Source organism: Gordonia liuliyuniae (genome assembly GCF_021739025.1).
GTDB lineage: Bacteria > Actinomycetota > Actinomycetes > Mycobacteriales > Mycobacteriaceae > Gordonia > Gordonia liuliyuniae.
Window position 1 is genome coordinate 1 of the sequence record NZ_JAKKOT010000002.1, and the last position, 230,686, is coordinate 230,686.

199 protein-coding genes, 1 tRNA gene, 2 pseudogenes and 1 riboswitch (1 of these 203 cut by a window edge) are annotated in these 230,686 nt (G+C 66.0%); of the genes and pseudogenes, 86 read left to right on the plus strand and 116 right to left on the minus strand.

Going from position 1 to position 230,686, the window contains the following annotated elements:
* Positions 1-90: 90 nt before the first annotated feature.
* From L5G28_RS01120 to L5G28_RS01145, 6 genes are all read right to left on the minus strand, one after another.
* Positions 91-486, minus strand: coding sequence for a hypothetical protein (locus tag L5G28_RS01120; protein ID WP_236996622.1), 396 nt, complete (start codon positions 484-486; stop codon positions 91-93).
* A 208-nt stretch (positions 487-694) separates the two neighbouring features.
* Positions 695-782: transfer RNA gene (locus L5G28_RS01125), tRNA-Ser, on the minus strand.
* Between the two features lie 68 nt (positions 783-850).
* Positions 851-1,141, minus strand: a complete 291-nt coding sequence (locus L5G28_RS01130; protein WP_236996621.1) for a hypothetical protein — start codon at positions 1,139-1,141, stop codon at positions 851-853.
* A gap of 83 nt (positions 1,142-1,224) precedes the next feature.
* Positions 1,225-1,704: a nucleoside deaminase gene (locus L5G28_RS01135; RefSeq protein ID WP_236999969.1), complete on the minus strand. Its 480-nt coding sequence runs from the start codon at positions 1,702-1,704 to the stop codon at positions 1,225-1,227.
* Positions 1,705-1,714: 10 nt separating this feature from the next.
* Positions 1,715-2,236, minus strand: a complete 522-nt coding sequence (locus L5G28_RS01140; RefSeq protein WP_236999970.1) for a tRNA adenosine deaminase-associated protein — start codon at positions 2,234-2,236, stop codon at positions 1,715-1,717.
* A 64-nt stretch (positions 2,237-2,300) separates the two neighbouring features.
* The gene (locus tag L5G28_RS01145; RefSeq protein WP_236999971.1) at positions 2,301-2,531 is read right to left on the minus strand and encodes a hypothetical protein; all 231 of its coding nucleotides are present in this window, start codon (positions 2,529-2,531) and stop codon (positions 2,301-2,303) included.
* 161 nt (positions 2,532-2,692) lie between these two features.
* Between L5G28_RS01145 and L5G28_RS01150 the strand changes: the two genes are divergently transcribed.
* Positions 2,693-3,643 (plus strand): prephenate dehydrogenase, encoded by a 951-nt coding sequence (locus L5G28_RS01150; RefSeq protein WP_236999972.1) that lies wholly within the window; start codon positions 2,693-2,695, stop codon positions 3,641-3,643.
* A 24-nt stretch (positions 3,644-3,667) separates the two neighbouring features.
* Here L5G28_RS01150 and L5G28_RS01155 read toward each other — a convergent pair whose 3' ends face one another.
* The 4 genes from L5G28_RS01155 to L5G28_RS01170 all read right to left on the minus strand — a co-directional run bounded on the left by L5G28_RS01155 (position 3,668) and on the right by L5G28_RS01170 (position 8,561).
* On the minus strand, positions 3,668-4,258 hold the full coding sequence (locus L5G28_RS01155; RefSeq protein WP_236999973.1) for a putative glycolipid-binding domain-containing protein: 591 nt from the start codon (positions 4,256-4,258) through the stop codon (positions 3,668-3,670).
* A gap of 51 nt (positions 4,259-4,309) precedes the next feature.
* Positions 4,310-4,996, minus strand: a complete 687-nt coding sequence (locus tag L5G28_RS01160; RefSeq protein WP_236999974.1) for a hypothetical protein — start codon at positions 4,994-4,996, stop codon at positions 4,310-4,312.
* 127 nt (positions 4,997-5,123) lie between these two features.
* Positions 5,124-7,319: a 3-hydroxyacyl-CoA dehydrogenase NAD-binding domain-containing protein gene (locus tag L5G28_RS01165; RefSeq protein ID WP_236999975.1), complete on the minus strand. Its 2,196-nt coding sequence runs from the start codon at positions 7,317-7,319 to the stop codon at positions 5,124-5,126.
* 33 nt (positions 7,320-7,352) lie between these two features.
* Entirely contained in the window at positions 7,353-8,561 is a 1,209-nt protein-coding gene (locus tag L5G28_RS01170; RefSeq protein ID WP_236999976.1) for an acetyl-CoA C-acetyltransferase, read from the minus strand.
* A 127-nt stretch (positions 8,562-8,688) separates the two neighbouring features.
* Here L5G28_RS01170 and L5G28_RS01175 point away from each other — a divergent pair, with 127 nt between their 5' ends.
* From L5G28_RS01175 to L5G28_RS01185, 3 genes are all read left to right on the plus strand, one after another.
* Positions 8,689-9,858 (plus strand): TetR/AcrR family transcriptional regulator, encoded by a 1,170-nt coding sequence (locus tag L5G28_RS01175; RefSeq protein WP_372477140.1) that lies wholly within the window; start codon positions 8,689-8,691, stop codon positions 9,856-9,858.
* 138 nt (positions 9,859-9,996) lie between these two features.
* A complete protein-coding gene (locus L5G28_RS01180; protein WP_236999978.1) occupies positions 9,997-10,899 on the plus strand; it encodes an adenylate/guanylate cyclase domain-containing protein in 903 nt (300 codons plus the stop codon).
* A 134-nt stretch (positions 10,900-11,033) separates the two neighbouring features.
* The gene (locus tag L5G28_RS01185; protein WP_236999979.1) at positions 11,034-12,968 is read left to right on the plus strand and encodes a TerD family protein; all 1,935 of its coding nucleotides are present in this window, start codon (positions 11,034-11,036) and stop codon (positions 12,966-12,968) included.
* Between the two features lie 20 nt (positions 12,969-12,988).
* Here L5G28_RS01185 and L5G28_RS01190 read toward each other — a convergent pair whose 3' ends face one another.
* Both L5G28_RS01190 and L5G28_RS01195 read right to left on the minus strand, forming a co-directional pair.
* Positions 12,989-13,849, minus strand: coding sequence for a universal stress protein (locus L5G28_RS01190; RefSeq protein ID WP_236999980.1), 861 nt, complete (start codon positions 13,847-13,849; stop codon positions 12,989-12,991).
* A 4-nt stretch (positions 13,850-13,853) separates the two neighbouring features.
* Positions 13,854-15,236: an MFS transporter gene (locus L5G28_RS01195; RefSeq protein ID WP_372477168.1), complete on the minus strand. Its 1,383-nt coding sequence runs from the start codon at positions 15,234-15,236 to the stop codon at positions 13,854-13,856.
* A 279-nt stretch (positions 15,237-15,515) separates the two neighbouring features.
* Here L5G28_RS01195 and L5G28_RS01200 point away from each other — a divergent pair, with 279 nt between their 5' ends.
* A complete protein-coding gene (locus L5G28_RS01200; RefSeq protein WP_236996607.1) occupies positions 15,516-16,094 on the plus strand; it encodes a TetR/AcrR family transcriptional regulator in 579 nt (192 codons plus the stop codon).
* Positions 16,095-16,103: 9 nt separating this feature from the next.
* Here L5G28_RS01200 and L5G28_RS01205 read toward each other — a convergent pair whose 3' ends face one another.
* Positions 16,104-17,387, minus strand: a complete 1,284-nt coding sequence (locus L5G28_RS01205) for an ROK family transcriptional regulator (protein WP_236999982.1) — start codon at positions 17,385-17,387, stop codon at positions 16,104-16,106.
* 320 nt (positions 17,388-17,707) lie between these two features.
* Between L5G28_RS01205 and L5G28_RS01210 the strand changes: the two genes are divergently transcribed.
* Both L5G28_RS01210 and L5G28_RS01215 read left to right on the plus strand, forming a co-directional pair.
* A complete protein-coding gene (locus tag L5G28_RS01210) occupies positions 17,708-18,379 on the plus strand; it encodes a histidine phosphatase family protein (RefSeq protein WP_236999983.1) in 672 nt (223 codons plus the stop codon).
* Between the two features lie 32 nt (positions 18,380-18,411).
* Complete coding sequence (locus tag L5G28_RS01215) at positions 18,412-19,392, plus strand: enoyl-CoA hydratase/isomerase family protein (protein ID WP_236999984.1); 981 nt, start codon at positions 18,412-18,414, stop codon at positions 19,390-19,392.
* A gap of 25 nt (positions 19,393-19,417) precedes the next feature.
* Here L5G28_RS01215 and L5G28_RS01220 read toward each other — a convergent pair whose 3' ends face one another.
* The 5 genes from L5G28_RS01220 to L5G28_RS01240 all read right to left on the minus strand — a co-directional run bounded on the left by L5G28_RS01220 (position 19,418) and on the right by L5G28_RS01240 (position 23,768).
* Complete coding sequence (locus L5G28_RS01220; protein ID WP_236999985.1) at positions 19,418-20,158, minus strand: SDR family NAD(P)-dependent oxidoreductase; 741 nt, start codon at positions 20,156-20,158, stop codon at positions 19,418-19,420.
* Positions 20,155-21,171, minus strand: coding sequence for a phosphotransferase family protein (locus L5G28_RS01225; RefSeq protein ID WP_236999986.1), 1,017 nt, complete (start codon positions 21,169-21,171; stop codon positions 20,155-20,157). Before L5G28_RS01225 ends, L5G28_RS01220 begins: the two co-directional genes overlap by 4 nt.
* 28 nt (positions 21,172-21,199) lie before the next feature.
* Positions 21,200-22,405, minus strand: coding sequence for an acyl-CoA dehydrogenase family protein (locus L5G28_RS01230; protein WP_236999987.1), 1,206 nt, complete (start codon positions 22,403-22,405; stop codon positions 21,200-21,202).
* Between the two features lie 92 nt (positions 22,406-22,497).
* Positions 22,498-23,118 (minus strand): TetR/AcrR family transcriptional regulator, encoded by a 621-nt coding sequence (locus L5G28_RS01235; protein WP_236999988.1) that lies wholly within the window; start codon positions 23,116-23,118, stop codon positions 22,498-22,500.
* A complete protein-coding gene (locus L5G28_RS01240; protein ID WP_236996599.1) occupies positions 23,115-23,768 on the minus strand; it encodes a TetR/AcrR family transcriptional regulator in 654 nt (217 codons plus the stop codon). The genes L5G28_RS01235 and L5G28_RS01240 overlap by 4 nt, the downstream gene beginning before the upstream one ends.
* Before the next feature lie 85 nt (positions 23,769-23,853).
* Between L5G28_RS01240 and L5G28_RS01245 the strand changes: the two genes are divergently transcribed.
* Complete coding sequence (locus L5G28_RS01245) at positions 23,854-24,723, plus strand: oxygenase MpaB family protein (protein ID WP_236999989.1); 870 nt, start codon at positions 23,854-23,856, stop codon at positions 24,721-24,723.
* Between the two features lie 266 nt (positions 24,724-24,989).
* On the opposite strand, the gene L5G28_RS01255 is transcribed toward L5G28_RS01245, so the two are convergent.
* Positions 24,990-25,127 (minus strand): hypothetical protein, encoded by a 138-nt coding sequence (locus L5G28_RS01255; RefSeq protein WP_237000558.1) that lies wholly within the window; start codon positions 25,125-25,127, stop codon positions 24,990-24,992.
* Positions 25,128-25,153: 26 nt separating this feature from the next.
* Positions 25,154-25,753, minus strand: a complete 600-nt coding sequence (locus tag L5G28_RS01260; protein WP_236999990.1) for a helix-turn-helix domain-containing protein — start codon at positions 25,751-25,753, stop codon at positions 25,154-25,156.
* Positions 25,754-25,771: 18 nt separating this feature from the next.
* Here L5G28_RS01260 and L5G28_RS01265 point away from each other — a divergent pair, with 18 nt between their 5' ends.
* Together L5G28_RS01265 and L5G28_RS01270 are read left to right on the plus strand one after the other, a co-directional pair.
* Positions 25,772-26,485 (plus strand): AzlC family ABC transporter permease, encoded by a 714-nt coding sequence (locus L5G28_RS01265; protein ID WP_236999991.1) that lies wholly within the window; start codon positions 25,772-25,774, stop codon positions 26,483-26,485.
* Positions 26,482-26,802, plus strand: coding sequence for an AzlD domain-containing protein (locus L5G28_RS01270; RefSeq protein WP_236999992.1), 321 nt, complete (start codon positions 26,482-26,484; stop codon positions 26,800-26,802). Before L5G28_RS01265 ends, L5G28_RS01270 begins: the two co-directional genes overlap by 4 nt.
* Positions 26,803-26,808: 6 nt before the next feature.
* On the opposite strand, the gene L5G28_RS01275 is transcribed toward L5G28_RS01270, so the two are convergent.
* The 3 genes and pseudogenes from L5G28_RS01275 to ku form a co-directional block, all read right to left on the minus strand.
* The gene (locus L5G28_RS01275) at positions 26,809-28,089 is read right to left on the minus strand and encodes an alpha-hydroxy-acid oxidizing protein (protein ID WP_236999993.1); all 1,281 of its coding nucleotides are present in this window, start codon (positions 28,087-28,089) and stop codon (positions 26,809-26,811) included.
* Positions 28,090-28,178: 89 nt separating this feature from the next.
* The gene (locus L5G28_RS01280) at positions 28,179-28,652 is read right to left on the minus strand and encodes a DUF4334 domain-containing protein (RefSeq protein WP_236999994.1); all 474 of its coding nucleotides are present in this window, start codon (positions 28,650-28,652) and stop codon (positions 28,179-28,181) included.
* A gap of 70 nt (positions 28,653-28,722) precedes the next feature.
* A pseudogene (gene ku, locus L5G28_RS01285) lies at positions 28,723-29,496 on the minus strand (non-homologous end joining protein Ku); the annotation flags it as partial.
* Positions 29,497-29,592: 96 nt separating this feature from the next.
* Between ku and ligD the strand changes: the two are divergent.
* Complete coding sequence (gene ligD / locus L5G28_RS01290; RefSeq protein ID WP_236999996.1) at positions 29,593-31,551, plus strand: non-homologous end-joining DNA ligase; 1,959 nt, start codon at positions 29,593-29,595, stop codon at positions 31,549-31,551.
* A 3-nt stretch (positions 31,552-31,554) separates the two neighbouring features.
* Here the strand turns inward: ligD and L5G28_RS01295 are convergent, their stop codons facing one another.
* Positions 31,555-32,523 (minus strand): phosphotriesterase family protein, encoded by a 969-nt coding sequence (locus L5G28_RS01295; RefSeq protein WP_236999997.1) that lies wholly within the window; start codon positions 32,521-32,523, stop codon positions 31,555-31,557.
* Positions 32,524-32,705: 182 nt separating this feature from the next.
* The gene (locus tag L5G28_RS01300) at positions 32,706-34,541 is read right to left on the minus strand and encodes an NAD(P)-binding domain-containing protein (protein ID WP_236999998.1); all 1,836 of its coding nucleotides are present in this window, start codon (positions 34,539-34,541) and stop codon (positions 32,706-32,708) included.
* Between the two features lie 202 nt (positions 34,542-34,743).
* Here L5G28_RS01300 and L5G28_RS01305 point away from each other — a divergent pair, with 202 nt between their 5' ends.
* Together L5G28_RS01305 and L5G28_RS01310 are read left to right on the plus strand one after the other, a co-directional pair.
* A complete protein-coding gene (locus tag L5G28_RS01305) occupies positions 34,744-35,934 on the plus strand; it encodes a helix-turn-helix domain-containing protein (RefSeq protein WP_236999999.1) in 1,191 nt (396 codons plus the stop codon).
* 103 nt (positions 35,935-36,037) lie between these two features.
* Positions 36,038-36,784 (plus strand): metallophosphoesterase, encoded by a 747-nt coding sequence (locus L5G28_RS01310; protein WP_237000000.1) that lies wholly within the window; start codon positions 36,038-36,040, stop codon positions 36,782-36,784.
* Between the two features lie 15 nt (positions 36,785-36,799).
* Here the strand turns inward: L5G28_RS01310 and L5G28_RS01315 are convergent, their stop codons facing one another.
* The 6 genes from L5G28_RS01315 to L5G28_RS01340 all read right to left on the minus strand — a co-directional run bounded on the left by L5G28_RS01315 (position 36,800) and on the right by L5G28_RS01340 (position 47,229).
* A complete protein-coding gene (locus L5G28_RS01315) occupies positions 36,800-39,616 on the minus strand; it encodes a soluble NSF attachment family protein (RefSeq protein WP_237000001.1) in 2,817 nt (938 codons plus the stop codon).
* Positions 39,613-41,385, minus strand: a complete 1,773-nt coding sequence (locus L5G28_RS01320; RefSeq protein ID WP_237000002.1) for an HSP90 family protein — start codon at positions 41,383-41,385, stop codon at positions 39,613-39,615. Before L5G28_RS01320 ends, L5G28_RS01315 begins: the two co-directional genes overlap by 4 nt.
* 39 nt (positions 41,386-41,424) lie before the next feature.
* Complete coding sequence (locus L5G28_RS01325) at positions 41,425-42,372, minus strand: ERCC4 domain-containing protein (RefSeq protein WP_237000003.1); 948 nt, start codon at positions 42,370-42,372, stop codon at positions 41,425-41,427.
* A gap of 138 nt (positions 42,373-42,510) precedes the next feature.
* Entirely contained in the window at positions 42,511-43,968 is a 1,458-nt protein-coding gene (gene pntB / locus L5G28_RS01330) for a Re/Si-specific NAD(P)(+) transhydrogenase subunit beta (RefSeq protein ID WP_236996584.1), read from the minus strand.
* 3 nt (positions 43,969-43,971) lie between these two features.
* A complete protein-coding gene (locus tag L5G28_RS01335; protein ID WP_237000004.1) occupies positions 43,972-45,504 on the minus strand; it encodes a Re/Si-specific NAD(P)(+) transhydrogenase subunit alpha in 1,533 nt (510 codons plus the stop codon).
* Positions 45,505-45,771: 267 nt separating this feature from the next.
* On the minus strand, positions 45,772-47,229 hold the full coding sequence (locus L5G28_RS01340; RefSeq protein WP_237000005.1) for an FAD-binding protein: 1,458 nt from the start codon (positions 47,227-47,229) through the stop codon (positions 45,772-45,774).
* A 79-nt stretch (positions 47,230-47,308) separates the two neighbouring features.
* A riboswitch (cobalamin riboswitch) is annotated at positions 47,309-47,428 on the plus strand.
* 136 nt (positions 47,429-47,564) lie between these two features.
* Here L5G28_RS01340 and L5G28_RS01345 point away from each other — a divergent pair.
* The 3 genes from L5G28_RS01345 to L5G28_RS01355 are packed head-to-tail and all read left to right on the plus strand — an operon-like array spanning position 47,565 to position 50,451.
* On the plus strand, positions 47,565-48,563 hold the full coding sequence (locus L5G28_RS01345; protein WP_237000526.1) for a FecCD family ABC transporter permease: 999 nt from the start codon (positions 47,565-47,567) through the stop codon (positions 48,561-48,563).
* Positions 48,560-49,378, plus strand: coding sequence for an ABC transporter ATP-binding protein (locus tag L5G28_RS01350; RefSeq protein WP_237000006.1), 819 nt, complete (start codon positions 48,560-48,562; stop codon positions 49,376-49,378). The genes L5G28_RS01345 and L5G28_RS01350 overlap by 4 nt, the downstream gene beginning before the upstream one ends.
* A gap of 11 nt (positions 49,379-49,389) precedes the next feature.
* The gene (locus L5G28_RS01355; RefSeq protein WP_372476849.1) at positions 49,390-50,451 is read left to right on the plus strand and encodes an ABC transporter substrate-binding protein; all 1,062 of its coding nucleotides are present in this window, start codon (positions 49,390-49,392) and stop codon (positions 50,449-50,451) included.
* Between the two features lie 6 nt (positions 50,452-50,457).
* Here the strand turns inward: L5G28_RS01355 and L5G28_RS01360 are convergent, their stop codons facing one another.
* The 9 genes from L5G28_RS01360 to nadB all read right to left on the minus strand — a co-directional run bounded on the left by L5G28_RS01360 (position 50,458) and on the right by nadB (position 59,368).
* Positions 50,458-51,033, minus strand: a complete 576-nt coding sequence (locus L5G28_RS01360) for a hypothetical protein (protein WP_237000007.1) — start codon at positions 51,031-51,033, stop codon at positions 50,458-50,460.
* Between the two features lie 55 nt (positions 51,034-51,088).
* A complete protein-coding gene (locus L5G28_RS01365) occupies positions 51,089-53,359 on the minus strand; it encodes a heavy metal translocating P-type ATPase (RefSeq protein ID WP_237000008.1) in 2,271 nt (756 codons plus the stop codon).
* Positions 53,356-53,535, minus strand: coding sequence for a hypothetical protein (locus L5G28_RS01370; protein ID WP_236996578.1), 180 nt, complete (start codon positions 53,533-53,535; stop codon positions 53,356-53,358). Before L5G28_RS01370 ends, L5G28_RS01365 begins: the two co-directional genes overlap by 4 nt.
* Positions 53,532-53,738, minus strand: coding sequence for a heavy-metal-associated domain-containing protein (locus L5G28_RS01375; protein WP_237000009.1), 207 nt, complete (start codon positions 53,736-53,738; stop codon positions 53,532-53,534). Before L5G28_RS01375 ends, L5G28_RS01370 begins: the two co-directional genes overlap by 4 nt.
* Before the next feature lie 44 nt (positions 53,739-53,782).
* Positions 53,783-54,121 (minus strand): metal-sensitive transcriptional regulator, encoded by a 339-nt coding sequence (locus tag L5G28_RS01380; RefSeq protein ID WP_237000010.1) that lies wholly within the window; start codon positions 54,119-54,121, stop codon positions 53,783-53,785.
* Between the two features lie 69 nt (positions 54,122-54,190).
* Positions 54,191-55,213: a phosphotransferase family protein gene (locus tag L5G28_RS01385; protein ID WP_237000011.1), complete on the minus strand. Its 1,023-nt coding sequence runs from the start codon at positions 55,211-55,213 to the stop codon at positions 54,191-54,193.
* On the minus strand, positions 55,210-56,283 hold the full coding sequence (locus tag L5G28_RS01390) for a TIGR03857 family LLM class F420-dependent oxidoreductase (RefSeq protein ID WP_237000012.1): 1,074 nt from the start codon (positions 56,281-56,283) through the stop codon (positions 55,210-55,212). The genes L5G28_RS01385 and L5G28_RS01390 overlap by 4 nt, the downstream gene beginning before the upstream one ends.
* A gap of 36 nt (positions 56,284-56,319) precedes the next feature.
* Positions 56,320-57,684 carry a hypothetical protein gene (locus L5G28_RS01395; RefSeq protein WP_237000013.1) on the minus strand — a complete coding sequence of 455 codons (1,365 nt, stop codon included), beginning with the start codon at positions 57,682-57,684 and terminating at the stop codon, positions 56,320-56,322.
* 58 nt (positions 57,685-57,742) lie between these two features.
* Positions 57,743-59,368: an L-aspartate oxidase gene (nadB, locus tag L5G28_RS01400; protein WP_237000014.1), complete on the minus strand. Its 1,626-nt coding sequence runs from the start codon at positions 59,366-59,368 to the stop codon at positions 57,743-57,745.
* A gap of 169 nt (positions 59,369-59,537) precedes the next feature.
* On the opposite strand from nadB, the gene L5G28_RS01405 reads away from it, so the two are divergent.
* The 3 genes from L5G28_RS01405 to L5G28_RS01415 all read left to right on the plus strand — a co-directional run bounded on the left by L5G28_RS01405 (position 59,538) and on the right by L5G28_RS01415 (position 63,507).
* Entirely contained in the window at positions 59,538-60,902 is a 1,365-nt protein-coding gene (locus tag L5G28_RS01405) for an ABC1 kinase family protein (RefSeq protein WP_237000527.1), read from the plus strand.
* A gap of 45 nt (positions 60,903-60,947) precedes the next feature.
* The gene (gene pgfA, locus L5G28_RS01410) at positions 60,948-62,474 is read left to right on the plus strand and encodes a cell envelope lipid trafficking protein PgfA (RefSeq protein ID WP_237000015.1); all 1,527 of its coding nucleotides are present in this window, start codon (positions 60,948-60,950) and stop codon (positions 62,472-62,474) included.
* Positions 62,475-62,601: 127 nt separating this feature from the next.
* Positions 62,602-63,507, plus strand: coding sequence for a hypothetical protein (locus L5G28_RS01415; RefSeq protein ID WP_236996570.1), 906 nt, complete (start codon positions 62,602-62,604; stop codon positions 63,505-63,507).
* Positions 63,508-63,583: 76 nt separating this feature from the next.
* On the opposite strand, the gene L5G28_RS01420 is transcribed toward L5G28_RS01415, so the two are convergent.
* Positions 63,584-65,248 (minus strand): FAD-binding dehydrogenase, encoded by a 1,665-nt coding sequence (locus L5G28_RS01420; RefSeq protein ID WP_237000016.1) that lies wholly within the window; start codon positions 65,246-65,248, stop codon positions 63,584-63,586.
* A gap of 335 nt (positions 65,249-65,583) precedes the next feature.
* On the opposite strand from L5G28_RS01420, the gene L5G28_RS01425 reads away from it, so the two are divergent.
* From L5G28_RS01425 to rnhA, 9 genes are all read left to right on the plus strand, one after another.
* Entirely contained in the window at positions 65,584-66,543 is a 960-nt protein-coding gene (locus L5G28_RS01425; protein ID WP_237000018.1) for an alpha/beta hydrolase, read from the plus strand.
* Between the two features lie 122 nt (positions 66,544-66,665).
* The gene (locus L5G28_RS01430; protein WP_237000019.1) at positions 66,666-67,712 is read left to right on the plus strand and encodes a Dyp-type peroxidase; all 1,047 of its coding nucleotides are present in this window, start codon (positions 66,666-66,668) and stop codon (positions 67,710-67,712) included.
* Entirely contained in the window at positions 67,709-68,500 is a 792-nt protein-coding gene (locus L5G28_RS01435; protein ID WP_236996566.1) for a family 1 encapsulin nanocompartment shell protein, read from the plus strand. Before L5G28_RS01430 ends, L5G28_RS01435 begins: the two co-directional genes overlap by 4 nt.
* A gap of 53 nt (positions 68,501-68,553) precedes the next feature.
* Positions 68,554-70,287, plus strand: a complete 1,734-nt coding sequence (locus tag L5G28_RS01440) for an ABC transporter ATP-binding protein (protein WP_237000020.1) — start codon at positions 68,554-68,556, stop codon at positions 70,285-70,287.
* Positions 70,284-72,203: an ABC transporter ATP-binding protein gene (locus tag L5G28_RS01445; RefSeq protein ID WP_236996564.1), complete on the plus strand. Its 1,920-nt coding sequence runs from the start codon at positions 70,284-70,286 to the stop codon at positions 72,201-72,203. Before L5G28_RS01440 ends, L5G28_RS01445 begins: the two co-directional genes overlap by 4 nt.
* 87 nt (positions 72,204-72,290) lie before the next feature.
* A complete protein-coding gene (locus tag L5G28_RS01450; protein WP_237000528.1) occupies positions 72,291-72,689 on the plus strand; it encodes a type II toxin-antitoxin system VapC family toxin in 399 nt (132 codons plus the stop codon).
* 89 nt (positions 72,690-72,778) lie between these two features.
* The gene (locus L5G28_RS01455) at positions 72,779-73,306 is read left to right on the plus strand and encodes a DUF1697 domain-containing protein (protein ID WP_237000021.1); all 528 of its coding nucleotides are present in this window, start codon (positions 72,779-72,781) and stop codon (positions 73,304-73,306) included.
* A complete protein-coding gene (locus L5G28_RS01460) occupies positions 73,303-73,641 on the plus strand; it encodes a YidH family protein (RefSeq protein ID WP_237000022.1) in 339 nt (112 codons plus the stop codon). Before L5G28_RS01455 ends, L5G28_RS01460 begins: the two co-directional genes overlap by 4 nt.
* Before the next feature lie 22 nt (positions 73,642-73,663).
* Positions 73,664-74,113 carry a ribonuclease HI gene (gene rnhA, locus L5G28_RS01465; RefSeq protein WP_236996558.1) on the plus strand — a complete coding sequence of 150 codons (450 nt, stop codon included), beginning with the start codon at positions 73,664-73,666 and terminating at the stop codon, positions 74,111-74,113.
* Positions 74,114-74,164: 51 nt separating this feature from the next.
* On the opposite strand, the gene L5G28_RS01470 is transcribed toward rnhA, so the two are convergent.
* Entirely contained in the window at positions 74,165-76,174 is a 2,010-nt protein-coding gene (locus L5G28_RS01470) for a YhgE/Pip domain-containing protein (protein ID WP_237000023.1), read from the minus strand.
* On the minus strand, positions 76,174-76,872 hold the full coding sequence (locus L5G28_RS01475) for an ATP-binding cassette domain-containing protein (protein WP_237000024.1): 699 nt from the start codon (positions 76,870-76,872) through the stop codon (positions 76,174-76,176). The genes L5G28_RS01470 and L5G28_RS01475 overlap by 1 nt, the downstream gene beginning before the upstream one ends.
* Positions 76,873-77,064: 192 nt before the next feature.
* On the opposite strand from L5G28_RS01475, the gene pcaD reads away from it, so the two are divergent.
* Positions 77,065-77,841, plus strand: coding sequence for a 3-oxoadipate enol-lactonase (gene pcaD / locus L5G28_RS01480; RefSeq protein WP_236996554.1), 777 nt, complete (start codon positions 77,065-77,067; stop codon positions 77,839-77,841).
* A 16-nt stretch (positions 77,842-77,857) separates the two neighbouring features.
* On the opposite strand, the gene L5G28_RS01485 is transcribed toward pcaD, so the two are convergent.
* Positions 77,858-78,391 (minus strand): LppP/LprE family lipoprotein, encoded by a 534-nt coding sequence (locus tag L5G28_RS01485; protein ID WP_237000025.1) that lies wholly within the window; start codon positions 78,389-78,391, stop codon positions 77,858-77,860.
* Positions 78,392-78,650: 259 nt separating this feature from the next.
* Here L5G28_RS01485 and L5G28_RS01490 point away from each other — a divergent pair, with 259 nt between their 5' ends.
* Positions 78,651-80,894: a CocE/NonD family hydrolase gene (locus L5G28_RS01490; RefSeq protein ID WP_236996552.1), complete on the plus strand. Its 2,244-nt coding sequence runs from the start codon at positions 78,651-78,653 to the stop codon at positions 80,892-80,894.
* A 122-nt stretch (positions 80,895-81,016) separates the two neighbouring features.
* Here L5G28_RS01490 and L5G28_RS01495 read toward each other — a convergent pair whose 3' ends face one another.
* The 5 genes from L5G28_RS01495 to L5G28_RS01515 form a co-directional block, all read right to left on the minus strand.
* Entirely contained in the window at positions 81,017-82,117 is a 1,101-nt protein-coding gene (locus tag L5G28_RS01495) for an ABC transporter ATP-binding protein (RefSeq protein ID WP_236996551.1), read from the minus strand.
* A gap of 39 nt (positions 82,118-82,156) precedes the next feature.
* Positions 82,157-83,011, minus strand: a complete 855-nt coding sequence (locus tag L5G28_RS01500; RefSeq protein WP_236996550.1) for a carbohydrate ABC transporter permease — start codon at positions 83,009-83,011, stop codon at positions 82,157-82,159.
* Entirely contained in the window at positions 83,011-83,934 is a 924-nt protein-coding gene (locus L5G28_RS01505) for a carbohydrate ABC transporter permease (RefSeq protein ID WP_236996647.1), read from the minus strand. The genes L5G28_RS01500 and L5G28_RS01505 overlap by 1 nt, the downstream gene beginning before the upstream one ends.
* 32 nt (positions 83,935-83,966) lie before the next feature.
* Complete coding sequence (locus L5G28_RS01510) at positions 83,967-85,265, minus strand: ABC transporter substrate-binding protein (RefSeq protein WP_236996646.1); 1,299 nt, start codon at positions 85,263-85,265, stop codon at positions 83,967-83,969.
* Positions 85,266-85,354: 89 nt separating this feature from the next.
* Positions 85,355-86,401, minus strand: coding sequence for a sugar-binding transcriptional regulator (locus tag L5G28_RS01515; protein WP_237000026.1), 1,047 nt, complete (start codon positions 86,399-86,401; stop codon positions 85,355-85,357).
* 139 nt (positions 86,402-86,540) lie between these two features.
* On the opposite strand from L5G28_RS01515, the gene L5G28_RS01520 reads away from it, so the two are divergent.
* On the plus strand, positions 86,541-88,016 hold the full coding sequence (locus tag L5G28_RS01520) for a mannitol dehydrogenase family protein (protein ID WP_237000027.1): 1,476 nt from the start codon (positions 86,541-86,543) through the stop codon (positions 88,014-88,016).
* A complete protein-coding gene (xylB, locus tag L5G28_RS01525; protein ID WP_237000028.1) occupies positions 88,013-89,395 on the plus strand; it encodes a xylulokinase in 1,383 nt (460 codons plus the stop codon). Before L5G28_RS01520 ends, xylB begins: the two co-directional genes overlap by 4 nt.
* A 37-nt stretch (positions 89,396-89,432) precedes the next feature.
* On the opposite strand, the gene L5G28_RS01530 is transcribed toward xylB, so the two are convergent.
* From L5G28_RS01530 to L5G28_RS01540, 3 genes are read right to left on the minus strand one after another with little or no spacing between them, the layout of a single operon-like run.
* Positions 89,433-90,242, minus strand: a complete 810-nt coding sequence (locus L5G28_RS01530) for an HAD family hydrolase (protein WP_237000529.1) — start codon at positions 90,240-90,242, stop codon at positions 89,433-89,435.
* 26 nt (positions 90,243-90,268) lie between these two features.
* Positions 90,269-91,045, minus strand: coding sequence for a lysophospholipid acyltransferase family protein (locus L5G28_RS01535; protein ID WP_237000029.1), 777 nt, complete (start codon positions 91,043-91,045; stop codon positions 90,269-90,271).
* 18 nt (positions 91,046-91,063) lie between these two features.
* Entirely contained in the window at positions 91,064-91,819 is a 756-nt protein-coding gene (locus tag L5G28_RS01540; protein WP_236996500.1) for a lysophospholipid acyltransferase family protein, read from the minus strand.
* A gap of 125 nt (positions 91,820-91,944) precedes the next feature.
* Here L5G28_RS01540 and L5G28_RS01545 point away from each other — a divergent pair, with 125 nt between their 5' ends.
* Positions 91,945-93,552: an MBL fold metallo-hydrolase gene (locus tag L5G28_RS01545; protein WP_237000030.1), complete on the plus strand. Its 1,608-nt coding sequence runs from the start codon at positions 91,945-91,947 to the stop codon at positions 93,550-93,552.
* A gap of 15 nt (positions 93,553-93,567) precedes the next feature.
* Positions 93,568-94,215 carry a TetR/AcrR family transcriptional regulator gene (locus L5G28_RS01550; protein WP_236996498.1) on the plus strand — a complete coding sequence of 216 codons (648 nt, stop codon included), beginning with the start codon at positions 93,568-93,570 and terminating at the stop codon, positions 94,213-94,215.
* A gap of 303 nt (positions 94,216-94,518) precedes the next feature.
* Here L5G28_RS01550 and L5G28_RS01555 read toward each other — a convergent pair whose 3' ends face one another.
* Positions 94,519-95,286 (minus strand): CPBP family intramembrane glutamic endopeptidase, encoded by a 768-nt coding sequence (locus L5G28_RS01555; protein WP_236996497.1) that lies wholly within the window; start codon positions 95,284-95,286, stop codon positions 94,519-94,521.
* A 56-nt stretch (positions 95,287-95,342) separates the two neighbouring features.
* Positions 95,343-96,104, minus strand: coding sequence for a DUF2470 domain-containing protein (locus L5G28_RS01560; RefSeq protein ID WP_236996496.1), 762 nt, complete (start codon positions 96,102-96,104; stop codon positions 95,343-95,345).
* 168 nt (positions 96,105-96,272) lie between these two features.
* On the opposite strand from L5G28_RS01560, the gene pheA reads away from it, so the two are divergent.
* Together pheA and L5G28_RS01570 are read left to right on the plus strand one after the other, a co-directional pair.
* Positions 96,273-97,196: a prephenate dehydratase gene (gene pheA, locus L5G28_RS01565; RefSeq protein ID WP_236996495.1), complete on the plus strand. Its 924-nt coding sequence runs from the start codon at positions 96,273-96,275 to the stop codon at positions 97,194-97,196.
* Position 97,197: 1 nt separating this feature from the next.
* A complete protein-coding gene (locus tag L5G28_RS01570; RefSeq protein ID WP_237000031.1) occupies positions 97,198-97,845 on the plus strand; it encodes a histidine phosphatase family protein in 648 nt (215 codons plus the stop codon).
* A gap of 4 nt (positions 97,846-97,849) precedes the next feature.
* On the opposite strand, the gene L5G28_RS01575 is transcribed toward L5G28_RS01570, so the two are convergent.
* Together L5G28_RS01575 and L5G28_RS01580 are read right to left on the minus strand one after the other, a co-directional pair.
* Complete coding sequence (locus tag L5G28_RS01575; protein ID WP_237000032.1) at positions 97,850-98,200, minus strand: metallopeptidase family protein; 351 nt, start codon at positions 98,198-98,200, stop codon at positions 97,850-97,852.
* 6 nt (positions 98,201-98,206) lie between these two features.
* Positions 98,207-99,511 carry a septum formation family protein gene (locus L5G28_RS01580; protein WP_236996492.1) on the minus strand — a complete coding sequence of 435 codons (1,305 nt, stop codon included), beginning with the start codon at positions 99,509-99,511 and terminating at the stop codon, positions 98,207-98,209.
* 75 nt (positions 99,512-99,586) lie between these two features.
* Here L5G28_RS01580 and serS point away from each other — a divergent pair, with 75 nt between their 5' ends.
* From serS to L5G28_RS01595, 3 genes are all read left to right on the plus strand, one after another.
* Positions 99,587-100,843: a serine--tRNA ligase gene (gene serS / locus L5G28_RS01585; protein ID WP_236996491.1), complete on the plus strand. Its 1,257-nt coding sequence runs from the start codon at positions 99,587-99,589 to the stop codon at positions 100,841-100,843.
* Positions 100,844-100,929: 86 nt separating this feature from the next.
* A complete protein-coding gene (locus tag L5G28_RS01590) occupies positions 100,930-102,231 on the plus strand; it encodes an LCP family protein (RefSeq protein ID WP_236996490.1) in 1,302 nt (433 codons plus the stop codon).
* 43 nt (positions 102,232-102,274) lie between these two features.
* The gene (locus L5G28_RS01595) at positions 102,275-102,820 is read left to right on the plus strand and encodes a ferritin (protein WP_236996489.1); all 546 of its coding nucleotides are present in this window, start codon (positions 102,275-102,277) and stop codon (positions 102,818-102,820) included.
* Positions 102,821-102,847: 27 nt separating this feature from the next.
* Here L5G28_RS01595 and L5G28_RS01600 read toward each other — a convergent pair whose 3' ends face one another.
* From L5G28_RS01600 to L5G28_RS01615, 4 genes are all read right to left on the minus strand, one after another.
* The gene (locus L5G28_RS01600) at positions 102,848-103,762 is read right to left on the minus strand and encodes a DUF5926 family protein (RefSeq protein WP_237000033.1); all 915 of its coding nucleotides are present in this window, start codon (positions 103,760-103,762) and stop codon (positions 102,848-102,850) included.
* A gap of 24 nt (positions 103,763-103,786) precedes the next feature.
* Positions 103,787-104,572 carry a glycerophosphodiester phosphodiesterase gene (locus tag L5G28_RS01605; protein ID WP_236996487.1) on the minus strand — a complete coding sequence of 262 codons (786 nt, stop codon included), beginning with the start codon at positions 104,570-104,572 and terminating at the stop codon, positions 103,787-103,789.
* On the minus strand, positions 104,569-105,336 hold the full coding sequence (locus tag L5G28_RS01610) for a DUF4328 domain-containing protein (protein ID WP_237000034.1): 768 nt from the start codon (positions 105,334-105,336) through the stop codon (positions 104,569-104,571). Before L5G28_RS01610 ends, L5G28_RS01605 begins: the two co-directional genes overlap by 4 nt.
* Positions 105,337-105,602: 266 nt before the next feature.
* Complete coding sequence (locus L5G28_RS01615) at positions 105,603-105,935, minus strand: rhodanese-like domain-containing protein (protein WP_237000530.1); 333 nt, start codon at positions 105,933-105,935, stop codon at positions 105,603-105,605.
* Positions 105,936-106,399: 464 nt separating this feature from the next.
* Between L5G28_RS01615 and L5G28_RS01620 the strand changes: the two genes are divergently transcribed.
* Complete coding sequence (locus tag L5G28_RS01620) at positions 106,400-107,134, plus strand: VOC family protein (RefSeq protein ID WP_237000035.1); 735 nt, start codon at positions 106,400-106,402, stop codon at positions 107,132-107,134.
* Here the strand turns inward: L5G28_RS01620 and L5G28_RS01625 are convergent.
* Positions 107,100-108,206 (minus strand): winged helix DNA-binding domain-containing protein, encoded by a 1,107-nt coding sequence (locus tag L5G28_RS01625; RefSeq protein ID WP_237000036.1) that lies wholly within the window; start codon positions 108,204-108,206, stop codon positions 107,100-107,102. The two genes, L5G28_RS01620 and L5G28_RS01625, sit on opposite strands and share 35 nt — an antisense overlap.
* Positions 108,206-108,919, minus strand: coding sequence for a peptide-methionine (S)-S-oxide reductase MsrA (gene msrA, locus L5G28_RS01630; protein WP_237000037.1), 714 nt, complete (start codon positions 108,917-108,919; stop codon positions 108,206-108,208). The genes L5G28_RS01625 and msrA overlap by 1 nt, the downstream gene beginning before the upstream one ends.
* A 142-nt stretch (positions 108,920-109,061) precedes the next feature.
* Between msrA and L5G28_RS01635 the strand changes: the two genes are divergently transcribed.
* The gene (locus L5G28_RS01635) at positions 109,062-109,691 is read left to right on the plus strand and encodes a superoxide dismutase (protein ID WP_236996482.1); all 630 of its coding nucleotides are present in this window, start codon (positions 109,062-109,064) and stop codon (positions 109,689-109,691) included.
* Between the two features lie 135 nt (positions 109,692-109,826).
* Here the strand turns inward: L5G28_RS01635 and L5G28_RS01640 are convergent, their stop codons facing one another.
* The 4 genes from L5G28_RS01640 to L5G28_RS01655 form a co-directional block, all read right to left on the minus strand.
* Positions 109,827-110,369 carry a dihydrofolate reductase family protein gene (locus L5G28_RS01640; protein ID WP_237000038.1) on the minus strand — a complete coding sequence of 181 codons (543 nt, stop codon included), beginning with the start codon at positions 110,367-110,369 and terminating at the stop codon, positions 109,827-109,829.
* On the minus strand, positions 110,366-111,292 hold the full coding sequence (locus L5G28_RS01645) for a helix-turn-helix domain-containing protein (protein ID WP_237000039.1): 927 nt from the start codon (positions 111,290-111,292) through the stop codon (positions 110,366-110,368). The genes L5G28_RS01640 and L5G28_RS01645 overlap by 4 nt, the downstream gene beginning before the upstream one ends.
* Positions 111,293-111,411: 119 nt before the next feature.
* On the minus strand, positions 111,412-112,161 hold the full coding sequence (locus L5G28_RS01650) for an energy-coupling factor transporter transmembrane component T family protein (protein ID WP_237000040.1): 750 nt from the start codon (positions 112,159-112,161) through the stop codon (positions 111,412-111,414).
* 1 nt (position 112,162) lies between these two features.
* Positions 112,163-114,187: an ATP-binding cassette domain-containing protein gene (locus tag L5G28_RS01655; RefSeq protein ID WP_237000041.1), complete on the minus strand. Its 2,025-nt coding sequence runs from the start codon at positions 114,185-114,187 to the stop codon at positions 112,163-112,165.
* Positions 114,188-114,345: 158 nt separating this feature from the next.
* On the opposite strand from L5G28_RS01655, the gene L5G28_RS01660 reads away from it, so the two are divergent.
* Both L5G28_RS01660 and L5G28_RS01665 read left to right on the plus strand, forming a co-directional pair.
* A complete protein-coding gene (locus tag L5G28_RS01660) occupies positions 114,346-115,068 on the plus strand; it encodes a TMEM165/GDT1 family protein (protein ID WP_237000042.1) in 723 nt (240 codons plus the stop codon).
* Positions 115,069-115,120: 52 nt separating this feature from the next.
* A complete protein-coding gene (locus L5G28_RS01665) occupies positions 115,121-115,882 on the plus strand; it encodes an SDR family NAD(P)-dependent oxidoreductase (RefSeq protein ID WP_237000043.1) in 762 nt (253 codons plus the stop codon).
* A 40-nt stretch (positions 115,883-115,922) separates the two neighbouring features.
* Here L5G28_RS01665 and L5G28_RS01670 read toward each other — a convergent pair whose 3' ends face one another.
* On the minus strand, positions 115,923-116,366 hold the full coding sequence (locus tag L5G28_RS01670) for an XRE family transcriptional regulator (RefSeq protein ID WP_237000044.1): 444 nt from the start codon (positions 116,364-116,366) through the stop codon (positions 115,923-115,925).
* A 106-nt stretch (positions 116,367-116,472) separates the two neighbouring features.
* A complete protein-coding gene (locus L5G28_RS01675; RefSeq protein ID WP_237000045.1) occupies positions 116,473-118,110 on the minus strand; it encodes a TM0106 family RecB-like putative nuclease in 1,638 nt (545 codons plus the stop codon).
* A gap of 134 nt (positions 118,111-118,244) precedes the next feature.
* Here L5G28_RS01675 and L5G28_RS01680 point away from each other — a divergent pair, with 134 nt between their 5' ends.
* The 3 genes from L5G28_RS01680 to L5G28_RS01690 all read left to right on the plus strand — a co-directional run bounded on the left by L5G28_RS01680 (position 118,245) and on the right by L5G28_RS01690 (position 120,448).
* Positions 118,245-118,961, plus strand: coding sequence for a DUF6474 family protein (locus tag L5G28_RS01680; RefSeq protein WP_237000046.1), 717 nt, complete (start codon positions 118,245-118,247; stop codon positions 118,959-118,961).
* Positions 118,962-119,086: 125 nt separating this feature from the next.
* The gene (locus L5G28_RS01685) at positions 119,087-119,809 is read left to right on the plus strand and encodes a cutinase family protein (protein WP_237000047.1); all 723 of its coding nucleotides are present in this window, start codon (positions 119,087-119,089) and stop codon (positions 119,807-119,809) included.
* 93 nt (positions 119,810-119,902) lie between these two features.
* Positions 119,903-120,448 (plus strand): hypothetical protein, encoded by a 546-nt coding sequence (locus tag L5G28_RS01690; RefSeq protein ID WP_237000048.1) that lies wholly within the window; start codon positions 119,903-119,905, stop codon positions 120,446-120,448.
* A gap of 3 nt (positions 120,449-120,451) precedes the next feature.
* Here the strand turns inward: L5G28_RS01690 and L5G28_RS01695 are convergent, their stop codons facing one another.
* On the minus strand, positions 120,452-121,999 hold the full coding sequence (locus L5G28_RS01695; protein WP_237000049.1) for a succinic semialdehyde dehydrogenase: 1,548 nt from the start codon (positions 121,997-121,999) through the stop codon (positions 120,452-120,454).
* A gap of 34 nt (positions 122,000-122,033) precedes the next feature.
* The gene (gene rraA / locus L5G28_RS01700) at positions 122,034-122,522 is read right to left on the minus strand and encodes a ribonuclease E activity regulator RraA (RefSeq protein WP_237000050.1); all 489 of its coding nucleotides are present in this window, start codon (positions 122,520-122,522) and stop codon (positions 122,034-122,036) included.
* Positions 122,523-122,646: 124 nt separating this feature from the next.
* On the opposite strand from rraA, the gene L5G28_RS01705 reads away from it, so the two are divergent.
* The 4 genes from L5G28_RS01705 to L5G28_RS01720 all read left to right on the plus strand — a co-directional run bounded on the left by L5G28_RS01705 (position 122,647) and on the right by L5G28_RS01720 (position 126,067).
* Complete coding sequence (locus L5G28_RS01705) at positions 122,647-122,859, plus strand: RNA-binding S4 domain-containing protein (RefSeq protein ID WP_236996467.1); 213 nt, start codon at positions 122,647-122,649, stop codon at positions 122,857-122,859.
* A 315-nt stretch (positions 122,860-123,174) separates the two neighbouring features.
* Positions 123,175-124,083, plus strand: coding sequence for an ABC transporter ATP-binding protein (locus L5G28_RS01710; RefSeq protein WP_237000051.1), 909 nt, complete (start codon positions 123,175-123,177; stop codon positions 124,081-124,083).
* Complete coding sequence (locus tag L5G28_RS01715) at positions 124,080-125,267, plus strand: ABC transporter permease (RefSeq protein ID WP_237000052.1); 1,188 nt, start codon at positions 124,080-124,082, stop codon at positions 125,265-125,267. Before L5G28_RS01710 ends, L5G28_RS01715 begins: the two co-directional genes overlap by 4 nt.
* A gap of 38 nt (positions 125,268-125,305) precedes the next feature.
* Complete coding sequence (locus L5G28_RS01720) at positions 125,306-126,067, plus strand: isocitrate lyase/PEP mutase family protein (RefSeq protein WP_236996464.1); 762 nt, start codon at positions 125,306-125,308, stop codon at positions 126,065-126,067.
* A gap of 28 nt (positions 126,068-126,095) precedes the next feature.
* Here the strand turns inward: L5G28_RS01720 and L5G28_RS01725 are convergent, their stop codons facing one another.
* Positions 126,096-127,550: a glutamate synthase subunit beta gene (locus tag L5G28_RS01725; RefSeq protein WP_237000053.1), complete on the minus strand. Its 1,455-nt coding sequence runs from the start codon at positions 127,548-127,550 to the stop codon at positions 126,096-126,098.
* Positions 127,543-132,192: a glutamate synthase large subunit gene (gene gltB / locus L5G28_RS01730; RefSeq protein ID WP_237000054.1), complete on the minus strand. Its 4,650-nt coding sequence runs from the start codon at positions 132,190-132,192 to the stop codon at positions 127,543-127,545. Before gltB ends, L5G28_RS01725 begins: the two co-directional genes overlap by 8 nt.
* Before the next feature lie 236 nt (positions 132,193-132,428).
* On the opposite strand from gltB, the gene L5G28_RS01735 reads away from it, so the two are divergent.
* Entirely contained in the window at positions 132,429-133,439 is a 1,011-nt protein-coding gene (locus tag L5G28_RS01735) for an alpha/beta hydrolase (RefSeq protein WP_237000055.1), read from the plus strand.
* Positions 133,440-133,488: 49 nt separating this feature from the next.
* On the opposite strand, the gene L5G28_RS01740 is transcribed toward L5G28_RS01735, so the two are convergent.
* The gene (locus tag L5G28_RS01740; RefSeq protein ID WP_237000056.1) at positions 133,489-134,403 is read right to left on the minus strand and encodes a LysR family transcriptional regulator; all 915 of its coding nucleotides are present in this window, start codon (positions 134,401-134,403) and stop codon (positions 133,489-133,491) included.
* Positions 134,404-134,581: 178 nt separating this feature from the next.
* On the opposite strand from L5G28_RS01740, the gene L5G28_RS01745 reads away from it, so the two are divergent.
* From L5G28_RS01745 to L5G28_RS01765, 5 genes are all read left to right on the plus strand, one after another.
* The gene (locus tag L5G28_RS01745; protein WP_237000057.1) at positions 134,582-135,655 is read left to right on the plus strand and encodes a 3-hydroxyisobutyryl-CoA hydrolase; all 1,074 of its coding nucleotides are present in this window, start codon (positions 134,582-134,584) and stop codon (positions 135,653-135,655) included.
* A 72-nt stretch (positions 135,656-135,727) separates the two neighbouring features.
* Entirely contained in the window at positions 135,728-136,513 is a 786-nt protein-coding gene (locus L5G28_RS01750) for an enoyl-CoA hydratase (protein ID WP_237000058.1), read from the plus strand.
* A gap of 50 nt (positions 136,514-136,563) precedes the next feature.
* Positions 136,564-138,099, plus strand: coding sequence for a CoA-acylating methylmalonate-semialdehyde dehydrogenase (locus tag L5G28_RS01755; protein ID WP_237000059.1), 1,536 nt, complete (start codon positions 136,564-136,566; stop codon positions 138,097-138,099).
* A gap of 91 nt (positions 138,100-138,190) precedes the next feature.
* The gene (locus L5G28_RS01760) at positions 138,191-139,705 is read left to right on the plus strand and encodes a fatty acyl-CoA synthetase (RefSeq protein ID WP_237000060.1); all 1,515 of its coding nucleotides are present in this window, start codon (positions 138,191-138,193) and stop codon (positions 139,703-139,705) included.
* A gap of 167 nt (positions 139,706-139,872) precedes the next feature.
* Entirely contained in the window at positions 139,873-141,321 is a 1,449-nt protein-coding gene (locus tag L5G28_RS01765) for a catalase (RefSeq protein ID WP_237000061.1), read from the plus strand.
* Between the two features lie 151 nt (positions 141,322-141,472).
* Here the strand turns inward: L5G28_RS01765 and L5G28_RS01770 are convergent, their stop codons facing one another.
* The 4 genes from L5G28_RS01770 to L5G28_RS01785 all read right to left on the minus strand — a co-directional run bounded on the left by L5G28_RS01770 (position 141,473) and on the right by L5G28_RS01785 (position 145,020).
* Entirely contained in the window at positions 141,473-142,726 is a 1,254-nt protein-coding gene (locus tag L5G28_RS01770) for an ATP-binding protein (RefSeq protein ID WP_237000062.1), read from the minus strand.
* Between the two features lie 124 nt (positions 142,727-142,850).
* Complete coding sequence (locus L5G28_RS01775) at positions 142,851-143,096, minus strand: hypothetical protein (RefSeq protein WP_236996454.1); 246 nt, start codon at positions 143,094-143,096, stop codon at positions 142,851-142,853.
* A 29-nt stretch (positions 143,097-143,125) separates the two neighbouring features.
* Positions 143,126-144,385: an MFS transporter gene (locus tag L5G28_RS01780; RefSeq protein ID WP_237000063.1), complete on the minus strand. Its 1,260-nt coding sequence runs from the start codon at positions 144,383-144,385 to the stop codon at positions 143,126-143,128.
* Positions 144,382-145,020: a GntR family transcriptional regulator gene (locus tag L5G28_RS01785; protein ID WP_237000064.1), complete on the minus strand. Its 639-nt coding sequence runs from the start codon at positions 145,018-145,020 to the stop codon at positions 144,382-144,384. Before L5G28_RS01785 ends, L5G28_RS01780 begins: the two co-directional genes overlap by 4 nt.
* Before the next feature lie 106 nt (positions 145,021-145,126).
* On the opposite strand from L5G28_RS01785, the gene L5G28_RS01790 reads away from it, so the two are divergent.
* The 7 genes from L5G28_RS01790 (at position 145,127) to L5G28_RS01820 (ending at position 162,359) form a co-directional block, all read left to right on the plus strand.
* Entirely contained in the window at positions 145,127-145,519 is a 393-nt protein-coding gene (locus tag L5G28_RS01790) for a YccF domain-containing protein (protein WP_236996451.1), read from the plus strand.
* A gap of 167 nt (positions 145,520-145,686) precedes the next feature.
* Positions 145,687-150,834, plus strand: coding sequence for a DEAD/DEAH box helicase family protein (locus tag L5G28_RS01795; RefSeq protein ID WP_237000065.1), 5,148 nt, complete (start codon positions 145,687-145,689; stop codon positions 150,832-150,834).
* 5 nt (positions 150,835-150,839) lie between these two features.
* On the plus strand, positions 150,840-153,659 hold the full coding sequence (locus L5G28_RS01800; RefSeq protein ID WP_237000066.1) for a DUF8741 domain-containing protein: 2,820 nt from the start codon (positions 150,840-150,842) through the stop codon (positions 153,657-153,659).
* The gene (locus tag L5G28_RS01805; protein ID WP_237000067.1) at positions 153,656-157,606 is read left to right on the plus strand and encodes an Eco57I restriction-modification methylase domain-containing protein; all 3,951 of its coding nucleotides are present in this window, start codon (positions 153,656-153,658) and stop codon (positions 157,604-157,606) included. The genes L5G28_RS01800 and L5G28_RS01805 overlap by 4 nt, the downstream gene beginning before the upstream one ends.
* Before the next feature lie 208 nt (positions 157,607-157,814).
* Positions 157,815-158,891 carry a type II toxin-antitoxin system antitoxin DNA ADP-ribosyl glycohydrolase DarG gene (gene darG / locus L5G28_RS01810; protein WP_308191941.1) on the plus strand — a complete coding sequence of 359 codons (1,077 nt, stop codon included), beginning with the start codon at positions 157,815-157,817 and terminating at the stop codon, positions 158,889-158,891.
* Between the two features lie 53 nt (positions 158,892-158,944).
* Complete coding sequence (locus L5G28_RS01815) at positions 158,945-161,209, plus strand: McrB family protein (RefSeq protein ID WP_237000069.1); 2,265 nt, start codon at positions 158,945-158,947, stop codon at positions 161,207-161,209.
* Positions 161,181-162,359, plus strand: coding sequence for an McrC family protein (locus tag L5G28_RS01820; protein ID WP_237000070.1), 1,179 nt, complete (start codon positions 161,181-161,183; stop codon positions 162,357-162,359). Before L5G28_RS01815 ends, L5G28_RS01820 begins: the two co-directional genes overlap by 29 nt.
* A 48-nt stretch (positions 162,360-162,407) precedes the next feature.
* Here L5G28_RS01820 and L5G28_RS01825 read toward each other — a convergent pair whose 3' ends face one another.
* The 6 genes and pseudogenes from L5G28_RS01825 to L5G28_RS01850 all read right to left on the minus strand — a co-directional run.
* A complete protein-coding gene (locus tag L5G28_RS01825; protein WP_237000071.1) occupies positions 162,408-163,034 on the minus strand; it encodes an MBL fold metallo-hydrolase in 627 nt (208 codons plus the stop codon).
* Positions 163,031-164,119 (minus strand): S-(hydroxymethyl)mycothiol dehydrogenase, encoded by a 1,089-nt coding sequence (locus L5G28_RS01830; protein ID WP_237000072.1) that lies wholly within the window; start codon positions 164,117-164,119, stop codon positions 163,031-163,033. The genes L5G28_RS01825 and L5G28_RS01830 overlap by 4 nt, the downstream gene beginning before the upstream one ends.
* Positions 164,120-164,234: 115 nt before the next feature.
* Entirely contained in the window at positions 164,235-164,948 is a 714-nt protein-coding gene (locus L5G28_RS01835) for a Rho termination factor N-terminal domain-containing protein (protein WP_237000073.1), read from the minus strand.
* 65 nt (positions 164,949-165,013) lie between these two features.
* Entirely contained in the window at positions 165,014-166,195 is a 1,182-nt protein-coding gene (locus L5G28_RS01840; RefSeq protein ID WP_237000074.1) for an N-acetylglucosamine-6-phosphate deacetylase, read from the minus strand.
* A complete protein-coding gene (locus L5G28_RS01845) occupies positions 166,192-167,205 on the minus strand; it encodes an SIS domain-containing protein (protein WP_237000531.1) in 1,014 nt (337 codons plus the stop codon). The genes L5G28_RS01840 and L5G28_RS01845 overlap by 4 nt, the downstream gene beginning before the upstream one ends.
* A gap of 319 nt (positions 167,206-167,524) precedes the next feature.
* Positions 167,525-168,054: pseudogene (locus L5G28_RS01850) on the minus strand (transposase); the annotation flags it as partial.
* 459 nt (positions 168,055-168,513) lie between these two features.
* Between L5G28_RS01850 and L5G28_RS01855 the strand changes: the two are divergent.
* The gene (locus tag L5G28_RS01855; RefSeq protein WP_237000075.1) at positions 168,514-169,695 is read left to right on the plus strand and encodes a heparan-alpha-glucosaminide N-acetyltransferase domain-containing protein; all 1,182 of its coding nucleotides are present in this window, start codon (positions 168,514-168,516) and stop codon (positions 169,693-169,695) included.
* On the opposite strand, the gene L5G28_RS01860 is transcribed toward L5G28_RS01855, so the two are convergent.
* A complete protein-coding gene (locus tag L5G28_RS01860; RefSeq protein ID WP_237000076.1) occupies positions 169,692-170,381 on the minus strand; it encodes a response regulator in 690 nt (229 codons plus the stop codon). The genes L5G28_RS01855 and L5G28_RS01860 overlap by 4 nt on opposite strands.
* A gap of 260 nt (positions 170,382-170,641) precedes the next feature.
* On the opposite strand from L5G28_RS01860, the gene L5G28_RS01865 reads away from it, so the two are divergent.
* The 6 genes from L5G28_RS01865 (at position 170,642) to L5G28_RS01890 (ending at position 177,725) form a co-directional block, all read left to right on the plus strand.
* Positions 170,642-171,982 carry a sensor histidine kinase gene (locus tag L5G28_RS01865; RefSeq protein ID WP_237000077.1) on the plus strand — a complete coding sequence of 447 codons (1,341 nt, stop codon included), beginning with the start codon at positions 170,642-170,644 and terminating at the stop codon, positions 171,980-171,982.
* A 53-nt stretch (positions 171,983-172,035) separates the two neighbouring features.
* Positions 172,036-172,518: a hypothetical protein gene (locus L5G28_RS01870; RefSeq protein WP_237000078.1), complete on the plus strand. Its 483-nt coding sequence runs from the start codon at positions 172,036-172,038 to the stop codon at positions 172,516-172,518.
* Positions 172,519-172,960: 442 nt separating this feature from the next.
* Positions 172,961-174,250 carry an IS256 family transposase gene (locus tag L5G28_RS01875; protein ID WP_308191932.1) on the plus strand — a complete coding sequence of 430 codons (1,290 nt, stop codon included), beginning with the start codon at positions 172,961-172,963 and terminating at the stop codon, positions 174,248-174,250.
* Between the two features lie 425 nt (positions 174,251-174,675).
* On the plus strand, positions 174,676-175,518 hold the full coding sequence (locus L5G28_RS01880; protein WP_237000079.1) for an SGNH/GDSL hydrolase family protein: 843 nt from the start codon (positions 174,676-174,678) through the stop codon (positions 175,516-175,518).
* A gap of 263 nt (positions 175,519-175,781) precedes the next feature.
* On the plus strand, positions 175,782-176,723 hold the full coding sequence (locus tag L5G28_RS01885; protein ID WP_372477170.1) for a zinc-binding dehydrogenase: 942 nt from the start codon (positions 175,782-175,784) through the stop codon (positions 176,721-176,723).
* A 6-nt stretch (positions 176,724-176,729) separates the two neighbouring features.
* Complete coding sequence (locus L5G28_RS01890; protein ID WP_237000081.1) at positions 176,730-177,725, plus strand: alpha/beta hydrolase; 996 nt, start codon at positions 176,730-176,732, stop codon at positions 177,723-177,725.
* A 91-nt stretch (positions 177,726-177,816) separates the two neighbouring features.
* Here the strand turns inward: L5G28_RS01890 and L5G28_RS01895 are convergent, their stop codons facing one another.
* From L5G28_RS01895 to L5G28_RS01905, 3 genes are all read right to left on the minus strand, one after another.
* On the minus strand, positions 177,817-178,584 hold the full coding sequence (locus L5G28_RS01895) for an AraC family transcriptional regulator (protein ID WP_237000082.1): 768 nt from the start codon (positions 178,582-178,584) through the stop codon (positions 177,817-177,819).
* Between the two features lie 171 nt (positions 178,585-178,755).
* The gene (locus L5G28_RS01900; RefSeq protein ID WP_237000083.1) at positions 178,756-179,628 is read right to left on the minus strand and encodes an alpha/beta hydrolase; all 873 of its coding nucleotides are present in this window, start codon (positions 179,626-179,628) and stop codon (positions 178,756-178,758) included.
* Positions 179,629-179,709: 81 nt separating this feature from the next.
* Positions 179,710-181,593 carry a YhgE/Pip domain-containing protein gene (locus tag L5G28_RS01905; RefSeq protein ID WP_265743639.1) on the minus strand — a complete coding sequence of 628 codons (1,884 nt, stop codon included), beginning with the start codon at positions 181,591-181,593 and terminating at the stop codon, positions 179,710-179,712.
* A 290-nt stretch (positions 181,594-181,883) separates the two neighbouring features.
* Between L5G28_RS01905 and L5G28_RS01910 the strand changes: the two genes are divergently transcribed.
* A complete protein-coding gene (locus tag L5G28_RS01910; protein ID WP_237000085.1) occupies positions 181,884-183,161 on the plus strand; it encodes a spinster family MFS transporter in 1,278 nt (425 codons plus the stop codon).
* A 215-nt stretch (positions 183,162-183,376) separates the two neighbouring features.
* Positions 183,377-185,020, plus strand: coding sequence for an AMP-binding protein (locus L5G28_RS01915; protein WP_237000086.1), 1,644 nt, complete (start codon positions 183,377-183,379; stop codon positions 185,018-185,020).
* Between the two features lie 58 nt (positions 185,021-185,078).
* Here L5G28_RS01915 and L5G28_RS01920 read toward each other — a convergent pair whose 3' ends face one another.
* From L5G28_RS01920 to L5G28_RS01970, 11 genes are all read right to left on the minus strand, one after another.
* Complete coding sequence (locus L5G28_RS01920; protein ID WP_237000087.1) at positions 185,079-186,872, minus strand: SMP-30/gluconolactonase/LRE family protein; 1,794 nt, start codon at positions 186,870-186,872, stop codon at positions 185,079-185,081.
* Positions 186,857-187,483, minus strand: a complete 627-nt coding sequence (locus tag L5G28_RS01925) for a TetR/AcrR family transcriptional regulator (RefSeq protein WP_308191942.1) — start codon at positions 187,481-187,483, stop codon at positions 186,857-186,859. The genes L5G28_RS01920 and L5G28_RS01925 overlap by 16 nt, the downstream gene beginning before the upstream one ends.
* Before the next feature lie 115 nt (positions 187,484-187,598).
* Positions 187,599-188,852: a GDSL-type esterase/lipase family protein gene (locus tag L5G28_RS01930; protein ID WP_237000089.1), complete on the minus strand. Its 1,254-nt coding sequence runs from the start codon at positions 188,850-188,852 to the stop codon at positions 187,599-187,601.
* 188 nt (positions 188,853-189,040) lie between these two features.
* Positions 189,041-189,838 carry a crotonase/enoyl-CoA hydratase family protein gene (locus L5G28_RS01935; RefSeq protein WP_237000090.1) on the minus strand — a complete coding sequence of 266 codons (798 nt, stop codon included), beginning with the start codon at positions 189,836-189,838 and terminating at the stop codon, positions 189,041-189,043.
* Positions 189,839-189,842: 4 nt separating this feature from the next.
* On the minus strand, positions 189,843-190,793 hold the full coding sequence (locus L5G28_RS01940; protein ID WP_237000091.1) for an alpha/beta fold hydrolase: 951 nt from the start codon (positions 190,791-190,793) through the stop codon (positions 189,843-189,845).
* Positions 190,794-191,567: 774 nt separating this feature from the next.
* Entirely contained in the window at positions 191,568-192,725 is a 1,158-nt protein-coding gene (locus L5G28_RS01945) for a thiolase family protein (protein ID WP_237000092.1), read from the minus strand.
* Entirely contained in the window at positions 192,722-193,129 is a 408-nt protein-coding gene (locus L5G28_RS01950; protein ID WP_237000093.1) for a Zn-ribbon domain-containing OB-fold protein, read from the minus strand. Before L5G28_RS01950 ends, L5G28_RS01945 begins: the two co-directional genes overlap by 4 nt.
* Positions 193,130-193,154: 25 nt before the next feature.
* Positions 193,155-193,943: an SDR family NAD(P)-dependent oxidoreductase gene (locus tag L5G28_RS01955; protein ID WP_237000094.1), complete on the minus strand. Its 789-nt coding sequence runs from the start codon at positions 193,941-193,943 to the stop codon at positions 193,155-193,157.
* Positions 193,940-195,469 (minus strand): class I adenylate-forming enzyme family protein, encoded by a 1,530-nt coding sequence (locus tag L5G28_RS01960; protein WP_237000095.1) that lies wholly within the window; start codon positions 195,467-195,469, stop codon positions 193,940-193,942. Before L5G28_RS01960 ends, L5G28_RS01955 begins: the two co-directional genes overlap by 4 nt.
* A 69-nt stretch (positions 195,470-195,538) precedes the next feature.
* Positions 195,539-196,417 (minus strand): SDR family NAD(P)-dependent oxidoreductase, encoded by an 879-nt coding sequence (locus L5G28_RS01965; protein WP_237000096.1) that lies wholly within the window; start codon positions 196,415-196,417, stop codon positions 195,539-195,541.
* 7 nt (positions 196,418-196,424) lie between these two features.
* Positions 196,425-197,204: a crotonase/enoyl-CoA hydratase family protein gene (locus L5G28_RS01970; protein ID WP_237000097.1), complete on the minus strand. Its 780-nt coding sequence runs from the start codon at positions 197,202-197,204 to the stop codon at positions 196,425-196,427.
* 213 nt (positions 197,205-197,417) lie between these two features.
* Between L5G28_RS01970 and L5G28_RS01975 the strand changes: the two genes are divergently transcribed.
* Positions 197,418-198,869 (plus strand): aldehyde dehydrogenase family protein, encoded by a 1,452-nt coding sequence (locus L5G28_RS01975; RefSeq protein WP_237000098.1) that lies wholly within the window; start codon positions 197,418-197,420, stop codon positions 198,867-198,869.
* A gap of 28 nt (positions 198,870-198,897) precedes the next feature.
* Positions 198,898-199,998, plus strand: a complete 1,101-nt coding sequence (locus L5G28_RS01980) for an NAD(P)-dependent alcohol dehydrogenase (protein WP_237000099.1) — start codon at positions 198,898-198,900, stop codon at positions 199,996-199,998.
* A 341-nt stretch (positions 199,999-200,339) separates the two neighbouring features.
* Here L5G28_RS01980 and L5G28_RS01985 read toward each other — a convergent pair whose 3' ends face one another.
* On the minus strand, positions 200,340-201,002 hold the full coding sequence (locus L5G28_RS01985) for a TetR/AcrR family transcriptional regulator (RefSeq protein WP_237000100.1): 663 nt from the start codon (positions 201,000-201,002) through the stop codon (positions 200,340-200,342).
* A 725-nt stretch (positions 201,003-201,727) separates the two neighbouring features.
* On the minus strand, positions 201,728-201,943 hold the full coding sequence (locus L5G28_RS01990) for a hypothetical protein (RefSeq protein WP_237000101.1): 216 nt from the start codon (positions 201,941-201,943) through the stop codon (positions 201,728-201,730).
* A gap of 86 nt (positions 201,944-202,029) precedes the next feature.
* Between L5G28_RS01990 and L5G28_RS19260 the strand changes: the two genes are divergently transcribed.
* A complete protein-coding gene (locus L5G28_RS19260; RefSeq protein WP_308191933.1) occupies positions 202,030-202,329 on the plus strand; it encodes a transposase in 300 nt (99 codons plus the stop codon).
* Complete coding sequence (locus L5G28_RS01995) at positions 202,271-202,717, plus strand: transposase (RefSeq protein ID WP_265743643.1); 447 nt, start codon at positions 202,271-202,273, stop codon at positions 202,715-202,717. The genes L5G28_RS19260 and L5G28_RS01995 overlap by 59 nt, the downstream gene beginning before the upstream one ends.
* Positions 202,718-202,793: 76 nt before the next feature.
* Here the strand turns inward: L5G28_RS01995 and L5G28_RS02000 are convergent, their stop codons facing one another.
* Together L5G28_RS02000 and L5G28_RS02005 are read right to left on the minus strand one after the other, a co-directional pair.
* On the minus strand, positions 202,794-203,813 hold the full coding sequence (locus L5G28_RS02000) for a type 1 glutamine amidotransferase family protein (RefSeq protein ID WP_237000102.1): 1,020 nt from the start codon (positions 203,811-203,813) through the stop codon (positions 202,794-202,796).
* Between the two features lie 594 nt (positions 203,814-204,407).
* Positions 204,408-205,829, minus strand: coding sequence for an aldehyde dehydrogenase family protein (locus L5G28_RS02005; protein ID WP_372477171.1), 1,422 nt, complete (start codon positions 205,827-205,829; stop codon positions 204,408-204,410).
* 832 nt (positions 205,830-206,661) lie between these two features.
* Between L5G28_RS02005 and L5G28_RS02010 the strand changes: the two genes are divergently transcribed.
* The 3 genes from L5G28_RS02010 to L5G28_RS02020 all read left to right on the plus strand — a co-directional run bounded on the left by L5G28_RS02010 (position 206,662) and on the right by L5G28_RS02020 (position 209,141).
* Entirely contained in the window at positions 206,662-207,219 is a 558-nt protein-coding gene (locus L5G28_RS02010; RefSeq protein WP_237000104.1) for a TetR/AcrR family transcriptional regulator, read from the plus strand.
* 449 nt (positions 207,220-207,668) lie between these two features.
* A complete protein-coding gene (locus L5G28_RS02015) occupies positions 207,669-208,187 on the plus strand; it encodes an IS3 family transposase (RefSeq protein ID WP_237000105.1) in 519 nt (172 codons plus the stop codon).
* 375 nt (positions 208,188-208,562) lie between these two features.
* The gene (locus L5G28_RS02020; protein ID WP_237000106.1) at positions 208,563-209,141 is read left to right on the plus strand and encodes a DUF2812 domain-containing protein; all 579 of its coding nucleotides are present in this window, start codon (positions 208,563-208,565) and stop codon (positions 209,139-209,141) included.
* 7 nt (positions 209,142-209,148) lie between these two features.
* Here L5G28_RS02020 and L5G28_RS02025 read toward each other — a convergent pair whose 3' ends face one another.
* Positions 209,149-209,607: a TY-Chap domain-containing protein gene (locus L5G28_RS02025; protein WP_237000107.1), complete on the minus strand. Its 459-nt coding sequence runs from the start codon at positions 209,605-209,607 to the stop codon at positions 209,149-209,151.
* A 230-nt stretch (positions 209,608-209,837) separates the two neighbouring features.
* Between L5G28_RS02025 and ehuB the strand changes: the two genes are divergently transcribed.
* From ehuB to ehuA, 4 genes are read left to right on the plus strand one after another with little or no spacing between them, the layout of a single operon-like run.
* Positions 209,838-210,704, plus strand: coding sequence for an ectoine/hydroxyectoine ABC transporter substrate-binding protein EhuB (ehuB, locus tag L5G28_RS02030; protein ID WP_237000108.1), 867 nt, complete (start codon positions 209,838-209,840; stop codon positions 210,702-210,704).
* A 34-nt stretch (positions 210,705-210,738) separates the two neighbouring features.
* Positions 210,739-211,467: an ectoine/hydroxyectoine ABC transporter permease subunit EhuC gene (gene ehuC, locus L5G28_RS02035; RefSeq protein WP_237000109.1), complete on the plus strand. Its 729-nt coding sequence runs from the start codon at positions 210,739-210,741 to the stop codon at positions 211,465-211,467.
* A 32-nt stretch (positions 211,468-211,499) separates the two neighbouring features.
* Positions 211,500-212,105 carry an ectoine/hydroxyectoine ABC transporter permease subunit EhuD gene (gene ehuD, locus L5G28_RS02040; RefSeq protein ID WP_237000533.1) on the plus strand — a complete coding sequence of 202 codons (606 nt, stop codon included), beginning with the start codon at positions 211,500-211,502 and terminating at the stop codon, positions 212,103-212,105.
* Positions 212,106-212,139: 34 nt separating this feature from the next.
* Positions 212,140-212,865: an ectoine/hydroxyectoine ABC transporter ATP-binding protein EhuA gene (ehuA, locus tag L5G28_RS02045; RefSeq protein WP_237000534.1), complete on the plus strand. Its 726-nt coding sequence runs from the start codon at positions 212,140-212,142 to the stop codon at positions 212,863-212,865.
* Here ehuA and L5G28_RS02050 read toward each other — a convergent pair whose 3' ends face one another.
* Positions 212,866-216,636, minus strand: coding sequence for an nSTAND1 domain-containing NTPase (locus tag L5G28_RS02050; protein ID WP_237000110.1), 3,771 nt, complete (start codon positions 216,634-216,636; stop codon positions 212,866-212,868).
* A gap of 341 nt (positions 216,637-216,977) precedes the next feature.
* On the opposite strand from L5G28_RS02050, the gene gdhA reads away from it, so the two are divergent.
* Both gdhA and L5G28_RS02060 read left to right on the plus strand, forming a co-directional pair.
* Positions 216,978-218,321, plus strand: coding sequence for an NADP-specific glutamate dehydrogenase (gdhA, locus tag L5G28_RS02055; protein ID WP_236996441.1), 1,344 nt, complete (start codon positions 216,978-216,980; stop codon positions 218,319-218,321).
* A gap of 266 nt (positions 218,322-218,587) precedes the next feature.
* The gene (locus tag L5G28_RS02060) at positions 218,588-218,833 is read left to right on the plus strand and encodes a hypothetical protein (protein ID WP_237000111.1); all 246 of its coding nucleotides are present in this window, start codon (positions 218,588-218,590) and stop codon (positions 218,831-218,833) included.
* 110 nt (positions 218,834-218,943) lie between these two features.
* On the opposite strand, the gene L5G28_RS02065 is transcribed toward L5G28_RS02060, so the two are convergent.
* The 4 genes from L5G28_RS02065 to L5G28_RS02080 all read right to left on the minus strand — a co-directional run bounded on the left by L5G28_RS02065 (position 218,944) and on the right by L5G28_RS02080 (position 222,007).
* Entirely contained in the window at positions 218,944-219,657 is a 714-nt protein-coding gene (locus tag L5G28_RS02065; RefSeq protein WP_237000112.1) for a hypothetical protein, read from the minus strand.
* A complete protein-coding gene (locus tag L5G28_RS02070; RefSeq protein ID WP_237000113.1) occupies positions 219,654-220,403 on the minus strand; it encodes a hypothetical protein in 750 nt (249 codons plus the stop codon). Before L5G28_RS02070 ends, L5G28_RS02065 begins: the two co-directional genes overlap by 4 nt.
* A gap of 72 nt (positions 220,404-220,475) precedes the next feature.
* Entirely contained in the window at positions 220,476-221,153 is a 678-nt protein-coding gene (locus L5G28_RS02075) for a hypothetical protein (protein WP_237000114.1), read from the minus strand.
* Positions 221,154-221,197: 44 nt separating this feature from the next.
* Entirely contained in the window at positions 221,198-222,007 is an 810-nt protein-coding gene (locus L5G28_RS02080) for an acyl-CoA thioesterase (protein WP_236996436.1), read from the minus strand.
* A 48-nt stretch (positions 222,008-222,055) separates the two neighbouring features.
* Between L5G28_RS02080 and L5G28_RS02085 the strand changes: the two genes are divergently transcribed.
* On the plus strand, positions 222,056-222,625 hold the full coding sequence (locus L5G28_RS02085) for a TetR/AcrR family transcriptional regulator (RefSeq protein WP_237000115.1): 570 nt from the start codon (positions 222,056-222,058) through the stop codon (positions 222,623-222,625).
* A 156-nt stretch (positions 222,626-222,781) separates the two neighbouring features.
* Here L5G28_RS02085 and L5G28_RS02090 read toward each other — a convergent pair whose 3' ends face one another.
* The 8 genes from L5G28_RS02090 to L5G28_RS02125 all read right to left on the minus strand — a co-directional run.
* A complete protein-coding gene (locus L5G28_RS02090; RefSeq protein ID WP_237000116.1) occupies positions 222,782-224,317 on the minus strand; it encodes an MFS transporter in 1,536 nt (511 codons plus the stop codon).
* The gene (locus L5G28_RS02095) at positions 224,314-224,895 is read right to left on the minus strand and encodes a TetR/AcrR family transcriptional regulator (RefSeq protein ID WP_237000117.1); all 582 of its coding nucleotides are present in this window, start codon (positions 224,893-224,895) and stop codon (positions 224,314-224,316) included. The genes L5G28_RS02090 and L5G28_RS02095 overlap by 4 nt, the downstream gene beginning before the upstream one ends.
* 61 nt (positions 224,896-224,956) lie before the next feature.
* On the minus strand, positions 224,957-226,381 hold the full coding sequence (locus L5G28_RS02100) for an ABC transporter ATP-binding protein (RefSeq protein ID WP_237000118.1): 1,425 nt from the start codon (positions 226,379-226,381) through the stop codon (positions 224,957-224,959).
* Positions 226,374-227,237, minus strand: coding sequence for an ABC transporter permease (locus L5G28_RS02105; protein ID WP_237000119.1), 864 nt, complete (start codon positions 227,235-227,237; stop codon positions 226,374-226,376). Before L5G28_RS02105 ends, L5G28_RS02100 begins: the two co-directional genes overlap by 8 nt.
* Complete coding sequence (locus L5G28_RS02110) at positions 227,234-228,199, minus strand: ABC transporter permease (RefSeq protein WP_237000120.1); 966 nt, start codon at positions 228,197-228,199, stop codon at positions 227,234-227,236. The genes L5G28_RS02105 and L5G28_RS02110 overlap by 4 nt, the downstream gene beginning before the upstream one ends.
* The gene (locus L5G28_RS02115; protein WP_237000121.1) at positions 228,196-229,779 is read right to left on the minus strand and encodes an ABC transporter substrate-binding protein; all 1,584 of its coding nucleotides are present in this window, start codon (positions 229,777-229,779) and stop codon (positions 228,196-228,198) included. The genes L5G28_RS02110 and L5G28_RS02115 overlap by 4 nt, the downstream gene beginning before the upstream one ends.
* A 30-nt stretch (positions 229,780-229,809) precedes the next feature.
* Positions 229,810-230,343 (minus strand): LLM class flavin-dependent oxidoreductase, encoded by a 534-nt coding sequence (locus L5G28_RS02120; RefSeq protein WP_308191943.1) that lies wholly within the window; start codon positions 230,341-230,343, stop codon positions 229,810-229,812.
* Positions 230,334-230,686, minus strand: the 3' portion of a protein-coding gene (locus L5G28_RS02125; RefSeq protein ID WP_237000122.1) for an LLM class flavin-dependent oxidoreductase. It continues 241 nt past the right edge of the window; only the last 353 of its 594 coding nucleotides appear in the window; its start codon lies beyond the right edge, outside the window; it ends in the stop codon at positions 230,334-230,336. The genes L5G28_RS02120 and L5G28_RS02125 overlap by 10 nt, the downstream gene beginning before the upstream one ends.

The window sequence follows — 230,686 nt, forward strand, 5'->3', positions numbered from 1 at the left end:
ACGAGCCGGCGGGGGCCCCGCTCGCCAAGGTGTTTGGGGGGGGGTGGTCGGCCCCCCCCCCCCAACTCTCGGCGATGATTTTCTAGACCGTCACTTCCAGCGCGTCCAGAGCGTGAACGGGCGCTTGCCCGTCTTGTTGAAGCTGATCCAGACGTTGCCGTTGTGCGACGCTGCTTCACGGACGAGCAGGTTCGCCGTCGCATAGGTCGTGTAACCGCGGCCGGGCACGTACACCCGCTTGAAGCGGGTCTTCGAGTCGACTGACCCGTAGAAGTACGGATGGACCGCCGGGTGGTCGACCACACCGGCGACACCGGACTGTGCGAGTTGCTTGGTCTCACCCTTGGTGAATCCGACGAACACCTTCGTGCCGGTGTCCTGGACGGTGGCTGCGGACGCCTGCCCCGCGGCCCCGAGTCCGGTAGTCGCAACGAGCCCGAGTGCCACCATGACGGCGAGCAGCAAACCGACGAGACGATTCTTCATTTTTCTCCCCCTGAGAGTGTTCATAGCCGACACCCCTGTCGACTGCGGACGATCCTGCCATATAGGACGGTCGCAGCAGCGTAGGTACCGACTGTGTTGCTCGACACACATACGGAGGTCGGCGGCCTGGATCGATCGCCGGGCCCGGAAATACTGCACCGGAAATGGAAAAGGCCCCCGACCTGGATTCCAGATCAGGGGCCTTCTGCGGTGGCGGAGGGATTTGAACCCCCGGTGCAGGGTCACTACACACGACATTTCGAGTGTCGCACCTTCGGCCGCTCGGACACGCCACCGCGAAGAACTATACGGCAGCCGAACCAGAGAGTGAAATCAGCTGGTCAGAGACTGTTTCCGTCGAGTTTCACGGTTTGTCGGTCGGCGACCCACCGCCGGACAGTTTGCCGGCGATCTCACCGAACTTCTCCTTGGCGGTGTGCACCGCGCCCTGCACGTTCTCGTTCTTGGAGACCTCGTCGAACTTCTCGCGCGCCGTCGACACCGCGTCCTTGACCTGGTCGCTGTTGGCTACCTCGTCGAACTTCTCCTTGGCGGTGCCGACCGCGCCCTGAACCTGCTCGCTCTCGACGAACTCGTTGACTTTGCCGATCACCTGGCCCGCGAGTTTGGTGACCTTGTCCATCGGATCCGACATGACTTCCCCTTCGATTGTCGCCTCCGCGCAACCCGCGGCTGCGCACCCTTCAAGTGTGCCCCGCTTCTCGAACTGCCGCAGCATCAGTCGCGGCGGGTAGCGAAGAAGCCGGTCACCAGGCTTGCGCACTCGTCGGCGAGCACGCCGCCGAGGACCTCGGGGCGGTGGACCAACCGCGGATCGCGCAGGACGTCCCACAACGAGCCGACCGCGCCGGTCTTCGGCTCCCATGCCCCGAACACCACGCGAGAGACGCGGGACAACCCGAGCGCGCCCGCGCACATCGTGCACGGTTCGACGGTCACGACGAGCGTGCAGCCTTCCAGCCGCCAGCCGTCGCCGTGCCGCGCCGCGGCGGCCCGCAGTGCCAGGACCTCGGCGTGGGCCGTCGGATCGCCGTCAGCCTCGCGCCGGTTCGCTGCCCGCGCCAGTTCGACACCGTCCGGGCCGTAGACGACGGCTCCGATCGGGACGTCCTCGCCACCCGTCGAGCGGGCGACGTCGAGAGCCACCCGCATCATCGCCTCGGCGTCGCGGTGGACCGCGCCCCGATCGACGTCCATCACCGAGAGGTCAGTGGCCGAGCTTGTCGAGGACGTCAGACAGCTCGTCCGCGAACCCGAGCCGCGCGGCGACCATGCCGACCTGTTCGTCTGCATACAAGTCGGTGTCGCCGACGATCACGCTCATCACCGCGTCCGGCAGTCCGAGGTCGGCGAGGATAGCGAGATCGCCCTCCTCCCACGGATCGATGTCGTCGAGCTCGTCCGGATCAAGATCCGGGACATCGACATTCAATGCGTCGAGCACGTCGGCGGCGATGTCGTAGTCGACCGCTGCGGTCGCATCGGAGATCAACAGCCGCGCACCGGACGGAGAGGGGCGGACGATCACGAAGAACTCGTCATCGACGTCGAGCAGACCGAACACGGCACCCGCCGCGCGAAGTTCGCGGAGCTGCAACTCGGCATCGTCGAGGCTGTCGAGCGCCGACGGCGTCAGCGGTGAGAGTCGCCACCCGCCGTCGTCACGGACTACGGCCACCGCGAATCCGTCGACATCGGGGTAATCGCTCTGCGCGACGGGCTTCGCCATGCCCGCAACGGTAGTCGGTTTCCGCAGGTCTCCCAAGTCTGAATCGATGGGCGGCCCGCGCACTTCAGGTAGCCGCCGACTCCATGACGACGGAACCGAAACCGTACGGCAGGGTCAACGCGGTGTTCGGGCCGCTGCGAGTCAGCAGCACGGCACGACCGAGGGACAGCAGCATGGTGACCGGAGACCACACGACTGTCGGCAACGGATCCGCCGCGCGACGCCGACCGGAGCGCAACCCACCGACACGTCCGACAATCGACCTGATCGCACCGCCGTCTGCAGTCTCGGCCATCGCCTACCCCAATCTCTCGAACCTTCATACGTGGTGACCACTGTGTCATGCATCACTCGCATTCGCGGCGGTTACGGTGAGTCGACGCGCGCGTTCGCGTCTCGCCCCCCGTCGCGCCCCGCCGTATCGCCCTGGTCGGCGCGATGTGCCACCGTAGACGCATGCCTGTCACGTCCTCGCGCCCCGTCTGCATCCTCGGCCTCGGTCTCATCGGAGGCTCCCTGCTTCGCCGTCTCGCGGGCGAGCGGCCGGCGTTCGGATACAACCGGTCGACGGCCACGGTCGACGCCGCCGTCGCAGACGGGTACGACGCATCCAGCGACCTGCCGCAGACGCTGACTCGCGCCGCCGAGACCGACGCGGTGATCGTGCTGGCGACACCGGTCACCGTCCTCGGCCCCATCGTCGACGCGGTCGTCGAACGCGCGCCGGACTGTCTGCTCACCGACGTGGTGAGTGTGAAGGAGGAGGTGGCGCGAATCGTCGCCCACCACCACCCGGACGCCCGCTACGTCGGCGGGCATCCGATGGCGGGCACTGCTCATTCCGGCTGGGCGGCGACCGATCCGAGCCTGTTCGAGAACGCGATGTGGATGGTGACGACGCACGACGACACCGCGGCCGACGACTGGCTGGCCGTCGCCGACATCGCGCGTGCCGCCGGTTCCTACGTCGTGCCCGCCGCGGAGGACGCTCACGATCGGGCAGCGGCCGCGATCTCCCACAATCCGCACGTGACCGCGGCCGTCACCGCTGCGGTAGGTGCAGGCGAGAGCCGTCTGCCGCTCCGCCTGGCGGCAGGCAGCTTTCGCGACGGGACGCGGGTGGCGGGCACCGCGCCCGAGTTGCAGCGCGCGATGCTCGAAGCGAACTCGGTCGCCCTCCTCAACACCCTCAGCGAGACGATCGATCGGCTCGTCGCCGCCCGCGACCGACTCCGCGACCACGGCGACGTCGCCGCCCTCATCGAGGCCGGCCACCGCGCGCGCACAGCATACGAAGAGGTCGCCGCCGGCGAGGTGGAACCGATCGTCGGGGTGAGGATCGGCGACGACGGCTGGGCGCAGGAACTGCGCCGCCAGGCGTATCTGGCCCGCGTCTGGGTCGGTTGAACCGACCCCGCCGGAGACAACCCGTCAGATACGGGTCGCGACTCCCGGGTAGTCGAGGACGAGTCCGTGCTCGTCGATGGACAGGTCGACGGTGCCGCCCGCCGTGGTGATCGTGGCCGTCCCGTCACCGATCGTGTACGACGCGACATCGGGTTCGATCTCGTAGGTCGGGAGCCGCAAGCTCACCAGCGGGACGTCGGTCAACGCACCCTTGCCGAAGAACGTATGACGGAAGATCGGGAGCGCCGACAGGAACGGCGACATCGCGACGTCGACCCCCTCGGCGCCGTCGAAGTCACTCTGGATGGTGCTGTACGGGGTCTGGACCATCCATCGACCGTCCATGTCGCGACTCAAGTCGAGGGGAGCCTCGCCGCCGGTCTTGAGCAGACGGAACGAGAGGCGTCGCGTGATCCCGATGTCGTTGGCGACCAGCTCGTACGACGACGAATAGGCCTGGACCTCGGCAGTCTCCGCGGAGATGATCCGACCGTAGGCGCGCAGCCGTCCGCCCGCCGTGTTGAGCCGCACTTGTTCGAAGCGCCCGCCGTCGACCGATCGCCAGGTGAACATCGTCTTGGCTCCGGTGTCGGCTGCCTCGTCGGAAGAAGTCACACGTCTACGTTAGGGCATCCGCGGCACGCCCATCGGCGCGCGCGCCCGGAATCAGCCGACGGCACGGCATGCGAGGACGCCCGACGCGTCCGCAGGAGCCTCTTCGTGAGCGACGACCTGGCCGTCGACAGTGATGGTGCACGACGCCGGAGCACCCGGAGCGACGACGACCCGGATCTGTAGGAGACCACTGGTCGCACGCACCGTCTGCCGCCATCGCGCGGTCGTCATGTGAACGAGTTGGACGCCGTCGTCGTCGATGTAGACGACGGCGGAGCCCGGTGCGGCGTCGACTGCGAGGTCGGCGTCAAGCGTGTTCGGTGCAGGACGCTGCGTCTCCCCCGGCACTTCGTCGGTCGGATCGATCGACTCCGGCAGGTACGGGTCCGTGGTGTTCTGCGAGACGGGCGCATCGTCGCGCAGCGTCGCGACGTCGGAGTCGCCGCCCGACACCAGCTTGAACGCACCGGCCACGAGGAGCACCAGCACAATGATCGCGGCCGCGCCGAGTACCGCGCGCTGACGCGGGCCACCCGGCTCGGGTGGCGGCGGCGCGTACTGCGGGGTCTCGGCTTCGACGCCCTGCGGCTGGGCCTGAGCGGCAGGATCGGGGTCGGGCTGATAGGTGTATCGCGGTGCCCCGTCCGGCCCGTAGCCCAACGCCGGATACTGCTGACCGACGGCCATCGGCGGCCGGTAACCCGGCTGCTGCGCGTGTCCTGACCGTCCCGAATCCATCCCTGTCAGAGTACGCGGATCGCTCACCGCCGATCGACCTCACCGCCACGGGCCCGGCGACCGAATGCGGAAGGCCCCGGTGAGACGAGCTCACCGGGGCCTTCGCGATGTTCGACCGGAGGTCGGACTACTTGACGAGGTTCTCGTTCGTCAGCTTGTTCACTCCGGCGGCCGCCTTCTCCACGAGCGAGGCGGGCGGCTCGAAGTTGGCGCCGTACTTGCCTGCGAGATCCTTGGCGCGGGCGACGAAGCCTGCGACACCGCCCTCGTAACCGTTGATGTACTGGATGACGCCACCGGTCCACGCCGGGAAGCCGATGCCGAAGATCGAGCCGATGTTGGCGTCCTCGACCGATGTCAGCACGCCTTCGTCGAAGCACTTCACAGTCTCGAGGGCTTCAGCGAAGAGCATCCGCTCCTTCATGTCCTCGAGCGGGATCTCGACCGAGCCCGACTTGAAGTTCTCACGAACGCCCGGCCAGATGAGGCCGCGCTTGCCGTCTTCGTAATCGTAGAAGCCCTTGCCGTCCTTCTTCGACGTGCGACCCAGCTCGACCATCTTGTCGACCACCGCGTACGAACCGTGGTCCGGGTAGTCGGCGCCCTCAGCCTTCGCTGCGGTCTCGGTCTCCTTGCGGATCTTCTGCATCAGGGTCAACGTCAACTCGTCGGACAGCTGCAGCGGCGGTGCCGGGTATCCGGCCTGGCCGCCCGCCTGCTCGATGAAGGCCGGCTCAACGCCCTCGCCCACGGCCGCGAGAGCCTCGTTGATGAACGTGCCGATGACGCGGCTGGTGAAGAAGCCGCGGCTGTCGTTGACCACGATCGGCGTCTTGCGGATCTGCAGGGTGTAGTCGATGACCTTCGCCAGGACGGCGTCAGAAGTCTTCTCGCCCTTGATGATCTCGACCAGCGGCATCTTGTCGACCGGCGAGAAGAAGTGGATTCCGATGAAGTCCTCGGAGCGCTTGACGCCCTCGGCGAGGATCGTGATCGGCAGCGTCGAGGTGTTCGAGCCGAGGATGGCGTCGGGTTCGACGATGTCCTCGATCTCCTGGAACACCTTGTTCTTGACTTCGACCGACTCGAACGCGGCCTCGATGACGAGGTCGACGCCCTTGAAGTCCGCGGCGTCGACCGTCGGAGTGATGCGTGCGAGGAGAGCGTCGCTCTTCTCCTGCGTCGTCTTGCCGCGCTTGAGCGCCTTCGCCTCGAGCGTCTCCGAGTAGCCCTTGCCTCGCTTGGCCGCCTCGAGGTCGATGTCCTTGAGGACGACGTCGATGCCTGCCTTCGCCGAGACGTAGGCGATGGCAGCGCCCATCATGCCCGCGCCGATGACGCCGACCTTCTTGGCCTGGTACTTATCGAAGCCCTCGGGCCGCGAGCCGCCACCGTTGATGTGCTGCAGGTCGAAGAAGAACGCCTTGATCATGTTCTGTGCGACCTGACCGGTCACCAGCGACACGAAGTAGCGGGTCTCGACGACGTCTGCGGTGTCGATGTCGACGTAGGCGCCCTCGATGGCTGCGGCCATGATGGCGCGCGGTGCCGGCATGTTCGCGCCCTTGATCTGCTTGCGCAGCAGAGCGGGGAAGGCAGGCAGGTTGGCGGCCATCGCCGGGTTGGTGGGTGCGCCGCCCGGGATCTTGTAACCCTTGACGTCGAACGGCTGCTGAGCCTCCGGGTTCGCCTTGATCCACGCCTTGGCGGCGGGGACGAGCTCGTCGATCGAACCGACGACCTCGTCGACGAGGCCGATCTCCTTGGCCTTGGCCGGCTTCAGGCGCGGGCCCTGCAACAGGACGCCCATGAGCGCCTGCTGGATGCCGAGGAGACGGACGGTGCGGACCACGCCGCCGCCACCCGGGAGCAGACCGAGGGTGACCTCGGGGAGGCCGAGCACGTTGCCCTTGACGTCGGCTGCGACGCGGTAGTGGCAGTGCAGGGCGATCTCCAGGCCACCGCCGAGCGCCGCGCCGTTGATGGCGGCGACGACCGGCTTGCCGAGAGTCTCCAGGCGGCGCAGGACCGCCTTCATCTCGTTGGTACTCGCGTTGATCGACGTCGCCAGTTCTTCCTTGGTCTGGTCGGCCGGCGGGTTGGTCATGTCCTTGAGGTCACCGCCGGCGAAGAAGGTCTTCTTCGCCGAGGTCAAGACGACACCGGCGATGTCGTCCTTCTCCGCTTCCAGGCGGTCGACGGTCGCAGCCATCGCTTCGCGGTAAGTGGAGTTCATGGTGTTGGCGCCCTGGTTGGGGTCGTCCATGGTGAGGGTGACGACGCCGTCGGCGTCCTTCTCCCACGCGATCATGTTGTCAGTCATGATGAAGTCTTTTTCCTTCTGGTTCCGGGGCGATCAGAGACGCTCGATGACGGTCGCGACGCCCATGCCGCCGCCGATGCACAGGGTGACCAGGCCGTAGCGGCCGCCGACGCGATCGAGCTCGTCGAGGGTGCTGCCCAGGATCATGGCGCCGGTGGCACCGAGCGGGTGGCCGAGCGCGATCGCGCCGCCGTTGATGTTGACCTTCTCGTGAGGAACGTTGAGGTCCTTCATCCACTTCATGACGACCGACGCGAACGCCTCGTTGAGCTCGAAGACGTCGATGTCGTCGACCGTCAGACCTGCGCGCTTGAGCGCGAGCTCGGTGGCCGGGGTCGGGCCGGTGAGCATGATCGACGGCTCCGAGCCGACCTCGCCGTACGAGACGACGCGGGCGCGCGGGGTCAGGCCGTTGCGCTTGCCCGCGGCTTCGCTGCCCACCAGGACCAGGCCCGAGCCGTCGACGATGCCGGAGCTGTTGCCACCGGTGTGGACGTGGTTGACCTTCTCCACGTTCGGGTACTTCTGCATGATGACGTCGTCGAAGCCCGCCATGTCGGCGAGCGCCTGGAAGGCAGGCTTCAGCTTGCCGAGGCTCTCGACGGTAGTGCCGGGGCGACGGTGCTCGTCGTTGTCGAGCAGCGTGACGCCATTGATGTCCTTGACCGGGATGATCGACTTGGCGAAGCGACCTTCGTCCCACGCCTGGGCGGCGCGACGCTGCGACTCTGCGGCGTAGGCGTCGACGTCGTCACGCGAGAAGCCTTCGATCGTCGCGATCGTGTCGGCGCCGATGCCCTGCGGGTTGATGTAGTTGTCGTAGGCAGTGGCCGGGTCGGTGAACAGTGCACCGCCGTCGCTGCCCATCGGGACGCGCGACATCGACTCGACGCCACCGGCGAGAACCAGGTCGTCGTACTCCGACTTGACCTTGGCCGCAGCCAGGTTGACTGCTTCCAGACCCGACGAGCAGAAGCGGTTGATCTGCGTGCCGGGGACGGTCTCGCCCAACCCGGACACGAGGGCCGCGGTGCGCGCGATGACCGCGCCCTGTTCGCCGACGGGCGACACGACGCCGAGGACCAGGTCGTTGATTTCCTTCGGATCGAGGTCGCCGTGGCGGGCGAGGAGTCCATCGATCAGCCCCGAGACGAGGTCGATCGGCTTGACGCTGTGCAGCGAGCCTCCACGCTGCTTGCCACGGGGCGTACGCACAGCCTCGTAGATGAATGCTTCGGACACAGGTGTTCCTTTCACACGAACCGATAGTGGTTACGAGACACAGGCTAACGCTTCATAACTTATTTGGCTATACCGGGTGGTCATCCCGCCTCGACAGTTCATCTCTATGCGCTATGGTCGATTCACAATGACGGCTTCGAAGCAGTCCGGGACCTCACGCCCGGCCAACCGGAAACGGCAGCTGATCGATCACAGCGCTCAGCTGTTCCTTCGGCATGGCTACCCCCAAGTGTCCATGGCCGACATCGCTCGCGCAGCAGGCGTCACCGCCCCGTCGCTGTATCGTCATTTCGCCGACAAGCAGGCGTTGCTCTACGACGCGGTCCTCACCGGCGTCGACGATCTGCAGACCTGCACGACGTCCGCCGTGACCTCGTCCGGCGGTGATTCTCACGCGTTCATCACGTCGATGTGCGGGTCGATGGCGCGACGCCAGAACGCCTCGACCCTTTGGCGGTGGACCGGCACGTACCTGACCCCGGAACAGAACCGTGAGGTGGTGCAGGGCACTCGGGCGGTACTGCGCCAGTGGGCTGACGTGTTGTTCGCCGAGCGGGACTTGGCCGACTGGGAGCAGCGTCAGCTGGTGTGGACCCTGTTGAGTGTCGTCGGCAGTCTGTCCGTCCACCGTGCGCGGCTCCCGTCCGCGCAGGCGGTTCGCGAGCTCACGGTGGCCGCGGAGCGTCTCGTCGCCCTCACCCCGTCGGCGGCGGCTCCGTTGCGTGTCCCACCGAACGTCGAGCTTCCCGGCGACGACCGCCGGACGGAAATACTCGACGCAGCGGCGCAGTTGTTCGCCGACCGCGGCTACGGCCCGGTCACCGTCGACGAGATCGGCGCCGCGGTCGGCATCACCGGCCCCAGTGTGTACAAGCACTTCCCGTCCAAGGCCACCATCCTGATCGAGATCGGCAGGCGCAGCGGCGCACGCTTGGAGGTCGGCGTGGTCACCGCGTACGCGACCGGCACGGACGACGCCGATCGGCTGTCGCTGCTGGTCGACTCGTATGTCGCGACCATTACCTCGATCCCCGATCTGTCGGTGTCGTTCAACAATGCGTCGGCTCTGGCAGGCGACCCCGGCGCCCGTGAACTCGTCGACGTCCAGCGCCGTTACGTGTCTCGGTGGACCGCGCTGATGGCGTCGCTGTACGACATCGGCGAGGCTCAGGCCGCGATCGCCGTCCACGCTGCGTTGTCGATCGTGAACGACGCCGTCCGCGTGCGGCGAGGTGTGGAACGGCCCGACTTCGGTGCCCAGATGGCGTATCTGATGCGGGGAGTCCTGGGGCTGTGAGCACGCTCGGCGGCGGACCGAGCGGAGGGTGCTGACGAGATCAGTACGCTCACCGCCCCGTTCCGGCATATCGCCCCCACGACCCGACGAGCGTACTGATCTCGTGAGCATTCGGCGTCGACTCGATAACGTAGACCCATGACCGCGCCGAGCTCAGACGCCCGCTACTCCCGTGACGAGCTCGTCGAAGCACTCGGCATCGATCCCGAGTACGGCGAGAAGATCTGGACGGCCTTCGGCTTCGCGCGGCAGCATTCGGACGCGAAGCTGTTCTCCGACGCCGACGTGGCGGCCTTTCGACTGTTCGCCCGCGGTGCCGCGCAGGTCGACGAAGCGGCTCAGATCGCGACTGCCCGCACGATCGGCCAGTCGTTGGCCCGGTTAGCCGACTGGCAGGCCGACCAGCTGACCGAGTTCGACCAAGACCCGGACGTGACCTGGTCGATCAACGATATGGCGAAGGCGCTCAATAGAATCCAGCAATTGGTGTGGCGGCTGCACTTGGAGATCGCTCTCGAGGGCAGCCGGTCGTCGCACACCGATCACGCGGACTGGAACACGGTGATCGGTTTCGTCGACGTCGTCGGCTACACGAGCTTGTCCCGACAGATCGACCATCACGAGTTGAATGATCTCATCACCGCGTTCGAAGACCGGATCTCCGCGGTGGTGACCCGATACGACGGCCAGGTGATCAAGACTCTCGGCGACGGCATCCTGTTCGCGAACCCCGACCCCGCGTCGTCCGCGTTGACGGCGCTGGACATCGCGGACCTCAGCGACGAGCCGCCGATCCCGCGACTGCGGATCGGTCTCGCGCACGGCGAGGTCCTCGCGCGCCTCGGCGACGTCTTCGGCGAGCCGGTCAACATCGCGGCCCGCCTCTGCGGGTCGGCGCGTCCGGGCAAGATCCTCATCGACGAGAACCTCGCCGACGCGATCGAGGACGACGACCGCGTCCGTCTGCGATCCATCCCCCCGTTGAGCGTGCGCGGCTACCGCCGCCTGCGCGCACACGCGCTGTCCCGCCCGAAACCATAAGCACAGTCGAGACACCGCACCCTCAGCGACCGTTGTGAGAGCCGACGTCTCGGTTCGACGGTCTCTGTCGTTCCATGGTTTGAATAAGTCTGGATCCGGCTCGCTGAACTGGGTCGCGGCAGTACGTTCTCGAGGTGACACCGACATTGCTGTCCAAGGGAGCCAACCTGACGCTCTCATCGGTATCTGACGTCGGAGAGATCACGGTGACGATCGAGGTCGTCGCCGATGGAGACCTCACCACGGACGCCAGCGTCCTGCTCCTCGGGGCCGACGGCAGGGTCCGATCCAACGACGATCTGATCTTCTACAACCAGGCGAACAGCGCCGACGACAGCGTCCGACTGCTTGAGCGAACAGGCCAGATGGACGGCATCAGTCGAGACGCTGTCCGGATCGAGTTGGCGCGACTCGCCGAAGACGTCGACCGAGTAATCGTCGGAGCGAGCGTAGACGATCCATTCCAAGCACTCGGAGCGGCTTCGAGCGCGACGATGATCGTCGCAGACGTCACGACGACACTCGCGCGATTCTCGATTGAGGGACTGACGACGGAGCGTGCGCTCGTCTTCGGCGAGGTCTACCGGCGGGGTGAGGAGTGGAAGTTGCGGGCAGTCGGCCAGGGGTACGCGGACGGGCTCGGCGCGCTTGTCACCGAGTTCGGGATCGAAGTCGATCCGGCTGTCGACCCGCAGATCTCGACACCCATCGATGTCGAGTCGCCCGAACCCGCTCCCCCGGTCCCCACACCGACGAACGTCCAGATCCGACGCCAGCGAAGGGCACCGTGTCTACCCTCAGACTGGGACGACCGTCCGAGCGCGTACCTGCCGACGGAACCGGCCCCGCCGGCGTTCCACCGGGCCACCTTGTTTCCTGCCGTCCATGCCAAGGCATCGATCAATCACGAGCAGCGCGCCACCTCAATCCTTCTCGCGACAATGGAGATCGTTCGCGAGTTCGGCCGTGCCGTATTGGGTTCAATCGGAGCACCTGGAGGACGGGTCACGTCGTTCGTGGAACCGGCTTTCACCATCAACGGGGCGGAGTCGCGCCCGGACGGTCTGATCCGCGTGACCAGAGGCGCCACGACGTGGACGGCACTCGTGGAAGTGAAGATCGGCGCTCGCCGACTCGCAGCCGACCAGGTCGCCACCTATATGGCTGTGGCGAAGTCCAAGGGCTACGACGCGGTCATCACGATCAGCCCCGACCTGATGCCTGTCGCAGGAGCGTTAGCGGTGACGCCCGACCCGAAACTGCTGAAGTCGATCTCACTGCACCACATCGCGTGGGAGGAAATCATCTCAGCCGCGGCCGTCACGCTCGAACACACCGGGATAGACAACTGCGAACGTGCCCGCCTCCTCCACGAGTTCCTGACGTACGCGGTTCATCCATCGAGTGGGATGCACGTCTTCGACGACATGGGCTCGCACTGGGCCCGGGTCCGAGACGCGGTAAAGACTCGCACTGTCAGCGCGCACGACTCGGCACCCGCTGAGGTATGCCAGAACTTCGATCGCCTCGTTCGCCACATCGCTCTGCAACTATCAGCAATGCTCGGGCAGCGGGTCCAAGCCGTTCCACCTGCGGAGCACCGTGATGCGGTCAGCCGTGCCCGCCAGCTAGCCGATTCCGGACGGCTGTTCGGGACGTTGCGTACCGCGGGGCTCGTCGGCCCGATCGTCGTAGAAGCCGACCTCACACGCGATCGCGCGATCTGCTCGATCACCATTGCCGCGCCACGAAACGGCAGACCACTCACACACGTGAACTGGATGCTCCGCCAACTCTCCGATGCTGACTCCCGGACCCGAGTCGTGTCGCACCACGCGGGCTGCCGTGAACAGACCGCTCTCCTCCTGGGAGACGCGCGCAACGACCCCGGCCGGCTCGTCCCGGGCGGCGGCCGAGGCATCCGCGAGTTCACGGTCTCCGTAGATCGCTCCACAGGGACCAAACGGGCGGGGCCCTCAGGTGGCTTCGCTGCAACCGTGACGCACCTTGTGACCGATTTCTACGGCACCATCGCAAGCGTGTTGAAGGCGGCACCGCCGTCGCCGTGACTTCCAGCACGACACCGGCGTCAGCTCTTGACGACGAGCACCGGGCGTTCTGCGTGATGAATGACGTCTTGGCTCGTCGATCCGAGGAGCATCCCGGCCAGGCCACCGCGGCCTCGGCTGCCGAGGACGATCATGGTCGCGTCCCGGGCGACGCGGCAGATGGTCTGAGCCGCACCGCCAGGTGCGACGACGACGTTTACGGAGGTCAGCGGGTAGCGCGCGGCGACCGGAGCGATCCACGACCGCACCTGCTCGTCGACGCGGTCGGCGTGCTCCGCGACCAGATCGGAGCCGACCGAACCCGCGGCGAGAGTCGACTCGTCGAGGTCGGTCCACGCGTGCACGACGGTGAGCGACGTGTCGAACACGTCCGCCACGATCAACGCACGTTCGAGGACGGGCTCGGTCAGCGCAGAACCGTCGACGGCGGCGACCACGGGTCCGCCGCCCGACGGACCAGCGATCACCGCGACGTCGCTCTTCGCATGGGCCGCGAGGTTGATGCTGACCGAACCGAAGAACAGGCTGCGCACTCCGCTGAGGTGGCGAGTCCCCACCGCGGTCAACGCCGAACCGGCGGAGGCTTCAACGAGGGCGGCGACCGCCGGGCCCGACACGACATCGCCGATGATCTCGGTGACCGACGTCAACGACCGCGCATAGGCGACCGCGTCCTCGACCGTGTTCGCGGCCTCGGCACGCAGCGCGTCGATGACGTCGCCGGGCAGCAGCATATTGACGGCCGAGCTCGTCGGCACCGGATCGAACGCGCCGACCACCCGCAGCGGGCGATCCCGCCGCACCGCCGTCTCGACGGCCCAGGCGAGCGCGGTGCGCGACGCCGCAGAACCGTCGACTCCGACGACGATGGGGCTGACCATGCCGTTACCGTACCTCTGCGGGGTCGACCACCACGTCGTCCACCTCGGCGGGAGCCGAGCGCTTCGGAATGACACCGGTGACACAGAACGCGACCACGGCGGCACCGCCGGCGATCAGCATGATCGTCTTGAACGCGTCCGCGGTCGGGATCTCGGCGTCGCCGAGCTGGATGAACATCTGGGATGTGATGACACCTGCGATCGCACTCGCGAACGACGTTCCGAGCGAACGCATCAACGTGTTGAAGCTGTTCGCCGCGCCGGTCTGCGACGCCGGAACGCCACCCATGATCAACGCGGGCATCGCGCCGTAGGCCAGGCCCGTGCCGATACCGATGATGATGCCGATGACCACCAGCTGCCACTCCGAATGGAGCATGAAGGCGCCGATGAAGTAGCCGACGGCGACGACGACCGCACCGGCCATGAGCGTGATCTTCGGGCCGAAGTTGTTCGTGATGTACGACGAGACGGGCGCCGCGAACAACAGCATGATGCCCATGGGCGCCATGACCAGGCCGGCCATCAGCATGGAGCCACCCAGCCCCGAGCCGGTCTGCTCAGGAAGCTGCACGACCTGCGGGAACACCATCGACATGGCGAACATCGCGAAACCGAAAGCGATGGAGGCGATGTTCGTGAGCAGCACCTGGGGGCGGGCGGAGACTCGAAGGTCCACCAGCGGAGCCGTGGTGCGCAGCTCCCACGTCGCCCACGCGGCGAAGGCGATCACAGCGATGACGAAGCAGAGGATCGTCGAGGAAGCCGTCCAACCCCACGAAGCGCCCTTCGAGATACCCAACAGCAATGCGACCAGGCCGGCCGACAGGGTCACCGCACCGACGAAGTCGAACCCGCCCCCTGCTCGTTCCGGCGACTCCGGGACCACCATCGTGACGGCGACGAAGCTGACCAGACCCATCGCGGCCGACACCCAGAAGAGCATGTGCCACGAACCGTATTCGGCGATCACCGCGGCGAGCGGCAGGCCGAGCGCGCCGCCCACACCGAGGGAAGCGCTCATCATCGCGACCGCGCCCGCGAGCTTCTCCTTCGGCAGGACGTCGCGCATCACGCTGATGCCCAGCGGGATCACGCCCGCGGCGAGGCCCTGCAGGGTGCGGCCGACGATCATCGGCAGCACGGTGCTCGCGAAAGCGCCGATCACCGAACCGACGGTCATCAGCACGATGCTGATCAACAGCATCCGGCGTTTGCCGAACATGTCGCCGAGCCGGCCCATGGTCGGGGTCGCCACAGCGGCCGCCAGCAATGTCGCCGTGATGACCCACGCGGTGTCGTCGACTCCGGCGTTCAAGTACTCGGGCAGATGCGGGATGATCGGGATGACCAACGTCTGCATCAACGACACGACGATTCCCGCCATCGCCAGTACGGCGACGATCGCGCCGGTCCGCGGCGGTGCCGCGCTCTCTGAATTCACTGACATCTCGAAGTCACTCTCCAACTCGTCTCGGCTCTACGGACGCCTCTCGCGTCGAGCAGTTCGTCAGCCACCCGTGCGGCATTACCGGAGGCAGCTCCGGTTAGATACACTAAACGGAGGACCCTCCGCTTGCAACGCATAGTGAACCATTTCACGCGGTAGGGTGGCAGCCACGGCGACGCTGCGGTATGCGTCTACGACGAGGGAGGCGGACAGTTCGTGAGCTTTGAATCAGCTGCGGCTCCGGCGAATTCACGCTCCGACGCGCGGTCGAACCATGCTCGGATACTCGCGGCGGCCACGCGCGTCCTCGGCCGCGACGGGCATTCGTCGACGCTCAGTTCCATCGCCGAGGAGGCGGGGGTCGGCATCGGCACGCTGTACCGACACTTCCCGAACCGCGGGCGGCTCGTCGAAGCGGTTTATCGGAGCCGAGTGCAGGACCTGTGCGACGCCGCCGACGACGCCCTGGCCGACGAACCGTCGGCCCGAGTCGCGCTGCGCACGTGGATGGGCCGGTTCGCGGCGATGCTCGTCGACAACCGCGACGTCCCCGAGGCGCTCAAGCCTGCACTGGCCACGGGCAGTGAGTTCCGGGAAGAGACCGGCGGGCTCCTCATCGCTGCCGTGCAGTCGTTGCTCGACGCCGGGAGAGTCCGACGAGAGTTCCGTGTCGACGTGGCGCCGGTCGACATCCTCCGCACCGTGACCGGGCTCGCCTATGTCTCACAGCACCTCGACGACGTCGAGAAGCCGTTGGACGTCTTTCTGGACGGGCTACGGCCGATCACCCCGTGACGTGGCCCGTCACAGGGTGTGCGAGAGCGCCTCGAGTGGGTCGGCGTAAATCGCGTCGAGCGCGACCGCGCCCGCGGCCTTCTGCTGGACGGTGATCGCTGAGCGCGCCACTCGGACGTCACGCTGGGTGGCGACCGATGTCGCGCGCAGCGCCTTGCTGACCGACGGCAGGGCCTCCGGGTAGTCGGTGAACGCCTGCCCGCCGAGGATCACGTGGTCGGGGTTGAAGATGTCCGAGATCAACGCGACGGTCCGACCGAGGACTTCGGCGCGCTCGACGAGGATGTCGTGGGCGACGGCGTCCCCGGTGCGAGCCGCGGCACGCAGCTCGTCGATCGACGTGACGTCCAGGCCTGCGGCGGCCGCTGCCTCGAGGATCCCGGAGTCACTGACCGTCTCCTCCAGTCGGCCCGTGCTCTCCGGATCGAGGAGCCTGGTCGCGCCCGTCGGGAAGTGGCCGATCGTCGGCGGACCGGCCGCAGGCGTGTGGACGGTGCCGTCGACGCTGAACGCGATGCCCGCCGTCTCACGCGCATAGAAGTACAGGAAGTTCTGGTTCTGCTCGGCCGGGTTGTTGACAACGAGTTCGGCTGCGGCCATCGCTTCGACGTGCGAAGCCACCGACACCGGCAGGCCGACGGACTCGGCGATGATCCGGCCGACGGGGACCCCGGTCCAACCGAGTCGCGGGTGATCGACTTCGCCGCCGTCGACGACGCGGCCACCCATGGCCACACCGGCCCACAGCAGGCGCTTGCCGACCCAGCGGTCCGCGAAGCGGCGTGCACTGGCGCCGATCGACGCGACGACTTCTTCGGGTGTGCCGTCCTGCGGCGTCGGGATCGCGATGGCTCCGACGACACGGTGCATGAGGTCGTGCGTGGTGATCGACGTCGACTTGTAGCCGATGTGGATGCCGACCGTCAGAAATCCGGCGGTGTTGATCTCGAACGGAACGCGCGGTCGGCCGACGGCTCCCGGCGGCGTCAGGTCGGCCCGTTCGCGGATCACGCCCACCTTGAGCAGTGCGCTGACCTGGCGATTGACGGTCGAGATCGAGAGGCCGGTCGCGGCGGCGGCGTCGTCGCGGAACACCGGGCCGGAGACTCGCGCGGTGCGCAGCACGAGAGCGGCGGCCTTGGTGGAGAGCTGGAGTCCCGCGGTCGCGATGTGCGGGGCGGGGGCCTTCGGCGCCGTGCGCGTCGCGCGGCGGACGGGAAGAGCAGCGACACCGCTGGGTGCCGGGATCTCGACGGTAGACGCGGGGAGGGGGCGGGACAGGGTGGAAGTCATTTTCGTGCAGGTCCTTGTGCTGGACGCTCGACGGGCGGCTATCCCGTTCGCAGCGTGAGAGGTGCCCGCACATGCGGCGGGCGAGAAATGGGCTGGTTCAGCGCATTCGATGACAACACAGGACCCGTGCCAGCGGCAGACGGCAACCCAGAGCGGTGGTCATGTAGGTGACCTCCGGGATCGCGTATGGCTGACGAGTCATGTCGCCGAAACTAGCAAGACCCGCACCGCATGGCAAGTGAGGTGCGACGACTAGCCTGGAGAAGTGACCATCGACACCACTCCGCCCTGCCCGTCCGTCACTGCGCGGGAGGCATGAATTGGGCGCCGTCTACCTGGTGAGGCACGGCCAGGCTCCCGCTCACGCCTACGGGGTCGGTACGGCGGCCCCGGGCGCTCCCGGTCTCACCGATCTCGGCTTCGCACAGGCCCGGCGCAGCGGTGACGTGCTCGCGGGCCTGGTGCCCGGGTTCGACGCCGCGATCTCCGGCGACCTTCCGCGGCAGGTCGCGACCGCGCAGGGCGTGCTCGGCGCGTTCGACACCGCCCCCGACCAGATCGTCGACGCCGCGTGGAACGAGTACGCGCTCCCGCCGTCGGTGACGACGGTCGACGCGTCGCTGTACGACGACCGCGCCCGCTACCAGCAAGCTCTCGACGTCGCACTGGCCGGCTGGATCGACGGTGACGCCGTCGACGACGGCGAGAGCTACACCGAGTTCGCGACACGCACGCGTGCGGCCGCTGAGCGCGCGGCGACGCTCGCGGGCAGCGGTGAGAACGTCCTCGTCGTCTCGTCGGCAGGCACCATCACGCAACTCCTCGCGCAGTTGTGGGGTGTGCCCGGCTCGCAGTGGCCGACCCTGCACCGCACGTTCGTGAACGCGTCGATCACCAAGCTCATCGCGGGACGCCGCGGCCTGTCGGTCGTCTCGTTCAACGAGCACGCACACCTCGCAGGCGCGAAGGACGGGCTGATGACCTATCGGTGAGCGGTTGTCGACGACCGGCGATACTCGAGGTCATGGATTCCACGCTGACCGTCGTCGACATCGAGACCGCGGACACCCCGCCTGACCGGTCCGACGAGTTCCGCGGACTGGTCGTCGGGGTGATCGAGTCGGGCCGCGTGCCGACCAGCGCGACGGCGCAGGCATGGATCGAGCACGCGAGCCTCACCGTCACCTCGGGACCGGCGAGCGATCGCCGGATCGTCCACGTCGACTCGGTCGCCGACACGGTCGCCGCGATCGAACAACGCGTGTCCGTCAACCCGGTGTCCGCGATCGTGTGCGACGACGTCCTTCGCGCAACTGTCTCCGATGGCGGAACCCGACCGGGGTTGACCACGGAGTCGCTGGCGTACTCGACCCTGCAGGCGGGGCGGGAGTTCGCGCAGTGGCTGCACGATCAGGGGCCGCGCGTGCTTCACGAGCAGGACGACGCCGTCCGCCTGCACCGGGTCGGCGATGAACTGGAGATCTCCTTCAACCGCCCCGACCGGCACAATGCGTTCAGCAATGCGCTGCGCGCAGGCTTGATCGACGGCCTCCGCCTGGCACTGGCCGACGACACGATCGCCTCGGTCACGTTCACGGGCGAAGGCCGCTCGTTCTGCAGCGGTGGCGATCTGCGGGAGTTCGGGCTGCTGTCCGATCCTGCCGACGCCCATCTGGCCAGGACGAGGTACAGCCCGGCGATCCTCCTCGACGCGCTCGCCGACCGACTGGGACCGGCGCTGCATGCTCGGGTCCACGGCGCGGTCCTCGGCAGCGGGCTCGAGATGGCGGCGTTCTGCCCGACTGTGACGGCCGCGGCCGACGCGATCTTCGGGCTGCCCGAACTGGGGCTCGGGCTGATTCCCGGGGCGGGCGGCACGGTGAGCGTTCCGCGGCGCGTCGGCCGGTGGCGGACCGCCTACCTCGTGCTGTCCGGCGCCCACATCGACATCGACACCGCGTTCGCCTGGGGACTCATCGACGGCGTCGAGCCCTCGGTCGCTTGACCATCGGTCGCTTGACCATCCGTCGTCAGGCGCGGTGCATGTTCTCGCCGGGACGCGTCAGGATCGCCTGCGGGAGCACAGCCCACCGGGACAGTCGCGTCACCGAGTAGGCGATCTCGGCGACGTCGTCGCCGCTGATCATCTCGTCGGCGGGGATCGCGTCCTCGCCCTTGGTCCACTCAGACATGTCGGTGTCGACGTAACCCGGGCAGATCGACGTGGCGGACACCCCGTTGACGGACTCTTCGAGGTTGAAGGTCTCGCACATCGAGATCAGCGCGGCCTTGGTCGAGCCGTACGCGATCAGATTCGGCTCGGGATAGACGCCGGTGATCGACGAGATCGCGATGACCTTGGCACCGATAGTCTTCGTCACAGTGCTCTTCATGCTCGCGAGCAGCGACTGGGTGAGCAGGAACGGGGCGCGCACATTGACCTGGTAGAGCTTGTCGAACCGGCGTGCCGGGAAGGCGGCGAACGCACCCATCGCGCCCATGCCCGCGTTGAGGACGAGGGCGTCGGTGCGGCCGTACTCGTCGAGGTGACGGGCGGCGAGCGCGGCGACAGCCTCCTCATCGGACATGTCGGCGGGGACGGTGAGGACCCGACCGCCATGCGCGCGAAGGGCTTGCGCGCGTTCGTCGAGCGCATCGGCGCCGCGCGCGCTGATCGTCAGATCCCAGCCCTCGCGGGCGAACCGGTCGGCGACGGCGGCCCCGATGCCGCGGGACGCTCCCGTCACAAGAGCCACTCTGCGTTCGGTCACGACACTGCCTCCAGGCCTCGAGCGATGAATGTTGCGGTGGCCTCGCCCGCGAGTTCGGCTCCGTCACCACCGGACGACCCGCCTTCGCGGGCGCGATGGCTGATGCCTGCGGCGATGACACCGAGTTTGAGGTTGGCCAGACCCAGGTAGAAGGCCCAGTCGCCGAGATCGGTCCCGGACGCCTGCGCGTACCGCTGGGCCAGTTCGTCGGCGCTCGGGTAGCGGTCGCTGGTCCACGCGGCGTCGAAGCCGAGGACGGTCGAGAAGACCGGCTCGCGGTACACGCACATCAGGGCGATGTCGGTGATCGGGTCGCCGAGCGCCGACAGTTCCCAGTCGACGACGGCGGCGACCGTACCGGGATCATCGGGCGAGAGGATCGCGTTGTCGATCCGCAGGTCGCCGTGCACGATCGACCGGCCCGCCGTCTTCGGCACCCGATCGGTCAGGATGCCGACAAGTTTGTCGAGGTCGGGCAGTTCGCGGTCCTTCACGATCCCCCACTGCCGTGACCACAGCTTCACCTGCCGGGCGGCGAACCCGTCGGGACGGCCGAAGTCGCCGAGTCCGACGGCCTCGTAGTCGACGGCATGCAGGTCGGCCAGAGTCTGGACGAGGGCGTGGGCTCCCGCCGTCACCTGGTCGTCCGTGAGCGTCGCGAGGTCGTCCACGGACCTGACGACCGGGCCGTCGACGTAGTCGACGATGGTGCACGGCGCGCCGATCACGTCACCGGATCGATCGATGGCGACCGTGGCCGCGACCGGCACCGCGGTGTCGGCCAGCGCTGAGGTGACCGCCCATTCGCGTTCCATGTCGTGCGCGGACGGGGTGAGCCCGCCCATCGGCGGGCGGCGCGCCACCCAGTGGTGGACGTCGTCGCGGACGTCGAAGGTCAAGTTGGAGCGGCCACCGCTGATCAGTTCGATCCGCAGGTCGCCGACCACGTCGATATCGTTGCCGGACAGCAGTGTTCGGAGTCTGTCGGCGGTGAGGCCGGGATGCTCGGTCACGCGGGGGTTCCCTTCGTCGCGCGGAGAGTCAGTTGGCGGTGCGGACTTTGCGGGCCCGTCCGACGGCTCGTTTGGCGATGGCCCAACGGTGCACTTCGGACGGCCCGTCGTAGATGCGGAACGGGCGCAGTTCGTTGGCCAGCCGGACCAGCGGGAGGTCCTCGGAGACGCCGAGGCCACCGCACATCTGCATGCTGCGGTCCACGACCCGGGAGAACGCTTCGGCGCCGAACGTCTTCGCGATCGATGTCGCATCGGACGCGTGGCCGCCCTCGTCGAGCTCCCAGCAGGCGCGCACCAGGAGCGCGCGTGCCGCGGCGAGATCGATCTCGTTGTCGGCGACCTGCTGCTGGATCATGCCGAGATCGCCCAGGCGACCGCCGAAGCCCTGCCGCTGGTCGACGTAGTCGAGCGCCACTCGATGGGCTCGGACGGCCGACCCCATCCACCGCATCACGTGCGTCATGCGCGCCGGGCCGAGGCGGACCTGCGCGTAGCGGTACCCCTCGTCGACCGCGCCGAGGACGTCCTCGTCGGGCACGACGACGTCCGTGAACGTCACCTCGCAATGTCCACCGATCATCGACTTGTCGGTGGTGTGGATGTGGCGGTCCACGCTGATGCCGTCGCGGTCGCCGGGGGCCAGGAACATGGTGGCCCCGCCGCGGTCACCGGCCTCACCGGAGGTACGCGCCATGATGATGTAGAAGCCGGCACCGTCGGCGCCAGTAATGAATCGCTTGCGCCCGTTAATCTTCCATCCACCGTCGACGCGGACCGCCGTCGTGTTGAGAGCGTTCGGGTCGGCGCCGGCCCCGGGCGACGGCTCGGTCATCGCGAACGCGCTACGGACGTCGCCTGCGGCGAGGGGCGCGAGGTAGAGCTGACGCTGCCGGTCGTCGGCGATGTGCGCGAGCATGTGCACGTTGCCTTCGTCGGGGGCTCCGATGTGCAGGGCGACGGGGCCGAACGTCGACGCGCCCGCGGCTTCGAAGACCGGTGCGCGTTCGCACATGTTCAGGCCGAGGCCGCCGAACTCGACGGGGGCGTGCGGGGCGAAGACGCCCGCAGCCTTCGCTTTGGCGTTCAGTTCACGACGTACGTCGTCACCGCCCGCCGCGGTGATGTCACCGTGGAACTCGTTCTCCACGGGCAGTACGTGGTCGGCGATGAACGCCTCGGTCTTGGCGACCAACTCGACGACTTCGGACCGATGCGACAGGTCGATCGACATGACAAGCTCTCCCAACTCCCGACCGAGCGATCGCTCGGACCGGCTAGAGCGTCCCATGTTCCGCGCATCACGTCAAGACACGCGCCGCCCGGTCATCGCGCGATGTACCCGACGATGGCTCGGGCGTATTCGAGGTTGCGTTCGATGAGCTCGTCGGCGCCGAGCTCGCCATCCACGCGGTACCAGGTCGACACCCCGACGCACATGGTCGCGACCGCTCGTGCCGCACCCTTCGGATCCGCCGTCACGAAGACTCCGGCGTCGACGCCGCCGAGCACGATCTCGTCGACCATCCGCTGCTGCCGCACCCGGTGACCGATGTAGCGCGGCCGGTAGTCGCCGTCCAGGCTCCGCATCTCGGTGGATCCGACGAACGCCTGCTCACGTCGGTACATGTGAAATCGGAGCAGCGACTCGACCACCGCGTCGAACTGCGCCAGACGATCGTCGCCCGCTTCCGCGATCGCCTGCTCGGATCGCCGCAGGAGATCGGCCATCGTCAACTCGAGCAGTCCTTGCAGGAGCGACTGCTTGGACGGGTAGTGGTGGTACAGCCCTGGCACGGAAAGCCCTGCGCGTCCAGCGATCTCACGCACCGACGTGCCGTGGTACCCGTGCTCGACGAACGCTTCGAGCGCCGCACGAAGAGGCGAGGGCAGGCCTGCGGCGCCGTAGTCACGCCATGAGCCCGGAACTTCGAGGTCTGCAGTCACCGGTCACCCGCCACATGTGATCGGGACTCGGGCCAGAGCATGTGAGCACACAGTGCGACGAGCCGATCCTTGTCGAGGGAGAGCCTGCCCTCGGTCCACGAGGCGAGCACGCGCCCGAATCCGCCCACCTGGAAGTGCGACGCCGCAGTCAACTCCTCTTCGCTGCGCACTCTCGACACCTGCTGGGCCGACCGCGACGTCAGCGCCGCGAAGGTCTCGACCGCCTCCGCGCGCCGCTCGGTCAGAACCGGGCTCCCGAGCGCATCGGAGAAGATCAGCCGCCCCTTGCGCCGGTCCGCGTCGATGGCGTCGACGATGGCCCGAACTGCGGCGGTCACCTTCTCACGCGGGTCACCCCCCGCGTCGAAGGCCAGCCGGGCACTCTCGGCGATCTCGGTGATCACCCCGTCGTACGTGGCTCCGACGAGGACGTCGACGTTCTCGAAGTTCTCGTAGAAGTAGCGGGGCGTCAGCCCGGCGTGCGTGCAGATCCCGCGGACGGTCACCGGCCCCGCTTCCGGCTCGCTGAGCAGGTCGAGCGTCGCGTCCAAAAGGGCAGCGCGGCGCCGGGCGACTCGTGCGTCGCCGGCTTCTCCTCCGTATGACCGCAGTTCGCCTGCGCCCTGACTCGCCTCACTCACGCTGTCCATAGTGACACTCTCCGGCTTGACACCGAGCATTCCCGCGCGTTGAATCAACAATAGGAAACGTTCGTTATCAGTTTGAGGGAGCCTCATGACCGCCGCACCCACCGAGGAATTCGCGACCGAGACAGTGCCCGCACGCACTCGCGTCGAACTCGACGAACAGCAGATCACCGACATGGGACTCCTCGGCCCGGCACTTCTGTCCGGACCCGCGAACGTCATCATGCAGCTGAGCCACCCCGCGGTCGGTTACGGCGTCTACGAGAGCAAGGTCGACTCCGGCAACTTGTACAAGCATCCGGTCAAACGGACTCGCACCACACTGACCTACCTCGCCGTCGCCGCGACGGGCGGCCCCGAACTTCGACGTAAGTACCGGCAGGCCGTCAACCGGTCGCACGTTCAAGTGCGGTCTGTCGAGTCGAGTCCCGTCAAGTACAACGCGTTCGATCCGAAGCTCCAGCTGTGGGTCGCCGCCTGCCTGTACCGCGGCTGGGAAGACTGCGTCCGGATCTTCGGCGACGAAGCCGACCTCACCGAAGAGGCTTACCGACAGGGCGCTGTCATGGGCACCACCCTGCAGATGCCGCCGGAGATGTGGCCGGCCACCCGGGCCGACTTCGAGGTCTATTGGAACTCGGTGCTCGACGAGATGGTCATCGACGATGTGATCGGCAGCTATCTGAAGTCGATCGTCCGTCTCGAGTTCGCGTCGCCGGTGCTCCGCGTCCTGATGGGTCGATTCTCCGAGATCTTGACGATCGGTTTCCTGCCGCCAGAGTTCCGGGAGAAGATCGGCTTCACCCAGACCACGACCGACAAGCTGATCTTCGACCTCCACAACAAGATCCTGCGTGGCATGGTCCACGTGATGCCCAAGTCGTGGCGGCAGTTCCCGTTCAACCTCCTCCTCGCCGACCTCAAGTGGCGGATGACGACGAACCGGCCGCTGATCTGAGCGGCTCGGCCTCCTCGCCAACGGAGATCACGGCAGGGACCGCGCAGCGCGGTCGCGGACAGAGTCGTCGATCGTCGATGCACTCGCGCCCGCTCGGAACGATGCACCTCGGTGATTGTCCGGAAGTCGGTCTCCGCGCCCGAAAAGCTTGTGACGCAATGAACCCGGGACGTAGTCGTCGGGGTAGGCCCCTCTCGCACGCGAAGCGGGACCCCCGTGGCGACGCGCCTGCCTGGTAGATGACCGGTGAGCGCTGAGTCGATGGCTCAGCGAGAGTCGATCGCCGCCTCGTCGGTGCCCGCGTACACGTCGTACGTACCGAGCACGTCGGCGATGAACAGCCCGTCGAAACGCCCGCGTTCGAGGAGTCGGGCGAGGTCGGCGCACGCGAGCGACCGGGCCACCGTTGTGCGCGAGGTGAGCCGAACGTTCAGGACTCGCTGAGCAGAACCGCGACCGTGCCGTCCTCCACTGCGTCGAAAGTGTGCTCGACGTCGCCCGGGTAGTTCACGTAGTCGCCGGGCTCGAGCCGGACCGGCGACTCGGTCGGGCCGACGTCTGCCCGTCCCGAGCACAGGACCACATGCTCGACGACGCCGCGCGCATGCGGCTGCGACAGTCGCGGCTTACCCCGGTCGGCTCGGATCAAGTAGGCGTCACGGCGAGTGCCGGGACGGGCCGCGGACAGCAGGGTCGCCGTGTACGAATCCGCTTCGCTCGCGCCGAAAGTCGGTCCGTCGCCGAGACGGATCACCTCGACGAGTGGTCGCGGTGCGTCGACGAGTGCCGAGAACTGGATACCGAGCGCCACACTCAGCGACCACAGCGTCTCAATGCTCGGGTTCCCGTCGCCGGATTCGAGTTGGGACAGCGTCGACTTGCCGATACCCGCACGTCGGGCGAGTTCGGCGAGCGAGATCCCCGCCCTGGACCGTTCCCGCTTGAGCGATGCGGCGACCAATTTCTGAGGACTCACCGTCGGATCGTTCACCGAACAGACCGACCGTTCATCTTGACGAACATCATCCATAGCTCCATGATAATGGACATGCGTTCGTTATGGAGATCCTTCGGTGCGGCGGCGACAGCGGTCCCACGCGAGATCGTCGCCATCGGCATCTCGATGTGGGTGATCGGAACCTCATACGGCGCCGCCGCGCACGGCATCGGCCTGGCGTGGTGGCAGATCGTATTGATGGCCTGCGTCGTCCTCGCCGGGTCGTCGGAGTTCGTCATGGTCGCCGTCGTCGCAGGAGGCGGCCTGCCGGTCGTCGGCGCGCTCACCGGGCTCCTGATGAACATCCGCAACGTCTCATACGGACTGTCGGCCGGACGATTCTTCCGGCGTGATCGCACCCTCTTCGCCGCCGCCCACCTGGTGAACGACGAGACCGCCGTCTACTCCGCGCCGCACCGCGACCCCGCGACGGCGCGATCGGCGTTCCTGATCTGCGGTGTCGCCGTCGCCCTGTGCTGGCCGCTCGGGGCGCTCACCGGAGCACTCGTCGGCCAGGTGATCGGTTCACCTGAAGCACTCGGGCTCGACGCGGCGTTCCCTGCGCTCCTCGTCGCACTCGCGCTACCCGCCGTGCGAGACCGCGATACCCGATGGGCTGCGATCTTCGGCGCGACGATCGCGCTGGCCACCGCCGGGTTCGTCGCCGCCGGAATCCCCGTCGTCCTGGCGCTTCTCGGTATCCCGCTCGGCCTTCTCGTGACGAGCCGCAGAGCGGTGCCCGCCCGAGAGAAGGCCACATCGTGACGGGATGGCAGTTCGCCGGGGCCCTCGCAGTACTGGCCGCCGGCACGTACGCGCTCCGCGTGGTCGGCTTGATGCTACGAACCAGGACTACCGTGTCACCTGCCGTCGAAGCTCTGATGGAACGATCGACGATGGTTCTGCTGATCGCGGTAGGACTCACCACCACCCTGTTCGAGGGCAGCGATCTCGCCGGGCCCGCCCGACCGATCGGGGTAGCCGTCGGCGTCCTCGCCGCCTGGTTCAAAGCGCCGCTCGTCGCCATCATCGTCGTGGCTGCGGCATCGACGGCCGTACTGCGGCTGTCAGGCGTACCGTGAGTCCGCCTACACCTTCTTGAGCACCGACCGGTCAAGAGTCCGCACATCGGTCTGGCCGGACAACCCCAACGTGAGGTCGAGTTCGGCGACGATATTGGCGACCGCGTCCCGGGCGCCAGCCGCGCCGGCCAGCGCCAAGCCGTACATGTGCGGGCGACCGATGCAGACGGCGTCCGCGCCGAGGGCGAGCGCTTTGAACACGTCCGCCCCGGTGTAGAACCCGGAGTCGACTAGGACCTTCACGCGCCCCTCGACGACGTCCGCGACGTCGACCAACGCGTCGGCCGACGAGATCGAGCCGTCCACCTGTCGTCCGCCGTGGTTCGACACGATGATGCCGTCGACGCCGACGTCGACCGCCTTCCGCGCATCATCGGGATGCAGCACGCCCTTGAGGACGATCGGCAGCGATGTCATATCTCGCAGCGTGACGATGTCGGCCCAGCTCAACGTCGGCCGGGAGTAGATGTCCAGGAAGGTCTCGACCGCCGCGCGCGGCTCCGGGGCAGTGAGGTTTCGACGAATGTCGCCCGGCACGTTCTTCGCGATGGAGAACAGAGTCTTGATCGCGCCGATGCTGACTTCCGGCTTCTCGCTGACCGCACCCTTGAGCCGTTCGGCGACGATCTCCCAGAAACTCGGATCGGAGGTGTACTGGTCGATGCCCTCGGCGCGCGCGAACGGCAGCGATCCCAGGTTGAGGTCCTGCGGCCGCCAGCCGAGCATCGTGGTGTCGAGGGTGACGGCGATCGCCGCCGCACCCGACTGCTCCGCGCGGCTCACCAGGCTCCTGACGAGCCGGTCATCGGTGGACCAGTAGAGCTGGAACCAGCGCGGCGCACCGCGGCTGACCGAATCCATCTCGGCGGCAACGTCTTCCATCGGGGCGCACCCCTGATTGGAGAAGATGTACGGCAGCCCGAGCTCGGCTGCCGCATGTCCGATATGGATGTCGGCGCGATCGTGAGCCAGCGCGCCTGCGCCTACCGGCGAGAACAGGACGGGCGCGGGCAGCGTCTGCCCGAACAACTCGATCTCGAGGTTGCGGTCGCTGGTGTCGCGCAGCATGCGCGGGACGATGGCCCACCGGTCCAGAGCCGCACGGTTGGCCGCCATCGTCCGGCCCTCCCCCGCGCCGCCCGCGATGTACGCCCATCCGCGTGCGCTCATCTTCGCCTTCGCCCGCTTCTCCAACGTCGCGAAATCGGTCGGCACGGACGGAGTGCGCCCGTGAACGCCCGCCCGATAGATCTCGTTCTGCCGCGCCCGCCCGTAGTTCTCAGCCATGGGGTTCATTGTGTCCTACGCCATGGCACCCGTGTGGAACGTGCGGAACGGCGGGAGCGAACAGTGCCCGATCGGCCGGCGGGTTGCGATCAGCGAGTGAGGAAGAAGTAGAAGTGCTTGTCGCGGACGAGGGACGTGCTGCCGTTCATGACGCCCATCAGGGTGTCGTCGTCGACTCGTTTGAAGTGGTCGATCACCGGCTGGCCGTCGTACACCATCGACGCGGTGAGTTCGCCGCGGAACTCGACCATCCACAGGCTGGCCGGGCCCTTGCCGATCTCGAGGTTCGAGTACAGTTCACCGTCCTCGGCGCGGCAGACCATCGGTGCGACGTCGTATCGTCCGCGCAGCCACTTGCCGTACCAACCGACCGTCTTGAGTTGGCCGTCGAGCGCATGCCCGGACGGGAGTTCGCCACCGCGCCAGTCACCGATGACATCGTCGATCGCAACGGGGGCCAGCGCAGCCCAGATCGCGTCGAGGTCGGCCGGCGCACTGATCTCCTGAGACTCGGCGAGGCGCCGGAACTCGGCGACCGCCTGCTGCTGCGTAAGTTCACTCATGCTCGACGAGTCTACGAGCACACCACACCGAGCACAATCTGATCCTCGGCGTTATCAGTTACCCTGCGGCCCGATCCTTCACCGATGCCTGCAGCGCGGCGAGAAGATCGGCGACCTCGTCGTCGCCCTCGTCTGCCTTCGCCTTTTCCGGTTCGGCGAACGCCTGGTCGCCACCGGCCTTCGCCTCGATCAGTTTCGACAACTCCGCCTGATAGGTGTCCTCGAACTGCGACGGGTCGAAGTCGGAGGCCATGGTCTCGATGAGCGATGCCGCCATATCGAGCTCCTTGTCCCGGATCTCGACGTCCGACGACAGAAAGTCGAAGTCGGCCGCTCTGACCTCGTCGGGCCACAACAGCGTCTGCAGCGTCATCACCCCGTCGATCACCCGAAGCGCCGCCAGTCTCGTCCGATTCCGCAGCGTGAAGTTCGCGATCGCCAACCGCTCGGTGCGTTCGAGCGCTTTAGCAAGCAGCACATACGCTTTCGGGGATTTCGAGGACGGCTCCAGGTAGTAGGGCTTGTCGAAGTAGATGGGATCCACCTGGTCGATCGGCACGAACTCGAGGATCGAGATCTCGGGGCTCCGCGTGACCGGCAACTCCGCGAGATCGGCCTTCGTCAGGATCACCGGCTCGCCGGCATCGGACTCGTACGCGTTGGCGATATCCGCGTACTCGACCTCGGCGTCCGTCCCCTCGCGCACCCGCCGATAACGGATCCTGGTGCCGTCCTTCGCGTCGACCTGATGCGAACTCCGGTCGTGGCTCTCCGTCGCCGAATACACCTTGACCGGCACGTTCACCAGGCCAAAGCTCAGGTCACCCTTCCAGATGGAGCGCATGCTGCGATTGTGCCACGACTGGGCACTCGTCGAGTGGAGTCGGCGCAGCGACCGGGTTCGACGCGGCGGGGCCCCGGACACGGCAGAATCGATTCCATGCCCGGATCCAAGCTGGAGGTCGACGGACGGTTCATCGCGGTGACGAACCTCGACAAGGTGATGTATCCCGGCGACGGCACGCGCAAGTTCGACGTGCTGCAGTACGTTCTGGCGGTAGCGGACGCGATGCTGCCGCATATCGCGTCCCGCCCCGTCACCCGTAAGCGGTGGCCTCACGGCACTGGGTCCGGCCCGTTCTTCGAGAAGGCTCTCCCGTCAGGCACACCAGACTGGCTGGCACGCTTCACGATCGCGCACGCCGACGGCACGACCATCTATCCAGTCGCACGGTCGGCGGCCGACCTGGTGTGGCTCGCACAGATGGCCGCGCTGGAATTGCACGTACCGCAATGGCGCATCGATCTGTCGGGCGTCGGATCGGCGGGCGACGAGTCCCGTCGCACCGACCGACTCGTCATCGACCTCGATCCCGGACCGGACGTCGGTTTGCACCGGTGCGCCGAGGTCGCGCTCGCGATACGTGACATCCTCGCCGACGCAGGCCTCGCCTCCTACCCGGTGACCAGCGGCGGCAAGGGCATCCACGTGTACGCGCGGTTTCCGGCACCGGTGAAGTCGGAGTCGGCGCGCGCCGTTGCGAAGCAGATCGCCGACTCGCTCGCCGCCGCGCACCCGAAAGACGTGACGGCGTCGATGGCGAAAACCGCGCGCGTCTCGAAGGTGTTCTTGGACTGGAGCCAGAACACCGCGGCCAAGACGACACTCGCCCCATACTCGTTGCGCGGCAGCGAACGACCGTTGGTCGCCGCACCGCGGACCTGGGACGAACTCGCCGACCCGACCCTCGCACAGCTCGACTTCCGCGACGTCCTCGACCGCATCGGCGAGTCCGGCGACCTTCTCGCCGATCTCGACCCGGCGATCGACCCGGTCGTCACGGCCCCAGACACCAATGCACCAGACACCGATGCACCAGACAGCAACACCGTGGACCTCGGCGAGTACCGCAAGGCGCGGTCGTCGCGCCTGGCCGCGGAGCCGGGTCCGACACGGGTCACCGGAACCACGGCGGGCATCAGACCGATGCTTGCGGCCGACGAGGCGATCGACGGGCTGACCGACGACGCGTGGGCGTTCGAGGGGAAGTGGGACGGATATCGGATCCTGGCCCGGCACGACGACGGCGACATCCGCTTGTGGTCGCGGTCCGGCGTCGACATGACAGCCGACTTCCCGGAGTTGCGCGAGCTGGGATCCGTGCTGCGCGGGTTCGACGTCGTCCTCGACGGGGAGGTGGTCGCGTACGACGCCGGGGGCCGCACCGATTTCGGGCTCCTCGCCTCCCGGAACCACCGCGACGACGACTACACGCTCGCCTACCTCGTGTTCGACGTCGTCGAGTTGAACGGTACCGACCTCACCGCGACGCAGTGGGGCAAACGGCGGCAGATTTTGGACGAGCTCACCCCCGTCATCGAGGCGGCGGCCATCGCCGAGGTCCCTCCCCTACTGCCGGGGCCGGGCGCGGACGCCGCCGAACACGCCAGGGCGAACGGGTGGGAGGGCATCGTCGCGAAGCGGCGCGCGTCGACCTACCAGCCGGGCCGCCGCGGTCCGGACTGGCGAAAGCATAAGAACTGGAACGACATCGAAGTGGTGATCGGCGGGTACCGTCCCGGTCGCGGCGGACGGTCGGGGACCATCGGATCACTGTTGGTGGGACTGCCGGCCGAGACCGGTCTGCGCTACATCGGGCGGGTCGGCACCGGCTTCACTGACGCTGATCTCGCCGCGCTGTTGGCGGAGTTGAAGCCGCTGACGATCGGCCGCAGCCCGTTCGTCGGCACGCTCGACAAGCCGGTCGCGTCGAGCGCGACGTGGGTGCTGCCCAAGCTCGTCGCCGACGTCCGTTTCATGGACTGGACGTCCACCGGGCATCTGCGCCACCCGAGTTGGCGGGGCATCCGACGAGACAAGTTGCCGGGCGACCTGTAGGCGTCAGCTGAAGTATCGACGCGGGTTGTCGACCAGCATCGTCGTCAACTGTTCCTCGGTGACCCCGCGTTCACGCAACGCGGGTATCACGTCGTCGCTGATGTGATTGAAGTTCCAGTTCGGCACCGCCTGCTCCTTGGCGTCGGCCACGAACCAGTCGATGAAACAGGCCGCGTCGTGCGCGAGGACCATCTTCTCCGCGTAGCCGCGGCGCGCCATCTCGACGACGGTGTCGACGCGTTGCTCGAATGGCAGCAGCAGATCGAGACCGAACCGGTCCATGCCGAGGTACGAGCCTGCGTCGGCCACCCGGCACAGATAGTCGAGGTCTGTCGAGTCGCCCGAGTGCCCGATGACGACCTTCGACAGGTCGACGCCTTCCTCGGCGAGCACCCGTTGTGCGACGAGACCGGACTCGGTGTGCGGGTTGGTGTGCACCGTGATCGGCTTGCCTGTCTCGACATGCGCCTGCCCGACGGCGCGCATCACCCGTTCGACGCCCGGAGTGAGACCCTGGACTTCGATCGCGCATTTGAGGAACGCCGCTTTCACCGCAGTGCCTGCGATGCCGTCGCGGATGTCTTTCACAAACAGTTCCACCATCGGCTCGGCGACGTCGAACAGCAGACCCGGCCCGTTGTAGTGGAACTGGAAGGGGACCTCGTTGTACGTGTAGATGCCGGTCGCCGCGATGATGTTGATGTCGGCCTGCTCGTTGACCGCCTGGATGCGCGGAATGTAGCGGCCGAGGCCGATGACGGTCGGATCGACGATCGTGTCGATCCCCCGCGCTTTGCATTCACGTAGCTTCGTGACGGCGTCGGCCACGCGGGCGTCCTCGTCCCACCTGCTCGGATAGTCCGGGTAGTTCTGCTGCATCTCGGTGCCGATTACGAACACGTGCTCGTGCATCAGGACGTTCCCGAGCGACGCGGTGTCCACCGGTCCGCGGACAGTTTCGACGTTCGACATGGCGACCCCCTCATAATGACTCGCACCACAGCGGCACGAACTCGGAGTCTGTCCCACGTGCCACGGCGCGTCAACCACCGACGCGCTCGCTGCGTCGACGTCCCGGGCAGGCGACGAATCACGCCCCGACGTCGATCGAGCGGAGTCGCTCGCTACCGGGACTCCGCTCGATCAGCCGTGACTCAGCTCAGGTGGTGCACTTCCTGCAACCCGTAGACCGGGGTGTCCAGTCCTTCGAAGCGCGCTTTCAGCTGCAGCGCGAGGTACAGCGAGTAGTGGCGCGACTGGTGGAGGTTTCCGCCGTGGAACCACAGATTCGGCTGTTGGGTTGGCTTCCACATGTTGCGCTGTTCGCCTTCCCACGGGCCCGGATCCTTGGTGGTGTCCGAGCCGAGGCCCCACACTTTGCCGACCCGGTCGGCGACTTCCTGGCCCATCAGGTCGGCGGCCCACCCGTTCATCGACCCGTACCCGGTCGCGTAGACGATGACGTCGGCGGGCAACTCGGTGCCGTCCTCGAGCACCACGCTGTTCTCGGTGATCTCTTTGACGCCGCCCTTGGCGAGCTTGATGGTTCCGTCGGCGACGAGGTCGCACGCGCCGACGTCGATGTAGTAGCCGGAGCCGCGCCGCAGATACTTCATGAACAGGCCGGACTCGTCGTCGCCGAAGTCGAGGTCGAAACCCGCCTTCTCGAGGCGGTCGTAGTAGTCCTTGTCCTGCTCCCGGATCTGGTCGTACAGCGGGATCTGGAACTGGTGCATGATCTTGTACGGCAGCGACGCGAACGTCATGTCCGCCTTCTTCGTCGTCATCCCGCCCTGCACGGCCTCCTCACTGTAGAGGGCGCCGAGACCGATCTTCATCAGCGAAGCCGACTTCACCACGTGCGTCGACGAACGCTGCACCATCGTCGTGTCGATACCGTTCTCCACCAGGGCTTTACAGATGTCGTGCGAGGAGTTGTTGGCGCCGATGACGACGACCTTCTTGCCGACGAAGCCGTCCGGCCCAGGGTGATGGCTCGAATGGTGCTGGTCGCCGGCGAATGTGTCGGCGCCCGGGAACGACGGGACGTTCGGCTTGCCCGACATCCCGGTCGCGAGCACCAGCTGCGTCGGATGCAAGGTCATCTGCTCGCCGTCGCGAACGATCTCGACAGTCCACCGCCCCTGCTCCTCGTCGTACGACGCGGACGTGCACTCGGTCCGGCTCCAGTACGGAACCTCCATGACCTTGGTGTAGAACTCCAGCCAGTCGGCCACCTTGTCCTTCGGCGCGAACACCGGCCAGTTGGCCGGGAACGGCAGATACGGAAGGTGGTCGTACCAAACCGGGTCGTGCAGGCAGAGCGTCTTGTAGCGGCTGCGCCACTGGTCGCCGGGCCGGTCGTACTTGTCGACGACGAGCGACGTGACGCCCAACTGGCGCAGGCGGGCGCCGAGGGCGATGCCGCCCTGACCGCCGCCGATCACCAGGACGTACGGCTGCACGGTGCGCCCGAGCGCCGCAGCCTCGTCCTCCTGCCTTTCGGCCCACGACTTGGCGGTCGGGTCACTCCCGTGGGAGGCGCCCATCGGGCGGGACACGCCGGTCGACTCCTCGTAGCCTTTCAGTTCCTGCAACGTGGTGAGCAGGGTCCACGCTCGGTCTTCGCCGTCGTCGTCCACGCGTAGCCGCAGCTGGCCGTCGCCTCGTCCGGTGGCGGTCTCGAACGCGATGAACGCCTCGGCGACACCGTCGGAGTCGGTCGGCTCCTCACTCGCCACGAACCCGCGCGGTCGGGTCTGCGCGAGACGTTCGGTGAGCATCGCGGCGATCTGTTCGCGACCTTCGACGGTCTTGAGGTTCCAGGTGAACGCCACCAGGTCGCGCCAGTAGCTGTCGTCGACGAACAGTGCGGCCACCGCGTACGGATCCTCGGCCGCCAGCGCCTCGTTGAACTTGCCCAGCCAGGCTTCGACCCGGTCGGCGGGTGTGCGCACCGTGTCGATCGGGGCGTCCGCTATCTGCGTCATCGCATGTCCTCTCCATCGTGTGGGCTATTCCCCCGTGTGGGCTGTGTGCCCTCGTTGAATCTGTGTGATGGACAGCACACTCCACGAGTGATGCGGGCGACAAGGGTTGCAGAGGGTTGCAACACCGTTGACGGGCGATGCCGACCGGGCGCACCCTGAAACGACACCAGGTGAGACAGCCACCACAATCGACCGAGGACTCATGACCACTGCGCATCCGCTTCCCGAGCCGGCCCTCGCGACCGGCGAGGATCCGCGCGAATTCGCCCAGGTGCTCCACGCGATGCATGACGCGGCGATGGCTGGTCAGCGACTCCCTGCCCGCCCCCGATCGGTGATCGGGCAGTCGTGGGCGCGCGTCGCCCACGCGGGGGTCGACCCCGACATCGGCGGTCCGATCGATCCCATCGCGGCAGCCGACCTCACCGAACGGCGCGCCGCATCCGGTCTCGGGTTCCTGCTGGACGATCTCACCCGCGGGCTGGACGCGGTGCTGCGCGACAGCCCGAACATCCTGGTCGTCGCCGACGCGAAAGGCCACGTCCTGTGGCGGGCCGGGACGACGGCCGTCCGCCGCCGCGCCGACGGCCTCGGTTTCGTGGAGGGCGCCTCGTGGGCGGAGAACGCGGTCGGCACCAACGCGATCGGCACCGCGCTGACTGCCGGGCAGGCGGTCCAGGTGTTCTCCGCCGAACACTATGTCCGCAGCCATCACGCGTGGACGTGCACGGGCGCGCCGATCCGCGACCCACGCAGCAGTGGGATGCTCGGCGTCGTCGACGTGAGCGGCCCCGCGTCGTCGATCCACCCGGCGACGATCGCCCTGGTCGACTCGGTCGCCCGGCTGGCGGAGGCGAGACTGCAGAACGTGCACCGGGATCAACTCGACATGCTGCGTTCGGTCGCCGCCCCGATCCTCGCGCGCGCAGGTCGGCCCGCGCTGGCGGTCGACGAGTTCGGCTGGGTGGCTGCGGTCGACCGCGTCGAACCTCGCAGGCGGATCGTGTTGCCGTCCGATTTGGCGCCGAGCCGCGTCCTCGTATCCGGACTCGGACTCTGCGATGTGGAACCATTGCCGGGCGGCTGGCTCGTGCGCCCCGCCGACGCCGCCGAACGCGAAGGCACCACCGTCACGATCGGGGACGTCGTCACGGTGACCTCCGGCGACGGCGTGTGGACGCACAACCCGTCACCGCGGCATCGAGACCTGCTCACCCTGTTGGCGCGGAACCGTGGCGGGTTGTCTGCCGCCGAGCTCGCAGGCGAACTGTTCGGCGATCCGGCGCGGACGGTCACCGTCCGCGCCGAAATGTCCCGGCTGCGCAAGACGTTCGGTGGTTTGCTGGCGACCGCTCCGTACCGGTTCGCGAAGGAAGTCACGGTCAGTCGCTGAGCGCGCCGATGCGCGAGCACGGCTGCCGCTGGCCGGATCGGCGGTGACCGCACCCGTCCGTTAGCCTGGTGCGGTACGCGCGGTCCACGGAGGGGAGAGCGGCATGCTCGTCGTCGCGCAGATCAGCGATCTGCATTTCCGCGGTGACGTCGACCATCGCGAGCGGATCGTCGCCGTCCTCGACTATCTGCGTGATCGGTGCGGCGGGTCCGCGAACATCGACGCGCTCCTGGTGACCGGCGACCTGACCGACGAAGGGACCGTCGACCAGTACCGCGAAGCGGCCGCCACCCTCGCCACCGACATTCCGACTCTGACGCTGCTCGGCAACCACGACGATCGAACTGCCTACCGCGCCGTCGACCAGCCCGACGCAGTCGATACTTCCGCGCCCGTCGACTCGGCGTTGCTGCTCAACGGGCTGCTGCTTTTGGCGCTCGACTCGTCGATCCCCGGCCGCAACGACGGCGCGATCTCCGATCAGACCCTCTCCTGGGCCGAGAAACAGATCTCAGAGGCGGGCGACGTCCCGGTCCTCATCGCGTTCCACCATCCGCCGAATCGGGTCGGGATGCCGTTCATGGACTCGATCGCGCAGCTCGACCCGTCACACCTCGAAGCGTTCGTCCGCCGTCACCCCCAGATCATCGGGCTCGTGTGCGGCCACATCCACTCACCGTCGGTCGGCATGTTCGCGGGCGTCCCCGTCGTGACCGCGCCCGGGGTGTCCTCGACGTTGAACCTCCCGTTCGAAGGCGACGACATCGTCAACGACTCCCAGCCCGCGGGCCTGGCTTTCCACCTCATCGACGGCGACCGTCTGACGACGCACTTCCGCAGCGTGCGCTGAGTCGCGCGGACCGCGTCAGTCCAACTCCGCCAGCAATCCCAGCAACGCCGGATGGTCGGGCGCGTGCCGCAATGCCTCGACGACCAGTTCGCGCGCGCGTGCCTGCTGATCGGTTTCGACAGCGTGCATCGCACTCAGATGCAGAACCGGGACCAGCAGTCCGATCCAATTCGCGGCGCGGGCACGTCCAGCGACGTCGCGCAGCAGTGTCTCGGCGCGTTCGGGTTCACGCTCGCGGATGATGTCGGCGCGGGCGAAGTCCAGACGCGCGCGTTCGAAGTCGACCGGCGCTGAGGTGGCGATCTCCTCGTAGGTGTGCTCCGCGTGAGCGAGATACGCGAGCGCACGGTCGTGATCTCCGGCGAAGAATGCGGTGAGCGCCGCGGTCCGCAACGCCTCACCCACCTCGAACGCGCCGCCCGCCTGCGTGTAGGCGTCGACTGCGGTGTCCAGGTCGACGAGTGCCTCACCGAACCGTTGGAGTTCAGCGAGTTCGACGGCGCGTGCGCCATGTAGTTGTCCCATGAGACCGATGGGCGCCTGCCCGGTGTACGCGTCGATGACCTGAGTGAACGACGCGACCGCGTCGCCTGCCCGCCCCGCGGCCGACTGCGCCCGCGCGAGCATCTGGGTGCCGTGCATCTGCGCGCCGAGGTCACCGCGCTCAGCCATCGCGTCGACCGCGGGCTGCACCAGTTCGACGATCGCGAGCGGATCTTCCTCACGCATCAACATGACGTGCGCGAGGTCGAATCGCGACGAGTCCGCTGCGTGTTCATCGCCTTCCACCGTCCACACGGCGACCGCGCGCTCGGCGTCGTCGCGCGCGATGTCCAGATCGCCCGCGTCGCTCGCCAACGCCATCCGCGCGTTCAGCACCTGACCGAGTTGCGCGAACCTCGCATGCGATTCCGCCTCTGCCATCAACAGCAGCGCCGACTCGAGGTCGGTCTGCGCCTGCACCCCGGCGGCCAATTGCAGCGCGTCAACGAGACCCCCGCGGAACGCCATCGCCTGATCCGGGTCGGACGCGAGGTCGACGGCTCGACGCGCGGCGACGAGAGCGGCGTCCACGTCGGCTGCCGGATCGGCCGTGTCGAGTTCACCGACGAGATCGGCTCGCAGATGATGGAGCACTGCGCGCTGCGCCGCTGCGTCCGCGTCGATCGAACCCACGGCGGCCGCCACCGCATCGGGATCGGAGATCAGCGCGATCTCGCCACGATCGACGCGGTCGAGGATAGCCAGGCCCTCGTTGACCGCGGCGACGGCCCGATCGCCGTCGAACGGCGCGATCGCCATCGCGCGCAGACGCGCGAAGTTCGCCTGGGCTCCGGCGCTCCACGTCGGGTCGCCGTCCGGCCAGTCGAGAAGAGTCTCGGGCGGCGCGTCACCGCCGTGGACCTCCAGCAGCGCAGCGAGCAGCTCCGACTGCGCAGACCACGAGGCGTACGCCTCCCTCGTCTCGTTTGCCACCGCGCGCAGGTCGGCGATCGCCTGTTGCGGATCTTCGCGCCGACGATCCCACGCGAGCATGTGCCGTGCGCGGGCGAGGCTCCGACCGTCGAGCTCGCCGAGGCGACCCCGCAACGCGTCTGCACAGTGCGCGGACCGTCGAGGCGACACCGAGCCGAACGACGTCAGGCCGCTGATCAGTTCCTCGGCCGACCGCTCCGACACCGCCTTCACTCGACCGCCCGCGTTCCGGCTCGACCCGGTCGTCCGCAATGCAAGGATCTCGTCGAATGACGACGACGCCCACGACGACGCGTTCCGCACGTCGAACCGGCCGCCAGCCAAACGGACCCAATCGGCGAGTTCCTCGGCGAGCTGCGCGGCGGAGACCAGCACCGGTGCGCCGTCGCCGTCTCGTCGCGCGACGACGGTGTCGGGGTCGGCTGCGGCCGCCGACGCGAGAGTCGCCGACAGGGCGGCCGCCAACTGCGCTTCGGCGTACAGGTTGGCGCACTCGTCGACAGCGTCGAGGTACTTGAGAGCCATCGGCAACGCCCGCTCGAGCGCATCAACCCGAATCAGTGCGACGAGCGCGTCGGCGACGTGGTGATAGACCCGGACCGGGCCGTACGTCTCGTCCAGGGATGCGGCCGCCCGGATCACATCGTCGCGGCGGCCGTCCCGCCCCCAGCCGTCGATCAACGCGCCGTACGTCTCCGCCGGATAGAACCCGCAGCGTTCGCTCGGGTCTCCGTCGAGGTCGGCGGACGACAACGCTTGCGCCTGCGCGTATCCGCCCGCCGCGCTGTAGACCGAGGCCAACGTCGCGCGCGTCCCCGGCCCGCAGGTGCCCGACGGCGGCGTGAAGTCGGTGCACTGGTCGAGGATACGGATCGCTTCGGCCGGATCACCGCGGTGGACGGCGATCCACCCGTGCACGGCAGCCTCGACCGCCGGCGCGTAGTAGGCGGTGCCCCGGACGCGTCGCGCCCAGTCAGCGACGAGCGCCTCGACCTGGCCGAGCGCGAGCTCGGGAACGCCGACGAGAGCATCGAGGAGATCGACGACGGTCGTCTCGAACTGCTCGACCTGCCAGTCCTGCATGTCGAGTGCTGTCCCCTCTGCCTCCATCGTCTGCAGGAGCCAGGCGACGAGCGTCAACACGTCGGTCGTGCGGCCCGACCACAGTGCGGCGTACGAGGCCTCCAGCCGCGTGAGGAAGCGCAGATCGAGGTCGTCGAGCTCATCGGCCCGAGCGATCAACGCCGGAAACTGCGAGAAGTCCTCGTGCCCGAAGCGAGGGTCGCCGTGCCGCGCCATCCACAAGTCGTCGAGCAGTTCGGAGACGGCCTCATCCATCGGCCCGGCGCCGGTCATTCCGATGTCCCTTCGATGCGGTCACGGGTGGCGAGGTCGGCGAGCAGAGTTATCGCCGAATCGAGTTCGGAGGCGGCCGCAACCCGCACCGATCGGCGGGCGCGGAGCATGGCCTGGCTGTAGATCGCGCGGACGAGAGCACCGGCGACCACGTCGTCGGCCAGCGTCGGCAGCCGCGCGACGAGCGGGTTCGTCACGTTCAACACCAACGATGGTCTCGTGGGAGCGGCTTCGCCGTCGTCGATCGCCGACAGCGCCGCCAGCCACGCGTCGGGCTCGCCCGCCGTCTGCGACAACATCTCCGAGCGGTCCTGAGCGATCTGTGCGGTGTCGTCGGTGAGTAGCAGACCCGACACCGATTCGGGTTCGAACGCGCGGAGCGTCACCTCGCACTGGAACGGCGACACTGCGCGGCGCGCGACGTGCACTGCGCCGTCGAACTCGGCGCGGACCTCCCGCGACGGCATCGTCAGCGCCGACAGCAGGAACTGCTGGCCGATCGGTTCGCAGCGCATCGACGGATCGGCGGCGACGATCGCGCGGATCGCCGCCGTCTCGAACGCATGCCCGGCGTTCACCAAGCCGATTCCGCGGCCGGCGAGGACGTCCGCGAGGACCCGGTAGTCGTCGATGCTGCCCGCGTACCTGATCGTGTCGAAACGGGCGCGGAACGTGGCGAGCGGCATCGGCCCCACATTGGTCTCGAACACGCAGTGCTTGTCTACGAATCCAAGCAGTTCGGGTCGATGCGCGGCGAGCGCTTTCACGCCTTGCTCGTGGACGGCGAGGAACCGTTCCCGCAGTGCGGGGCGGGCGCCGAGACCGGTCAGCCACGCCTGGATCTGGTCGCCCAACGACGCCGCCACCGCATCGAACAGGTCGTCGTGGACGATCCCTTCGCGCGACGCCGTCGGTTTGAGTCCCGTCGCGTCGACGACGACACGCACGAAGTACGCCCACTCCGGGACCAGCCCGGGCACGTCGCCGACGAGTAGGCCTTTGACATACGCGCGGTGCACGGCGCGGGCGACGAGGTCGCCGCCGGTTGGCCGGACGAACGCCACGCCGCGCAGCCCGGCCTCGGGGACCTCGACCTCGAACATCTCCAACGGCGTGAAGCCGAACTCGTCCTGGCAGAAGGCGACACGGGCCGCGTCCCGGCCACCGGACGGATCGCCGAACAGCCCGACGCCTGGATTGACCCGGTCGCCGTTCACCAGGACCGGGGTCGGATGCATCCCCGTGTACTCGGCGGCGAGGGTGCGGACGCGGTCGGGTGCGAGCCACATCTTCGCGTCGCCGCGCGCCTCGATGCGGACGGTGGTGCCCGTCTCGGCGCGTTCGCCCGCCCGCATCTCGACGTGGCCGTCCGACGACCCCGTCCACACGACCGGTTCGGAGCCGTCGGCACGCGAGGAGACCTCGATGCGGTCGCCGACGAGGAATCCACTGAGCATCCCGACGCCGAACTGCCCGATCTGTGATGTGGAACCGAAACCGAACGGATCGCGTTTCGAACTCGCTCCGATGGTGCCGAGAAGGTCGGCGATGGTGCCTGCGCTCATCCCGACACCGTGGTCGGCGAGCACGACGTCGCTTCCGTCGGCGGTGATCTCGATCGGCTCGTCCGGCCGCCCGGCGACGGTCTGCGCATCGATCGCGTTCTGCAGCAGTTCCCGCACGTAGACCCCGGGCCCGGTGTACAGGTTGGTGCCGAGGACCTCGATCAGAGCGCGCAGATCGACGTCGAACATCCGAGCGTCATCCATGGACTCGATGGTACGGGCCGGGCGCGTGCGCCCACGACGTCACCCGTTCCGCTTATCCCACTCGTCGCGGACCCACTTCGGGATCCTCCCCTTCGCCGACACGTCCAGTCCGCTCGCGACCGCCCATTCACGGATCTGCACCGAAGGCGCCTCCGGCCCCGTGGACAGTGTCTCGACGACCACGTCCGTGGCTGCGCGTTGGCGGTACTCGTGCAGCGCGGCGCCGAGCCAGCGGTACGTCCACTCCTGTGCGAGCTTCCGGTTGTCACAGAACACGACCGGTACGCTCGGAAACCTGACCTGCAGCTCGGCCACTGCTTCGGCCACCGCCGCCCCGCTCGCACGCTCCTGCCTGAACACCGAACTGTACGGTGCTTCGACAACGACCGCCGCGCGGAAGACGGCCGCCATCTCGGCGAGCGCGTACGTCAACTTCCCGGACATCAGGCTGCTCGTCAAGTCAGCGGCCGACTTGCGTTCAACCGTCGCGACGAGATCACCGTCGTCGAAGACTGCGTAGTCACCGATCGGGAGTCTGCGTTTCACCGTCGTCGCCTGCTGGTGGCTGAATCCCCACGCGTACTTCTCACCGGAGTCGACGACGATGTCGAGCACTGCGCCGTGCGCGCGGGCAGTCGGCAGCGATACGTTCGGGCGCGCCTGTTTCGAGGTCTGGCGCGACTGCCAGAAGATCATCTCCCGGCCACGAGCCTGCGTGACGACGAACTGCGAACGTCCCTTCCGGGACCGCTCCAGGACGAGATCGATCGCTGCGCCGCGCCTACTCACCGACCGGACCGGCAGCGTCTCCACGATGTCCGGGTCATCCGGCCAGCCTTCGGCGCGATGGCAGTACACCTTGGACGCGCCCGGCCACGTGTCCTTGGCTTTGAGCACGATGCCACGCGGACCGAGCGGGATCCGGAGCAGGTAGGGCAGCGTCGAACCGATTTCGGGGTTCCGCGCGATGAGGAAGTCGTCAGTCATCACCGTCCACCATAGAGAGTCGCAGCCTCAGTTCTGGTGTCGCAGCGGCACGAAACCGGCCAGCCCGCAAAAACACTTATGTCCGAGACTTCCGACCACCATGTGGTCGGAAGTCTCGGACATGAGCGACGTGATGCGTTACAGCGCGGAGATGATCTCCTCGACGCGGTCCTTCGCGTCGCCGAACAGCATCTGCGTGTTGTCGCGGAAGAACAGCGGGTTCTGGACGCCTGCGTAACCGGCGGCCATCGAACGCTTGAACACGATGACGTCCTTGGCGTTCCACACCTCGAGAACCGGCATGCCCGCGATCGGCGAGCTCGGATCCTCGGCGGCCGCCGGGTTGACGGTGTCGTTGGCTCCGATGACCAGCACGACGTCCGTCTCCGGGAAGTCGTCGTTGACCTCGTCCATCTCGAGGACGATGTCGTACGGCACCTTCGCCTCGGCGAGCAGCACGTTCATGTGGCCCGGCAGACGACCCGCGACCGGGTGGATGCCGAACCGGACGTCCACGCCCTTCGCCCGCAGTTTGGCGGTCAGATCGGCCACCGGGTACTGCGCCTGGGCGACGGCCATACCGTAGCCCGGGGTGATGACGACCGACTTGGCGCCCGCGAGGAGCTCGGCGGCCGCATCCGACTGGATCTCGCGGTGTTCGCCGTAGTCGGTGTCGTCCGACGGTCCGGCGACGATGCCGAAGCCGCCCGCGATCACCGAGATGAACGATCGGTTCATCGCCTTGCACATGATGTAACTCAGGTACGCACCCGACGAGCCGACGAGGGCGCCGGTCACGATCAGCAGATCGTTGTTGAGCAGGAAACCCGACGCGGCAGCGGCCCAACCGGAGTACGAGTTCAGCATCGACACGACGACCGGCATGTCGCCGCCGCCGATCGACGCAACCAGGTGCAGACCCAGGAGCAGTGCGACGACGGTGATGACCGCGAGCAGAATGTAGCCGGTCGTGTCGGCATGGTCGTCCCGTGCCACGTACACGCCGGTCAGGACGGCGAACACGACGATCGATCCGACGTTGATGAAGTTCTTGCCGGGCAGCATGAGCGGAGCCGACTTCATCTTCGCCGACAGCTTCAGGTTGGCGATGATCGAACCGGTGAAGGTGACTGCACCGATGAAGATTCCGATCGCGACCTCAGCGGCGTGAATGCCGATGATCGCGCCCTGATCGTCCGGGGCGACGTCGTGCAGGTGAGCGCCCTGGATCGCGCCGTTCCAGCCGATGAGGACGGCGGCGAGACCGACGAACGAGTGCAGCAGCGCGATGAGCTCGGGCATGCCGGTCATCTCGACGATCTTCGCGCGCCACAGACCGATGAGTCCGCCGACGACGACGGCCGCGATGAGCAGGCCGATCGGCAGCCACTTGTTGAACGACACCCCGGCGAAGTCGAGATCGTTCAGATCACTGACGGCCACCGCGATGGTCGCCGCGAGGGCGATGACCATGCCGACCATGCCGTAGGTCAGACCGCTCTTGGCCGACTCGTGTTTCGACAGTCCTGCGAGGGACAGGATGAACAGCAGCGATGCGACGATGTACGCCGCGATGGAGATGGAGTTGATGTCCATGTCTCACGCCCCCTTACTGAACATGCTGAGCATGCGTCGGGTGACGGCGAAGCCGCCGAAGATGTTGATGGAGGCGAGCAGGATCGCGATCGTCGACAACACCAGGATCGTGGTGTTGCCGGTTGCGATCTGCAGGAGCGCGCCGACGACCACGACACCGGAAATGGCGTTGGTGACCGACATCAGCGGCGTGTGCAGTGCGTGCGCCACCTTGCCGATGACGTAGTAGCCGATGACGATCGCCAGCATCAGCACCGTGAAGTGCTGCGGGATCGGATCGGGGGCAAACGCGTTGACCAGGAAGAACAACACCGCCCCGACCAGAACCAGGCCGACCTTCGCACCAGCCGACATCGGCTCCTTGGGCTCCTCGGCGGGAGCGGCCGCGGCGGGCGCGGCCTTCGGAGCCGCGGACACCTGGACCGGCGGCGGCGGCCACATCACATCGCCGTCGCGCGTGACGATGATGCCGCGCTGGACGACGTCATCCATGTCGAGCGTGAGCTCGCCGTTCTTCTCCGGCGTGAGCAGCTTGAGCAGGTTGACGATGTTGGTGCCGTACAGCTGCGACGTCTGTGCGGCCAAGCGACCGGACAGGTCGGTGTAGCCGATGATCGTGACGCCGTTGTCGGTGACGATCTTCTCGTCGGTGACGGTGCCCTCGGCGTTGCCGCCGTTGGCCGCCGCCATGTCGACGATGACCGAACCATGCTTCATTGCGGCGACGGTGTCGGCGGAGACCAGCTTCGGTGCGGGGCGTCCCGGAATCAGCGCGGTGGTGATGACGATGTCGGCCAGGCGGGCCTCCTCGTCGTACATCGACGCGGTGGCCGCCTCCTGTTCGGCGGTCATCTCCTTGGCGTAGCCGTCCTCGGACTTCTCCGCTTCGAAATCGACCTTGACGAACTCGGCGCCCATCGACTCGACCTGCTCGGCGACCTCGGGACGCACGTCGAACGCGCGCACCACGGCGCCCATCGCAGACGCCGCACCGATCGCGGCCAGGCCTGCGACACCGGCGCCGACGACGAACACACGTGCAGGCGGGATCTTGCCCGCCGCCGTCACCTGACCGGTGAACATGCGCCCGAACTCGTGCGCCGCTTCAACGACGGCGCGGTAGCCCGCAACGTTGGCCATCGACGACAGCACGTCCATCGACTGCGCACGCGAGATGCGCGGCACAGCGTCCATGGCCAACGCCGTGACGCCCGCGCTCTGCAACTTCTCCACCAGCTCCGGGTTGCGGCCCGGAGCCATCATCGAGATCAGCACGGCGCCGCGGCGCATGCGCGCGATCTCCTCGTCGGTCGGGGCGTTGACCTTGACGACCACGTCGGACGCCCACACGTCGTCGACCGATCCGATACGCGTACCCGCGTCGGAGAACGCCGAATCAGGCTGTTCTGCGAGCGAGCCCGCGCCGCTTTCGACGACGATCTCGTAGTCGAGCTGCTGCAGTTGCGCCACCGTCTTCGCGGTGGCCGCAACGAGCGTCTCGCCTGCCTTAGTCTCCCGGGGGATGCCGATCAGCATGTCACTGCCTCTCCCACACTCTTTCCTGTTCTCACTTGTCTGATGTCCGCACCGAGTCGAAGTCGATGCGGCACCAGGGTGAGACGGATGGCAGAAAAGAGGCCGCCCTTTTCACGGGGCGGTCTGCATCCATCGGCCAGTGCTACGTCGAACTCGCTCGATGCGCGCGGGCGACACGTGGCCGATCCCGCTTATGAAAAACGTGCGACGAACTTAGCATGAGGGTCAGAGCCCTCATGCCGCTGTAAGGTGCGTCACAAGGCCAGCTCAGATGTGTGCTGCAGCCGATGCGCCGGCACGCCGCCCGAAGTACGACCCTTCACCGAGCTGGGTGCCCGATGCGTAGCCCTTCCCGTCCTGCGCGAGGTTGGCGGCGCAGGCTCCGGCAGCGTACAGGCCCGGGATTACCGAACCGCTCTCGTCCAGGACCGCGCCGTCGACGGTGGTCGCCATGCCGCCGATCGTGAAACCGGCGTACAGCGCCTTGCCGAGGCTCATGTCGAAGGCCGCCCAGGGCCCGCGATCCTGCGGTGCGAGGAATTCCGGGCTCTTGTGGAAATCGGGGTCCTCGCCCTTCGCAGCATAGGTGTTGTACCGGTCGAGAGTCGAAACGAGGGTCTCGCGGTCGAGGCCGAGGCCGTCTGCCATCTCTTCGACCGTCTCCCATCCGTCGATGAACGGGGCGAGCGGGAACTCGGGCCGTTTCATGTGCGCTTCGTCGACGATGAGGTAGGCGGCCCGGTCGGTCTGGTCCATCACGAACCCGGAGGTTCGGGAGTGGTACGAGTCCTCGGCGACGAAGCGCTTGCCCTCCTTGTTGACGACGAGACCGGTCAACAGGATCGACGGCGGGTAGACGGGTGCGGTGATGAACGCCTGATCCATGTGCTTGAGTGCGGCGCCGACGGAGACGCCCATGCGGATGCCGAGCCCGTCGTCGTAGGTGCTGCCGAGCGTGAACGGCTTCTCGGCGAGCTGCGGCACGTGCTGCGCGACCATGTCGGGATTCATCACGAATCCGCCCGCGGCGACGATCACCGACGTCGCGCGGATGAAGCCTTCGTCCGCCCCATCCTTGTACTGGACGCCGACGACGGCACCGGTGTCGTCGACCACCAGCTTGCGGCCGCCGACCTCGTACCGGATGGGCACGCCGAGTTCGCCGAGTCGTTTGACGAGCAGCTCGATCACCATGCCCGCGCCGCCCGTGTCGCCTTCGACCGGCACCTTGTGACCACGCGGGGCCGGCACCGCCTTCTCGTAGAACGGCCAGACCTTCTCGTTGCCGGTGAACATGAGGCCCTGCGTCTGCGGCTGGATGACGGCCTTCTCGGGGTAGTAACTCCGCTCGAATTCGAAGCCCAGGTTCTCCAGCCAGTTGAAGTGGTCGACGCTGTCGTCGCAGTAGGCGCGGATCTTGTCGTGTTCGGGTTCCCGCGAGACCGCGGCCAGGTACTTGGCCATCTCGTCGGCGCTGTCGGCGTGCCCGGTCGCCTGCTGCACCGCGGTGCCTGCGCCGAGATAGAAGTGGCCGCCAGCCATGCACGTCGTGCCGCCCGCCGCGGCCGACCGCTCCAGGACGAGAACGTTCGCGCCATTCGTCGCCGCTTCGACTGCGGCGCAACATCCGCCGATACCCGCGCCGAGCACGAGGATGTCGACGACGTCGCGCCACTCGGCGACGTCGCTCGCGTTGATTACTTCAGGAATGTCCAGACCGCTCATGGAGTTCAGCCTAGACGAGTGTCTAGAACAAGTTCTAGTTTTTGCGGTAGTGCGCGCTCGGCGGCACCGGCGAACCGCGCATCACGGACCGCATTGCTACTGTCATCGACAGAGTGCAGCGGGGAACCCGGTGAGAATCCGGGACTGGCGCGCAACGGTGTGGGCCTCCCGTCGAGGAGACCCGAGTCCGATCACCAGCTGCACTCACGCATGTTCATCCCGTATCTCGCGCACAGATACCCGACATCGAAAGACGCATCGTGTCGTCCTCAACGGCAGAGAAGCCGCCACTCGCAGTCGGCTCATCCCCGCTCGGCCTGTACCCACTCGTCGTGATGCTCGCGGCCCTGACCGCCGTCAGCGTCGTCGTATCCGTCGCCTTCGGCGCCGAGAACATCCCGATCGATGAGGTCTGGCGGTCGGTCTACGCCGGACTGGCCGGGCAGCGGGGCGACGCCGCGTACGACATCATCATCTGGGATCTCCGTCTGCCGCGCTCGGTGATGGCCGCCGTCGTCGGTGCCGGCCTGGCCCTGGCGGGTGCACTGATGCAGACGCTGGTGCGCAACCCCCTCGCCGACCCCTATCTCCTCGGCGTCTCCTCAGGCGCAGCGGTCGGGGCGACCGCGGTCCTCACTGTCGGCGCGTTCTCCGCGTTCGGGGTCTGGGCGTTGTCAGGCGGCGCACTGATCGGCGCGCTGGCGGCGACGGCGATCGTATATTCGGTCGCGCGTGCCCAGGGCGAACTCACCGCACTCCGTCTGGTCCTGTCCGGGGTCGTCCTGTCGTCCGCGTTCATGGCGCTGTCGTCGATGATGGTCTTCACCGTGGGCGACCCGCACGCCGCCGAAGGAGTCATGTTCTGGATGCTCGGCAGCGTGTCCGGCGCGACCTGGGCCAAGGTGCCGATCGCAGCGGCGGTCGTCGCCGTCGCGACGCTCGGGATGCTCATGATCAGGTCATGGCTGGACGCGTACGCGGCAGGCAACGACACCGCCGCGTCGCTCGGCGTACCGGTCACCGCGTTGCGGAACGGACTGTTCGCCGTACAAGGCATCCTGATCGGCGTACTCGTCGCAGTATCCGGCGGGATCGGGTTCGTCGGGTTGATCGTCCCGCACGCCGCGAGACTCGTCGTCGGAGCCACCCACCGGGCGATGCTCCCGGTCGCAGTGTTCGGCGGCGCACTCTTCCTGGTCTGGGTGGACGTGATCTCGCGTGTCGTCGCTGCGCCCCGCGAAATGCCCCTGGGCATCGTCACCGGGCTGATCGGTGCACCCGTCTTCCTGTTCCTGATGAACCGCCGCTCCTACTCGTTCGGGAACCAAGCGTGAAGCCGCACAGCGCTGTCGAGGTCCGCGCGTCCGGTCTCACCTGCGCCGTCGGCGGTCGCGACGTGGTCACCGACGTCGACTTCTGTGTGCCGAGCGGAGCACGACTCGCCATCGTCGGCCCGAACGGCGCCGGAAAGACCACTCTGTTGCGGACACTCGCCGGAATAGCACGGCCCGCGCGCGGATCCGTCGCCTTCGACGGCGTCGACGTCGCCTCGATGCGCACTCGACGACGAGCACTGTCGGTGGCGTACGTCGGGCAAGAGGACCAGCCGAGCGGTGACCTGACGGTCACCGAGGCCGTCGGCCTCGGACGGACCCCGCATCGCGGCCCGTGGTCGGTCACCGATCGGTCCGACCGCTCGATCATCGACGACGCTCTCACGTCTGTCGGGATGCTCGCCTACGCCGACCGAGCCTGCACGGACCTGTCCGGGGGTGAGCGCCACCGCGTCACCATCGCCCGTGCACTCGCTCAGTGCGTGCCCGCCCTCGTGTTGGACGAGCCGACGAATCACCTCGACGCCGCGTGGCGCCTTCGCCTCATGGACCTGATCGACTCACTCCCCTGCACCGTCGTCGCCGCGGTTCACGACCTCGACCTGGTGTTGCGTCACTTCGACCTGGTCGCCGTCGTCTGCGACGGGACACTCCGATCGTTCGGCGCCCCGGTCGAGGTGCTGTCACCCGAACTCGTCCATGACGTCTTCGCCGTGCGCGGCGACGTCGTCGGTCACCCCGTCACCGACCTGCCTCATCTGTTACTCACCGAAGCCACGCCGTTCGCCGCTTCCCTCCCGAAGGAGTCCCCGTGACATCCCGTGCCGTGCGCACCGTAATCGCCCTGTCCGCGACGACCGCGATCGCCGTCACCGCTGCCGCGTGCGGTTCGGCGTCGACGTCCACGACCGGAGCCACCGTCACGGTCACCAACTGCGGCGAGGAGGTGACCTTCGACCAGCCGCTCGACCGACTGTTCGTCAACGACGGCGGGATGATCGCGACCGCATTGGCGGCAGGCGCCCGCGACAACATCACCGCGGTGAGTTCACTCTCGCGCGACGCCGACATCCTCCGCCTCGAATTCGGACAGCAAGTCGACGCCCTGAACGAGGTGACCACCGAGAACCCGACGCTCGAGAACTTCGTCGCCGCTCGACCGCAGGTCGTCTACGCGGGCTACAACTACGGCATGAGTGAATCCCGCGGGATCACCGTCGACGTGCTGGCTCAGCACGGCATCGACGTCTATCAACTTTCGGAGGCGTGCCGCCAGGCGGACGGCGAGAGTGAACGGGGCACGATGGATCCCTGGGTGGCGCTTGACACCGATCTGCGCAACATCGGCACGATCACCGGCCACGCCGACGAGGGCGCGGCTGCAGCCGACGAGGTCCGGAACCGTCTGGCGACGTTGCGGGCCGCACCGCAGACCCGGGACCGGCCGACCGTCTTCCTGTTCGACAGCGGGAGCGACACCGTGTTCACGTCGGGATCGTTCGGCGGACCGCAAGGGATCATCGACGCGGCAGGCGCGCATAACGCGACCCAGGATGTCGACGACACATGGACAGCGGTCAGTTGGGAACGTCTGGCGATCGCGGATCCGGACGTGATCGCGTTCGTCGACTACCCGGGTCAGTCGGTGGAAGAGAAGATAGCCAGCCTGCGCAGCAACCCGGCGAGTCGGTCGCTGCGAGCGGTGCAGGAGAAGCGGTTCATCAACCTGCCCTACGCGATGTGGGTGTCGAGTCCCCTCAACATCGACGCCGCAGAGATTCTCCGGAAGGCCCTGGAACAGCAGGGTTCCCTGCCGGAGTCGTCTATCACGACCTCGCTGGACGTGGCGTCGCTCGGACTGAACGGAAACGATCTGTTGGTGCGCTGACTCAACTCACTTCCACACCCAGAAGCTCACACCCTTGTCGGCGCCGAGGAAGCCGTAGCCCACGTAGACCCCGTTGGGCAGGCGACGAAGCTCGTCGTGTGCGAATCCGAGACCGCTGCGCGCGTAGTCGATGCGGACGACGCGTTTGCCGTCGACGGTCGACGGTCCGTAGTACACGTTCGCCGAAAGTGCTTCTCCGCCGAGGACGCGGTTGTTGAGCCAACCGTTGTAGAAGTGTTTACCGGACCAGATCGCGCTCGCCGCGTCGGACGCAGCATCGTTCGGTCCGCCGATCGGCCGCGTCTGACCGTGGTAGACGCCCTTCGGGATGGCGCCGGCGTCAGCGGTGCGGAACAGCCGGTCGATCCCGGCCTGGCTGCACGAGTTCCGCAGTGCAGAGACGGTCGCCGCCTTCGACGTCGACGCGGTCACCGTCGTCGGACATTTAGGGGCGGCATGAGCTTGAGTGGGAACCGCGACCACGAGACCGGCAGCGGCTATGACGGCGAGGACTATCTTCGGGGTGCGCATGTCTTCAGTGTGCGCCTCGAACCGGTTCTTGTCCTCAAGTTCCCCGCTCACGGCCGCCATACCTTCAGAGAGCGATGCCGGCGCTGAACGGGGAACTTGCGGACGCTCAGGCCCGACGTGACCGGAAGCCGCGCAGCCGCAAACTGTTCGCGACGACGAACACCGACGACAGAGCCATCGCGAGACCCGCCATCATCGGGTTCAGGAGCGCAGCAGCCGCCAGTGGCAGGGCCGCGACGTTGTAGGCGAACGCCCAGAACAGGTTGCCCCTGATGGTGCCGAGCGTCTTGCGCGCCAACGCGATCGCATCGACCACCGCCCACAGATCGCCACTGACCAGCGTCAGGTCACTCGCCTCAATCGCGACGTCCGTACCGGTCCCCATCGCCAGACCGAGGTCCGCGGAAGCGAGGGCGGCTGCGTCGTTGACCCCGTCACCGACCATCGCGACCACCCGGCCGTCGGCCTGCAGTCGCGCGATCGCGTCGACCTTGCCCTCCGGCCGCACGTTCGCGATGACAGCGGCGCCGCCAGCGTCGTCGACGATCCCGACCTGCGCGGCGACATGGCGGGCCGCTCCTTCGTTGTCGCCGGTCAGCAGGACCGGTCGCAGACCCATCCGCCTGAGTTCGGCGATCGCGGCGGCCGACGTCGGCTTCACCGTGTCGGCCACGACGATCACCCCGGCGACCTCGTCACGCACACTGACGACCACGGGAGTCGCACCCTGTGCCGACGCCTCATCGATCGCCGAGCGCAGACCGGCAGGCAACTCCCCCGGCGCGTCACTCGGCCTCGTCACGGAAACCCGGAATCCGTCGACCGTCGCGCTGACGCCCGCCCCGGCGAGGTTGGTGAACTCCGACGTGTCCGGCAGATCGAGGCCGTCGGCGCGACGGACCACCGCCCGTCCGATCGGATGCTCCGATCCCGATTCGACGGCGGCGGCGCGTGCCAGCAGTCCGTCGACATCGACACCATCCGCAACGAACACGTCGGTGACGGCCATCTCGCCGGTCGTCACGGTGCCCGTCTTGTCCAGGACCACTGTGTCCACCCGGCGGGTCGACTCCAACACTTCCGGCCCCTTCAACAGGATGCCGAGCTGCGCGCCGCGACCGGTCCCGACCATGAGCGCGGTCGGCGTCGCCAACCCGAGCGCACACGGGCACGCGATGACCAGGACCGAGACGGCCGCGGTGAACGCCAGCGCCGCGCCCCCGCCGACACCGAGCCAGAAGCCGAGCACCCCGGCCGCGATCGCGATGACCGCCGGGACGAAGTACGCGGACACCCGATCCGCCAGACGTTGGACCTCGGCCTTACCGGCCTGCGCATCGGCGACCATCTTCGCCATGCCTGCCAGCGCGGTGTCGGAGCCGACCGCGGTCGCGTCGACCTCGATTCGGCCCTGCGCGTTGACGGTTCCGCCGACCACCGAGTCGCCTGTCGAGACCTCGACCGGAACTGATTCGCCCGTCATCATCGACTGGTCGATCGCCGACGCGCCCGAGACGACGACGCCATCGGTCGCGACCTTCTCGCCGGGTCGGACGACAAACCGCATCCCGACCTGGAGCTGCGCGATCGGCACTGTCTGTTCGCGACCGTCCCGGACGAGGGTCACGTCCTTTGCGCCGACCTCGGCCAACGCGCGCAGAGCATCCCCTGCACGGAGTTTGGACCGCTTCTCGAAGTACCGTCCCGCCAGCAGGAACGTGGTGACGCCCGCGGCAGCCTCCAGATAGATGTTCGACGCGCCGTCGCCTCGCGACGCGATCAGGTCGAATCCGTGGCGCATGCCGGGCACCCCGGCGTCGCCCCAGAACAGGGCGTAGACCGACCACCCGAACGCGGCGATCGTCCCCACCGAGATCAACGTGTCCATCGTCGTGGTGCCATGCCGCAATCCGGCGAACGCCGCGCGGTGGAACGGCAGGGCGCCCCACACGACGACAGGCGCAGCCAACGTCAGCGACAACCATTGCCAGTTGGTGAACTGCCAGGCCGGAACCATCGCCAACAGGATGACCGGGACGGTGAGGATCGCCGAGACGATGAGTCGCTGACGCAGGGCGGCGACCTCGAGCTCGGCGCGTGTCGGCGCCCGATCACCGCTGTCGGAGTCAACGCTGTCGGCGGCGACGGGCGCGACTCGCGTCGCGTCGTATCCGGCGGCCCGCACGGCCTCGATCAGATCGTCCGGTGTCACCGACGGTTCATATTCGACGTGCGCCTGCTCGGTCGCATAGTTGACGGTGGCGCTCACCCCGTCGAGCTTGTTGAGTTTACGTTCGATCCGGTTGGCGCACGACGCGCACGTCATGCCGATCAGTTCCAGATCGACGTCACGATCGGCGGCCACAGACTGCGTCATCGGTGCATCCCTTCATTCTGCGCCGCACCGTGGTTCATCGTGGGCGCGTGTCCGGGCGTGGGATCGGTGTCCCACGGGCCGACGCCGCGGCCGATCCCGAACGCCAACCCGAACACTGCCCCGAGCCCGGCTACGAACGCGGCGATTCGCACACCGGGACGCGACAGCGCGGTCATCGGACCGTGTAGCCGGCTTCGGTGACCGCCGCACCCACGACGGCGGCATCGAGCGCGGCGTCACTCGTGATGTCGACACGACCGCTGGCGACGTCGACATCGACGTTCGTCACGCCCGTGATCTCGCTGATCTCTTCTCGCACCGACGCGGCGCAGTGTCCGCACGTCATACCGTCGACGGTGATGGTGGTGGTCTCGCTCATGATTGTTCTCCTTCTATTGGTTGTTGTCTGGACCGGCGAAGCCGTCAGGACTTGACGAGTCGGGTGATCGCCTTCATGGCTTCGGCGATCTTCTCGTCGGCTGCCTCGTCGCCTTCGCGTGCGGCGGCGACGACGCAGTGGCTCATGTGGTCGGAGAGGAGGCCGAGACTGACGGCTTCCAGAGCCTTCGTCATCGCCGACACCTGCGTGAGGATGTCGATGCAGTAGGCCTCTTCTTCCACCATGCGCTGCAGTCCGCGCGCCTGGCCTTCGATGAGTTTGAGTCGCCGTAGATAGCCGGTCTGATTTCCGATGTATCCGTGGTGACCGTGGTTCGCACAGTCGTCGTGGCAACCGGTGTCCACGGTGTGGTCCTCGGGCATGCCCACCATCCTCTCCAATACCCCCTGCTGGTATCCAGGGATACTCCTATTGAGAGGATTTGTCTACCCCTAGGGGGTATGGTCGGCGATGGCTGCAGAACTCCGGTGAAGCATCGTGTGGAACATGCGATCACCGCGTTCGGTCGGCTGTGCCGCACCGGCGCCGAACACAACGATGAGCGGCGCCTGCATCAGGGAACCGAGGTAGTCGGTCCAGCATTCGTCCAGCGAGTAGTCCACGACTCCCCGTTCGGACAGCGCGCGATGATAGGCGGCGACGATACTGCGCTCGTGCCGTCTGCGATCGTCGACGGACAGGCTGGTCGACACCAGAAACGCTATGTCCCGCAACGGATGTCCAGGTGTAATGGTCTGCCAGTCGACGATCGTGACCCGACCGTCCGGCGCGAACATCACGTTGTCGACGCGCAGATCGCCGTGCGTCAAAGCGAACCTGCTCGGCGGTCGCTCGATCCAATCGCCCGCCTCGGCGACGAGCCAGCCGATGGCCGCTTCCTCCTCGTCGCTGAGAGCGAGACGGCCCCGAAGCGCGTCAGCCATCGGCTCTAGCACGGACTCGAGCAGGAGTCGGTCGTCATGTGTCACCGGGCCGAATCCGTCGACGTCGAACCAGGTCTCGTCGCACCAGCGTGGAGCATGCAGTCCGGCTGCGGCGACGGCGACGGCCTCCGCTTGTCCCGGCGTGCACCCGGCGATCTGATCGCCTTGCTCGGCAGGCGCGAGGTCCTCTAGCAGCAGCACGAACTCAGCCCCCGACTCCGAGATGTCCCACCCGTACGCGCGCGGCACGGGGACGTCGAGGGTCCCGGCGACCTCGGCATAAAAGCGGACCTCATTGCGGAAGGCCCCCGAGGCAAAGGCTCGTTGCGACTCGTCGCCGACGGCCAGCTTCGCGACCATCGTGCGAGGTGCGTCGCCCTCGGAGTCGAGTACGAGCCGATACGACCCGGCCATCTGGCCGGATCCGATCGGCTCGGCCGTCACGTCGGCCACCGTCGCGAGGTGGCCGTGACGACGGAGCAGCCCCGTCAGATACTCCGCGGTCAATCCGTCCGCACTCGTCGGGATCACCGCATCCACCCCGGGTTGATCGGCAGCTCGACGGGTCGCGATCGAATCCGCCGGTACTCGTCTACGACGGGCGCGAGTTCGGTCGGCGTCGCACCGTGCAGGATCACCGAGTCGACGCCGAGCGCGAACTGGTCGGCGACCGTCCGCGCGCATTCGGCCGCCGATCCGGTAGCGCAATCCGCGACCCACGATGCGGGCATCTCGGCGGCCAGCGCGGCGATCTCGTCGTCGGTGGCGGTGGCGTCGATCGGTCCGCGCGCCGAGGTGAACGACGCCGACGCCCGCACCGCGTCGAGTTCGGCGGTTGGCCAACCGTTCGCCCGCGCCAGTACGTCACCGTATCCCTGAAGGTAGGTGGCGAGACGGCCGTAGAGCCGCCGGTGGCGGTCGGCGGGCTCCAGTGCGTCAGCGACCGTGGCGACCACCGACCAGATCCTGATCGATGCCGGGTCGCGGCCCGCACAGTCGGCAGCCGCCCGGACAGTGTCGACGGCGGCGCGCGTCGCATCGTCGGAAAGGAAGGTATGCAGGACGACGCCATCCGCGATCTCGCCCGCCAGCCGCAGCGTCGCGGGGCTCATCGTCACCAGCGTGATCGGGATACGCACCGTGACACCGAGATTCAACAGCGGGTACGAGCCGATCGGCCCATCGTGCCCGACGATCATCTCGCCGGACCACAGGCGGCGCAGAACGCCTGCCGCATCCGCGATCTGCGCTCCGGTCACGGTCGGAAGACCCAGGACCTGCCATTGGGCCCCGATTCCTCGTCCCAGCCCCAACGCGAACCTGCCTGCGCTCAGTTCGGCCAGCGTCGCCCCTGCGGTCGCAGTGACGATCGGGTGTCTCGTGTGGTGGTTGGTCGCCGCGACGCCGATCCCCAACCGCGATGTCGCGGCCGCAAGCGCCCCGGACAGCACCGTCGCGTCCTTGATGTTGAACCTCTCGGACACGAATGCCGCGCCGAGCCCGATCTCGTCCGCGACTCGCGCCTCGGCGACGAGATCTGCAGGCGCGACGGGATGTCGCGACAGTGCGTAATAGCCGATCTCGGACATCGTCGTGGACATGTGTCCAGACTAGGTTCTCAACGGTTGCGGATCGCCCTATTTGCCGAAACGGTCGGCCAGGCGACCGAGGGACGACGCCATATCGCGCAGCGCCTCACTGATGGCGTACGTGTCGTCGGCGCCGGGATTGGCGCGCAACCGATCCGCGGCGTCACGCACCGCATCGGTCATCGCTTTCACATCGGCGCCGGACAGCTGTTCGGGCGCGGGCCCCGCGGGCCCCGCAGTTCGCGCGGGACCGGAGATCGGCCGCAGCGTAGTCGGCACGCCGATTCGCACCGGGTCGTCGTTCGATGCGATGACCTGCAGGATCGACGTCGTCAGCACGTCGTTCGACGTAGGTCGGACTTCCATGATCGACGCGTCCGGGTCGTCGCGGTAGACGACGGTCGTCGATCCTCCGGGAGTGTCCTCGCCCAGGGACGGCTCGTACTCGTTAACGACTTTGACCGGCTGATGCTGCATGGCGCCGTCGGCTGCCTCGGCCGGTTCGAAACGCGCGGGGCCCGTGGCAGGCAACGGCGCACTCGCCTCCGGGACATCGGGCGCGTCGTGCGACGCCACGAATCCGTCGACGACCTCGGGGGCGGCATCGTCAGGGGCGGCATCGTCAGGGGCGGCATCGTCAGGGGCGGCATCGTCAGGGGCGGCATCATCAGGGGCGGCATCATAAGGGGCCACGGCCTCCGGGACTGCGACATCATCGGGGGCGGAGTCAGGCGAGTGCAGGAAGCCGGGAGCGGTCCACGCGTCGGAGTCCGGCGACACGATCGGCGCATCCTCGGGGGCGAGCGATGGCAGGTCGGCGAACAGCTGGTCCAACGTGGACGCGTCGACACCGGAGGTCCGCACGGGCTGTTCGACGGCTGGCTGGTACTCGACGGAGCGCCTGGACGTCTGCTGGGACGCGCTGGCAGGCCATCCGGGCGGCGCAGGCAGGGGCGGGAACTGATCGGTCGGCGGGTCCGGGTCCATGTCGAACTGGGTCAGTGCGTTCCACGGCTGCGTCGGCGGGAAACCCCGCTGGTCGGGGCGGGGTGTTTGAGGCGAGGGTCGACGGTCCATCGGCGAGGCGAAACCGTCGCTCGGCGGCCCCTCCGGAATACCCGGGTATCGGTGCGCCCCACTGTGTCCCAGGTAGTAGAGGCACGGCGTGCCGTCGAGCTCGGTGTTCGGGCAGGGCTCCTCGTCGCGGAGCATCTGCGCACCGCGCGCGAAATCACCCCAGACCAGCCAGCGTCGCCGTCCGTGGTGTTCTTGCGCGCCGTCGGAAGCGTGCGCGCCGGGATGACCTTCGGGTAGAACGCAGCCGACGAGCCACTCCGCGTCGACTCCGAGTCGGAGAGCAGACCGCTCATTCGGGGTGGCGACGATCGACGACCAGCACCGGCCACCACTCATGGTCACACCCCTAACGTCATGGACTCCATGCAGTCTACGGAGCTTACCGAGGTGAAGACTAGGACCTGGCCGACACGCCCGCCTCCTGCGACACCGGACGCTCGGCGACGGTTACCAGTTCGTCGCCGACGAGAGCGAAGCTCCGCGACACGCCTATCGCCGACTTGTCCGGGAAGTCTGTGCGCGCGTGACACCCGCGCGACTCCTGCCGCGTCTGCGCGGCCGTGACGATGGCCTTAGCGGTGAGCGCAAGCGCCGCGTCCTCGCTCGCCCGGAGGTCACGTCGCGCACGCTCGGGGGCGTCGGCCAGCAGCCGGGCCACCTCCGCCAACCCCTGCGCGTCACGGTCGAGCGCGACCCGTCCCGACATCGCGTCCTGCAGCACCGTCCGGTCGAGCGCCTGCGCGACGCCGAGACCGGGCACCTCCACCTCGGCGACCGATCGTCCGGCCCGCTCCACGGCCTGCGCTGCAGCCTGCCTGCCCATGACGAGACCTTCGAGGAGACTGTTGGACGCGAGCCGGTTGGCCCCGTGCAGTCCGGTGCGAGCGGTCTCCCCCGCGGCCAGCAAGCCCGTGACTCCGGTTCGGCCGTCGATGTCGGTCACGATGCCTCCGCACAGATAGTGCGCGCCCGGCACCACCGGCAACCGCCCGCCGCTGACGTCGAGCCCGGAAGCGCGGACCCCTGCGGTGACGGTCGGAAACCGGTCCTCGAAGTCGTCGACGCCCGTGATGTCCAAGTAGACGCTGTCCGCTCCGGTCCGCTCCATGGCCGCACGGACGGCCCGGGCGACGACGTCGCGTGGTGCGAGATCGCCGAGCCGGTGAACGCCTGCGGTCACCGATCGTCCCGCGGCGTCGACGAGTCGGCCGCCCTCGCCGCGAACCGCCTCGCTCACCAGCGTCCGGCGGCCACGCGCGCCCGGAACGTACAGCATCGTCGGATGGAACTGGACGAACTCGAGGTCGGCGACGGCTGCGCCCGCCCGGAGCGCGAGGGCGATGCCGTCGCCGGTCGCCCCCGCCGGGTTGGTGGTCGCGGCGTAGACGTGCCCGACACCGCCGGTCGCGATCAGCACGGTCGGCGCCCAGGCCACCCCGCGTACGCCGTCGTGTACATAGGCCACGCCGACCACCTCGCCGTCGTCGGTGAGGACGTCCGACGCCCAACTCTCGTCGATCACGGTGACGGGTGAGCGACCGACGGCCGCTCCGAGCGCAGCCTGAACTCGGGCGCCGGTCGCGTCGCCGCCCGCGTGGATGATCCGGCGGACGCTGTGGCCGCCTTCGCGGGTGCGCAGGAAGCGCCCCCGAGCCGAGTCGAAGTCGGCTCCGCGACGAACGAGCTGAGCCACCGCGGGCCAACCGTCGGTGAGAATCGGCTCGGTCGCGACGGGGTCGGCGAGCCCGGCCCCCGCGGCGAGCGTGTCGGTCAGATGCAACCCGACCGAATCGTCGGGTACCGACGGGTCGACGACCGCGATGCCGCCCTGCGCGTAGAACGTCGACGTCGAGTGCTCGGCGTGCGGCGTCGCCGACCGTGCCGCGTCGGGATCCCACCGCGACCCCTTGTTGAGGACCACGACGTCGAGCCCGCGTTCGGCCGCCGACAGGGCTGCGGTCAGCCCCGCGATCCCCGCACCGATCACGACGAGGTCGGCGCACCGCTGGGTTGCCGTCATCCGCTGCCCTTCCCTCCGCTTTTCGTCTGTTGATCGAAAACTGGTGTCGACGCTAGTCCGCCGACCCCGTCGCGGCAACGCCTGCCACGCCCGCGCCGGGAGACGACTGCCACGCCCACCTCGGAAGAAGCAGGGCCCCGGTGCGAGTCAACTACACTCCACAATGGTGATGACCATGAATGAAGACGTCGAGACCGTGCGGGGCCAGCTGCCCGCCGTCTCAGCGATCGCCGAAGCGGGACGTTTCACGTCGACCGCCGGGCACGCCGCCTTCGGTGTCGGTCGATTCGTCGCAGGCAGCATCACAGGCCTGCTGCGCGGGCACACCCCCGACACCAGGGACATCGCCCACCAGGTCAGACGAACCTTCGAGCACCTCGGGCCCACGTATGTGAAGCTCGGACAGCTCATCGCGTCGAGTCCTGGCGTGTTCGGTCCGACGATGGCAGGCGAGTTCGCAACGCTGCTCGACCAGGTCCGCCCCGCCGACTACGCACAGCTGCGGCAGATCTTCATCGACGACCTCGGGGGCTCGCCCGACGAGATCTTCGCGACGTTCGACGAGACGCCGATCGCGTCGGCGTCGATCGCCCAGGTACACACCGCGACCCTGCACAGCGGCGAAGAAGTCGTGGTCAAGATCCAGCGGCCCGACATCGCCGAACGTCTGGCGCCGGACGTCGCGATTCTCGAGCGGCTCGCCGGATTGGCCGAAGTCTCCGAGTACGGCCGCATGCTGTCGGCGCGCCACGTCGTCGAAGACTTCGCCGACGGCCTCGACGCCGAACTGGACTTCCGCAACGAGGCCGCAACCATGCGTCAGTGGTTCGAGTGTCTCCAACCGGGACCGTTCGGTGATCGGGTGCGCGTGCCCCACGTCTACGACGAATTGACGACTCGCCGCGTGATGACGATGGAACGCATCTACGCCACCCGCATCGACGACGTCGCCGCCGTCCGCGCCGCCGGACACGACGGCGAAGCCCTCTGCCGGAATCTCTTGCTCTCCCTGCTGGATTCGGCGTTCCACGGCGGACTCTTCCACGGCGACCTGCACGCCGGGAACGTCCTCGTCGACGACGACGGCGTACTCGTCCTGCTCGACTTCGGGATTGTCGGTCGGTTCGACGCGCGGACCCGCCGCATCCTGCGCCAGCTCGTCGTCGACCTGATCGTCAAACAGGACTATGACTCCGCCGGCCGCGCGATCTTCCTCCTCGGAGCCGTCCACAAGCCGGGCTCCACCGAGAAGGGCGCCGAGGACATCCGGAAGGTCACGACGCCGTTGTCGACGACAGAGCTCGGTTCGATGAGCTACACCGATCTCGGCCGACAGATGGCTGCCGTCGCGAAGGCCCACGACGCACGGCTGCCTCGTGAGCTCGTCCTCGTCGGGAAGCAACTGCTGTACGTGGAGAAGTACACGAAACTCCTCGCACCGCGGTGGAAGGCCATCAGCGACCGCGAGATCTACGGCTACATGGCCGGGATACTGAAGGAAGCCGAACGCGACCGGCGGGCCCGCAATGCCTGACGTCGCGACCACCGCCCCTGCACCCTCTACGAGGAGCCGAACCACGTGAAGCGCGTCCTACTCGCACTGATGGCATTCCTCGGCGTCGCGTGCATCGCGGCGGCGATCGCCCTGCCGACGTATCTCGTACCGAAGTTGAAGGTCGTCCCGCTCGACCTCGACATCACGTCGGTCGCGGAGACCGTCGCGCCCGAGGGCGAGACCGGCGACCGGTTCCCCGCCCGCATCTTCGACCGGTGCTCGGTCTCCGAACGTCGTGCCGCGGTGTTCGACGCGCATCTGACGCAGCAGCGTCGGTCGGTGATCGTCGATCCGTCCGACGAGAACCAGGCGACTCTCCAGTCGGCGCAGACGGTGCGTATCGACCGGGTCCGTGACGCCGACGGCCAGGAACGCGACCTCACGATGGCGACCGACGGGGAGCTCCCCTGCGACGACGCGCTGTTGACCGCGACGATCGACCGGGTGTCGGTGGATCGCAAGACGTCTGTGCCGAACGGCAACGTGAGCTCGCTGCAACTCGAGGCCGTCCCCGAGGGCGGGAACGTCGACGAGGCGTCGGTGAAGTTGGAGGACCGCAAGGGTTTCCAGTACAAGTTCGGCTTCGACGTTGGTAAGCGGGACTATTACTACTACGACTCGAACAGTCGCCAGGACTCGGTCGCGAAGTTCGTGGAGGAACGCCGGATCGACGGCGTCGACACCTATCACTTCGTCGCCGATGTCCCGGAGAAGGACCTGTCCGATCTCCCCGACGCTTCGGGCGAAGCCGCGCTCGGCACGATCTTGAACATGCCTGCCCGCTGGTGGGGCATCTCGGGTAAGGGCGTGAAGAGCCGTGACCCGGTGGAGATGCACCGGTACGCGAAGGCCACGCGCCACGTGTACGTGGAGCCGACCACCGGCACGATCATCTACGGCTACGAAGACCAGCACCAGTACTTCAAGTCGCCCGATCAGAGCGAGGAATCGCCGGAAGCGGTCCGCGACTTCGAGATGGACGCGCTGAAGGCGACGTTCAAATGGTCAGACGAGACGGTCGCACAGCAGGCCGATCGCACCAAGCACTACCTGTCGCTTCTGAATTGGGGCGGCAAGTACGTGCCGATCGGGCTGGGGGTTCTCGGCGCCCTGCTGCTCATCGGTTGGGCGATCCTCGTGTGGCGTGGCCGCACGACCGACGGAAAGACCGACGGGCGGGGACCGGACGGTAATGGGCCCGATGGTGACGGGCCCGACGACAACGGACCCAATGGCGACTACCCGACGGATCCGAACGCCTCGTATGCGTACTCGGGGTCGCATGAGGCGACGACGGCCATCCCGGCCGTCTCGTCCACCGACGACACCACGGTGATGCCTGCGCAGCCCACCGCACAGGACCCGTACTGGTCGCAGCCGCCGGTCGACGAGACGGCGCCCTCGGCCTGGAGCCAGCCGGAGCAGGGCCAGACGGACCACAATCACGTGGCCCCGAGCCCCGCGGACGAGACCGACACCGGCTCCTTCCGCCCGATCACCGACCCGACCCGGCCGATGCCCGACTACGACAGCTACCGCCGGCCGGAGTAGGGGCCCAAGGCTCTCTCCTGCCCAAGAATTCGCGTTGCGCGATTGAACGTTCAATCGCGCAACGCGAATTTTTGGGTAGCAGGCGTGGCGAGGAAACCGGGAAGGACGTCGGTGCGTCTAACTGAGTATGAGGACCTTTCCGTTCGACGAGTACGGCGTGCTCTACCGAGACCGTGCGGTCGGTGTCGGGTGGACGTCGACGCAACTGGCGCGAGCGGTGCACGCCGGTGATCTGCTCCGGATCGACACCGGCACCTACGCCGAGGCCGTGCCGCGGCCACCAGCCGACCTCCATCTGCTGCGGGTGCGTGCCGCGCTCGAACGCGACCCCGGCCTGACCTTCACGCATCAGAGCGCTGCCGTCATCCATCGCCTGCCGCTGCTCACACCGGACCTCTCGCTGATCGACGTGGTCAGCGCGCGGCGGGCCCGTCGACGATCGCTTCGCCTGCGGGCGGTGCCCCTCGTCCCGGAGGAGGCCATCGTCGTCGACGGACTTTCAGTCACCTCGCTGGAGAGGACCGCGGTGTCGGTCGCGTGTACGTCTCCGATGGGATTCGCGGGAGCCCTTACCGTCTTCGACGGCGCTCTCAGTCAGGGCGCGTCACGTCAGTCGATGACGAGGATGCTCGACGCCCCGATGCACGGTGTCGCCGTCGCTCGACGAGCCCTGGCGCTGGCCGACGCCGACTCCGCGAACCCCGCCGAGTCCTGGTCTCGCGCTCAGATGATCGAGGGCGGCCTGCCGCATCCGCGTCTGCAGCACGAGTTCTACGACGCGAACGGCTTCGTCGCACGCTCGGACTTCGACTGGGACGGCGTCCTCGTCGCCGAGTTCGACGGCTACGGCAAGTATGAGGACTACAACATCTACGGACAGACTCCGATCGACGTCCTCAAACGGGAGAAGCGCAGGCAGGCGCGCCTCGAGGATCTCGGCGTCGACATCGTCCGTCTCGAATGGCTCCACTTGGAGCGACGCCTCGTCGTACCGCGCATCAAGCCGAGACTGCTCAGACTAGGCCTCATCTGAGCTCTCCTACCCAGAAATTCGCGTCGCACGATTGAACGTTCAATCGCCCAACGCGAATTCGGGGGCAGAAGAGCCGTCAGCGGCGGGCGACGGCCCGGCCGGCGGCGCGGCCGGAGAAGATGCAGCCGCCGAGGAAGGTGCCTTCGAGGGCGTTGTAGCCGTGGACTCCGCCACCGCCGAAGCCTGCGACCTCGCCCGCAGCGTACAAGCCGTCGAACGCGGCACCGTCGGGACGCATCACCTGGGAGTCGAGGTTGGTCTCGAGACCGCCGAGTGTCTTACGCGTGAGGATGTTGAGGCGGACGGCGATCAACGGCCCGTGCGCCGGGTCGAGGAGTCGATGCGGCTTGGCGACGCGGACTACCTTGTCGCCCAGGTAGTTCCGCGCATTGTGAATGGCCATGACCTGCGCGTCCTTGCTGTATCCGTTCTCCATCTGCGCGTCGCGCGAGGAGATGGTGCGCTCGAGCTCCTGCAGATCGATGTGCCCGCCTCGGCCGATCTCGTTCATCCCATTGACGAGTTCGGGCAGAGTGTCACGGACGACGAAGTCCACACCGTGCTCGGTGAACGCCTCGACCGGACCCGGCATCCCTTTCGCGAGACGACTCTTCGCTGCGACCTTCAATGACTTCTCGGTGATGTCCGGATTCTGTTCGGAGCCCGAGAGGGCGAACTCCTTCTCGATGATCGAGCGGCTCAATACGAACCACGAATAGTCGTAGCCGGTGTCGAGGATCGCCTTCATCGTCGAATTCGTGTCGAAACCGGGGAAGTTGGGCGCGGCGAGCCGGTTGCCGTTCGCGTCGAGCCACAACGACGACGGGCCGGGGATGATGCGAATGGCGTGGTCGGACCAGACGGGATCCCAGTTCTGAATGCCCTCGGTGTAATGCCACATGCGGTCACGGTTGACGATGTTTCCGCCCGCCGACTCGGTGATCGCTAACATCCGACCGTCCACATAGTCGGGTACGCCCGAGATCATGAACTCCGGCGCCGGACCGAGACGGTCGACCGGCCAGTTCTTCCGGATGAGGTCGTGGTTGTGGCCGATCCCGCCCGAGGTGATGATCACCGCGTCGCCGCGGATCTCGAAGTCGTCGGTCTCCACACGCGACGACGGGACGCCGCGTTCGGCGTCGCTGCGCTCCAGCACACGGCCGCGCACCCCGACGGCAGCGCCGCCCTCGGTGATCAGCTCGTCGACGCGGTGTCGGAACGCGAAGTCGACGAGTCCACGCTTCTCGGCTTCGAGTACCGGCTCCAGGAAGATCCGCACCACGTCGGGGCCGGTCCCCCACGAGAGATGAAAGCGCGGGACCGAGTTGCCGTGCCCGTCGGCGAAGCCGCCGCCGCGCTCGGCCCAGCCGACGACCGGCGTGAACCGGAGCCCGAGGTCGTGCAGGTACTGGCGTTTGACGGTCGACGCGAAGTCGACATACGCCCGAGCCCACTGCCGCGGCCAGTAGTCCTCGTCCTCACGATCGAACCCGGCCGAACCCATCCAGTCCTGGAGCGCCAGCTCCGGCGAATCCTTGATGCCGAGTCGACGCTGCTCCGGACTGTCGACCAGAAAGATTCCGCCGAGCGACCAGAACGCCTGCCCACCGAGATTCGCACGGTTCTCCTGGTCGACGACGGTGACGCGTTTACCGGCCTTCGTCAGTTCGTAGGTGGCGACCAGGCCCGCCAGTCCAGCTCCGACGACGACAGCGTCGACGTTGTCCCGAATGCTCACGTACTCCCCTGTTCTTCGCGCCCGCTATCGCGCACATCACATCGGCGACTCTACCGCCACACGCGGCACCGGACCGCTGCTCGGGCGACGAATAACGCTGCCGCCCAACTGCCGCGCGCCCGTCACGCGGCTCGCTGCGTACGCACGATTCGCGGGATGTGCCCGAAACCTCCCGTGCGCGGGGACGTCACAACCCGGTTTCGACCCGCTCGCCGCTTTGGACAGACGGTCACAGTTCGATTACGCTCACTCTCCGAACGGGGGTCAGGGCCGTCAGGCCCGGCAATTTGTACTCGCGGCCGCGCGTGCGTGGCCATCAACAGAAGGACTAACGCATGCTTTCCAGCGCCCGCAAGCGCTTGACCGCCGGTGTGCTGGCGGTCGCCGCCGCCGCAGCAGGGACGCTCGTCGCCGTCGCACCGCAGGCCCAGGCCGCAGGCACCGTCGAGCAGGTCTACTCGCACGCCATGCATCGCAACGTGCCCGTGCAGATCGTCGACGGCGGCTCGGGCAAGGCCAAGCCGACCCTGTACCTCCTCGACGGCCTCCGTGCCCCCAAGAACACCAGCGGTTGGCTGCAGAACACCAACGTCGACGACTACATGGCGGGCAAGGGCACCAACGTGGCCATCCCGTTCGGCGGCGCAGGCAGCTTCTACACCAACTGGGAGCGTCGCGACCCGAAACTCGGCCTCAACAAGTGGGAGACGTTCCTAACCAAGGAACTGCCCGCCTACATGAAGGCCAAGCACAACAGCGACAACCGCCGCAACGGCATCGCGGGCCTGTCGATGTCCGGCACCTCGGCCCTGAACCTGGCGTCGCGTCACCCGAGCTTCTACAAGGCCGTTGCGTCGTACAGCGGCTACCCGACCGTCACCATGCCCGGCTTCGGCCAGGGCATCCAGGCCGCCGTCATGGAGATGGGCGGCAACCCCGTCAACATGTGGGGCATCTGGCCGGCAGGCGAATGGGCCGCTAACGACCCGTTCCTGACCGCCGGAAACCTTGCAGGCAAACGCGTCTACGTCTCGTCCGGCACCGGCGTCGGCTCCAAGTACGATTCGTCGGTCACCCCGGGCAGCGCAAACTTCAACGCGACGAAGTTCGCACAGATGGTTCCGCTCGAAGTCGCCGCATCGACGAGCTCGCAGCTGTACATCGCTCGCCTCGCGACCGTCCCCGGCGTCAAGCTGACCACCGACATCACGCCCGACGGCGTCCACTGGTGGGACTACTGGGGCTCGAACTTCAAGCACTCCTGGAAGACGACGTTCCGCCCGGCGTTCTTCTGAGCAAGGAACTCTGACCCGCTCGACTCAGGTCAACCCCGCTCGACCAGCATGAACCAGCTTCGGCCGGTGGCTCCGCGAGGAGTCACCGGCCGTTGTCGTGTGTTGTCGCTACGCTGAGTAGCGTGGGAACCGGACAGCACATTCTGACTCGTAAGACTCCATCGGCGATGTTTCTCGTCATGACGATCGCCGACGATGCCGTGGACGCGGTGCGCGAGAGCATCAGCGGGCTGGGCGACCTGGTCACGACCGTGTCGTCGCGAGCACCCGAAGCCACGCTGTCGGCGATCATCGCAGTCGGCTCAGATGCTTGGGACCGTATGTTCAGCGGCCCGAAGCCCGCCTCGTTGCATCCGTTCATCGAGTTGACCGGCGACGTGCACACCGCGCCGTCGACCCCCGGCGATCTTCTGTTGCACATCAAGTCCGACCGCATGGATCTCGCGTTCGAGGTCGGTCGCCTATGGGCGGCCTCGGCAGGCGATGCGGTCACCGTGGTGGACGAGGTGCACGGCTTCCGGTACTTCGACGTGCGCGACCTGATCGGTTTCGTCGACGGGACCGAGAACCCGACGGGCGACGACGCGGTCGATGCGATCGTCGTCGGCGACGAAGACCCGGAGTTCGCAGGCGGCACCTACGTCGCGGTTCAGCGGTACGTCACCGACTTCGCCGCGTGGACCGCACTCAGCGTCCCCGACCAGGAGGCCGCGATCGGCCGTACCAAACTGGAGAACATCGAGTTCGACGACGATGTGAAGCCCTCCAACTCGCACATCGCCTTGAATGTGGTCGAAGACGAAGACGGCAACGAACTCGACATCGTGCGCGACAACATGCCGTACGGCGACGTCGCGGGCGGTGGCGAGAGCGGCACCCTCTTCATCGCCTATTCGAGGACCCCCGACGTCACCGAACAGATGCTGCGCAACATGTTCATCGGCGAACCGGAGGGCAATCACGACCGGCTCTTGGACTTCACTACCGCCGTCACCGGCAACCAATATTTCGCACCGACCCTGGAGTTCCTCGAAGACCCGCCGCCCGCGCCCGTCATCGAAGACGAACCATCGACCGCCGAGCCCGACCCGTCTCCCGGATCGCTCGGCATCGGATCGCTCCGCGTAGCCACCACACGACCGAAGAACGTAGAAGGGAACATCCGATGAGCAACCTGCACCGCGACCTAGCGCCGATCTCCAGCGCCGCATGGGCCGAGATCGAAGAGGAGGCGAGCCGCTCGTTCAAACGCAATGTCGCCGGTCGGCGTCTCGTGGACGTCAAGGGCCCGCTCGGGCTCGACACCGATTCGGTGACCGTCGGTCACCGCACGAAGATCGACGCTCCGGCCGACGGCATCTCGGCGTACCTGCGGAACGCGCAGCCGCTGGTGGAACTCAAGGTCCCGTTCACGGTGACGCGGGAAGCGATCGACGACGTCGAGCGCGGTGCGGCCGACGCCGACTGGGACCCGGTCGTCAAAGCCGCGCGTGAGCTCGCGCTCGCCGAGGACCGCGCGATCTTCAGCGGGTACGCCGCCGCCCAGATCACCGGGCTCGGCTCCGGGGCAGCGAACATCGCACTCCCCGAGGACGTCCGCGAGTCCCCGGACGCGATCAGCCAGGCCATGAACAAACTGCGTCTGGCGTCGGTCGACGGCCCCTATTCGCTCGCCCTGTCGGCCGAGCTGTACGCACAGGTCAACGAGACGTCGAACCACGGCTACCCGGTGCGCGAGCACCTGCGCCGCATCCTCACCGACGGCGAGATCGTCTGGGCGCCCGCGATCGACGGTGCTTACCTGGTGTCCACCCGCGGCGGTGACTTCGAACTGACCATCGGCCAGGACGTGTCGATCGGCTACGACTCGCACGACGCGGACGTCGTGAACCTGTACTTCACCGAATCGTTCACGTACCTGACCTACACGCCGGAGGCCGCCGTCGCGCTGCGCTGAGCACCGCGAAAACCCTTGGTCCGATCGGCGGACAGGCGTATAGAGTCGACGGAGTGCTCATCCGCCTGCTCCGCACGTATCTCACGAAGTACCGACGTCTGATCGTCGCCGTCGTCGCGCTCCAATTGGTCGCGACGGCGGCGATGCTGTATCTGCCGACCCTCAACGCCGACATCATCGACCGCGGCGTCGCGACCGGCGACACCGGCTACATCGTGAGCACCGGCGGCGTGATGCTCCTCGTCTCCCTCGCCCAGATCGTCTGTTCGGTGATCGCCATGTACGCGGGCGCACAGGCGTCCCTCGGGGCCGGCCGCGATATCCGGCACGACCTGGTGCACCGCGTCAACGGATTCTCGGCGCGCGAAGTCGGCCAGTTCGGCGCACCGTCGTTGATCACCCGGACGACCAACGACGTGCAGCAGGTCCAGTTGCTGGCCGTCATGTCGATCTCGATCCTGGTGACCGCCCCGATCATGGGCATCGGCGGCATCGTGATGGGCATGTACGAGGCGCTGCCCATCTCGTGGCTACTCGCCGTCGCCGTCCCCGTCCTCGGCCTGACGATGGGCTTGATCATCGGGCGGATGATCCCCGCGTTCCGGTCCATGCAGGAGCGGATCGACGGCGTCAACCGGGTGATGCGCGAACAGATCACGGGCATCCGCGTGGTCCGCGCGTTCGTGCGGGAACGCCACGAGATCGAGCGGTTCGGGGTCGCGAACAATCTCCTCGCCGACTCCTCGTTGCGTGTCGGACGGATGATGGCGTTGATGTTCCCGGCCGTCATGCTGATCACCAACCTGACGCTGATCGCCGTCCTCTGGTTCGGCGGACACGCGGTCGGCGACGGCACCGTCGAGATCGGTTCGCTCACCGCGATGATCAGCTACGTCATGCAGATCATGATGTCGGTGATGATGGCGTCGTTCCTGGCGATCATGGCACCCAGGGCAGGCGTCTGCGCCGAACGCATCTGCGAAGTCCTCGACACCGAGTCGTCGGTGCACTCCCCCGACGAGCCGGTCGCGATGACCGGCGATCCGGCTGTCGTCGAGTTCGACGCCGTCGAGTTCGGTTACCCCGGCGCCGACGACCCAGTCCTGACGGACATCACGTTCGCCACGAGGCCCGGGACGACGACAGCTGTCGTCGGCTCCACCGGCTCCGGTAAGACCACCCTCGTCAACCTGATCCCGCGCCTCATCGACACGACCGGCGGCGCATTGCGGATCGGCGGCGTCGACGTCCGCGACCAAGATCCCGACCTGTTGCGGCGCGGGATCGGCCTGGTGCCGCAGCGGCCGTATCTGTTCTCGGGAACCGTCGCCACCAACCTCCGCCACGGCAAGCCCGACGCGACCGACGACGAACTGTGGTCGGCGTTGGAGATCGCGCAGGCCGCCGACTTCGTGCGCGCCATGCCCGACGGTCTCGACACGGCGATCGCCCAGGGCGGCACGACTGTGTCCGGCGGCCAGCGGCAACGACTCGCGATCGCGCGAGCACTGGTGCGCCGACCGTCCGTATACGTGTTCGACGACTCGTTCTCGGCGCTCGACCTGCAGACCGACGCCAGACTGCGGGCGGCTCTCGCTCCCGCGACGCGCGACGCAGCGATGATCGTCGTCGCCCAACGCATCTCGACCATCACCTCCGCGGACCAGATCATCGTCCTCGAACAGGGCGCCGTCGTCGGTCTCGGCACTCACGACGAACTCCTGGAGTCGTGCGCGACGTATGCCGAGATAGCCGAGTCCCAACTCGCGATCGGAGCGGCACAGTGAGCAGGCCCGGCGCCCCCGGCGCACCTTCGATGGAGAAGCCGCATTCGTTCGGTCCGTCGCTGAAACGACTCGTTCGCCAACTGGGCGCCTACCGGGCGGCGATGACGGTCATCCTGCTCGCGATCGTCGGTTCCGTCGCGCTCAACGCGTACACCCCGCGGGTCCTCGGTGACGCCACCAACGAGTTGTTCGACGGAGTGATCGGCTCACAGCTCCCGGCCGGGGTCAGCAAGGAGCAGGCCGTCGAGGGTCTGCGTGAATCCGGACACGGCACGTTCGCCGACATGGTGTCGGCGATGGACGTCGTCCCCGGGCAGGGCATCGACTTCGACGCCGTCGGCCGCATCCTGGCACTGGTCCTCGGCCTGTACGTCGCGGCGGCGCTCCTCGGCTGGCTGGGCGCGTTCGTCCTCAACAAGGTGGTCATCGGCACCATCACCGGGCTTCGCGCCCGCATCGAGGAGAAGGTCCACCGCCTGCCGCTCAAGTACTACGACGCGTCCGCTCGCGGAGACCTCCTCAGCCGGGTCACCAACGACCTCGACAACCTTTCGCAGTCGTTACAGCAGACCATCAGCCAGTTCCTGAACTCGGTGCTGATGGTGATCGCGATTCTGATCATGATGTTCTCGATCTCGCCGCTGCTGTCGTTGATCGCGATCGCGACGGTGCCGATCGCCGCGCTCGCGACCGCCCTGATCGCGAAACGGTCCAAGCCGCACTTCGTCGGACAGTGGTCGTCGACGGGTGCGTTGAACGCGCAGATCGAAGAGGCGTTCACCGGACACGAACTGGTCAAGGCGTTCGGCCAGGGCCAAGCCGTCGAATCCGCGTTCGACGACCGTAACGAGAAACTCTACGAGTCGTCGTGGCGCGCCCAATTCATCTCCGGCATCATCATGCCGACCATCATGTTCCTCGGGAACCTCAACTATGTCGCGGTGGCCGTCGTCGGCGGTCTCCGCGTCGCGTCCGGCCAGTTGAGCCTCGGCGAGGTGCAGGCGTTCATCCAGTACTCCCGCCAGTTCACCCAGCCGCTCACACAGATCGGATCGATGTTCAATCTGATGCAGAGCGGTGTCGCGTCGGCCGAACGCATCTTCGCCGTCCTCGATGAGGAGGAAGAGGACCCCGATCTCGTCGACGCGCAGACGCCGGCGTCGGACGCGGGTCGCATCGTGTTCGACGACGTCTCGTTCCGGTACGTCGAAGACCGTCCGTTGATCGAGCATCTGTCCCTGACCGCGGAGTCGGGCGACACCATCGCCATCGTGGGCCCCACCGGGGCTGGCAAGACGACCCTGGTCAACCTCATCATGCGGTTCTACGAACTCGACGAGGGCGCCATCTGGGTCGACGGTGTCGACGCGTCGACAATGACCCGCGACGACCTGCGGGAACGTACCGGCATGGTGTTGCAGGACTCATGGCTGTTCGGCGGAACGATCTACGACAACATCGCCTACGGCGACCCGACCGCGTCACGCGACGAGGTGATCGAAGCGGCCCGGACCAGTCACGTCGACCACTTCGTCCGTACCCTCCCCGACGGCTACGACACGGTGCTCGACGACGAGGGCGGCGGCGTCAGCGCAGGCGAGCGGCAGCTCATCACCATCGCCAGAGCGTTCCTCGCCAAGCCGACGATCCTCATCCTCGACGAGGCGACGAGTTCGGTCGACACGCGCACCGAACTACTCATCGGCAAGGCGATGGCCAACCTGCGCGCCGACCGCACCAGCTTCGTCATCGCCCACCGGTTGTCCACGATCCGCGACGCCGACACCATCGTCGTGATGGAGGACGGGCGCATCGTCGAGCAGGGTGACCACGACGAGCTGTTGGCGGCGAAGGGCGCCTACTTCCGGTTGTACAACGCTCAGTTCACCGGGCCGTCAGAGACGCTCGACGTCTGACTGACTCGGAAAGCCGGTAATCGCTGTCCTTGAACGCCTACGACCGGAATTATGACTAGTCAGACTAGTCATAACTCCGACCGATCGATACTCGGTGTCCTCCTCGACACGAATGCGCTTCTGCGGCTCGTCACCGATCCGTCACGAATCGCAGCGTCCGCGCTGACGGCACTCGAAGACCCGTCCAACAGTCTCTACGTGTCGGCCGTCTCGGCGTGGGAGATCGCCATCAAGACCCGGTTGGGCCGTCTCGACGCTTCCCCGCTCCTGTCTGCATGGCCGGAGACTCTCACCGCGATGGCGGCCACCGACCTGCCTATCGACTCCGCGGACGCGGCGTCGGCAGGCCAGCTGAACTGGGCCCACCGAGACCCGTTCGACCGGATGATCGTCGCCCAGGCGACACGCCGAGGCCTCACCATCGCGACCAGCGATCAGACGATCCATACCGGCTCACTGACCCCGACCATCGACACCCGCCGATAGCCGGAACGTCCGCCACGCGCGACTGCGGCCGAACACATGACGCACTAATCTTCAGGACACCACCTGTCGAAGAAGCTGAGGAGTCTGGCGTGCCCGCATCCCGCATTGTCCTGGTTCGAGCGGTCAACGTCGGCGGGGCAAAGCTCCCGATGGCCGCGCTGCGCGAGATCGCAGCACGGCTCGGTGCGACCGACGTCTCCACCTACATCGCGTCGGGGAATCTGCTGTGCACCCCACCGGGCGACACCGACGAATTCGACCGCGCCCTGGAGCAAGCGATCTCCGACGAGTTCGGCTACTTTCGGGAGGTGATCAGCAGGACGCCAGACGAGATCGCGGATGCACTCGCCGAGTACCCTTTCGGCGACGTCCCGCACGGCCACCTCTATTTCCTCACCGGCGCACCGCTCGACGACGCGGCCGCACAGTTCTGCGCCCGCGATATCGGCAACGGCGAACGGCTCGCCGTCATCGGGCGCGATCTGCACATCGACTATCCGGACGGCGCGGGCGCCACGAAACTGACCGCGAAGGTGATCGAGCGCGCCCTGGGCGTCACCGGGACGGGTCGCAATCTACGGACCAGCGCGGCCCTCGTCGAACGGGCCCGGGCGTGAGCGAGCAGCAGCCTCCGCCGGGAGCCGTCGACGCGCGGTTCACCCTGGCCGCCGAACGCACGATGCTCGCGTGGATCCGCACCGCTCTCGGTCTGATCGCCGCGGGCGTCGCCGTCCTGCACGTCATCGGCGAGTTCGCTTCTCCCGCTGTGCAGACGACACTCGGCATCGGGTTGATCCTGTTGGGGATCGCGGCCGCGGCAGTCGGCGGGCAGCGGTGGTACCAAACGACACACGCCCTTGAGGAGGGCGGACGAATGCCGGGACCGTTCGCGATCTGGGTGCTGATCGGCGGTCTCGTCGTGCTCGCGGTAGCGTTCGCGATCATCCGCTGACGTCCCGGTAATCTCAATCCCCATGACTGACTCGTCCAAGACCGTTGAGATCTCCACCGACGGCGCCTGCCTCGGCAACCCGGGCCCCGGAGGCTGGGGTGCGGTACTGCGGTACGGCGACGTCGAGAAGGAACTGTCGGGGGCCGAACCCGACACCACCAACAACCGCATGGAGTTGACGGCCGCGATCAAAGCGCTCAACGCGCTCACCAGGCCGTCGACGGTGATCCTCTACACCGACTCCAGCTACGTCCGAAACGGCATCACCAAATGGGTCGCGGGCTGGGTCCGCAACGGTTGGAAGAGTTCGAGCAAGCAGCCGGTCAAGAACACCGACCTCTGGCAGGAGCTGATCGAGGCCGAGAAGGGGCATACCGTCGAGTGGCGCTGGGTGAAGGGCCACGCCGGCGACAAGTACAACGAGATCGCCGACTCCCTGGCGACGAGCGCCGCTCGGTCGCTGAAGAGCTGAGCCCGAGCCGTCGGTGAAGCCGGCGCGCCACGCCGACGTCACACGCCGACGTCACACTTCGACGGGCGGATAGAGCTGATCCATCGTGAGCTGTCGGCTCCGCTGGGCCGCCCACGAACTGATCCCGATACTGACCACCAGGACGCCCGCGAGGACGATCACGGATGTCCACAGTCGATGGTCGACACCGCCGGAGATCAACTGGCGCAGGCCTGTCACCGCATAACTCATCGGATCGTATGGGTGCACGACTTGGGCGAGTTTCGCCGTCGTCTCCACCGGATAGATGCCGCCCGAGGCGACGATCTGCACCATCAGGAACGCCAACGACACGACGCGGCCCACCGCCACTCCGAACACCGCGGTGAACATCTGTATCAACGCCAAGAACGCCCCGGATATCAGAAGCATGAAGGCGGCTGCCCCGAGGGGATGAACCGGATCGAGACCGACAGCGAAGTGCGCGACGAGGAACATCACGACGACCTGCGCCACGCCGATGAGTATCGCGGGCCAATACGACCACAGCACGGCGCGCAGTCCGCTGAGCCCGTCCAACACGGGTCGGACCTGTAGCGGTTTGATCAGCATCCAGATGATCAGCGTGCCGATGAACAGTGCCAACGGGATGAAGAACGGGGCGAAGCCGGCACCGAACGTCGGAGCTTCGTTGTGCGTCACCGAGCTCAGCTCGACCGGCTGCGACAGGTTCGCGGCGGTCTTCGCCTGCCGCTGCGAGTCACCGAAGTCCGGGATCTGTTTCACGCCGTCGGCGAGGCCCGTCGACAGCTGTTTCGCGCCGTCCAACAGTTTCGGGGTGCCGTCCGCGAGTTCCTCTGCACCCGAGGCCAACCGCTGGCTGCCGTCGGTGAGTTGCACGAGGCCCGAGTTGAGTCGGCCCGCGCCGGCCGAGAGCTGGTTGGCGCCGTCGACCAGCTCACCGACCTTGCCGGGCAGTTCACCGCTCTCCAACTGCCCGAGGAGACTCCGCAGACCCGAGTTCTTGTCACCGAGCTGCGCCGACAACGACTTCGACTGCTGCGACAGCGCCTTCACACGTTGCGTGGTGCCCGGGTCGACGCCCTCGGTCCGCAGGAACTTCTGCACCGGACGCAACGACGCCGCGAGCGACCGTGCCGTCGGATCACTGCTGTTCCGCAGTTGCGCGACGACCCCGCTCAACGCCTGTTCGGCCTGCGACTGTCCGGCGCCGACCGTACCGATGCCGTCGAGGAGGGTCGACGCCTGCTTGGTCAGGTCTGCGACGTCGTCCGCGTACTGCGTCGGTTTGAGGCCCGACTTCGCGACGTCTTCGAGGGCGGCGGTCAATGGCGCGGTCGCCTGGTCGACACCGGACGCGAGTTGCTGGGCGCCGCTGGCGAGCTGTGCGGAGCCGTCCCTAGCGGTCACCATGTTGACCGCCAGTTCGTCGGCGCCGTCCGACAACTGTTGAGCGCCGCTGTTCGCGGTGTACATCCCAGCCGCGAGCTGCTTGGCGCCGTCGGATGCCGCCGTCAGTCCTTTACCTGCGGAGACGAGTCCGACGAGGATCTGGTCGACGGCCTGCTCGCCGATCGCCCCATTGATTCGCTCCAGGACTTGCGCCGAGGCGTTCTGCCCGATGATCCCGGCCAGGTAGCTGTTGGCGTCGTTGTACTGGAATTGGATCGTCGCCTTGTGCGGATCATCGCTGACCGCCGAGGCGATCGCGCTGCTGAAGTCCTTCGGGATGGTGATCGTGAAGTAGTAGCGGCCGTGCGCGAGGCCGTCCGCCGCGTCGTCCCGATCGGTCGCCGTCAGGTCGAGTTCATCGGACGCCAGCAGCTGCTCTTGCACCTGTCTGCCCGCATCGAGCGGCTTGCCCTGCGACATCGCGCCCGTGTCCTCGTTGACGATGGCGACCGACACCTTGTTGACCTCGTCGAACGGGTTCCAAAAGACCCACAGGTACATCGCGCCGTACAGGAGCGGCAGAAGGACGATGGTGGCGAGTGCAATTCTCGGCATCGCCCCCTTGCCGTAGCGCTTGAATTCGGTGCCGAGCGACAGTCCCGCCAGCATCAGTTGGTCCCTTCGTCATGGACGAGATCGTTCTGCGTCAGATTCGGCACGTCGATCAGCCGTCGATGTCCCAGATCAGCGTCGACTGGATTGCCGGTGGCCGTGATGACGGTCTGCTCCCGACCGAGATCCACCAGACGCTGCAGCAAGGTCTGTTGGTCGGCGACACTGCTCAACTGGTCGACTCCGCCGACCACGAGCAGCGGCGGGCGCCGCGTGTTCGCGAGCGCGATCCGCAGCAGGGCGACGTCGAGTTCGTGGAGGTCTTCGACGTAGGCACGCGGGTCGGGCATCGGCAGCGGCCCGAACACGGGACGGCACACCGCCTCGACCGCCCGGGCACGCTTGCCGACGAGCCGGTACCAGGGCGAGTCCCACCGCAGCTTCTCGGTGACCAGGTCTATCACCCGCACCGCGTCGTAGACGGCGTCGAGGTCGTCGACGGCCCCGATCGCCGCGAGCTTGAAGATCGCCTTCGGCGACGTCGCACCGAACACCGACAGCTGTCCGGACTTGGCCTTCATTCGACCGGCCAACGTCAACAGCAAACAGGTTCGGCCCGAACCCGACGGCCCGTTCAGGACGGTCAGCCCGCCTGCGGGCACATCGAGGTCGACGGGGCCGTACACCGGGCCCGACGGGCCGCGCTTCGTGAGGCCCTGGGCGACAACGGCTGCGGTCAACGGCGCGCTAGTCATGAACCGACCTTAATGCCGACGTCAGCCGGGCACGAACACACGAGCTGCCGTGGTGCCCGGACGAACGGTCACGCTTGCCGCGTGTCGGCTGTCACCAGGGCACCGACACACTTGAGTCGCACGTCACGTGCCCGCGTACGATTTGTTCGCGGAACACGGTGAATCCGTTGACATTCGGACAGGAGCTACGCAATGACAGCCACTGTCGGCCTCGCATACGAGCGGCACGGCCAGCAGACCCACGGCGCGCCGATCGTGCTCCTCGGTCCCCTCGGCTCGGATCGATCCGTGTGGCAGCCGCAGATCGCCGGGCTGGCCGCTGCCCACGACGTCATCGCCGTCGACCTGCCCGGCCACGGCGAGTCGCCGGCACCGGTCCGCACCTACACGGTCGCAGACATCGCCGACGACGTTGCCGCCCTCCTCGCCGCGCTGGACGTCACGCAGGCGCACATCGTCGGCCTGTCCCTCGGCGGTGCGACGGCGCAACAACTCGCGCTCGCTCAACCCGATACTGTCCGCACCCTGACGCTCGTGTGCACGGCGGCGCGTTTCGGCGCTCCGGAACCGTGGGTCGACCGGGCACAGAAGGTGCGTGTCGAGGCGACGGCGTCGCTCGCCGACGGTGTCGTCGAAAGGTGGTTCACTTCGACGTTCGCGCAACGCAATCCGGCGATCGTCGACCGGATGCGAGCCATGGTCTCCGCCACGTCCGACGAGGGGTACGCGGCGAGTTGCGAAGCGATCGCCGCATTCGACAGCCGCGCCAACCTCGGTTCGATCAGTGCACCAACGCTCGTGATCGGCGGCGCGGCGGACTCCGCCACGCCGCCCGAACACCAGCGGTTCCTGGCCGATCAGATCCCCGACTCACGCCTGCAGATCCTCGACCACGCCGCGCACCTCGCGTCGTACGAGCAGCGGTCCGCAGTGAACGCCGCCGTCATCGAGCACGTCGCGGAGCACTGACCGCTCGCCGAGCGCGCTACCTGAGCACCTGACCCGGGATGGGGGTCAACGGGAACGGTGCGACGAACGGCACCGATTGGAAGGGCACGAGCGCGTGACCGCGCGGGTGGGCGGTCGCATCGTCGCGGATCAACCACCGGTACGAGATTGTCACCTCGCCGGGCCACGCGCTTCGGACGACGTGGGTGAACGCGGTCGGCTTGCGCGTCGCAGTCGAGATGAACCGGTCCTGGTCGAAGAACAGGATGTGCGTCGGCGAACTGCCTGTCGCCCCTCGCGGGTAGACCTGGACCCATTTGGACCAGCACCCCATGGCCGAGCCCTGCCCGGTCACCACCCACGGGATGGCGCGGCCAGGGAACGGCGGCGCCAGACGGCGCACCGCGTCGTCGACGCGGCCGCTCGGGATCGCTGGGCATGCGACGGCGTGCGATCGGTCCGACGGTGCGGCGGCGGCCTGACCGGCCCCCGCGCTAGTTCCCACACCGGTCCCCAGAGTGGCTGCCGCGACGACGAGAGCGGCCGCGGCCGCCTTGATGCGATGGTGCATGTCCTTGCTCCTTTGCTCTCCCCGACCGATCCCCGACCGATTGTGAGGCGCCAGCGCAGCCCGCTGCGTTCGACGCACCTGGTACGTCGTGACGAGACGCCACGCCGTTCCACTCTCGTCATTCGATTGACCGACAGTCTCGTCGGCGCTGCCCAGCTATGCGATCCCTTGCATTTACACCCGGCTATGGCTACGGTCACACCAGTTGATCGATCGATCCGGTCATTTCGTGTGGGCCAAGACAGCAGGTGAGAACGGTATGCGCATAGGCGGACTCCTGGGCAAGATCGCAGTGATCGGGGTGACTGCGGCAACCGCGGCGACGGTGCTCGCGCCGTCCTCGTGGGCTGCACCGAGCCACAGTGCGAAGGTCGGCGGTGGCGTCGAACAGGCGTACATCACCGACACCCGACCCGGAACCGCGTTGACGTTGGTCGCATCCGACGGATCGACCGCGGGCTCCGGGGTCAGCGACCGCCTGGGCTCGCTGCTGGTGCGACATCTGTCGCCGGGCTCGTACACCTGGAGAGGTGCGGGCGTCTCACCCCGTTCCGTTCGCGTGACCGCCGTCGACTCGCCGCCGCCGAACCCTTCCCTGTACCGCCAGAAGATGCACGAGGGACTCAACTACATCCGGATGCGGGACGGCGTCACGCTCGCGGCGACGGTCCGGCTTCCGTACGGCAAGAAGCTCTCGGACGGCCCGTTCCCAACCGTCGTCGAATACTCCGGATACCAGAACGCTGCGCCGAACGATCTGGTCGTCGGCGCGGTCGGCGACAAGGTCGGCGCGCCGGATCCGCAGGCGCCCGCGAGTTCGGTGATCGTCGGTGCGACGTTGGCTCCGCAGATGCTCGGCTTCGCAACGATCAGCCTGCAGATGCGCGGAAGCGGTTGCAGCGGCGGCGACTTCGGCTTGTTCGATCACGTGATGGCGATGGACGGATACGACGCGATCGAGACGATCGGTCGCCAAGGCTGGGTCAAGAACAACAAGGTCGGCATGGTCGGCATCTCGTTCTCCGGGATCACGCAGATGTACACGGCGGGCACACGGCCACCGCACCTCGCGGCGATCGCCCCGATGAGCACCACCGACGATCTCTACTCGACCGGCCGACCAGGCGGCATCTTCAACAAGGGCTTCGCGAAGTCGTGGTTGCAGGAGCGGGTCGACGACGCGAAGCCGGGCCCGTCCGGCGGCCAACCGTGGGTCAAGGCCCGCATCGACGGCGGCGACAGAGTCTGCGCCGCCAACCAGAAACTCCGTCTGCAGACCCAGGACCCGTTCACCTTGATCGACCAGAATCCGCTGGCGTCGGCACAGGTCTACCAGGAGCGTTCGATCCCGGAGTGGGCGTCCAAGATCGATGTCCCGGTGTTCCTCAGCGGCGCCGCGCAAGATGAGCAAACCGGCCCAACGTGGGTCGACGTCCTCGGCGACCTCAAGCACAACCCGAAGGTGTGGGCCAACATCATCAACGGCCGCCACTTCGATTCGCTCGGTCCGCAGATCCTGTCGCGGTGGGCGGAATTCCTACAGATCTTCGTCGCAGGCGAAGTGCCGCACACTCCGCCTGCGATGGCGCCGCTCGGACTCGCGGTCTATCCGGCTGCGACGAACGCGCCGGGCCAGCCCATACCGCCGGTGCGATTCGCCGACTCGCCGAACCTGAAGACCGCGAAGTCGCGGTTCATCACCGGTACCCCGCGGGTGCGGGCGCTGTTCGGGAACGGTGCAGGCTCGGCGGGCTCGGGTGGGTTGTCGTCGCCGTGGCAGAAGTCGTTCGGCTCCTGGCCGGGCGACGCGGGTGCTGAACGCCTCTACCTCTCCGGACACGGGAAGCTCAGCCCGACGGCAGGCGACGGTCAGGTCGCGTTCCGCCCGAATCCGGCGAACCGGCCGTTGAACACACTGCCGGAAGCATCCGTCGACACGGCGGCGGCGTGGGCCACCCACCCGGACTACGACTGGAAACAGGCTCCCGGCCGTAGCGGTCTCGGGTTCATCAGTACGCCGCTGACGTCCGACCGGCTCATGCTCGGTGACGGCTCGGTCACGTTGCGCGTCAAGAGCACTGCACCGACGACCGATCTGCAAGTCACCCTCACCGAGGTGTCGGCGAGCGGACACGAGACGGCGATCGGCACCGGCGTCCTGCGGTCGAGCTATCGAGGCGACGGCGCCACGCCCGACTACACGCGCTCGCTGCCGTTGAGTGCGGGCTTCAACGACATGACGATTCCGATCCACCCCGTCATGCACTCGTTCGCGAAGGGTTCGCGCATCCGCGTCATGGTCAGCGCGCCCGGCGGCGACCTCGCCTCCTGGCAGTTCGACACCGCGCGCACCGGCGGCAAGGTCGTCGACACCATCGACCTGTCCCGGTCGTTCGTCACCCTGCCCGTCGTGTCGCACTCGGGCATGCCGGTCAAGGCCGCCTGCGGCTCTCTGCGCGGCCAGCAGTGCCGCGTCTACCACCGAGCGTTCAACGGCGGCTGACGCCGCCCCCCGAGCCTTTGCGCCCCGGGCACCAGTTAGTGCTCAGGTGCAGGGCCTGGGCGCAATCCTGGTGCCCTGGGCATTGAACGAGGCGCCCTGGGCGTGAACGAGTGCGGCGCGACCTACAGGCGGTTGCCGGTCTCCGGGTGAAACAGGTGCACAGCGGCACCCGACTGACGGAGACGGATGCCGTCGCCCAGACGGGCCGGTGAACGCGTGCCCGAGCGCGCGACCATCATCACCGGCTCTCCGTCGAGGTTCTTGATCGAATCGTCGGCAAGGCTCGCGTACACATAGGTCTCGCTACCGAGTTCTTCCAGCAGTGCGACGTCGGCATTGAGGCCCTCACCGTCACCCAACGCCAGATGCTCGGGGCGGATCCCGACGATCACGGTGTCGAGCCCCGAGGTGCGCAACAGCGCCGCGTTCTCCTCATCGATGGCGATCGGCGCGCCCGCGATCGTGATCTCGCCGTCGCGGACGGGGGCGGTGAACAGGTTCATGCCCGGCGAGCCGATGAAGCCGGCGACGAACGCATTGACCGGGTGGTCGTACAACTCAGTCGGCGTCGAGAACTGCTGCAGCACACCGTGCTTGAGGACCGCGACGCGGTCGCCCATGGTCATGGCCTCGACCTGGTCGTGGGTCACGTACACGGTGGTGGTGCCCAGCCGACGCTGCAACGCGGCGATCTGGGTGCGCGTCTGAACGCGCAGTTTCGCATCGAGGTTCGACAGCGGCTCGTCCATGCAGAACACCTGCGGTTCACGGACGATGGCGCGCCCCATCGCGACCCGCTGGCGCTGACCGCCCGACAGCTTCGCGGGCTTGCGATCGAGGAAGTCGGTCAGGTCGAGAAGCTTGGCGGCCTCGGCGACCTTCTCCTTCCGCTCGGCCAGCGGGACGCCCCGCATCTTCAGCGCGAAGCCCATGTTCTCGCCGACCGTCTTGTTCGGGTACAGCGCATAGTTCTGGAAGACCATCGCGATGTCGCGTTCCTTGGGTGCGACACCGACCATGTTCGTGCCGCCGATCCGGATCTCACCGGAGTCGATCTCCTCCAAGCCGGCGAGCATGCGCAGGGCCGTCGACTTTCCGGAGCCGGACGGTCCGACGAGGACGATGAATTCGCCGTCTTCCACGTCGAGGTCGAGGGAGTCGACGGCAAGCGTGTCCGCACCGGGGTAGACGCAGCAGGCCTTGTCGTAGGTGATGGAAGCCATGAGTGGTTTCTCCTGGAGTGTGTACGTGAGCGGGGACGTTTACTTGATGGCGCCGAACGAGAGGCCGCGCACGAGCTTGTTCTGCGCGACCCATCCGGCCAGGACGACCGGCAGAGCGGCCAACACGGACGCGGCCGAGAGCTGCGCCCAGAACAGGCCCTGACCGGACATGAAGCTGGTGAGGAACACCGGCATCGTCTGGCCGTCGACAGCCGTCATGTTGACTGCGAAGAAGAACTCGTTCCACGAGAAGATCACGCAGATCAGCGCGGTCGCCGCGATACCGGGCGAGATCAACGGGAGGATCACCTCGCGGACCGATGTCCACAGGCTCGCCCCGTCGATGCTCGCGGCTTCGAGGAGTTCGCCCGGGACTTCGAGGAAGAACGACCGCATCATCCAGACCGCGATCGGCAGGTTCATCGCGGTGTACAGGATGATCAGCGTCCACACGTTGTCGAGCATCCCGATCTGGCCGACGATCACGTATAGCGGGATGATCGCGGCGACGATCGGCAGCATCTTGGTGGACAGGAAGAAGAACAGCGCGTCCTTCGTCTTCCGCACCGGGCGCAGCGACAGCGCGAACGCCGCGGGTACGCCGAGCAGCAGAACGAGGATCGTCGACACGACGGTCGCGAACACCGAGTTCAAGAGTGGAGTGCCGATACCCGCGTCGAACACGTTCTTGAATTGGTCGAGCGTCGGGCTGAAGAAGAACGTCGGCGGATCAGTCGCCGCATCGGACTCCTTCTTGAACGCCTGCAGCACCATCCACAGCACAGGGAAGAAGAACCCGATGGCGAGAATCCAGGTGAACGCGGTCAGCAGCGACGCTTTCGGGTTGCGCTTGCGTCGCAGGGTAGTGACGTCGGGTCTGGTCGCGGTACTCATCACGCGGCCTCCTCTGTTCCGGAGAATGACTTGAATATCAAGCGGAGTGCGAACGTCGCGACGACGATCGTTCCGACCACTGTGACCACACCCATCGCCGCGGCCTGACCGATGTCAAAACCGAGGAATGCTCGCTGATAGATGTAGAACGGCAGGTTGGCGCTCGACACGCCTGGCCCACCTGCAGTCATCATGTAGACCGCGTCGAAGGTATTGACCAAGTAGATCGCTCCGAGCACCGCACCGAGCTCGATGAATCGGCGCAGGTGAGGCAGCGTCAGTTCACGGAACAACCGGAAACTGGTTGCGCCGTCGACTCGTGCGGCCTCCTGGACGTCACGCGGCATCGATTGGAGCCCCGCCAAGATCAGCAGCATCATGAACGGCGTCCACTGCCACACGAGTTCGGCGATCACGCTCATCAGCGGGAAGTCCGAGAGCCAGTCGACGTGGACGCCGAGGGGACTCAACGCCCAATTGACCAGGCCGTTGGTCGGCGACAACAGGCTCGTCTTCCACAGCAGCGCCGCGGCGACCGGCGTCACCAGGAACGGGGTGATCAGCAGAGTGCGAACGATACCGCGTCCGATGAACTTCCGGTCGAGTAGAAGCGCGAACACCAGTCCGAGGATCACCGAGATCAGGACGGTGCCGACGATCAGCAGGATCGTGTTGACGGCCACCTGCCAGAACTGGCGGTCGCTGAACACGTCGGCGTAGTTCGCCAGTCCGACGAAATGCCTGGACCCCGGACGGACGAGGTTCCACGACTGCGTCGAGTAGTAGAGCGTGAAGACGAACGGGATCTGCGTGACCACAAGCAGGAAGATCAGTGCAGGCAGCAGCGGGCCGCGGCGACGCCATCCCTCGGCGCGCGAGATCTGCTCCTTCTTCGAGGTGATCGACGGCTTCCCGGTCGACATGGTGCCGCCCGTCGGGGTGGATACGACAGTGCTCACTGCGACTCCTCCTGGTAGGACTCACCGACGACCTCGGCGTACTTCTGCGACTGATCGAGTGCTTCGTCGACAGTGATCTGTCCGGCGATCGCCGCCGAGATCTGCTGGCTCACTCGAGTTCCGAGGTCCTGAAACTCGGGGATGGCGAGGAACTGAATCCCCTCGTACGGAACCGGCCTGAGTGTCGGGCGGCTCTGATCAGCAGCGTTCATCGCCGACAGCATCTGCTCCGAGTACGGCGCAGAGACCTCCTTGACCTCTGGAATCTCGTAGGTGGAGAGCCGACTGCCCGGCGGGACGCTCTCCGGTCCCTTCTTCTCGACGACGTAGTTCATGTAGTCCTTGCTGGTCATCCATTCGATGAACTTCCAGGCGTCGTCGTGCTTGTCGCTACTGGTCGGAATGCCAAGCGCCCACGTGTACAGCCAGCCGTTGCCGCCCTTGGCCATCGACGGGGCAGGCAGGTAGCCGACATCTCCCGCGATGGACGACTCGTCCTCGTTCTCCAACACCGAGACAGCGGACGTCGCGTCGTACCACATCGCTGTCTGTCCCTGAGCCAGCAGATTGCTGCACTCCTGGAAGCCCGACGACGGCGCGCCCGGCTGTCCGTACTTCCGGACGGTGTCGACGTAGAACTGCACGGCGTCGCGCACTTCGGGACTATCGAACTGGGCGTTCCAGTCCTCGTCGTACCAGCGCCCGCCGAACGCGTTGATGACGGTGTTGAGCGGCGCCATGACCTCACCCCAGCCTGGCTTGCCGCGCAAGCAGATACCGGAGACGTTGTCAGTGTCGAGTTTCGCCGCGGCCTCCGCGACCTGCGGCCACGTCGGGTCCGCGGGCAGCGTCACACCTTTGTCGGCGAGCAGCTTCTTGTTGTACATGAGGAACGACGACTCGCCGTAGAACGGCGCGGCGTACATATTGCCGTCGTACGAGAGTGCCGACTTCAGCGTCGGAACGAAGTCGTCGGCGTCGTACCCCGGTGAGTCGTTCATGTACGGGGTGAGGTCGACCAGCCAGCCGTACTCGCCCCACATCGGCGCCTCGTAGTTACTGATCATGACGACGTCGAACTCACCGCCGCCGGTCGCGACCGACGCGGTGATCTTGGCGCGCGCCTCGTTCTCCGACAGCGTCACGAACTTGACGTCGATGCCTGTCTCTTCGGTGAACTGACCCGAGAGTTCGACGGCGTCCTGCATCTGGGAGTTCGACACCATCGCGACGGTGATCTGTCGGTCGGAGTCGCCGAACAAGGCGCCCGCGCCAGAACACCCGGTCGCGACCATTGCAACGGCGACTGCGGATGCACCCGCCGCGAGCGCTCGTCGGCGTCCAGCGGTACGCCACCGGTGCGCCAAACCTCTTCCTGGGAACCTCACTGTTCGCCTTTCTCTTGTGACACGAGCCATCGCGCGGTCGCCGAATCGGTGACGACGATGGTTGCGTACCCGCCGCGCAGAGCGCCGAGAACGGCTTCCTGCCTGTGGGGTCCGCCGGAGATGAGGATCGATGTCGGGCAGTCCCGCAACGCCTCGAGCGAGACCGATACGGTCCGTTCCACGAGGCTGGACTGCACGGCGACGCCGTGGATGTCGTAGAAGCGGCCGCCGATCTCGCCGACCGCACCCAACGAGAGGAGCTCGTCGAGGACGACGGAGTCGATGAACGCACCTTCGAAGAGCGTCGTCGACGTGGACGCCGAGCCGACCCCGTAGAGGACGAGCTGCGCTTCGCGCGCTGCGTCGAGCGACTGGGAGATCAGCGAGTCGCGTTGCAGCGCTTCGACGGTCCCGGCATCCACATACAGCGGGGCGATCAAACGGACGGGTTGCGCGCCGAGGCACTCGGAGAATCGCATGAGGGTGTGGTCGAGCCCGGTCGCGTAATCGACCGAGGTCATCGAACCGTCCATCTGCACAACGCGCGAGCACGACGCCGACCCGCGCATCGCGTCTGCCACTGCGATCTGCTCGGGGCCCCAAGTGAAACCGAAGGTGTCGTCAGGTTGGATCCGACGCATCAAGATCGATGCGCCTGCGCGGCCGAGTGCCGCGGTCCCCGTGCCGGTCCCGTCCGCGACTTCATCCATGACGAGGACTTCGTCGAGCCCGAACGTCTGCTCCATCTCGCGCTCGAGGTCGGTGTGGATGGAGGACGCGAGATGCGGCGGTGCAGAGACGGTCACCTGAACCAGGCCCTGCGCTCGGGCACGGGCGATGAGCCTGCCGGCCGTCGGACGGGAGACTCCGAGCCGACGTGCGATGTCGGCCTGAGTCAGTCCGTCGAGGTGGTACATCGCGGCAGCCCGCACGAGGAGGCGCAGGTCGTGACCAGAGTCCGAACCCGTTCGCGACGACGTCGAACGGCGCGAGGAACCGGAATGGTCTTTCGCCGGTTCGTCAGCGGTTCGCTCTGGCGTCATCGGTACATTGCTCTCGGATAATTGTGAACATATGCTCACTGCATGTGGATGTGCTCAGTAGGGTAACATCCGACTGTGACGCACGCAACAATGCCATGACCGGTATGCGACGGGCATGGCGGTCCGGAGAGAGGCATCGATGAGCATTCCGTTGAGTTCGGCGAACCTGGAGCAGATCAGCGGAGCCGCCGTCCCCGATTACGACCGTTCGGCGATCACCACGGGCATCGTGCACTTCGGAGTGGGCGGGTTCCACCGCGCACACCAGGCGGTGTATCTCGACCGCCTCCTCGCCGCGGATCCGGACGCGTCGACCTGGGGCATCTGCGGCGTCGGGGTCCGCGAGGCCGACGCCGCGATGCGCGACGCACTCCTCGGTCAAGATTGCCTGTACTCGCTGACGCTCAAGCATCCTGACGGGGCAGTCGAGACGTCGGTGATCGGATCGATCGTCGACTATCTGTACGCCCCAGACGATCCAGACGCCGTCGTCGAACGTCTCGCCGATCCGGCCACACGCATCGTCTCCCTGACGGTCACTGAAGGCGGCTACAACTTCTCACCCTCGACCGGCGAGTTCGACGCCACCAATCCCGACGTGGTGGCCGACCTGTCCGGCGCGACGCCGCTGGTGACCGTGTTCGGACTGGTCACCGAGGCGTTGGCACGTCGCCGTGAACGCGGGATCCCCGCGTTCACCGTGATGTCGTGCGACAACGTCCAAGGCAACGGAGACATGGCTCGGTCGACGTTCTTGGCGTTCGCGACACTGCGCGATCCCGCCCTCGCCGGCTGGATCGCCGACAACGCCCGGTTCCCGAACTCGATGGTCGACCGGATCACCCCGGCGACACCCCCGGAACTCGCGGCCGAGGTCGCCGACCGTGTCGGCGTCGCCGACAACTGGCCGGTCGTGGCCGAACCGTTCGCCCAGTGGGTCCTCGAGGACGACTTCTCGATGGGGCGGCCCGCTCTCGAGAAAGTCGGCGTCCAAGTGGTCGACGACGTGACGCCGTACGAGCACATGAAGCTCCGTCTGTTGAACTCCGGCCACCAGGCACTCTGCTACTTCGGGTATCTGCTCGGATACCGCTACGTGCACGATGCCGCGCGCGACCCCGACATCGCGATGCTGCTGCGCCGCTATATGAGCGAAGAGGGCAAGCCCACGCTCGCCGCCCTCCCGGGCGTGGACGTCGACGATTACATCGACACCCTGTTGGAGCGGTTCGCCAATCCCGCGATCGCCGACACCGTCGCGCGCCTGTGCCAGGACTCGTCCGACCGCATCCCGAAATGGCTGGTTCCGGTGATCCGCGACCGCGTCGCATCGGGTGGCGGCGTGCCGTTGGCCGCTGCCGTCGTGGCGAGCTGGACACGGTACGCCGAGGGCGTCGACGAACAGGGTGAGCCGATCGACGTCGTCGATCCGTTGGCCGCACGGTTGGTTCCGTTGGCTCGAGAGTCGCGAACGGAGCCGTTGGCGTTCATCCGGGACGTCGACCTGTTCGGCGACCTCGCCGACTACGAACAGTTCACGACGGCCTATCTGCGGGCGCTGGACCTGCTGCGCACGGTGGGCGCCCGTAAGACGTTGGAGGCCGTCCTCGCATGACGCTCGTCGCCGGTGTCGACTCGTCGACCCAATCGTGCAAGGTGGTGATCTGCGACGCCGACACCGGAGAGACGGTACGGTCCGCGACCGCACCGCATCCCGACGGCACATCGGTGCATCCCGACCGTTGGTGGGAAGCGCTGACCTCGGCGATCGCGGACGCGGGCGGACTGGACGACGTCGCCGCGCTGTCGGTCGGCGGGCAACAGCACGGGATGGTCTGCCTCGACGACGACGGCGACGTGGTGCGCGACGCACTCCTCTGGAACGACACCCGGTCGGCGAGCAGCGCCGCCGACATCATCGCCGACCTCGGCGGCCCCGGCGAGTGGGCGAAGGACGTCGGTGTGGTTCCGCTGGCCTCCATCACCGCGTCCAAGCTGCGGTGGCTCGCCGACAACGAGCCCGTCAACGCCGACCGGGTCGCCGCCGTCTGCCTTCCGCACGACTGGCTGACCTGGAAGCTGCGCGGTGGAACCGACCTCGCCGAGCTGACGACCGACCGCAGCGACGCCTCGGGCACCGGCTACTTCAGCGCGGCGACCGGCGAGTACCGAGACGACCTGTTGAACTTGGCCTTCCGTGGACGACGACCGATCCTCCCGCGCATCGTGGGGCCGGGCGAACGCGCCGGTGTCACCTCGTCCGGTCTCGTGATCGGTGCGGGCGCGGGCGACAACGCGGCCGCCGCGCTCGGCCTGCACGCCGGACCGGGCGACGCCGTCGTCTCCCTCGGGACCTCGGGTGTCGTCAGCGCGGTGACCGACGTTCCGCCGTGCGATGCGTCCGGCCTGGTAGCCGGTTTCGCCGACGCGACCGGACGGCACCTGCCGCTGGTGTGCACGCTCAACGGCGCCCCGGTCCTCGCGTCGACCGCGGCGATGCTCGGCGCCGCCTTCGACGAGTTCTCGTCGCTGGCACTGTCGGCTCCCCCGGGCGCCGACGGCGTCACGATGGTCCCCTACTTCGCTGGCGAGCGCTCCCCGAACCTGCCCGACGCCACCGGATCGATCACGGGTGTCACCACCGCGAACTTCACACGCGCGAACATGGCCCGCGCCGCCGTCGAAGGCCTGCTCGGCTCCCTGGTGTTCTGCCGCGAGCGCATCGAAGCCGAGGGCATCGACGTCCGACGGATCATGCTGACCGGTGGTGGATCCAAATCTCCTGCCGTGCAACAGATCGCGGCCGCACTGTTCGGCGGCGAGGTGACGATGCCCGCCGACGGCGAGCACGTGGCGCTCGGCGCCGCGCGCCAAGCCGCGTGGGCCCTGACCGGGCAGCTACCGGAGTGGTCGTTCGAGTCGCATTCGGTGTCGGCCGAGCCGACGCCGGACGTGTACACGCAGTACCGCGCGGCCGCCGACGCGGTGCGGTAGGCCCAGCGTCTCAACTCCGCTCCGCCCAGAGCTGCCCTCAGAACCAGCGTTCGAGGACCCGAGCCACGCCGTCATCGGCGTTGGTTCCTGTGATCTCGTCGGCGGCGGCGAGAGCGACGGGGTCGCCGTTGCCCATGGCGACGCCGTGGGCGGCCCAGCGGAGCATCTCGACATCGTTCGGCATATCGCCGAACGCGATGACGGACGACCCCGCGACGTCGGTGTTGGCGAGCAGCCACTGCAGACCGGACGCCTTGTGGACTCCGGGAACCGAGAGCTCGATGAGCCCGGTGTCGATGGAGAAGGTGACTTCGGCGAGATCACCGATGTGCGGGGTGATCAGTGCGGCCATCTCATGCGAAGTCATGCCGGGTTTGCGGGCGAGCAGCTTCACCGCGGGCAGCTCGGTGAGATGGTGGTCGGCGACCTCCACGTGGTCGGGATTGAGCCAGGCGTGCTCGTACCCCGCCGACGACACGAACGAGGGAGTCGCTGCGTCGTGCTCGACGGTGCCCGCCCGCTCGGCGGCCAGACCGCAGCCCGGGACGAGTTCGGTACACACCGTGCGCAGCGACTCCAGCACGTCGGGTCCGAGTTCGGCGGCGAACAGCACGACGTCCTCGCGCACGTCGTAGACGATCGCGCCGTTGGCGCAGACCGCGTACCGCACGGCGGCGGGCGTCGCGGCGAGTTGCTCGGCGATCTCGGGAATCCACCTCGGCGGGCGCCCCGTCGACAGCACCAGTTCGACGCCCGCGTCGGCGGCCCGCACCAAGATGTCACGCGTCGGCTGGGTGATCTGGTTGCGATCGTCGATGAGGGTGCCGTCGACGTCGGACGCGATCATCGTGGGAGGACCGAACCTCTCGTCGCTCACTCGCCCTGCCGTTTCGCCGCGCGCCGCGCAGCCTTCTCCTGAGCTTCCGCGTCTTCGATGACGAGAGCCTCCTCTGGTGTCGGGGCGCTGCCGCCGAGTCGTGCGGGCAACCAGTCGGCGCCCGCCGGTGCATCCGGATACCCGTCCTGGACGCAGTGCAGTTGGGCGACCATCACCTCGTGCAGCCGACGCGTCGCCCCGTCCGCACTGCGTTGGCCTGCCACGTCGCCGCCGTCGAACATCACCGGTCGTCCGAATGCCACATGGATGGGGATATGCGTGCGGCCGATTCTGCGTTTCGCGCCCTTGCTGAGCTGGCGTTGAGCGCCCCACACGATCACTGGGACCACCGGGACGCCTGCTTCGACGGCCATCCGGACGGCTCCGGTCTTGAACTCCTTGAGTTCGAAGCTTCGGCTGATGGTCGACTCCGGGTAGACGGCGACGAGCTCACCGTGCGTCAGTGCGTCGACTGCTGCGCGATACGCCTCCGATCCGGCCGACCGGTCGACGGGGACGCTGCCGGTGTGGGCGACGAGGAACCTCATGATAGCCAGGTCCATCACCTCGGACTTGACCAGGAAACGTGCCCGTCGACCGCGCTCGCGCAGAGCGAGGCCGACGGGAAGGAAGTCTGCGTACCCGGTGTGGTTGATCGCCAGCACGCCACCGCCGTCCGGGATGTTGTCCAGTCCGTCGAAGCGCAGGCGGGTCCCCTGCACCGCGCGGATGGCTGCGGCAATCATCTCGAGGGTCCGATACACGGGCTCCATCGCCGTGAACCTCCTCGGTCAGTCCTCGCGCTCGGCGCGCTTGCGTGCCTTCTTCTCGGCGTCGGCGACGTCCATCGCGTTCGCCTCCTCGAGCGTCGGTGCTCCACCGCCGCGGGCGGCGGGAACCCAGAACTCGCCGGGAGGGTACGGGCCATACGTATCCTGCAGCTCGGTGAGCTTGGCGCGCATCGACTCGTGCAAGCGTGCGGTCAGTTCCGCGGGGGTGCCCTCCGGCTGGATCGGTTCGCTCACGCCGACCATGATCTTCGCGCCGCTGCGCCCCATGTTCCGCGGATGTCCCTTGGTCCAGATCCGCTGCGCACCCCACACGATGGTCGGGATGAGCGGTGCACCTGATTCGAGAGCCATTCGGGCAGCACCGCTCTTGAAACCCTTGAGTTCGAAACTCCGGCTGATCGTCGCCTCCGGGTAGACACCGACGAGTTCACCGCGCTTGAGGTAGTCGACCGCAGCCTGGTAGCTCTCCGCACCGTTCCCGCGGTCGACGGGGATGTGCTTGAGCGACCGCATGATCGGCCCCCCCACCGGGTTGTCGAAGACCTCTTTCTTCGCCATGAAGCGGACGTAGCGTCGCCCCTGCAGGAACGCGGGGATTCCCGCGAACGTGAAGTCGAGGTATCCGGTGTGGTTGAACGCGACGACGCCGGGACCGTCGGCCGGCACGTTCTCGACCCCCGAGATATCGAGTTTGAGGCCCTGCGCAAGCCACAGCATGCGAGCAGTGGAGACGACTGACGCGTACACGGGTTCCATACGGGTGATCGTAGCCGGGACTTGTGACCCATGACGTACCGCCTGCGGACCCGCCGACAGGAAATGCGGTGCGTCGCGGCGATAAGCTGGCCGGGTAGCAGTCCCCATCGAAAGGCACCAGCCCCGTGCAGATCACGAGCATCGGCCACGCCGGCTTCCACATCCAGACCGCGGCAGGCTCCATCGTCTGCGACCCCTGGGTGAACCCGGCCTATTTCGCGTCGTGGATCCCGTTCCCGGACAACACGGAACTGGACTGGCAGGCCATCGGCGACTGCGACTACCTGTACGTCTCGCATCTCCACCGGGATCACTTCGACGAGAAGAACCTGATCGAGAACGTCAACAAGGACGCGACGGTCCTGCTGCCGGATTACCCGGTGCCGGATCTCAAGCGCGAACTGGAGCGGCTGGGGTTCACGAAGTTCCTGGAGACCGACGACTCGACGAAGCATCGCCTCTCCGGCCCCAAGGGCGACCTGGACGTCATGATCATCGCGTTGCGCGCGCCGGCCGACGGCCCGATCGGCGACTCCGGCCTGATCGTCGACGACGGCGAGACCGTCTGCTTCAACATGAACGATGCTCGGCCCGTCGACCTCGACGTGGTGCGCGAACAGTTCGGTCGCGTCGACGTCCACCTCCTCCAGTACTCGGGCGCGATCTGGTACCCGATGGTCTACGACATCCCCCGCAAGTCGAAGGCCAACTTCGCGATGCAGAAACGCCAGCGCGGCATGGACCGGGCGCGCTCGTACATCGAACAGGTCGACGCCACCTGGGTGGTCCCGTCCGCGGGCCCGCCGATGTTCCTGGACGACGACCTGTACTCGTTGAACGACTTCAACACCGGCAGCGACGCCGACAAGGCGAGCATCTTCCCCGACCAGGCCGACTTCCTGGAGCAGATGCGTATCCACGGCACCGACGACGGCATCCGTCACCGCGGCCTGATGATGGTGTCGGGTTCGGCAGCCGACTTCCGCGGCGACGAACTCCTCGAACTGTCGCACCCGTACCCGCCCGAGCAGATCTTCGGCGAAGGCAAGAAGGCATACCTCGACTCGATGAAGGAGAAGTTCGCGCCGATCATCGCAGCCGAGAAGGCGACGTGGGCGCCCGCCGACGGCGAACCGCTCCTCCCCCAGTTGAAGGCACTGTTCGAGCCGATCATGGCGGCGTCGGATCTGATCTCGGACGGCATCGGATACTCCGTCGGACTCGTGGTCTTCCCGGAAGGGAGCGATCCGAAGGGTCCGGACGTGCAGACGTTCGTTCTCGACTTCCCCGCCCGGACCGTCCGCATGGCCGAGGACGGTGACGGCAAGTACCGCTACGGATTCCGGATCGCGGCGGAGCTGGTCCGCACGGTGCTGCGCGACGACGAGCCGGACTGGGTCAACACGATCTTCCTGTCGACACGGTTCACGACGTGGCGCATCGGCGGCTACAACGAGTACCTGTACACGTTCTTCAAGTGCCTGACCGACGAGCGGATCGCGTACGCGGACGGCTGGTTCAACGAGGCGCACGACGACGAGGCCTCGATCGAACTGGACGGATGGAAGATCCAGCGGCGCTGTCCGCATCTGAAGGCCGACCTCAGCGCGTTCGGCGTCGTCGAAGGCGAAAAACTGACCTGCAACCTTCACGGGTGGCAGTGGGATCTGCCGAGCGGACGCTGTTTGACCTCCAAGGGGCACGAATTGCGCTCGGAGCGAGCGGAGTCATGAGTCGATGAGGACACCGTGACCGGCCGCTCACCCAGGCCGGGCGAAGCCGCCCGATCGTACGGCGGCCGGTCGCTCGCCGATCGCCGCGCCGACCGGCGGGCCAGGTTTCACGAGGCCGGCGTCGAACTGTTCGGCACCGTCGGCTTCGCACGGGTGACGATCTCGGCGCTGTGCACCGAAGCCGGACTGTCGCGTAGACAGTTCTACGAGGAGTTCTCGGGCAGCGAAGATCTGATGACCGAGATCTACGACGTCATCCAGCAGATGACGCGCGAGCGCGTCACGGAGGCCGTACGCGCTGCGGACCGCTCTGATCTGAGCGTCGTCGCGCATGCGGCGATCGCCGCGTACATCGACGCCGTCGCCACTGATCCACGGCTTGTGCGCTGTCTGTTCGTCGAGGTCGGTGGCATCTCCGAGACGATGGAGAAGCATCGGGTCGCCGGACGCGATGACTGGGCTGGGTACATCGCGGACGTGGTCGCGAGCCTGCCGAACTCGCCGTGTCGAACGATCGACTATCGGGCGACGGCGTTCATCGGCTCGCTGATCGCGGTGGTCCATCGGTGGGCGACGTCGGAGCAACGGCCGGACCGCAGCGAGATCATCGACCTGCTGTCCGACATGCTGCTGCGGCTCGCGGCCGACGAGGAGACCACCTGACGCCTCGGCGGTCACACGCCGTGCGTTCGTCACACGTGAAATCCGTACCGGGGCCGTTCGAGCCGATGACGGTCGTAGCGGTAAGGGTAACCTCGTGATACGTTTACAGCGAAGTGAGACTATTGAGTCTCACACGCGCGGCCGTCGAGGGGGTTCCACCGACGGCCTATCAGGCTCGATCCGGGTGGAATCGGGGCTCTTGGGAGGGAGCTACTCGGATCGCTGGAGCGCGGCACAGGACAGAGCTGGTCCGCCCACTCGGCCCTGTGCCGCGCTTCCCCGTTCACACTCCGGGTGCACGCCTCACAGCCCCAGCCAACCGAGATGATCGCTGAGCAGCGCATAGCCGACGAACGCGACGATGTCGATGGTCCCGTGCGCGACGATCAGCGGCCACAGACGGCTCGTCTTCTGATACCAGCGGCCGAACACCAGCCCCATCACGACGTTGCCGAGCCCGCCGCCGACACCCTGATACAGGTGGTACGAGCCGCGCAGTAGTGACGACACGGCGAGGCTCGCACCGTCGCGGACACCGAGTTGCTTCAACCGCACCATCAGATAGCCGACGACGATCACCTCTTCGGCGACAGCGTTGCCGACCGCGACCAGACACAGCAGCACGATGCGCCACCACGGGGCGTCGTCCGATGCGGGCACGAGACTCGCGTTGAATCCGAACGCGGACGCCGCGGCGACGAGCGCGAGTCCGGGCAGCCCGATCAGGGCGGCCAGCCCGAGTCCGGGAGGCAGATCTCGACCGGTCGGTCGGCCGATCCCCCATGCCGACGGACGGAATCCGCTGCGCCACAGCAGGTACACGCCGAGCGCTCCGATCGCGAACAGCTTCACGATCCGCATAAGCTCACGCGCCACATCGATCGCCACATGGGACGACGTCTCCGGATTGAGCGCGACGGTCGTCTCCGCGACACCCGCGCCGACCCACATCTCGATCAGGGACAGGATCGCGGACAGCCCGGAGAACCCGAAGGTGAAGATCGCGACCAGAACTATCTCGACGACGATCGCCCGCCGTTCTCGGGGGTCGTCGACTCGATTCACCTGCACCGTGCCAGGTTAGGGGATCTCGACTCGGGAGGCCCCGCCTCCGCGGTGAGCGGCGGTCAGTGGGAGGACTGGCGGTCGAGCTCCGGATGCAGGGCGAGCGCGTGGAGGGCGGCCGAGAGGTCGGCGACCCGGCCGACCGGGCGGCTGAACGGGAGGCGAACGTCCACGTCGGAGTCGGCGGTCTCGACACGGAAGGTCAGGCCGAAGCGGTCGAGTCGAAGCGGTCGGACACGCCCGGACCGCAGCGCGGCCGGGATCCGGAGCGCCAGCTGGTGGACGAGGTCGGCGTGGTCGGACTCGAGATGGGCGAGCCAGTCGTTCTCGTACGCCCAGAACACGTCGGGCTCAGCGCAGGCCAGCTCGTCGACGGCCACCGCGCCGGCGCCGATCGAGGTGGCGATGACGGCCGTCTCCAACGCCATGCGGACCATCGAGTAGCCGTGTCCGACGTCAAGCAGCCGTTCGTCGGGGTGGTCCCCCGCGATCTCGACGGCCAATTCGCGCTGCAGGTCCGTCGGCACCTCGTGCAACCCCCCGGTCAACCACACGAGCGCCCGAACACGTTCACGCAATTGCAGTGGGGCGCAGTCGATCACCTCGACGACGCACCTGCGCTCACCGTCACCCCCCGCGACAGCGAGCGCCGGTGCGTCGTCGTTGATGAGCAGAAACGCGTCGCCTTCGAACAGGTGGATCATCGAGATCTCGTCGCACGCGTCGGCCGACGCGGCCCCGTCGACGGAGAGGGTTCCGCCCCGTGCTCGGCGGCAGGCCGTCTGGATCATTTCGGCGTCGCAAGGGGCAACGATCGTGGCCATGGGATCCTCCAGCATTCTTCTCGTGCACCGAACCTCGGCGATATAGGTAACCCTAACTTACGTATGCCTAACCTAGTTCCCGGATGGATGTGCGTCAATGCTTCGGTTCACCTCGAGCACAATGGCCGCGTCGCTCGACCCCCCCCGTCTCTCGACTACTGTGGAGACGTGCCAGTCTTCGCTTACTTCGGTCCCGCAGGCACCTTCACCGAGATGGCTCTCGACGCGATCCTCACCACCCGCTCCGACGCCGATTCCGCCGACAAGCGCGCACTGGGAAGCCCACTCGCGGTGATCGCCGCCGTCCGAGCGGGCGACGCCGACTTTGGCTGTGTGCCCATCGAGAGCTCACTGGAAGGCGCCGTCCCGGCAACCATGGACGCGCTGGTCCCCCACCGCGGACAGACTCGCGTGCAGGCCTACGCGGAAGTCGCCCTCGATATCGCCTTCCGAGTCGCCGCTCGCGAACCTCTCGCCGACGCCGCGGTCGCCACGATCGCGGCGTACCCGGTGGCCGCAGCGCAGGTCCGCCGCAGCGTCGCCGAGAGGTTCCCGAACGCGGAGTTCGTGATCGCGACGTCGAATGCGGGCGCCGCAGCCGACGTCGAAGCCGGTCGCGCCGATGCGGCGGTGACGACGGCTGCCGCCGCCGCACTCCACGGCCTCGTCACCCTCGCCGACGGCGTCGCCGACGCCGACGACGCCGTCACCCGCTTCCTTCTCCTCGGGCCGCCCGGACCGCCGCCGCAGGCGACCGGAGCCGACCGCACCAGTGTGATCCTCGACCTCCCCAACACCCCGGGCAGCCTGGTGTCAGCAATGAACGAGTTCGCGATGCGGGGCGTCGACCTCACTCGCATCGAGTCGCGCCCGCGCGGCGCGGGCGCTCCGGGCCAGTACCGCTTCTATCTCGACGCGTGCGGACACGTGGACGACGCCGCCGTCGGCGAGGCGCTGCGTGCGCTGCACCGGACCGCTGAGAACGTCGTCTATCTGGGATCATGGCCGAAAGACCGCGGCACCGCGGCCGAACCGCCCGACCACCACGAGTCCCACGAGTGGTTCGCGAACCTGCTGCAAGGAGAGGACTGACATGGCCCGGCTCCATCTGGTCCGACACGGCGAGACCACATCCAACGTCATGCGGATCCTCGACACCGCACTCCCCGGCGCGTCGCTCACCGATTTCGGCGCCCGCCAAGGTGTGCGATTCGGTTTGGAGCATCCGGACGGGAAACCCGCCGTCCTCGCCCACTCGGTCGCGCACCGTGCGCGCCAGACCGCCGACATGATCGCGTCGGTCTGGGAGGCCGACACCGTCGCCGTCGACGGCGTCCACGAAGTCCAGGTCGGTGACCTGGAGGGGAAGACCGACACCGAGTCGCACAAAGTGTTCCACGACGTCGTGACCCGTTGGCATCACGGCGAACTCGACGCCCGGCTGCCCGGCGGCGAATCGTTGGAAATGCTGCACGAACGCTATCTCCCGGTCGTCGACGAGCTCACCACGAAGTACGTGACCGGTGAGGGACGGGACGTCTACCTCGTCTCGCACGGCGCCGCGATCCGGTTGATCGCCGCCCACCTGTCCGGCATCGACTCGGAGTTCGCGCTCAAGAACTTCCTCCCGAACACCGGGTCCATCGTCCTGGAGTCCGGTAACAGCGGCTGGACGGTCACCCAGTGGGGCACCGCCGACTTGCCCGCAGGCGACGGGAGCCCCGCAGACCCGATGGGCTGAGAATTCAGCCCCAGCCGTTCGCGTGCAGCCACCGGTCGTCGATGCCGAAATGGTGGCCGACCTCGTGCAGCACGGTGACCGCCACTTCGTGGCGTACCTGGTCCGCTGTGGAGCACATCGCCAGGAGCGGCTCGCGGAAGATCTCGATCGTGTCCGGCAGGAAGCCTGAGTACTCATTGGTGCGCTCAGTGAGCGAGACGCCCGTGTACAGCCCGAGGATCGTCGGATCGTCCGGGTGATGCGCGTTGACCAGGATCACCACGTTCGACATCGCGTCGGTGAGTTCGGACGGCAGCAGGTCGAGAGCGTCACCGACGAGTTCCTCGAACCGTCGGTTTGACATCGATACGGGCATCCGGTGTCATCCCGCCGCGGGCGCGGGAATCTCCCGACTGTCCGGGTTGTAGCCGGGCGGCAACGGAACCGGGGAGCCGACCGAACGTCCGGGCGGCCCCTTCTCCGGAGGCACCGGGACTCGACCGTTGATCAGCACCTGCTCACGAGCGTCGCCGACGAGTGTCGCGAAACCGCCGCGGTCGGGCAGCGCCGTGTAACAGACCACGCGCCTGCTGCCGGTGAGCCAGCTGACCTCCGAGATCACCGACCACTGCACATTGAGCGTGGTGTCGTCGAACTTCGACGAGCCGCCGAAGAACTTGTTGGTCACAGTGGGACAGATCTTCGTCAGATACTCGTTCTGGTCGCGCGCGCTAGGCCACGCCTTTCCGGAGTCCCGCCCGCCGAAACGCTGTGTCAGATCGACGACGCCCGTCGTCTGGAAGGCGTGCGGCTCCGAGCAGTCGACGACGTCGCTCGTCGCCTGCCGGGTCGCCTTGTCGATCCCGACGCACGTGCCGACCGGCCAGGTGAACGACTGGTCGATGTCGCCGACGCGCCCGGCGAACTGCTCCTGGACCCCTTTGGCGCCCGGCTGCTCGATGCCGCAGCGCAGCACGCGCGCACCCTTCTCCCACTGGACCTTCGACGGAAACATCAGCCCGGAGGCGAATCGTCCCTGCGGGTCGAGCCCGCCGCCGAGATACCGGTCGACGATGGCCGGACAGTTCTCGTCGCGGATGGTGCCGAAGCGTTCCGGACCGGGCCACGGCGCGTCCTCAGCGAACTCCGACGTCGGGAACGTCTCCGTGTCGAGCGCGCCCGCGACCTCGAACCGGTGCGGCTTGGCACAGTCGGTCAGGGTCGGCTCCCCGACGTCGGTGTCGTCCCACTGAAGGCAGTCGCCGGGTTCCGAGCGCGTGAAGTCGTTCTCGACGAGCGCGTTGCCTTCGCCGATCACCGTCGACCCGACACTGCCGTGGTCAGCGAATCCGCCTCGCGCCAGGAGCACGCCGCCCGCCGCGACTGCTCCGAGGAGGATCGCCGCCAAGATCAGCAGCATCCGATGCCGTGGGCGCCCGGTCACAGAGTGGGTGTCGTCCTCGCCGGGGTCACCCTCGGGGAACTCGTCGTCGTCGGTGTATTCGTCGTCCGGGAACTCGTCGTCGGTGTACTCGTCGTTCACGTACGCGGCATCACTGAAGTGCTGACCGTCGTCAGCGGTGTCGTCGGCCGCCGTCTCATCGGCAGCGTCGAACACCGAGTCGGCGTCAGCATCCTGCGGCAACGATTCGTCGCCGTCTCCCGGTCGGTCGCTGTCAGAAGTCATCACCTCCATCATGCCTGGTCGGCCTCGGCTATGTCGTCCCCCGGGCCGTGAACACGCCCAGGTAGGCTTCCAAGGGTGATCGACCTGAAGATCCTGCGTGAAGATCCCGACCTCGTCCGCGCGTCGCAGCGAACCAGAGGCGAAGACCCCGAACTCGTCGACCGGCTGTTGCAAGCCGACGTCGATCGACGTGCGGCGATCGCCGAAGCCGATGCGCTCCGCACCGAGCAGAAGTCGCTCGGCAAGCTGGTCGGCAAGGCGTCCGGCGACGAGAAGGCCGAGCTACTGGCCCGCGGCAAGGCACTCGCCGACCAAGTCAAGGCGGCGATCGCCCGGCAGAAGGATGCCGAGGAGACTGCCACCACGTGCCAGCGCGCGATCTCGAACATCGTGTCGACGCAGACCCCGTCGGGCGGCGAGGACGATTACATCGTCCTCGAGCACGTCGGCGAACCGCGCTCGATCGAGAGTCCGAAGGACCACCTCGAGATCGGTGAGCACCTCGGGCTGATCGACATGGAACGCGGCGCCAAGGTGTCCGGGTCGCGCTTCTACTTCCTGACCGGCCTCGGCGCACAGCTGCAGCTGGCCCTCCTGAACATGGCCGCGGCGAAGGCGACCGCCAACGGCTTCACCCTGATGATCCCGCCCGTACTGGTGCGGCCCGAAGTCATGCAGGGCACCGGGTTCCTCGGCGCGCACGCCGACGAGGTGTACCGGCTCGAAGCCGACGACCTCTATCTCGTCGGCACCTCCGAGGTACCGCTCGCCGGTTATCACGCCGACGAGATCCTCGACCTCGACGGCGGACCGAGGCGGTATGCCGGCTGGTCAACGTGCTTCCGACGCGAAGCGGGCTCGTACGGCAAGGACACGCGCGGCATCATCCGCGTCCACCAGTTCGACAAGGTCGAAGGCTTCATCTACTGCAAGCCCGAGGACGCCGAAGCCGAGCACGAGCGTCTCCTCTCCTGGGAGCGGGACATGCTCGCCGCGATCGACGTCCCGTACCGCGTGATCGACGTCGCAGGCGGCGACCTCGGCAGTTCCGCGGCCCGCAAGTTCGACTGCGAAGCCTGGGTTCCGACGCAGAACACCTATCGCGAGCTGACGTCGACCTCGAATTGCACCACCTATCAGGCGCGTCGCCTGCAGGTCCGCTACCGCGACGAGAACGGTAAACCGCAGACCGCGGCCACGATCAACGGCACGCTCGCCACAACCCGGTGGCTGGTCGCCATCCTGGAGAACCACCAACAGCCCGACGGCACCGTGAAGCTGCCCGAGGAGTTGGCCCGATTCGTCGGTGTCGACGTACTGACTCGGAAGTGACGCCGACCGGCTGACCCACCCGTCAGCGCATTCGGTCGGACGAGTGTCCCAGACGGTTTTCAGGTGCCGTCGGTAACGTGGCGAGGATGAACGACCAGCCCGAGCCGCCGATGATGCGACGGCCACCCGGCGGCCAGCCGAATGGGGGGCCCGGCGGCCAGCCGTATCGTCCACCGCTGGCGTGGTCGGAAGAGCCGCAGCAGCGGCGGCGATACACGCCGCAGCCCGGCCAGGAACCACTACAGGGCCGTCCCGGGTACGCGCCCCGGCAACAACCCCAGCCAATTCCGCCGCAGGACCGACACCGCAGGCCCGGCCCGGCCGCTCCCCCGCCGCACCGACCGCACGGGGAGCCCGGCGGCCCGCCGCCGCGCCGACCGCACGATCCCCGCAGACCGGCCGGGGCGACGCCGCCACCGAAGCGTCGCCGCAGACCGCGCCGCGTCCTGCGCATCATCCTGGTCATCGTGCTGTTGCTGCTGATCACGCCCGTCGCGCTGATGTTCTACTACGACGCGAAACTGCACCGTGTCGACGCGCTCACGAACTATGCGGGACGAGTCGGCGACACTCCCGGCACGACGTGGCTGGTCGTCGGCACCGATTCGCGCGCCGACCTCAGCCAGGAGGACAAGGACAAGCTCGCGACCGGCGACAGTGACGGCGCCCGGACCGACACGATCATGCTCGCCCATATCCCGACTTCCGGGAAGCCTATGTTGATCAGCGTTCCCCGCGACCTGTACGTGCCGATCCCCGGCCAAGGCAGCCACAAGGTCAACTCGGCGTTCAACGCGGGCGGCCCCCAGCTGCTGGTGCAGACCGTCGAACAGTTCTCCGGCGTCCACATCGACCACTACATCGAGATCGGATTCGGCGGCTTCGACAAGCTCGTCGACGCGGTCGGCGGCGTCGAGATGTGTCTCGATAAGCCGCTGCGGGATCCGAAGGCCGGGCTCCGCCTCCCGAAGGGCTGTCAGACGTTGGACGGCGCGCAGGCCCTCGGCCTGGTGCGGACGCGCGCGTTCCCGAACGCCGACCTCGAACGCGTCGTCAACCAGCGCAAGTTCTTCTCCGCGCTCATGTCGAAGGCGACGAGCCCGTCGGTGCTGTTGAATCCGTTCAAGCTGATCGGGTTCGCGAACGGCGCCGTAGACGCGGTGACCGTCGCCAAGGGCGACCATCTCTGGAATCTGGCATGGCTCGCGTTCCGTCTGCGCAATCCGGTGACCACAACGGTGCCGACCGACGGCGACCAGGTCACTGACGACGGCGACTCGCTGGTCCCCGGCGAGACCACGTCGAAGTTCTTCGAGTACGTCAGCCGCGGCGTCGAAGTCCCAGACGACCTCCTCACCGCGTCGACCGGTTCGGTGATCGGGAACTGACGCCGACGATGTCCTAGGCTGACGATGTCCTAGGGTTGGGCGCATGAGTGAAACGCCGTCCGCATTCCAGGAACTCCTCCACGACCAGATCAGCAATGAGTTCTCGGCGTCGCAGCAGTACATCGCGCTCGGCGTCTGGTACGCCGCCCACGACATGCCGCAGATGGCGCGCCACTTCTACGAGCAGTCCGTCGAAGAACGCAACCACGCGATGATGATCGTGCAGTACTTCCTGGACCGCGACATCGACGTGCGGGTTCCGGCGGCCGCCGCGCCGATCACCGAGTTCGCCGACTACCAGGAGCCGATCGCCTTGGCCCTGTCCCAGGAGAAGGAGGTCACCGAGCAGATCGTCGCCCTGGCCAGTTCGGCGCGCGACAACGGCGACTACCTCGGCGAACAGTTCATGCAGTGGTTCCTCAAGGAACAGGTCGAAGAGGTCGCGAGCATGACGACGTTGCAGACCATCGCCGAGCGCGCCAACGGCAATCTGTTCGACCTCGAGAACTTCGTCGAACGTGAACTCAACAGCCCCAGTTCGTCGCCCGACGCCTCCGCGCCCGTCGCCGCAGGCGGCAACCTGCCCTAGCCTGCGGCCGAGTGATGTCGGGGCCGCCTACCGAATGGTCACCTGGCGGGCGATGATGCCCGCCTTGGACGAGCGCTGGGCTGCGGTCAGATCGGAAGTGTCGGCAAGGGCTTCGGTTAGCGCCTTGTCGAAGGCGTCGAGGCCGTCGTTCCACTCGGCGTGGTGGGCTTCGACGTCGAGGTCGAAGACCGGCACGAGCAAGCCGTGCGTCCGGAACGAACCGGCGAACCGGGAGCCGACACCGAGCGTCAAACCACCGGCATCGTGCACGCGGGCCAACGCGTTCATCAGTGCGTCCTCACCCTCGGGGCGGACCCAGCGCAAGTGTGCCTTCTCCCCGGCGTCGACCCACCACGGGGCGCCGACGCCGCTCTCGGCCGTCAGACGCGCGGTCGGCAGGATGGTGTCGTTCGCGCGCTCGAGCATCGCCTTGATCTGCGGGTCCAAGTCGGTGTCGTCGGCGAACCACCATCCGAAATCGTCATGGACGGTCACCTGGATCGACGCGGTCGGGTCGACGATGGCGGCCAGATTGAGTTCGGTGGCGGCGCCCCCGTACTCGTCCCCGCTCGTTGCGGACGCGGCCCAGGCGAGCGCACTCGCGACCGACGCTCGGAGGTCGTCGGGATCCGGATCGGTCTGGAGAGCGGCGTAGCCGTGCGCCGGTGCGTCGCCCCGCACGTCCGCGAACACCGCTCCGGGCAGCACGGTCGCGAACTCGACGTCCTGTTTCGCGCCGAAACCGTCGACGAACGGCACCGGCGCCGTCGCCGACGCGATGAACGTGCGCATCGCGACGAGGTCGCACTCGGCGGCCAAGCCTTCGAACGGCCGGACCGGACCGGCCAATGACGCCTCCTGCCGGGCCTTTCGTGCGGCTACTCGCTCGGCGCGATTGCTTCCCGGGCGCGGGCCACTGCCGCGCTTGCTCTTCTTACCCATGCGTCCAATATCTCACGGGGCCGGTCAGTACGCGGTGACCAGCCAGTCCCGCACGCGCGCCGGGTGGTTGGTCGCCACCCAGCGAACCCCGAGGTCGGCGCACAACTGCACGTCAGGCTGTTCGTCGACGGTCCAGCAGTAGGTGACGCGACCGGATGCGGCAGCACGGTCGACGAGATCGGGATGAGTGCGGAGCGTGTCGATGGACGGTCCGACGCCGGTGGCGCCCACCGCGGTCGCCGCGGTGCCGCCGATGATGCGGGCGGTGTCGCCCAGAAGGATCGTCGGCAGCATCGGGGCGCTCCGCCGGATACGCCAGACGCCTGCCGACGAGAACGAGATGACGACGGCCCGACTGTGGTCGGCGGACGGCGGGGTGGCGACCCCGAACTCGTGGAGCATCGCGAGGAGTTCGGTCTCGACGAGCGACCCGTAACGGACCGGATGTTTGGTCTCGATGAACAGCCGGACGGGCCGATGCCAGTCGAGTGCCAGGCCGAGCAGTTCGCGCAGCGTCAACACCTGCGCGGGGGTCCCGCTGTGCCACGAACCGAAGTCGTGCTCACGGAGCTGCGCCAACGTCATCTCACTGACCGCGCCGATACCGTCGGAGACCCGTTCAATGGTCCGATCGTGGATGCAGACCAGTTCGTGGTCGGCGGTCAAGCGAATGTCGCACTCGAGCCCGTCGGCGCCCTGCTCGAGGGCCAGTTCGTAGGCGCCGAGAGTGTGTTCGGCGACTTCACCGGACGCCCCGCGGTGCGCGACGACGGCGGGCTTGCCCGACCGGGACACTCCTGGCCGACTCAAGCCGCGACCAGACGTCGAATGGGTCGCTCGGCAGCTGGGTCGAGGGTTCCGGCGAGGATCTTGATCCGGCGGACAGCCCAGTGTGCGAACACCGCGGACACCGCGAACACCGCGGTGACCAGCGCGAGCGCGTCGGCATCCACCTGCAGCGACGAGGTGCTCCATGCCGCGATCCGGTAGCCCACGGCCAGCACTGCGACTGCGTTGACGACGGCCCACGCGGCGGCGAGCCGGACACGGACGCGATCGGCCCGCGCATCTGGTTCGGCGACGCGCGCGGCTTCGTGGAGCAACCAGGGCGCCCCGACGACGTTGACGAGCGGAATCATCGACAGCAGGTACACCCAGACGACGTGGCGGGGGTCGACGAAACCGGTCGACTCGTACTGGCGCACTCTGATCTGCCGTACCCACCGTCCGAACGCGACGGTCGTCATGACGACGGCGACGAGCGCCATCAGCCCGAACACGAGGACACCGATGCTGGTCAACCAGTCGATCCACGCCGGGATCGGGCGGGTCCGGTTGACGACTGCGACGAGATAGCGGATCGCGTGGACGACGCCCGCCGCGGCGAGCATCAGGGTGGCCAGCCGCAGCGCCCGCACCAGTGCGTCGGTCGTCAACGACACCGGATCGGCCGACGTCTCCGACACCGGGTCGGTGGAATCGGGATGCGCGTCCACCAGTCCCCAGCGCGGAATGTTCGCGTACGCCGGCGTCGGACCCGGCTTCGCCCTCCGCGACGGCCGCGGCGCAGGCATCGCCTCACGCGGACGGTGCGCGGCCCAACGAAGCGCGGGACGCATTCCCCTGGACGGCTGGGGCGGACGCGGCCGTGCCGGACGAGGAGGCGTTGGACGAGGCTGTCCCTGTCCTGTGGGGTGCCCCTGTCTTGTTTGGTATCCCTGTGCGGCCGCGGCGGCTCCGCGGGCGTCGGTGTGGAGGAGCGGCCCGCCACACCGCGGGCAGACGGTTCGGCCGTCGCGGTGAGGCGCCTGGATTCGGCAGGCGGGGCAGACGTCGAGGTTCACTCGTCGCCCGACCCGGTCTCGATGGGCTTGCCCGCGCTCTCCCACGCGACCATGCCCCCGGTCACGACCGCGCCGTCGATTCCGCGCATCAGCAAGTACTCCATGATCCGGTAGGAACGGCCGCTGGTCCGGCAGACGACGAGGAGTTCGCGATCGAGATCGATCTCGTCGATCCGGGCCGGGACGTCGGCGAGCGGGATGTGTATGGCGCCGCGGACATGCCCCAGCTCCCATTCGTCGACCTCGCGCACGTCGAGCAGGATTCGCTCCGCATCGCTGGTGAAGTCGTCGGGAAGGTCGGTCACCGCTACGGTCTCGATGTCGCCCATACTCACGCCGTCCAGTTTTCCACACGTCGCGGCCACGGGTGGGTCGTCGAGCCGACGCGCGCCCAGCTCAGATCTGAGACGGGCCGTTCCCAGAGTCCAGCGACCCCGCTCACGCGCAACTATGTAGACCTGCATAGTTCTATCCACAAAGCAGCGTTTCACTGTGACAAACCGGTCGAGCTCGATTCGTTCACAGGACCCCAGAAGGTGTGGATAACCCTGTGGAAATGTGGATAGACCTAGGTAAAGCGGGTAAATGTGTGTCGCACGTCTCTAATCGGCTGTCCGCTTCATCGGATTTCCGCTCCTGGACACCTCTGCGCCATCCGAGATTCGTCGAAGTTATCCACACCCATAGTTGTGGATAACTTGGGGATAACACGCCGTACGAAACTCTCAAGGCGAGGTTTGGAGTTGTGTGGACCACCCGCCGCGGGATGGGCCGGTTGCCTAGAATCGTCGACGTGCATGTGCAATGGCTGACCGCGTATCTCGACCTCCCGGGCGCCGACTTCGGCTCCGAGGTGACCTTCTGGCGGGCCATCTCGGGCAGCACTGTGTCGCCGCCGCGCGGCGATCACAAAGAATTCGCGACGCTCGAACCGTTCAACGGCGACGCACATCTCCGCGTCCAACGGGTGAGCGACGGTCCCGGCGGAACCCACCTGGACATCCACGTCGCCGACCCGGTGTCCGCATCCTTGGAGGCCGTCTCGCTCGGTGCGTCGCTGATCGCCGACTACCGCACCCATCGGGTGATGTCGTCGCCGGGCGGAGGAGTGTTCTGTCTGGTCCCACATCAGGGCGAGAGCGAACGCGCCCGCCCCATCCGCTGGCCGGGTGGAACCATCAGCATCATCGACCAGGTGTGCTTCGACGTGCCGACCGAGCGCTTCGACGCCGAGGTCGCGTTCTGGGAGGCGCTCACCGGGCATCCCACTCCGGGCAGACACGACCCCGACCGTGTTGGACTGACTCGAAACCCGGCCCTGGCCCTTCAGGTTCTCCTCGTGCGCTCGGACGTCGCCGAGCCCGCGACGTACATCGAGGTGGCGGCCACCGACATCGACGACGAGATCGAGCGGCACGAGGGGTGGGGCGCATCCGTGGTGAAGCAGTGCACCGAGCGCGTGATGATGTCCGACCCGATCGGACGCCGCTACTTCATCTCCGCTCGCAATCCTCGGACCGGCGCGTAGCGGCCACCCGCATCTCCCGCACCGCCGACACTTCGCGTTCGACATCGGACCTTTCCGCGGATGTCAGGTCGCGAAGTTCGGTGAGCGTGACACCGTCCTTGGTCGGGGCCCACGTCGCGGCGAGCCGGCCGTCGACGAGGACGAATCCGGGGAAGCGTCCGTTCGGTGTCGCGAGCGCCGTGTACAGGCCGGGGTCGGCGACGCGGACGCGGTCGGCATTGGCGACGAGGAGGTTGTCGTACGGCGCGACGCACCGGACTGGAGCGGGTTCGTCGCCCGACGCGATCGGCAGGCCCTCCAGGTCGTAGAGCTTCTCTCCGCCCGGCCCGGTGAGCTCTACCAGTTCCCAGTCGGCTTCCATTGCCGCGATGAGCGGACCGAGCCCGGTGAGACCGGACCACGTCTGGACGGCGTTGACGGTCGCGGGCCCGAATCCGCGCAAGTACAGGCGGACCAGGTCCCTGCGTGCTTCGTCGCCGGTCACCGCGGGTTCGCCCGGTCCGATCCAGTCGTCGAGGAGCCGGTACGCGGGAGCCCCCGATGCCCGCCACAGTCCGCGCGGTGGTGTCTGGACGAGCGGCAGCCGCCAGCGCGCGACAGCGGCGAGGTCCGTTGCAGGCTCGTCCGGCCACCGCTGCACGAGTGCATCGCGGAGCGTTGAACCGCGCACGGGTTCGTCTGTGGCAGTGAGCAGTTCGACGGCGCAATCGACGATCTCGGCAGCCGTCGCGGCCCGCAGCTTCTTTCCGTGGTTCGTGGCTGCAGCCGCGTCGATCGACGGCTGGACGAGGGCCCGGACCCAGCGTGCGTCGAGTCCGTCCATCAGGAAGACGGTGCCGCGCTGCAACGTCATGCGCACGAGTTCGCGGCCGATGAGAAGATCGTCGACGTCGGCCGGATCGAAGTCCTGGACCCGGCATGCCAGACCGTAGAAGGCGGCCTGCGGATCCTGCGACTGCAGTCCGACGAGTCGGTCGACCACCTCCATGACGTCGTCGTCGACCCGCTCGAGCAGGTGCTGACGCGCGAGCAGGGTGCGGTTCCACTGCTCGAGAGTGAGGGCGCGCGCCATCAGGCGTCGAATGCCAGCCCGGTGCTCACATGGCAGCGGTATCCGTTCGGGTTCGTGAACAAGTACTGCTGGTGGACGTCCTCGGCGTAGTAGAAGTGGCCGTCGCCCGCCTCGGCGAGCGGGGCGATCTCAGTGGTGATCGGTCCGTACCCGGCGGCGCGCAGCGTCGGCTCGTAGCGTTCAGCAGTGGCGACGGCCAGCCGGGTCGCCTCGTCGTCGAGCCCGAAGACGGCGGACCGGTACTGGGTGCCGACGTCGTTGCCCTGCCGCATCTCCTGCGTCGGATCGTGCGAGGTGAAGAAGAGCTCGATCAGGTGCTTGAGGGTCGCCTTCGCGGGGTCGAAGACGACGAGCGCCGATTCGGTGTGTCCGGTCTGCGCGGTGCAGACCTCGTCGTACGTCGGGTTCGGCGTGTAGCCGCCCGCATAGCCGACGGCCGTCGTGTACACACCCGGCTGCTGCCAGAAGATCTCCTCGATGCCCCAGAAGCAGCCTCCGGCGAGAACGACGGCCTGCAGGTCCGGGCCCCACTCGCCGATCCCCGCCGCACCGAATCCGCCTGTGGCGTCCGGAGTTCCCCGCATCGGCCGGTGAGTGACGAGGTTCTCCCCACGAAGCGGCATCGCGGTATCGCGCCCGGGGAGAGCGTTCTCCCGGGGGACCATCGCGGTCTTGACCGCGGACGCTGCGAGAAGACGATCGAAGATACTCATGGATCCAGGCTACGACGAGCCGGTGAACTCCGGCCGACGGGAACAGAACCGTGAGCACATCTGTTGCAATAACCATCCGTGTGGGGAAATGTTGATGACTGGACCCAGTACGGATCTCATTCAACTTGTAGAGAGGATCATCGTGGCTGAATACACCCTGCCCGAACTCGATTACGACTATGGCGCCCTCGAGCCGCACATCTCCGGCAAGATCATGGAGCTGCATCACAGCAAGCACCACGCCACCTACGTCAAGGGTGCGAACACCGCGCTGGAGAACCTCGCAGCAGCACGTGAGGACGGCAGCATCGCAGGCAAGGTGTACGGCCTGTCGGCGAACCTGTCGTTCCACCTCGGTGGCCACACCAACCACTCGATCTTCTGGAAGAACCTGTCGCCCAACGGCGGCGGCGAGCCGACCGGCGACCTCGCCGAGCAGATCGGCGTCGACTTCGGTGGCTTCGAGCAGTTCAAGGCGCACTTCACCGCGGCAGCCACCACCCTGCAGGGCAGCGGCTGGGCCGTCCTCGGCTACGACACCATCGGTGAGCGTCTCGTCATCGAGCAGCTGACTGATCAGAGCGGCAACACGTCGGCCGCCCTCATCCCGGTCGTCATGCTCGACATGTGGGAGCACGCCTTCTACCTCGACTACCAGAACGTCAAGCCCGACTACGTCAAGGCTTGGTGGAACGTCGTGAACTGGGAGGACGCTTCCGAGCGCCTCAACCGCGCGAAGACCCAGGGTTCGGGTCTGATCGTTCCCGCCTGATCTCTCGTACTGACACCGACGGCGGTCGCCCCTGAGGGGCGGCCGCCGTTCGTGTTTCACGCTGCATGCGTCGCCTCCTGCGTATTGTCCGGACTCGTAGCGGGAAGTCACGCACGCAGCGTTCACTCTGAAGAGTCATCGCGGTCCAACGACGCGGTACCGGCCGATGAGGAACGCCCGGTTGTGGCCGGTCTCCAGTAGTTCGAAGTCGAACGCTCGGGTAAAGAGCGGCCTGCCGGAGCCGACGGTCGCGGGCGCGTACGACACGACGAGTTCGTCGAGCATCGCCGACTCCGCGAACTGAGCGGCGAGGTCGCCGCCGCCGACCACCCAGATGTTCTTCTCCCCGGCCGCAGCCTCCAGTCTCGCGCGGTGCTCCGACGGTTTCCCGGACAGGGTCTCGATCGACGGGTCGACCACGTCGACGCCGCGATGGGTGAACAGGAAGGTCGGGTAGTCGGCGTACGGCCACGGCTCACCGCTCTCGGCGATGTGGTCGACGACCCACTGATAGGTGGTGCGGCCCATGACGATTGCACCGGTCGACGACATCACCTCGTCGATGCTGAACGGCCCGTCGTCGTCGATCGGCTGGGTGAGCAGCCAGTCGAGGGAATCGTTCGCGTCTGCGAGGAAGCCGTCCATCGTGGACGCGGTGTAGTAGATGTAGGCGGTCATCTGGATTCTCCTCCTGAGGTGCGGCGCTGCCACATGATCGGATCGGGATCGAGTGCGGGCGTAGACACGTCGACGCCCGCGTCCGCGAGCATCCACCGCGCTAGGAGCCGGCGATGGGCCGAGAACGTCAACTCGTGCGCGACGATCTGCGCGAGCCGGAACGACTCGGGTGGTTCACAGAGTGCGTCGACGATCCAGTCCGCCCAACCGCGGCGGCGCTCGATGTCGCGGATCGTGGCGAGCCAGCGTGCGGACACATGGTCGTGGAGGGACGCCAGCGCTGAGACGTCCTGGACCGGTGTCATATCGGGCATCGCGTCACCGGCGATGGACGCGAGCCACGGCTGTTTGCTCGAGACCAGATGCCACAGCACTTGCACGAGGCTCTCGTCCGCCCCGTCCCAATGACGTGGCGCGCTACCGGGGAGGCGTACGGCGGCCAGCGCATCGTCGGACAGCCCCGTTGCGGCGTCGAGCAGCGCAACGATGTCGGCGACGTCGTGCTGAACCTGTAACAACAGGACATCGCCTGCGGACTCCTCCCCGGAGTCGATGTAGAGGACAGTCGGCGAGTGGAAGTGGATTCCGTTGGGCGCGGGCAGCCAGTGCCCGGAACGCTCGGCACCGATCATCGCGGTCGGCGGGTGCCCGTATGCGCGCGCGAACGCCCGGCTGAACCCTTCGACGCTCCCGTACCCCGCGGCGAACGCCGAGTCGGTGACGGTGGCCCCGCGCTGCAGCTCCCACGCGGCCCGTTCGAGCGTGACGCGTCGTCGAAGAGCGACCGGCGACTCGCCTGCACCTGCCCGGACCGACCGGGCGAAGTGAAACGGCGACGTGTACGTCGCCGCCGCCATCTCACCGAGGCCGTCCCGCGATTCATCGAGGACTGCGTCCAGCAGGCGTCTGAGCAGATCTGTCATGTGTTCAGTATCGACTGGCGGCGCCGCGGCGCGCATGACTGTTCTTGCTCGACCTGGAAGGACTTCGGCACTTTCTTTCGGCCTGACGCCGAAAGAAAGTGCCGAAGTAGCGGCGGGCTCTACAGGTAGATGATTCCGACGGTCGCCGCGCCCGCGGACACGAGGAGGAACACGGTCAGGACGACGGCGTCGAAGCGACCCGGGCGGGACGCGTAGGCGGTCAGGCGCCCGGTACCGCCGCGGGCGGTGATCGCCTCCGACATCTCGGCGCTGCGCCGCATCGCCGACGACATGGCGGCGACGATGATGTCCAGGACCCCCAACTCGGCGGACGGATGACCCGACCCAGCCTTCGACTTCGGTCGTAGCCGGTGCGCCGCCCACAACAGCCGCATCTCGTCGATCAGCAGCGGCAGTCCCCGCAGCGACAACGCGATCGTGACCGCCCACTCGTCGACCGGCAGCCGAAGCCACCGCAGTGGACGCATCAGGACGGCGATCGCGGGTGCGAGTTCGGCGACCGGCGTCGTCCACACGACCAGCACCGAGAGCGCGATGACAATGAGGCCGAGCAGGACCGCACGCAGCGCGGTGAGCCCGCCGTCGGACCCTCGCGCGACCCACGACCAGGCGACACCGACCGCCATCAGCGCCCAGAACCACCACGGCGGACGCGGCAGCGCGCCGACGGGGATCCCGGCGGCCAGTGCGAACACGATGGCGCAGACGGCGACGAATCCGAGCGCGGGCCACGACGGCAAGATCCACGTCATCAGTCCAAGCACCAGGATGACGATCAGTTTGGTGCCCGCCCACAGACGGTGCACCGGTGAGTCGCCCGGAATCTGCCGCAGCATCGGAATCTGCATGTCACGCACCGCCTTCCAGAACGCCCGCCACCAGTTCGACGCGACGGTTGCACACCCTGTCCAACGACTCGAGGTCGTGCGAGATGATCACGATCGTCGATCCGTGCTGTTCACGCAGCGCCGCCAACACGTTCAACACTTCTTCTCGCGCCTGCGGGTCGAGTCCGGCGAGCGGCTCGTCCAACACGAGGACGTCCGGGTCGGACGCGATCAATGACGCGAGCACGACGCGTCGCATCTGTCCGCCCGACAGTGAGTCGACGCGTTTGGCCGCGAACTCTCGCGGCAATGACACGAGGTCGAGTACGCGGCCTACCTCGGTGGTGCCGACGTTCTCGCCGCCGACCGCCATGATCTCGTCGCCGACGCTGACCTTCTGCAGTTGCAGACGCGCGTGCTGGAACCCGAGACCGACCCGTCCGACGTTCTCGCGGACCGGTTTACCGCCGAGCAGCACCTGCCCGGTCGTCGGCTCGGTGAGCCCGGCGAGGATCCACGCCAGCGTCGACTTGCCCGACCCGTTGCCGCCGACGATCAACACACCGTCGCCGCGATCGACGCGCAGGCTCACGCTGTGCAGCGCAGTCACCTCCCACGGCGACCCTTGCAGATAGGTGTGCGCGACGCCGTCGACGACCAGCAGCGGGTGGCCGCCGAACGGTTTCGACGTCAACGCCGGCCCAGTGTTCTCCGGTCGCATCCACTCCGGGTGATGCGCGACGATGCGACCGTCGGCGAGGTGGATGATCCGGTCGGCGGCGCGCGCCTCCGAATCACGGTGTGTGATCAAGACGACGGTGATGCCGTGCCGTCGCGGAAGCTCGGCGAGGATCGAGAGCAGATCGTCGCGCCCCTCCGGGTCGACCATCGACGTGACCTCGTCGGCGATCACGAGACGCGGACCACGCGCGAGAGCCGCCGCGACGGCGAGCCGCTGCTGCTGCCCGCCGGACAGGTCGGACGTGTCCCGATCGCCGAGACCGGCCAGGCCGACCTCGGCGAGCAGACCGTCGATGTCGACGGCGGCGTCATCAGGTAGACCCCACACCAGGTCGTCGGCCACCCGCGACCCGAGCATCTGCGCCTCCGGGCGCTGCAAGACCAGCGCCGTTCCGCCCGCCCGTCCCAGGCCAGGCGATCCGGGACGGTCGACGACGCCGATCGTCGGTTCGACGCCCGCGAGAATCTTCGCGAGCGTCGACTTGCCCGACCCGTTGGCGCCGACGACCGCCACGAACTCGCCCGGATGCAATTCCAGATCGATCCCGGTCAGCACGTCGTGCGAGGTTCCCGGATAGCGGTAGCCGACCCCGGCCGTCCGCATCGGCAGCGGGCCGGGTGCCGCGTCGTCGACGAGGTAAGCGGCTTCGAGGGTGTCGTCGAGTTTGACGTCGGCGAGCCGGTCGAGCACCTTGCCGAGCATCCACCCGGCGACGAGAATCGTCACGAGCGTCCCGATGGTGCCGGGGATCCAGAGCCACAGCCACCAGTGGTCGACGACGTTGCCGGAGAAGCTCTCGATGGCGTCGCCCGCGGCGTCGAGGCGGACCGCTCTGACCGTCTTCGCCAGACCAGTCAACACGTTGTCGAACACTTCCAGGCCGAGTCGACGAAGCGGTGCGAGCAACCACATCAACGCGACAGTGAGACCGGCGATGAGCGGGGACACGATTAACGCGACCAAGGCCAGGACTGCGGCTCCCCCGCCGCGGCGCCGGACTTCTCCGACGATCCCGCCGATCACCGCGGTCGCGGCCACCCCGAACGCGGTGCCGAGCCCGGCGACGGCGAACGTGACGGCGACGGTGGTGACGAACGCGGCGATCACGGCTCGGGAGCGGGTGCGAGCCGCGAGCAGCGCGATCGGTACCGGAGCAAGGAAGCCGAGAGCTGCCGCCATCGGGACCACCGCGACGATGACGGCGGGCACGACAGTGAGACCGCTGAAGATCGCGATGGACGCGATCTCGATCGGCCGGAGCGGCCCGGTCGAGGCACGCCGGACATCGATTGCAGGGGAGATCACCGCACCATTGTGCCTCGCACGGCGTGTTCGACTGCTGTCCGAGGACCCCGCACCCGATGTTCAGGTGAGCCGAACAGCCACATACGGCCCCCCGACCTGCGGTTCAGTGGCTTCACCGAGTGTTGAATGAGGGATACAGGTCACCCTAACCTGGCGTTATGTTCGCAGCCCTGGCGTTGAGCTTCGCCGTCATCTTCGTCGCGGAGCTGGGAGACAAGTCCCAGCTGATGGCGATGACGTTCGCGCTCCGTTACCGGTGGTGGGTGGTGTTGACCGCGATCCTCACCGCGACGACGCTCGTGCATGCCGCGTCGGTGTTCTTCGGGCATTTCCTCGGCCTGTCGATCCCCACCGAGCTCCTGTCGATCGTCGGCGGCCTGTCAATGCTGGTGTTCGGGTTGTGGACGCTGCGCGGCGACGAACTCGACGACGACGAGGCCAGCCGTGCCGGACGCGTCGGTCGCTCGGTGTTCCTGGCGGTCATGTCGGCGTTCTTACTCGCCGAGCTCGGCGACAAGACAATGCTGGCGACCATCGCGCTGGCCGCCGACCGCGACTGGCTCGGCGTCTGGATCGGCTCGACGATCGGCATGGTGGCAGCCGACGCGCTCGCGATCGCCGTCGGGCGGGTTCTCAACCGGCACCTGCCCGAGCGGACCATCGCACTCGGCGCTGCCGCGCTCTTCTTCGTGTTCGCGATCTGGCTCGTCGTCGACGGCCTGATCGGCATGTCGGCGGTCGTCGTGGCGTCGACCCTCGCAGCCGCCACCGTGATCATCGCGGCAGGTGTCTGGTGGATCATCGCAACGAACCGGCGTCGAGCAGCCGAATCGACGCCGACCGACGAGCTACCGATCGATCGCTCGGCATCAGTGCGTTAAAGTCTCCTCGACCGGGCCTCTCGGGCCGTGGATTGAAGAAAAGGACTCTCGCATGGATGTCACCGGCTCCGCCGTCATCGTCACGGGTGCCGCCTCCGGGCTGGGCGCCGCCACCGCCAAGCGTTTCGCAGCCGACGGCGCGACCGTCTTCGGCATCGACCTGCAGCCCTCCATCGACAAGGCCGACAAGGTCGACGGCGTCCACCTCGTCGCTGCCGATGTCACCAGTGAGACCGAGGTCCAGGCGGTCATCGACCGGATCGTCGACGCCGACCTCCCGCTGCGTGTCACCGTCAACTGCGCGGGCGTCGGCTGGGCGTCGCGCATCCTCGGCAAGGAGGGGCCGCACGACCTCGACTTGTTCCGCAAGGTCATCGAGATCAACCTGGTCGGCACGTTCAACGTGATGCGGCTGGCCGCCAACCGCATGCAGGCGGAGCAGGCCGCGAACGACGACAACGCCCGCGGTGTCATCATCAACACCGCGTCGGTCGCCGCTTTCGAGGGTCAGATCGGCCAGATCGCGTACACCGCCTCCAAGGGCGGCGTCCACGCCATGACGATTTCCGCGGCCCGCGACCTGGCTCGCGCGGGCATTCGCGTCTGCACCATCGCGCCGGGCACCATCAACACGCCGATGCTCGCCGGCGTCACGCCGGAGATCAAGAAGACGCTCGAGGCGGGCATCCCGTTCCCACAGCGGCTCGGCGAGCCGACTGAGTACGCGGACCTCGCCGCACTCATCGTCGGCCACGACTACCTGAACGGTGAGACGATCCGCATGGACGGCGCGCTCCGGATGGCGCCGCGCTAGGTCGATCCCGATGTGGTCGATCCCGATGTGCGAGGGCCCGTCACGTGTCGACGACCAGATGTAGACCTTGGTCGACGACGACGGGCTCTCGCCGTCTGTGCAGTACGTCGACGAGATCGTCGACGACGGCGACCGTCTCCCTCGGCAGTCCGGCTAGGCGTTGCGCCACCCGATGCACCTCGGGGTCGGCCGTCGCCCGGAACCGCTCAATCTCCGCACGGGTGCGGCGCTCAGCGTCGTCGGTGAGGAAATGGCGGATGTCGACGTCGAACGCCGCCGCGAGTCCTTCGACGGTTCGGAACGACGGTGACTTGGCCTTGCCCGAACGCAGCTGGCTCAGATATGACTCACCGATCCGGTACCCGCGGTCCGCGGCGCGTTGCGCGATGGTCTTCGCGCTGTACGGACGCCCGTCCGGCCCCGGAAGACTCCGAAACAACTCGTCCAGTCGCAGGGCGAACACGCCCGCCTCCCCATCCAACATGAAAACTACTGCCCCTCTCGTGCCCCCCGGCCGTGAAATCGTCTCCGACTCAGTCGCAGCTATTCAATCGTGTCCGCGCTCGATTATGCAATTCGGACTGAATTACTCAGTGCGACAGCAGATCCCGACTGCTCGGCAGATCCAGGACGGCGTCGGACGACATCCATTCGCGTAAGACCTTCGTCGCACGGACATCGTCTTCGTTGTAGACGAGGAGACGGTCACGCTGCGACATGTCTTGCGGGGCCCCATCGAGGGCGACGGCCGCCGCATACCACTCCATCGACGCCTCCCCGCTCGCCTCGTCGTCGCGCCACCCGAATCCCGCGACCGGCGCGATCCGCTTGAGACCCTTGCCGCGCGGACACACGAAGTTGCGGCCGACGGCCTCAAAGACGTCGACCCACTCCTTGGATCCGATGAACGCGTCGACCTCGGCTCGCGACGGCACGCCGGGCACGACGCGGTGGAACCGGTCGGCGCTGCCGCGAAGCCAGCGGTTCTCCGCCTGCTGTGAGTAGCAGTAGGCGGCGAACGTCTTCCCCGCGGCGTGCGCGGCCTCCCGTTCGGCGCTCAACCACGCCCAGAACTCGGCGAACGACCTGCCCTCGTCGACGCTCGGCAATGGATCCCAGGTGACGAACGCGCGGTACCGGACGTCGCGGTCGGGATCGGTGGTGTCCGTCAGGAGTGTGCCCCACATGTAGGCGCCGCGCTCGGAGTAGCTTTCCATGTCGACGTCCACTTCGACGTCGGCGCGACGCACGTACGGCCGATCGCCGCGGCGCGCCAGCGGGAGCCCGTCGACCCAGCACCGTGCCGACACGATCGCGTCGTCGAACGACACCGCGCCGGGCCAGTCTGCGGGCGGATCGCCGCGGTGAGTCGCCAGGTCGTCGACCGTCACGATGCCCGCATCCTGCAGGACCAGCGACTGACTGCCGCCGACGACGAGACTCACATCGCGGCGCTCGACCAGTTCTGCCTCGCATCGCGGCCACCAGTGGCAGCTGCGGCATTCGGCGACTCGGCGGGGACCGGTCCGGACCTGTCCGTCGACCACCGCGCGACGCCGCGCGAACGCCTCGGCGTATGCGTCCATCGCCGCCGTGAGCGGCACCGCGACGATGCAGTCGGCGTCCAGGCCGATCAGTCCGCCCCACCGGTCGGCGGCGTCGACGCCCCAGCCGAGATCGTCGAGCATGGCCGCCAGATGCGACAACCGCAGCACGTCCCGACGCTGCGATCGGAACGAGCGAGTCCCGTCCAGTTCGGGCAACCAACCCCACAGCGGGCTCGTCCGCAGCGTCGGCGCGGGCGCATCGGCCGGCCGATCCGGACTGGTGGGCGTCGTGACTCGATGGTTGACGATGATCACCGGCAGGTATCCGCCGTCGTGACGGATCAGCGCTTCGGCGTGCCCGCGGCGACCGCGGCCTGCGTCGGTCGGCAGCGCCGCTCGAAAGATCCATGCGGCGCCGGACTCGACGGCGCGTCGAGTCTGCTCGACACGATCGCGGTGCGGACCGTCGTCGACGGTGACGATCGTGTCCGCAGGCTGCCCGCTCTGGAAGCCGTGCAGCGTCGCGATCACCGACGCGCGGTGCGACTGGGCCGCCTCGATGCGGCGCCGGGCCTCCGGCGACACGTCCGAGGCCGCCGCATCACCGCGTTCGGCGAAGTCGAGAGCGAGCCGGTGTTCACATCCGCTGAGGTTCCGTGCCCCCAACACCGCAGAACTCACGTGCCGCGCCCCTCTTCGTTTCGTCGACTCGAACGCCGGCCCACACGGGCCGGGTGATTCACTACCCCACGAGACTATGCAAAGCTGGAGACAATCATTCGCAGGTGTCGACATTCCGACGGAGAGGTCAGAGCATGGGACTGCTCTCATCCGTGCGCGCGAAGCGTACTGATCGCAAGGCGGGCAAGAAGATCCGCAAGGGCGAAGAGAAGGCGATCAAGTACCGCGCAAAGGCACAGGCCAAAGCCGAGTCCGCCGTGGACCGCAAGCTCCGGAAGAAGGAGTTGCGGACCGAGGACAAATTCCACAAACGCGCGCAGAAGGCCGAACGCAAGACGACAAAGACCGCGTCCAAGGCGCAGCGCAAGGTCGCCGAGGCCGAAGCCAAGATCGTCTCCGAGCAGGCGAAGGCCGACGCGGCGAAGGCGCTGTTCACACCGGCCAAGATGAAGCGGTTCCTCACCGTCGGCCGCATGGCGGCGCCCGTCGTGGTGCCGATCGTCTACCGCGGTGCCGTTGCGGCCCGTGCCCAGTTGACCGAGATCCAGGCGCGGCGCGCCGGGGTGCCCGCGCAAGTTCTGACCCAGTTCGGCGGCCCGAGCGCCGCGCTGCGCGCCCGCATCGCCACCTCGCGGGACTCGGCGACCAAGGTCGCGGCGGCCGAGCAGACCGCGGAGGGCAAGGCGTTCGTCGACGCGATGACCGACCGGCTGGCCAATCTGGAGGTGGCGGCCGACGCCGCAGACGCGATGCCGCCCGCGCAACGGAAGTCCGCGCAGCGCGCGATCGACAACGAACTGACCGCGATCGACAACGATCTGCTCGCCCGGCTGAACGTTCACCCGACCTGAATCACGAGTCGGCAAAACTTTGGCACTCGAACCGTTCTCCAGGAGTTCGAGTGCCAAAGTTTTTATCCGTGCGAATGCTGTGCCGAACCACCCAATCCGCTCCGAACCGTGATTAGCTGAACCTCATGGTGAAGCGCATAGTCGTCCTCGTGTCCGGTGTGATCGTCGCGCTCAGCGGGATTCTGACTCTCCAGGCGCCGGCCGCGCCGAACGCGTCAGCCGCGCCCCGCTGCGCCGACGTCCACGTACTGTTCGCACGCGGCACCGCCGAGACCGCGCCCCCGCTCGGCGTGACAGGCATCGCCTTCGAGAACTCGCTACGCAACCGGATCAAGGGCGACTCGGTCCGCGTCGAACCCGTGAACTACCCGGCGAGCAGTAACTTCAGCAACAAGTTGGAGTTCGCTGAGACCTTCGTGACCGGCGTGAAGTACGCACAGAAGCGAGTCCGTCAGATCGCGGCGGCATGCCCGAAGACCGACATCGTCGTCGGCGGCTACTCGCAGGGCGGCGCACTCGCCGCGTACACCGTCGCCGACTCGTACGACATCCCCGCGTCGTACGCCGACTACCGCCAGTACGCACCGAAGCCGATGTCCGCCGAACTCGCCGACCACGTCGCCGCCGTCGTCCTGTTCGCTCCCCCGTCGGCTCGCTTCCTCAAGGACGCGGGCGCGCCGACGATGCGAGTCGGAAAGGCTTACGCGGGCAAGACCATCCGCTTCTGCACCCAGGGCGACACGATCTGCAACGGTGCACCTCTCGCCGGCCCTAACGCTCTGCACCTGCTGTACCCGGTGAACGGTTCGACGCACCGTGCCGCGGCATACGTCGCACGCCGCGTGTAGGCCGAACGGGCTAACGTTTCCGCGTCGAGTGTCGACAGTCACAGTAGGACCGCATTCGTCGACCTCGGCGTGGGAGACCGCGCCCGCCTACCGATGACACTTTTCACGCGCACACGAACCCTGATCGCGGCGACCGCCGTCGCCCTCGCCGCCTCCACCGCGATTGCGCCGGTCGCGGACGCGGCGCCCGTACGGCCGTCCACCGACTCCCTGAGCTTCCACATTCCCGCCGTCGGCGGACTGGAGGTCGGCCCCGCCGGTGTCCCCGGCGGCTCGTTCCAGACGACGACCGTGACCGCCCGACCGGGTATCCGGCCGATGATCTTCCCACCTGCGCCGGCCACTGTGCAGTTCACGGTCACCGACGTCGCGCCCTATTACTTCCAGTACGCCTACCGGTATCTGGCGGTGAACTGGCGCAACCTGCGGACCGGCAAGACCGGCCACCTCGATCTCCGGCATTGGGAGAAGGGGCCGACCACGACCGGCTACCCGGCGTCCTTGCCGACATCCGCCGTCGCACAGACCGGAGGCGGCCCCGTCGTCGCGACCGTCTCCGTGATGCGGACGCAGTATCAGGCGCCGCCTATCGCGATCAGCGTGATCCCCGGCATCGCGGCGCTGGACGTGCCGAAATAGCCGCTACCGGCCGGGCAGGTACTTGAGCGACTTGATGAGGACCGGAGTCAGCTTCAAGTAGAGACTCTGCGGGACACCCTTGATCCCGTCGAGACCGATGACGCGCTGCGTGGCGATGGTCTGCGGCTCGGTGTACTTGAGCAGTCCCTCCTGGCCGTGGCGTCGCCCGACCCCGGAGATGCCCATGCCGCCCATGGGAGCCGCCGTCGAACCCCACGCCGCGGCGTAGCCCTCGTTGATGTTGACTGTGCCCGCGTGCAGTCGTTCCGCGATCTTCTGCGCCTGCGCGGTGCTACCGGCGAAGACGCTCGCGTTGAGGCCGTACTCGGTGTCGTTGGCGCGCGCGACGGCCTCGTCGACGTCGTCGACCGGGTAGATCGACACGACGGGACCGAACGTCTCGTCGCCGAAACACGTCATCTCGTCGGTCACGTCGGCGAGCACGGTCGGCTCGAAGAAGAACGGACCGAGGTCGGCGCGCTTGCGTCCGCCTGCGAGCACCGTCGCACCCTTCGCCACCGCGTCGTCGACGTGCGCCAGCACGGTGTCGACCTGCTGTGCAGAGGCGAGCGACCCCATATCGGCGGTGAAGTCGTAGGCCGACGAGAGTCGCATATTCGTCACGTGCTCGCCGAAGCGGCGGCTGAACTCGTCGGCGATGGACCGTTCGACGTAGATGCGTTCGATGGAGATGCACAGCTGGCCCGAGTTCGAGAAGCACGCGCGGGCTGCCCCGGCGACGGCGTCGCCGATGTTGACGCCCTCGGTGACGATCATCGGGTTCTTGCCGCCGAGTTCGGCGGAGAATCCGATGAGGCGCTTACCCGCCTGCGCGGCGAGCGTCGCGCCCGTCTCGGACGAACCGGTGAACATGACGTAGTCGGCGGAGGCGACGATCGCCTGTCCGACGACCGAGCCGGGCCCTGGGACAACGGCGAACAGTTCACGCGGAAGTCCGGCCTTGTACAGGAGTTCGGCGAGGGCGAGCGCGCAGTACGGGGTGTTGCTGTCCGGCTTGATGACGACCGCGTTGCCTGCGATCAGAGCGGCGACCGCGTCCGACACCGCGAGCGTCAGCGGGTAGTTCCACGGACTGATGACGCCGACGACACCCTTCGGCTGGTACCGGACGCGAGCATCCGTCGCACCCGGCAGCATGCCCTGCACGTGGTGTTCGGCGAGCATTCCCGGCCCCTGCTGGGAGTAGTAGCGGGCGGTCAGCGCGACGTCGATGACCTCTTCCTGCGCGTAGATCCGGGCCTTGCCGGTCTCCGCCTGCGCGATGTCCATCAGTTCTTCAGCCGCCCCGTGGACGAGTTCGGAGAACGCGGCGATCACCTTGGCGCGCTGGGCGGGCGTGCGGGCCGCCCAGTCGGCCTGCGCGGTGCGTGCGCGCTCGACGGCGCGTTCCAGGTCATCGGCGGTGGCGACGGGGATCGTCGCCATCTCGGCGCCGCTGAACGCTTCGAGCACGGGTTTGGTGGGACGCGGCTCGTCGATCGCGGCGAGCGCGGCCAGGCGGGTGAAGTAGGCGGGCGAAGGCTTCGGCATGGAAACTCCCTGGAGCGAGTGGCGGACTGGAGGGTCAGGCGGGTCGGGAGACGAGGACGATGCCGTCGTCGTCGGAGTAGGCGATGTCGCCCGGAGCGAAGGTGACGCCGCCGAGTTCGACCGGGACGTCGCGCTCGCCGACGCCGGTCTTGGTCGACTTGCGCGGGTTGGTACCGAGCGCCTTCACCCCGATCGCCATGCCGCCGATGGTCTTCGCATCGCGGATCGCTCCGTTGGCGATGATCCCGACCCAGCCGTTCGAGCGGCCGAGCTCGGCGATGATGTCGCCGACGAGCGCGGTGTGGACCGACGCGTCGCCGTCGATGACGAGCACGCCGCCCTCGTTCGGCTCGGAGAGAATCGACTTGAGCAGAGCGTTGTCCTGAAAGCAGCGGACTGTAGTGACGACGCCGACGAACTCATGGTTGCCGCCGTACTGGGTGAACTGGGTGTCGCAACTGCGGACGTCTTCGCCGATCTCATCGACGAGGTCTGCGGTCGGCGTGAAGGTGAGCGAGGTCATGTCCACAGTCTATTCGCTCTACCTACTGCGGAGTAACTCCCGGTGACAGTCATCCCGGTGACAGTCGTCTCGCTCGCGGAAACCACGGAGCGCGCGACGCCCAGGCGGGTGCGACAATGATGCCGTGGACGATATCGAGATCCGTGACGATTCCATCCGCTTGGGCCAGTTCTTGAAGCTGGCCAACCTGATCGAGACGGGCGCCGACGCGAAGATCGTCGTCGGCGACGGACTGGTGTCCGTGAACGGCGAAGTCGAGACCCGTCGCGGCCGTCAACTGACGGGCGGCGACGTCGTGGAGATCGGTGGGCTCAGCGTGCGAGTCGCAATTCGGTGAGTTCGGCCGTCGTGGCCAGACGCTCACGTTGTTCGGCGAGTGCGGACGGTGCGCGCCGTCGGCCCGCGAACAGGCGAACGATACTCACGAGCGACACACGACGACGCTGACTGCTGGACTGCATTGGTAGGTCCCCTCCCCGAGACGAACTTGATGTCTCACCTGATCATCGTCGCATCGACGCCGAATCGTTACCCCGAGCGCTGAGAAGAGGGTCATTTCACATCGACTGTGACGGGTGACGAACCCTGCGAGCTGCGCTGGCGCCGGGTTACTGTGGTGTCCGTCGAACAGACCACGATGAGAGGGATCGGCATGCCCCGGAGCCCGTCCGCAGATCTGTCCGTCGCCGGACTCACCAAGAGCTTCGGTTCGTTGCAGGCACTCGACGATGTGACGTTCGAAGTCGGCGCGGGCGAGATCTTCGGTTTCGTCGGGTCGAACGGTGCAGGCAAGTCGACCACCATGCGCATCATTCTCGGCGTCCTCGCCGCCGACGCGGGGGCCGTGACGTTCGGCGACCGCCCGATCGACGCCGACGTCCGCCGCCGTATCGGCTACATGCCCGAAGAACGTGGGCTCTACCCGAAGATGAAGGTCGGCGACCAGCTTGTCTACCTGGCGCGACTGCACGGCCTGTCAGCGTCCGACGCGGCTGAGCGCACCCGGTACTGGACGCGCAGGCTCGGTGTCGATGGCCGGGTCGGCGACAACGTCGCCGACCTCTCGCTGGGCAACCAGCAGCGCGTCCAGCTCGCCGCGGCGCTCGTCTTCGACCCCGACGTCCTCGTGCTCGACGAACCGTTCTCCGGGCTCGACCCGGTAGCCGTCGACGTGATGAGCGAAGTACTCACCGAGAAGGCAGGCGACGGCGTCCCCGTCATCTTCTCCAGCCACCAACTCGACCTCGTCCAACGCCTGTGCGACCGTGTCGGCATCATCGGAAAGGGCCGGATGCAGGCGCTCGGCACCGTCGACGAACTCCGCTCCCGGGGCGGCGTCCGGCTCCGAGTCGACGCACCCGCCGCTCCTCACGGATGGGCCGACGGCCTGCGCGGCGTGGTCCGCGCCGACTACGACTCGTCGACGACGATCTACCTGGACGGCACCCACGACGATCAACAGATCCTCGCTGCCGCCCTCGCCACCGGGCCCGTCCACACCTTCGCGTCTGCCACCCCCGATCTGACCGAGATGTTCCGAGAGGTCGTGACCGCCGAATGAGCGCCCCAGAACCCGCGTCGGCCTGGACGTCAGTCCGGCTGATCGCCGCGCGCGAGATCGTCACCCGCGTCAAGACGCGGTCGTTCATCGTCACCAACATCATCATGCTGCTCGTGGCGATCGTCGGCTGCATCGTCGCCTCGCAGTTCGTGGACGGCGACGACACGAAGTCGGAGACGGTCGCGGTCCAGGGCGTCGACGCGAGCACGACCGCCGCCATCAAGGCGACCGGGGAGCGACTCGGCGTCTCGCTGTCGTTCTCCGAGTCCCCAGACGCGCGAGCGGCGGCCGCGGACGGTTCGGTGACGGCCGCGATCGTCGCCGCGCCCGGGGGCGGCTACACCGTCTACTCCGAAGACGACCTCGACACCGACATCGAGGCCGCGATCAAGAGCGGCGTCTCGGCGGCCGCCGTCGACGGCGCCCTCGCGAAGGCAGGGGTGGACCCGGCGACTCTGCAACGGGGCGCGGCCGTGACGGTGGAGCGCACGAAGCAGGTCGCCGAGGCCGAAGGCGAGCGCCTCGCCCTGTCGTACGTCGGGTCGGTCCTGATGTTCATGATGATCTTCGGCGGAGGCATGGCCGTCGCCGTCGGCGTCGTCGAGGAGAAGGTGTCAAGGATCGTCGAGATCCTCCTCGCCACCGTCAAACCCGGTCACCTGCTGTGGGGCAAGATCCTCGGTATCGGCGTCGTCCAGATGGCGTCGACGCTCCTCTTCGCGGCCGCAGCGCTCATCACCGCCCAGGTCACCGGAGTCCTGACCGTTCCAGACGTCGCCGCGACGATGCTCGGCGTGTCGGTGATCTGGCTGCTGCTGGGCTTCGCGTTCTTCTCCGCCCTGTACGCGGCGACCGGCGCGATGGTCTCCCGACAGGAGGAGATCAACAGCGCGTCGTGGCCGTTGATGATCCTCGCGATGGGCGCCCTCTACGCCGGGATCTTCGGCATCGGGGCCCCCGATTCGACGGCGATCCGGATCCTCGCATGGATTCCGCCGTTCTCGTCGACCGTCGTGCCCATGCGTGTCGCGACCGGATACGCCACCTGGATGGAGGTCCTCGGCTCGTGCATCGTGATGGCAGTCGTGACCGGAATCGCCGTGTGGATCGCCGGACGCATCTATCGGCGTTCGGTGCTGCTCACCGGCTCCCGCGTGCCGTGGAAGACCGCACTGGGCAAGTAACGGTCGACGTCCGGCCGTTCACCGGGTAGGCCTATGTCATGACCTCCACTCAGGAACTGACCGCCCGCGCCGCCGCGCTCCTCGAACTCCATCGTCCCGGCGATCCCGTCGTCTTGCCGACCGTGTGGGACGCGTGGTCGGCGAGACTCGCCGTCGACGCGGGATTCGCCGCCCTCACCGTCGGCAGCCACCCGGTCTCCGACTCGATCGGCAAGGCCGACAACGAGGGCATGTCGTTCGACGATCTGCTGGCCCGCGTCGCACAGATCACCGCCGTCGTCGACGTCCCGATCTCGGTGGACATCGAGTCGGGGTACGGCCAGAGTGCGCAACGCCTGATCTCCGGGCTCCTCGACGCGGGAGCCGTCGGCCTCAACATCGAAGACACCGTCCACAGCGAGGGCGGCCGCCTGCGCTCGTCGACCGAACACGCCGAGCTAGTCGGTGCTCTCCGCAGCGCAGCCGACGACGCGGGAGTCCACGTCGTCGTGAACGCCCGCACCGACCTGTTCGTGCGCAAGGACGGCGACGACGCCGACCGCGTCGACCGCGCCATCGCGCGGATGACCGAGGCCGCCGCAGCAGGCGCCGACAGTCTCTATCCCGTCGGACGCCACGACGACACCGTGCTCCGCAGGCTGACTGACGAACTACCGCTGCCGGTCAACGCGATCGCACTGCCCGGCACCGACGATCCGGCGTCGTTCGGTCCGCTCGGAGTCGGCCGGATCAGTTTCGGTCCGTTCCTACAGGCCGCGCTCGCTGAGAAGGCCAGCGAGTTGTTGGGCCGCTGGCGCTGACCGACGCAACCCGTTCACCCGCGGCACATCACCGTTGGGCGACCAGCGTCGGGACGATCGGTGCTGGGAGCAGCGTCGCACCCGACAGGTAGCGGTCGGCCGCCGCCGCCGCGGAACGGCCTTCGGCGATCGCCCACACGATGAGCGACTGGCCGCGGCCGGCGTCACCCGCGACGAACACGCCGGGCAGGCCGATCGCCTCGAAGTCGTCGCCACGTGCCACATTGCCGCGAGCGTCGTAGCTGGCGCCCAACTCGTCGAGCAGGTCACCGCGCTCGGGGCCGACGAAGCCCATCGCGAACAGGACGAGGTCGGCTTCGAGCTCGAAGTCGCTGCCTTCGACCTTCTCGAAGCGGCCGTTCACCATCGCCACCTCGTGCGCCTTCAGGCCAGTGACCTGTCCGTTCTCACCGACGAACTCTTCGGTGCTCACGCTGTACACGCGTTCGCCGCCCTCTTCGTGAGCAGACGAGACGCGGTACATGAGCGGGTACGTCGGCCACGGAGTCGACGCGGCGCGTTCGATCGGCGGCTTCGGCATGATCTCGAACTGGTGGACCTGCTTGGCGCCCTGACGCAGCGACGTGCCGAGGCAGTCGGCTCCGGTGTCGCCGCCGCCGATGATCACGACGCTCTTGCCGGTCGCGGTGATCTGGTTCTCGACGGTGTCGCCGTGCTGCACCCGGTTGGCCTGCGGCAGGAACTCCATCGCCTGGTGGATGCCGTTCAGTTCACGGCCGGGGATCGGCAGGTCGCGGCCGATCGTCGAACCGTTCGCCAACACGACGGCGTCGTAGTCGCCGCGCAACTGTTCCACGGTCACGTCGACCCCCACGTTGACGCCCGCACGGAAGACGGTGCCTTCGGCCTCCATCTGCTCGAGACGGCGGTCGATGAAGCGCTTCTCCATCTTGAACTCGGGGATCCCGTAGCGCATCAGGCCGCCGATGCGGTCGGCGCGCTCGAACACCGTCACGTCGTGGCCCGCTCGCGTCAACTGCTGGGCCGCGGACAGACCGGCAGGACCCGAACCGACGACGGCGACCTTCTTACCGGTCTTGCGGTCCGGCAGGATCGGCGCGACGGTGCCGGAGTCCCATGCCTTCTCGATCAGCTCCACCTCGACCTGCTTGATGGTGACTGCCGGCTGGTTGATACCGAGAACGCACGACGCCTCACACGGAGCCGGGCACAGTCGCCCCGTGAACTCCGGGAAGTTGTTCGTCGCGTGCAGGCGGTCGATGCCCGCATCCCAGCGGTCCCGGTAGACGAGATCGTTCCATTCGGGGATCAGGTTCCCGAGCGGGCAACCGTTGTGGCAGAACGGGACGCCGCAGTCCATGCAGCGGCTCGCCTGCGTCTGCAGGGTGGACTTGTCGAAGTCGTTGTAGACCTCTTTCCAGTCCATGAGTCGCAGGTCCACTGGGCGCCGGGTGGGCGTCTCACGTTCGGTGTGCTTGAGAAAACCTCTGGTGTCAGCCACGAGCCGCCTCCATGATCGCGTCGTTCACATCTCGTCCGGTCCGCTCGGCGACGTCGATGGCGGCGAGGACCTTCTTGTAGTCACGGGGCATCACCTTGGCGAAGTGTCCCTGTTGCCTCGACCAGTCGTCGAGGACGGCCGCGGCCACCGTCGAACCGGTCTCGTCACGGTGTTCGATCAGCGCGCCCTCCAGGAAGGTGACGTCGTCGGCGTCGAGCTCCTCCAGGTCGACGAGCTCGACATTGAGGTTGGCCTCGAACGTGCCGTTCGGGTCGTAGACGTAGGCGACGCCGCCGGACATGCCCGCAGCGAAGTTGCGCCCGGTCTCGCCGAGGACGATCACGCTGCCGCCTGTCATGTACTCGCATCCGTGGTCACCGACGCCTTCGACGACGGCCGCCACGCCCGAGTTGCGGACACAGAAACGTTCGCCTGCGACGCCGCGCAGGAAGATCTTGCCGCCGGTGCCGCCGAAGCCGATGACGTTGCCCGCGATGATGTTGTGCTCCGGGATGAACTCGGCCGGCGCGGTCCGCGGCGGACGGACGACGATCTTTCCGCCCGACAGCCCCTTGCCGACGAAGTCGTTCGCGTCGCCTTCGAGCCGCATCGTGATGCCGCGCGGGACGAATGCGCCGAAGCTGTTGCCCGCCGAACCGGTGAAGTCGATCGAGATCGTGCCCTCGGGCAGTCCCTGCGCCCCGTACGCCTTGGTGACCTCGTGGCCCAGCATGGTGCCGACGGTTCGGTTGACGTTGGTGATCGGGCTGGCCAGGTTGACACGCGTCCCCGAGTCGAGGGCGGCCCGCGCCTTCTCGATCAGTTCGTTGTCGAGGGCCTTGTCGAGTCCGTGATCCTGGGTGCCGGTGCAGTACAGGTCCTGGTTCATGAACGGCGACTCCGGCGTCGTCAGGATCGGCGACAGATCGAGGTTGCCTGCCTTGGAGCCGTTCCAGCGGGCCATCGCCTTGCTTGTGTCTAGCGCGTCGAACTGGCCGATCGCCTCGTTCAACGTGCGGAAACCGAGGCGCGCCAATAGTTCACGCACTTCTTCGGCGATGTACAGCATGAAGTTCTCGACGAACTCCGGCTTGCCGGTGAACCGTTCGCGCAGCAGCGGGTTCTGCGTGGCGACACCCACCGGGCAGGTGTCGAGGTGGCAGACGCGCATCATGACGCAGCCGGAGACGACGAGCGGCGCGGTCGCGAACCCGAACTCCTCGCCGCCGAGCAGGGCGGCGATCATCACGTCGCGACCGGTCTTCAGCTGGCCGTCGACCTGGACGACGATGCGGTCGCGCAAACCGTTCAGCAGGAGCGTCTGCTGGGTCTCAGCGAGGCCGATCTCCCACGGTGCCCCCGCGTGCTTGAGCGAGGTCAGCGGGCTAGCACCGGTGCCACCGTCGTGTCCGGAGATCAGGACGACGTCGGCGTGCGCCTTCGACACACCGGCGGCGACGGTGCCGACGCCGAGCTCAGAGACGAGCTTGACGTGCACGCGCGCCTGCGGGTTCGCGTTCTTCAAGTCGTGGATCAGTTGCGCGAGGTCTTCGATCGAGTAGATGTCGTGGTGCGGCGGCGGCGAGATCAGGCCGACGCCGGGGGTGGAGCCACGGACCTCGGCGACCCACGGGTACACCTTGTGCGGCGGCAGCTGGCCGCCCTCGCCGGGCTTCGCTCCCTGCGCCATCTTGATCTGGATGTCGGTGCAGTTGCTCAGGTAGTGGCTGGTCACGCCGAACCGGCCCGATGCGACCTGCTTGATCGCGCTGCGCCGCCAGTCGCCGTTCTCATCGTGGCTGAAGCGCCGCGGGTCCTCACCGCCCTCACCGGAGTTGGAGCGTCCGCCCAACCGATTCATGGCGATGGCGAGGGTCTCGTGTGCTTCCGCGGAGATCGAGCCGTAGCTCATCGCGCCCGTCGAGAAGCGCTTGACGATCTCGCTGGCCGACTCCACCTTGTCGAGCGGGATCGGGTCCCGGTCGCCGAGTTTGAAGTCGAAGAGGCCGCGCAGGGTGCCCAGGCGCGTCGACTGGTCGTCGACGAGCTTGGTGTACTCCTTGAACACGCTGTACTGACCGGTCCGGGTGGCGTGTTGCAGCTTGAACACGGTGTCCGGGTTGAACAGGTGGTATTCGCCTTCGCGGCGCCACTGGTACTCGCCGCCGACTTCGAGCTCACGGTAGGCGCGCTCGTGGGGCCGGTCGGTGAACGCGACGGCGTGGCGGCTGGCCACCTCGCCTGCGATCTCGTCGAGGCCGATGCCGTCGAGCTGGCTGTTGAGGCCGGTGAAGAACTCGTCGACGACGTCCTGCGCGACACCGATCACCTGGAACAGCTGGGCGCCGTTGTACGACGGGACCGTCGAGATGCCCATCTTGCTCATCACTTTGAGCACGCCCTTGCTGGCGGCCTTGATGTAGTTGCCGCGCGCCTTCGCGAAGCGGGCCTCATGGTCGAGGTCGTCGGTGCCGGGCACGACGAGCGCGCCGGCCAGCAGCATGTCCTCGATGGTCTCGAACGCCATGTAGGGGTTGATGCCGCTGGCGCCGAACGCGACGAGCAGCGCCATGTGATGGACTTCGCGGGCGTCACCGGATTCGACGACGATGCTCGCGCGGGTCCGGGTCCGTTCCCGCACCAGGTGGTGGTGGACGGCCGAGGTCAACAGCAGCGACGGGATCGGTGCGAGCGTCTCGTCCGACTCGCGGTCGGAGAGCACGATGATGCGCGCGCCGTCGGCGATGGCCGCCGACACCGCGGACCGGACGTCGTCGAGCGCTTTGCGCAGTCCGGGGCCGCCCTCGGCGACCGGGTACAGGCCGTGGATGTGGACGGACGGGAAACCGGTCGCGTCACCGTCGATGTCGGTCAGTCGGGCGAGGTCGCCGTTGTCGAGGACCGGTGCGCTCAGCACGATCTGCTTGGCCGAGTCGGGGCCCGGGTTCAGCAGGTCGCGCTCGCCACCGATGCGGTGACGGATGCTGGTGACGATCTCCTCGCGAATCGCGTCGAGCGGCGGGTTCGTGACCTGTGCGAACATCTGCTGGAAGTAGTCGAACAGCATGCGCGGCCGCGCGGACAACACAGCGACCGGTGTGTCTGTGCCCATCGAGCCGATCGCTTCGGCTCCGGTCGCCGCCATCGGCGAGATCAGCAGGTTCAGGTCTTCGTTGGTGTACCCGAACACCTGCTGGCGGAGGGTGACGCGGTCGTGCGCCATGTGGATGTGCGGCGGAGCGGGCAGGTCTTCGAGCTTCACCTGCTTCGCGTCGAGCCACTCCTGATACGGGTGCTCGGCGGCGAGGGAGTCCTTGACCTCCTCGTCGGCGACGATGCGACCCTGAGCGGTGTCGACCAGGAACATCTTGCCCGGGTGCAGACGGGTGCGGGTGACGATGTCGGCGGGGTCGATGTCGAGGACGCCGACCTCCGAGCCGAGGACCACGAGCCCGTCCTTGGTGACCCAGATGCGCGACGGACGCAGGCCGTTGCGGTCGAGGACCGCGCCGATCACGGTGCCGTCGGTGAAGCAGACGGATGCCGGGCCGTCCCACGCCTCCATGAGCGCCGAGTGGTACTCGTAGAACGCGCGGTGTTCGGGCTTCATGTCCTCGCTGCGCTCCCACGCTTCGGGGACCATCATGAGGACCGAGTGCGGCAGGCTGCGTCCGCCGAGGTGTAGCAGTTCGAGGACTTCGTCGAACCGCGCGGTATCGGACGCGCCCGGCGTGCAGATCGGCGAGATCTTGTCGAGACCGCTTCCGACGGCGGAGCCGAACGCGTCGGTCTTGATGAGTGCTTCGCGGGCACGCATCCAGTTCTCGTTGCCGGTGACGGTGTTGATCTCGCCGTTGTGGGCGACGCGGCGGAACGGGTGCGCGAGCGGCCACGACGGGAACGTGTTGGTGGAGAAGCGCGAGTGGACCATGCCGAGCGCGCTCTCGACGCGGTCGTCCTGCAAGTCGAGGTAGAAGTCGCGCAACTGCGGTGTGGTCAGCATGCCCTTGTAGACGAAGGTCTGGCCGGACAGGCTCGGGAAGTAGGCGGTCTCGCGGCCGGGACCGTCCAGACCCGCGCCCTTCTCACCGAGTTCGTTCTGCACGCGCTTGCGCACCACGTACGCCTTGCGTTCGAGGTCCATCACGGCTGCGTTATCCGGGTCGGCCCCGTTCGGTTGCGTGCCGGCGAGCGCGATGAAGATCTGCCGGAACGTCGGCATCGCGTCGCGGGCGAGCGCGCCGAGCGACGACTCGTCGACGGGCACGTCACGCCAGCCCAGCAGGTCGAGGCCCTCTTCGCGGACGATCGCTTCGATACCCGCGACGGCGTCGCGCACGTCCTGTGCGGACTGTGGCAGGAAGGCGATGCCGGTGGCGTACGAGCCTTCGGCAGGCAGGTCGAAGGCGACGGCTTCACGGAGGAAGCGGTCGGGGACCTGAATCATGATGCCCGCACCGTCGCCGGTGTTGGGCTCGGCACCTGCGGCACCGCGGTGTTCGAGGTTGACCAGCGCGGTGATCGCCTTCTCGACGATGTCGCGGCTGCGTCGTCCGTGCATGTCGACGACGAACGCGACACCGCAGGCGTCATGTTCGTTGAGCGGATCGTAGAGGCCAGTGGGCCCCGGCAAGTGCTTCATGGAATCTGCCATTCCTGCACGCGACGCTGCGTACTGTTTTGTACTTGAAGAACCCGGGCGGATCGATGCGAGCTGCACATCACCGGGGATTCAGCGTCTTTGCTGGTTTACTCGGACACGTGGCCCGAGTGCAGTAACACTGATTCTGCCACGTCAGCGGCCTCGTCAGCAAAATTGGCAGGACATCGGGTGGAAACAGCCCCGTAATGAGGCGGATCCGTCGTATCGTCTCGTCTATGACCGCGAGTCACACGGAAATTGCGCCCAGCGTCGCCGATGTCGGTTCGCTGCGCGCCCGCACGCTCAACGCGTACGTCTGGCGGGCGTCCCGCCCACTGATGGGCGTCATGAGCCGCGCCCCGGGGGTCGGCCCGGCTGCCCTCCCGCTGATTCGCCCCGCGCTCAACCGATCGCTGTCGACGATCAGTCCTGTTCCACGTGGAACCAGGATCACGACGGTCAAGCGGTATGTCGACGGCGGGCAGGTCCGCGGCGAGTGGACGCACGAGGCCGACCGGTTCGGCGGCGGCCTCCCCTCCCCGTCGAGCGGACGGTCCATCCTCTATTACCTTCACGGCAGCGGTTACCTCATCTGCTCGCCGCGGACGCACCGCGGACTCGTCGCCCGGCTGGTCCGCCGAGCCGGGATCGGCGCGTTCAGTCTCGACTATCGACTCGGACCCGAGTACCAGTTCCCGGCGGGCGGCGACGACGCGATCCGCGGCTATCGGTGGCTGCTCGACCAGGGGTTCTCGGGCGATCAGATCATCGTCGGCGGCGATTCCGCCGGCGGGCATCTGGCGCAAGACCTGCTGGCCGCGAACCACACCGACGGCGTCCCGCAACCGAAGGCGATGGTGCTGTTCTCCCCGCTCTACGATCCGATGTTCGACGTCGCTCGGGCACTGGAGCGCACCGGTGTGCACGACCCGCACATCCATGCAGCGAGCGCGCAACTCCTGATGGGCATGTACCGCGGCGACGCGACTGGAGACGACCCGCGGATGCGGATCGCATTGACACCCGACATGGATCTGCCCGACACCCTGATCCAGTACGGCGCCCGCGAGGTCATGGCCGACGACGCCCGCACCATTCATCGGAACATCCTGGCCGCGGGCGGAACGTCGACGTTGCAGGCCTGGCCCGACCAGGGCCACGTGTTCCAGATGTTCCCCTACTTCACCCCCGAGTCGCGCAAAGCCGTCCGCGAGGCTAAGGACTTCATCGACCAGCACCTCGGCTGACCGGGGATCCTCGCAGCCTCAGCGCTGCTGTCGCAGCACGGCGGGCGGGCTATGGGAGCAACTCCCCCACCCGCGCGTCCACTTCGGCGCGCAGAGCGGCGTGGATCGCCTGGACCGTCGGGCTGGACAGGCGTTCGCGTCGGGCCGCGAACGAGAAGTCCATCCGGATCTCGACGGCGTCGCCCAGGACGCGCTTCAACTCCGGGTGTCGCATCGCGACGAATGCCGGCAGCAAGCCGATCCCGCCGCCGGCGCGCGTCGCCTCCACCTGCGCGAACACATTCGTCGACATCAGGCGAGACGTCAGCGCGGGCAGGTGGTGCGTCAGGTCGAGGTCGCCGACCTGCAGCAGAGATTCGACGTACCAGATCAGCGAGTGCGCAGTGAGGTCCGCGGCCGTCCGTGGGACCGGGTGCTTCTGGAAGTATTCGTCGGTCGCGTATAGGCCGAGCGCGTACTCGGCGAGCGGCGCGGTCACCAGTTTGCCGCTCATCGGGACGCCCACGGCGATCGCAACGTCGAAACCCGACTGCTGCAAGTTGAGTTGCCTTGTGGCGGTGAGCACTTCGACAGTCAAGTCAGGGTTTTCGTTGCGCAGACGCGCCATCGCCGGAGCGACGAAGTAGGCGCCGAAGGCATCCGGAGCGGTGATCCGCACGTTGCCTCGCAACGAGTTCGCTCTGGCGCCCGCCACGGCATCGATCGTCCGCTCGACGGCCGCCTCGATCGGCGCCGCCCCCTCGGCGACGTCGCGCCCTACCTCGGTCAACTCCCAGCCGTCGACCCCCTGCTCCACCAGGCGCACGCCGAGGGCTTTCTCCAACGCCCGAATCCGGCGGGTCACCGTGCTCGAATCGACGCCGAGATCCGTCGCCGCGACCGCGCGACTCCCCGCCCGCGCGACGGCCAACAGGTAGCGGAGGTCGTCGGCCCGCACGCTTCGCGCATCAATACTGTCCGGCATTGCACGATTGTAATCTCCATACCTGTCCGGGCTGGCAGTTCTGCACCCCACCGGTGCGCGATTGTGCGTTGACGCACACCCGGTTCAACCTCAGGATGAGTGGCGACGGACACCAGCTGACTCGAGTTCGGCGGATTTCGATTCACACCGGACTCGATCGATAAGGAGAACACCCACGATGCCCGCTACTGCCGATTCGACACCCGCCGACGCACCCGCCGTCGTCACGACGGTCACCGGGCGCATCGGTGTGATCACGTTGAACCGGCCCCGGTCGATCAACGCGCTCGACCACCAGATGGTGCGGCTGATGGACTCAGCACTCATCGCCTGGGCCGATGACCCGGCCATCGACGCCGTCGTGGTGCGCGGCGCAGGCGACCGAGGGCTGTGCGCGGGCGGCGACATCGTCGCGATCCACACAGATGCGAAGGCCCTGACCGGAGCGGGCGACGAAGCCGCGGCGGCCTCGGCGTCTGCCGCGTTCTGGCGCGACGAGTACGTGATGAACGCACGCATCGGCGACTACCCGAAGCCGTACGTCGCGCTCATGGACGGCATCGTCATGGGCGGCGGCGTCGGAGTCTCCGGACACGCGAACACCCGCATCGTCACCGATCGCACCCGCCTCGCGATGCCGGAGGTCGGCATCGGGCTGGTGCCCGACGTCGGCGGCACCTGGCTCCTGTCGCACGTCGACGACGAACTCGGCACGTACGCCGCGCTGACCACGACGCATCTGCGCGGAGGCGATGTGATCGCGCTCGGCCTCGCCGACCATTTCGTGCCCGCGGATCGTCTCGACGCATTCGTCGACGCACTCGCCGAGCGGCCGCTCGACGAGGTCCTCGCCGAGTTCGCGCAGACCCCGCCCGAGTCGGAGATCGCGGCGGGCCGCGAGTGGATCGCGAAGGCGTTCGCCGCCGACACCGTCGCGCAGATCGTCGAGAACTGCGTCGCTACCGCCACCCCGGAGAGTTTCGCGACGGCTGAGGCCGTCGAAGGCAAGTCGCCCGCAGCACTGGCAGCGACCCTCGCCGCACTCCGTGCCGCAGCGGGCGACGCGTCGCTGCGGGACTCGCTCGTCCGCGAATACCGATCGTCGCTGCGGTGCCTGCAGCATCCCGACCTGGCCGAAGGCATCCGCGCCCAGGTGATCGACAAGGACCGCAAGCCGAACTGGCAGCCGGGTCCCGCCGACGCGGATGCATTCCTCGCCCCGTTGCCGGATCATCTCGAACTGAGGCTCTAGACACGCGCAAACATCCGCGCACGAAACATCCGGGCACAGACATCCGGAGACAGGCATTAAGGAGAGACGTATATGGCCGACGCACTCGAGTACGAGACAATCCAGGTCCACACCGAGGGTCGGGTCGGCGTCATCACGCTCGACCGCCCGAAGGCATTGAACGCCCTCAACACGCAGTTGATGACCGAAGTCGTCGATGCCGCGACCGCTTTCGATACCGACCCGGCGGTGGGCGCCATCGTCATCACCGGTTCCGACCGCGCCTTCGCGGCGGGCGCCGACATCAAGGAGATGTCCGAGAAGTCGTTCAGCGATGTACAGTCCGAGCGATTCTTCGGCGACTGGGACCGGCTCGCCCGATTGAACACCCCGACGATCGCCGCGGTCAACGGCTTCGCGCTCGGCGGAGGCTGCGAACTGGCGATGCTGTGCGACCTCATCATCGCAGGTGACACCGCCAAGTTCGGTCAACCAGAGATCACCCTCGGTGTCATCCCGGGCATCGGCGGTTCGCAGCGCCTCACCCGCGCCGTCGGCAAGGCCAAGGCGATGGACCTCATCCTCACCGGCCGTCAGATGAAGGTCGACGAGGCCGAACGCCTCGGACTCGTCTCCCGCGTGGTGCCCGCCGAACAGACGTTGAGCACTGCCCTGGAGGTGGCCGCCGATATCGCCGACAAGTCATCGATCGCCGCTTCGCTCGCGAAGGAGGCCGTGAACCGCGCCTTCGAGTCCGGCCTCACCGAAGGCGTCCGCACCGAGCGTTCGTTGTTCTATTCGACGTTCGCCACCGACGACCAGACCGAGGGCATGGCCGCGTTCGTCGAGAAACGCAAGCCGACCTTCACTCACCGCTGACCGCCCCGCTGAATCGAGCGGAGTCGAGATCCACCCAAAGGAGCACCACCATGACCGACGTCATCCCCCACTACATCGCAGGCAAGCGCACCGTCAGCATCGGTGACGCCGCTGCGTCGGGCCGTACCGCGGACGTGCTGAACCCGAGCCTGGGCACGGTGCAGGCGCAGGTCGCACTCGCGTCGACCGACGAGGTGGCCGCCGCCGTCGCCATCGCCGCGGAAGCTCAGAAGGAGTGGGCGTCGTGGAACCCGCAGCGCCGCGCCCGCGTCCTGATGCGCTTCATCGCCCTGGTCAACGAGAACATGGACGAGCTGGCGACGGCGCTGTCGATGGAGCACGGCAAGACCTTCGAGGACGCGAAGGGCGATGTGCAGCGCGGTATCGAGGTCATCGAGTTCTCCACCGGTATTCCGCATCTGATCAAGGGCGACTACACCGAGGGCGCCGGGCCGGGCATCGACGTCTATTCCATGCGTCAACCGCTCGGCGTCGTCGCGGGCATCACCCCGTTCAACTTCCCGGCGATGATCCCGCTGTGGAAGGCCGGCCCGGCACTCGCGTGCGGTAACGCCTTCATCCTGAAGCCGTCCGAGCGCGACCCGTCCGTCACTCTGCGTCTGGCCGAACTGTTCTCCGAAGCCGGTCTGCCGGACGGCGTCTTCCAGGTTGTCAACGGCGACAAGGAGTCCGTCGACGCTCTGCTGACTCACCCGGACGTGAAGGCGCTCGGTTTCGTCGGCAGCAGCGACATCGCGCAGTACATCTACGAGACCGCCGCGGCCCACGGCAAGCGTTCGCAGTGTTTCGGCGGCGCGAAGAACCACATGATCATCCTCCCCGACGCAGACCTCGACCAGGCGGCCGATGCTCTGATCGGCGCGGGCTACGGTGCCGCGGGCGAACGCTGCATGGCGATCTCGGTTGCTGTCCCGGTCGGCGAGGAGACGGCGGAAGCGTTGCGCGCCAAGCTCGTCGACAAGGTGAAGGCGCTCCGCGTCGGCCACTCGCTCGACCCGAAGGCCGATTACGGTCCGCTCGTCACCGGTGCCGCGCGCGACAAGGTCATCGACTACATCGGACAGGGCGTCGCAGCGGGCGCTGAGCTCGTCGTCGACGGACGCGAACGCACCAGCGACGACGCGACCTTCGAGGGCGAGGACCTGACGAACGGCTACTTCGTCGGCCCGACCCTGTTCGATCACGTCACCAAGGACATGTCCATCTACACCGACGAGATCTTCGGACCGGTGCTGACGATCGTGCGCGCCAAGGACTACGAGGAGGCGCTCGCCCTGCCGACTGACCACGAGTACGGGAACGGCGTCTCGATCTTCACCCGGGACGGTGACGCCGCCCGCGACTTCACCTCACGCGTCGAGGTCGGCATGGTCGGCGTCAACGTGCCGATCCCGGTGCCGGTCGCCTACCACACGTTCGGCGGCTGGAAGCGGTCCGGATTCGGCGACCTGAACCAGCACGGACCGGCGTCGATCATGTTCTACACGAAGACCAAGACGGTCACCCAGCGGTGGCCGTCCGGCATCAAGGACGGCGCCGAGTTCTCGATCCCGACGATGGACTGACAGCCGCCGGTCTCACCTCGCCCCGTTCGCTCGACCAGCGAACGGGGCGAGGTGCTCCAATACCACCCGAACCGGAAGGCCGAACCGTACCGTGACAAACGTGGACGTCCGAGTGAACACCATCGATTCCCTGCTGCGCAGGTCTGCCTCGCGCACCCCCGACGCCGTCGCGCTCCGGTTCGCCGACCGCGACTGGACCTACCGAGCACTCGATGACGCGGTGACGCGGGCGGCCGGTCGGCTGCTCGCACTCGACGTGAAGGCCGGTTCGCGGATCGCCGCGTTCGGCGTGAATTCCGACGCCTACCTCATCGGTTTCCTCGGCGCCGTCCGCGCGGGCCTCGTGCACGTGCCGATCAACTTCGCGCTCAAGGCGGGCGAACTGCGTTATCTCCTCGAGGATTCGGGGGCGTCGGTAGTGCTCGTCGATCCGCTGTTGCGGACGACCCTCGACGAGGTCGTGGGCGATCTGCCGGTGATCGCCCTGCGCGACGCCGACGACAGTCTCCTCGCGACCGCATCGGACGGGCCCGTCCCAGAGGTGAACGTCGACGTGGCTCCGACCGATCTCGCCCAGTTGCTGTACACCTCGGGCACCACGTCCGCGCCGAAGGGCGCGATGATGACCCATCAGGCGCTCGTTCACGAGTACGTGTCGTCCCTGCTCGGCCTCGACTTCACGGCCGACGACGCACCGCTGATCGCGATGCCGCTGTACCACTCGGCAGGTATGCACGTGTTCGCTCTCCCGTACCTGTCGATCGGCGCGACGATCTCGCTGATCGAGAAGCCGGACGTCGGTGAGATTCTGCGCCTGGTGGAGGAGCTGCGGATCGGATCCCTCTTCCTCGCACCGACGGTGTGGGTGCCGCTCGCGAACAGCCCCGAGCTCGATTCGCGCGACCTGAGTTCGTTGACGAAGGCGCAGTACGGCGCATCGATCATGCCGGTGACCGTGCTCAACCGGCTGCGCGAACGGTACCCGGACATCGGTTTCTACAACTGTTTCGGACAGTCGGAGATCGGGCCGCTGGCCACCATTCTGCGGCCGGAGGAGCACGCCGACCGACCCGCGTCGTGCGGCCGTCCGGTGTTCTTCGTCGAGACCCGGATCGTCGACGGCGACGGAAACGATGTGCCGCTCGGCGAGCAGGGCGAGGTCTGCTATCGCTCGCCGCAGTTGTGCAGCGGCTACTGGAACAAGCCGGACGCCACCGAGGAGGCGTTCACCGACGGCTGGTTCCATTCCGGCGACCTCGTGACCAGCGATGATCGGGGCTATATCACCGTCGTCGACCGCATCAAGGATGTCATCAACACCGGTGGGGTCCTCGTCGCCTCCCGGGAGGTCGAGGACGCCGTCTACCTGCACCCGGCGGTGGCCGAGGTCGCGGTGATCGGCACACCGGACGAGAAGTGGATCGAAGCGGTGACCGCCGTGGTCGTGGTCAAAGACGGCCAGACGGCCACCGAGGACGAGTTGATCGCGTTCGTGAAGGAACGGATCGCGCCGTTCAAGGTGCCCAAGTCGGTGATGTTCGTCGACGAACTGCCGCGCAACCAGAGCGGCAAGCTGCTGAAGCGGGAGTTGCGGGCGAAGGCGTGACAGGCGCGGGTCGGGGTTCGACCGGCGAGTTCGGGAGCGTCCTCGACGGCGGATGCTTGCGCGAACGACGGGAAGTATTCGGCCCCAGCGGTTAACCTCGGTGGTGGGCCCGTGCCCCGGCCACGGGCCTTGTACAGCCCAACGCCTACCTCCCTAGGAGGACGAGCATGACCGAGGACAAGAATTTCACGACCACGGACTCCGGCGCTCCGGCAGGCAGCGACGAGCATTCACTCACTGCGGGCGCTGCTGGCCCCATCGTCCTGCACGACCACTACCTGATCGAGCAGATGGCGCAGTTCAACCGCGAACGCGTCGCCGAACGTCAGCCCCACGCCAAGGGCAGCGGAGCCTTCGGCACTTTCGAGACGACGAGCGACGTATCGGCGTACACGTGCGCATCGCTGTTCCAGCCGGGCGCGAAGACCGAGATGGTGGCGCGCTTCTCCACGGTCGCCGGCGAGCGAGGCAGCCCCGACACGTGGCGTGACCCCCGCGGGTTCGCGTTGAAGTTCTACACCGACGAAGGCGTGTACGACATGGTCGGCAACAACACGCCCGTCTTCTTCATCAAGGACCCGATGAAGTTCCAGCACTTCATCCGCTCGCAGAAACGGCGCGCAGACAACAACCTGCGCGACCACGACATGCAGTGGGACTTCTGGACCCTCTCCCCCGAATCGGCGCACCAGGTCACCTGGCTGATGGGCGACCGCGGCATCCCGCGAACGTGGCGACATATGAACGGCTACAGCTCGCACACCTACATGTGGGTCAACGCCGAAGGCGTCAAGCACTGGGTCAAGTACCACTTCATCACCGATCAGGGCGTCGAGTGTCTGACACAGGACGAGGCGGATCGGCTCGCAGGCGCCGACACCGACTACCACACCAGGGATCTTTTCGACTCGATCGCGAAGGGCGAGAACCCCAGCTGGACACTCAAAGTCCAGTTGATGCCGTTCGACGACGCGACGGCGTACCGGTTCAATCCATTCGATCTCACCAAGGTGTGGCCGCACTCGGATTACCCGCTCCACGAGGTCGGCAAGATGACGTTGCACACCAACCCGACCGACAACCACGCCCAGATCGAGCAGGCCGCGTTCGAGCCCAGCAACGTCGTTCCGGGAATCGGTTTCAGCCCGGACCGGATGCTGCTCGGCCGCGTGTTCGCGTATTCGGACGCCCACCGGGCTCGGCTCGGAGCCAATTACAAGCAGATCCCGGTCAACCGGCCGCACAACGAGGTCCGCAGCTACTCGAAGGACGGTGCGATGCGCATCGATCCGGTGAGCGATCCGGTGTACGCCCCGAACTCGAAGGGCGGCCCCGCGGCCACGTACTCCGGGCAGGCCGAGCCACAGTGGGCGGCCGACGGTGACATCGTCCGCAGCGCGTACGTCGATCACCCGGAAGACGACGACTGGGGGCAGCCCGGCACGCTCGTTCGCGACGTGCTCGACGACGCCGCACGGGATCGGTTGGCGGGCAACGTCGCCGGACATCTCCTCGACGGTGTCAGCGAGCCGGTGCTGACGCGGGCATTCGAGTACTGGCGGAATGTCGACGCTGACCTCGGAGCCGACATCGAACGAAGGGTGCGAGCCGGATAGTCCGCGCCAACGGCGCCGTCCAAGCTGTCGGCGGGATCCTCATCTCGGTGGGGGTCGCGCCGCGCTTGGCGGCTGCGGGTGCACTTGGGGGCGGGCTCATCACGATTATGGCGGCGGGCGAGAAGGAGCGGCTGGCGATACGGCTTGACCGCTAGGGGGTGAACTCCCAGAGGCTCGCGATCGGCAGTCCATAGAGTTTCGGGGAGTACCGGTAGCCGGTCTGCGCCGTTCCCAGCACGATTCCGGCGACGAATCTGTCACCCAACTCGTCCCGCAGCTTCTCGAGTCCGCGGAATTGCCGAGCGTTGTACGACGCCGCGGCCTTCACCTCGACACCGACGACGCTGCCGTCGTCGAACTCCAGGATGAGATCAACTTCTGTGCCGTCCCGATCACGGTAGTGGAACAGATCGAAACTCCGGTCCGACCACGTCCGTTGACGAAGCAGTTCAGTGGCTACGAACGATTCAAGGAACCCGCCGAACGCTTCGCCGTACTCGAGACGAGACAGCTGGTCGGCTGTTACCCTCGCCAGGCGCATCGCCATCGCCGAGTCGACGACGAAGGTCTTCGGCCGACCGACCTCCCGTTTCGCCAGATTCGGTGTCCACGGTGGGATACTCGCCGCAAACCCGACGTCGTGCAGAAGGTCGACGTACGACGTTACCGTCCGTGCCGGAATCGAGGTCTCGTCGGCGAGCTTCGCCTTGACTAGTTCTGCCGACGGTCGGCCGGCGAGCACACGGAGCATCGACATGACGCGATCCGGGTTGAGCAGCCTGTTGAGCTCACGCATATCTCGGCCGACGACGCCCTGCACATATCCGTCGATCCAGGGGCCGCGCATGCGCTGCGGCATAGTCCGCATCTCCGGATAGGCCCCTGTTCCGAGGCGACTCGCGTAGTCGTCGCGCCCCACCGACGTCGAGAAGTCTGATGCGAGGCACGCATGTCCGCGCACCGCGCGGGCGAAGTCGTCTGACCGGCCCGCCATCTCGCCTTGGCTGAGCCCGTAGAGGTTGAGTCGCACGGCACGGCCGGCCAGACTGTCCGCCAGGCCTTTCACCCGGAGCAGGCTGGACGAGCCGGTGAGGATGAACTTGCCCGGACGTCGGTCGTCGTCGATTGCAGCCTTGATCGCCAAGGTGAGTGATGGCATCCGCTGGATCTCATCGATCACCATCTGCCGGTTCCCCGCCTGCGCGAGGAATCCGGCCGGATCAGCTTCTGCCGCCGCCCGCACCTGTTCATAGTCGAGATTCATCGTGAGCGCGTCCGACTGTGCCACGCGCGCGGCCAACGTACTCTTTCCAACCTGCCGAGCGCCCTCGATCACGATGGCAGGAAAGTGTCGTAGGAAGTCGCCGACGATCGGTTCGACGTTCCTGTTCAGAAGGTCGGACATGAGGCCATACTACGCCCAGTCTGCCGATTCGCGGCATCGAGTCTGCCGATTCGCGAAGTCGAGTCTGCCGATTCGCGAAGTCGAGTCTGCCGATTCGCGGAAACGAGATCGCCGATTCGCGACGCTATTCTTCCCAGCGATCGCTGGTACTCGGGTAGCGGACGCGCAGATGACTGTAGAGGTAGGTGGCGACGATCAGCGTGCCCGCCGAGCCGACCGCCCACCACAGCCAACCGTTGAGCAGACCGTCGCGGACGGCGGCGACCAGCCAGACGAGCACGGTTCCGACGGTCGCGATCGTGGCGATCAACCGGATCGTCAACACGACGGTCGCGGCGATCGACCATGCTGCGCGGCGTGCCGTACTCATGTCCGCAACACTATTCGTGTCCTCGCGAATCAGCTATCTGTTAGGTGCCTCTGGGGCAGATGCTTCTCGGAGGCGTACCCGATGGCGCCGAGCGAGACGCCGAGCAGCACGGCCAACGCGATCAGCAGTTCGAGGGTCGTGAACGGCGGGGTCAGCGCGGCCAGGAGAGTCGGCATCGCGAAACCGACGTAGGCGACGGCGTAGAAGATGCCGGTCAGGCGGGCCAGTTCGGTCGGCGGTGCGATCCGCTGGACCTCCATCAGACCGGATGTGAGTCCGATTCCGAACCCGACGCCGAACACGATGCTGGCGACGACGCCGACCAGCAGGCTGTCGGTGGTGACGGCCGCGATCATCACCCCGATGCCGACCACGAGGATCGCCAGCGAGACGAGCAGTCCGCGTGCGCTCGACTCCGAGTCGATGCGTTTGGCGAGCGGCTGAACGGCGGCGCTGGTACCCAATGCGATGACGCTGAGCAGCGTCCCGTACGCGAGCCCCAACCCTCCGGCCGCGTCGGCCAGGAGCACCGGCTGGTAGCCATACGACAGACCGCACGCGATGAACAGCCATGGGCAGCAGATCATCACGACGCGCACGAAACGACGGTGGCGGGCCGACGCCACGAGGAATCCGCCTCGATCACGCACATCGTCGTCGAGCGCGGGCGCGGTCTCGACGGGTCGGCGGACCAGCCACAGGAACGGAACCGTGACAACAATGTGCAACAGGAACGGCAGCGAGTGCGTCCACGGCCCCCACTGAGCGATGCAGCCCGCGACGAGCGCGCCCAGTGCGGAACCGAGGGTGAACGCGAGCGACGCGCGGCGTGCGCCCGACGACGCGTCGGCGGCAGGATCGAACGGCCGACGCGACAGTTCTTTGAGCCACGTGGTGCCGACCGCTGTCGCCGTGCCGACTGCGACACCGGAGAACATGCGGCCCAGGAAGATCGTCCACAGCCCCAATCCCTCGCTCGCGAGGAGGACGCTGCCGATCAGGCCGGCGATGACGGCGACCAGCATCGGCGCTCGCCGTCCCACCCGGTCGGCGATGCTGCCCGACACGATGAGCGCGGGTACCAGCCCGACGACGTAGATGCCGAGGAACGCGGTGACCGTGGCGGCTGAGAAGTGGTCCTGCTCCCGGTACATGACGAGCAACGGGCTGAACTGGTTGCCCGACCACGCGCACACGAACAGCGCGCCGAACACGAGCATCCAATCGCGCGGGAACGCCCTCGCCACCGTGTCCGACACAGCACCGACCTGCGTCTCGGTGGTCGTCACAGCGCACCCTGGTACCGGTTGAAATGAGCCTGCAGCAGCGCCGAATAGCGGTCGGTGTCACCGTCACACAGACACGCCGCCAGCTCTTCGTGGTCGACGAGTGAGGACTGAAGGTTGGCCGGGTCTATCCGCAGCAGCAGATTCCGCAACCGTTGTTGGCGTGCACGCAGCTGCTCGTAGAAGTGCTCGGCGATCGGGTTGCCCGACGCGCGCACCACGAGAAGGTGGAACTCGTCGTCGACGTCGACGAACCCGTCGACGTCCTCGACCGCCACGAAGTCGCGCTGGCGCGCGAGGTTCTCGTCGATCTCGGCTCGCACCGCGTCGTCGGGCCCACCCTGGCCGAACAGCTGCGCGGCCGACGCCGCTTCGATCGCGTGTCGCATGGCGAGAACGTCCGCGGCCTCGGACGGTGTCACCGGTCGGACGACGGCTCCGCGCCTCGGCTGCAGATCAAGGAGTTGCTCGGCGGCAAGCCGGAGGAACGCCTCATGCACCGGCGTGCGGCTGAGTCCCAGGTCGGCGCTCACCGCGACTTCGCTGAGCAGCGATCCGCCGGGCAGAGCTCCGCTGATGATGCCGTTCTTCGTCGTCACATACGCACGTTCGGCCGCGACCTCGGTCTTCGATTCCACGGCACCGACGTTAGCTTGCATGCAAGCTTGCATGCAAGCTATGGCTTCGGGGTCTGCGACCCGTCTTTCGCCGCCCATACAGCCCGCGATGGTGGATGATTACCGTATGCGAACGCTGCTGAACGTGATCTGGCTCCTCCTCTGCGGACTATGGATGGCCATTGGCTACCTCGTCGCAGGCGTCATCTGCTGCATCCTGATCATCACCATCCCGTTCGGGATCGCGTCGTTCCGCATCGCCGCCTACGCACTGTGGCCGTTCGGGCGGACCACGGTCCCCAGACGTGATGCGGGCGCCGGATCACTCATCGGCAACATCATCTGGATCATCTTCGCCGGCCTCTGGCTCGCGATAGGACACATCACCACCGGCATCGCCATGTGCATCACGATCATCGGCATCCCGCTCGGCATCGCGAGCTTCAAGATGGTGCCGATCTCGCTGATGCCGCTCGGCGTCGACATCGTGCCCGTCGACGCCGTGCGGCAAGCGTACTGAGCGGCCGATGCTCGGCTCCCCTTTCGGCCGCGCCCATTGCGCTCATATTCGCCCGAACGATCGCCATCTGACCAATGCGGACACGGATTGTCGGTGACGACCGATAATGTCGACTAGACAAGCCTCAGAACGACTTTGGGATCTCACACTGCCCAATGAGAGGGAGCATGGACGTCTTCAGCGTTCACCAGCGCATGGTTGACGATTACACATCGTTCACCACATCATCTGTCGACGTTCGGGAAGCCCGACTCGCGCAACACGTCGACGAACTGATCGCGCGCGGTGACCAGACGCCCGAACCTTGGCTGTCGCTCAATCCGCTATTCGCGACTGGCGGCTCGATCACTGAGCTTGCGCGCGACGGCCTTCTCCATGAGGAGTGCGATCGAATCTTCCGCCCCAAGGCCGCGGTCGACGACCCCGGTGATCGCACGATCACACTTCACCAGCATCAACGTGAAGCCGTCGAGATCGCACAATCCGGCCAATCGTACGTCCTGACAACCGGCACGGGGTCGGGAAAGTCCCTCGCGTACATCATCCCGATCGTCGATCGGGTTCTGAGAATGAAACCCAAGCGCTCCGGCGTCAAAGCGATCATCGTGTACCCGATGAACGCCCTGGCGAACAGTCAACTGGGCGAGCTGGAGAAGTTCCTGGAATACGGGTACGGCAAAGGGTCCGAACCGGTGACGTTCGCTCGCTACACCGGCCAGGAGAACAACGCCGAGCGCGAAGAGATCTTGCGCAATCCTCCGGACATTCTGCTCACAAATTACGTCATGCTCGAACTGGTCCTCACGCGTCCCGAGGAGCGACGCCGCCTCGTCCAAGCAGCACAAGGGCTTGCGTTCCTCGTACTTGACGAGCTCCATACTTATCGGGGTCGCCAGGGCGCCGATGTCTCCATGCTCGTGCGCCGGGTCCGCGATGCGTGCCAGTCGCCCGATCTGCAGTGCATCGGCACATCAGCGACCATGGCGACTGGTGGAACGGTCGAGAACCAACGCGCCGTGGTCGCTGAAGTCGCCAGTCGGATCTTCGGCACCGAGGTGACCCCGGAGCGAGTGATCGGTGAGACGCTATCTCGGGCGACAAGCGGCGCGGAGACCGACTGCGCTGCGCTCACTGCCGAAGTCCGTGTAGGTGGAGCACACGGCGACTACACCCAACTCACGACCTCGCCGCTCGCTACCTGGATCGAGTCGGCCTTCGGCCTGGACACCGAAGAGACGACCGGTACGGTCGTCCGTCAACGTCCCGAGCAGGTCCGCGAAGCGTCGGCACGGCTGTCGGAGATGACCGGTTGCTCACCTGACGAGTGTGCCACCGCGATCCGCACGACGCTCCTCGCAGGTTCAGCGAGTAGACACCCTGCTACCGATCGGCCCCTCTTCGCATTCCGCCTTCACCAGTTTTTGGCCAAGGGCGACACCGTGTACGTCTCGATCGAACCCGAGGGTTCCAGACACGTCACCTCGACCTACCAGGTCGCGGTCCCGGGACATCCCGAGAAGGTGTTGCTGCCGCTCGCCTTCTGTCGCGAGTGCGGGCAGGAGTACCTGGTCGTCGCGCGCACCGACGACCAGGGCATCGTTCGATACGTCGCCCGGCGCGACCGCGACGCCAGCGGCGGGGACGACGCCAACGGATACCTGTACATCTCGACGGACCAGCCGTGGCCGGCCGATCCGCTCACCGACGGGCGTTTCCCGGACTCCTGGGTCGTAGACGGAAGCGTCGTCGAGCGGCTCCGCAGGCACCAGCCGCGCAATATTCGAATCGACACCGACGGCTCCGAGACTTCGGACGGACTGCACGCCACTTACGTTCCGTCCCCGTTCCGGTTCTGCCTCCGCTGCAAGGTGTCGTACGAGCAGGCCCGCGGCAGCGACTTCGCCAAACTCGCAACCCTCGACGCAGAAGGTCGTAGCTCGGCCGTCTCGGTGATCAGCTCGTCAATTGTGCGTTCACTGCGGCAGCTTCCACCCGCCGAACTCGCCATGGATGCGCGCAAGCTCCTGACCTTCGTCGACAACCGTCAAGATGCAAGCCTTCAGGCCGGACACTTCAACGACTTCGCCCAAGTCACCCAGCTTCGAGGCGCCCTTCATCGGGCATTAGAGACGGAGGACCTGCGGCACGACGACGTCGCCCAGAAGGTAGTCGCTGCGCTTGCACTGCCGTTCGAGGCCTACGCCTCGAATCCAGACGCCAAATACGGGATGCGCACCGCCGCACAGAGGGCCTTCGCAGCGTTCATCGAGTTCCGCCTGTACGCGGATCTCCAGCGAGGTTGGCGCGTCACCATGCCGAATCTCGAGCAGACCGGACTCCTCCGAATCGATTACGACTCACTGCCAGATATCTCTGCCGATTCCGACCTTTGGGCGTCGTCTCACATCGCCCTTCGGGACACCGCCCCAGGCGAACGGGAAGACCTGTGCCGCATCGTCCTCGATGAGTTCCGCCGCGATCTGGCCGTCGACGTCGAGTGCTTGTCGGAGGAAGGGTACGAACGCATTCGCCACCAGTCCGAGCAGCATCTGACTGGCCTGTGGTCTGTCTCGCGCCGAGACGCCCCGCCGATACCTGCGACAGTATCGACTCGGCCCGGGTCGCCAGGACGACCTCGTGCCGAGGCTCGAATGACCGGGCGCTCGGCGCTGGGACGCTACATCAAAGACCGCACCAGCCTCCGCAACAGCAATGGACAGCCTCTAGACACCGGGGACGCACAGCAGATCATCGAGAACACTCTCCGAGTTCTCGAACGAGTCGGCCTCCTGACCACAGTGGATCTTCCCAAGGACCCCGGACCCAACTACCGGTTGAAAGCTTCCGCCGTGGTCTGGCGTCTCGGTAACGCGAAGACTGGAGCACCGGATCCGCTCCGACGCACGGCGAGCGCTGATCAGGGACTCCGTATCAATCCGTTCTTCCGCGACCTCTACCGTGAAACCGCGCGGTCGTTGTCCGGTCAGTTCGCGCGCGAACACACCGCCCAGGTCCCCAGTGACATCCGACGAGAACGCGAGGAAGACTTTCGGGAAGGAATCCTCCCGCTTCTGTTCTGTTCGCCCACCATGGAACTCGGAGTCGACATCGCGAGCTTGAACGCAGTGGGGCTACGCAATGTCCCGCCGACTCCCGCGAACTACGCTCAGCGTTCGGGTCGTGCTGGCCGGTCAGGCCAGCCAGCTCTGGTCGTCACCTATTGCGCGACCGGCAACGCACACGATCAGTACTATTTCCGGCGTTCACGCGACATGGTCGCCGGATCCGTCGCCGCGCCTCGCCTCGATTTGACGAACGAATCCCTTCTCGCATCACACTTACGAGCGCTGTGGTTGTCAGAGACGGGTGCCGCCCTCCGGTCGCGGCTCCCCCAGCTACTCGACTCTGAAGCAGACGGTATGCCGTTGATCGGCGAACTCGTGCAACAGATCTCAGATCCAGACGCGATCTCCCGGGCAATCGCCCGCGCCGAGGGGATCATCATGCCCCTCCGCTCCGAGTTGGAGAAGACCGCGTGGTGGAACGACGAATGGGCAGCGTCGATCATCCGCTCCGCTCCGAGTGACTTCGATTCGGCATGCAACCGATGGCGCGAACTGTACCGAGCGGCAAGCGCCGACCAAAAGGAACAGAACCGAATTGTGCTCGACGCATCGGCGACGCCGGGCGCCCGTCGTGCCGCCGATTCACGTCGCCGTGAAGCCGAGAACCAATTGCGTCTGCTGCGCAATGAGGACTCAGATCGAGGACACTCGGACTTTTACAGCTACCGCTACTTCGCCTCCGAGGGATTCCTGCCCGGATACAGCTTCCCACGCCTGCCTCTGGCCGCCTACATCCCCGGCGTACGCGGATCGTCCGCAGATAATGGCGACTACCTGCAACGACCCCGCTTTCTCGCCATCTCAGAATTCGGACCAGGTGCTCTGATCTACCACGAGGGTGCCCGCTACGAAGTACGCCGAATCCAAGTTCCGATGGCCTCAGGCGGAGTCGGTACCGTCGATTTGGAGGACGCGCGGCGCTGTACGGAATGCGGGTACCACCATGTTAGGCAGGCCGGCCTTGATGTCTGCGAGAACTGCGGCGCGACACTCGCAGATCCGCGGCACAACCTGATGCGCATGCAGACCGTGTTCACTCGTAGGCGCGAGCGCATCTCGTCGGACGAGGAAGAGCGCCGCCGCGCTGGATTCGAGCTCGAGACGTCGTACCGGTTCAGTCAGCACGGCCCCAGGTCGGGCAGGATCGATGCCAATGTCGCCTGCGGCGATCGCCCCGTTGCCGACATGACCTACGGCGATACTGCCGTCGTCCGGGTGACCAACCTCGGTCGTCGCCGACGAAAGAACCCCAACGATCTCGGCTACTGGCTAGACACGGTTAAGGGCAACTGGCTCAGCGAGAAAGCTGCGACGGACACCACCCCGGACGAGGGCGGTCTCGGTGATGCGGCCGACGTCAAGACGAAGCAGAAGGTGATCCCGTACGTCGAGGACACCCGGAACATCTCGGTTGTGCGGCTCCACGAGAGCGTCGACGAGGTCGTCTCGACGACCTTGCGATACGCGCTGGAGCGCGGGATCGAAGCAGAGTTCCAGCTCGAGGACTCCGAACTGTCGAGCGAAGCGCTCCCCGACAGCTTCGAGCGCGCGCGGATGTTGTTCACCGAATCCGCCGAGGGCGGTGCGGGCGTCCTGCGACGGCTACATGGTGAGCCTGACGCTCTCGCCCGCGTGGCGCGCCGTGCGCTCGAGATCGCCCACTTCGCACCCGACGGTACTGACACGGCCGGGAGTAACGCCGGACCCGACGAAGACCATTGCGCGAAGGCTTGTTACGACTGCCTGCTCGCTTACGGAAACCAGTCCGATCACCAGCGCATCGACCGGCATGCGGTCAAGGGGTTGCTCCTCGACCTGGCGAGCGCGCGCACTGACCCGGTGGCCGACAGTTCGGATTCAGCCGGTGACGTCGACGAGTTGCGCGCGCAGTGCCGAACGGACCTCGAGCGGTCTCTCATCGATCTGATGGCGCTGCACTCGTTCACGCTGCCGACTGGAATCCACCTGTCGATCGGAACAGTATCCGCAGACTTCGTCTTCCGCGGTGACTCCGGTACCACCGCGGTGTTTCTCGACGCGACGGATCAACCGCCAGGCCCGGGCCGCGACGAAGACTCCGAAGACGAGTTGATGAATCGCGGATGGATGACACTCCGCATCCGCGGAGACGATGACTGGCTCGCAGTGCTGCGGGCGAACCCCTACGTGTTCGGCACGGGAAAGAAGTAGACGGAATGGGTTTCGCCCCAGGCAACTTGGTGACCGCACGCGGACGCGAATGGGTGGTGCTGCCCGACAGCACTGACGATTTCCTCGTTCTACGCCCTCTCGGCGGACTCGATGATGACATCGCAGGCGTCCTCGTCAGCGAAGGTGTGGAGCCGGCCACCTTCCCACCGCCACAGGCCGAGGATCTCGGTGACCACTACAGCGCACGAATGCTTACCGACGCGCTCCGAATCGGGTTCCGATCGACCGCCGGCCCATTCCGGTGTTTGGCGTCGATCTCCGTACAACCCCGTGCATACCAGCTCGTTCCACTGATGATGGCGCTCCGCCAAGACGTCGTGCGTCTCCTGATCGCCGATGACGTCGGTATCGGGAAGACCATCGAAGCCGGCCTCGTCGCCGCGGAACTCCTCGCTGTCGGGGAGGCTCGCGGCCTCGCGGTGTTGTGCAGTCCGGCGCTCGCTGAACAGTGGCAGACCGAGCTTCACGACAAGTTCGGTATGGAGGCAGAACTGGTTCTTCCCTCCACCGTAAGACGGTTGGAGCGCGGGTTAGTCGGCACCGAGTCGATCTTCGACCGCTACCCGATCACGGTCGTATCCACGGACTTCATCAAGAACTCGCGTCGGCGGCACGAGTTCCTCCGGACCTGTCCGGACTTGGTGATCGTGGACGAGGTCCACACCTGCGTAGCCGCAGCGGGGCAAGCAGGTTCAGGTCGGACTCAGAGATACGAACTGATCCACGAGTTGTCTTCGGATCCGTCACGGCACATGGTCCTGGCCAGCGCCACGCCCCACTCCGGCAAAGAGGAGGCGTTCCGGAACCTATTAGGTCTCCTCGATCCCGCGTTGGAGACCGTGAACTTAGAGACGGTCAAGGGCCGCGAGCTTCTCGCGAAACACTTCGTGCAACGGCGCCGCGGCGATATCCGGCGCTACCTCGACGAGGACACTCCGTTCCCTACAGACCGTCTGACCAGAGAAGCGCCGTACAACCTCTCGCCGGAATACCACGCACTGTTCACCAAAGTGCTCGACTACGCGCGTGAAACTGTACTCACTGCGGAGGGCAACCTGGCCAAACGCGTGAACTGGTGGTCGGCCCTCGCGTTGCTGCGCGCGCTGGCCTCGTCGCCGCGCGCGGCTGCCCAGACCCTGCGCACTCGGGCAGCATCCGTAGCAGCCATCTCACCGGCTGAAGCTGATGCGATCGGTCGGTCCGTAGTTCTGGACCAGGCCGACGACGAGTCGATCGAAGCGGCAGACGCCACTCCCGGCGCGGACATCGGCGATACGGCTACCGATGCGACCGCCCGGCGGTTGCGCGGGTTCCTCGCCGACGCCCGCGAACTCGAGGGCAAGGCCGACAAGAAGATCGCCGCCCTCGTGAAGGAGGTCAAAGCACTCCTAGCCGAAGGCTGCGACCCGATCGTCTTCTGTCGGTTCATCGACACGGCCGACTACGTCGCCGAACAGCTGGGTAAGGCACTCGGCAAAGGCGCCACCGTCCGATCTGTGACCGGCGCGTTGCCGCCGACCGAGCGCGTCGCGCGCATTGAGGAGTTGACGGCTGTCGAAGGCCGTCATGTGCTGGTCGCGACGGACTGTCTGTCCGAAGGCGTGAACCTCCAGGAGAGCTTCCAGGCGGTGGTCCATTACGACCTGGCGTGGAACCCCACCCGCCATGAACAGCGCGAAGGCCGTGTGGACCGTTTCGGTCAGCGTGCCGATCAAGTCCGCGCTGTGACCCTCTACGGCCGAGACAACCAGATCGACGGCATCGTCCTCGAAGTGCTACTTCGCAAGCATGAGGCGATCCGGAAGGCGACCGGCGTATCGGTTCCTGTACCGGACAACAATTCCGCGGTGGTGGAGGCACTGATGGAAGGGCTGCTCCTACGTGGAGGCGACGCGGAGCAGTTGACCTTGGATCTAGGTGTGCGGGAAAAGCAAGAGAACTTGTATCGCGAGTGGGAATCGACCGCAGACCGCGAGCGTCTCGCGCAGACCAAGTACGCGCAGCACGCGATCAAACCTGAGGAAGTGTCCGAGGAGGTAGCTGCGGCCCGCGCGGCGCTGGGCACAGCCGAACAGGTGCGCGACTGCGTCGACCACACGCTGCGAGCTCTGGGTTCGACGATCACACCGACCGCCAGAGGCTTCACCGCCTCACTCTTCCCACTTCCCCTCGAACTCATGGACGCACTCCCCATCGGCCGCCGTGATCCGCTGTTGTTCGCCGACGACCTGCCCGTCGGGCGCGGAGAATCCGTCTTGAATCGCACCGATGCGGCCGTCGAGTCGATCGCGTCATACGTGCTCGAATCCGCATTAGACGCGGAGATCGATCCGTCGAGGCGGCCTGCGCGGCGGTGCGCAGTGATCCGGACCGGCGCAGTGTCTACGAGGACGACGCTGTTGGTTGTGCGTTACCGTTTCCATCTGCAATTGCCGTCACGTAGCGGTGAACGCGAGTTGATCGCCGAGGACGTCGCGACGATCGCGTTCGAGGGTGCTCCCGCACACGCGGTGTGGCTGGACGATGAGCGTGCAGCCGATCTTTTGTCAGCCACACCGAGTGGGAATATTCCGGCGCTGCAGGCGACGAGATTCATCGGTCGTGCGCTTGACGGCGTCGATGCCCTCCGCCCGTATTTGAACGAGCGCGGAGTCGCTATGGCCCACGATCTCCTCGCCTCGCACCGTCGGGTGCGCCAGGCGTCCTCCGAGATCGTCCGCGGTCTGAAAGTCACCCCGGAAGAGGCCGCCGACATCCTCGGAGTGTTCGTTTTCGTCCCGGCAGTCGAGGAAGGTGCCCTGTGAGCACACGTCAGATAGCAGGCGAATCGTATGTCGGAGTCCGGATCCAGGGCGGGCTACTGCCTGCCGACCTTCCCTCGCAACTAGCCGCAGGGCACGACCCCCTTGGCAAGGCTCTTGAGCCACGGGACTATCACCTCGCCGCCGGTGAGACAGTTCGTGATGCCGCCAACCGGGCCTGGGCCTACCTTTGCGGCGTGTGGACCGGATACCGCGACGCGCTCTCCCAGTTGCCTGAGGGCGCTCCGACAACCGGCCTCACGCGTGAACGCTTCCTCTTGATACTTCTCAAACAGCTCGATTTCGGCCAGGTCCCGGCGAGCGGTAAGGGCGGCATCGCAGTCGACGGCCGCAACTTTCCCGTCTCCCACGAGTGGGGATCCACTCCGATTCATCTTCTGGGGTGGGGGACGGCCTTGGACACGCGGAGCAAGGGTGTCGCAGGCGCGGCAGGTTCGGCACCCCAGTCGATGGTGCAGGAGCTTCTGAATCACAGCGACGACCATTTGTGGGCGATCCTTTCGAACGGCCAGGTGCTTCGCCTGCTGCGCGACTCGACTTCATTGGTCGGTTCGGCCTACGTCGAGTTCGATCTGGAAGCGATCTTCGACGGCGAACTGTTCTCCGATTTCCTACTGCTGTACACGCTGTGCCACGTCTCCCGTTTTGAAGTGCGCGACGACTCCGGGCCGGCGTCGTGCCCACTGGAGCAGTGGCGGACCGAGGCTGTCGAGTCAGGATCACGCGCGCTGAACCAACTGCGCGACGGCGTCGTCGAAGCGCTGCAGACCTTGGGGATCGGCTTCTTGACTCACCCTCAGAATGCGACGCTCCGTGAGGACCTCGCGTCCGAGCGCTTGTCGGTGAACGACGTCAACCATGCACTTCTGCGGGTGGTATACCGGCTGCTTTTCACCTTCGTCGCAGAAGACCGCCAAGCGCTCCTCGATCCGAACGCGAGCGTTGAGGTGCGGCAACGCTACCTCAGCTACTTCTCCACTGCTCGGCTTCGAGCGACCGCTCGTCGTCGACGCGGCGGCCGCTACGGCGACCGCTGGGAGGCGTTGACGCTGGTGTGGCGCGGTCTCGGCAGCGAAGAGGGACTTCCCGAGCTCGGACTACCCGGTATTGGCGGGCTGTTCGACAACGGCGAACTCGACTTCCTCACCGAGCACGCGCTGTCGAACGACGCGCTGCTCAGCGCAGTCAAGTCGCTGTCATTGGTCCGCGAATCGAAGTCGAGCGTGTTGCGGGTGGTCGACTACCGGAATCTCGGCGCCGAAGAGCTGGGCAGTATCTACGAAGCGCTGCTCGAGTTCGTGCCGCAGTGGGATCCGGCGAAGAAGGAGTACTCACTCAACATCGAGTCGGGTAACCAACGTAAAGACACCGGCTCGTACTACACGCCGAGTTCACTGGTCGAGTCGCTCCTCGACACCGCGCTGGAGCCGGTGCTCGACGACGCGTTCAAGTCCGCCGATACTACCGACGGCCAGATCCAAGCATTGCTGTCGGTGACGGTGTGCGACCCGGCGTGTGGCAGTGGACATTTCCTGGTCGGTGCCGCACGACGGATCGCGAAACGTGTTGCCGCAGCGCGGACTGGCGATCCCGAGCCGGCTCCCGCTCAGGTGCGCGCGGCGATGAGGGAGGTCGTCGCCAAGTGCATCTACGGTGTGGATGTCAACCCGCTCGCTGCGGAGCTCGCGAAAGTGTCGCTCTGGATGGAAGCACTTGAGCCCGGCAAACCGCTCACGTATCTGGATGCGCAGATCAAGGTGGGCAACACGCTGGTCGGCGCGACACCCAAGCTGCTGGCGGACGGGCTACCCGACGCCGCATTCAAGCCCATTGAGGGCGACGTGAAGCAGATCGCTACCGCGACGACACGCGCGAACAAGGCCGAGCGCTCGAACCAGGCCAGCATCTACAATCTCGGCGACTCGATCGCCGCGAACACCGGATTGGCGAAGCGGATCGAAGGCGTCATCGGACGGCAGCCCCTCTCACTGGCCGATGTGCATGCCCAGAGCCAACGCCTGCGTGCGTTCACCGACTCGCAGGAGTATCTGGACGCGCGTCTGATCGCTGATGCATGGTGTGCGGCGTTCGTATGGCCGTTGCAGCCGGATGCACCGACGCCGATCACGCAGGCGACTATCGCTGCGATGCAGGCGGGTGTGGGTGGTTTGACACCGGATCAGACTACGGAAGTGTCGCGCCTGGCTGCGGAGTACGGGTTCTTCCACTGGCATCTCGAGTTCCCGCATCTGTTCCCCACCATCGCCAGTGAGGGCGACATATCCAATAATGCCACTGGTTGGGACGGAGGGTTCTCTGCAGTTCTGGGAAATCCGCCGTGGGAGCGGGTCAAACTTCAAAAGCAGGAGTTCTTCGCCGCGCGAGATCCCGAAGTAGCGGCGGCACCAAACGCCTCCGCCCGCAAGCGTTTGATCACGCAGCTTCCCGAAAGTAACAATGCGCTCTATAACGAATTCCTCGCCGAGAAACGAAGAGCGGAGGGAATGTCTCATATTCTTCGAAACTCGGGCCGATACCCCTTGACTGGTCGCGGAGATATCAACACGTACGCAGTATTCGCTGAGGCCAGCCGAAACTTAATGGCAAGCAAAGGCCGATTAGGAGAGATCCTACCGACCAACATTGCAACTGACGCTACGACTCAGTACTTCTTCAAAGATCTGGTCACCCACGGTGCAATCTCGAGTCTTTACGACTTCGAGAATAGCAACCTACTATTCGTCTCTGTCCACAGTAGTACCAAGTTCTGCTTGCTAAGCCTGGTCGGCCGCGATGCTCATGAAGCACGCACTGACTTCGCCTTCTTCGCTCATGACCCGCTTGACCTACAACGCCCTAACACCAGGTTTACCTTGTCTCCCGACGAAATCGCCCTCCTAAATCCGAACACCGGCACATGTCCGGTATTCCGATCCCGCCGCGATGCAGAGATAACACTCAGCATCTATAAGACTGCACCAGTCCTCATCAACGCGAGCGACCCGGTTAACGGAAACCCGTGGGGGGTCAAATTCATGCGCATGTTCGACATGTCGAACGATTCTCACCTGTTTCGTACACGAGAATACCTCGAAGCCGACGGATGGACGGAGAACGAGAAGAAGTTCAAAAGAGACGGCACTGACGTGGTTATGCTTCCACTTTACCAAGGAATGATGGCTTCCTTCTATAACCACCGGGCAGCAGACGTAAAACGCAGCGCAACGGCAACCAAGAGGCAGAACCAACCCTCTTACATAACCAGTGAAGAACTCAAGAATCCTCGACGGTACGCAGAACCAGCGTACTGGGTCTCGAGCGAACATCTACCGGCGAATCTTCCGCCGTGGCTACTTGGATTCTCGAACGTTTCGAGCCCAACCAACGAGCGCACAATGGTCGCTTATCCTTTACCGAAGACCGCAGTTGGGCACAGCGTTCCACTTATATTCTCAAACCACCAGGCTTCACTTCTCGGATTAATGTGTACTTACGTATTTGACTACGTTCTTCGACAGAAACTGGGTGGAATTAATCTGACGTACAACTACCTCCAGCAACTCCCCATGGCCACGGTGGAACAGATCGAGATGAAGACACCTTGGGACCCCTCGGTTCGACTCAATTCGTGGATATCATCACGAGTGTTTAGACTCTCCTACACCGCGTATGATATGCATGGGATTGCAGATGATCTGAGCCCCGGATCAGAACCTCACCTTTGGGATGATACTCAGAGAGAGCAGATTCGAGCCGAACTCGACGCAGCGGCATTCCATATTTTCAAAGTCTCCCGCAATGACGCCTCGTACATATTAGACACGTTTACCAAAGTAGCGTCGGAGGACATTCAGTTATATGGGGAGTATCGAACAAAGAGAATGATTCTCGAGAGATATGATCTATACGGCACAGCCGCGAAAAGCTAACACGACACCGGGAGCACCGACCTATGAGCCAGCATCTTGACGTGGACCGGCTATCGGGGACCTGCCTCCGTGGTCTGCGTTCACCGGCATCGCCGTCTTCGATTCGGCCCGGCAGCAACGGGTACAAGCGATTCTCGATAGGCTGGTCGATAGCCGACCTCGGGTACTTGTCACACCCTCAGCCTATTTTTAGATCATGGAGTCCATGATGTTGACCAACGCCACAGGCGATCTGCTTCACGCAGACGTCGAAGCGCTGGTCAATACGGTCAACACGGTCGGGGTGATGGGCAAGGGCATCGCTCTGCAGTTCCGGCGCGCCTACCCCGCGATGTTCAAGGCATACGCCAAGGCGTCCAAGGCCGGCGAGGTGCGACTCGGCCACATGTACGTGTGGGAGACCGGAGCACTCAGTGGGCCCCGCCTGATCGTGAACTTCCCAACCAAGAGCCATTGGAAGTCCGGATCCACGCTCGCAGACATCGAAGCCGGCCTCGCCGATCTCGTCCAGGTGATCCGTGAGCAGCACATCACCTCCATCGCAGTTCCTCCTCTGGGCTGCGGCAACGGCGGCCTCGCGTGGGCAGACGTCGAACCGAGGATTCGGCGGGCGTTCGCGGAACTCCCCGACGTCGACGTTCGGCTATACGGCCCGGATGCAGCTCCCGCGGCGGAAGACATGGCGAACGCAACAGAACGTCCGAAGATGACACCAGGACGAGCGGCGCTCGTCGCCTTGCTTAACGAGTACGAGAAGACAGCCCTCGGCGCGACACCGATCGAAGTGCAGAAGTTGATGTACTTTCTCCAGGTCGCTGGGGAGCCCTTGAAGCTGAACTACGCGAAGAACATCTATGGGCCGTACGCGGACAACCTCCGTCACGTTCTCGACCGCGTGGAAGGGCACTTCATCACCGGGTACGGCGATGCCTCAGCGAAGGTCCTCGACGCGCGCCCGATCCATGTGTTTCCGGGTGCAGTCGACGAAGCGACGGCCGCACTCGCCGACGTTCCAGAGACACTCGCACGAATCGACAAGGTCCTGGAAACAATCGACGGCTTCGAGTCCATGTACGGCATGGAACTACTCGCCACCGTCCACTGGGCGATGGCCGACACTGCCGAAGCAGCACGAGATGTGCAGACTGCGATTGAAGAAGTCCACCAGTGGACGCCCCGCAAGCAACAGATGTTCACAGACGAGCACATCGAGGTTGCGTGGAATGCACTCAGGCACAGCATCAGCGACGCGAGCGCCAGCACCGTCGACGCTCGTGCAGGCTGAAGCAGTTGAGTCACTCCCACCCCCGAAGCCAGCCCAGCGAAGGACGTACAAAGTTGCCCGACCTGAGTGTGAACGACCCCGAGTACGTGTCGATGGATCGGCCGGGCGCGCCCGCAGTAGAGGCGATCGGCAGACGGATACTCGACGAATGCATCGCCGGCCGCGGATCCCTGTTCACCCCTGAGTCCCCGGTGTGGACAGCCAACAATCTCGACGAACTGAAACGCACGTTCGTCGACCGTCCGGACGCCGGCGGCGAGGACTTCTTCACGAAGCTCACCCAGCAACTCGCCGATGCTTCGTCAGACTCCGTCCAGCTGTTCGCAGAGCTGTTCACGCTCAACGTGCTTCCCCTCTATGACTACCTCGGCGAGACGAAGATCGATCGAATCAGCAAAGTACTTGCCATGTGCTCGCCCAGTGTGGCGCTGCCCTCTGATGTCGGCGAAGCACTCAACGGACGGGTCTTCCGTGGCGGACGTGCATTCATGTCCCGTCGGTGGGCCCAGATCGGTTTCCTGATCGAGTTCGCACGCTACTTCCACACTCTCAGCGATGATGAACAGGACAAAGCACTGGCCGATCCCCTGCATTTCCGGGACGTCGTCCGGGCCTCCCCTGGGCCTTCGGAGCCGGCTCAACGGCAGGCTCTCATGTATCTCGCCTTCCCCAGGTTCTTCCTGCCGATCGTCTCCGCAACAGACCGACGGGCGATCCGCGACGGCTTCGCAGTAAACCACCTCGGACGGCCCGCAGGCGATGTCGACATCGACCTGCACGACATCAACGAAGCTGTAATGGCAGAAGCTGGCGGGCCCGTCGACTTCTACACGTCTCCGTGGAAGGAAGTCTGGTCGATGCCAACAGATGCTCCATCACCGCCGACCGACCAGGTCCAGCACGCATGGCAGGTCTACGGGTCGAACGTCGCAGGCAAAGACATGGTGCCTGTCTGGAGAACCAAAGGAATTGTCTCCCTCGCTGCGAAATTCCTACGTCCGGTCGATCCTGACATCGGCCGTGATGAACTCAAAGGCTTTGTCGAAGAGGACTATCGCTCATCGGGGTATGCCGCCCGACAAGTGAAGGTCGATGAGTTCTACTCGTTCCTCGTTCGCATGAATCCGGGCGACCTGATCGTCTCAATCAGCCAAGGTCGAGCATATTTCGGCACTGTCACCGGCGATGCTGAGTTCACTCACAGCGACGACGACCGATCCAACCTGCGTCGACCAGTGAAATGGGAAACACAGTCCCATCCGGTCGTCGACCTCCCGATGGAACTCTCGTCGCGCCTCAACGGCCAAAGCGAAGTCGTCGACCTGACCGGCCAGATCGATTCGATCCAGGAGTTGCTGGGACACCAACCGGCGACCACTCCAGCCAGCGGACTAAACATCCCCGACGCGAACGGCGACCTCGCTGCGCGGCTCCACGTCCCCGAAGACTGGCTGCAGGAGTGCATCGACCTGCTGCGAGACCGCCCACAACTCATCTTCTACGGACCACCCGGCACAGGTAAAACCTACTTGGCGAAGGAGATCGCCCGATACATAGCAGGCGACTCCAACGTCAAAATAGTCCAGTTTCACCCCGCGTACTCGTACGAAGACTTCTTCGAAGGCTACCGGCCTGCCGAACTGTCAAAGGGACAGGTCGGCTTCGACCTCAAACCCGGCCCGCTACGCTCACTCGTCGACCGTGCCGTCGAAAATCCGGATGCCACATTCGTCCTGATCATCGACGAAATCAACCGGGGAAACCTCGCCAAGATCTTCGGCGAACTGTACTTTCTGCTCGAGTACCGCAACGAGAGCATCGACCTGATGTACCGGTCCGACAACGCCAAACAGTTCAACCTGCCGCGCAACGTCATCCTCATCGGCACGATGAATACGGCGGACCGGTCTATCGCCCTCGTCGACGCCGCGATGCGCCGACGATTCGCGTTCCTGCCGCTCCACCCGTCGGAGTCACCGACCAACGGGATTCTCCGAAGCTGGCTGACCGAAACAGATCGTCCTCGTGAGGTCGCCGACCTACTCGATGAGCTGAACTCCCTCATCGACGACGAGGACTTCAAAATCGGCCCGTCGTACGTGATGAGGGAGGCCGTGTACCAACCGGGCGGTCTCGATCGAGTGTGGCGAACTGCGATCCTCCCACTGCTGGAAGAGTTCCACTATGGCGACCGTGGAATCGACATCCGGTCCCGCTACGGCCTCGAAGCCGTCCGACGACGGCTCGATGCCAAGACCACAGCGAACTCCGGCCCCGAGACCTTCACCGATGACGTCGACTCCACTGACACTGACTGAAGGCCACCCCGGCCGACTCCGTCAGCTCACTGTTTCCGAGTACGAGGAACTCAGCCATCTCGCCATTGTCGACGTCAGACCCACCTTGGAGATGGGCTGGTACGAGATCTCGGCGGGCAAGAAGATCGGTGCAGTGTCTGTCGGCAGCCTCGAGGTGATCGTTCGCCCGAAGATCACCGACCTGAACCGGTTGATCTTCCTACTCGGCTACAGCGGCCACCGTGATCTGTGGCGCGACGACCACATTCGTCTGACCGAAGCAGATGATCTGCTTCCCGCACTCGCCGAGGCGTTCTCGCGGATCGCCACACGGGCGACAGATCAGGGCCTCCTGCAGGACTACCGCACCGTGAACGACACGCTTCCCGTTCTTCGTGGACGCATGCTCGCCGGCGAACAGATGACCCGTCGCTACGGGCTCCCGATCCCCGTCGCCGTCGAATACGACGACTTCACCGTCGACACTCCCGAGAATCGCCTGCTGCTCGCCGCGACGCTCCGCATGCTCTCGGTGCCTAGGATCTCGGCTACCGCCCGGCGGCGTCTACTGCGCCTACGCGTCGCGCTCGCGGACGTGACGAAACCAGCGCGCGGCACTGCGCTCCCGACCTGGCAGGCGACCCGGCTCAATGCGCGCTATCACCCTGCGCTCCATCTAGCCGGGATCGTCATGTCCGCCCAGTCGTTCGAACAGCATGCCGGAGACCTCTCCGTCAGCGGATTCATGTTCGACATGTGGCGGGTCTTCGAAGACTTCGTATGCGCCGCTCTCAGCGAATCACTCGGAGGTCGCACCGCGACCCAGTACGGCATCTCATTGGATGATGCCGACCGGGTCACGATGAGACCAGACCTCATCTGGTTCGACGGCCAGCGGCGGGTGTGCGCCGTGATCGATGCCAAGTACAAAGCGGAACGGCCCGAGGGGTTTCCGTACGCCGATCTGTACCAACTCCTCGCCTACTGCACGGCGACCGGACTCCAGCACGGCCACCTCGTGTACGCGAAGGGCAACGAACCCAGTCGAACGCACGTCGTTCGTGAAGCGGGCGTGACGATTCACTGCCACACCGTCGATCTCTCTGCGTCCCCTGCGGAACTCCTCGAAAGGGTCGAGCAGATCGGTGCAACCGTCCGGAGACTTGCGTAGCGAACTCGCTGTTCGACTCCGCTCGACCAGCGAGCTAGCGGCGAAAGGTCACTGACCTCGCCGGATCCACTCGTCAAGATCGCCGGCTTCGGCACCGACCGTCGTCTCGTCGCCGTGCCCGGTGCAGACCCGAGTGTCGTCATCGAGTACCAGGATGCGGTCCCGGATCGACGCAATGATGTCGTCGAAACTCGAGTACGACCGGCCGGTTGCGCCCGGGCCGCCCTGGAACAGGGTGTCGCCGGAGAACAGCACCTTGGCCGACGGCGACCAGAGCACGCACGATCCGGGCGAATGGCCCGGCGTGTTGATCACTTCGAGCCCATCGCCGCCGACCTCGACGACCTGACCGTCGAAGAGATCACCATGCGGCACACCCGGGTGGGTCTGCTCCCACAGCATCTCGTCGGCGGGATGCAACAGGATCGGCGCACCGGTGGCCTCGGCGAGCTCCGGCGCGACCCCGATGTGGTCGTTGTGCGCGTGTGTCAACACGATCGCGACCACCTTGCGGCCGTCGACGGCGGCGAGGATCGGCGCCGCGTCATGCGCAGCGTCGATGATCACGGCTTCGGCGTCGTCGCCGACCACCCAGATGTTGTTGTCGACGTCCCACGTGCCGCCGTCCAGCGAGAAGGTGCCGGAGGTGACAACTCGATCGATGCGCAGCGTCACAGCTCCACCACCGATCGCAGCACCTTGCCGGCCTCCATCGACTCGAACGCCTCGTTGACGCCGTCGATGCCGATCCGCTCGGAGACGAACTTCTCCAACGGCAGACGTCCCTGCAGGTGCAGGTCGACGAGCATCGGGAAGTCGCGTTCGGGCAGACAGTCGCCGTACCACGACGACTTCAACGCACCGCCGTGGCTGAAGAAGTCGACGAGCGGCATCTCCAAACGCATCTCCGGAGTCGGTACACCGACGAGGACGACGACCCCGGCGAGATCGCGAGCATAGAACGCGGTCTGATACGTCTCCGGACGGCCGACGGCGTCGATCACGACGTCCGCGCCGTTGCCGTCAGTGAGCTCCTTGACGGCTTCGGCGACGTCCTCGGTCTTCGACGCGTCGATCGTATGCGTCGCGCCGAGTTCGGTGGCCCACGCGAACTTGCCTGGATCACGGTCGACGGCGATGATCGTCGTCGCGTCGGCGAGGCGAGCGCCCGCGATGGCAGCGTCGCCGACGCCTCCGCAGCCGATGACAGCGACCGAGTCACCGCGCGACACCTGCCCGGTGTTCATCGCGGCACCGAGACCGGCCATGACGCCGCAACCCAACAGGCAGGCCACGGCCGGGTCGGCCGACGGGTCCACCTTTGTGCACTGCCCCTCATGGACCAGCGTCTTCTCGGCGAACGCACCGATGCCGAGCGCGGGCGTCAGCTCCGTGCCGTCAGTGAGAGTCATCGGCACGCTCGCATTATGAGTGTCGAAGCAGTACCAGGGCTTGCCCTTGCGGCAGGCCCGGCACTCGCCGCAGACGGCACGCCAGTTCAAGACGACGAAATCGCCGACCGCGACATGCGATACGGCGTCGCCGACGGACTCGACGACACCTGCGGCCTCGTGCCCCAGCAGGAACGGATACTCATCGTTGATTCCACCGCTCGCGTACGCGAGATCGGTGTGGCAGACGCCGCACGTCTGCACCTTGACGACAACATCGTGCGCCCCCGGATCGGGGATCACGACATCGACGAGTTCGGTCGGCGCGTTCTTGGTTCGGGAGACGACTCCCTTGACCACCTGAGACACTCCGGGCTCCTATTCAGTTCGATGCATATCTGACCTGAGTCGATGGTAGGTCAGGGAAGGCCCGGATTCACTTCAACGCCGACTCACTTCACCGCCGACTCACTTCACCGCCGATTCACTTCAAGGCGGCGATCAACTCTGCCTTGTTCATCGTCGAATATCCCTTGACGCCCTTGGCCTTCGCCTCGGCCTTGAGCTGCGCGACAGTCTTCGCGGCGGGCTTGGCCGACGCCGGAGCCTTAGCAGCGGCAGCGGCGGGCGCAGCTGGCTTGGCGGGCTCAGTCTTCTTCGCCGCTTCGGTCTTGGGCGCAGCAGGCTTGGGCGCAGCAGGCTTGGGTGCTTCGGTCTTGGGTGCTCCGGTCTTGGCCGGAGCGGGCTTGGCGGCAGCGGGCTTGGCTGCTTGAGGCTTGGCCGGAACCGGAGTCTTCGCTGGAGCAGCAGCCTTGGCCGGCGTGGCCTTCTTTGCCGGAGCGGCAGCCTTCGTCGCTGCGGGCTTGGCGGCAGCCTTCGTGGCGGCAGCCTTTGTAGCGGCCGGTTTCGGCGTCGCTGCCTTCTTGGGAGCCGCGGCCTTCGTGGTTGGTGCGGCCTTCTTGGCTGGTTCTGCCTTCTTCGGAGCCGCAGCCTTCGTGGCTGCGTCTCCCTTCTTGGCGGCCTCCCCCTTCTTAGCGGGGGCCGACTTCGTCACCGCTGCGACGATCTCGGCGCCCGGCTCGTCCTTCTTGGCGAGCGGCGAGAAGGCGATCACGAGATCGCGCAAAGCCATGACCTCGTTGGTGAGGCGCTTGACCTCGTCCTCGAGGCGCTTGATCAGGGTCTTCTTGGCAGTCATCGGCAGGTCCCCTCCGAAGATGTCGTGTCGCCCGCTGGCGGTTCCGAGCAGGCTCGCCCATCACCCTACGACGCGCAACCACCTCGTGTGGCACTCGACGCGGCGTTGATGTCAATTCCAGTCACATGCTGCACCTGCAGTTCTTCGTCCAGAACGACGAGATCGCCGCGGCGTCCGGGGGCCAGCAGACCGATGTCGTCGCGCCCGAGGACCTGCGCGGGCGTCGTCGAACACATGACGGACGCGGCGAGCAACGCGTCGTCTCGCGGCAGCGGGTCTGGCGCACCGACGAGTCCCGTGACGGTCCTGGCGAACAACGAGTCCATCGTCGCCGTGCTGCCGGCGATCGCATCGGTGCTGCGTAGACGCGCCACGCCGCCGTCGACGTAGACGTCGAGCGACCCGAGGACATAGTCGCCGTCGGCCATTCCAGCGGCGACCATCGCGTCGGTGACCAACACGGCGCGAGCCGGTCCGACCGTCCGCTGCACGTCGGCGACCAGTGCTGGGTGCAGGTGCACACCGTCGCCGATCAGCTCGACGACGACGCGCGGATCCTCGGTCAGCGCGAGCACCGGACCCGGCGCACGATGATTCAACGGGGCCATCGCGTTGAACAGGTGGGTGGCCACGCGCGCGCCGTGGTCGAGGGCGGCGCGAGTCTGCTCGTAGGTGGCGTCGGTGTGTCCGACGGCCACCCGGACGCCTGCGGCGACGAACCGGTCGATGGCGTCGAGGGCGCCCGGCAGTTCAGGTGCGATCGTGACCATGACGATCGCACCGTCGGCGATCGCGAGGAGCCGGTCGATCTCGCCGAGGTCGGGCGACCGCAGCCGGTCGGGAGCGTGTGCGCCGCACTGTGAGTGCGCGATCCACGGGCCTTCCAGGTGAATGCCGGCACTGACGCCCTCCCGCACGAGTGGTGCGAGCCGCGCGACGATGCCCGCCAACTCGTCGGGGCTCGCGCTGACTGTGCTGGTGACCGTCGTCGTGGTCCCGTGCGTGCGGTGGAACGCCGCAGCGGCCCGCACCTGGTCGGGGTCGCCGTCGGTGTACGACGCTCCCCCACCGCCGTGGACGTGCTGGTCGACGAACCCGGGAACCACTGTGCCGCGTGGGAATTCGTAATCGGCAGCCGCCGGCGGCTCACCCGATCCGACCGCGTCGATCAGGCCGTCGCGCATCGACAACCACCCGGGCCGGTGGACGACGCCGTCACCGACGAGGGCGCCCGCGGCAACGATCACAGGGTCTCCGTCACCTTGCGCAGGCCGCGGGGACTGTCCGGGTTCTCCCCGCGCGCCAACGACAGGTGCAGCGCCATCAGCTGGAACGGGATGATCTCCAGCAGCGGTGACAACTCTTCAGGCGCGTCGGGAATGGCGACACCGCCGGTGAGGTCCGCGACCGCCGATGCGGCGCCGACCCCGAAGATGTCGGCGCCCCGCTCGACGAGGCGCGCGATGACCGGCGCCATCGCGTCGCCGCCGCGACCACCCGGCACCACCGCGAGCACGGGGACCTGCGGGTCGACGGTCGCGAGCGGACCGTGCAGCAAGTCGGCGCCCGAGAAGGCTTGCGCCGTCAGGTATGACGTCTCCATCAGTTTCAACGCGGCCTCACGTGCCGTCGGATACGAGTAGCCGCGGCCCGTGGTGAGCAGACGTTGCGCGTACCGGTATTTCTGGGCGGCCGCAGCCAGCGCGCCATCGGAACCCAGGACCTCGTCGCCGAGATCAGGCAGCGCGTCGACCGCCGACGTGTCAGCGCCCTGCCAGGCGGCGATCACCAGGTACAGCGCCAACAGTTCGGACGTGTAGCTCTTGGTGGCGGCCACCGACTGCTCCGCGCCGGCCATCACGTCGACGTGCAGTTCCGCGGCGTCCGACAGGGCCGACGACTCGTTGTTGGTGATGGCGAGGGTCAACGCCCCCTGTGCGCGACCCACCTCGACCGACTTCACGAGATCGGGCGAGCCACCCGACTGCGAGACCGCGATCAGCAGCACATCGCGCAGGTCGGGCCGCGCGCCGTAGACGGTCACCGCGGACGGCGAGACCATCCCGGCCGGGATCTGCAGACCGATCTCTACCAGATACTTCGCATACAAGGCCGCGTGATCGCTGGTGCCCCGCGCGACGAACTGGACGAAACGTGGTGCGCGAGAGGCGATCAGCTCGCCGATCTCGACACACGCCGCGCGGGCCGCGAGCAGATTGCGCCAGGCGCTCGGTTGCTCGGCGATCTCCGCCGCCATCAGATGTCCGGGTTGCTGATCGTTCACGGCCATGAGTGTCCTTCGCGGCAGGAGCTGACGTGTCGCTTCGACCATATCGACGATCGGGCACCGGCACATGCGGACCGCGCGTTCCTTCGATCGGGCCAATTCCAGGTCGGCGTGACCGCGGTGATAACCGACAATGCCTCCTGCTATGGTCGCAGACCTGGGCTGCGTGAACCGTCCTGGTCCGGTCGGAGACCTGGATTAGGCCACCTCGGGTGTCGAGGGGACGTTCTGACGGTACCGCCTTTCATACTCGAGAGGGACGGTGTAGCCGATCGCTGAGTGCAGGCGCTCGGTGGAGAACGCAATCGCCGTGAAAGACCGCGTGCGCAGCGTACGCCTCGACCAGGACGGCCTCAGAGACAACGCCAGCCTTCTTGCGTGCGTAATAGGTAGACGGGGCGATCGCCATGCCGTGCTCGGTGAGCACGCGACAGATCGGGTCGACCGGAGAACAGATACCGATACTCGTCGATGTACTCGACGATCACCGCAGTCGGCGGTCGACCTCCGCCGCCGCGAAAAACGGCTTGATATGTAGGTGATCGAAATCTCGTTTGCCCTGCGCAACTCGGCATTCTCCTTACGGATAGCCTTCAACTCCGCCGAGGCCTCAGACCTCGCGCCTGGACCGTCGGACGAACCGACTCCCACACCGGCGTCGACCCAATTGCGGAGAGTGGCTGGGTTGATGTCCAGAAGAGCGCCGACGTGCTTGCGGTCGCCGAGCTTGGACTCGCCGTCGTTCTCCTTCAATCGGTCGTGGTACATCCGGACGGCCCGCTCACGGGTCTCCTTGTCAAACTTGCGTGGTGCTGCCATGATCGCATTCTCCTGGTGCGTTCACGGTCTCCACCAGAACCAGGACGGTTCACGCTGGGATCGGAGGCGACGCGGCCGAACACCCGCGGGGTCGATGCGTAGCTGGTTGATGTCGGCCAGGCGGTCATCGCCGATCTCGACTGCGACAGGTTGCCGCCCCATGTTTTGTTGATCCTGTTGCTATCGCGGTCACGTGGAAGTAGCGGCTCGCTGCGTATCCGATGATTCAGGGGTTGGAGCGGCGCGCCAGAGCCGATACTCACTTCGAAGATGAGGCGATGAGGCGATGCCGGGAACTGACGGTGGCTCTGGGCGCGGAAGAACTTGCGCGACTCGGCGACGCCGTGAGCCATCAACAGGTCTGAACCGAACCATCGGAGGCCTCGGAGGCGGGGGGTGTGACACGACTGTGACACGGTCATCGGGAGACGCGGACATCCGCGCACGAACATGCTTGGCATGACCACACTGACTTCACGTCCACCTGGCGAGAGTGCCGTCGCCGTACGTCGCGCCTGGACGAACCCCGGACGAATCACCGGTCTCGACGCAGCTCGAGCCCTAGCCGTTCTCGGGATGTTCGCCCAGCACTTCTATTCCTTCAGCGCCGTGGGCGGGGCCAAGCTGCTGTCTCCGTCGACGTGGGGCCTGCTCGTCAACAACAACTCGACGATTCTCTTCGCGCTGCTCGCCGGCACATCGAAAGCACTCATCGACGGTGGGATGTCGCCGGGATCGGGGATCGCGGCGCTCCAGTCACGCCTCAATATCCTGGGGCGCGCCGTCGTGCTGTTCACAGTCAGCGGCGTGCTCATCTTCCTCGTGTCCACACCGGGCAGCGTTCTGGGATTCATCGCAGCCGGGTTCGTCATTTCTCTGCCGTTCCTCCGGGTCCGGTCGACGCGTCTTTTCATCGCTGCCGGCGTCCTGATTCTCGTGCTTCCTCCACTTGTTCACATCCTCCGAGAACTCGTGTTCTCGTATTCAATGGACGTCTCGTCCGACAGTTCTATTTCTCTTTTGATCACCGGCTTATGTCCGGCAGTGATCTTTCTTCCCGTCTATTTCATCGGAATCGGGCTCGGCCGAATCGATCTCCGAGATTTCACAAATCAGATCAGAATCCTGGCGGTGGGAATTGTTACCGCCACCGTTGCATTTCTGACCTCCTGGATCCTCACTGAGCAGGCCGGTTCGATGCAAGCATCGGTCTTCTCGACAGAAGGGAGATTTGCGTTTCCTGATTGGCGTATGGAGTATTCGTTGGTCATGTCTCACGTCAATGGCGTGACGCAGATGGCCGTTGGCGTAGGCCTTGCAATGTCGGTGATCGGTGTGTGCCTGCTTCTGACGCGAAATGGAGCCATCAATGCGATTCTGTTGCCGTTCCGCTCTTTAGGGATGTGCGCCTTCACCGCGTATATCGCACAGTTCGCAGCGGTGCTTCTGCTCATCGACCAGGAAGACTACGAAGTTCCCGCAGGATTTTTCTGGTGGCTGACGTTGACCACGATGCTGGGCACTACGCTGTGGATGTCCATCTTCCGGAGGGGGCCGTTCGAAGATTTCCTCGCCCGTTTCGCGAACATGTTCGCGAGGGTTCCGTCCGATCGCACACACGAACTTCGCGAAGCCGCTTAAGCGATGTCGCAGCGGTATCCGAAGCCGCGGACGGTCGTCAGCAGTTCCGGATTGCGCGGATCGCGCTCGACCTTCGACCTCAGGCGTTGCATCGTTGCGTCGACGACGCGGGAATCACCGAGATGGTCGTAGCCCCAGACACGTTCGAGGAGCTGTTGGCGCGAGAGCACCGCGCCGCGGTGCTCGACGAGGGTGAGAAACAGGCGCATCTCGGTCGCAGTGAGAGGCAATTCGGTGGCACCACGACGGACGACGAAGCCGTCGTGGTCCACCGTCAGGCCGGCGAATTCCTCCACTCGGTTCCGTGTGGTCGCCTTGTCTACGCCACCTCGCCGAAGCACGGCCTGGATCCTCGCGTCGATCACTCGCGGAGCACATGGTTTCACGATGTAGTCGTCGGCCCCGGCCTCGAGCCCTTCCACCATGAGTGAATCCTCACCGCGAGCTGTCAGCATGATGATCGGCAAAGTCCCGTATCGTGTGCGGATTCCGCGACATACATCGATCCCGGAGATACGAGGGAGCATGAGATCGAGAATCAGAATATCGGTGATCGAATCGGAGACTTCCTCGAGTGCGCTCTCTCCATCGGCGAAGGTGCGTACCGAGTATCCGCGGTTGATCAACCCGAGAGCCAAGGCATCTCTCAAAGCTGGATCGTCTTCGACGAGTGAGATCTGCTGCATCAGGCCAGTATGCCGCGAAACTCAGGTTCCGTGCAACGATGCCGGCGGAGTGCTATTACCACAGCACGCTGTAACATATGAGGCGCTGGTCTCAAGCCGAAGGCACGTCCTTGATTTTACTGAATTGGTAGTATGGGGTTGAAATGCGAATTGTTCCCCGACACACGTTTCAGAGACGTTTGGTGTTACTCCTCACGGTGGTCACATTTGTCGCGTTGGCCAGCGCGGCGTCGGTGAACTATTGGGATTACAGACGCGTGGTGCTTGCACAGGCACAGGATGCATTCGTTACGGACCTGGTATCGCGCACCAGGGATGCCAGACAGATCCTGTCGTCGGCGCGCGAGAATGCCGCGTCGTCGGGCACCGACAGCAGCGTGCTGATCAATGCTTTTCGGGCCGCGCGTGCGATCGGCGGAGACTCCATCGTCGCGGTCGACGACACTGTCGCCGAGACTGCGTCGCCGATCAGCGCCGTTCCCGACTCGCTCCGTCAGCGAGCCGCCGATGCTCCCGCCGGGTCGTACTTTCAACGTGCAACCGTCGACGGTCGGTCCGTGCAGGTAGCGGCGATCGTGCCGTCGCAGAATGCTGCCGACGGACCGCGAATCGTGGTGTACGGATTCAAGAATCTGGATGCGGAGTCGGCGCTTCTGGCCAACGTGGTGCGGACGTCCGTGCTGTCGATCGTCGGCGTCCTGCTGGCGACGGTCGCGGTAGGCTACGTGTTGAGTCGTCGGATGACGAGACCGCTTCGTGAGCTCGACGAGGCCGTGCGAGAACTGGGTGCCAGCGGTGACGTTGCGCCGGTGGCGGTCCGGGTGCCTCGGAGCGGTGACGAGATCGCGCGGCTCGCGGAGTCGTTCAATCTCGCGTCGCACAGGATCGATGAGCTTCTCGCAGACTTGCGTCATCGTGAAGCCGGTTCCCGGCAGTTCGCCGAGGACGTCGCGCACGAACTCCGGACTCCGCTCGCCACGATGCTGGCCGTCACTGAGATTCTCGAGGATGCCGACACCTCGTCGGCGGACGATGTGCAGCGTGCTGCGGCTACCACCGGCAACGAGGTTCGCAGGCTGGTGGAGTTGGTGACGAACCTGCTTGCCGTGTCGCGGCCTGACGACGTCGACGCAGCCACGATGGAACGCGACGTCGTCGATCTCAACAAGGTGGCGCGACGCAGTGTGAGTCGCCGCGGCCTGGATGCCGACGTGTCGTTCTGTCCATCTCAGGAGCCTGCGATGGTCGACATCGATTCGCGACGGATCGACCTCGTGATCGCCAACCTGGTCACGAATGCCGTGCGGCACGGTGCGGCGCCGATCGATGTGGATGTGACCGTCGAGGCGGACACCGTGTCGATCAGGGTCGCTGATTCTGGTCCTGGGATCTCGCCGGAGGCGTTGCCGCACTTGTTTGATCGCTTCTACAAGGCCGACTCGGCGCGTGGTCGATCCGAAGGCAGCGGACTCGGATTGGCGATCGCCGCTCGAAATGCGCGGCTCCACGACGGTTCTATCGAGGTCGACAGCACGCCGGGCGATGGTGCGCGCTTCACGCTGGTCCTGCCGCGGTGGCCTGAGCCGGGGGAGGCGCCGTGACCGCGATGAGGTGTGGCCGCAGAGCGATGGTTGTTCTGGCATCCTCCGTCGCAATGGCGTCCGTGGCTTCGTGCGGTGTCGGCGATACGGGAGTGATCGCCGCCGGCCCTCCAGGACTGAGTCTGCCGGATTCCTCGTTCGTGGTGTACTTCGGCGATGCTCGCGGCGACGGGGTTGTGCCGACATCTGTCGACGGGGACGGACTCGATGTATCGAGGGGAGTGGACATCCTGCTCCGGCGCTCGCCGTCGGACTCAGACGTCCCGGCCAGACTGATCAACGAGGTGCCGCACGGTTCGGCCCAGTGGAGCAAGGACGCGTTGACCGTCAGGGTGGCTCCTCAGGACTATCCGCTCTCGGCACGAGCAAACGAACAGATCCGTTGCACCGCGATCTACGACGGCGCGCTGAATGTCGCAATCACCGATGGCAGTCGGACCGTGGAACAGTCGTTGTCGTCGGCCACGTCGGAGAGAGGTGACAGTCTCCGCGCACGTGCCAAGATTAGCGGGTGCCCCCAGTCGGAGGAGAGTTGAGTCTGTGGACATTCGTCTGCGGCAGGGGGCGTGGCGTCACTTCGAAGTTGTTGGCCTCCAGAGTCGACGATTTCGCTTCAGTGAACTCCTCCCGAATATGAGCGCGTCGGCGTCCGTCCCCGAGCACCGAGGAGTACGACTCCGGCCGATCCGTTGGGCGCATAGCTGGACGAAGTACCCGGCCTGCCCACTGCCAATGAACCACGCCTGCAACTCCACTGGTCTTGTCCCTATGTCGTCGTGCCGGACAGCTCAGGGGTTGTTGTGATGCGACGACCAGTCGAAGCCGCCGCGTCGTTGGTGTGATGTCCAGGGACGTTGTTCTCGGTTGAGGGAGGAATGATCAATACCTGTGGATGAGGGAGGGCGCACCTTCCCGCAGAATGATCCCAGTAGTCAATTGATCAAGTCAGCGTTGCCGCGCTGGCGGAAAGGCACGCCCGTGTCACTCACAGTAGTCAACAAGCCCGCCACCGCCCACACCGAGACCGCTGGCGGCTCGGGACGCTCGGTCCTGGACGAGATCGTCCGGGACGGCGCCCGTCAGATGCTCGCTGCCGCGCTGCGGGCCGAGGTCGCCGCCTACATCGACCAGTTCGCCGACCACCTCGACGAGAACGGACACCGTCTGGTCGTGCGCAACGGCTACCACCAGCCCCGCGAGGTCGTCACCGGGGCCGGTGCCGTCGAGGTCAAGGCCCCGCGTGTCAACGACAAGCGGGTCGACCCCGAGACCGGTGAACGCCGCCGGTTCTCGTCGGCGATTCTGCCCGCGTGGGCGCGTAAGAGCCCGGAGGTCGCGGCAGTCCTGCCGCTGCTCTACCTGCACGGACTGTCCTCCGGCGATTTCGGGCCCGCGCTCGAGCAGTTCCTGGGCACTAATGCCGGTCTGTCCGCGGTGACGATCACCCGCCTGACCAGCCAGTGGCAAGACGAGGCCGACGCCTTCACCGAACGCGACCTCTCTCAGGTCGACTACGTGTACGTGTCGGCCGACGGCATCGACCTGAAAGTCCTTCTCGCCCAAGACAAGATCTGCCTACTGGTGATGATCGAGGTCCGCGCTGACGGACGCAAAGAGCTCATCGCGTTGACCGACGGTTACCGCGAATCGACCGAGTCGTGGGCCGACCTGCTGCGCTCGTGCAAGCGTCGCGGCATGACCGACCCGACCCTGGCGATCGGCGACGGGGCTCTGGGCTTCTGGGCCGCGGTCAGTGAGGTATTCCCGACCACCCACGAGCAGCGCTGCTGGTTCCACAAACTGGCCAACGTCCTGGCCTCCCTGCCGAAGTCGGCGCACCCGAACGCGATCGCGATGATGCGCGAGATCGTCAACGCTGAGGACATCGACCACGCCAGGACCGCGATCACCGCGTTCGCTGACACCTACAGCGCGAAGTACCCGAAAGCGGTCGCCAAGATCGTCGACGACACCGACGTCCTACTCGAGATGTTCCGCTATCCGGCCGAGCACTGGACCCACCTACGCACGACGAACCCGATCGAGTCGAGGTTTGCGACCGTGCGGCTGCGGACCCGCGTCACCAAGGGACCCGGTTCACGTGCGGCCGGTATCGCAATGGCCTACAAACTGATCGAAAACACCGAAACCCGGTGGCGAGCGGTCACCGCACCCCATCTGGTCGCTCTCGTCCGCGCCGACGCGACCTTCACACAGGGAAAACTGGTCAAACGTAACGACGAAACGACATCAACCGCGGCCGCCTGACACAAACCGATCCACAAGATTTGACAATATCTCGACCATCCGTGGGCGAGAACCCAATCCTTCATGGCTTCGCTTCTATCAGGATTCTGAGTCGCGGAGGAGCAGCAGCATACTCACTACGTAGGCTTCTCAATACCCTGCCGCGATCGTGTTGTTGTGGTTGATCGTCAGCGTCAGACTCTTGAGCGCCTCGACGACGACTGGCTTGCGCAAGCGTAGTTTCACGATGTAACTTAAGTTCTGAACCCAGTTGATTGTGATCTCCCTCTCGCTTGGATGGGTCGGCGGTCAAGGACGAATTGGTGGCGTTTGCGGTTGTTGCTACGCCACAGAAGGGCAGGATTACCATGCGGGCGAGGTCACGAATCCGAGGTGGTCGACGAGCAATGCTGTGGTTGACAGTATTGACCGCTGTGCCAGGAGCGATGGTGATTCATCCCGCTTCAGCGCAGGCGGCACCGGTACAGACCCGAGTCGGTGAATACGTGGCACTCGGCGATTCCTTCGCCGCTGGCCCGGCGATCTTGCCGCTGAAAGATCTCGACGTCATCACACCGTGCGCGAGATCTGCGGTCAACTACCCTTCGCTCTTGGCGAAGTCTGTCGGCGCAGAAAGCTTCACAGACGCGACGTGCGGCGGAGCTCGCACTGAAGATGTCGACCTAGTCAGTCAAGGTTCTGGACTGCTCGGAAGTCCAATAGTCCCACAGATTCAGCACTTGTCGCCGAGGACCGACCTAGTCACCTTGACGATCGGCGGTAACGACGCGGGCTTGGTACCACTCGCGTTGAAGTGCGCTTACCGCTTCTCAGATGAGCAGCCTTGTGTTATTGGGAAACTGAAGCGGGAGACGGAGGCCAAAGTTGACGCAGTCGGTCCCGCTCTACGCCGGGTCCTGCGCGCGATCCGCTCGCGCGCGCCACGGGCTCGTGTTCTCGTCACCAGCTATACGAATTATGCCGACGTCGCGCATTCGAACTGCTCCAATCAGCGCGTCCGTGGTGATGACATCGCCGCGCTGCAATCGATCGTAAACCGACTAGGCGCGGTGCAACGAGCAGCGGCCGAGGACCTCGGTGCCGAGTACGTCGATTTGATCTCTCCAGCAATCGGCCACGACGGCTGCTCCGCAGCTCCGTGGTCCAACGCTGCTAGGCCGATCCTGAACCTGGACGACTTCTCTGTCGCTTTCCATCCGACCGCTGCGGGGGAGCGCGCGTTCGCGCGGATTATTGCAGACCGGGTGGCCGGGGAAACTGTCAGGTGACACCCCGGCCTGATTCGACGCACGCGCGACCTCAGGCGGAGCCAGACGGCGCATTCCGACGCTACGGCTCATGAGCCGTAGCGACCGAAGGGCGGACTCGCTCGGCCTCGGGCAAGGAGGCAGGATCGGGCAGGAATCAGAGAGTATCGGGCAGCCCGAGTCTGCTTCTGCGGGGCGATCATAGATCGAGTCGGGTCGGGGTTCGCCCGAATTGTTTCTACGCGTCGGTAACGACGAGGAGGATGTTGATGACGAGTAATACGATGCGTGCTGTCCATGTGGCTGCCGCGGATCAGCCGTTGACGCTCACGAGAACAGCCGTTCCAGAGCCGCAACCGCAACAGGTTCGGATCAAGGTCGAAGCATGCGGAGTCTGCCACGGCGAAGCTAAGATCATTGACGGGTGGGCCTCCTCCTACCCGCGGATACCAGGCCACGAGGTCGTGGGTGTAATCGACGTGCTCGGTGACGCAGTCCGTGGGTGGCACCTTGGCCAGCGTGTCGGTGTCGGTTGGCATGGCGGGCAAGGGGAGACAACGGGCATGACCATCGACGGCGGTTACGCCGAGTACATGGTCGCGCGACAGGAATCCCTCGTGGCGATCCCTTCGGGTATGAGTCCCGAAGAAGCGGCCCCGATCCTGTGCGCTGGTGAGACGGTGTTTAGCGCACTCAGGAGCGGACGTGCTCGGATCGGCGACCTCGTGGCAGTGTCCGGCATCGGCGGCTTAGGGCACCTCGCAATCCAGTATGCGGTGAAAGCCGGCTACGAAGTCGTCGCGATCTCGAGGGGGCGGGACAAAGCACCCTTGGCACGCGAGCTCGGTGCCCACCATTATGTCGATGCCGACGAGAGTGTGGAAGAGCAACTCAACGAACTCGGCGGCGCATCGCTCATCATTGCCACCGCCCCGCATGCGAACGCGATCAAACCGCTGCTAGCAGGACTGGCCCCGGGTGGCGAGCTTGTCGTCGCCGCCGTATCCGAGGATCCGATCGGGTGGTCTGCGTTGGACTTCCTCGGCAGACAAGTATCCGTCAAGGGCACCTTCACGGACGTGGACGCGATGGCGGACGCCATCGACTACAGCATCTTGACTGGAGTGCGGCCGCAGGTCGAGGTGTTTCCTCTGGAGGAGGCGCCTGAAGCGTACCAGCGGATGATGAACGCCAACGTGCGATTCCGCGCCGTACTGAAAGTCTGATGCACAATGCCGAACAACTTGGAATTCACGAGCGACATACTCGGAGAGAATTTCGTCGCTCACACCTTCGACCTTGGCCCAGATCCGGACCGTGAGCCCGGAGGCAACGTCGTCGCGACACTCGTCAAGCACACGATCGCTAACGAACCGCACCACGCCGTGCTGTGGGTTCACGGATTCTCCGACTACTTCTTCAACCCCGAGATCGCTGAATTCTTCACGAGTCGCGGATATGCGTTCTATGCCCTGGACTTGCGCAAATCGGGCCGCTCCCTACGAGATGGCCAATCGCCGCACTACGCTACTGATTTCGCCGTCTACAATGAAGAACTCGATCTCGCAGTCGACGCGATCGCTGCAGACCATCCGGGGATGGGAATTGTGATCGCCGCTCACTCCACGGGTGGATTGATCACCCCGCTTTGGCTGGACAGACGTCGCCGACGCAACTGTACTGCGCCGATTGTCGGCCAGGTTCTCGACAGCCCATGGTTCGACATGCCGGGCCCATCGATGCTGTGGGCGGTCGGAGTTCCATTGATCAAACTCATCGGCCGAATAGCTGGAACGCGCGTCGCACCGGCCGAGCAGAGCAGCGTTCACGGACTGACAGTCCACCGCGGCCATCACGGCGATTTCGACTACGACCTGGCGCTCAAACCGATCAACGGCTTTCCACTGCGGTTCGGGTGGCTTCGAGCGGTGACGGTGGCACACAGCAAACTCCACCGAGGTCTGGACACAGGTGTGCCTTCGCTGGTGCTTCGGTCGGCTCGTAGTCTGTCGGTGAAGGAGTACAGCATTGAGGCTTCTCGCGCGGACCTCATCCTGGATACCGAGCACATGGCCAAGTGGGCAGGAGCACTCGGCAATCGTGTGGCCGTCGTTCCGATCAGTGACGCCAGGCACGGAGTGTTCGTCTCCGAGCGCGAAGCACGTGACACCGCCTACGGTGAACTTGCTTCATGGTTGTCGCACGAGATCGAGCACCAGACAGTCTGACAGTCGCTCACCAATCGTTCGCCTGGTCACGAGTGAACTGAGAGACGCTCTCATAGCCGACCATGATGGCGATCTAGACCATGATGGCGACCTAAGTGACGCTGCCGGCACCCGCCAGTAGCAGTTTCCGAGCCTCGCCCAACCGCAACATCTTCTGGCACTGAACTGGGCCTATCTGTACGACATCGCGAAACTTCCGGTGAAAGGCCGAGGTGCTCATTCCACTCGCACGCGCCAACTCGTCAACGGAGAACTGTCGTCGGAAGTTCTGCTTTATCCAACTGTTGATACTCACGATGTCGGCATCACTCTGGAGACCAATGATCGAGGAAGCCACTGCTGGGCCGTGATCGCCAGTAAGCAGCCGATAGATGATCTCGTTCCTCGCCAGGCCCTGAAGAAAGCGACTCTCCGGCTCCTTGTTGAGCTCGAGCAGGCCTCGAACGGCGTCCAACAGCCTGGCCGTCTGCGCGTCCAATGCTTGAGGTGTCGCCGGTGAAGAGCCCCCGATGTCACCTGCCTGCAACAGCGTCGATACGACCTCTTCGAGAGAAGACTCGTGCACCACTATCGACCACGGAGCGTTGTCGGCCTCCACCACTTGCGGCGTGCGAATCTCCGATATCAACACATCTCCGGGCGAAAGTCGCGTGATGTCGCCGAGTTGATTGACGGTGAGCAGGCCCTCTAAAACCACAGCCGCGTACGGCCGCCCAACGGTCGGCAGTCGTACGGATTCATCCGATCCCCGACAGATGCTGAGTCCTGGCGACCGGGCGAAGGTGCCGCGACCGGCGGGATCAAGTCCCGCGACGGATTGATTGAGGCGGCGCAGTGCGGCCGCAGCATCCGCACTCACGAGTTCTCCCTCGCGCATCGTTGCGGGTCACTGTTGACCCTACTGCGTCGAATGGTAAAGGGCATCGAGAGTTCTGTACGGTCGATGAATATCCCGGAGAGCTTGACCGGCGGCACACCCGGACGGTGGGGATCTCGCCGGCGGTCATGAGTTCCTTGACGAGAGCCCGGATCACGACAGCCTCTCTCTAACGAAGTCGTGGATCTGCCGCTTGGCCTGCTTTCCTTCTGGGCAGGGCAGAAGCGGGTAGACGTGCACGAGCCCTTCCCCGGTGATACTCACTGTGGAAACGCCGGCCTGCTCCAACTTGGCAACCATGGCCGCCGTCCCCGGATAGAGGACGTCCCGCGTTCCTTGCACAACGAGGGTCGCGGGCAGTCCTTCCGGGCTCCCGTACAGAGGACTCAACTCTGAACGGCGGATATCATCGCCTCCGGACCATAGTCGGCCCGCCGAACGTAGCGCATCCGGATCCAGCCACGGATCGTCGGCTACCTCGCCGTGAACGACATCAATTGCGAGATCCACCCATGGTGCGATCAAGACCAGGCCCGCCACCAGGGGAGCACCATTGACCGCCTGCGCCAGCGCCAGCGCGAGACCACCTCCGGCGGAGTCCCCGATCAGGATCGTTCTCGCACCCCCGTGGTCCGCGACCAGTTCGATCAGCGCAGAACGGGACGTCTCCCAGTACGACTCCGGGGCCAGTTGGTATCCCGGAACAACCACCGTGAGGCCATGGGTGTCACCGAGTTCGGCAACGAGATGCCAATGCTCTCTGGTGAAGTCACGCACGTAGGCTCCACCGTGCAGGTAGACGATCCGAGCGTCCGTCCGCGCATTCGCGGGCCTGTAGGTGTGGACGGTCATCCCGCCACGTACAGCAGTTTCGAGACGATCGCGCATCCGCAATGGCGGATCGGGACGTTCGCCGGACCTGTGTTCCACGGCGTCAGCAGCGACAATCTCATCACTGCCCGGATACTCGTAACGACGACACTTGGCAAGGTAAAAGGCACAGAGAGCGTGCCGCACGCTGGGCATTGAGACTCCTTCGTCCGGTCAGCAGTGAGATTTGCCACCTTCGTTCAGCACGTAATGACTCGTGTTCGGAAGTACGCCTGGTCACGGCCGCTCGGCCGCCACCGCCTCGGCGAACTCAACGACATCTCCGTCTCGGACTCGGTTCCTGTGCAAGTGCCTAGCCGCGGCTACTGCGCCGAAGTTCACCGCAGCGGCGGCCACGGTTATCGCGATGACGATGCCGAGCGCCATGCCGAACCCTGACGTCCCATTAAAGGCCGCGATCATTCCGTCACGGACATAAGACATCGGAGCGATCGGGTGCAGTAGGCGGAACGGCGCAGGCAATGTCTCAACCATCCAGATGCCACCGTAGGAGAAGATCTGAAGCATCAGCCAGGCGAGGGACGTCAACGCTCCTGCCGCATATCCGAATAGAGTGAAAAGCACCGATGTCAGGGCGACATTCATGAGCGTGGCCGCTCCAGCTATTACCGCGACCTGGCCGAGAGACGCTGGCGACGGACTCGGCGCAAGGACCATCCAAAGGACTCCGCCGACTACCGCTGTGGTCGCGAGCGAAACCGCCGATACGGCTACGGCGCGGCGCACGACGGTTCGCAGACTCGGCGGTGGCGCGTCGTGCTCGGTGAGGAACCGGTGTCCCCGAAAGGACGTGAACACTGCGATGACTCCAATTCCACAGGCGAAGATCAGTAGTGTTGGCGCAGCGCCAGGGCCTGCATTCTGGGCTGGCGCGAGGTTCTTGGACTCACTCGCCACCGGAGTGGCGAGAAGGCTCGCGAGAGACTGTCGCTTCGTCTGGTCGCCGAGGTCTGGCGCCCGACGTGCACCGTCCGACAGACCATCGCTCAACTTCCGAGCGCCGTCGTCGACCTGGCGAGCCCCATCTTGCAGTCGGCCTACGCCGACCGCGACTTCGCCTGTGCCTTCCTGGATCCGGTCCAGCCCGTCAGCCAACCGAGCAGACCCCGCAGCCAGGCTGCCGCCGCCGACTACCAACTGATCCAAACCCGATCGGTACTGGGCTGAAGGATCGGTCAACTCGACGGCGAGTCGTCTGCTTCCAGCCCTCAGCTCCCCCAATCCGTCTATCAACCGCGAGGCCTCCTCGAGGCCGGCAGAGGGCGCCACCCGACGTGCGTCGTCCAGAATTCGTTTGACCGCGTCGATGTCCACGGTTCCGACCAAGGTGTCGATGCCGTCCGCAAGGCGCGTCGCGCCCGCGCCGAGTTCATCAGTCCCGTTCCGTAGGGCGACGAGCCCACCGGCGAGCGTGTCCGTACCATCGCTGACCTGTCGTGCGCCGGTGTTGGCAGCCGCTATGCCCGGAGCCAGCTCATTGCGGACCCCATCCGCTAGCTCGTCGAGCCCGTTGCGCAACTGTGCGGTACCCGCCTGCAGTCGGTCCGCGCCAACCGCTGCGGTGCGGAGTCCACCGCCAAGCGCGTCGAGGCCGTCAAGAACGGTGCCGACTGTAGTACCGGCGACGCCTTTCAATACCGCTGCGTTGATCGTTGACATGGCCGCAGCACCGATGCTCGACGCCTTGAGTGTGTTGTTGTCGTTATACGTCACCGTCATGAGCGCGGGCGCAACGGTGACATCGCCGATCCCGGACAGCGTCTCACTGAAGTCCTTCGGGATGCTGATCACGAAATAGTAGGTTCCGTCTCGCAGCCCGCTCGCGGCCGTAGCGGCATCGACGTTTTGGAAGTCTAGTGCCCGCGATTCGACGAGATTGTCGGTGACGTCGCGACCTGCGTGGATCTCGTCGTTTCCGGCGTGGAAAGGAACATCGTCGTTGACGATCGCAACGGGAAGGTTCTTGATCGTCTTGGTGGGGTCCCACATCGTCCACATGTATAGCGCGGCGAAAGCCAAGGGAACGATCACGACGATCGCCATCACTAGGCGAGCACTACGCGATCGCTGCACGCGCGAATCAAGGGCACCAGAGCTCATCGACAAGTCACCTTTCGAACGGCACCACTCGAGATCGGTGCGGCATGCGTCACACAGTACAACTTACATGGTATAAGTTACAAGGCGTAATACGAGGCCCGACCGAGCCCTCATACCGCAGGCGGGGTGACAGACGCCCGCGACTCCGCCCGAGCCCCAGCGACCTGCTGGTGCATTCGATTGTCGATCGACCCCGCGCGCGAAAGACACGTGAGGAGAAGCCGAGAATGGACCGACGATCTGACCATCCATCGATGGATGGCCCGCTGCAACATCCGAGGGCGTGGAGGATGCTCATCCTTCTCGCGGCGGTCAACGTGATGAACTTCTACGATCGCGCCCTGCCCGCAATCCTCATCGAACCTCTCAAAACGGACTTCCACCTCTCCGACTCCCAGATCGGTGTCATCAGCGCCGCATTCATCGTCGTCTACGCCCTGGCCGGGATCTGGATCGGCAGGCTGGCGGACCGCTTCAGCAGGCGGGCGGTGATGGGCTGCGGCCTCATCGTGTGGAGCGTGTTCACCGCACTGAGCGCGGGCGCATGGAGCTTTACCTCCCTGCTGCTCGTCCGCTTCGGAGTGGGAATCGGCGAGGCGTCTTTCGGGCCCGCCGCGAACTCTTTGGTTGCCGATATGTTCCCCCCGGCACGCCGCTCCCGGGCGGTCGCGGTGCTGCAGTTCGGCGTCCCCATCGGCACGATCCTCGCATTCTTCACAACGGGGTTCATCATGGAGGCTTTCGGAACCTGGCGCGCGCCATTCATCGTTGCCGCACTGCCAGGCCTCCTTTTAGCATTCCTGATCTTTCGGCTCGACGAGCCGGAACGCGGCGCGGCGGACGCCCACGTGCGCAATGACTCGCTCACCGTCGCTCCCGCCTCCATCCTTGAAACGGTGCGAACAGTAATGGCAGTACCCACCATGCGGTGGCTCACGATCAGCGGGATCGGAGTTCAGATTGCCGCGTACGGCCTCGTCACCTTCATCGTCCCGTTGTTCCAGCGATACTTCGAACTCACCCTGACCCAGGCCGCGCTGAACGCCGGGATAACCGTCGGCATCGCAGCACTCCTCGGACTGACGATCAGCGGCCTGGTTTCCGATCGGGCGAGCCGCCGGTCACCGTCCGCTCGGATACTCGTGGGTGCCGCGGCCCTACTGGCGGCCGCACCGTTAGCCTATCTAGCGTTCCAGTTCAAGCCGGACCAGCTTCTCATCTTTGTCGGTGTCCTGTCGGTCGTATCATTCCTTCAATACTTCTTTCACACATCGGCACTTCCGGCCGTCGCAGACGTGAACCCTCCCCACTTGCGCGCCTCCGCGACAGCGATCTTCTTCGGCTGCTTCTATCTTCTAGGTGGAGCCTTCGGCCCCGTCTTGCTCGGATTCCTGTCCGACCTTCTGGCGGCGTCCGGACACGGCATCGACGCCACTGCGTACGGCCTTACCAGATCGTTGGCCATCGTAATGCCACTAGCGCTTCTCCTGGCCGCAGCCGGCCTGTTCGGAGCCGCCAGAACCGTGAATCGCGACCAACGAACCATCAACTGCGGTCCCCTCGGGTGAGAACCGACGGTAACGAAGACCCTTCGTTCGGGTACGAACCGCTCCCCACCCACGGTGCCCCCGCGGCCCCAGCCCGCAACCTGCAGGTGTCGATCAGACACCGCGCTCGAAGGCGACAGCTGCGCCGACAGGGCTACCTCGGCTGAGGCCGCTACGCTAAGCTACGTACCGTAACTTAAATGCTGGCACCAGCCTCGACCGGACTTGGAGCACTGATGACAGAACTGAACTACGCAACGATCTGGGAAGCCATCGCGGACGCGAACCCTTCCCGCGAGGCGCTCGTCCATGGATCCACGCGACGCACCTGGCGCGAATTCGACGATCGCGCCGCCAGGATCGCGAATGCACTCTTGGACTCCGGCTTGAAGAGGGGATCAAAGGTCGCTCAACTGCTCTACAATTGCACCGAGTTCGCCGAGGTCTATTTCGCGACCATCAAGATCCGCGCAGCCCCGTTCAGCGTCAATTATCGGTACGTCGGTGCCGAGATCAAATATTTGCTGGACAACGCCGATGCCGAAGCGCTCGTCTATCACGCGAGTCTGCGCGACCGTGTCGTCGATCTACTCCCGAACGTCAAGAGTTTGAAGATCGCGATCGAGGTCGACGATTCCGGCCACGCAGTTGGTTCGCTGGTTCCCCACGGCGTGCACGCGTACAACGAGGTGGTGTCAGACTTCGACCCGGCCGAGCGGATAGTACGAGACGGCTCCGATGTGACGATCTCGTACACGGGCGGAACCACCGGAATGCCCAAGGGCGTCACCATTCCGATGGGTCCCGCCATCGAAGAACTCATGGGCGCGGTCCCACTGCTTTTCGGCGACTCTCCGGTGACCTCCGTGGACGAGTTGCTACGGCGAGCTTCAGACGTAAGTGCCGAGGAGGACCGCTACACAGTAATTCCGGCGTCTCCAGTCATCCATAATGCTGCGGTCGGCATGGCGATGAATCCTGCGCTCCTATTCGGCGGTAAGGCCGTCATGCTGTCGAGCCGATCATTTGACGCAGCGGAACTATGGGACGTGGCCAGCGCAGAGAAGACTCGCGGCATCGTCATCGTCGGGGACGCATTCGCGCGGCCAATGCTGAAGGCGCTGGACGCGTCGGATCACCGAGATCTGTCATCACTCGCGATGATCGCTTCGACGGGAGCGATGTTCGCGGCAGAGGTGAAGGGCGCCATTCTTGAACATCTGCCGAAGGTCATGATCGCCGACGTCATCTCGGCCACCGAAGGCGCGATGGGGGCCGCCATCTCAGTCAAAGAAGCGCAGATGCCCACCGGGTCGTTCCTGCCGTACCCCGGAGTCATCGTGATCTCCGACGAGGATCACGAAGTCAAACCGGGTAGCGACGAGATCGGGAGGATTGCCCTGCCGAGCGGTGGACAGACCTACTATCGCGACGAGGCGAAGACGGCGGAGACCTTCCGCGTTCTGAACGGCCGTCGATACAGCATTCCAGGCGATTACGCACGCGTCCTGAAGAGTGGAGTGATAGAACTCCTCGGGCGTGGTTCATCGTGCGTGAACACTGCGGGCGAGAAGGTCTATCCAGAAGAAGTAGAAGAGGTGATCAAGCGATTCGACGGCATCGAAGACTGCTTGGTGTTCGGCGTCGCTGACGAGCGCTTGGGTCAGCGACTCTCCGCGGTGTACTCCGTTGCCCCGGAAGTTGAGACGATCGATCTCGACGCACTGGATGAGTTCCTGCGATCTCATCTGGCGGGGTACAAGGTTCCTCGTGTGATGAAACACGTCGGTGTTGTTCCTCGTGTGGCAACCGGAAAAGCCGACTATCCGGAGGCGAAACGGCTGTACGAAGCATCCGTCGGTGCGTCGCCGAAGCCGTGACCGACTCGACAGGGCACTTGCGGACGACGTCCGCCGTTGATCCCGGCACGGAACGAGGTCATCGCTCGATCTCAAGCCGGAGAAGTCTGGACTGATGCGGACCCGCGAGGTATAGAGCTCCGCCGAACTCCGCGATGCCGGTCGCGTGATGAAATCCTTCGACCACGCCATGCACGTCGTCCACAACCGCGCCGTCTGATGTCATCGACCGCGCCCAGACATAGGACCGCTCTGATGGGATGCGCGGCAACCGCCAGAGCAACTCGCGGATGCTGCCGGGGACCGATGCGAGCCTGTCGAGTGCAGGTTCGCGCGGCCCCGTCATCGCTACCCACGCTCTGCCGTCCCGAAACGTCGAGATGTTGTCGGGTATCCCCGGCATATCGGAGCTCAGGCTGCGACGGGCCCCGGCTCGTGGTCCGGTCGTCTCGACCCGGCTGAGCTGGTATCCGCTGGTTTCAGCCAAGACGAGGAAGGACCCGTCCGGCGAGGTTGCCACGCCGTTAGGAAACCTCAGCCCGTCCAGTACGACGTCTATTGTGCCGTCGGGGTCGAAGCGCAGCAGTCGGCCGGACCCACGATGCTCGAGAAGGCTGCCCATGAAGTGCTCGATGTCGAAACGGGTGGTCGACTCAGTGAACCAGATCGCCCCATCGGACGCGGTCGTGGCGTTGGAGCAGAATCGCAGCGGGATATCGTCCACGTACTGGACAAGATTCTCGCACTCAGAGGTCGCCGGATCCAGCCGCCGAAGGCCACGCTGGGTGTCGCAGACGAGAAGCCGGCCGTCCGGCAGCGGTTCCAAGCCGAGCGGACGCCCGCCCGTGCGGTCGACGACTGTGGAGACGCCAGAGTCTGGGTCGACCCGCACGATCGAGCCGTCGCCCATACTGCAGTAGAGATAGCCGTCGGCTCCGACCACCACGTCCTCTGGACCTGGTCGAGCTAGGCGCGGGGAGTCTGGAAGCGGGATGAACACCGCCTCCGGAAGCGTTTGGGTCGGTGTCGGCACTCGGGGGCCACGTGGAATGCGCCGCCTCACCGGGTCCAGCGGCGGTTTCCGGACGGGACCCGTCTGAGGCAGGGTCGTACGACCTTCTTGGGCGAAAACATATGTGCGTTCGACAGCGTAGGCGTGCACCGCACTGCACACGGATTGGATCTCGTTGCCGGGACGACCTGCGCACAACCCTTCAATCGCACTGGTGAGCGTAACGCGGTCCGTTGCACCCAGGATCAACGCACCGTCGTAGGTCAGCCCACGATCAGGGCTTCGACGGTGCCGAAACGGCTGCGTCCGAACTTCGGTGATGCCACTCAAGCGCGCGAGCGTCGGCCCGAGGACTTCGTTCAACAGGCGATCGATCGCCATCGAGTCAACGCCCTGGCATCGATGGAACAGCGCCACCGTGCGCGCTCCGGTGCGGGTTCCCTCGGTGGCTGGCGGCGTGAATCGACGGCCGGCCTCAGTTCCCGAGGGATACTCACACGTCCATTCGAACAACCCTGCGCCGGGCCCATGAGGCGGCTGCCCCGAAAGGTAGCGTCTGACACCGCTGATGACACGATCGAAGACGAACTCCTCGATGCCGTCGATTCGACAGTCGGACGGGACGGGGACCGCATCGCCCAGGTCCGGCCAGGACGTGACGTGAGCATCTGACAAGTGATGTTGGCGGTACTCTCGAACACCTCCCCGTCGGGCGGCGGTTTGGCTGAGCTGCTCGCGCCAATAGCTCAACGAGACGTCGCGCGCCAAGCCGGACTTCGCCTGTAGAAGGACAGTGCTGCCTGTGACGGCGTTATGCGCGACCGACTCTGGATGGGTATGGAGGCTCAATCGTCGATCCATTGCCCCACTCCCCCCATGGCGATGGAACAGAAGTAGTCGACGATCTTCTCTTTGTCGAGATCGGGACGAGTGAGCCACCAATGTCCCAACCGTTCCCCGATACCGGACAGAGCATGTGCCGCCGCATCTATCACGTCGTTCGGAACGCTGGGCACCGCAGTACGCAGAAGGCCCGCGATCGCCTGAACATGCTTGAAGCGCAGCGCAACGAGTTCGTCTCGATAGCTGCCGGTCAGTACCGAGGCACTGGTGAACAGGAGCAGCCATCGCCCCTGGTTCCGCTCAATTGAACTGAAGTAGAACAGCGCGCCGGCCCGGAGCTGGTCGATCGGGGCGGATTCAGGGTCGACAACGCTCCCGAGTCCCTCGTTGTACGTGTCATAGATTCGCCGGACACACGCTATGAAGGTGCCTTCCTTCGTTTCGAAATGGTTGTACACGATCGGGCGAGTCACAGCCGCGGCGCGTGCGATGTCCTCCATCGATGTGAGCGCGTACGTCCGTTCAACGAACAGGCGCTCCGCGATGTCCAATAGTTGCTCGTGTCGCGCAGCGTACGACATTCGTCGCCGCGGCGGCCTGTCCGTTGGTGACGTACGACTCGTGGGCATCGTCTCTCCGATCGAAGTTTGCAGCGCTTCTTGAACATCTTGGCCTGAGCGTTCGCTGGAGCCCACACCCACTCGGTGTCGGCATGCCGCGACCTGTTCAACAGGGCACTGGTCGTCAGTTCAAGGTCGAGAGATCGACCGCCATGGCCATTCGCCGGTAGCCGGCCGGGTTCGGATGGAGTCGATCCGGGCCAGCGTACTTGGGTGCTAGAATGCCGGAGTTCGACCTGTCGCGGAGCGCCCGATCGAAATCGATCACGCTGTCGGAGAGTTTCTGCCTGCGGATCCATCTGTTGATCACTCGACGCGTCGCGTCCGAGAACGGCGCGGTGGCCGTGCCGTCGAGTAGTGCGTTCGAAGCGGGCATGATGGTGCCGAGGTGCACTCGGATCCGATGAGAGTGCAGCCGTTCGATGATGTTCCGGTAGCCCGCGATGACTTGGTCTGCGCTTGCGCCGATCGGCACACCGAGATCGTTGATACCTTCAAGGAGGATGAGGTCTTCGACCCCGGGTACGGAAATGACGTCACGTTGAAGCCGCCTCGTCGCAGCGTCGCCGTATAGCGGAACGGTGCCATCGGCGGTCACCCTGTTACCACTGATGCCGGCATTGACGACCACGCGGTCGATACCCGCATCATCGAGACGCCGCTGCAGATGGTCCGGATACCGCACGTTCTTGTCCACTACACCGCGCTTGGCCTGCGGCAGGCCTCCGACGTTGTCCGCGACAAATCCGTCTGTGATCGAATCGCCGAAGGCGACGATCGCTGTGGTCCTTTTCGGTGCGAGCACGTCGACTCTGCTGACGATCGGAACCACGGTGGTGGTCAGTGGAAAGGCAGCACCGTCGCGACGCCGAGTCTGGTCACCTGCGCCGGGCTTCGTGTAATAGCTCGTCGCGTTCCCATTCAGATGCTGGGTGAGGAACAGCGCGGAGCCTTGGACATTGACCGACACGGCCAGGCGCTGCCACGCAGCCACGTTCACATCGACTGCGTCACTCAGGACTTCGCCGCCTGCAGGGATAACGACTGATCGGCGGCCGTTGAAAGTGAGCTCCGCGGCCGGCGATGTTATCGATGCACCAGCTCCCGCGGCAGCGGCGGTCGCCGATCCGATCCGCAACGGGCTCGGCCTCTCCGCGTTGGACAATTTGACTCGGATCGCCGCGCCCCCTCGATGCGGCGTCACCATGACTCGGAAGGTCTGGTTGGCGATGTTGACGATCGGCCGAAAATCGGCATCGGCGCCATTGATGGCGTCCGTTTGTGGCGCCATCCATGAGGCTACCCAGTGCCGCCCACCGCCGGGTTCCGTGTTTCCCTGCGCGACCGGGGGCTGCCACAGTGTGGCGACGAGGAACATCAACGCCCCGGCGCTCAGAGCTATCCATCGACGCATCAGCTTCTCCTCGGATTTGTTTGAACCTATATATTACGTGCTGTAACTGTCGTGGTGCTTGAGTACCCGAATCGGCACGCCGCCTTGGACGTACCGCCTTCTACCCTCCGGCGGCGAGGCCTTCAGGTAATCGCCGCACCGTTGGCGCCCGCTTACCGCCCCGTGAATACCGCGGCGCGGCGTTCAACGAACGACTGGATTCCCTCCACGCCGTCGGCAGTACTGAGCAGCCGTGCAACCTCTGTGTGCCGTCGCGCGATCGCGGCTTGCTCACCCTCAGTTCGCGCAGTATGCGCCGACGACAATGTGGCCTGGACGCCGAGCGGTGCGCAGCGTTCGGCGAGCGTCGCTGCGATCTCGCGTGCCCGGTCGATCGCACCGTGCCTATCCGGCGCGATCTCCTGGATGAGGCCTATTCTATGAGCTTCGGTTGCGTCGAACTCGTCGCCAGTGAGAATCCACCGCATCGCATTACCCCATCCGGAAAGCTGCGGGAAACGGATCGTCGCGCCACCGAACGGATGCATGCCGCGCCGCACCTCCAGTTGCCTGAATCGAGCATCACGGGAGGCCACACGGATATCGGCAGCCAGCAGAAGCTCGATGCCCAGCGTCATCACCCAGCCTTGCGCTGCGGCAACGATCGGCTTCGTCCAGTAGCCGTCCAAACGCCACGGATCACGGTGCCCATTCGGAAGCTCCAATTTTCCGGTGGCGAGGTCGGGCCCGACGTCCACGAGGTCGAAGCCGGATGTGAAGTGCTCACCGTGCGCGAATAGGACTCCCACCCAGAGATCCGCGTCGGATTCCAGGAGCGTGTAGGCGGCGCTGAGCTCGTTGATCAGCTGTTTGGTGAAGGCGTTCCGTTGAGCTGGACGATTGAGACCGATCAGCAAGACCCGGCCATCACGCTCGACTGTGACTGTGCTCTGGAGACTTTGATCTGTCATGCCTTCACTTTCGATCGAGTGACGGGACGACGCCCTCGACACCAGGCACAGCGACCGCCCGTTCGATGCGCTCGCATACCCAGTCCACAACGTCGTCGACAGCATCGACGGCAACCGGATCGGAGAGCACCTCATGGTATGCACCCGCATATTCAGTGAAGGTCTTCTCGGATGTGGCGAGTGTCCGGTAGAGACGTCGACTCCATTGCGGTCTGGTGAACACGTCCTCGGTACCGTGCAGCAGAAGGACCGGCACCCGCCACGATGCGGCATGGCGGTGGATGTCACGTGTCGCGTCAAAGGCCGTGACCCCGCTGAGAACGGTGAACCGCTTGTTGTGCATGAGCGGGTCACCGAGCACGCGTGCTAAGACCTCGGAATCGTGAGAGAGCTTGGTCCACGGCGGCTTAGCGACGGGCGCCCAAGCCTTCTTTGTCACACGGGCCAATGGTTCGATGGCGCAACGAACAGGGCCGGGAATTGGTCCCGGAAGTAGAGGGCCAACCAAGACTACGCCGGCGAGTGCGCTCTGGTCGCGCGCGGCGCTTGCGCAAGTCACCAGGCCGCCCAGCGAATACCCGACGAGGACAGTCGGCAATCCGAAGGCCGCCACTCGTAGCCGTATTGCCCTGTGATCATGGACTGCGCGCCCGACATGCACTGCCCCGCGTCGCCCAGGTGATGATCCGTGCCCCCACATATCCGGAGCGACGACCATTAGTCCGGAGCCGACGAGCCGCTCGACGACGCCGCCATGCTCATACTCGAACCGCCCGGAGTGCTCGTGATATCCGTGCTGAAGGATCACCACCCCCCGAGGGTTCTCGACCGACCATATACGAACCGCCAGGTTGCTGGGGCCCCACGTCTCTACACGGACATTGACACTCGACATGGACAGATCCTTCAAATCGACACCAGAACAGCGGAATGATGCGTCGGGGACATTCACCATCCACGTAGCTACACCATGTAACTTTAGGCGAAGGCGGAACTGAACGCAATCACACGCACGGATTGACACACGGAAGCCGGCCGTCTTTGAATCGCCTGTAAGTCTTCGTAGTGGCTGGCCTGGGGCTGGCTGGCAGGGTTGGCGTCGTCACCTGGCGCTCGTTGTGACTCCTGAATCGACTGACCCCGTTGGGGTGTCATGCCCGGGATCTGCCCGGCGGGTACTGGGTGAACCGTCCTGGGTCTGGTGGAGACCGTGAACGCACCAGGAGAATGTGAGGTGCCCGGACCTGGCGAAACAAGTGTGTATGATCCTCACCGTCGACGGCGGCGTCGGCGATCGTGACGCCGAGCTCGATGGTGCGGCAAATCGTGTCGGCAATAGCGCTACGCTGCGTCATTGGTCCTGTTGGTGTTCGGGTGGGTGCGTAGGAACTTCCATCCTCACACCCCACGACCCCCGGCTCCCCACAGCCGAACCCGACCTCCATCTTGCGTTCGGTAGAACCCGTTCTACGCACCGTCAATCAGGAAGAGCCGGTTTGCCCGATCGCTGCGTTCGATGGCTGGTGTTGCCACACTGATCAAGTATGATACATACGCGAGGTGCACCAGTAGTGCTACTCAACGCTTCTCTTTCACAACTCAAGAAATTTCGGTCTCATCCCCTGAGGGACTCCGCCGGACCTGAGCCCAGAGCGCTTCAATTCGTTCCTCTATATAAGTGAGCGTCTGTATAGAGTCGCACCTTGATTCGGTCCGACTGCGGGGTGAGTCATGGTGTCGTGCTCGACCCCTGAAGAATGTGGACGACACAAACAGCTCCGAGACCGACCATGTGCGCAAGGCCAGTGCGAGCGCCGGAATGCTGGCGGGCACCCGCCTCGCCGCGTATCTGCTCCGTGATTTCTGCTACCTGGGCAACACCAGTCGGACCGATTGGATGTCCGGACCCCAGCAGGCCGCCGGAGGTATTCACCGCGACTCTGCCTCCGCGATCGAATTCACCGGCTGTCAGCCCTGTGCCCGCTTGGCCCTCGTCAGCAAGTCCCATCGCCTCGAGGTACTGCAGCTCCTCGATGGTGAAGGCATCATGCAATTCGACCACGTCGAGGTCCGAAGGTGCGATTCCTGCCTGCTCGTATGCGAGGTGTGCGGTCTCGCGGGTCAACTCCGCATCAAAGCTTTTGGCACCGTACAACTGTTCACTACGCTGCACCGACGCCAGAACACGTACCGATCGTGTGCGGTCGAGGTCCAGCCGGTCGAGAACATCGCCGGAGACCACGAGGGTTGCTGCTGCGCCCTCTCCAATCGGGCAGCATTGCAACTTCGTGAAGATCCCGGAAATAGTCGGACCCCCCAGAACTTCCTCGAGCGAGTACGCCTTCTGGCGTTGAGCGTACGGGTTCAGGGCCGCGTTCGAGAAGTTCTTGACCGCGACCGCAGCGATCTGTTCCGCAGTCGCACCATGCGCGCGCATGTACTCGTCTGCCAGTAGTGCGAAATGCGTAAAGGGAGCGACACGTTCTGCTGAGAGTTCAGGGATCCCGGTGTCACGCTGTGCAGGACCGATCTTGCTTGGTTTGTCTACTCCCACTGCAAGCGAGACATCGCTGATACCGCTCGCAACGTCGAGGCAGGCCGCTCGGAACGCCGATGAGCCTGATGCCGAGGCGTTCTCCACCTGGGTCATTGGGGCTCCGTTGACACCTAGATGACGCAGCATCGGACGCGAGCTAGCCATGCCAAGCATGGCGGTTCCAGTGTATGTGCTGTCGACTTGGCGCCAGGAAATTCCTGCGTCGTCAAGTGCACGACGAATTGCCGTCAAGCCGAGGTCGACATATGGGGTGGCGCTCGGTGCTTGAAACTGGTGCCGGCCAATGCCGACCACATACACTGGCCGCAGATCCCTCAAATGTTTGGTCATGATCCTGTACCTTTCGCGACCCGAAAGCGTAGTTCATTAAGGTCTTCGCCCCCAAGGCGAACTACCGCGGTGGTGGCAACGACTAAGTCATCGACCTGGCCGCTGTCGGCGACGTCGAGTATGCCGCGAACCATTGGCCCCTCTTCGAGCACGATGGAGGCAACTGTGAACGGGACATCGATATCCGGATTCGGGTGGAACCGCACCGTTGCCGTCGCATGGATCTCCCCACGGCCCGACAGTGGCACGGCGCTGAGGTGTGCGCCGTGGTCTCCATTGAGCAGCGAACCCGCCGTCTGCTGAGGAAAGGAGATATATCCGGTGCTGTCACGTGTCCCGGTGAGTGTCGGGGTACCGTCGTCATCGACGCTGTATAGCTGGGGCTCTGCTGATTTTCGTGTCATCACAAATCGCTTTCGTGGTCGCCTTCTACAGGGTTAAGGAGAAGCCGCCGTTGACAGGAAGGGTTTGGCCGGTGATATAGCTGGCCGCTTCAGACGACAGGAACAACGCCGCGTTGGCTGCGTCGGACGGTTCACCGAAGCGGCGAACGATGTAGTTGGACAACACTTTCTTGGTGAAGGCTTCGTTCTGAATCTGAGCTTCGATCGCTGGAGTGCGGGTAGCACCGAGTGATATACAGTTGGCGGTAATGCCGTATTGGCCGCCGAGCCGAGCGATTGCCCTAGTGAATCCCGCGGCGCCTGCTTTAGCACCCGAGTAGGCTTCCATGCCGCGGGACTCGCCCACACGACCAGCATCGGAAATTATGGTGATAACACGGCCCCATCCGTTCGGGACCATTTGTGCTATTCCGCGTTGGGTGACGTTCAGAACGCCGTCGAGATTGACCCGCAGGAACCGCTCCCAGTCGGCAGGCCGCTGCTCCCAGAATGGTAGTTGACGCGTGGGCGTGGGCCCGGCGCCGCCATTGCCCGCATTATTTACAACAATCGACACTGGCCCCAGTCCGTGGTCAGAGAACATGCGGTTAACCTGATCGAAATCGCCGACGTCGGCCCGGGCCGCCATTGCGACATGGCCAGCGGTGCATATTTCGTCGGCAACCCGTTTAGCGCGATCGAGGTCGAAGTCGTTCACGATGACGCTAGCACCGTACTCGGCGAGGGTCGCAGCAATCTGATGGCCTACGCCCTGACCGGCGCCTGTCACCAGAGCCACACGGCCCGATAGATCCAGCAATTCTGACGCGCTCACAGCAATTCCGTTCGTAGTTCTCGTTTGAGAAGCTTACCCATTGGACTGATGGGCATTTTGTTGATGAAATAGAATTTTCGAGGCCACTTGAATTTTGCGAGTTGCCCTTCGCAATACGTCAGAATATCCGCCGCGGTCACAGTTGAGCCCTCCCGGCGTTGGATGGCGGCAATAGGCTGCTCGCCCAGTTCCTCGTGCGGCACACCTAGAACCGCGGCCATCACTACGTCTGGGTGGGCGTTGAGAACCGCTTCGATCTCGGCGGGGTAAATGTTGGTACCACCGGCGATTATCATGTCAGTGATCCGGTCGTGAATATAGAGGTATCCGGCGTCGTCGACATGCCCCACGTCGCCCGTGCGGTAGAAGCCGTCGGGGAGGAGCCTGTCCGAGCCGAGCGGACCGCGGCCGATGTAACCTTCGATAACCACCGGAGTGCGCACAGCAATTTCTCCGGTGACACCGGTCGTCAGACTTGTGCCGTCCTCGTCGATGATCTTGAGGTCGACGTGGCGGAACGGTCGGCCACTGGAGGTTGGTCGCTCACGTAGATCGCTCGGTGTTGCCCCGGTGAGCATTCCGGCTTCCGTGCAGCCGTACATCTCATGGAGCACTTCGCCGAACAGATCGGTAACCTTCTCCTTGATGTGTGAGCCGAACGGCGCGGCGCCACCAGCGATATACTTGATGCTGGACAAGTCGCTTCGAGTCAATGTCTCCTCGGGCAGCGCCAGTATTCTCTGCAGCATCGTTGGAACAGCAGTCCAATTGGTGACTCGATGCTTTTCAATGAGCCTAAGAGTCTCGGCCGGGTCGAATCGACGCTGAAAGATTACGGTGCCGTTAGCCTTGAGGGTTCCACGGGTGTAGGAAGGTCCAGCACCGTGATGCATCGGCAGATTGATTAGCGAACAACAGCCTGGGCCCGCGGAGGCTCCGTCAAAGTTGACCGACGCTGAATACTCTGCGAAGATCCGCGCATCGGGTGGAGTTCGCCAGCCACCTAACGGGGCCCCCTTTGGGGCGCCAGTGGTCCCAGAAGAGTATATGACGATCGGCGCGAAATCGTCGACCGGTCGTGGATCCGTGCTGCCTATGGCGATCATATGGTCGTAGAAGGACGCGCCGGGGGCACGTTGGTCGAGAGTCACGATAGCAAAGAGGTCAAGTTCGGACCACGCCTCTATGAGCGTGCGCGGATCCGCATCGTCAACTATTGCGCCGCGAACATTGCAGTCGCGCAGGATGTAGGTAGCTTCGGGTGGAGTGAGCTTGTAGTTGATTGCGACGGCTGTACCGCCCACCTTGGCGATGCCCAGCGAGACGACGAGCCACTCAAGGCGGGTGTGAAGTCGGATTGCGACGGCGTCCCCTGCTCCGATACCCTGAGTTGCGAGTGAAGAAGCTAGTCGGTTCGAGTGATCGTCGAGTTCGGCCCATGTCAAGGTCCGGTCGCCTTCGGTGGCGCATACGGAGTTAACGTCGGTAGGTGCAAAGGCGATACTGCTGCGTTGGCCAAGTGTCATTGTGGTCTTCTTTCGGTGCCCATATTCACTGTACGGACAGGCACACGTGTCGTATGGAAGTGACGCGGGTTAATCGAAACCGCCACGGGAGCCGCCGCCGACCGCGATCACCTGGCCCGTCACGTAGTCGGATAACGGCGAAGCAAGCCAGAAGATGGCGTCGGCGGCTTCTTGAATGGTCCCGGTACGCCCCAGCGTTGCGCCGGGCAGCCGCTGTGCCGCGTAGATATCGTCGACCCTTGTGTTGAGGCCGAGCCTTTCTAGCGTCTTGTCTGGCACGCCGAGAGGAATCTCACGCCCACCCGCCTTGACCGTTTCATGGGCAGACTGGGGAGCTCCGAATCGGGTCTGGATTATTCCGAAAGCGACCGCATTAACGGTGACATTGAACCGGCCCCACTCCGTGGCGACCGATTTCGTCAGCCCGACGAGCCCGGCTTTAGCCGCAGCGTAGTTGGCTGCGCCAGCGTTGCCCCAGGACGCAGCCAGTGATGAGACGTTGACCACCTTTCGGGCGCTGCGGGTGTCTTCGATGGAACTTGTCCTGAAGTATGGCGCGGCCGCGCGCAGAATGCGGAAAGGGGCAAGGAGGTGGATATCCAGCATAGATTGAAACTGCTCGTCTGGCATCCGGTGCACCGGAGCGTCCCAGAAGTACCCGGCTCCGTTGACGATGATGTCGATTCGGCCGTGTGTAGCAATCACGTGTTCGATTAGCGCGTCTGGGACAGCAGGATCAGCCAAGTCACCCGCGAATGTCGAGGCGTCACCGCCAATTGCATTCTGGGCCTCGAGCGCGCGGGTGGGGTCGACGTCTGCGATGCACACCGTTGCCCCGTTCGCGCTGAGTGTGTGTGCGCTCGCCCGGCCGATCCCCTGAGCCCCTCCGGTGACCAGAGCGACTTTGCCCGCGAGTAGGGACGATGAGAGGGTAGGAACGAAAGGCATGATTACGTCACCGCCCCTTCCAGGCTGGCTGGCGTTTTTCAAGGAACGCTGCGATTCCCTCCTGGGTGTCGTGTGAGTTGATAGCCGGGGCGGCGTAGGTGTGCTGCTGTGTCCACGCCTCATCCTCAGTCCAGTCGAACGCTCGTCGGACGATTTCGGTGCTGGCCCTGACAGCGAGCGGGCCGGACGCGGCTACCCTGCGAGCAAGACTGAGCGCGGTCGCGAAGACGTTGTCAGGTTCTACGACGTAATTGACCAGGCCCCACTGCGCGAAGAACGAGGCCGGGCGCGGTTCGCCGGTTAGTGCCAATTCCATCGCGATGTGGTACGGGATCCGCTTCGGAAGTCGGAACAGTCCGCCGCCGACCGCGACCAACGCTTTTGCCGCCTCCGGGATTCCCATAGTCGCATCTGTTGACGCGATGACCAGGTCGCAGGCGAGACACAACTCGAAGCCGCCCGCGAGCGCGTGCCCTTCGACGGCGGCAATGAGTGGCTTGCTCGGGCGCTTCGCCATCAAGCCGAAGCCGCCGCGTCGATCGGTTCTCCCAAAATCGCCGGACACAGCTGCCTTGAGATCCTGCCCTGCCGAGAACGCCGCGCGGGCGCCTCGAATGATCGCGACGCGGGCGGTGTCGTCGGCGTCGAACGCGTCGATAGCCTCCTCCATCGCTCGCGCAGTCGCGCCGTCGAACGCATTGCGCCGCTCGGGGCGATTGATAGTTATCACTGTGATGTGATCGTCAAATTGGTCGACGAGAACCAGTGGGCCAGACTCCGTTGCCATGTATCTCCTCATTCGTCTACTTCGCACCCCTAAACGGGGGCGTCGTTCGGGTGTGGCCCAATGTATCAAGTTGCTTGTTAGCTAGCAAGCCCTCCCGGTCGCATACGGCTCCGAGCGGTCGAGCCGAGCGGGAGGCCTAGTTAGTTGTTGTGCAGACAACAAGACTATGAGACCGTCGCATGTGTCGGACGTTCCAAGCAAGGAGGATCCTAAGTGGACCTGGTACGAAAAGAGGATATCTACGTGGGCGGGTCATTTGAGCCGGCCACTACCGACACGCGGTCGCGAGTTATCAATCCCGCAAATGGTGCAGTCATCGCCGAGGTGCCAGCGGCCGGAATCGTAGACGTAGACCGCGTAGTGGCTGCGGCACGCACCGCGTTCGATAGCGGTCCGTGGCCCCAGCTTTCGGGTGCCGAACGAGCCGATGTTCTGGAGCGATTTGCTGCAGCACTTGTCGAGCGCACTCCGGAACTGGCAGCCACAGTGACGATGGAGGCAGGCTTCCCGACGGCATTCGTGGGAGACGTTCATATTAGGAATGCGATCGCGTTCGTGCGCTATTACGCTACGCTTGCGCGTAGTGAGCCGTTTGAAGAAGTTCGGGGTAGCGCTGTAGCGCACGCCGACGTGCGGGTGCGGCGGTGCCCGGTCGGCGTAGTTGCCGCCCTGGTGCCTTGGAATATTCCTCTTCTGGGTGCTTTGTCGAAGATTGCGCCAGCCTTGGCGGCAGGATGTACTGTCGTATACAAACCATCTCCGGAAACCCCGTTGATTGCGTACTTGGTGGCGGAAGCGGCACAGAAGGCCGCCTTCCCGCCCGGCGTGTTCAATATGGTGACGGCAAGCCTCAAGGGCAGCGAGCGCCTGACAGCTCACCCGGACGTCGACATGGTTGGATTCACGGGCAGCACGGATGTCGGTCGGCGGATCGCTCAAGCATGCGCTGCCGACTTCCGTCGGCACGCACTGGAGCTAGGGGGAAATGCGGCTGCAATCGTCCTTGACGATGCGCCGGCCGATCTGATCGCAGGTGTAGCCACAACGGGTCTGGCTATCAATAGCGGTCAAGCGTGCATCGCGCAGCGCCGTGTTCTGGCTCCACGCGGACGGTACAACGAGATTGTCGAGATTCTTGCTAGCGTCGCCAAGTCCCTTCCCGTCGGCAATCCGAGCGACCCGACTACAGTCATCGGGCCGATGATAACCGCTGAACATCGAGATCAAGTGCTGAACCACATTGATTCTGCGCGTGCGGCCGGCGCAGTAGTGGCGGCAGGCGGACGAAGTGTCGGCGAAAAAGGGTTCTTTGTGGAACCTACCGTACTCGCGAACGTCACAAACGACATGGACGCTGCCCGAAAGGAGGTCTTCGGTCCTGTGGTATGCGTGATCGCTTACGACACGATTGAGGATGCGATCGCCATTGCCCGAGATACTGAGTACGGACTTTCGAGCTCGGTATGGTCGTCAGAACTGGGAAACGCAGAATCGATCGGTCGGAAACTGCGAGTAGGGTCTGTCTATATTAACCAGACCCTGACGCTGGATCCCGCAGTTCCGTTTGGAGGATTCGGACACTCTGGTGTTGGGCGAGAACTCGGCCCGGAGGGTTTGGACGCCTATTGCGAGATTCAGTCCATATTTGTCCCGCGAGCACTCTAAAAACATTTCTCGAGAGGATGGATTTCAAATGAAGACTTTAGCAGCCGTCACGGAATTCAAAGGGGCGCAGTTCGAACTCGCAGAACTCGATATAGATGATCCGCGCGAAGGAGAGGTGCTTATAGAAATCGCCGCCGCTGGAATATGCCACTCCGATATTGGCGCCCGCGATCAGTACCTAGAACTACCTTTGCCGATTGTCCTGGGGCACGAGGGAGCGGGAGTCGTCGTGACTGTCGGATCGGGTGTCACAAAAGTTTGCCCTGGCGATCACGTCGTGCTGAGCCGTCTGACGTGCGGCCGTTGTTCGGCATGTGTACGCCAGAGTTCGAACCTCTGCGAGCGCGGGGCATCACTGAACTTCAGCGGTGCACGGCTCGACGGCTCAACAACGCTCTCTCGGTCAGGCGAACCGGTCCACGGGCAGTTCTTCGGCCAGTCAAGCTTCGCCACCTTTGCACTAGCGCACGAACGAAACTGCACGCCGATCGACCCGACCTTCGACCTGACACTTGCCCCAGCGTTCGGATGCGGTGTGCTGACCGGCGCCGGAACGGTACTAAACGGCCCCCAACCTTCGGCCGGCTCCAGCATTGCGGTGTTCGGCACCGGCACCGTAGGGCTGGCGGCCATCATGATGGCGCGCGTGTGTGGCTACCAGAAGATTGTCGCCATTGACGTGTCCGATTCGCGGCTAGACCTGGCGTCGGAATTGGGTGCGACTCACACCATCGAGCCTGCGCAGGCACCTCTAACAAAGCAAGTCCACGCTATCGCTCCGCAAGGCGTAGCCTTCTCCATCGACACTACTGGACTGCCTACGATTGCCCGATCTGCGGTGGACAGTCTCACGGGCGGCGGAACCTGTGCACTAATCGGCGTGGGCCCGGCAGACCAGGAGATCTATCTCAATCACATGCAGTTGGCGTTCAGCGGCGTCTCGGTGCGCGGCTTCCCAACCGGGTTCGCTGAACCGGATGCGTTGATTCCCGTTCTTATGCAAATGTTCAAGACCGGAGATTTCCCTGTGGATAGGCTGCTTAGCTTCTATCCGTTCGAGAAGATTGAGGATGCTGTCCGAAAGGCGGAACGGGGGGCCGCGATCAAACCGATCTTGACGTTCAACTGACCACCAGTCGCTATGCGGAGACGTTTTCCACGTGACATCAATCGCACCCGTGCGAACGCACAGGCTTGATGCCTTGCCCTTCCTCCGTCCGTGATCCTCCTCAACGAGAACCCCAAAGACAGCCAGCCGCACGAGCTAATCAGAAAGTTTATGCGCCTTGTCAGCAGGGATGGAAGGCACAATTATCTACCCAATCGCGAATCCACAATCGGACACTACCGACTTCGGTATCGGGTATCGGTAGGTCCGGAAAATTGTGCTTCATAGCCAAGGTGCAACGAATAGTGCTGACTATAACCCGAGACTTTCGACCACTGCCGAGTGGTGACCGCAGGCCGATTTCACGAGATGCTTCTACCTAAGTGGTCACGGATGATTCTCTTGACAATACTGGCGACAGTGCGGAGTTCCACGGCCAACGGGTCGGTAAGGTACTGGATGAGTACTCCACGCAACACTCCCTCGATGACGACAGAAAGGGCTTTAGGGTCACTAGGCTTTGTGATCTGATTATCGTCAACGGCTTCGGCCAGTGATCTCGAAATGACCTCTCGAAAGATCTCGTTGTTCTCGGCGACCGCGGACTTCAGTCCAGGGGAGGACGTCACCGATTCCGTGATGATCACATACATCGCTCGGATGGCGACGCCAACGTCAGCGTCACCCAATAGGTACGTGTCGACGAGGCCGTCCAATGCGTCCAGTCCCCGCGAAGAATCGCCGTCGAGGACAGCCTGGATGCGCTGGCGAATCGCGACAACGACGGCGATCATAACCTGCTCTTTAGTGCCAAAGTGAAAGGTCACGAGCCCTCTGCTAACGCCAGCACGGCGGCCAATCTCTACGAGTGTCGTCCCCGAGTATCCGTTGGCGCCGAGGAGCTCGGTCGCGGCGTGGATCAGCTTGGCGCGGGATCCTTCTGTTCGTTCAGACTGAGTCCGCCGCCCGATGGACTTCTGATCAGTCTGGGTCTCCGTGGTGGTGGTGATTTTTCCGCTTACCATACCGAAAGTATAGGGCTGACCCGCCCGCTCTCATTACGCCGTGCGCCAGAAGGGCTCACCGGGACCAGCACGTGGCAAAACACCCACCGGGACTTGCGTACAACCGGCGGCCACTTCCGACGAAGCTATTGTCTGAGCCTGGGCGGTGACGTTGCCCATCAAACGATGCTCTCTCCTGCGAGTCAACAGTCGCGACCACCTATCGTTGCACGAGCAGATGCCCCCAGGAATCTTACAGCGTCACACACCGACGTCGAGGCCCTTCCATCGTCAATGGCACCTATTTACACAGTAGTCCCTCGCCTTACCGGCTCTTCGAGGTTGAGCGGGCTGTCCCTGGACGGAGCGGTCACGTGTCGTTGACGTAAATGGCCCCTGACCTTCGTGATTCTGGATGTTGCGAAGCATTCAAGAATCGGGAGAGGGGCAGGGGCGGTGTCCGAGCCTACGTCGTTGTTGTTGGGGTCTGGAAGGTGTGCGGGTTGTTGGGGTCGAGCTTCTCCACGCCCGCACCAGGGTCGTGGAGGTGGTGACTGCCGACGAGAGCGCGGCGTGCTGCCCCGACTGCGGGGAGCGATCGTTCTCGGTGAAGGAGCGCACGGTCACCAGGCCGCGCGATATCGGATACGGACCCGGATCCGGTCCTGTTGTGCTGGAACAAGAACCGGTGGCGCTGCCGAAATGAGGTGTGCACACGGGCCACGTTCGTTCACCGAGACTATCGGTCAGGTGCCCGCCCGGCGCCGCACCGCGAGCTGCCTGCGGGAACAGATCGGCCAGGCGGTCGGGGACGCTGCCCGCTCGGTCGTCGACGTCGCCGCCGCCCGCCGGGTGTCGTGGCCAACCGCCCACGCGGCGTTCTGCGAGGTCGCTGACCGCGTCCTGGACGACCCGCAACCGGTGCGGGCCTCGGGATCGACGAGACCCGCCGGGTCGGCCACGCTGGGAACCAGACGAGTCGGGGCGCTGGTATCGGATCGATCCGTGGGACACCGGATTCGTCGACGTAGCCGGCGATCATGGCCTGGTGGGGCAGGTCACCGGCCGCACGTCGGCGGCGGTGACCGGATGGCTCGCTGCGCAGAGTCCGGCGTTTCAGGCCTCGATCACGCACGTCGCGATCGATCCGTGCGCTGCGTACGCCGCCGCAGCGGCCCAGGCGTTGCCCCAGGCGCAGTTGGTGCTCGATCACTTACACCTGATCACGCTGGCCAATGACATGGTCACCACGGTCCGGCGGCGGCTGACCTGGGAGCAGCGGGGCCGGCATGGCCAGGCAGTCGATCCCGAATGGGCCAACAGGCGGCGCCTGCTCACCGCCCGTTGAGCGGCTCTCCGACCACGGCTACTCCACGATGTGGAAAGCGCTACGTGCCAACGACCCCAGCAACGAAGTCCTGGCCACTTACATCGTGAAAGAGAAGCTCCGCGGCCTGCTGGCGCCGGCGCGTCGGCACCCCGACGCCCACCAACTCGCCTCCCGCTTCTACCGGTTCCTCAACCTGTGTGCGCAAGTGAGTCTGCCCGAGGTCCTCAGGCTCGCGACCACGATCGAGAAGTGGTGGCCGGCCATCGCGGCATTCATCGACACCCAGATCACCAATGCCCGCACCGAGGGCTACAACCGCCTCGTCAAACGAGGTCAAACGATCTGCATGTGGCTTTCGGAACTTCGAGATCTCGCGCCGCAGGATACGATTCCACTGCACTCGTAAACCGCGGGTCGGCATCCAGATTCACTGCTGAGGTGCCCGCTCAACCTCGAAGAGCACCTAATCGTGCGCAACCGTATTACCGTGTGCTGCGGTGCCGCAGTATCTCGACGAGGCGGTCGGCTTGCAGGTCAACGGATTGCGGACCGTTTCCTGTGAGGAGATTGTGTTTGGCGTCCCAAACGACCTTGGGTGCTGACGGATTCAGGGTGAGTGCAACGTGGTATCCGGCCTTCTTGAGGGCTACGTCGACGTAGAAGGGGAGCCGGGTCCTCTTGCCGGGGATCTTCGGGTAACCGCCCCTGAGCATCATCAGCTCGCCGCGCTTGGGGACTGTGGTAACGCGGGCGCCCTTGAATGCGTGGTCTTCGTTGACTGCGACCTCACCGTCGGCATCGAGTCGATACTTGGCAGAGGTCATAGCGATTGGGGCGTGGCAGATGAGACCGATGGGGACATCGTTCTCGTGCAGGGTATTCAGTAGTTCTCCGATGACGGGGTTGTCGTGGAAGTCGACCATCGGGGCGTGCCCTCCGGGGGCATACATGAAGTCTAAATCGGCTAGTGAGAAGTCATCTGACGCGTCGCGGTGCCGGGCGATCAGCTCGCGGACCGAGTGCCAGTGCTTTTCCGGCTGGTCCGCCAGATTGTTGCTGAGGTCGTCGAGGAAAGCTGCGGCTTCTCTGTCCGTCTTGGGGAGGTTCTTCGTGACGGGCATCCGGCCCAACTGGCGGCGGAGTAGAGACAGTTCGGACTCACGCCGGGCAACCAAGTCTGGGTTCCGTTCACGGATCCTCAACGGGTCGAAGCGCAGAGCGACGGCCTGCACGGTGAGGCGTGCAGTGTGGGAGCCGAGTCTGGTGCCGCCATGCATGGCTAGTGCCATCCCGTTGATGTCCAGCGTCGGGACTTTTCCGTCTGGGGTTGCGAGCATGAAGTCGTGAGTCTCCTCGAAGCGGGCCATCACAGCCGCCAGTTCGACGAGGAACCAGCCGCTGCTGATGCTTTGGCCCGTAGGATTTGCTAACGGCAACGCATTGGCCGAGGAAACGACGATGAGCGCCTTAGGGCGGCCGGAGCTGGTGGTATTTTTGGTCATGATCGATTCCGCTCGTCTTATCTGTTGTTGGGGTGGTGAACGTCAGGCACGGATGCCAAATCGGCGATCGATGCTGCGTCGGAGTGCCAGCCGGGCGAGACTCGGCTTACCAGGCCCATACGCTTTGCGTGGATGCCGAGCGCATAACGAATGCGGGGACGGCGCGTGGTCGCGGCCTTCACGACGGCTTTGCGGTAACGTCTGGCCGTGAGGCCGTCCGGTACCAGGCTTCGAGTTGGCATCGAGGATCTCTGCGGCGGCGGTGTTCTCGCCTATCACTACATGCATAATGTAGTCCGACCTAGTCTGTACGGATTGTTCGATGTTCGCCTGACGGAGATAAGATCCGCGAAACGCTGTGTGCAGTGAGGCCTACAAGCGCCCAGAGATCGCACGTCCGCACGGCCCGGACAACCCTGTCGGTTTCGAAATCAACAGGTCGTCCAGTTGCTGATTTGACGCGAAGCCAAACCAAATGAACATGCGCGCGCGTCAGCCAGCTGCAACACAACATAACTTCACGATGTTGCCTGAGGTGCCTTTATGGCATTGAGAAATACTGGTCTTTGCGGGCTGAGGTACGGTGTGCCAGACTTACAGCTGAACCGTCACGCACTTAACTTGGGTATAGTGATGTAGAGCTTCGGTGCCATTTTCGCGGCCATATCCGCTCTGCTTATAGCCGCCGAATGGTGCCGCGACGCTGCCAGCGCCCCAGGTGTTGACGTAAACTTGTCCAGCTTCGAGTCGGTCGGCCATGCGCAAGGCGCGCGAAATGTCTTTGGTCCACACACCGGCTGCTAGGCCGAAATCGCTGTCGTTCGCGATGTCTACAGCATCGTCCTCGGTATCGAATGGAATCACAGCCAGGACGGGCCCGAAGACCTCTTCCTGTGCGATCCTCATCGAGTTGTCAACATCGGTATAGATCGTCGGCGGCACAAAGTAGCCGTTACCGCGCACCTCTTCGGACAGCGGCTCGCCACCGGTAGCAGCTCGTGCGCCTTCGCCCACAGCGATCTTGAAGTACTCGATTACCTTGTCGTACTGCGCTGCGGTAGTGACGGGACCGAGCATGCCACTCGCGGTCAGCTCATTACAGGACGCGACCAGACGTTCGACGAATTCGTCATGGATTGAACGCTCCACAAGCAAACGCGTTCCAGAAAAGCAAATTTGGCCGGTGTTGAAGGTGAACGCCCTCAACGAGCCGGCCACCGCTTTGTCAAGGTCTGCATCAGCGAACACAACATTTGCCGACTTCCCACCCAACTCCAAAGTGAGCGGGATGATCTTGTCAGCCGCGGCCCGTCCTATTTCGCGACCAGCGCGGACCGATCCGGTGAACACGATCTTCCGAACAAGCGGGTGCTCAACCAGTGGTTTGCCGGCTCCGGGTCCGTCGCCGGTAACCACGTTCAAAACTCCGTCCGGCAACCCGGCCTCGGTGGCCAATTTGGCCAGTAGGACGGACGTCGCCGAGGTGAACTCCGAAGGCTTAAGAACGACGGCGTTGCCGGCGGCCAGCGCCGGAGCTACGGCACGAGCGGCCTGGTTCATCGGCCCGTTCCATGGCGTGATGACACCCACCACGCCGAAAGGTTCCCGCCGGGTATAGCAGTGTCGGTCAGGCCCGAGGTCGATTGATTCACCGCCCATTACGTTCACCAGGCCGCCGTAGAACTCGAAATACTGTGCGACACCTGCGATTTCCATCGACGCCTGCCAGTCCGGGTGGCCCGTCTCTGCACTCTCCAATGCAGCCAGTTCCTCGACATTTTCCTCGATGGCTGCAGCAAGTCGCATCAGTACACGGCCGCGTTCGGCCGGTTCTCGGTCACGCCATGCCGTGGCGGCAATGGAAGCTGCGGTCGCAGCATCTGCGATATCTTCAGCTGTGCCTCGAGATATCGCCGCCACCGCGGTGCCATCAACGGGGCTATAGGAGATGATCTGTTCACCCCCGTGTGAAGGGGTGTTTTGGCCGTTGATCCAGTGAGTGAATGTAGCAGTCACAATTGCTTCTTTCTCAAGTAGTTGCGGGATTTTTCTCGTGTCCACCGTTGTGGTCAGTAGGTCAGCTCGGATGATGCCAGCGGTTCTCGCTGCGACAATGGCTGCGGGCGGCTCCTTCGGTCACTTCTCTCGTCTTGGTTGTGCCAGGGAGGCTTCGAGTTGCACATTGAGCCGTTCAGGCGTCGCCTGGGGCACGCGCTCAGTCGGGTGCGCCGGTCATCGATCGTCGGTGATTTGTCACTGCTTGCGAGTCGGGTGTTGGCGGTTAGCGGCCGGTGCGTGACCGCGCCCACCCCGTCGGTGGCCCGGTTTACGCGGTGTCGCTTCGCCTTCGAGGTTCGCTTCCGGTCACGACGCCAGGAGAGCGGCGTTGTTGACGCCATTTGACATGGTCGAGAATCGGCCTGACATCGTCGACCACCGTGGCGGTGACATCGCCGCGGAGCTCGATGTTGCGCGGGTCGCCTCACCGTTGGCCTCGATGGTTGTCGGAGAACGGATCTCCGTCGCCTTGCGGCGGATCGACGGTTGAAGATGCTTGGGTGATTCCGTGCCAACTCGCTTCGGCTAGAGCCGCATTCGTCCTCTGTCCGGTGATGAGCGCCCCGCCAAGTCAAGACTCGAAGCGTGTCGAGGCGCCGACCGTGCGCAACGCCGCCCTTAATGTCAGGGAGGTGATCCGCGGGAGGCGTAGGGCGCTCTCCGGGCTAGTTCGAAGGCTTCGTGAGCTTGGGATTGGATCATGACGTGTACCCCCTATTTGGCGAACCGTTTGTTCTGTCAACATACTCGCAAACCGTTTGGTTCGCCAGAGGGGAGGTAGTCTTGGTGCATGCGCGCAGCTGGCAAGGTAACCCGCGAACGGATCATTTCCGTCGCGAAGCAGGAGTTCGCCCGATACGGGTTGGCCGGGGCCCGGGTCAATCGCATCGCAGCGGATTCGCGAGCCAGCAAAGACCGCCTGTATGCGTACTTCGGCAGCAAGGAAGAGTTGTTTGCCGAAGTATCCCGGCGATGGGCGAGCGACACCGCTGTGGCCGTAGCCCTCTCCGGCGACGACTTGCCCGAATATGTGGGGCGACTTTTCGACGACTTCGTTGCACATCCGGAGAACGCCCGCCTGCAGGCATGGGCAACTCTCGAGGTCGCCGAGCCGCCACGATTCGACGATGTTCGAATGGAGGTGGTGCAGCAAAAGATCGGCGAAGTCCGGCGTGCCCAAAGCCGCGGCGTCGTCGACCGTCAGTGGGACCCCGTGGAACTCTTGACTATGTTGACTGTGATCGCGCGCTACCTTGCGCTTCCAGAGCATAATGCGCAAACCCGCGACGCGGCTGCACGCCGTGCGGCGGCGGTCACCGCAGCGCAACGGCTCGTGACTCCACCGTGACTGAACCACGTCCGGAACGTTTGTTTAGGCTGCCAGTCCAGATTTGCTGGGCGTCGCCTCCGTAGGTGTTCGGGCCGTTCTAAACCGTCCTGGGCCTGGTGGAGACTGTGAACGCACCAGGAGAATGCGACCACGGCAGCACTACGTAAGTTCGATTCCGAGACTCGTGAGCGGGCCGTCCGGATATACCACGACGGAGAACGACGGCGAATCCAAGTTCTGCGCTCGGCGAGACGTCTGAGCTCTCGTCGACATCAATCACGCCACGCTTCGGAACCGGATCGACGCCGACAAAGGAACCCGTTCGTCGGGCAGTGCGGAGCAGGCCCGGAAGCCTCGGTTGAACTCAAGGGACTCCGTACGGAGAATGCTGAATTGCGAAGGGCCAACGAAATTTTGAAGATCGTGTCAGCGCTTTTCGCAGCGACGGAGGTCGACCGCCGACCGCGGTGATCGTCGACGACATCGATGCTCATCGGGAACTTTTCGGGGTCGACCCGAGCGGCCGCGTACTCACCGACATGGCATGGCGATCGCCGGAGTCCGGACGCAATACGCACGCAAGAGGGCCGGCGCGGTTTCCGAGGGTCCTTGCCGAGGCGTACGCCGCGCACGCGGTTTTCCAGGTCTACGACCGCAATCGCCGCGTCTACGGCGTTCGGAAACTCTGGCATGCGATGGAGCACGACGGGTATGCGATCGGGCGTGATCAAGTAGCCCGTTTGATGCGAGCGTGCGGTACCTCCGGCGCTGTCCGCGGCGCGCATCGCACCATCACCACCCAGCGCGATGATCGCGCACCTCGGTTTCCCGATCATGTTGAGCGGCAATGGAACAGTCCGACATCACCGGGCCAGTTGTGGGTGGCGGACTGCACCTCATGGGAGGGTCGCATCATGCTTGATGCGACAGGACGGGCCGGTGGGTGGTCACTGCTCTTGATTTCACGGACACCGGTGAAAGTCTGAACGTAGACGGTGACCCCACCGGGTTCGTCACGCCCCGAGGTCGCTTCGGCTTGTGAGATGCCGCACCGTGAGTGCTTCCATGAGGTCGCCGTGCTTGCCCGGGGACCTCACCGCTCTCGAGTAGGACCGTGCACGGGAGGACGACAAGCCTCGGCGACCTGGGGATTGAGAAGGCGCCTACCCGATCGTTCGTGAAACCGGCCGCGCCGCTGCGCCGCCGCAACGGCGCACGACTATGCACCCTATCCGAGTGCGACGACAGCCCCAGCGCCTGAGACAGTTCGTGATTGCCGTCTCAAAATCCTTGACCGCGGCACGATACACGGTGAGAGTCGATAGTGAACACGTTTTCCATCGATTCTCCCGGAGGCAACCATGAGCACGACTGCCACATCCTGGCTGGTTCCCGTCCGCCACCCGTCGCCCGACGATCTCGAGCTGTGGCTGGAGGAGAAGGCCGCCCGCGGCGAAGTCCTCAATCGCGTCAACGCGTGGAGCCCACTTCGCATGACGTTCGACAAGGGCGAGGCCGGACGCTACCGATACGCGCTCGAACGCCGCGACAAGCCGGTGCCCTCGCTCTACTTCACCGCCCGCCAGGACATGGGCTGGGAGAGCGTCGGCAGCCTGTCGAACATCCACGTCTGGCGTCGCGCCTACACCGGTGAGCGGCCCGCAGGCTTCATCGGCGAAGACCTCGGCCGCCGCGCCGCCCTCGTCGGCATCGGGTTGAGCGTCGTCGCCACGATCGCGCTGGTCAGCACGGTGGCGCTCGGTCTCATCGCCGGGCTCACCGACTTCGCGTCGCCACGCGACTTCTGGATTCCGGCCGCAGCGCTCGGCGTCATCGCCGTCGGCGCCGGGGTCGCCGCTTTGATCGTCGGCACGTCCCGCCGCGCGGCGACGTCAGCGACCTCAGCTACGTCCGAGGAACAAGAGCTCGTCCGCTCCTGACCTCACGTCACGGCGCGAAGAACCGCGCCGTCTGATCCTCGTCGCCCGCCAGATAGGCGGGGTCGGGGACGTCCCAGACCTCGCGGAACGCGTGTTCGACGGCGACCGCTGCCGCGTCGACATGGCGGCGATCGAAGCCGAGGACGATGGTGTCGTCGCCGTGCATCTGCCAGCCCTTCTCCCGCAGGAGCGCAACGCGGGCCGCGCGGTCGACGGCGGATTCCGCGAGTCTGTCGCTCGCCACCACGAGTTCGAGCCGGTCGTCGGCGACCGCGACGGCGTCCGCGTGCGCGGTGATGACCTCGTGGTCGGTCACGAGGTCGTAGACGGTGAATCGCTGCCCGACGGACAGATCGGCGAGATAGTCCGCGAGTCGTAGTCGGAAGTCACGCCATCGCGCATCGAGTTCGGCGTCGTAGGCCGACTCGTCGAATCCGTTGACGTCTTCGGTGATCGGATCAGTCACAACACACTCCCGCTTCGCGAACGTGGCTTGCACTTTCCACCGTAGCCTCGCCCGACGAGTTATGGGCGGATTCTCCTACCGCCCGGCGCGCCCGGTTCCTCATGTGCACCTGTCGATTTCGCCGCGAACGTCGGCGAAGTATGGGTACGGTCAATTCACCCGAAGAATTAGGACTACGAACATACGGAACATGGGCGCCGCGGTCGGCGCCCAGCAGGGAGAACGCGACCATGAGAATCAAGAGTGCTGCCGTCCTGACCGCTGCGGTCCTCGCGGTCACCGCGATGGCCGGCTGTACCAAGACCGACTCTGATGAAGCCACCTCTCTCGAGAGCCTTCGGGAGGCGGGCGTCGTCACCGTCGCGTACGCCAACGAGGCTCCGTACTCGTTCGAGAAGGACGGCAAGGTCACCGGTGCGACGATCGCGCTGCACCGCGAAGTGTTCAAACGGCTCGGGGTCGACGAGCTGAAGGCCGTCAAGACCGACTGGGGCGGGTTGATTCCCGGATTGAACGCGAAACGGTACGACCTGGTGAGCGCCGGAATGTCGATCACTCCGGAACGGTGCGACCAAGCGTCGTTCAGCGTCCCCGAGATCAACTACACGACCGCGCTCATGGTGAAACCCGGCAACCCGATGGACCTGTCGAACATGGATTCCATCAAGTCGAGCGGCGCCAAGATGGCGGCGATCACCGGGGCCATCGAATCCAACTACGCGGAAGAGCTCGCTATCCCCGACCCGCTGCTGGTCAAGGATCAGCAGTCAGGCATCGACGCGGTGACCTCGGGACGGGCCGACGCGTTCGCACTCACCGCAGTGTCGTTGAAGTACGCGAAAGACAACGATCCGAGTCTCAACGTCGAGGTGACGAAGCCGTTCATCGCGGTCATCAACGGCGAGGAACAGAATCCGGCCGGTGCCACCGTGTTCCGGAAGGCGGACACCGAGCTGCGGGACGCCTACAACGCGGAGGTCAAGAAGATCCTGTCGGACAAGGCCGAGTACCTGAGGATCCTCGGCCCGTTCGGGTTCACCGAGGAGAACATCCCGGACCCGTCACTGACCACCGAACAGCTGTGCGCCGGAGAGTAGTCGTGCCGCGTCGAGCATCGGGCGTCACGATCCGGTGAACACCAACATCGACGACCTCGTCGACGCGCTTCCCCGGATCGGCGAGGGAATCCTCGTCACGCTCGAATTGACCGCTGGCGGAGGCCTGCTGGCTTTCGTTCTCGCCGTCACTCTCGGCACTGTGGTGCGAGTGCGTTTCCTGCCGGTCCGGTTCGTGGCCCGCGTCTTGATCGAGTTCTTCCGCGGGACGTCGCTCGTCGTGCAGCTGTTCTGGCTGTTCTACGTGCTGCCTCTGCTCGGCTACCAGCTCGATCCACTGTTCTGCGGCATCCTGGCCCTCGGGTTGAACTACGGCGCATACGGCGCCGAGGTGGTCCGCGGCGCACTGAACTCGGTGCCCGACGGCCAGATCGAGGCCGCCGTCGCGCTGAACTTCACGGCGGGGCAACGGTTGCGGCGAGTGGTGTTCCCACAGGCGTGGGCGATGATGGTGCCGTCGCTGGGCAACCTGCTCATCCACCTGCTCAAAGGCACCGCGTTCGCATCGTTCATCATGCTCCAGGACTTGACGTCCAGCATCGTCGACTTGCAGAAGACAACCGGTGACACGCTGTTCTCGTTCGGCATCGGACTGCTGATCTACCTGGTCCTCGCCTATGTGGTGACGGTGGTCATCAACCTCGTCGAGGCCCGGGCCAAACACAAGCTGGGGCGTGGGCCGTCGCTGCGCGAAGTCTTGAGTTTCCGTCCGACGACGGACGCCACTGTCGGAGGTGGCCTGTGATCGACTGGAGTTGGCAGCGGGCCGAAGAGGCCATGCCCGTCCTGTGGGACGGCTTCAAGATCACCTTGTTGGCGACAGCCATCGGTTTCTTGGTGGCCGCCGTCCTCGGCCTGCTCATCGCGGTGATCCGGCGGTCGGGTCCGCGTTGGCTGTCGTGGCCGGTGCACGCGGTCTCGGAGTTCGTGCGGTTGACACCCCTCGTGGTCCAACTGCTGTTCGTGTACGCGCTGTTCCCTCAGTTCTCTGGGCTGTCGATCGGTATCACCGTCCTCGGCATCCACTATTCGAGCTATATGGCTGAGGTGTATCGAGCGGGCATCGAAGCCGTGCCTAAAGGCCAGTGGGAGGCCGGGCACGCGTTGTCATTGCCGCAGTCACGGATGTGGCGCGCGGTGATCCTTCCGCAGGTGATGCGGAACAGCCTTCCCGCGTTGGGCAACAACCTCGTCGCCATGTTCAAGGACACCCCGTACCTGTTCACGATCAGTGTCGTCGAGTTGGTGACGTCGGCACAGACCTACGGCGCGTCGGAGTTCGCCTACCTGGAGGCGTTCACGCTCGCTGGTGCGTTCTTCCTGGTCGCCAGCTACCCGACATCCGTTCTGATCCGACGTCTGGAGAAACGACTTGTCCATTGATCTGGAGAAACAGCCGCCGGCCGAACCGGACGAGATGATCCGGTTCGATCACGTGGTGAAGAAGTTCGGTGACCACGTGGTGCTCGACGAGCTCGACTTCACCGTCGACCGCGGCGAGAAGGTGACGCTGATCGGGCCGAGCGGCTCCGGCAAGACGACGATCCTCCGTCTGCTCATGACGTTGGAGAAGGTGACCGCGGGCGACATCCTGGTGGCAGGCGAGTCGCTGAACCAGAAGGAGCGCAGTCTCCGCGAGGTCCGCAAACGCATCGGGATGGTGTTCCAACAGTTCAACCTGTTTCCGAACATGGATGTGCTCGGCAACATCACCGAGGCGCCGATCCATGTTCTCGGACAGTCGCGGGACGAGGCGCGGACCCGGGCCCGCGAACTCCTGGACATGGTCGGCTTGACCGGTCGGGAGAACGCGCATCCGAGCCAGTTGTCGGGCGGCCAGCAGCAGCGCGTGGCGATCGCGCGGTGTCTGGCGATGAACCCGCAGGTGATGCTGCTCGACGAGGTGACGTCAGCGCTCGACCCCGAACTGGTCGACGACGTGCTTGCGGTGCTTCGGGACATCGCGGTCAGCACCGACATCACGATGCTGATCGTCACGCACGAGATGCGTTTCGCCCGCGAGGTGTCCGACCGGGTGCTGATGTTCGACGCCGGTCGGATCGCCGAGTCGGGGCCGCCCGAACAGCTCTTCGGCGACCCGCGCAGCGACCGCACCAGAGAGTTCCTTCGGGCGGTCCTGTAGTCAGCAGTCGTCGCCGCCGGGTCCGATCCGGTAAGTCTCTCGTTCCGTGTCGGTCATCGCGTCGGTGGTGGCGCACACCCAGGCGCGCCCATCGCCCGGATCGATCGACTGCGAGTACAACTGGCCGGTTCCGTCTCCACCGGTGATGAATCGCTCGCCGTCGTCCAGTGTCGGCGGCAGTTCCCAGCGTGCGGTCGTGGTGCGCGGCCCGCCGAGCACCGGTGTCACGATCCGCCGGTCGGTGAGCCGGCCGTCGTCTCCGATGGTGAAGGCGACGATGTCGCGTGTCATCGTCCCGGCCAAGAGGACCGGCTCACTGGGGGCCGGCCCGCTGCCCGCCATCAGCGAGAGGGTCTCCGGGTGGTCGGACGTTTCGCGGGCGACGAGCGCCCCGTCATCGACCCGCCACACCGACAGGTCGTCGCCTGCCACCACGAGGTACCGCCCCGACGGGTCGAACACCGCGTCGGCGCCGGGGCTTCCCACGTCGAGGGTGCGCACGAGTCGCCTGCTGTCGAGCGAGTACAGATAGGTGCGCGAATCGTCGGACGTGACGGCGAGGTGTCGTCCGCCGCGGTCGACGACGATCTGGCGGATCAGGTCGGTCGGACCGTCGAGCGGCCGACCGAGAGCGCGTGGTGCCGATGGGTCGGCAACGTCCCAGAGCTGCACGGACCGGTCGGATGCGCCCGTGATGAGGATTCGCCTGCCGGGCACGAAGGCGATCTCGGACGTGTACCGGGTGTCGACGGACAGCCGGAAGGCGGCGCGCGGGCCGTCGGGGTCTGCGGTGTCCCACAGTTCGACGGCCCCGCCGTTGTTGTTGGCGGTCGCGGTCACGGCGCCGTCGTCGCTCATCGCGACGCGCGGTCGGTCGTTGACTCGTTGTTCGACGGCGGTGGTTCCGCGTTTACGCCACCGTTCACCGTCGCGGGTCCACAGGTCGAGGCTGGTGTCGCTGCCGACCGTTGCGGCTCTCATCCCGTCGGCGCTCTGTGCGATACCGCTGATGATTCCCCCGCGATCGGGTTGAACGCCGGGCGGGAGCCGCCACACGTCGACTCCGCCGTCGGACCGGCCGACGGCGAGTTCCCCGCCCTTCGGATCGAACGCCGCGCTGAACATGCGGACCGCACCGCGCGCCGTCGAGTTCTCGAGATCCCACACGAGCGGCGGATCGGTGCGCGACAGCGTGCTCCACACGCGGACGGTGCCGTCGATGCCCGCCTGGGCCATCAGCGGCGACGCCGGATCGGCGGCGACCGACCAGGATCCGCCCGTCACCCCGGACAGCGAACTGCTCTCGACTCGGGGCATTGCGGGATCGCTCACGTCCCACAGCTGGACGTTGGGCCCGTCGCCGCCGACAGCGATCGTCTCGGAGTTCGGGAGAAACGCGACGGAGTGGGTGATGTTGCTGAATCCGCGGATCGGCTGGCCCGCGGCCGCGGCTTCACCGTCGCCGACGCGCCACAACCGGACGGTCTGGTCGTCGCCGCCGGAGGCGAGGAGGGTGCCCGCGGTGTCGAAGGCCAGGGTGCGGACGGCGCCCGCGTGCCCGCGCAGGACGATCGGTGATGTCGGTTCCACGGTCGCGCCGGCCACCCGGTACAGGGTGAGACTCCCGTCGTCGGACGAGGTGGCCAGCATGTTCCCGTCCGGGCTGAACCGCGTGATGTACGCGGTGCCCGCGCCCGGCCTCAGTTCGGCGACGCGTCGCGGCGATGACGGGTCGGCGATGTTCCACACGCGGACGGTGCCGTCCCCGCTGGCGGCGGCGAGCAGCGGCCGAGTGGCGTTGAAGGTCACCGAGGTGACGTAGTCGCCGAACCCGCCGATGGTCGCCACTGGGACGAGCGGAGTCGACGTGTCGTCGCGGTGCCGCCACAGGCGGACGGTGCGATCGTTGCTCGCGGTCGCGACGAGTGATCCGTCGGCGGAGTACGACACGTCGTACACCGGTCCGCCGTGCCCGGCGACGGTCCGGGCCATCGGCGCCGACGCGGCGGCGGTGAGCAGTGCGGCCACCTCCGGGTCGTCGGCGAACCGCTGGTCGGCGGCGAGGAGCAGTCGCGCCGCGAGAGACGGATCGGAGGTGACCAGGCGATCGATGCTCGACAGCAGCGCGGTCCGTTCGGCGCTGTTGCGCTGCCGTTCGAGGTCGCCCGCCTGTCGACTGATGGTGATCGCGAAGATGGCGGCGACGACGGCGAGGACCGTGATGACGGCTACGCCTCCGATGAGGGCGCTGCGGCGCCCGCGGCGTCGGCGGACCGATGCGTCGAGGAACTCCTGTCCTCCGGTCGGGAGGACGTGCCGCCGGAGCTCGCCGAGTCCGTCGAGGTTGTCGAGCGCGTGCTCGAGGCGGCCACCGCTGTAGAGGAGTTCGCTGCTGCGGTCGGCGTCGATCCACGACTGCGAGTCGGTGGCGAGCTGCTGTCTCCACTGCAGGGTCTCGGCGTCGTCGGCGATGCTCTTGCGGAGTCTGGGCCACGATGTGAGGACGGCGTCGTGGATGTAGGTGACCTGCTGGCCCGCCGTGAGCAGACGTGCGTCGGCGAAGCGGTCGACGATCCGATCCGCTCGGTCCGGGAACCGGCGGCGCAGTTCGTCCGTATCGACGGACGCCCGCATCGGCACGCCCCGAGGTCCGAGCTGGACGAGCGACAGCAGGAGCGCTCGAGCGGCTGGCTGGTCATCGGCGTCGAGCGAGTCCCATGCGGCTTCGGCGGTGTCGGCGATAGCGGACGCGATCCCCCCGACCGCGCGATACGTTCCGACCGAGACGGTGCTTCCTGATCGGTTGTCCCACAAGCGTTCCAGCGTGTGCGCGAGCAGCGGGAGCCGGCCGGCCCGTTCATCGGACGGCGTTGCCTCGTGTAGGTCGCGAACGAGGAGTTCGGCGAGCCCGGAGTCGATGCGCCCACCGGCCAGTTTGATGGGCTCGCGGATCACGGCGCCGAGTTGATCGTCCGTCATCTCGCCGATGATCACGGAGTGCTTCTGCCATGCACGCGCGAGGAATGGGATCTCGAGGCAGGCGTCGAAGAAGTCTGCCCGGACGGCGAGGACGACGGGCGTGCGGGCTGCGATGTCTTCGACTGCGCTGAGCACTCGGTCTCGTTCGTCGCCATCGAGCGAGAAGACCTCTTCGAACTGGTCGATCGCCACGAAAGCCTGATCGTGGTCGCGCACGCGATCCCATGCCGCGGCGTCGTCGGTGACTCTGATGCGGTGCGGACGGCTCCACGGTTCGGGTGCTCCGGCCAGCCCGGCTCCGAGCACCGACGACTTACCGGAACCGGACACACCGGTGACGATCACGGCCTGCGCCCCGCCGGAATCGGCGACGGCATCCAGATGCGACACGAGTGCGTCGATGGTGGGCGCACGACCGAAGAACAAGTCGGCGTCGTCTTCGGTGAGTGCGTCGAGCCCGCGGAACGGTGACCGTGCGAGCACGGCCTCGGAGTCCACCGTGTTTCGCGTCTGCACTGCTGCCCACAACTTCTTCCACTGAGGCAGCGGTACGACGCCGTCGGCGCCTGCGTCGACGGCTCGCCAGGTCAGCCAGGTGATGAGCGGCTCGACGACCGAGTACTCGCGCGGGATGTGGCGTCCGGTTCGCCAGTCGCTGATCCGTTGACGGCTGACGGTCGCGTTGGGCCGCGATGCCGCGCGTGCGGCAGCCGCCAGCGTCGGCTGTCCGGCCTGACGGAACAGTTCGCGCAGGGCTTCTCCGAACGCATCCCCCGACTGCGTAGCACTCACCTGACGAGGATAGCCCGACCTGCCCCTGTGACCTGCACCGGAAGAACCCGCGCGAGCGGACGGAAGAAGTGGGGGCGATACCGCCGCAGCACCCTTCGCGGCAGCGGGAGCCACGGCGCAAACTGTGGTAATCCGAGTCACATTTCTGCTGCGTCTCGCACTTGTTTCTAGTCCGTGTCTAATCCCACATTCCAAGAGCGAAGTTTCACGTGATCGTTACACAGGACTAGAGTGACACGCGGAATCGCCCGGCGGCCACCGCGTGTTACACGGGGTTTGCCGAGGCCGAGGGACGTCGCAATGGCGGGACGTCGCTCAATTTCGAGTAGAGAGAGTTGCGTATGAATGCCTGGGATCCCCAGCTTCAGGAGATCTTCGACGTCGTCGACCGCCGTAACCCGGGCGAGCCCGAGTTCCAGCAGTCCGTCCGCGAGGTCTTCGATTCGCTGAGCCCGGTCGTGGCCAAGCACCCCGAGTACGTCGATGTACTCACCCGGATGTGCGAGCCGGAACGCCAGATCATCTTCCGCGTGCCGTGGACCGACGACGCCGGAAACGTCCGCATCAACCGCGGTTTCCGCGTCGAGTTCAACTCGGCACTCGGACCGTACAAGGGCGGCCTGCGCTTCCACCCGTCCGTCAACCTGTCGATCGTGAAGTTCCTCGGCTTCGAGCAGATCTTCAAGAACTCGCTGACCGGTCTGCCGATCGGCGGCGGCAAGGGCGGCTCGGACTTCGACCCGAAGGGTCTGTCCGACCTCGAGATCATGCGCTTCTGCCAGTCGTTCATGACTGAGCTGTACCGCCACATCGGTGAGTACACCGACGTCCCGGCGGGCGACATCGGCGTCGGCGGTCGCGAGATCGGCTTCCTGTTCGGCCAGTACAAGCGCATCACCAACCGCTACGAGTCGGGCGTTCTGACTGGCAAGGGCATGTCGTGGGGCGGCTCGCAGGTGCGCCCGGAAGCCACCGGCTACGGTGCGGTGTTCTTCGTCGACGAGATGCTCAAAGCCAAGGGCGAGACCTTCGAAGGCAAGAAGGTGCTCGTCTCCGGTTCGGGCAACGTCGCGACGTACGCGATCGAAAAGATTCACCAGCTCGGCGGCACCGTGATCGGCTGCTCCGACTCGTCCGGCTACGTCATCGACGACAAGGGCATCGACCTCGAACTCCTCAAGGAGGTCAAGGAGGTTCGTCGCGCTCGCCTGTCGGAGTACGTCGAACTCCGCGGCAACGGCACCAAGGTCGGTACCGACGGCTCGCTGTGGCAGGTCCCCGCCGACATCGCGCTCCCCTGCGCGACGCAGAACGAACTCGACGCGGACGACGCCGAAGCACTCGTGAAGAACGGCTGCAAGATCGTCGGCGAAGGCGCGAACATGCCGACGACGCCGGACGCCATCAAGGTCCTGCAGGCTGCCGGTGTCGGCTACGCCCCGGGCAAGGCTGCCAACGCAGGCGGCGTCGCCACCTCCGCGCTGGAAATGCAGCAGAACGCGTCACGCGACTCGTGGAGCTTCGGCTACGCCGAGGAGCGTCTCAACGCGATCATGCGCGACATCCACAACAACTGCCTGACGACCGCCGACGAGTACGGCGACCCGGGCAACTACGTGACCGGAGCCAACATCGCAGGCTTCGTGAAGGTCGCCGACGCCATGCAGTCGCTGGGTGTCATCTGATCTGACTTCGCCGTGAGCGACGACGTGTGAACACACGTGGCCGCCGTACCCTCTCAATGGCGCGAGGGAACGGCGGCCTTTTCGTCCCCTCCGGGACGCTGTGGCACCCTCCTTCTTGTCCGGACCGGACAACTCACACTTCCCGCTGACCTGCGCAAACACCGGATCTCACGGAATTGGGATTGCTGCGGGGTTGCTACTCCTGGTGGAATCGAGTTCGGGGAGATGCTCCACCGGCGAGACCGCCGGTAGCACGAGGGGGAATCATGGAAGGACATTCGCAGCGACGACGGGGCCGTTTGGCGTCGGAGGTGTCGGCTACAGCTGCTGCGGTCTGCGGATCGCCGTCGCTCCGCGTCGCGATCCTGCAGACGAGCGCCGTCATCGCGGTCGCCGTCGCGATCGTGCTCGCGGTGGTGGTGGCGCCGTCACACACCGACGGGGCGATCGGATTCGGGACCGATGTCGGCACGGGGCACGTCCGGGCCGCGGGGGACGGGCATGAATTCTGACGCCGCGCGCGGGCTCGCCATCGCGCTCCGCGCGCTCATGCTGTTGGCAACGGTGTTGATCCTCTGCGTCGTGGTCTTCATCGGTCTGTGACGCCCTCGACCGCTGCAGGTCACGCTTTGGCGGCCACCTGGTCGACGGCGGCGGCGAATGCCTCGTCGAACGCGGTGCGGTCGGCTTTCGCGCCGGGCGCCAGGGGCGCGAACTGCACACGGACGACGTAACCGTCGACCGTCGCGATGCCCGTCAGTGACTGTGTCTTGGACGTCTGGCCGGACGATTTCGACGTCGCGTCCTGGCGGTAGACGATCGCCTGATCGCCTGCCTTCGTGTCGGGCGCGTCGAGCACGGTGTTCTTGACCGTGGCCTTGAGCCCGGCCATCGGACCGCTAGCGAGGACGGTCGTGACCGTCGCGCACTCGCCCGTGACGGCGGCCCGGAAGTCGGCGATGCTTCGATCGAGCACCGTGACCGATTCGATCAGAGTTCCTTCGGTGCCCTTCATCGCCGCGGCCACACCCACGTCGTCGGCGGCGACGTCGTCGGGCAGCACGGCACTCTTGCCACACGACGCGGGCGTCACCTTGCCGGAGGCGGCCGAGTCGGCGGCCTCCGCGAGGTCGAGCATCTGATCTTTCTCGACGTCGAGGATCTCGTAACCGTCGGGGAAGCCGTCGCTCGCCAATACGAGTGACTGCGCCTTCGACGCGTCCCCGGTGCCCGACGTTTCCGATGCTGCCGTGTCGTCGCCTGAGCCACAACCCGCGACCAGCGCGATCCCGGCTGCGCAGGCGACCGATACGATTGCGTACTTCGATGCGGTCACGCTTCGTCTACCGCCTTGTCGATCGCCTTGGTGAAGACGTCATCGAATCCGGCCCGGTCGGGGGTCCCCGACGGATCCATCGACGACGCCTGAACAGACAGCGTGTACCCGGCGACCTGTGCGTAACCGACGATGACCCGCTGGGTGATCGACTGTGACCCGACCCGAGAGACGGTCGTCATCTCAACGACCAGCGTGTCGTCCGCGCGCGTGGTCGGACCGGCGACAACCTTCTGTTCGGCCGTCGCCTTCACCGACTGTCCTTCGACGGTCATGTCCATCGTCAAGTGCTCGCAGTCGCCGCTGACCTGAGCCCGGTACTCGTCGATGGACGACGCGGTGACGATCACCGATTCGGCGAGCGAGGACACGCCGCCCTTCGTGGCGATGACCAGCCCGATGTCGTTCACATTCACCGAGGACGGGATGGCGCTGAGCTGCATGCAGTGTGACGGCGAGACGTCGGCGGACTTCGTGCTCGCCAGGACCATGTCCATCATCTGCTGCATCTGGTCGCTCGGCACGACTTGCGCGGTGTAGCCCGCCGGGAAGACAGCCGCGTCCAACACCAGTTCGTGGACTCGCGTCGGGTCTGCCGTCGACGACACGTCACCCGTGCTCGACCCTCCTGGGTTCACTCCTCCAGCGACGACCGGGGTTCCGTCGACGCCGCACCCGGCGGCGGACCCGACCAGACCGACGCTGACGACGACCGCGCCCAGAACTCGCCTCAACCTCGCACTCACGACAGACTCCCTGATCCACTCAGACACATGCCGAGAACATTACGACGCGTGGCCGCCCACACGACGGATGCCTCAGCGCGCGTCGGCGACCTTCCGCACGGCAGCGGTCAGCGTCGCGTCGAACGCGGGGCGATCCGGTGCGGATCCGTCCGCGTCCACCGCCTGGACGGTGACGAGGTAGCCGTCGACCGGCACCCTGCCGATGAGAAGCTGACGGCGCTCGCTGCCATCGCCGGGCACCGTCGAGACCTGCCGGAACACCACCCCGCGGTGACCGTCGATGCTCGGCGTCGTGACATCGGCATGCGTGATGTCGACAATCGTCCCGCTCGCCGCACCGGTCGTCACCTCGACACGCACCCGCGCGCACTCACCGGTAACCGCGGCCGCAAGCGCTTCGGCGTCGACGCTCGACGCGACGACGGACTGGCTGAGTGTCGACTCCCCGTCGGAGGCGACGACGCTGCCCGTCTCCGCCGAGTCCGGAACGTCGTCACCGGATTCGCACGCAGCCGGGGTGACCTTCGCGTCCTTGCGGCTGTCGTCGAGTTGCTCGCTGATGGCCTTCTCGTCGTCCTTGCCGAGCTTGACCACGCTGTACCCGGTCGGGAAGTCGGCGGCGGACAGCACCGAGTCGAGCGCCCGCTGTGTCTCGGGGTCGACCGGCTCCGACTGTCCGCACGCGGCGACGGTTACGGCGAACGTGGCGACTGCGAGGATCGATCCGACTGCCCGGAGAGTCTGCGACATGCCGTTCAATCTACTGGGCTGTCAGTTCGATTGGCGTCGCAGATCTACTGGGGTACGTCCTTGTAGTAGACGAGCTGGTGCGTCGTGGCGAGCAGGCGGTCGCCGTCGCCCCAGATCTGGCCGTACTGGTCGAAGTGGCCGTTGCCGAAGCGGCTGCCGCGCGCCGTCGCCCGCACGTGGCCGGCCCCCTGCGCCGCCAATTCGTCGCGGGTCGCATGGAAGTACGTGGTCAGCGAGATGGTTCCCGCGGGCATGTACGTGCCGTGACGCAGGAACACCCGCGGGAAGAAGGCATCGGTCATCGAGGTGAGTGACGGATAGTCGATCGCTCGGGCGGGCTCGTCACGCAGCCACAGAGTGGACGTCGAGTCGTCGCTCGCCGCGTCGAGCCCGCCGACTACAAAGCGCTTGTCGTAATTGCGGGCCCACGCGATGAACTCGGGGAAGTCGGAGGCTGGCACGTCGTCGACCGGCGGCAGGTCGGGCGCATGGTCCTCGGTGTCGGCCCAGGTGTCGCGGCGCACGCCGAAGACCGCGGTGCCCGTCGCGACGACTCCACCGTTCTGGTCGATGGTGAACGTCCAGTGCTGGTTGGTCCGGTTGGTCCGGATCAACACGAGCGCGAGATCCCATTCGCCTTCGGCGATCGGCGCCGCATAGTTGATCGTGAGCGCGAGCGGTTCGCCGAGCACTTCAGGGTGCTCCTGCAGCGCGCGGACGACGGTGGCCGCGGTGACGCCGCCGAACGGTCCGACCATGTTGTTGTAGGCCGGGTGCGTGGTGGCGCGAACGACGTGACCATCGATCTCGTCGATCCGGGCGACGGCGGTTGCTTCATCGAAGACGTGGGTCATAACTGAGAACAATACAGACCAATCGTTCTACTGCGCTAGGATGTGGCCATGCCCACCCCTTCCGTGCACGACCGTCTGGTGTTGTCGGCGGTCACCATGCTGCGCACGCACGGTGCCGACGGATTCGGAATGGCCGCGCTCCTCGAACACAGCAACGTCGCGAGACGTTCCATGTACCAGCACTTTCCGGCCGGGAAAGCTGAGCTTCTCCGCGAGGCGACGGCCGTCGCAGGAAAGGGCCTGTGCGCCCAGCTCGAGATGCTCCTCACCGAGCACGGCGCGATGGACGCGCTCGATCTGTGGGCCGACTACTGGAAGTCGGCGCTCACCGACAGCGATTACACGCTCGGCTGTCCGCTCGCCGCCGCGTCGTTGAGCGCCCCGGACTATCCGGATGCCGCCGCCGAGGCCGCGAGAGCGTTCGAGCGCCTCACGTCGATCATCGGCGACGCACTGGAGTGTGAGGGCCACGACGCCGAACGAGCGCGAGCGGCGGGCAGCGCGATCGTGTCGGGGATCGAAGGCGTGATCATCGTCGCGCGCGCCACGCGGTCCGTCGAGCCGTTCGACAGCTTCGTCGGGCACACCCGCGCCACGTGGGGTCGCGAGCCGCACTGATCGTCCGGCTGCTCGCGACCCCACCTCCGCGGCGGCGTTCAGTGAGCCAACGCCACCGAAGCCCACCCGCCCTTGCAGCCTCCGACGGCAAGCCCGGCAGCAGCACTGACGAACAGCAATGCGCTCGGCAGGAGGAAGAGGTAGGGCGTCCGGCCGTCAGTGCGCGCCGGGCTCCAATGTGGTCCCCTTCGGCACAACACACCACACCAGCACGGCGACGGCCAGCATGACGACGCCGCCGACGAGGCTGGTGGCCTGCATCGATGCGGTGAATGCCCGTCCCGCCGTGTCGGCGAGTTCCGGGATGCCCGCCTGGCCCGCGACGTCGACGGCGGCACCGATCGACTCGCGGGCGGGGGCGGTGACGTCGGCCGGAAGGTTCGCGAACGAGTCGACGGCGTCGAGGTCCGCGCGGTACATGACGGACGCGATGCTGCCGAGCACCGCGACGCCGAGGACGCTGCCGACCTCGTACGAGGTCTCCTCCATCGCTGCGGCGTTGCCCGCCCGATGTTCGGGGCTGCCAGACATGATCAGGACCGACCCGACGGCCAGCGACCCGATCCCGGCCCCCACCAGGCACAGCGAGACGACGACCGCCCGATAGTGGAGTTCGCCGGGCGTCAGGTAGATCGCCGTCATGCCGATCCCGGAGATCGCGATCGATGCGGCGAGCACTGCGCGCGGCCCGATCCGTTCGGCGAGCTTCGGCGCGGCCAGCGACGCCGCGGCCGCCGCGAGCGCCAGCGGAATCAGCTGTACGCCGGTGCGGATCGGCGAACTGCCCTCGACGCTCTGCAGCCACTGCGCGAGGAGCAGCAGGGCCGCTGCCATCGCAAACATCGATCCGAGTGCGGCGGCGATGCCGCCGGTGAACGGTCTGCTCCGGAACAGTCCGACGTCGAGCATCGGGTCGTCCTGGCGTAGACCACGCCGCACGAACACTGTCAGGGCGACGACGGCGAAGGCGAGCGCGAGCCATGCCGAGGGTACGAGCAGGCTCGATTCCTTGCCGAACTTCTTGATCGACCACATCAGCGCGACCATGCCGCTGAACGAGAGTCCGATGGTCGGCCAGTCCCACGCGCCGGGCTTGTCCGAGCGCGATTCCGGCAGCAGGAACGCTCCCGCGATCACCGCGATCACCATCAGCGGGACGTTGACGAGGAAGGCGGCGTGCCAGGACAAGTGCTCTAACAGCAGCCCGCCGACGAGCGGGCCGACGGCAGCGCCGAGGCCGGCGACGGCCGACCATACGGCGAGCGCCATGGCCCGCTGCTTCGCATCGGTGAAGATGGTGCGGATCATCGACAGCGTGGTCGGCATGACCATCGCGCCGCCGACGCCGAGAGCCGCGCGGATCGCGATGACCATGGCCGCCGAATCGGCGAACAGCACCAGGATCGAGGCGACCGCGAACATTGCGTACCCGGTGAGCAGGAGCTTCTTGCGCCCCCACCGATCGGCGACGGCGCTGGCCGCGACCAGCAGGCCTGCCAGGACCAGGGAGTAGACGTCGACGATCCACAAGAGCTGTTCACCGGACGGCCGCAGGTCCCGCGACATCGTCGGCAATGCAATGTTGAGGATCGTCATATCCATCGTGATGACGAGCAGACTCGCCGACAGGACGGCGGTGCCGGCCCACGCGCGGCGCGTCGACATCATGGGCGGCGTTGCGGCGTCGGTCATTTCGAGTCTCCGTCGACAGGTGTGAACGAGGCGGGGATGAACGGGGAGATGGCTCGACGCAGGTGATCGCGACTGAGCGCCTCGCCTCGAATGGCGGCGTGCACGCCCGCCCCCTCGGTGATCATCGCGACGGCGTGCGCGTTGTCGGCGCCGAGGTACTCGCGCAGCACGACGACGAGTCCGTCGGCCCACGAGAGGGCGAGTTCGCGCGCCTGATCGTCGAAGGTGGCGGTGGCCGACAGGGCGACGTCGGCGACGACGTTGCGCCGCTCGGACAGGTAATCGTGCAGCATGTCGATCAGGTGGTCCGGCGCCGCGGCCGGATCGCACTCGAACACCTGCCGGATCTGCGTCAACGCGTCGTCGATCTCCCGGACGAGAAGCCCCAACGCCTCCTGCCGCAGTTCGTCGAGCGACGCGAAGTACGCGGTGGTCGAGCCGAGCGGCACCTTCGCGCGTTTTGCGACGAGGCGATGCGTCAGCTTGCCCGGGCCGACTTCCACGATGAGGTCGGCGGCGGCCTGCACGATCGCGTCGCGTCGTGCCGCCGGATTATGCTTGGCCATGCGGTCACCCATTTCTGTACGTTTGTACATGTACATGTGTACAGAAGTGGTCTGGGATCGGCAACCGAACCGGTCAGGACGCCGCTTCGTCTACCTCCCGCACCCGACCGTCGACCACCTCGACCGTGCGGTGCGCGATATCGGCGGCGACAGCGCGGTCATGCGTTACGAAAACAAACGCCGCGTCGTGTGTCGTCTGCAGACCGGCCAGAACGTCGAGGACCCGAGCCTGCGACACGACGTCGAGCGCCGACACCGCCTCATCGAGCACGACGACCGCCGGGTTCGGCGCGAGTGCCCTGGCTATCGCGACACGCTGGCTCTGCCCGCCGGACAGTTGGTGCGGTCGCCGATCGGCGAACGACGCGTCCAGGCCGACCTCGTCGAGGACTTGCGCCACCCGCGCGGCGCGCTGAGTTGTCGACAGCCCGAGCGCCGGGTGCAGCGACTCCTCGATGATCCGAGCCACCGACCACCTCGGCTCCAACGCCGAGAACGGGTTCTGTGACACGAGCTGTGTCCGCGCGCCGTCGGCTGTCTCGACGTAACCCGCATCCGGCGAGGTCAACCCGACCAGCACGCGAGCCAGCGTCGACTTGCCAGATCCCGACGGCCCGACGACGGCGACCGTCTCCCCGCGAGACACGGTCAGATCGACGTCGGCGAGCGCAGTCGTACTGCCGAACTTCTTGGTCACCGACTGCACGCTCAGCACCGGTTCGCGCGGCGTCGGAGCCCGGGGCGGCCGCCTGCCGCCCGGCAGGGAGTCCTTCAGCGCGCGAGCGGCGGCGCTCTTCGGGGAGTCGAGCACGCCCGTCGAGGATGCGGTCTCGACAACCCGGCCGTCGTCGAATACCACGATGCGATCGGCTCGCTCAGCAGCCACGGCGAGATCGTGAGTGATCAACAGCAGGCCCGCGCCGTCGGCGACGCCCGCCGTGAGCGCTTCGAGAACCTGATCGGCGACGTCGGCGTCGAGTGCGCTCGTCGGCTCGTCGGCGACGAGGAGTCCCGGGCGGCCCGCCAGCGCCATCGCGATCAGCACGCGCTGTCGTTGACCGCCCGACAGTTCGTGCGGATACCGTCGGGCGAGCGCCCCGTCCGGCAGGCCCACCTCGGCGAGCCGTTCGGGAACCGCCGCACCACCGGCCGGGCGCCCAGCCAATCGCAGCGCTTCACGGACCTGACTGTCGATGCGCCGCACCGGATTCAACGAATTTCCCGGATCCTGCGGCACGTAGCCGACCCGCCTGCCGCGCACCGACCGCCACGCTGCGGAGCCGGGACTCGGCAGATCGTCTCCCGCGAGCCGCAACCGTCCAGCCGACAGCCGTGTGCGCGGCCCGTGCAACCCGAGCACAGTGCGCGCGAGCGTCGACTTTCCACTGCCGGACGCGCCGACCACCGCGACGACCTCCCCCGCCCCAACTGTCAGCTCGATGTCACGGAGGACGACAGTGGCCCCGACAGACACGTTCAGTCGCTCGATCTCAAGCACGATGGCCTCCGTCCACGATGCGCGAGAGTCGATACGCCGCGAGCACGACCAGCGTGATCACCACCGCTGGGACGACGGTCAGCCACCACGACGCGGCGAGGAAGGCTCGACCCTCGGCGACCATCGCGCCCCATTCCGGGGCGGGCGGCGGGGGACCGAACCCGAGGAATCCGAGTGCTGCGACGGCGAGGACCGCCTGACCGAACTCGACGGATGCGACGGCCGCCGCTGTCGGCCACAGATGCGGCAGCACGTGCCGGGCGACGACGGTCGGCTTCCGCCAACCGCTGACCAGTGCCGCTTCGACGAACGGCGACGCTCGTAACTGGAGGGTTCTGGACCGGACCACGCGGGCGGCTCCAGCCACCCCGGCGATACCGACCGCGACACCGAGTTCGACCGTTCCACCACCGGTCGCCGCGACCACCGTCATCGACAGCAAGAGGCCGGGAACGGCGAGCAGCACGTCCACCAGCCGCATGCCGACCCGGTCCGTCCATCCTCCGAGATAACCGGTGGCGACGCCGATCAGCGATCCACCGATGATCGCGATCGCTACGGCGATGAGCGCCGCCGACAGCGAGGCTCCGGTCCCGTGGACGATTCTGGCGAACACGTCACGCCCGAGTTGGTCGGTACCGAACACGTGGCTGACGCTCGGCGCCCTCAGTCGTTCGCGGGGCGCCACCGCCACCGGGTCCGTCCGGGTCAGGAGTCCGGGTACGACGGCGGCGGCAAGTACCGTTACGAGGACTCCGACCGCGGCGACGGCCCCGAGCGGAGGCATCGGATGCTTCCCGAACCGGATCCGCCCCTTTCGGGGCGTGAGCAGGCGGTCTCCGACGAGATCGATCATGCCGCGCCCCTCGCCCTCGGGTCGACGAGCGGTCCGACCAGGTCGACGATCAACGTCACCACCACGAAGACCGCCGCAGACACGACGACCACGGCGAGCATCACCGGTCCGTCGTGTGCGGTGAGCGCCTGTTGGGTGAGCCGGCCGAGGCCGGCCCGCGAGAACACGGTCTCGACGACGACCGCGCCCGCGAGCGCGGACCCGACGAGTACGCCCAACGCCGATAATGCGGGCAGCGCCGCAGCGGGCGCAACGTGCCGCAGGTGCACCACGGCGTCCGACGCGCCCTTCGCCCGGGCGACCTCGACGAACGGCTGGTCGGCGGCCTCCCTCATCCCGGCCGCCATCACCTGGCCGAGGTATCCGGCCACCGGCACCGCCAAGGTCACCGCGGGCAGCACGAGCGCTGCGAACCCATCGTCGCCGAATCCCGGCAGAAGACGGAGACCGAACGCGAACACCTGAATCAGCACCAGACCGACGGCGAAGGTCGGCATCGAGACCAGCACCGACGGGATCTGACCGACGGCACGGGCCAGCACACCGTCCGGTCGGTAGGTCGCGATGTACGCGAGTGCGAACGCCGCCAGCGCGCCGAGCGCCAGCGCTGCGGCGGCGAGCGTCGCGGTAGATGGCAGTGCTTCGAGCAGTGACGTCGTGACCGGCCGGCCGGTGACGACCGACGTCCCCCAGTCGCCGCGGACGAAGTCGCCCCATGCTGCGAAGTACTGCTGCCACAACGGCCGGTCGAGGCCGTACTGCGCGCGCAACGCCGCTATCGCCGCGGGCGACGGCGGCGCGCCCGATGCGTCCGCGTTCGCCGCCAACGACACCGGGTCGCCCGGCAGTACCCGCAGGATCCCGAAGACCACGGTGAACACCGCCCACACCACCGCGGCGCCGACGGCAAGACGCCCGCCGACGCGGAGCACGAGTCGCCTGCTCGCCGGCCCTGGACTCACGACGCACCGTTCGGGAACTGCAGACGCAGGACGCCCGACGCGTCGAATCCGACGCCGCCGAAACCGGATGCGACCGCCGCGACCTGCGACAGTTCGACGACGGGGATCGCATAGCCCGCATCTACGAGACGAGCCTGCAGGGTGTCGACGATCTTGAGTCGCTGTGCACGATCGGCCGTCCCCGCCTGCTGCGACAGCAGCGGATCGATCTGGGGATCGAAGCCCCGCTGCGAATAGTTGGTGCCGTCGGCGCCCAGGCGCGAACGAAGGATGTCCGGGTCGGCCCTGGTCACGTTGTAGTAGACGGCGTCGAAGTCGCCTGCGCTGCGCCGCGAAAGGAAGTCGTCGTTCGACAAAGCGGTGATCGACAGGTCGATGCCGACGGCGGCGAGTTGACGCTGCACGAGTTCTAGGATCGGCTTGTTGCCGTAGAACTCTGGCGAATAGATCACGTCGAACGCCAGCCTCCTGCCGCCCTTCTCGCGAATCCCGTCGCCCGTCGCCCGCCAGCCTGCGGCATCGAGGGTCTTCTTCGCCGCCGCGACGTCGTACCGGACCCGCGGGTCAGCCCGATAGCCGGGCGTCGTCGAGGCGAGAACGCTGGTCGCCGGGGTGAACCCGTCACCGAGCGCGGTCTCGACCAACTCGGGCCGGTTCAACGCCGTGGTGACGGCCTGCCGCACCTCGCGGTCGGCGAGCACCCCGCGGGACGCATTCGGCTGCAAGACGTACGGCAGTCCCGGGTTCGGTCGGGAGGTCAGCGTCGCACCGGCTGATTCCAACACTTCCCGGTCCTGCGGCTGAGGATCGGCGACGGCATCCAACTGGCCGGATCCGATGCTTCCCGCCCGGACCCCGGATTCGGGGACGACGCTGAATTCGACTGTCCGATATCGCGCCGTCGTGAGACCGACGTCGGGGGCCCACCCGTAGCCGTCCCGGCGGGTCAGCGTCGCCGAACGATCTTGCTCCCATCCGGAGTACGTGTACGGCCCGCTGCCGATCACCGCGGTGCCGGAGCAGCGTTCGTCGAACGACCGCGCGACGGTCGAGGGCGCGAGAATCCCGAGCTGGGTGGTGGCTGCCGCCTGCAAGAACTGCACGTTCGGGTCGGCGAACCGGACGACGGCGGTCCGCGGGTCTGGGGTATCCGTCCGTTCGTAGCCGAGCAGGAATCCGGACGCCTGAAGGGTCCGCGTCGACGTCGACTCGTCAGAGGTGAGGGCGTCGAAGTTCTTCTTCACGACGTCGGAGGTGAGGGGCGTACCGTCGCTGAACGTCACGTCGTCGCGGAGGGTGAAGGTGAAGCTTCGGCCGCCCGGGGACGCCTCGTAGCGTTCGGCGAGCCACGGCTTCAACTCGCCGGTCCGTCGATCCTGGTCGAGAAGCGAGTCGGCCACCTGTCGCGCGACGTTCACCGTCTGGTTGGTGCTCGCCTGGGCCGGGTCGGCGCAGCTCGGCGCGGACGACAGCCCGTAGCGGAGGGTGTCCGAGTCGGCCGCGTCGTCCGCACAGGCGGCGAGTCCGACCGCCGTCGAGACGGCGAGGACGGCGGCCGCCACTCTGGTAATGGTTTTCATTGGATCGAATTCTCTTCTCGTGGAAGGCCGTCAGCGCCAGGCGTCGGCGATGAGGCGGTGGGATTGGACGCGGTCGTCGTGTCGGTGCGTCAGGGTGGTGAGGACGAGTTCGTCGGCACCGGTCAGCGCGGCCAGCGCGCGTAGACGGCCGACGACATGGTCGGGGTCCCCGACGAAACGGGTCGCCACACGAGCCGAGTGCCGGGCGGTGAGCTTTACGGAGTCGGCGTCCGACACCGAGGCGGGATCGGGCACCGGCACGGCTCCGCGTCCGCGGGCCACCGCGTCGACCCACGGCAGGAACGAGCGAGCCTGGCGTTCTGCGTCGCCGGTGGTCGGCGCGGCGAGCACGTCGGCCGAGACCGCGAGATACGGCTCGTCGAGAACACCGGGCGTGAATGCCTCACGATAGGCGCGGGCGGTTTCAACCGTCTTGCCGGGCGCGAGGTGATAGTTGGCGGCGAACGGCAGCCCGAGCCGACCGGCGAGCCGTGCGCTGACTCCAGGCGAGTTGCCCAGGATCCAGGGCAGCAGATCGGTCCCCTCGCCCGGCGTCAGATGCAGCGGTTCGTCGAGCCCTGCGGGGTGAACGTCCCCGCGATCAGATGCAGGACGCTACGCACCTGCGTCTCGTAGTCCGGCGCGTCGCCGGGCGGTGAGACTACCGCGAGCGCGGTCGCCGTCCGCGGCGAGTCGACCAGTCCGCGCAGGTCGCGCGGTTCCGGGAGGACGACTCCGTCGACCACCGGGTGGTCGACCTTCGCAGGCGTGTCCGGCGTTCCCTGCCTGCGCAGCGCGTCGCGGTACTGCCCGGCGCGGCCCGCGCTGCGCCCGAGCCCGACGTCCACGCGCCCTGGATGGAGTACCGCGAGCGTGCCCCACTCCTCAGCGACGCGCGAGGCGACGC

Excerpts from the sequence above, each read along its gene's own strand:
- L5G28_RS01265 (WP_236999991.1), top strand. The coding sequence starts at position 25,772 with ATGCGTTCGTTATGGAGATCCTTCGGTGCGGCGGCGACAGCGGTCCCA.
- nadB (WP_237000014.1), bottom strand. The coding sequence starts at position 59,368 with ATGACGGCAACCCAGCGGTGCGCCGACCTCGTCGTGATCGGTGCGGGG.
- L5G28_RS02080 (WP_236996436.1), bottom strand. The coding sequence starts at position 222,007 with ATGACCCACGTCTTCGATGAAGCAACCGCCGTCGCCCGGATCGACGAG.
- pcaD (WP_236996554.1), top strand. The coding sequence starts at position 77,065 with ATGACAGCCACTGTCGGCCTCGCATACGAGCGGCACGGCCAGCAGACC.
- L5G28_RS01310 (WP_237000000.1), top strand. The coding sequence starts at position 36,038 with ATGCTCGTCGTCGCGCAGATCAGCGATCTGCATTTCCGCGGTGACGTC.
- L5G28_RS01560 (WP_236996496.1), bottom strand. The coding sequence starts at position 96,104 with ATGGCCACGATCGTTGCCCCTTGCGACGCCGAAATGATCCAGACGGCC.
- L5G28_RS01380 (WP_237000010.1), bottom strand. The coding sequence starts at position 54,121 with ATGCCCGAGGACCACACCGTGGACACCGGTTGCCACGACGACTGTGCG.
- L5G28_RS01425 (WP_237000018.1), top strand. The coding sequence starts at position 65,584 with ATGCTTTCCAGCGCCCGCAAGCGCTTGACCGCCGGTGTGCTGGCGGTC.
- L5G28_RS01650 (WP_237000040.1), bottom strand. The coding sequence starts at position 112,161 with ATGCAGATTCCGATGCTGCGGCAGATTCCGGGCGACTCACCGGTGCAC.
- L5G28_RS01335 (WP_237000004.1), bottom strand. The coding sequence starts at position 45,504 with ATGCTGATCGGCATCCCCCGGGAGACTAAGGCAGGCGAGACGCTCGTT.
- L5G28_RS01260 (WP_236999990.1), bottom strand. The coding sequence starts at position 25,753 with ATGGATGATGTTCGTCAAGATGAACGGTCGGTCTGTTCGGTGAACGAT.
- L5G28_RS02000 (WP_237000102.1), bottom strand. The coding sequence starts at position 203,813 with ATGACCAAAAATACCACCAGCTCCGGCCGCCCTAAGGCGCTCATCGTC.
- L5G28_RS01905 (WP_265743639.1), bottom strand. The coding sequence starts at position 181,593 with ATGAGCTCTGGTGCCCTTGATTCGCGCGTGCAGCGATCGCGTAGTGCT.
- L5G28_RS01180 (WP_236999978.1), top strand. The coding sequence starts at position 9,997 with ATGACCGCGCCGAGCTCAGACGCCCGCTACTCCCGTGACGAGCTCGTC.
- L5G28_RS01280 (WP_236999994.1), bottom strand. The coding sequence starts at position 28,652 with ATGAGTGAACTTACGCAGCAGCAGGCGGTCGCCGAGTTCCGGCGCCTC.
- L5G28_RS01745 (WP_237000057.1), top strand. The coding sequence starts at position 134,582 with ATGCCCGCTACTGCCGATTCGACACCCGCCGACGCACCCGCCGTCGTC.
- L5G28_RS01925 (WP_308191942.1), bottom strand. The coding sequence starts at position 187,483 with ATGCCCACGAGTCGTACGTCACCAACGGACAGGCCGCCGCGGCGACGA.
- L5G28_RS01735 (WP_237000055.1), top strand. The coding sequence starts at position 132,429 with ATGACCGCGAGTCACACGGAAATTGCGCCCAGCGTCGCCGATGTCGGT.
- L5G28_RS01505 (WP_236996647.1), bottom strand. The coding sequence starts at position 83,934 with ATGTCGACCGGGAAGCCGTCGATCACCTCGAAGAAGGAGCAGATCTCG.
- L5G28_RS01710 (WP_237000051.1), top strand. The coding sequence starts at position 123,175 with ATGCCCCGGAGCCCGTCCGCAGATCTGTCCGTCGCCGGACTCACCAAG.
- L5G28_RS01900 (WP_237000083.1), bottom strand. The coding sequence starts at position 179,628 with ATGCCCAGCGTGCGGCACGCTCTCTGTGCCTTTTACCTTGCCAAGTGT.
- L5G28_RS01390 (WP_237000012.1), bottom strand. The coding sequence starts at position 56,283 with ATGTCCACGACGATGTCCGAGATCGGCTATTACGCACTGTCGCGACAT.
- L5G28_RS01590 (WP_236996490.1), top strand. The coding sequence starts at position 100,930 with ATGAACGACCAGCCCGAGCCGCCGATGATGCGACGGCCACCCGGCGGC.
- L5G28_RS01510 (WP_236996646.1), bottom strand. The coding sequence starts at position 85,265 with ATGGTCGCGACCGGGTGTTCTGGCGCGGGCGCCTTGTTCGGCGACTCC.
- L5G28_RS01470 (WP_237000023.1), bottom strand. The coding sequence starts at position 76,174 with ATGCTGGCGGGACTGTCGCTCGGCACCGAATTCAAGCGCTACGGCAAG.
- L5G28_RS01530 (WP_237000529.1), bottom strand. The coding sequence starts at position 90,242 with ATGATCGCGTCCGACGTCGACGGCACCCTCATCGACGATCGCAACCAG.
- L5G28_RS01540 (WP_236996500.1), bottom strand. The coding sequence starts at position 91,819 with ATGGAACCCGTGTACGCGTCAGTCGTCTCCACTGCTCGCATGCTGTGG.
- L5G28_RS01500 (WP_236996550.1), bottom strand. The coding sequence starts at position 83,011 with ATGAGTACCGCGACCAGACCCGACGTCACTACCCTGCGACGCAAGCGC.
- L5G28_RS01980 (WP_237000099.1), top strand. The coding sequence starts at position 198,898 with ATGAAGACTTTAGCAGCCGTCACGGAATTCAAAGGGGCGCAGTTCGAA.
- L5G28_RS01520 (WP_237000027.1), top strand. The coding sequence starts at position 86,541 with ATGAGCATTCCGTTGAGTTCGGCGAACCTGGAGCAGATCAGCGGAGCC.
- L5G28_RS02090 (WP_237000116.1), bottom strand. The coding sequence starts at position 224,317 with ATGACCGACGCCGCAACGCCGCCCATGATGTCGACGCGCCGCGCGTGG.
- L5G28_RS01475 (WP_237000024.1), bottom strand. The coding sequence starts at position 76,872 with ATGACTAGCGCGCCGTTGACCGCAGCCGTTGTCGCCCAGGGCCTCACG.
- L5G28_RS01645 (WP_237000039.1), bottom strand. The coding sequence starts at position 111,292 with ATGACAGATCTGCTCAGACGCCTGCTGGACGCAGTCCTCGATGAATCG.
- L5G28_RS01120 (WP_236996622.1), bottom strand. The coding sequence starts at position 486 with ATGAAGAATCGTCTCGTCGGTTTGCTGCTCGCCGTCATGGTGGCACTC.
- L5G28_RS01775 (WP_236996454.1), bottom strand. The coding sequence starts at position 143,096 with ATGAGTACGGCACGCCGCGCAGCATGGTCGATCGCCGCGACCGTCGTG.
- L5G28_RS01150 (WP_236999972.1), top strand. The coding sequence starts at position 2,693 with ATGCCTGTCACGTCCTCGCGCCCCGTCTGCATCCTCGGCCTCGGTCTC.
- L5G28_RS01665 (WP_237000043.1), top strand. The coding sequence starts at position 115,121 with ATGGATGTCACCGGCTCCGCCGTCATCGTCACGGGTGCCGCCTCCGGG.
- L5G28_RS01870 (WP_237000078.1), top strand. The coding sequence starts at position 172,036 with ATGGCGTCCGTGGCTTCGTGCGGTGTCGGCGATACGGGAGTGATCGCC.
- L5G28_RS01770 (WP_237000062.1), bottom strand. The coding sequence starts at position 142,726 with ATGTCCGACCTTCTGAACAGGAACGTCGAACCGATCGTCGGCGACTTC.
- L5G28_RS01145 (WP_236999971.1), bottom strand. The coding sequence starts at position 2,531 with ATGGCCGAGACTGCAGACGGCGGTGCGATCAGGTCGATTGTCGGACGT.
- L5G28_RS01370 (WP_236996578.1), bottom strand. The coding sequence starts at position 53,535 with ATGACCGCGCTGTCGCGTCCCGGTGTGCGAATCGCCGCGTTCGTAGCC.
- L5G28_RS01175 (WP_372477140.1), top strand. The coding sequence starts at position 8,689 with ATGACGGCTTCGAAGCAGTCCGGGACCTCACGCCCGGCCAACCGGAAA.
- L5G28_RS01325 (WP_237000003.1), bottom strand. The coding sequence starts at position 42,372 with ATGACTGACGACTTCCTCATCGCGCGGAACCCCGAAATCGGTTCGACG.
- L5G28_RS02095 (WP_237000117.1), bottom strand. The coding sequence starts at position 224,895 with ATGGGTGACCGCATGGCCAAGCATAATCCGGCGGCACGACGCGACGCG.
- L5G28_RS01935 (WP_237000090.1), bottom strand. The coding sequence starts at position 189,838 with ATGACAGATCAAAGTCTCCAGAGCACAGTCACAGTCGAGCGTGATGGC.
- L5G28_RS01660 (WP_237000042.1), top strand. The coding sequence starts at position 114,346 with ATGTTCGCAGCCCTGGCGTTGAGCTTCGCCGTCATCTTCGTCGCGGAG.
- L5G28_RS01800 (WP_237000066.1), top strand. The coding sequence starts at position 150,840 with ATGGGTTTCGCCCCAGGCAACTTGGTGACCGCACGCGGACGCGAATGG.
- L5G28_RS01365 (WP_237000008.1), bottom strand. The coding sequence starts at position 53,359 with ATGACGCAGTCTGTGGCCGCCGATCGTGACGTCGATCTGGAACTGATC.
- L5G28_RS01395 (WP_237000013.1), bottom strand. The coding sequence starts at position 57,684 with ATGAGTGGTGGCCGGTGCTGGTCGTCGATCGTCGCCACCCCGAATGAG.
- L5G28_RS01995 (WP_265743643.1), top strand. The coding sequence starts at position 202,271 with ATGGCCAGGCAGTCGATCCCGAATGGGCCAACAGGCGGCGCCTGCTCA.
- L5G28_RS01435 (WP_236996566.1), top strand. The coding sequence starts at position 67,709 with ATGAGCAACCTGCACCGCGACCTAGCGCCGATCTCCAGCGCCGCATGG.
- L5G28_RS02020 (WP_237000106.1), top strand. The coding sequence starts at position 208,563 with ATGAGCACGACTGCCACATCCTGGCTGGTTCCCGTCCGCCACCCGTCG.
- L5G28_RS01795 (WP_237000065.1), top strand. The coding sequence starts at position 145,687 with ATGGACGTCTTCAGCGTTCACCAGCGCATGGTTGACGATTACACATCG.
- L5G28_RS01625 (WP_237000036.1), bottom strand. The coding sequence starts at position 108,206 with ATGGCGCGCGCCCTCACTCTCGAGCAGTGGAACCGCACCCTGCTCGCG.
- L5G28_RS01580 (WP_236996492.1), bottom strand. The coding sequence starts at position 99,511 with ATGACTTCTGACAGCGACCGACCGGGAGACGGCGACGAATCGTTGCCG.
- xylB (WP_237000028.1), top strand. The coding sequence starts at position 88,013 with ATGACGCTCGTCGCCGGTGTCGACTCGTCGACCCAATCGTGCAAGGTG.
- L5G28_RS01940 (WP_237000091.1), bottom strand. The coding sequence starts at position 190,793 with ATGGTGAATGTCCCCGACGCATCATTCCGCTGTTCTGGTGTCGATTTG.
- rraA (WP_237000050.1), bottom strand. The coding sequence starts at position 122,522 with ATGACCTCGCTCACCTTCACGCCGACCGCAGACCTCGTCGATGAGATC.
- L5G28_RS01680 (WP_237000046.1), top strand. The coding sequence starts at position 118,245 with ATGGGACTGCTCTCATCCGTGCGCGCGAAGCGTACTGATCGCAAGGCG.
- L5G28_RS01965 (WP_237000096.1), bottom strand. The coding sequence starts at position 196,417 with ATGCCTTTCGTTCCTACCCTCTCATCGTCCCTACTCGCGGGCAAAGTC.
- L5G28_RS01750 (WP_237000058.1), top strand. The coding sequence starts at position 135,728 with ATGGCCGACGCACTCGAGTACGAGACAATCCAGGTCCACACCGAGGGT.
- L5G28_RS01910 (WP_237000085.1), top strand. The coding sequence starts at position 181,884 with ATGCTCATCCTTCTCGCGGCGGTCAACGTGATGAACTTCTACGATCGC.
- L5G28_RS01690 (WP_237000048.1), top strand. The coding sequence starts at position 119,903 with ATGACACTTTTCACGCGCACACGAACCCTGATCGCGGCGACCGCCGTC.
- L5G28_RS01945 (WP_237000092.1), bottom strand. The coding sequence starts at position 192,725 with ATGACCAAACATTTGAGGGATCTGCGGCCAGTGTATGTGGTCGGCATT.
- L5G28_RS01720 (WP_236996464.1), top strand. The coding sequence starts at position 125,306 with ATGACCTCCACTCAGGAACTGACCGCCCGCGCCGCCGCGCTCCTCGAA.
- L5G28_RS01135 (WP_236999969.1), bottom strand. The coding sequence starts at position 1,704 with ATGGACGTCGATCGGGGCGCGGTCCACCGCGACGCCGAGGCGATGATG.
- L5G28_RS02060 (WP_237000111.1), top strand. The coding sequence starts at position 218,588 with ATGGAAGGACATTCGCAGCGACGACGGGGCCGTTTGGCGTCGGAGGTG.
- L5G28_RS01415 (WP_236996570.1), top strand. The coding sequence starts at position 62,602 with ATGAGGACCTTTCCGTTCGACGAGTACGGCGTGCTCTACCGAGACCGT.
- L5G28_RS02010 (WP_237000104.1), top strand. The coding sequence starts at position 206,662 with ATGCGCGCAGCTGGCAAGGTAACCCGCGAACGGATCATTTCCGTCGCG.
- L5G28_RS01305 (WP_236999999.1), top strand. The coding sequence starts at position 34,744 with ATGACCACTGCGCATCCGCTTCCCGAGCCGGCCCTCGCGACCGGCGAG.
- L5G28_RS01695 (WP_237000049.1), bottom strand. The coding sequence starts at position 121,999 with ATGCCGAAGCCTTCGCCCGCCTACTTCACCCGCCTGGCCGCGCTCGCC.
- L5G28_RS01205 (WP_236999982.1), bottom strand. The coding sequence starts at position 17,387 with ATGACTTCCACCCTGTCCCGCCCCCTCCCCGCGTCTACCGTCGAGATC.
- L5G28_RS01835 (WP_237000073.1), bottom strand. The coding sequence starts at position 164,948 with ATGACTGCCAAGAAGACCCTGATCAAGCGCCTCGAGGACGAGGTCAAG.
- L5G28_RS01535 (WP_237000029.1), bottom strand. The coding sequence starts at position 91,045 with ATGGAGCCCGTGTATCGGACCCTCGAGATGATTGCCGCAGCCATCCGC.
- L5G28_RS01240 (WP_236996599.1), bottom strand. The coding sequence starts at position 23,768 with ATGGACAGCGTGAGTGAGGCGAGTCAGGGCGCAGGCGAACTGCGGTCA.
- L5G28_RS02105 (WP_237000119.1), bottom strand. The coding sequence starts at position 227,237 with ATGATCGATCTCGTCGGAGACCGCCTGCTCACGCCCCGAAAGGGGCGG.
- L5G28_RS01570 (WP_237000031.1), top strand. The coding sequence starts at position 97,198 with ATGGCCCGGCTCCATCTGGTCCGACACGGCGAGACCACATCCAACGTC.
- L5G28_RS01275 (WP_236999993.1), bottom strand. The coding sequence starts at position 28,089 with ATGGCTGAGAACTACGGGCGGGCGCGGCAGAACGAGATCTATCGGGCG.
- L5G28_RS01860 (WP_237000076.1), bottom strand. The coding sequence starts at position 170,381 with ATGCAGCAGATCTCACTCGTCGAAGACGATCCAGCTTTGAGAGATGCC.
- L5G28_RS01295 (WP_236999997.1), bottom strand. The coding sequence starts at position 32,523 with ATGTCGAACGTCGAAACTGTCCGCGGACCGGTGGACACCGCGTCGCTC.
- L5G28_RS01345 (WP_237000526.1), top strand. The coding sequence starts at position 47,565 with ATGCTCGCGGCCCTGACCGCCGTCAGCGTCGTCGTATCCGTCGCCTTC.
- msrA (WP_237000037.1), bottom strand. The coding sequence starts at position 108,919 with ATGAGTATCTTCGATCGTCTTCTCGCAGCGTCCGCGGTCAAGACCGCG.
- L5G28_RS01340 (WP_237000005.1), bottom strand. The coding sequence starts at position 47,229 with ATGAGCGGTCTGGACATTCCTGAAGTAATCAACGCGAGCGACGTCGCC.
- L5G28_RS01790 (WP_236996451.1), top strand. The coding sequence starts at position 145,127 with ATGCGAACGCTGCTGAACGTGATCTGGCTCCTCCTCTGCGGACTATGG.
- ehuA (WP_237000534.1), top strand. The coding sequence starts at position 212,140 with ATGATCCGGTTCGATCACGTGGTGAAGAAGTTCGGTGACCACGTGGTG.
- L5G28_RS01885 (WP_372477170.1), top strand. The coding sequence starts at position 175,782 with ATGCGTGCTGTCCATGTGGCTGCCGCGGATCAGCCGTTGACGCTCACG.
- L5G28_RS01670 (WP_237000044.1), bottom strand. The coding sequence starts at position 116,366 with ATGTTGGATGGGGAGGCGGGCGTGTTCGCCCTGCGACTGGACGAGTTG.
- L5G28_RS01820 (WP_237000070.1), top strand. The coding sequence starts at position 161,181 with ATGACGTCGACTCCACTGACACTGACTGAAGGCCACCCCGGCCGACTC.
- L5G28_RS01970 (WP_237000097.1), bottom strand. The coding sequence starts at position 197,204 with ATGGCAACGGAGTCTGGCCCACTGGTTCTCGTCGACCAATTTGACGAT.
- L5G28_RS01600 (WP_237000033.1), bottom strand. The coding sequence starts at position 103,762 with ATGGGTAAGAAGAGCAAGCGCGGCAGTGGCCCGCGCCCGGGAAGCAAT.
- L5G28_RS01950 (WP_237000093.1), bottom strand. The coding sequence starts at position 193,129 with ATGACACGAAAATCAGCAGAGCCCCAGCTATACAGCGTCGATGACGAC.
- L5G28_RS01230 (WP_236999987.1), bottom strand. The coding sequence starts at position 22,405 with ATGTCGATCGACCTGTCGCATCGGTCCGAAGTCGTCGAGTTGGTCGCC.
- L5G28_RS01985 (WP_237000100.1), bottom strand. The coding sequence starts at position 201,002 with ATGGTAAGCGGAAAAATCACCACCACCACGGAGACCCAGACTGATCAG.
- L5G28_RS01575 (WP_237000032.1), bottom strand. The coding sequence starts at position 98,200 with ATGCCCGTATCGATGTCAAACCGACGGTTCGAGGAACTCGTCGGTGAC.
- L5G28_RS01515 (WP_237000026.1), bottom strand. The coding sequence starts at position 86,401 with ATGACGCCAGAGCGAACCGCTGACGAACCGGCGAAAGACCATTCCGGT.
- L5G28_RS01685 (WP_237000047.1), top strand. The coding sequence starts at position 119,087 with ATGGTGAAGCGCATAGTCGTCCTCGTGTCCGGTGTGATCGTCGCGCTC.
- L5G28_RS01855 (WP_237000075.1), top strand. The coding sequence starts at position 168,514 with ATGACCACACTGACTTCACGTCCACCTGGCGAGAGTGCCGTCGCCGTA.
- L5G28_RS01315 (WP_237000001.1), bottom strand. The coding sequence starts at position 39,616 with ATGACCGGCGCCGGGCCGATGGATGAGGCCGTCTCCGAACTGCTCGAC.
- L5G28_RS02085 (WP_237000115.1), top strand. The coding sequence starts at position 222,056 with ATGCCCACCCCTTCCGTGCACGACCGTCTGGTGTTGTCGGCGGTCACC.
- L5G28_RS01190 (WP_236999980.1), bottom strand. The coding sequence starts at position 13,849 with ATGGTCAGCCCCATCGTCGTCGGAGTCGACGGTTCTGCGGCGTCGCGC.
- L5G28_RS01485 (WP_237000025.1), bottom strand. The coding sequence starts at position 78,391 with ATGCACCATCGCATCAAGGCGGCCGCGGCCGCTCTCGTCGTCGCGGCA.
- L5G28_RS01880 (WP_237000079.1), top strand. The coding sequence starts at position 174,676 with ATGGTGATTCATCCCGCTTCAGCGCAGGCGGCACCGGTACAGACCCGA.
- gltB (WP_237000054.1), bottom strand. The coding sequence starts at position 132,192 with ATGAAGCACTTGCCGGGGCCCACTGGCCTCTACGATCCGCTCAACGAA.
- L5G28_RS01140 (WP_236999970.1), bottom strand. The coding sequence starts at position 2,236 with ATGGCGAAGCCCGTCGCGCAGAGCGATTACCCCGATGTCGACGGATTC.
- L5G28_RS01195 (WP_372477168.1), bottom strand. The coding sequence starts at position 15,236 with ATGGCGGGAATCGTCGTGTCGTTGATGCAGACGTTGGTCATCCCGATC.
- L5G28_RS01640 (WP_237000038.1), bottom strand. The coding sequence starts at position 110,369 with ATGACCGCCTACATCTACTACACCGCGTCCACGATGGACGGCTTCCTC.
- L5G28_RS01930 (WP_237000089.1), bottom strand. The coding sequence starts at position 188,852 with ATGTTCCTCGTCGCCACACTGTGGCAGCCCCCGGTCGCGCAGGGAAAC.
- L5G28_RS01405 (WP_237000527.1), top strand. The coding sequence starts at position 59,538 with ATGACCATGAATGAAGACGTCGAGACCGTGCGGGGCCAGCTGCCCGCC.
- gdhA (WP_236996441.1), top strand. The coding sequence starts at position 216,978 with ATGAATGCCTGGGATCCCCAGCTTCAGGAGATCTTCGACGTCGTCGAC.
- L5G28_RS01610 (WP_237000034.1), bottom strand. The coding sequence starts at position 105,336 with ATGCCTGCGCCGCGGCCGTCGCGGAGGGCGAAGCCGGGTCCGACGCCG.
- L5G28_RS01490 (WP_236996552.1), top strand. The coding sequence starts at position 78,651 with ATGCGCATAGGCGGACTCCTGGGCAAGATCGCAGTGATCGGGGTGACT.
- L5G28_RS01755 (WP_237000059.1), top strand. The coding sequence starts at position 136,564 with ATGACCGACGTCATCCCCCACTACATCGCAGGCAAGCGCACCGTCAGC.
- L5G28_RS01765 (WP_237000061.1), top strand. The coding sequence starts at position 139,873 with ATGACCGAGGACAAGAATTTCACGACCACGGACTCCGGCGCTCCGGCA.
- ehuB (WP_237000108.1), top strand. The coding sequence starts at position 209,838 with ATGAGAATCAAGAGTGCTGCCGTCCTGACCGCTGCGGTCCTCGCGGTC.
- L5G28_RS01740 (WP_237000056.1), bottom strand. The coding sequence starts at position 134,403 with ATGCCGGACAGTATTGATGCGCGAAGCGTGCGGGCCGACGACCTCCGC.
- L5G28_RS01245 (WP_236999989.1), top strand. The coding sequence starts at position 23,854 with ATGACCGCCGCACCCACCGAGGAATTCGCGACCGAGACAGTGCCCGCA.
- L5G28_RS01320 (WP_237000002.1), bottom strand. The coding sequence starts at position 41,385 with ATGGATGACGCTCGGATGTTCGACGTCGATCTGCGCGCTCTGATCGAG.
- ligD (WP_236999996.1), top strand. The coding sequence starts at position 29,593 with ATGCCCGGATCCAAGCTGGAGGTCGACGGACGGTTCATCGCGGTGACG.
- L5G28_RS01920 (WP_237000087.1), bottom strand. The coding sequence starts at position 186,872 with ATGGATCGACGATTGAGCCTCCATACCCATCCAGAGTCGGTCGCGCAT.
- L5G28_RS01715 (WP_237000052.1), top strand. The coding sequence starts at position 124,080 with ATGAGCGCCCCAGAACCCGCGTCGGCCTGGACGTCAGTCCGGCTGATC.
- L5G28_RS01495 (WP_236996551.1), bottom strand. The coding sequence starts at position 82,117 with ATGGCTTCCATCACCTACGACAAGGCCTGCTGCGTCTACCCCGGTGCG.
- L5G28_RS01595 (WP_236996489.1), top strand. The coding sequence starts at position 102,275 with ATGAGTGAAACGCCGTCCGCATTCCAGGAACTCCTCCACGACCAGATC.
- L5G28_RS02075 (WP_237000114.1), bottom strand. The coding sequence starts at position 221,153 with ATGTCGCAGACTCTCCGGGCAGTCGGATCGATCCTCGCAGTCGCCACG.
- rnhA (WP_236996558.1), top strand. The coding sequence starts at position 73,664 with ATGACTGACTCGTCCAAGACCGTTGAGATCTCCACCGACGGCGCCTGC.
- L5G28_RS01845 (WP_237000531.1), bottom strand. The coding sequence starts at position 167,205 with ATGGCGGCGGAGATCGCCGAGCAACCGAGCGCCTGGCGCAATCTGCTC.
- L5G28_RS01165 (WP_236999975.1), bottom strand. The coding sequence starts at position 7,319 with ATGACTGACAACATGATCGCGTGGGAGAAGGACGCCGACGGCGTCGTC.
- L5G28_RS01160 (WP_236999974.1), bottom strand. The coding sequence starts at position 4,996 with ATGGATTCGGGACGGTCAGGACACGCGCAGCAGCCGGGTTACCGGCCG.
- L5G28_RS01890 (WP_237000081.1), top strand. The coding sequence starts at position 176,730 with ATGCCGAACAACTTGGAATTCACGAGCGACATACTCGGAGAGAATTTC.
- L5G28_RS01615 (WP_237000530.1), bottom strand. The coding sequence starts at position 105,935 with ATGGGCGACATCGAGACCGTAGCGGTGACCGACCTTCCCGACGACTTC.
- L5G28_RS01215 (WP_236999984.1), top strand. The coding sequence starts at position 18,412 with ATGGATTCCACGCTGACCGTCGTCGACATCGAGACCGCGGACACCCCG.
- pntB (WP_236996584.1), bottom strand. The coding sequence starts at position 43,968 with ATGGACATCAACTCCATCTCCATCGCGGCGTACATCGTCGCATCGCTG.
- L5G28_RS01960 (WP_237000095.1), bottom strand. The coding sequence starts at position 195,469 with ATGACACTTGGCCAACGCAGCAGTATCGCCTTTGCACCTACCGACGTT.
- darG (WP_308191941.1), top strand. The coding sequence starts at position 157,815 with ATGTTGACCAACGCCACAGGCGATCTGCTTCACGCAGACGTCGAAGCG.
- L5G28_RS02115 (WP_237000121.1), bottom strand. The coding sequence starts at position 229,779 with ATGAAAACCATTACCAGAGTGGCGGCCGCCGTCCTCGCCGTCTCGACG.
- ehuD (WP_237000533.1), top strand. The coding sequence starts at position 211,500 with ATGCCCGTCCTGTGGGACGGCTTCAAGATCACCTTGTTGGCGACAGCC.
- L5G28_RS01375 (WP_237000009.1), bottom strand. The coding sequence starts at position 53,738 with ATGAGCGAGACCACCACCATCACCGTCGACGGTATGACGTGCGGACAC.
- L5G28_RS01915 (WP_237000086.1), top strand. The coding sequence starts at position 183,377 with ATGACAGAACTGAACTACGCAACGATCTGGGAAGCCATCGCGGACGCG.
- L5G28_RS01130 (WP_236996621.1), bottom strand. The coding sequence starts at position 1,141 with ATGTCGGATCCGATGGACAAGGTCACCAAACTCGCGGGCCAGGTGATC.
- L5G28_RS01300 (WP_236999998.1), bottom strand. The coding sequence starts at position 34,541 with ATGACGCAGATAGCGGACGCCCCGATCGACACGGTGCGCACACCCGCC.